200 protein-coding genes, 2 pseudogenes, 3 riboswitches and 1 other annotated feature (1 of these 206 only partly in view) are annotated in these 230,686 nt (G+C 46.2%); of the genes and pseudogenes, 71 read left to right on the top strand and 131 right to left on the bottom strand.

Annotation, left to right across the window (positions count from 1 at the left end):
- Positions 1–244: 244 nt before the first annotated feature.
- Positions 245–988, top strand: coding sequence for an SDR family oxidoreductase (locus tag QP775_RS11720; RefSeq protein WP_285106193.1), 744 nt, complete (start codon positions 245–247; stop codon positions 986–988).
- Positions 989–1,200: 212 nt separating this feature from the next.
- Here QP775_RS11720 and QP775_RS11715 read toward each other — a convergent pair whose 3' ends face one another.
- The 3 genes from QP775_RS11715 to QP775_RS11705 all read right to left on the bottom strand — a co-directional run bounded on the left by QP775_RS11715 (position 1,201) and on the right by QP775_RS11705 (position 6,061).
- Positions 1,201–2,868: a glutamine--tRNA ligase/YqeY domain fusion protein gene (locus QP775_RS11715; RefSeq protein ID WP_285106191.1), complete on the bottom strand. Its 1,668-nt coding sequence runs from the start codon at positions 2,866–2,868 to the stop codon at positions 1,201–1,203.
- 116 nt (positions 2,869–2,984) lie between these two features.
- A complete protein-coding gene (ilvA, locus tag QP775_RS11710; RefSeq protein WP_285106189.1) occupies positions 2,985–4,238 on the bottom strand; it encodes a threonine ammonia-lyase IlvA in 1,254 nt (417 codons plus the stop codon).
- A 70-nt stretch (positions 4,239–4,308) separates the two neighbouring features.
- Positions 4,309–4,650: a binding site (T-box leader), on the bottom strand.
- Between the two features lie 142 nt (positions 4,651–4,792).
- Complete coding sequence (locus tag QP775_RS11705) at positions 4,793–6,061, bottom strand: MFS transporter (RefSeq protein ID WP_239328902.1); 1,269 nt, start codon at positions 6,059–6,061, stop codon at positions 4,793–4,795.
- Between the two features lie 379 nt (positions 6,062–6,440).
- On the opposite strand from QP775_RS11705, the gene QP775_RS11700 reads away from it, so the two are divergent.
- The gene (locus QP775_RS11700; protein WP_285106447.1) at positions 6,441–7,808 is read left to right on the top strand and encodes a Na+/H+ antiporter family protein; all 1,368 of its coding nucleotides are present in this window, start codon (positions 6,441–6,443) and stop codon (positions 7,806–7,808) included.
- A 165-nt stretch (positions 7,809–7,973) separates the two neighbouring features.
- On the opposite strand, the gene QP775_RS11695 is transcribed toward QP775_RS11700, so the two are convergent.
- The 6 genes from QP775_RS11695 to QP775_RS11670 form a co-directional block, all read right to left on the bottom strand.
- Positions 7,974–8,798, bottom strand: coding sequence for a TatD family hydrolase (locus tag QP775_RS11695; protein WP_285106187.1), 825 nt, complete (start codon positions 8,796–8,798; stop codon positions 7,974–7,976).
- A gap of 138 nt (positions 8,799–8,936) precedes the next feature.
- On the bottom strand, positions 8,937–10,469 hold the full coding sequence (locus QP775_RS11690; RefSeq protein WP_285106185.1) for an MDR family MFS transporter: 1,533 nt from the start codon (positions 10,467–10,469) through the stop codon (positions 8,937–8,939).
- A 323-nt stretch (positions 10,470–10,792) separates the two neighbouring features.
- Complete coding sequence (locus tag QP775_RS11685; RefSeq protein ID WP_285106183.1) at positions 10,793–11,671, bottom strand: ABC transporter ATP-binding protein; 879 nt, start codon at positions 11,669–11,671, stop codon at positions 10,793–10,795.
- Between the two features lie 13 nt (positions 11,672–11,684).
- Positions 11,685–12,461: an ABC transporter permease gene (locus QP775_RS11680; RefSeq protein ID WP_239328910.1), complete on the bottom strand. Its 777-nt coding sequence runs from the start codon at positions 12,459–12,461 to the stop codon at positions 11,685–11,687.
- Complete coding sequence (locus QP775_RS11675) at positions 12,458–12,751, bottom strand: thiamine-binding protein (protein WP_028543851.1); 294 nt, start codon at positions 12,749–12,751, stop codon at positions 12,458–12,460. The genes QP775_RS11680 and QP775_RS11675 overlap by 4 nt, the downstream gene beginning before the upstream one ends.
- 99 nt (positions 12,752–12,850) lie before the next feature.
- The gene (locus QP775_RS11670) at positions 12,851–13,900 is read right to left on the bottom strand and encodes an ABC transporter substrate-binding protein (protein WP_239328911.1); all 1,050 of its coding nucleotides are present in this window, start codon (positions 13,898–13,900) and stop codon (positions 12,851–12,853) included.
- 367 nt (positions 13,901–14,267) lie between these two features.
- A riboswitch (TPP riboswitch) is annotated at positions 14,268–14,380 on the bottom strand.
- A gap of 154 nt (positions 14,381–14,534) precedes the next feature.
- Between QP775_RS11670 and QP775_RS11665 the strand changes: the two genes are divergently transcribed.
- Both QP775_RS11665 and QP775_RS11660 read left to right on the top strand, forming a co-directional pair.
- Positions 14,535–15,011: a DUF1722 domain-containing protein gene (locus QP775_RS11665; RefSeq protein ID WP_285106180.1), complete on the top strand. Its 477-nt coding sequence runs from the start codon at positions 14,535–14,537 to the stop codon at positions 15,009–15,011.
- 106 nt (positions 15,012–15,117) lie between these two features.
- The gene (locus QP775_RS11660; protein ID WP_239328913.1) at positions 15,118–15,855 is read left to right on the top strand and encodes a ZIP family metal transporter; all 738 of its coding nucleotides are present in this window, start codon (positions 15,118–15,120) and stop codon (positions 15,853–15,855) included.
- Between the two features lie 30 nt (positions 15,856–15,885).
- On the opposite strand, the gene QP775_RS11655 is transcribed toward QP775_RS11660, so the two are convergent.
- The 5 genes from QP775_RS11655 to QP775_RS11635 all read right to left on the bottom strand — a co-directional run bounded on the left by QP775_RS11655 (position 15,886) and on the right by QP775_RS11635 (position 21,677).
- On the bottom strand, positions 15,886–16,248 hold the full coding sequence (locus tag QP775_RS11655; RefSeq protein ID WP_239328914.1) for a hypothetical protein: 363 nt from the start codon (positions 16,246–16,248) through the stop codon (positions 15,886–15,888).
- A 318-nt stretch (positions 16,249–16,566) separates the two neighbouring features.
- Positions 16,567–18,090: a sulfatase family protein gene (locus QP775_RS11650; RefSeq protein ID WP_285106176.1), complete on the bottom strand. Its 1,524-nt coding sequence runs from the start codon at positions 18,088–18,090 to the stop codon at positions 16,567–16,569.
- 72 nt (positions 18,091–18,162) lie between these two features.
- On the bottom strand, positions 18,163–19,662 hold the full coding sequence (locus tag QP775_RS11645; RefSeq protein ID WP_239328916.1) for an ABC transporter substrate-binding protein: 1,500 nt from the start codon (positions 19,660–19,662) through the stop codon (positions 18,163–18,165).
- A 615-nt stretch (positions 19,663–20,277) separates the two neighbouring features.
- A complete protein-coding gene (locus QP775_RS11640) occupies positions 20,278–20,991 on the bottom strand; it encodes a queuosine precursor transporter (protein ID WP_239328918.1) in 714 nt (237 codons plus the stop codon).
- Between the two features lie 143 nt (positions 20,992–21,134).
- The gene (locus QP775_RS11635) at positions 21,135–21,677 is read right to left on the bottom strand and encodes a PadR family transcriptional regulator (protein WP_239328919.1); all 543 of its coding nucleotides are present in this window, start codon (positions 21,675–21,677) and stop codon (positions 21,135–21,137) included.
- A gap of 301 nt (positions 21,678–21,978) precedes the next feature.
- On the opposite strand from QP775_RS11635, the gene QP775_RS11630 reads away from it, so the two are divergent.
- From QP775_RS11630 to QP775_RS11610, 5 genes are all read left to right on the top strand, one after another.
- The gene (locus QP775_RS11630) at positions 21,979–22,830 is read left to right on the top strand and encodes an FMN-binding protein (RefSeq protein WP_239328920.1); all 852 of its coding nucleotides are present in this window, start codon (positions 21,979–21,981) and stop codon (positions 22,828–22,830) included.
- Positions 22,831–23,040: 210 nt separating this feature from the next.
- Positions 23,041–24,915 carry an FAD-dependent oxidoreductase gene (locus QP775_RS11625; protein ID WP_239328921.1) on the top strand — a complete coding sequence of 625 codons (1,875 nt, stop codon included), beginning with the start codon at positions 23,041–23,043 and terminating at the stop codon, positions 24,913–24,915.
- A 96-nt stretch (positions 24,916–25,011) separates the two neighbouring features.
- Positions 25,012–25,494 carry an adenylate kinase and related kinase gene (locus QP775_RS11620; RefSeq protein WP_239328922.1) on the top strand — a complete coding sequence of 161 codons (483 nt, stop codon included), beginning with the start codon at positions 25,012–25,014 and terminating at the stop codon, positions 25,492–25,494.
- Between the two features lie 7 nt (positions 25,495–25,501).
- Positions 25,502–26,476 (top strand): polyprenyl synthetase family protein, encoded by a 975-nt coding sequence (locus QP775_RS11615; protein WP_350338969.1) that lies wholly within the window; start codon positions 25,502–25,504, stop codon positions 26,474–26,476.
- 229 nt (positions 26,477–26,705) lie between these two features.
- Complete coding sequence (locus QP775_RS11610; protein ID WP_239328924.1) at positions 26,706–27,236, top strand: ADP-heptose synthase; 531 nt, start codon at positions 26,706–26,708, stop codon at positions 27,234–27,236.
- 167 nt (positions 27,237–27,403) lie between these two features.
- Here the strand turns inward: QP775_RS11610 and QP775_RS11605 are convergent, their stop codons facing one another.
- The 10 genes from QP775_RS11605 to QP775_RS11560 form a co-directional block, all read right to left on the bottom strand.
- Positions 27,404–28,771 (bottom strand): FtsW/RodA/SpoVE family cell cycle protein, encoded by a 1,368-nt coding sequence (locus QP775_RS11605; RefSeq protein ID WP_285106169.1) that lies wholly within the window; start codon positions 28,769–28,771, stop codon positions 27,404–27,406.
- A 3-nt stretch (positions 28,772–28,774) separates the two neighbouring features.
- Positions 28,775–29,101: a PadR family transcriptional regulator gene (locus QP775_RS11600; RefSeq protein WP_239328926.1), complete on the bottom strand. Its 327-nt coding sequence runs from the start codon at positions 29,099–29,101 to the stop codon at positions 28,775–28,777.
- Positions 29,102–29,436: 335 nt separating this feature from the next.
- Entirely contained in the window at positions 29,437–30,312 is an 876-nt protein-coding gene (locus QP775_RS11595) for a UbiA-like polyprenyltransferase (RefSeq protein ID WP_239328927.1), read from the bottom strand.
- A 4-nt stretch (positions 30,313–30,316) separates the two neighbouring features.
- Positions 30,317–31,630, bottom strand: coding sequence for an aspartate aminotransferase family protein (locus QP775_RS11590; RefSeq protein WP_239328928.1), 1,314 nt, complete (start codon positions 31,628–31,630; stop codon positions 30,317–30,319).
- Positions 31,631–31,794: 164 nt separating this feature from the next.
- Positions 31,795–33,777 (bottom strand): peptidase U32 family protein, encoded by a 1,983-nt coding sequence (locus QP775_RS11585; protein WP_239328929.1) that lies wholly within the window; start codon positions 33,775–33,777, stop codon positions 31,795–31,797.
- Positions 33,778–33,919: 142 nt separating this feature from the next.
- On the bottom strand, positions 33,920–34,711 hold the full coding sequence (locus tag QP775_RS11580; RefSeq protein ID WP_239328930.1) for an energy-coupling factor transporter transmembrane component T family protein: 792 nt from the start codon (positions 34,709–34,711) through the stop codon (positions 33,920–33,922).
- A gap of 3 nt (positions 34,712–34,714) precedes the next feature.
- Positions 34,715–35,683, bottom strand: a complete 969-nt coding sequence (locus QP775_RS11575) for an ATP-binding cassette domain-containing protein (RefSeq protein WP_285106165.1) — start codon at positions 35,681–35,683, stop codon at positions 34,715–34,717.
- A complete protein-coding gene (locus QP775_RS11570; protein ID WP_285106163.1) occupies positions 35,656–36,480 on the bottom strand; it encodes an ATP-binding cassette domain-containing protein in 825 nt (274 codons plus the stop codon). Before QP775_RS11570 ends, QP775_RS11575 begins: the two co-directional genes overlap by 28 nt.
- A gap of 118 nt (positions 36,481–36,598) precedes the next feature.
- A complete protein-coding gene (locus QP775_RS11565; RefSeq protein ID WP_275444618.1) occupies positions 36,599–37,156 on the bottom strand; it encodes a Gx transporter family protein in 558 nt (185 codons plus the stop codon).
- Entirely contained in the window at positions 37,140–37,532 is a 393-nt protein-coding gene (locus QP775_RS11560) for a NusG domain II-containing protein (protein ID WP_239328933.1), read from the bottom strand. Before QP775_RS11560 ends, QP775_RS11565 begins: the two co-directional genes overlap by 17 nt.
- Before the next feature lie 235 nt (positions 37,533–37,767).
- On the opposite strand from QP775_RS11560, the gene QP775_RS11555 reads away from it, so the two are divergent.
- From QP775_RS11555 to QP775_RS11545, 3 genes are all read left to right on the top strand, one after another.
- On the top strand, positions 37,768–38,871 hold the full coding sequence (locus QP775_RS11555; protein WP_285106159.1) for an FAD:protein FMN transferase: 1,104 nt from the start codon (positions 37,768–37,770) through the stop codon (positions 38,869–38,871).
- Positions 38,872–39,006: 135 nt separating this feature from the next.
- The gene (locus QP775_RS11550) at positions 39,007–40,368 is read left to right on the top strand and encodes an anaerobic C4-dicarboxylate transporter family protein (protein WP_239328935.1); all 1,362 of its coding nucleotides are present in this window, start codon (positions 39,007–39,009) and stop codon (positions 40,366–40,368) included.
- Between the two features lie 359 nt (positions 40,369–40,727).
- On the top strand, positions 40,728–41,957 hold the full coding sequence (locus tag QP775_RS11545; RefSeq protein ID WP_285106157.1) for a copper amine oxidase N-terminal domain-containing protein: 1,230 nt from the start codon (positions 40,728–40,730) through the stop codon (positions 41,955–41,957).
- Between the two features lie 120 nt (positions 41,958–42,077).
- Here QP775_RS11545 and QP775_RS11540 read toward each other — a convergent pair whose 3' ends face one another.
- The 4 genes from QP775_RS11540 to QP775_RS11525 all read right to left on the bottom strand — a co-directional run bounded on the left by QP775_RS11540 (position 42,078) and on the right by QP775_RS11525 (position 47,486).
- Positions 42,078–43,988, bottom strand: a complete 1,911-nt coding sequence (locus QP775_RS11540) for a beta-N-acetylhexosaminidase (RefSeq protein ID WP_285106155.1) — start codon at positions 43,986–43,988, stop codon at positions 42,078–42,080.
- Between the two features lie 320 nt (positions 43,989–44,308).
- Entirely contained in the window at positions 44,309–44,653 is a 345-nt protein-coding gene (locus QP775_RS11535; RefSeq protein WP_285106153.1) for an FMN-binding protein, read from the bottom strand.
- 72 nt (positions 44,654–44,725) lie between these two features.
- Positions 44,726–46,141 carry a flavocytochrome c gene (locus QP775_RS11530; protein WP_285106151.1) on the bottom strand — a complete coding sequence of 472 codons (1,416 nt, stop codon included), beginning with the start codon at positions 46,139–46,141 and terminating at the stop codon, positions 44,726–44,728.
- Positions 46,142–46,604: 463 nt separating this feature from the next.
- Complete coding sequence (locus QP775_RS11525; RefSeq protein ID WP_285106149.1) at positions 46,605–47,486, bottom strand: formate/nitrite transporter family protein; 882 nt, start codon at positions 47,484–47,486, stop codon at positions 46,605–46,607.
- Positions 47,487–47,769: 283 nt separating this feature from the next.
- Here QP775_RS11525 and QP775_RS11520 point away from each other — a divergent pair, with 283 nt between their 5' ends.
- Positions 47,770–48,303, top strand: coding sequence for a hypothetical protein (locus tag QP775_RS11520; RefSeq protein WP_285106147.1), 534 nt, complete (start codon positions 47,770–47,772; stop codon positions 48,301–48,303).
- 10 nt (positions 48,304–48,313) lie between these two features.
- Here QP775_RS11520 and QP775_RS11515 read toward each other — a convergent pair whose 3' ends face one another.
- On the bottom strand, positions 48,314–48,496 hold the full coding sequence (locus QP775_RS11515; RefSeq protein WP_285106145.1) for a hypothetical protein: 183 nt from the start codon (positions 48,494–48,496) through the stop codon (positions 48,314–48,316).
- Between the two features lie 136 nt (positions 48,497–48,632).
- Here QP775_RS11515 and QP775_RS11510 point away from each other — a divergent pair, with 136 nt between their 5' ends.
- Positions 48,633–48,881: a hypothetical protein gene (locus tag QP775_RS11510; protein WP_285106143.1), complete on the top strand. Its 249-nt coding sequence runs from the start codon at positions 48,633–48,635 to the stop codon at positions 48,879–48,881.
- Positions 48,882–48,972: 91 nt separating this feature from the next.
- Here QP775_RS11510 and QP775_RS11505 read toward each other — a convergent pair whose 3' ends face one another.
- Positions 48,973–50,406 carry an NAD(P)/FAD-dependent oxidoreductase gene (locus tag QP775_RS11505; RefSeq protein WP_239328945.1) on the bottom strand — a complete coding sequence of 478 codons (1,434 nt, stop codon included), beginning with the start codon at positions 50,404–50,406 and terminating at the stop codon, positions 48,973–48,975.
- A 98-nt stretch (positions 50,407–50,504) separates the two neighbouring features.
- Positions 50,505–50,604, bottom strand: a riboswitch (purine riboswitch).
- Between the two features lie 270 nt (positions 50,605–50,874).
- Between QP775_RS11505 and QP775_RS11500 the strand changes: the two genes are divergently transcribed.
- The 3 genes from QP775_RS11500 to QP775_RS11490 all read left to right on the top strand — a co-directional run bounded on the left by QP775_RS11500 (position 50,875) and on the right by QP775_RS11490 (position 54,035).
- The gene (locus tag QP775_RS11500) at positions 50,875–52,218 is read left to right on the top strand and encodes a LytTR family transcriptional regulator DNA-binding domain-containing protein (protein ID WP_285106141.1); all 1,344 of its coding nucleotides are present in this window, start codon (positions 50,875–50,877) and stop codon (positions 52,216–52,218) included.
- A 249-nt stretch (positions 52,219–52,467) separates the two neighbouring features.
- Positions 52,468–53,322, top strand: a complete 855-nt coding sequence (locus tag QP775_RS11495; RefSeq protein ID WP_285106139.1) for an ABC transporter ATP-binding protein — start codon at positions 52,468–52,470, stop codon at positions 53,320–53,322.
- Between the two features lie 11 nt (positions 53,323–53,333).
- Positions 53,334–54,035 carry an ABC transporter permease gene (locus QP775_RS11490; RefSeq protein ID WP_285106137.1) on the top strand — a complete coding sequence of 234 codons (702 nt, stop codon included), beginning with the start codon at positions 53,334–53,336 and terminating at the stop codon, positions 54,033–54,035.
- A gap of 105 nt (positions 54,036–54,140) precedes the next feature.
- Here the strand turns inward: QP775_RS11490 and QP775_RS11485 are convergent, their stop codons facing one another.
- Complete coding sequence (locus tag QP775_RS11485) at positions 54,141–54,434, bottom strand: YciI family protein (protein WP_239328949.1); 294 nt, start codon at positions 54,432–54,434, stop codon at positions 54,141–54,143.
- Positions 54,435–54,676: 242 nt separating this feature from the next.
- On the opposite strand from QP775_RS11485, the gene QP775_RS11480 reads away from it, so the two are divergent.
- Positions 54,677–56,059 carry a YjiH family protein gene (locus tag QP775_RS11480; protein ID WP_239328950.1) on the top strand — a complete coding sequence of 461 codons (1,383 nt, stop codon included), beginning with the start codon at positions 54,677–54,679 and terminating at the stop codon, positions 56,057–56,059.
- Positions 56,060–56,308: 249 nt separating this feature from the next.
- A complete protein-coding gene (locus tag QP775_RS11475) occupies positions 56,309–57,583 on the top strand; it encodes an MFS transporter (protein WP_285106134.1) in 1,275 nt (424 codons plus the stop codon).
- A gap of 319 nt (positions 57,584–57,902) precedes the next feature.
- Here the strand turns inward: QP775_RS11475 and QP775_RS11470 are convergent, their stop codons facing one another.
- The 8 genes from QP775_RS11470 to QP775_RS11435 all read right to left on the bottom strand — a co-directional run bounded on the left by QP775_RS11470 (position 57,903) and on the right by QP775_RS11435 (position 69,364).
- Entirely contained in the window at positions 57,903–59,267 is a 1,365-nt protein-coding gene (locus tag QP775_RS11470; RefSeq protein WP_239329210.1) for a radical SAM/SPASM domain-containing protein, read from the bottom strand.
- A gap of 209 nt (positions 59,268–59,476) precedes the next feature.
- Positions 59,477–59,968 (bottom strand): CcdC family protein, encoded by a 492-nt coding sequence (locus QP775_RS11465; RefSeq protein ID WP_239328952.1) that lies wholly within the window; start codon positions 59,966–59,968, stop codon positions 59,477–59,479.
- 164 nt (positions 59,969–60,132) lie between these two features.
- Positions 60,133–62,877 carry an ATP-dependent helicase HrpB gene (gene hrpB, locus QP775_RS11460; protein ID WP_285106445.1) on the bottom strand — a complete coding sequence of 915 codons (2,745 nt, stop codon included), beginning with the start codon at positions 62,875–62,877 and terminating at the stop codon, positions 60,133–60,135.
- Between the two features lie 359 nt (positions 62,878–63,236).
- On the bottom strand, positions 63,237–65,030 hold the full coding sequence (locus QP775_RS11455; protein WP_285106132.1) for a S9 family peptidase: 1,794 nt from the start codon (positions 65,028–65,030) through the stop codon (positions 63,237–63,239).
- A gap of 142 nt (positions 65,031–65,172) precedes the next feature.
- On the bottom strand, positions 65,173–65,538 hold the full coding sequence (locus tag QP775_RS11450; protein WP_239328954.1) for a GIY-YIG nuclease family protein: 366 nt from the start codon (positions 65,536–65,538) through the stop codon (positions 65,173–65,175).
- A 29-nt stretch (positions 65,539–65,567) separates the two neighbouring features.
- Complete coding sequence (locus tag QP775_RS11445; RefSeq protein ID WP_285106129.1) at positions 65,568–66,341, bottom strand: DUF2087 domain-containing protein; 774 nt, start codon at positions 66,339–66,341, stop codon at positions 65,568–65,570.
- A gap of 175 nt (positions 66,342–66,516) precedes the next feature.
- On the bottom strand, positions 66,517–67,950 hold the full coding sequence (locus QP775_RS11440; protein WP_285106127.1) for an APC family permease: 1,434 nt from the start codon (positions 67,948–67,950) through the stop codon (positions 66,517–66,519).
- Positions 67,951–68,257: 307 nt separating this feature from the next.
- A complete protein-coding gene (locus tag QP775_RS11435) occupies positions 68,258–69,364 on the bottom strand; it encodes an NAD(P)H-dependent flavin oxidoreductase (RefSeq protein ID WP_350338968.1) in 1,107 nt (368 codons plus the stop codon).
- 158 nt (positions 69,365–69,522) lie between these two features.
- Here QP775_RS11435 and QP775_RS11430 point away from each other — a divergent pair, with 158 nt between their 5' ends.
- Together QP775_RS11430 and QP775_RS11425 are read left to right on the top strand one after the other, a co-directional pair.
- A complete protein-coding gene (locus QP775_RS11430; protein WP_285106125.1) occupies positions 69,523–70,599 on the top strand; it encodes an ArsR/SmtB family transcription factor in 1,077 nt (358 codons plus the stop codon).
- A gap of 48 nt (positions 70,600–70,647) precedes the next feature.
- Positions 70,648–71,085 (top strand): Rrf2 family transcriptional regulator, encoded by a 438-nt coding sequence (locus tag QP775_RS11425; protein WP_239328959.1) that lies wholly within the window; start codon positions 70,648–70,650, stop codon positions 71,083–71,085.
- Between the two features lie 471 nt (positions 71,086–71,556).
- Here the strand turns inward: QP775_RS11425 and QP775_RS11420 are convergent, their stop codons facing one another.
- Positions 71,557–74,835, bottom strand: a complete 3,279-nt coding sequence (locus QP775_RS11420; RefSeq protein ID WP_285106122.1) for an efflux RND transporter permease subunit — start codon at positions 74,833–74,835, stop codon at positions 71,557–71,559.
- Positions 74,836–75,071: 236 nt separating this feature from the next.
- On the opposite strand from QP775_RS11420, the gene QP775_RS11415 reads away from it, so the two are divergent.
- The gene (locus QP775_RS11415) at positions 75,072–75,986 is read left to right on the top strand and encodes a TetR/AcrR family transcriptional regulator (RefSeq protein WP_285106120.1); all 915 of its coding nucleotides are present in this window, start codon (positions 75,072–75,074) and stop codon (positions 75,984–75,986) included.
- A 72-nt stretch (positions 75,987–76,058) separates the two neighbouring features.
- On the opposite strand, the gene QP775_RS11410 is transcribed toward QP775_RS11415, so the two are convergent.
- Complete coding sequence (locus tag QP775_RS11410; RefSeq protein ID WP_285106118.1) at positions 76,059–77,858, bottom strand: diguanylate cyclase domain-containing protein; 1,800 nt, start codon at positions 77,856–77,858, stop codon at positions 76,059–76,061.
- A gap of 80 nt (positions 77,859–77,938) precedes the next feature.
- Positions 77,939–79,597 (bottom strand): DEAD/DEAH box helicase, encoded by a 1,659-nt coding sequence (locus QP775_RS11405; protein WP_285106116.1) that lies wholly within the window; start codon positions 79,595–79,597, stop codon positions 77,939–77,941.
- A gap of 301 nt (positions 79,598–79,898) precedes the next feature.
- Between QP775_RS11405 and QP775_RS11400 the strand changes: the two genes are divergently transcribed.
- From QP775_RS11400 to QP775_RS11390, 3 genes are all read left to right on the top strand, one after another.
- Complete coding sequence (locus QP775_RS11400) at positions 79,899–80,264, top strand: YxeA family protein (protein WP_285106114.1); 366 nt, start codon at positions 79,899–79,901, stop codon at positions 80,262–80,264.
- Between the two features lie 127 nt (positions 80,265–80,391).
- A riboswitch (purine riboswitch) is annotated at positions 80,392–80,494 on the top strand.
- A gap of 110 nt (positions 80,495–80,604) precedes the next feature.
- Positions 80,605–82,347: an adenine deaminase gene (gene ade / locus QP775_RS11395; protein WP_285106112.1), complete on the top strand. Its 1,743-nt coding sequence runs from the start codon at positions 80,605–80,607 to the stop codon at positions 82,345–82,347.
- A 203-nt stretch (positions 82,348–82,550) separates the two neighbouring features.
- Positions 82,551–84,698: a YhgE/Pip domain-containing protein gene (locus QP775_RS11390; RefSeq protein ID WP_239328966.1), complete on the top strand. Its 2,148-nt coding sequence runs from the start codon at positions 82,551–82,553 to the stop codon at positions 84,696–84,698.
- Between the two features lie 155 nt (positions 84,699–84,853).
- Here the strand turns inward: QP775_RS11390 and QP775_RS11385 are convergent, their stop codons facing one another.
- Positions 84,854–86,086 (bottom strand): CynX/NimT family MFS transporter, encoded by a 1,233-nt coding sequence (locus tag QP775_RS11385; RefSeq protein WP_285106109.1) that lies wholly within the window; start codon positions 86,084–86,086, stop codon positions 84,854–84,856.
- Between the two features lie 515 nt (positions 86,087–86,601).
- Between QP775_RS11385 and QP775_RS11380 the strand changes: the two genes are divergently transcribed.
- Positions 86,602–87,078, top strand: coding sequence for a GyrI-like domain-containing protein (locus tag QP775_RS11380; protein WP_285106107.1), 477 nt, complete (start codon positions 86,602–86,604; stop codon positions 87,076–87,078).
- A gap of 156 nt (positions 87,079–87,234) precedes the next feature.
- Here the strand turns inward: QP775_RS11380 and QP775_RS11375 are convergent, their stop codons facing one another.
- The 12 genes from QP775_RS11375 to QP775_RS11320 form a co-directional block, all read right to left on the bottom strand.
- The gene (locus tag QP775_RS11375; protein ID WP_285106105.1) at positions 87,235–93,696 is read right to left on the bottom strand and encodes a phosphodiester glycosidase family protein; all 6,462 of its coding nucleotides are present in this window, start codon (positions 93,694–93,696) and stop codon (positions 87,235–87,237) included.
- Positions 93,697–93,896: 200 nt separating this feature from the next.
- Positions 93,897–94,928 (bottom strand): helix-turn-helix domain-containing protein, encoded by a 1,032-nt coding sequence (locus QP775_RS11370; RefSeq protein ID WP_285106103.1) that lies wholly within the window; start codon positions 94,926–94,928, stop codon positions 93,897–93,899.
- A 316-nt stretch (positions 94,929–95,244) separates the two neighbouring features.
- Positions 95,245–96,084, bottom strand: coding sequence for a polysaccharide deacetylase family protein (locus QP775_RS11365; protein ID WP_239328972.1), 840 nt, complete (start codon positions 96,082–96,084; stop codon positions 95,245–95,247).
- An 80-nt stretch (positions 96,085–96,164) separates the two neighbouring features.
- Complete coding sequence (locus tag QP775_RS11360; RefSeq protein WP_285106101.1) at positions 96,165–96,884, bottom strand: glycerophosphodiester phosphodiesterase; 720 nt, start codon at positions 96,882–96,884, stop codon at positions 96,165–96,167.
- A complete protein-coding gene (locus QP775_RS11355; protein ID WP_285106099.1) occupies positions 96,874–97,698 on the bottom strand; it encodes a Cof-type HAD-IIB family hydrolase in 825 nt (274 codons plus the stop codon). Before QP775_RS11355 ends, QP775_RS11360 begins: the two co-directional genes overlap by 11 nt.
- A 24-nt stretch (positions 97,699–97,722) precedes the next feature.
- The gene (locus tag QP775_RS11350) at positions 97,723–98,580 is read right to left on the bottom strand and encodes a carbohydrate ABC transporter permease (protein ID WP_285106097.1); all 858 of its coding nucleotides are present in this window, start codon (positions 98,578–98,580) and stop codon (positions 97,723–97,725) included.
- Positions 98,570–99,538 (bottom strand): carbohydrate ABC transporter permease, encoded by a 969-nt coding sequence (locus tag QP775_RS11345; RefSeq protein ID WP_285106095.1) that lies wholly within the window; start codon positions 99,536–99,538, stop codon positions 98,570–98,572. The genes QP775_RS11350 and QP775_RS11345 overlap by 11 nt, the downstream gene beginning before the upstream one ends.
- A 2-nt stretch (positions 99,539–99,540) precedes the next feature.
- On the bottom strand, positions 99,541–100,863 hold the full coding sequence (locus QP775_RS11340; protein ID WP_239329212.1) for an ABC transporter substrate-binding protein: 1,323 nt from the start codon (positions 100,861–100,863) through the stop codon (positions 99,541–99,543).
- A 168-nt stretch (positions 100,864–101,031) separates the two neighbouring features.
- Positions 101,032–101,583 carry a glycerol-3-phosphate responsive antiterminator gene (locus QP775_RS11335; protein ID WP_239328977.1) on the bottom strand — a complete coding sequence of 184 codons (552 nt, stop codon included), beginning with the start codon at positions 101,581–101,583 and terminating at the stop codon, positions 101,032–101,034.
- A gap of 197 nt (positions 101,584–101,780) precedes the next feature.
- Complete coding sequence (locus QP775_RS11330; protein WP_239329213.1) at positions 101,781–103,607, bottom strand: ABC transporter ATP-binding protein; 1,827 nt, start codon at positions 103,605–103,607, stop codon at positions 101,781–101,783.
- A 44-nt stretch (positions 103,608–103,651) separates the two neighbouring features.
- Positions 103,652–105,379, bottom strand: a complete 1,728-nt coding sequence (locus QP775_RS11325; protein ID WP_285106092.1) for an ABC transporter ATP-binding protein — start codon at positions 105,377–105,379, stop codon at positions 103,652–103,654.
- Between the two features lie 26 nt (positions 105,380–105,405).
- Positions 105,406–105,870, bottom strand: coding sequence for a MarR family winged helix-turn-helix transcriptional regulator (locus QP775_RS11320; protein WP_239328979.1), 465 nt, complete (start codon positions 105,868–105,870; stop codon positions 105,406–105,408).
- 443 nt (positions 105,871–106,313) lie between these two features.
- Here QP775_RS11320 and QP775_RS11315 point away from each other — a divergent pair, with 443 nt between their 5' ends.
- The 5 genes from QP775_RS11315 to QP775_RS11295 all read left to right on the top strand — a co-directional run bounded on the left by QP775_RS11315 (position 106,314) and on the right by QP775_RS11295 (position 113,096).
- The gene (locus QP775_RS11315) at positions 106,314–107,594 is read left to right on the top strand and encodes an MFS transporter (protein ID WP_239328980.1); all 1,281 of its coding nucleotides are present in this window, start codon (positions 106,314–106,316) and stop codon (positions 107,592–107,594) included.
- 683 nt (positions 107,595–108,277) lie between these two features.
- Positions 108,278–109,636 (top strand): extracellular solute-binding protein, encoded by a 1,359-nt coding sequence (locus tag QP775_RS11310; protein WP_285106090.1) that lies wholly within the window; start codon positions 108,278–108,280, stop codon positions 109,634–109,636.
- A gap of 104 nt (positions 109,637–109,740) precedes the next feature.
- Positions 109,741–110,628 (top strand): carbohydrate ABC transporter permease, encoded by an 888-nt coding sequence (locus tag QP775_RS11305; RefSeq protein WP_239328982.1) that lies wholly within the window; start codon positions 109,741–109,743, stop codon positions 110,626–110,628.
- Entirely contained in the window at positions 110,628–111,458 is an 831-nt protein-coding gene (locus tag QP775_RS11300; protein ID WP_239328983.1) for a carbohydrate ABC transporter permease, read from the top strand. Before QP775_RS11305 ends, QP775_RS11300 begins: the two co-directional genes overlap by 1 nt.
- 288 nt (positions 111,459–111,746) lie before the next feature.
- On the top strand, positions 111,747–113,096 hold the full coding sequence (locus QP775_RS11295) for a TrkH family potassium uptake protein (protein ID WP_239328984.1): 1,350 nt from the start codon (positions 111,747–111,749) through the stop codon (positions 113,094–113,096).
- A 135-nt stretch (positions 113,097–113,231) separates the two neighbouring features.
- On the opposite strand, the gene QP775_RS11290 is transcribed toward QP775_RS11295, so the two are convergent.
- Positions 113,232–113,576, bottom strand: coding sequence for a hypothetical protein (locus QP775_RS11290; RefSeq protein WP_239328985.1), 345 nt, complete (start codon positions 113,574–113,576; stop codon positions 113,232–113,234).
- Between the two features lie 252 nt (positions 113,577–113,828).
- On the opposite strand from QP775_RS11290, the gene QP775_RS11285 reads away from it, so the two are divergent.
- On the top strand, positions 113,829–114,371 hold the full coding sequence (locus tag QP775_RS11285) for a cob(I)yrinic acid a,c-diamide adenosyltransferase (RefSeq protein WP_239328986.1): 543 nt from the start codon (positions 113,829–113,831) through the stop codon (positions 114,369–114,371).
- Between the two features lie 9 nt (positions 114,372–114,380).
- On the opposite strand, the gene QP775_RS11280 is transcribed toward QP775_RS11285, so the two are convergent.
- From QP775_RS11280 to QP775_RS11270, 3 genes and pseudogenes are all read right to left on the bottom strand, one after another.
- Positions 114,381–114,620, bottom strand: coding sequence for a hypothetical protein (locus QP775_RS11280; protein ID WP_285106086.1), 240 nt, complete (start codon positions 114,618–114,620; stop codon positions 114,381–114,383).
- 51 nt (positions 114,621–114,671) lie between these two features.
- Positions 114,672–114,905: pseudogene (locus QP775_RS25860) on the bottom strand (cation/H(+) antiporter); the annotation flags it as partial.
- A 208-nt stretch (positions 114,906–115,113) separates the two neighbouring features.
- Positions 115,114–115,498, bottom strand: a pseudogene (locus tag QP775_RS11270) (cation:proton antiporter regulatory subunit); the annotation flags it as partial.
- A gap of 131 nt (positions 115,499–115,629) precedes the next feature.
- On the opposite strand from QP775_RS11270, the gene QP775_RS11265 reads away from it, so the two are divergent.
- The 4 genes from QP775_RS11265 to QP775_RS11250 are packed head-to-tail and all read left to right on the top strand — an operon-like array spanning position 115,630 to position 118,010.
- Positions 115,630–116,253: a YhbD family protein gene (locus tag QP775_RS11265; RefSeq protein WP_285106440.1), complete on the top strand. Its 624-nt coding sequence runs from the start codon at positions 115,630–115,632 to the stop codon at positions 116,251–116,253.
- A 16-nt stretch (positions 116,254–116,269) separates the two neighbouring features.
- Positions 116,270–116,944 carry a hypothetical protein gene (locus QP775_RS11260; protein WP_285106082.1) on the top strand — a complete coding sequence of 225 codons (675 nt, stop codon included), beginning with the start codon at positions 116,270–116,272 and terminating at the stop codon, positions 116,942–116,944.
- 33 nt (positions 116,945–116,977) lie between these two features.
- Positions 116,978–117,715, top strand: coding sequence for a bactofilin family protein (locus tag QP775_RS11255; protein ID WP_239328991.1), 738 nt, complete (start codon positions 116,978–116,980; stop codon positions 117,713–117,715).
- A gap of 49 nt (positions 117,716–117,764) precedes the next feature.
- On the top strand, positions 117,765–118,010 hold the full coding sequence (locus tag QP775_RS11250) for a hypothetical protein (protein ID WP_285106079.1): 246 nt from the start codon (positions 117,765–117,767) through the stop codon (positions 118,008–118,010).
- Here the strand turns inward: QP775_RS11250 and QP775_RS11245 are convergent.
- From QP775_RS11245 to QP775_RS11200, 10 genes are all read right to left on the bottom strand, one after another.
- Positions 117,990–118,772, bottom strand: coding sequence for an alpha/beta hydrolase (locus QP775_RS11245; protein ID WP_239328992.1), 783 nt, complete (start codon positions 118,770–118,772; stop codon positions 117,990–117,992). The genes QP775_RS11250 and QP775_RS11245 overlap by 21 nt on opposite strands.
- A 282-nt stretch (positions 118,773–119,054) precedes the next feature.
- Positions 119,055–120,899 carry an ABC transporter ATP-binding protein gene (locus tag QP775_RS11240; RefSeq protein ID WP_483312012.1) on the bottom strand — a complete coding sequence of 615 codons (1,845 nt, stop codon included), beginning with the start codon at positions 120,897–120,899 and terminating at the stop codon, positions 119,055–119,057.
- Complete coding sequence (locus QP775_RS11235; RefSeq protein WP_239328993.1) at positions 120,892–122,622, bottom strand: ABC transporter ATP-binding protein; 1,731 nt, start codon at positions 122,620–122,622, stop codon at positions 120,892–120,894. Before QP775_RS11235 ends, QP775_RS11240 begins: the two co-directional genes overlap by 8 nt.
- A 355-nt stretch (positions 122,623–122,977) precedes the next feature.
- On the bottom strand, positions 122,978–124,240 hold the full coding sequence (locus QP775_RS11230) for a multidrug effflux MFS transporter (protein WP_239328994.1): 1,263 nt from the start codon (positions 124,238–124,240) through the stop codon (positions 122,978–122,980).
- Positions 124,241–124,478: 238 nt separating this feature from the next.
- The gene (cydC, locus tag QP775_RS11225) at positions 124,479–126,251 is read right to left on the bottom strand and encodes a thiol reductant ABC exporter subunit CydC (protein WP_285106077.1); all 1,773 of its coding nucleotides are present in this window, start codon (positions 126,249–126,251) and stop codon (positions 124,479–124,481) included.
- Positions 126,248–127,975 carry a thiol reductant ABC exporter subunit CydD gene (gene cydD, locus QP775_RS11220; RefSeq protein WP_285106074.1) on the bottom strand — a complete coding sequence of 576 codons (1,728 nt, stop codon included), beginning with the start codon at positions 127,973–127,975 and terminating at the stop codon, positions 126,248–126,250. The genes cydC and cydD overlap by 4 nt, the downstream gene beginning before the upstream one ends.
- Complete coding sequence (gene cydB, locus QP775_RS11215) at positions 127,975–128,991, bottom strand: cytochrome d ubiquinol oxidase subunit II (protein ID WP_285106435.1); 1,017 nt, start codon at positions 128,989–128,991, stop codon at positions 127,975–127,977. Before cydB ends, cydD begins: the two co-directional genes overlap by 1 nt.
- Positions 128,988–130,385: a cytochrome ubiquinol oxidase subunit I gene (locus tag QP775_RS11210; protein WP_239328997.1), complete on the bottom strand. Its 1,398-nt coding sequence runs from the start codon at positions 130,383–130,385 to the stop codon at positions 128,988–128,990. Before QP775_RS11210 ends, cydB begins: the two co-directional genes overlap by 4 nt.
- Positions 130,386–131,062: 677 nt before the next feature.
- Positions 131,063–132,247, bottom strand: a complete 1,185-nt coding sequence (locus tag QP775_RS11205; RefSeq protein WP_239329000.1) for a response regulator — start codon at positions 132,245–132,247, stop codon at positions 131,063–131,065.
- Positions 132,222–135,461 carry a hybrid sensor histidine kinase/response regulator gene (locus QP775_RS11200; RefSeq protein WP_285106070.1) on the bottom strand — a complete coding sequence of 1,080 codons (3,240 nt, stop codon included), beginning with the start codon at positions 135,459–135,461 and terminating at the stop codon, positions 132,222–132,224. Before QP775_RS11200 ends, QP775_RS11205 begins: the two co-directional genes overlap by 26 nt.
- Positions 135,462–135,819: 358 nt before the next feature.
- Between QP775_RS11200 and QP775_RS11195 the strand changes: the two genes are divergently transcribed.
- The gene (locus tag QP775_RS11195; protein WP_239329002.1) at positions 135,820–137,004 is read left to right on the top strand and encodes an MGDG synthase family glycosyltransferase; all 1,185 of its coding nucleotides are present in this window, start codon (positions 135,820–135,822) and stop codon (positions 137,002–137,004) included.
- A 106-nt stretch (positions 137,005–137,110) separates the two neighbouring features.
- Here QP775_RS11195 and QP775_RS11190 read toward each other — a convergent pair whose 3' ends face one another.
- Positions 137,111–137,665, bottom strand: a complete 555-nt coding sequence (locus tag QP775_RS11190; protein ID WP_285106067.1) for a DinB family protein — start codon at positions 137,663–137,665, stop codon at positions 137,111–137,113.
- A gap of 138 nt (positions 137,666–137,803) precedes the next feature.
- On the bottom strand, positions 137,804–138,787 hold the full coding sequence (locus tag QP775_RS11185; RefSeq protein ID WP_285106065.1) for a helix-turn-helix transcriptional regulator: 984 nt from the start codon (positions 138,785–138,787) through the stop codon (positions 137,804–137,806).
- A gap of 120 nt (positions 138,788–138,907) precedes the next feature.
- Here QP775_RS11185 and QP775_RS11180 point away from each other — a divergent pair, with 120 nt between their 5' ends.
- A complete protein-coding gene (locus QP775_RS11180) occupies positions 138,908–139,282 on the top strand; it encodes a nitrous oxide-stimulated promoter family protein (RefSeq protein WP_285106063.1) in 375 nt (124 codons plus the stop codon).
- A 103-nt stretch (positions 139,283–139,385) separates the two neighbouring features.
- Positions 139,386–139,706 (top strand): MmcQ/YjbR family DNA-binding protein, encoded by a 321-nt coding sequence (locus QP775_RS11175; RefSeq protein ID WP_285106061.1) that lies wholly within the window; start codon positions 139,386–139,388, stop codon positions 139,704–139,706.
- 323 nt (positions 139,707–140,029) lie between these two features.
- Here the strand turns inward: QP775_RS11175 and QP775_RS11170 are convergent, their stop codons facing one another.
- From QP775_RS11170 to QP775_RS11130, 9 genes are all read right to left on the bottom strand, one after another.
- A complete protein-coding gene (locus QP775_RS11170; RefSeq protein ID WP_285106059.1) occupies positions 140,030–140,602 on the bottom strand; it encodes a GNAT family N-acetyltransferase in 573 nt (190 codons plus the stop codon).
- A gap of 286 nt (positions 140,603–140,888) precedes the next feature.
- Positions 140,889–141,089: a cold-shock protein gene (locus tag QP775_RS11165; RefSeq protein ID WP_028543770.1), complete on the bottom strand. Its 201-nt coding sequence runs from the start codon at positions 141,087–141,089 to the stop codon at positions 140,889–140,891.
- A 237-nt stretch (positions 141,090–141,326) separates the two neighbouring features.
- Positions 141,327–142,298 (bottom strand): siderophore ABC transporter substrate-binding protein, encoded by a 972-nt coding sequence (locus QP775_RS11160; protein ID WP_483312014.1) that lies wholly within the window; start codon positions 142,296–142,298, stop codon positions 141,327–141,329.
- A 97-nt stretch (positions 142,299–142,395) separates the two neighbouring features.
- Positions 142,396–143,154 (bottom strand): iron ABC transporter ATP-binding protein, encoded by a 759-nt coding sequence (locus QP775_RS11155; protein WP_239329009.1) that lies wholly within the window; start codon positions 143,152–143,154, stop codon positions 142,396–142,398.
- The gene (locus QP775_RS11150; RefSeq protein WP_285106053.1) at positions 143,148–144,092 is read right to left on the bottom strand and encodes an iron chelate uptake ABC transporter family permease subunit; all 945 of its coding nucleotides are present in this window, start codon (positions 144,090–144,092) and stop codon (positions 143,148–143,150) included. Before QP775_RS11150 ends, QP775_RS11155 begins: the two co-directional genes overlap by 7 nt.
- Positions 144,092–145,042, bottom strand: coding sequence for an ABC transporter permease (locus QP775_RS11145; protein WP_239329011.1), 951 nt, complete (start codon positions 145,040–145,042; stop codon positions 144,092–144,094). Before QP775_RS11145 ends, QP775_RS11150 begins: the two co-directional genes overlap by 1 nt.
- A gap of 438 nt (positions 145,043–145,480) precedes the next feature.
- Complete coding sequence (locus tag QP775_RS11140; RefSeq protein WP_239329012.1) at positions 145,481–145,612, bottom strand: DUF4023 domain-containing protein; 132 nt, start codon at positions 145,610–145,612, stop codon at positions 145,481–145,483.
- A gap of 182 nt (positions 145,613–145,794) precedes the next feature.
- Positions 145,795–146,784 carry a hypothetical protein gene (locus QP775_RS11135; protein ID WP_285106050.1) on the bottom strand — a complete coding sequence of 330 codons (990 nt, stop codon included), beginning with the start codon at positions 146,782–146,784 and terminating at the stop codon, positions 145,795–145,797.
- The gene (locus QP775_RS11130; protein WP_239329014.1) at positions 146,774–147,352 is read right to left on the bottom strand and encodes a sigma-70 family RNA polymerase sigma factor; all 579 of its coding nucleotides are present in this window, start codon (positions 147,350–147,352) and stop codon (positions 146,774–146,776) included. The genes QP775_RS11135 and QP775_RS11130 overlap by 11 nt, the downstream gene beginning before the upstream one ends.
- A gap of 253 nt (positions 147,353–147,605) precedes the next feature.
- Here QP775_RS11130 and QP775_RS11125 point away from each other — a divergent pair, with 253 nt between their 5' ends.
- The gene (locus QP775_RS11125; protein ID WP_239329015.1) at positions 147,606–148,865 is read left to right on the top strand and encodes a Glu/Leu/Phe/Val family dehydrogenase; all 1,260 of its coding nucleotides are present in this window, start codon (positions 147,606–147,608) and stop codon (positions 148,863–148,865) included.
- 170 nt (positions 148,866–149,035) lie between these two features.
- Here QP775_RS11125 and QP775_RS11120 read toward each other — a convergent pair whose 3' ends face one another.
- The 3 genes from QP775_RS11120 to QP775_RS11110 form a co-directional block, all read right to left on the bottom strand.
- Entirely contained in the window at positions 149,036–149,263 is a 228-nt protein-coding gene (locus QP775_RS11120) for a type II toxin-antitoxin system antitoxin (protein WP_239329016.1), read from the bottom strand.
- Between the two features lie 15 nt (positions 149,264–149,278).
- On the bottom strand, positions 149,279–150,139 hold the full coding sequence (locus tag QP775_RS11115; protein WP_239329017.1) for an SPFH domain-containing protein: 861 nt from the start codon (positions 150,137–150,139) through the stop codon (positions 149,279–149,281).
- Positions 150,140–150,390: 251 nt separating this feature from the next.
- Complete coding sequence (locus tag QP775_RS11110) at positions 150,391–151,344, bottom strand: 1,4-dihydroxy-2-naphthoate polyprenyltransferase (protein ID WP_285106046.1); 954 nt, start codon at positions 151,342–151,344, stop codon at positions 150,391–150,393.
- 299 nt (positions 151,345–151,643) lie between these two features.
- Between QP775_RS11110 and QP775_RS11105 the strand changes: the two genes are divergently transcribed.
- Positions 151,644–152,177 carry a GNAT family N-acetyltransferase gene (locus QP775_RS11105; RefSeq protein WP_239329020.1) on the top strand — a complete coding sequence of 178 codons (534 nt, stop codon included), beginning with the start codon at positions 151,644–151,646 and terminating at the stop codon, positions 152,175–152,177.
- Between the two features lie 342 nt (positions 152,178–152,519).
- Here QP775_RS11105 and QP775_RS11100 read toward each other — a convergent pair whose 3' ends face one another.
- The 3 genes from QP775_RS11100 to QP775_RS11090 all read right to left on the bottom strand — a co-directional run bounded on the left by QP775_RS11100 (position 152,520) and on the right by QP775_RS11090 (position 154,371).
- Entirely contained in the window at positions 152,520–152,948 is a 429-nt protein-coding gene (locus tag QP775_RS11100) for an EamA family transporter (protein WP_239329021.1), read from the bottom strand.
- 359 nt (positions 152,949–153,307) lie between these two features.
- Positions 153,308–154,027 carry a 3-ketoacyl-ACP reductase gene (locus QP775_RS11095; protein WP_285106044.1) on the bottom strand — a complete coding sequence of 240 codons (720 nt, stop codon included), beginning with the start codon at positions 154,025–154,027 and terminating at the stop codon, positions 153,308–153,310.
- Between the two features lie 32 nt (positions 154,028–154,059).
- The gene (locus tag QP775_RS11090) at positions 154,060–154,371 is read right to left on the bottom strand and encodes an antibiotic biosynthesis monooxygenase (RefSeq protein WP_239329023.1); all 312 of its coding nucleotides are present in this window, start codon (positions 154,369–154,371) and stop codon (positions 154,060–154,062) included.
- Positions 154,372–154,556: 185 nt separating this feature from the next.
- Here QP775_RS11090 and QP775_RS11085 point away from each other — a divergent pair, with 185 nt between their 5' ends.
- The 5 genes from QP775_RS11085 to qoxD all read left to right on the top strand — a co-directional run bounded on the left by QP775_RS11085 (position 154,557) and on the right by qoxD (position 159,328).
- Positions 154,557–155,009, top strand: a complete 453-nt coding sequence (locus QP775_RS11085; protein ID WP_239329024.1) for a flagellar protein — start codon at positions 154,557–154,559, stop codon at positions 155,007–155,009.
- A gap of 488 nt (positions 155,010–155,497) precedes the next feature.
- Positions 155,498–156,475: a cytochrome aa3 quinol oxidase subunit II gene (qoxA, locus tag QP775_RS11080; protein WP_285106041.1), complete on the top strand. Its 978-nt coding sequence runs from the start codon at positions 155,498–155,500 to the stop codon at positions 156,473–156,475.
- 27 nt (positions 156,476–156,502) lie between these two features.
- On the top strand, positions 156,503–158,446 hold the full coding sequence (gene qoxB, locus QP775_RS11075) for a cytochrome aa3 quinol oxidase subunit I (protein WP_239329026.1): 1,944 nt from the start codon (positions 156,503–156,505) through the stop codon (positions 158,444–158,446).
- Positions 158,443–159,039: a cytochrome aa3 quinol oxidase subunit III gene (gene qoxC / locus QP775_RS11070; protein ID WP_285106039.1), complete on the top strand. Its 597-nt coding sequence runs from the start codon at positions 158,443–158,445 to the stop codon at positions 159,037–159,039. The genes qoxB and qoxC overlap by 4 nt, the downstream gene beginning before the upstream one ends.
- A 1-nt stretch (position 159,040) precedes the next feature.
- On the top strand, positions 159,041–159,328 hold the full coding sequence (gene qoxD / locus QP775_RS11065; protein ID WP_239329028.1) for a cytochrome aa3 quinol oxidase subunit IV: 288 nt from the start codon (positions 159,041–159,043) through the stop codon (positions 159,326–159,328).
- 148 nt (positions 159,329–159,476) lie between these two features.
- Here qoxD and QP775_RS11060 read toward each other — a convergent pair whose 3' ends face one another.
- The 3 genes from QP775_RS11060 to QP775_RS25745 all read right to left on the bottom strand — a co-directional run bounded on the left by QP775_RS11060 (position 159,477) and on the right by QP775_RS25745 (position 162,275).
- Positions 159,477–160,745: an ammonium transporter gene (locus QP775_RS11060; protein WP_239329030.1), complete on the bottom strand. Its 1,269-nt coding sequence runs from the start codon at positions 160,743–160,745 to the stop codon at positions 159,477–159,479.
- 456 nt (positions 160,746–161,201) lie between these two features.
- Positions 161,202–161,852 carry a TVP38/TMEM64 family protein gene (locus tag QP775_RS11055; RefSeq protein ID WP_285106036.1) on the bottom strand — a complete coding sequence of 217 codons (651 nt, stop codon included), beginning with the start codon at positions 161,850–161,852 and terminating at the stop codon, positions 161,202–161,204.
- A 303-nt stretch (positions 161,853–162,155) separates the two neighbouring features.
- The gene (locus tag QP775_RS25745; RefSeq protein ID WP_350338967.1) at positions 162,156–162,275 is read right to left on the bottom strand and encodes a winged helix-turn-helix transcriptional regulator; all 120 of its coding nucleotides are present in this window, start codon (positions 162,273–162,275) and stop codon (positions 162,156–162,158) included.
- Between the two features lie 351 nt (positions 162,276–162,626).
- Here QP775_RS25745 and QP775_RS11050 point away from each other — a divergent pair, with 351 nt between their 5' ends.
- On the top strand, positions 162,627–163,715 hold the full coding sequence (locus QP775_RS11050) for a chymotrypsin family serine protease (RefSeq protein ID WP_285106034.1): 1,089 nt from the start codon (positions 162,627–162,629) through the stop codon (positions 163,713–163,715).
- A gap of 153 nt (positions 163,716–163,868) precedes the next feature.
- Here the strand turns inward: QP775_RS11050 and QP775_RS11045 are convergent, their stop codons facing one another.
- The 3 genes from QP775_RS11045 to QP775_RS11035 form a co-directional block, all read right to left on the bottom strand.
- Positions 163,869–166,169 (bottom strand): ATP-dependent DNA helicase, encoded by a 2,301-nt coding sequence (locus tag QP775_RS11045; protein ID WP_285106032.1) that lies wholly within the window; start codon positions 166,167–166,169, stop codon positions 163,869–163,871.
- 284 nt (positions 166,170–166,453) lie between these two features.
- A complete protein-coding gene (locus QP775_RS11040) occupies positions 166,454–167,449 on the bottom strand; it encodes a phosphotransferase enzyme family protein (protein WP_285106030.1) in 996 nt (331 codons plus the stop codon).
- Between the two features lie 97 nt (positions 167,450–167,546).
- Positions 167,547–167,999, bottom strand: coding sequence for a GNAT family N-acetyltransferase (locus QP775_RS11035; protein WP_239329037.1), 453 nt, complete (start codon positions 167,997–167,999; stop codon positions 167,547–167,549).
- 299 nt (positions 168,000–168,298) lie between these two features.
- Between QP775_RS11035 and QP775_RS11030 the strand changes: the two genes are divergently transcribed.
- On the top strand, positions 168,299–169,159 hold the full coding sequence (locus QP775_RS11030; protein ID WP_285106027.1) for an AraC family transcriptional regulator: 861 nt from the start codon (positions 168,299–168,301) through the stop codon (positions 169,157–169,159).
- Positions 169,160–169,237: 78 nt separating this feature from the next.
- On the opposite strand, the gene QP775_RS11025 is transcribed toward QP775_RS11030, so the two are convergent.
- The 7 genes from QP775_RS11025 to QP775_RS10995 form a co-directional block, all read right to left on the bottom strand.
- The gene (locus QP775_RS11025; RefSeq protein WP_285106025.1) at positions 169,238–170,041 is read right to left on the bottom strand and encodes an ABC transporter permease subunit; all 804 of its coding nucleotides are present in this window, start codon (positions 170,039–170,041) and stop codon (positions 169,238–169,240) included.
- A 63-nt stretch (positions 170,042–170,104) separates the two neighbouring features.
- Entirely contained in the window at positions 170,105–170,902 is a 798-nt protein-coding gene (locus QP775_RS11020; protein WP_285106023.1) for an ABC transporter permease subunit, read from the bottom strand.
- 6 nt (positions 170,903–170,908) lie between these two features.
- Entirely contained in the window at positions 170,909–171,799 is an 891-nt protein-coding gene (locus QP775_RS11015) for an ABC transporter ATP-binding protein (protein WP_285106021.1), read from the bottom strand.
- Between the two features lie 29 nt (positions 171,800–171,828).
- Positions 171,829–172,452 carry a TetR/AcrR family transcriptional regulator gene (locus tag QP775_RS11010; protein WP_285106019.1) on the bottom strand — a complete coding sequence of 208 codons (624 nt, stop codon included), beginning with the start codon at positions 172,450–172,452 and terminating at the stop codon, positions 171,829–171,831.
- 198 nt (positions 172,453–172,650) lie between these two features.
- Entirely contained in the window at positions 172,651–172,890 is a 240-nt protein-coding gene (locus QP775_RS11005) for a DUF3006 domain-containing protein (RefSeq protein ID WP_285106017.1), read from the bottom strand.
- A 67-nt stretch (positions 172,891–172,957) separates the two neighbouring features.
- Positions 172,958–173,998 carry a ComEC/Rec2 family competence protein gene (locus tag QP775_RS11000; RefSeq protein ID WP_285106015.1) on the bottom strand — a complete coding sequence of 347 codons (1,041 nt, stop codon included), beginning with the start codon at positions 173,996–173,998 and terminating at the stop codon, positions 172,958–172,960.
- A gap of 138 nt (positions 173,999–174,136) precedes the next feature.
- Complete coding sequence (locus QP775_RS10995) at positions 174,137–175,378, bottom strand: MFS transporter (protein ID WP_285106013.1); 1,242 nt, start codon at positions 175,376–175,378, stop codon at positions 174,137–174,139.
- 340 nt (positions 175,379–175,718) lie between these two features.
- Here QP775_RS10995 and pepT point away from each other — a divergent pair, with 340 nt between their 5' ends.
- The gene (pepT, locus tag QP775_RS10990; RefSeq protein WP_285106011.1) at positions 175,719–176,960 is read left to right on the top strand and encodes a peptidase T; all 1,242 of its coding nucleotides are present in this window, start codon (positions 175,719–175,721) and stop codon (positions 176,958–176,960) included.
- A gap of 87 nt (positions 176,961–177,047) precedes the next feature.
- Here pepT and QP775_RS10985 read toward each other — a convergent pair whose 3' ends face one another.
- From QP775_RS10985 to QP775_RS10970, 4 genes are all read right to left on the bottom strand, one after another.
- The gene (locus QP775_RS10985) at positions 177,048–177,332 is read right to left on the bottom strand and encodes an alpha/beta-type small acid-soluble spore protein (protein ID WP_239329047.1); all 285 of its coding nucleotides are present in this window, start codon (positions 177,330–177,332) and stop codon (positions 177,048–177,050) included.
- 215 nt (positions 177,333–177,547) lie between these two features.
- Positions 177,548–178,255 (bottom strand): DNA alkylation repair protein, encoded by a 708-nt coding sequence (locus QP775_RS10980; RefSeq protein ID WP_285106008.1) that lies wholly within the window; start codon positions 178,253–178,255, stop codon positions 177,548–177,550.
- A 195-nt stretch (positions 178,256–178,450) separates the two neighbouring features.
- The gene (locus tag QP775_RS10975; protein WP_285106006.1) at positions 178,451–178,717 is read right to left on the bottom strand and encodes a hypothetical protein; all 267 of its coding nucleotides are present in this window, start codon (positions 178,715–178,717) and stop codon (positions 178,451–178,453) included.
- A 113-nt stretch (positions 178,718–178,830) separates the two neighbouring features.
- Entirely contained in the window at positions 178,831–180,027 is a 1,197-nt protein-coding gene (locus tag QP775_RS10970) for a ParM/StbA family protein (RefSeq protein WP_239329051.1), read from the bottom strand.
- 306 nt (positions 180,028–180,333) lie between these two features.
- Between QP775_RS10970 and QP775_RS10965 the strand changes: the two genes are divergently transcribed.
- Positions 180,334–180,555: a hypothetical protein gene (locus QP775_RS10965; RefSeq protein ID WP_239329052.1), complete on the top strand. Its 222-nt coding sequence runs from the start codon at positions 180,334–180,336 to the stop codon at positions 180,553–180,555.
- 111 nt (positions 180,556–180,666) lie between these two features.
- Here the strand turns inward: QP775_RS10965 and QP775_RS10960 are convergent, their stop codons facing one another.
- From QP775_RS10960 to QP775_RS10925, 8 genes are all read right to left on the bottom strand, one after another.
- Positions 180,667–181,392 (bottom strand): MerR family transcriptional regulator, encoded by a 726-nt coding sequence (locus QP775_RS10960; protein WP_239329053.1) that lies wholly within the window; start codon positions 181,390–181,392, stop codon positions 180,667–180,669.
- Between the two features lie 179 nt (positions 181,393–181,571).
- Entirely contained in the window at positions 181,572–182,363 is a 792-nt protein-coding gene (locus QP775_RS10955; protein WP_239329054.1) for a DUF817 domain-containing protein, read from the bottom strand.
- 262 nt (positions 182,364–182,625) lie between these two features.
- Entirely contained in the window at positions 182,626–183,480 is an 855-nt protein-coding gene (locus QP775_RS10950; protein ID WP_239329055.1) for a diguanylate cyclase domain-containing protein, read from the bottom strand.
- Positions 183,461–185,569, bottom strand: a complete 2,109-nt coding sequence (locus QP775_RS10945) for a cellulose biosynthesis cyclic di-GMP-binding regulatory protein BcsB (RefSeq protein ID WP_285106002.1) — start codon at positions 185,567–185,569, stop codon at positions 183,461–183,463. Before QP775_RS10945 ends, QP775_RS10950 begins: the two co-directional genes overlap by 20 nt.
- Positions 185,570–185,585: 16 nt before the next feature.
- The gene (locus QP775_RS10940) at positions 185,586–186,836 is read right to left on the bottom strand and encodes a glycosyltransferase family 2 protein (RefSeq protein WP_239329057.1); all 1,251 of its coding nucleotides are present in this window, start codon (positions 186,834–186,836) and stop codon (positions 185,586–185,588) included.
- 10 nt (positions 186,837–186,846) lie between these two features.
- Positions 186,847–188,385, bottom strand: a complete 1,539-nt coding sequence (locus tag QP775_RS10935) for a hypothetical protein (protein WP_239329058.1) — start codon at positions 188,383–188,385, stop codon at positions 186,847–186,849.
- Positions 188,386–188,430: 45 nt separating this feature from the next.
- A complete protein-coding gene (gene wsfD / locus QP775_RS10930; RefSeq protein ID WP_239329060.1) occupies positions 188,431–189,921 on the bottom strand; it encodes a glycan biosynthesis hexose transferase WsfD in 1,491 nt (496 codons plus the stop codon).
- Between the two features lie 29 nt (positions 189,922–189,950).
- On the bottom strand, positions 189,951–191,081 hold the full coding sequence (locus QP775_RS10925; RefSeq protein WP_239329061.1) for a hypothetical protein: 1,131 nt from the start codon (positions 191,079–191,081) through the stop codon (positions 189,951–189,953).
- A 312-nt stretch (positions 191,082–191,393) separates the two neighbouring features.
- Between QP775_RS10925 and QP775_RS10920 the strand changes: the two genes are divergently transcribed.
- Positions 191,394–194,720, top strand: coding sequence for a DEAD/DEAH box helicase (locus QP775_RS10920; RefSeq protein ID WP_239329062.1), 3,327 nt, complete (start codon positions 191,394–191,396; stop codon positions 194,718–194,720).
- A gap of 209 nt (positions 194,721–194,929) precedes the next feature.
- Here the strand turns inward: QP775_RS10920 and QP775_RS10915 are convergent, their stop codons facing one another.
- The 3 genes from QP775_RS10915 to QP775_RS10905 form a co-directional block, all read right to left on the bottom strand.
- Positions 194,930–196,840, bottom strand: a complete 1,911-nt coding sequence (locus QP775_RS10915) for a beta-N-acetylhexosaminidase (protein ID WP_239329063.1) — start codon at positions 196,838–196,840, stop codon at positions 194,930–194,932.
- A gap of 269 nt (positions 196,841–197,109) precedes the next feature.
- Positions 197,110–197,403: a DUF6509 family protein gene (locus QP775_RS10910; protein WP_239329219.1), complete on the bottom strand. Its 294-nt coding sequence runs from the start codon at positions 197,401–197,403 to the stop codon at positions 197,110–197,112.
- A gap of 117 nt (positions 197,404–197,520) precedes the next feature.
- Positions 197,521–197,829 (bottom strand): MGMT family protein, encoded by a 309-nt coding sequence (locus tag QP775_RS10905; RefSeq protein WP_239329064.1) that lies wholly within the window; start codon positions 197,827–197,829, stop codon positions 197,521–197,523.
- A 146-nt stretch (positions 197,830–197,975) separates the two neighbouring features.
- On the opposite strand from QP775_RS10905, the gene QP775_RS10900 reads away from it, so the two are divergent.
- Together QP775_RS10900 and QP775_RS10895 are read left to right on the top strand one after the other, a co-directional pair.
- Positions 197,976–198,689 (top strand): class I SAM-dependent methyltransferase, encoded by a 714-nt coding sequence (locus QP775_RS10900; RefSeq protein ID WP_239329065.1) that lies wholly within the window; start codon positions 197,976–197,978, stop codon positions 198,687–198,689.
- Positions 198,690–198,698: 9 nt separating this feature from the next.
- Positions 198,699–199,754, top strand: coding sequence for a saccharopine dehydrogenase family protein (locus tag QP775_RS10895; protein WP_285105996.1), 1,056 nt, complete (start codon positions 198,699–198,701; stop codon positions 199,752–199,754).
- Positions 199,755–199,930: 176 nt separating this feature from the next.
- Here QP775_RS10895 and QP775_RS10890 read toward each other — a convergent pair whose 3' ends face one another.
- The 6 genes from QP775_RS10890 to QP775_RS10865 form a co-directional block, all read right to left on the bottom strand.
- Complete coding sequence (locus QP775_RS10890) at positions 199,931–201,079, bottom strand: ABC transporter permease (RefSeq protein WP_285105994.1); 1,149 nt, start codon at positions 201,077–201,079, stop codon at positions 199,931–199,933.
- 38 nt (positions 201,080–201,117) lie between these two features.
- Entirely contained in the window at positions 201,118–202,038 is a 921-nt protein-coding gene (locus tag QP775_RS10885) for an ABC transporter ATP-binding protein (RefSeq protein ID WP_285105992.1), read from the bottom strand.
- Between the two features lie 14 nt (positions 202,039–202,052).
- On the bottom strand, positions 202,053–202,460 hold the full coding sequence (locus QP775_RS10880; protein WP_239329069.1) for a DUF3021 domain-containing protein: 408 nt from the start codon (positions 202,458–202,460) through the stop codon (positions 202,053–202,055).
- Entirely contained in the window at positions 202,450–202,911 is a 462-nt protein-coding gene (locus QP775_RS10875; RefSeq protein ID WP_285105989.1) for a LytTR family DNA-binding domain-containing protein, read from the bottom strand. Before QP775_RS10875 ends, QP775_RS10880 begins: the two co-directional genes overlap by 11 nt.
- A gap of 314 nt (positions 202,912–203,225) precedes the next feature.
- On the bottom strand, positions 203,226–204,326 hold the full coding sequence (rlmN, locus tag QP775_RS10870) for a dual-specificity RNA methyltransferase RlmN (RefSeq protein WP_285105987.1): 1,101 nt from the start codon (positions 204,324–204,326) through the stop codon (positions 203,226–203,228).
- Between the two features lie 146 nt (positions 204,327–204,472).
- On the bottom strand, positions 204,473–204,832 hold the full coding sequence (locus QP775_RS10865) for a winged helix-turn-helix transcriptional regulator (RefSeq protein WP_275444622.1): 360 nt from the start codon (positions 204,830–204,832) through the stop codon (positions 204,473–204,475).
- A gap of 190 nt (positions 204,833–205,022) precedes the next feature.
- Here QP775_RS10865 and QP775_RS10860 point away from each other — a divergent pair, with 190 nt between their 5' ends.
- The gene (locus tag QP775_RS10860) at positions 205,023–206,240 is read left to right on the top strand and encodes an MFS transporter (protein ID WP_285105983.1); all 1,218 of its coding nucleotides are present in this window, start codon (positions 205,023–205,025) and stop codon (positions 206,238–206,240) included.
- Between the two features lie 154 nt (positions 206,241–206,394).
- On the opposite strand, the gene QP775_RS10855 is transcribed toward QP775_RS10860, so the two are convergent.
- Positions 206,395–207,444, bottom strand: coding sequence for an NAD(P)/FAD-dependent oxidoreductase (locus QP775_RS10855; protein ID WP_285105981.1), 1,050 nt, complete (start codon positions 207,442–207,444; stop codon positions 206,395–206,397).
- A gap of 192 nt (positions 207,445–207,636) precedes the next feature.
- Here QP775_RS10855 and QP775_RS10850 point away from each other — a divergent pair, with 192 nt between their 5' ends.
- The 4 genes from QP775_RS10850 to QP775_RS10835 all read left to right on the top strand — a co-directional run bounded on the left by QP775_RS10850 (position 207,637) and on the right by QP775_RS10835 (position 211,453).
- Positions 207,637–208,428: an ABC transporter ATP-binding protein gene (locus tag QP775_RS10850; protein ID WP_239329074.1), complete on the top strand. Its 792-nt coding sequence runs from the start codon at positions 207,637–207,639 to the stop codon at positions 208,426–208,428.
- Positions 208,429–208,432: 4 nt separating this feature from the next.
- Complete coding sequence (locus QP775_RS10845; protein ID WP_239329075.1) at positions 208,433–209,362, top strand: iron-hydroxamate ABC transporter substrate-binding protein; 930 nt, start codon at positions 208,433–208,435, stop codon at positions 209,360–209,362.
- Positions 209,363–209,435: 73 nt separating this feature from the next.
- Entirely contained in the window at positions 209,436–210,446 is a 1,011-nt protein-coding gene (locus QP775_RS10840) for a FecCD family ABC transporter permease (protein WP_285105977.1), read from the top strand.
- On the top strand, positions 210,446–211,453 hold the full coding sequence (locus QP775_RS10835) for a FecCD family ABC transporter permease (RefSeq protein ID WP_285105974.1): 1,008 nt from the start codon (positions 210,446–210,448) through the stop codon (positions 211,451–211,453). Before QP775_RS10840 ends, QP775_RS10835 begins: the two co-directional genes overlap by 1 nt.
- 141 nt (positions 211,454–211,594) lie before the next feature.
- On the opposite strand, the gene QP775_RS10830 is transcribed toward QP775_RS10835, so the two are convergent.
- Together QP775_RS10830 and QP775_RS10825 are read right to left on the bottom strand one after the other, a co-directional pair.
- Positions 211,595–212,689 (bottom strand): saccharopine dehydrogenase family protein, encoded by a 1,095-nt coding sequence (locus QP775_RS10830; RefSeq protein WP_239329078.1) that lies wholly within the window; start codon positions 212,687–212,689, stop codon positions 211,595–211,597.
- A gap of 90 nt (positions 212,690–212,779) precedes the next feature.
- Complete coding sequence (locus tag QP775_RS10825; RefSeq protein WP_481857265.1) at positions 212,780–213,112, bottom strand: ArsR/SmtB family transcription factor; 333 nt, start codon at positions 213,110–213,112, stop codon at positions 212,780–212,782.
- Positions 213,113–213,424: 312 nt separating this feature from the next.
- On the opposite strand from QP775_RS10825, the gene QP775_RS10820 reads away from it, so the two are divergent.
- Positions 213,425–213,967, top strand: coding sequence for a DUF1697 domain-containing protein (locus QP775_RS10820; RefSeq protein WP_239329079.1), 543 nt, complete (start codon positions 213,425–213,427; stop codon positions 213,965–213,967).
- 120 nt (positions 213,968–214,087) lie between these two features.
- Here the strand turns inward: QP775_RS10820 and QP775_RS10815 are convergent, their stop codons facing one another.
- The 3 genes from QP775_RS10815 to QP775_RS10805 all read right to left on the bottom strand — a co-directional run bounded on the left by QP775_RS10815 (position 214,088) and on the right by QP775_RS10805 (position 215,567).
- Positions 214,088–214,600, bottom strand: coding sequence for an SRPBCC domain-containing protein (locus tag QP775_RS10815; RefSeq protein ID WP_285105971.1), 513 nt, complete (start codon positions 214,598–214,600; stop codon positions 214,088–214,090).
- Positions 214,601–214,627: 27 nt separating this feature from the next.
- Positions 214,628–214,957, bottom strand: a complete 330-nt coding sequence (locus QP775_RS10810) for an ArsR/SmtB family transcription factor (RefSeq protein WP_285106431.1) — start codon at positions 214,955–214,957, stop codon at positions 214,628–214,630.
- A gap of 268 nt (positions 214,958–215,225) precedes the next feature.
- Complete coding sequence (locus tag QP775_RS10805) at positions 215,226–215,567, bottom strand: zinc ribbon domain-containing protein YjdM (RefSeq protein WP_285105969.1); 342 nt, start codon at positions 215,565–215,567, stop codon at positions 215,226–215,228.
- Positions 215,568–215,860: 293 nt separating this feature from the next.
- On the opposite strand from QP775_RS10805, the gene QP775_RS10800 reads away from it, so the two are divergent.
- Positions 215,861–217,312, top strand: a complete 1,452-nt coding sequence (locus tag QP775_RS10800) for an alpha/beta hydrolase family protein (RefSeq protein ID WP_285105967.1) — start codon at positions 215,861–215,863, stop codon at positions 217,310–217,312.
- A gap of 72 nt (positions 217,313–217,384) precedes the next feature.
- On the opposite strand, the gene QP775_RS10795 is transcribed toward QP775_RS10800, so the two are convergent.
- Both QP775_RS10795 and QP775_RS10790 read right to left on the bottom strand, forming a co-directional pair.
- The gene (locus QP775_RS10795) at positions 217,385–218,371 is read right to left on the bottom strand and encodes a MerR family transcriptional regulator (protein ID WP_239329084.1); all 987 of its coding nucleotides are present in this window, start codon (positions 218,369–218,371) and stop codon (positions 217,385–217,387) included.
- Between the two features lie 60 nt (positions 218,372–218,431).
- On the bottom strand, positions 218,432–218,866 hold the full coding sequence (locus QP775_RS10790; RefSeq protein WP_239329085.1) for an Lrp/AsnC family transcriptional regulator: 435 nt from the start codon (positions 218,864–218,866) through the stop codon (positions 218,432–218,434).
- A gap of 159 nt (positions 218,867–219,025) precedes the next feature.
- On the opposite strand from QP775_RS10790, the gene QP775_RS10785 reads away from it, so the two are divergent.
- Positions 219,026–219,472, top strand: a complete 447-nt coding sequence (locus QP775_RS10785; protein WP_285105963.1) for a VOC family protein — start codon at positions 219,026–219,028, stop codon at positions 219,470–219,472.
- Positions 219,473–219,490: 18 nt separating this feature from the next.
- On the opposite strand, the gene QP775_RS10780 is transcribed toward QP775_RS10785, so the two are convergent.
- Positions 219,491–220,372: a LysR family transcriptional regulator gene (locus tag QP775_RS10780; RefSeq protein WP_285105961.1), complete on the bottom strand. Its 882-nt coding sequence runs from the start codon at positions 220,370–220,372 to the stop codon at positions 219,491–219,493.
- A 162-nt stretch (positions 220,373–220,534) separates the two neighbouring features.
- Here QP775_RS10780 and QP775_RS10775 point away from each other — a divergent pair, with 162 nt between their 5' ends.
- Positions 220,535–221,284 (top strand): SDR family NAD(P)-dependent oxidoreductase, encoded by a 750-nt coding sequence (locus tag QP775_RS10775; protein ID WP_285105959.1) that lies wholly within the window; start codon positions 220,535–220,537, stop codon positions 221,282–221,284.
- 114 nt (positions 221,285–221,398) lie between these two features.
- On the opposite strand, the gene pdxR is transcribed toward QP775_RS10775, so the two are convergent.
- Positions 221,399–222,805: a MocR-like pyridoxine biosynthesis transcription factor PdxR gene (gene pdxR, locus QP775_RS10770; RefSeq protein ID WP_285105957.1), complete on the bottom strand. Its 1,407-nt coding sequence runs from the start codon at positions 222,803–222,805 to the stop codon at positions 221,399–221,401.
- Positions 222,806–222,936: 131 nt separating this feature from the next.
- On the opposite strand from pdxR, the gene QP775_RS10765 reads away from it, so the two are divergent.
- From QP775_RS10765 to QP775_RS10740, 6 genes are all read left to right on the top strand, one after another.
- Positions 222,937–224,208 (top strand): MFS transporter, encoded by a 1,272-nt coding sequence (locus tag QP775_RS10765; RefSeq protein WP_285105955.1) that lies wholly within the window; start codon positions 222,937–222,939, stop codon positions 224,206–224,208.
- Between the two features lie 73 nt (positions 224,209–224,281).
- Positions 224,282–225,154, top strand: a complete 873-nt coding sequence (locus QP775_RS10760) for an NAD-dependent epimerase/dehydratase family protein (protein WP_285105953.1) — start codon at positions 224,282–224,284, stop codon at positions 225,152–225,154.
- A gap of 403 nt (positions 225,155–225,557) precedes the next feature.
- A complete protein-coding gene (locus QP775_RS10755) occupies positions 225,558–226,130 on the top strand; it encodes an RNA polymerase sigma factor (RefSeq protein ID WP_239329093.1) in 573 nt (190 codons plus the stop codon).
- A gap of 86 nt (positions 226,131–226,216) precedes the next feature.
- Entirely contained in the window at positions 226,217–226,843 is a 627-nt protein-coding gene (locus tag QP775_RS10750) for a hypothetical protein (RefSeq protein ID WP_239329094.1), read from the top strand.
- A gap of 51 nt (positions 226,844–226,894) precedes the next feature.
- Positions 226,895–227,644 carry a hypothetical protein gene (locus QP775_RS10745; RefSeq protein ID WP_285105949.1) on the top strand — a complete coding sequence of 250 codons (750 nt, stop codon included), beginning with the start codon at positions 226,895–226,897 and terminating at the stop codon, positions 227,642–227,644.
- Between the two features lie 215 nt (positions 227,645–227,859).
- Positions 227,860–228,180, top strand: coding sequence for a hypothetical protein (locus QP775_RS10740; protein WP_239329097.1), 321 nt, complete (start codon positions 227,860–227,862; stop codon positions 228,178–228,180).
- A 17-nt stretch (positions 228,181–228,197) separates the two neighbouring features.
- Here QP775_RS10740 and QP775_RS10735 read toward each other — a convergent pair whose 3' ends face one another.
- Positions 228,198–228,521 (bottom strand): DeoR family transcriptional regulator, encoded by a 324-nt coding sequence (locus tag QP775_RS10735; RefSeq protein ID WP_239329098.1) that lies wholly within the window; start codon positions 228,519–228,521, stop codon positions 228,198–228,200.
- 215 nt (positions 228,522–228,736) lie between these two features.
- On the opposite strand from QP775_RS10735, the gene QP775_RS10730 reads away from it, so the two are divergent.
- The 3 genes from QP775_RS10730 to QP775_RS10720 all read left to right on the top strand — a co-directional run.
- The gene (locus QP775_RS10730) at positions 228,737–229,432 is read left to right on the top strand and encodes a Dph6-related ATP pyrophosphatase (RefSeq protein WP_239329099.1); all 696 of its coding nucleotides are present in this window, start codon (positions 228,737–228,739) and stop codon (positions 229,430–229,432) included.
- A 257-nt stretch (positions 229,433–229,689) separates the two neighbouring features.
- Positions 229,690–230,001, top strand: coding sequence for an ArsR/SmtB family transcription factor (locus QP775_RS10725; protein ID WP_239329222.1), 312 nt, complete (start codon positions 229,690–229,692; stop codon positions 229,999–230,001).
- A 76-nt stretch (positions 230,002–230,077) separates the two neighbouring features.
- Positions 230,078–230,686, top strand: partial view of an MFS transporter gene (locus tag QP775_RS10720; RefSeq protein ID WP_285105945.1) — the 5' portion only. Its footprint extends 567 nt past the window's final position; 609 of the gene's 1,176 nt are visible here — the first part of the coding sequence; it begins with the start codon at positions 230,078–230,080; its stop codon lies off the right edge, out of view.

Here is a 230,686-nt window from a genome sequence, read left to right as displayed (position 1 = left end):
GATCGTCACTCTATCCTTTTATAACTCTTGCCATCTTACTCACTGTTCACCACACAAAATGCAGATTTCTCCAAAATCAAAGCTATACATTCTAAACATTTATATTTAGAATGTATACTAGGTCGACTACCGTTCTATAGACAGCATAGCAAGACCGTTTTATTAATACTTGGCTTACTTCTCACGGATAGAGTGTACCCTTCTAATGGTGAGGACAAATAGTTTTGAGACGGAGGAAAGAGACATGGACTTAGCAGGAAAAAAAATCGTCATCACTGGAGCAGGAAGAGGATTAGGTAGAGCTATGGCTATTCGATTTTCAGAAATGGGAGCAGAGTTGTTTCTTGCGGCTCGCCAAGCGGAAAGTCTGAATGAAACTTGTCAGCAGATCCAATCCATAACTGGACATCTTCCCAAATCGTTTATCGCGGATCTGTGCAGCCCACAACAAATTCAAGCTTTCTGCACAGCAGTTGCTCAGGAAACCGATTATATAGATATTGTCGTGAATAACGGAGCCACATGGCTTCAAGGTGATCTGGACAGTGTCAGCGATGAAGCCATCAGCGATACGATTAATTCAGCAGCCTTAGGCACATCCTTGGTAACCCGCCACATGCTGCCCCTGCTGCGTAAATCAAAAGCCGCTGATATTGTAAATATTATATCCGTTTGCGGCTTGCCTAATTTTCAACATGAGACTGCTCATGAAGCATTTTATGCTGCCAAATTCGCCCAAGCCGGCTTCACCGATCGACTACGTCATCGGCTAAAGCCAGAAGGTATTCGGGTCATAGCTGTGTACCCGCCTGATTTTGACGATGTGTCACCATTAGATGCGGATTGGCTATCACCTCGCGATCTTCATGCAGACCAACAAATATCCAACCGCCATGTCATCGAATCGATTACATTTGCACTTACTCGGGATCGAATATGTGCGATAAACTCCATACAGCTCGACTCTTGGCCCTCCTCATCACACTGATCAAGCAAGGGAAGCATCTTGCTTGTGGAGATATCCGTACCGAAATGGTTCACAATAGTACAATAAGCTGCTTCCTTACCTGATATAACAAAAACAGTACCGCCGATTGGCGGTACTGTTCATGTGCTTATCTGCTTTGCTAGAGGTCCAACAGCAGACGTCATCCTGTTCATCTATATCCGACAGACTCCCTGTCTCAGAACCGGATTAGATTATTGCTTTGGCAGTTCAAAAGAACTCTTTAAGGATACGATCAAGTTAAATACGATATTGCCGTCCTTGGTGTGCTTCGAATCTGCGTTAAAATAACCATGACGGAAAAATTGGAATTTATCTTGTGGTTGGACATCCTTCATATTCGGCTCAACAAAGCCCTGTTCCGTTACGATCGAATTCGGGTTCAAGTGATCCAGGAAGCTGCCCTCGCTCTCTGCTTCTTCCGCTTCATCCAAGATGAGCGGCTCGTACAAACGGAACTCCGCTGGTACGGCATGTGTGGCTTCCACCCAGTGGATCGTGCCTTTTACTTTACGCCCTGTGAACCCGCTGCCGCTCTTCGTTTCTTGATCATACGTACAGTGAATCTCCACCACATTACCTGCTTCATCCTTCACAAAGTCGTTGCACTTAATGAAGTATGCGTGCTTTAAGCGCACTTCGTTGCCGGGGAACAAGCGGAAATACTTGTTTGGAGGATTCTCCATAAAGTCGTCCTGCTCAATATACAGTTCGCGTGAGAAAGGAATCTGGCGAAGACCCATCTCTGGAACTTCTGGATTGATTTCAGCATCCAGCCACTCTACTTCGCCCTCTGGATAGTTCGTAATCACGACTTTAAGCGGCTTAAGAATCCCCATCGTGCGTGGAGCCTTAAGCTTCAAGTCTTCACGAATAAAATAATCCAGATACTTCGAGTCAATAATCCCATTGCTCTTCGTCACGCCGATCTCACGGCAGAACGTGCGGATCGATTCCGGTGTAAAGCCACGACGGCGCAGGCCGGAGATAGTTGGCATACGCGGATCGTCCCAACCGTCTACCACTCCTTCATCCACGAGCTGCTTCAGCTTCCGCTTGCTCATGACCGTGTTGGTCAAGTTCAAACGTGCAAACTCATATTGATGAGGAACCTTCTCCATTTCCGTCTCTGCAACAACCCAATCGTAAAATGGACGTTGATCCTCAAACTCCAGCGTACAAATGGAATGTGTAATCCCTTCGATAGCATCCTCTATTGGGTGTGCAAAAGCATACATAGGATAGATACACCATTGGTCGCCTGTGTTGTGGTGTGGCGTATGGGACACACGATAAATAACAGGATCACGCAAGTTAATGTTAGGCGATAACATATCAATCTTCGCACGCAGTACTTTTTCTCCGTTTCCAAACTCACCCTTGCGCATACGATCGAACAATTCCAGATTCTCTTCCACGCTGCGGTCACGATAAGGGCTATTCTGCCCTGGCTCTGTCAGCGTGCCACGCGTCTCCCGAATTTGCTCGGCGTTCAGGTCGCACACAAATGCTTTGCCCTTCTTAATCAGAACAATAGCCCGATTGTACATTTCTTCAAAGTAGTTCGACGCAAAATTTAACTCATCCCATGTAAAGCCAAGCCATTCCACATCCTGCTTAATGGAATCGACATATTCTTGGTCTTCCTTGATCGGGTTCGTATCATCAAATCGCAAGTTGGCGCGGCCTTTGAATTCTTTGGCGAGTTCAAAGTTCAAGCAAATCGACTTGGCGTGTCCAATATGCAAGTAACCGTTCGGTTCAGGTGGGAAACGTGTAATGATCTCATTCACACGGCCTTCCTTTAGGTCCTCTACGACTATGTTACGTATAAAGTTAGAAGTGTGATTCGGGTTCTCCATAATATCAACCTTTCTGAATGTCCTCACAACGGGTAAATTGTATTTTTATGTTACACAAAGGATTATGCTTATTCTCCATAATATAACGGTAACGTCTGTCCAGTTCAACTATGAGCTTACACTAATAAGTCAAACAATACAGAATCTTTGTTGACTTCAATATAGGTCAAGTTTTTCTTCTTCATTCGTTCGAGCAAAGGCGCATAATCGTCCGGGTGCTGGAGCTCTATACCTACGAGCGCTGCCCCATTATCCTTATTATGCTTCTTATAATACTCAAACCGCGTAATATCGTCATTCGGTCCCAGTACCTCCTGCAAAAACTCGCGGAGGGCACCCGCACGCTGCGGGAAGTTGACCGTAAAATAATACTTCAATCCTTCATATATAAGTGAACGTTCCTTGATTTCCTGCATCCGGTCAATATCGTTGTTGCCACCGCTAACTACGCAGACCACAGTTTTCCCTCGGATTTGTTCACGGTACAAATCAAGTGCCGCTATCGTTAATGAACCAGCAGGCTCCACCACAATCGCACTTTCATTATAGAGCTGTAATATGGTTGTACACGCTTTGCCTTCTGGAACGTGAATCACATCATCAAGCACCTGTGAGCAGATGTCAAAAGGAAGCTGGCCGACACGCTTCACAGCTGCACCGTCTACAAATTTGTCGATATGCTGCAAGGTCACGACTTCTTTTTGCGACAGCGCCTCACTCATGGATGCTGCACCTTGAGGCTCTACCCCAATGATACGTGTGTTCGGGCTTACTGTCTTAATGTAAGACCCCACACCAGCAGCTAAACCTCCACCACCGATAGTTACAAATGCATAATCTGCGGGGGCATCCAACGACTCCATAATTTCCATCCCAACTGTTCCATTGCCTGCTACGATATAGGGATCATCAAACGGATGGATAAACGTCATGCCATTTTCGCCACAAATTTTCATAGCTGCTTCATATGCATCATCATACGTATCCCCTGTCAGCACCACATTTACATGGGTGCCGCCAAACCGCTTTACTTGCGTCACCTTCTGACTCGGCGTCGTACTAGGCATTACAATGGTGCCCTGAATACGAAGAGCCTGACAGGAAAACGCCACTCCCTGTGCATGGTTGCCTGCGCTAGCACATACGATACCTCGCTGCAATTCTTCCTCGGACAGATGACGAATCTTGTTGTAGGCGCCTCTAATTTTAAAAGATCGGACAACCTGTAAATCCTCCCGCTTCAAATATACATTACAATCGTATCTTGCAGACAGTATCGGATCACGCTGCAGCGGCGTACGCACGATTACTTCCTTAAGTACGTGATGTGCGCGTACAATATGCTCCATCATTACGTTTGTCGTTCCCATGTCCAGCTCCTCGCTTTCGGCTCGCTCATCTCTCTAGCTCTTCTGTCAGAATACAAAAAAAACCCGTCCCAGAAGGGACGAGTATATACTCGTGGTACCACCCTTATTCTGCACGTCATCCTATCGTTCAGCATTCCGCACTAGACGATCTTCCTTCGTCTTCGTGTGCTTGTACTGATCTTATGCTGTGCAGCACTTGGTCGCGCTATTCTGCGCATTCCTGATAACGGAGGATTCCGTCCACGCTTACTCTCGTATCCGACGCTGCCAAGCGACTATAGTCGCCTTCATCGTCTTCGCTTCGGCGTGACATCTCAGAGAGGATTTACGTATGCGTTCGCCATCGACTTGCACCAACCGTCGACTCTCTGGAAGCTTCCCGCAGCGTACATGTTCTCGTCACCAATGTTAGTCCAACCTACATGTTGTTTACTATTATGTGCCCGTTGGTCACTAAAAGTCAATGGTTGATCGGCTATTCATCTCTTATAGAGAGACCTATCGATTCTCACGTGGCCATCTGTTCTTCAAGACAAGGGCGGCAACGTGATGGCCTACTCATTGCTTGCCAACGAACTCCCCACTGTAGTCGGCTCAGGCTCACGCATACGCAAGGTCGGGATCATAACCACAACACCTAAAATAAACAGAGTGGCCGCAATCCCGTACAGCGGCACCAGTGACAAAGCATCTTTTAAAATGCCAGACACAGCCATCGTTATGACCATCGAGCCGATAAACATCGGACTCAATATACCGTTGACCCGGCCGATGAAATCAGGCTCTGTATTTTTCAAAATTAACGTGCTAATTCCGATTTGAATGCTTGGCAGCACCAAACCACCGATCAGTTGAGAAATTAAAGTCAACCACAACACGGTCGACCACCCAGCAAGCAGCATACTTATACTACTGATTAACATACCGAAAGCAAGCATCTGCTGCGGCTTGAACTTCTTGCCGAAGACCATTGACAGCGCGCCACCTACAAACATAGCCGCCCCGTTCACCATTAACAGTACGCTCAGATACGACTCAGGCAATTGAAGACGTTCCGTCACTAAAAATATAGCCATAGGCTGGATGAGGCCTAATGCAAGTCCCGCAAGTGCAAAGCAAGCGCCTAATGATTTAAGCAAGCTGCTGTTCATCACATAACGGAAGCCTGCCGCCAACTCTTTCCCGACAGTAGAGCCGGATTGAGTTTGTTTTCCTTCCACTTTGTCTTGGGGGAGAAAAGTAAGCGCTAGCGCAGATAACAGGAAAGCAATTCCCGTCACAATCAAGGACACCGTAATTCCGTATTTCTGAAAAATAAGTGTCCCTACACCAGGGCCCAACACCATAAAGACAGCACTCATCGTCTGAAAGATTGACATCCCTGCCTGCATCATTTCTTCTGGCACATGATGCTTAAACAGCTTCATAGAGGATGGCTGAGAAAATTGAGACAAGATAGCGGAAACAAAGGTCGTAAAGAAAACAGCCTGCCACGAGCCCATCGTAATGGTAAGTAACACAATAAATACAGAAGCCGCACTCAGAATGTCACACCATACCATTGTCCGCTTAGGGCGCCAACGATCGGCAAATGTGCCTCCTATAAAGGAAAAAATAAAGATTGGTGCAAATTCAGCCACCGATACTAATGAGACAGCAGTCGCATTTTTATTAGTCATTTCCACGACATACAGCAGCACGGCAAAGTTACGAATCCAAATGCCCAATTGCATAAATAATCCCGCTAACATAATGGCCTGCACAAATCGGTTTTTGAACAGACTAAGCGGTGATGCGTGTCCTGGGGGATTTGTTGCTCTCATTATAATTCTCTCCTCCATGGGAAATAGGGTCAACAACTTTAATGTTAAAGACAACTATTTCTTTTCGTCTAATCTTGTCATCTCATGAACTTTATTCAGTGTACCTGCATTAATAACACGCTACAATCGGGCTGGAGGATGGTTTGAATGGATTTAGTTTACATATTTTACAGGTATGGGTTCTATAATGATAAAGGCATTATCATTAATTAGGACGATCCCGCCACATAACAAGTGGTGTAATAGTAAGTCTAGACTCATTTTCACTACCACAAGAGGGCTGATTGTTAAACATTGTACGTTGATTTGGTAAAGTGGTAATGTTTTAATTAGTTATCACAGTAAAATGATTATTTCCTAACATGAATGGGTGACTTCTATGAATGCCGTATTGTTATCTATAGCGATCTTATTCGCTTTAAGTCTTTGCCGGGTGCACATCGTCATGGCGATGCTTATATCTGCCGTAGCTGCCGGACTAGCAGGTGGTCTTGGGGTAACCCCAACTATTGATGTTTTTACAGAGGGCCTTAAAGACAACGCATCTATTGCGCTAAGTTACGCGCTGCTAGGAGCTTTTGCCGCTGCATTAACAGAAACCGGCCTGCCTGAGCGCATCGTACACCGAGCAGGCTTGTTAGTTGGACGCAAGCAGGCAGGAGCGCAGACGGGTCATATTACCCGTTTTGCAGTTGTGTTAGCCATCGCATTTATGGCCTGCTTGTCGCAAAATGTCGTACCTGTACACATCGCCTTTATACCTGTTCTTATACCGCCGCTTCTAGGGCTGTTTAACTCCTTGCATATCGATCGTAGAGCGATAGCTAACGCTTTAACTTTTGGCTTAATTATGCCCTATATGCTCATTCCGGTTGGATTTGGCGCGATCTTTCATGAAACGGTAGCTTCTAATATGACACAGAACGGCTTGCAGGTGGATGCCTCGATGCTTCCAAGAGCGATGCTCATCCCCGCGATGGGAATGATAGCCGGCTTGCTCATCGCTACATTTCTTTCGTATCGCAAAGCAAGGAACTATTCGAGTTCACAAACTACGTCTGATCCATTTGTTGCTGGGCAAAATGCTTCGATACAGGCTGATACCGTTCCTACAGCCGCCAAGAAAGGTTCCACGCGTATGACGATAGCAGGTTTGCTATCCATTGCCGTAATGCTTACGGTGCAGTTAAGCACCGGCTCTATGATTTATGGTGCAGGCGCAGGTCTTGCCATTCTGCTGTTGGCAAAAATAATGCCGCGAGATCGTTCGGATCGCGTCTTCTCAGACGGCATGCGCTCAATGGCGTACATCGGCTTTGTCATGATGTCAGCCGCGGGTTTTGGCGCAGTATTACGTGCAACAGGCGACATTGAGTCACTCGTCCAGGCTTGCGCCAGCTTTGTCGGTGACAATCGAGCGTTCGCAGCCATCCTAATGCTGGCGATCGGGCTGCTTGTCACCCTTGGTATCGGATCGTCGTTCTCGACGATCCCACTCATCGCAACTGTGTTTGTGCCGCTTGCGATGAAGCTTGGTTTTAGCCCATTGGCAACCGTATCGCTTATTGGTACAGCTGCCGCTCTTGGTGATGCCGGCTCGCCAGCATCAGACAGTACGTTGGGGCCGACAGCTGGCCTTAATGCTGACGGACATCACGACCACATTTGGGATACATGTGTGCCTACTTTTTTGCATTACAACGTGCCACTGCTCATCTTTGGCTTTATTGCTGCCATGCTGCTGTAAACGTGGAGACATGTTCTTCCACACAAAAAAGGTCATCATTCTCTCTCAAGGAAAATGATGACCTTTTTTTGACTGTATGGGGCTGCATCTGCAACTTATTCCCGATTATAACATTTTCGTCAAAAGGGAAACTCGCAGGCAGTAGATATGCATGTCCTCAACTGCTCAAAACCCATATAAGCGCTTCGCATTGCTATATAATATCTCCGCTGCTTCTACCTCCGAGAGACCATGAAGGACAGCCCAATGCGCTGCAACAGACCTTACCATACCTGGCTCGGTCGAGCGTCCGGCAAATGGGCCATCGAACGGCCAAGGACCATCTGTCTCCGTCATAACTTGCCTCAAGGGATATCGGGCTGCAAGCTGCTTAATCTCCGTCTCATACAAAAGATCAGGCGTAAACGATACATAATATCCGTTAGCAGCCATACGTTGAATCGTATTCTCATCTCCCTTGAACCAATGAAAATGAGCTTTTCTTACGTTGTGCTGCTCCAACATGTCACAAACAATCGGCGCATCATCATATACTGCGTGCAGCACAATTGGCTTGTTCCACGCGGCTGCTCGCTTTACAAAGGGCTCTAGCAATTCCATGTACGGCTCCCGGTGAAATTTCTCGCCCTTCGTCAACGCCTCTTCACGCCGATAATAAGGCAGGCCTACTTCACCGATTGCACACATCTGTGATTGACGTTGATCCATCCACCTTAACAATGCTGCCAACTCTTCATCAGACGGCAGCTCTTGTTCCGGATGATAGCCGTATGCCGGCAGAACACGGCTACTGGCTAACGCCAATAATTCGGTAGCCTTGCAGGACCCCAAATGCATCGACACCGCAACAACGTATTCTACGCTATCCGTCGTGCCAAGTCCGCTCATGAACGCACTAGCCATGTCTGCATCATACATATCCAGATGAATATGCGTGTCCACATAACGCGGGACTGTAAAGTGCTTCGTGTTCATATCTGTTGAAGGCATATGAACGCCCTCCCTTATTGTGTTCAAATATACTAGCCAGCCAAAGGATCTCCTCAGCCATGTAAAATGGCCGCCCTAAGCCGCTTTAAGCTATTGCTTTCAGCTGCTTTATAGGACGGCCATCGTCATGTTACCTTTTTATTTTGCACGCTGCACTGGCTGCTGCTCACTTTTAGTACCGCCTTTGTTCACAATTAAGCGGTCTTTACCCATGAGCATGATGCTGACTAGCGCAAAAGCAACCGGAATGAGCGCCCACAAGAACAAGTCCGAGATCGACGAAGCGAGTGCAGATGTCATCTTGCCATACACATCTGACGGGATCTTCTCCCGCATCTCAGGGGTAAGCAGTGCTTGGCCGTTCAGTTCGCCGAGCGCTCCGGCACCGTTCGGCATCATATCGGCCAACCGATTCGCAAATATCGAGCTCTGCAGCGATCCGAATACTGTGATCCCAATCGTCATCCCTAGGGAACGGGAGAATGAGATAGTTGAATTCGCTGCACCGCGCTGACTGAACTCAAGTTCATGCACAGACGACATGCTGAGAAGCGAGAAGGAGAAGCCAACGCCAAGTCCTGTTAACACCATATACACGGTGACCAAGTATCTAGGAGTGTCTGGTGTAAGAGTGCTCAGACAGATCATCCCAGCTGTAAAGAACAACCCGGAAATAATCATCAAATTACGATAGCTGGTCTTGCTCACCATTATGCCCGCTATTGAACTTGTAATTACCGATCCTACCATCATCGGAGTTAGAATCAGACCGCTGTTAGACGCCGACCCGCCGTAAACCCCTTGTACATACATTGGAATGTAGATCGTACCGATGACAAATGCCACGCCATAGAAAAAACCGACACTTTGGCTTGCTGCAAACAGCTGCCGCTTAAAGAGGGAGAACGAAATAATCGGCTCACTGACTCTCGTTTCAATAATGAGAAACACAAGCAAGAAGAAGACAAAGGACGCAAACAAGCCAATGATGGGATAAGAATCCCACGCATACGTTTTGCCGCCAAGTTCCAATGCAAACATCAAACTAACAATAGATAGAACAAGTGTACAGGCCCCGCCCCAATCAATGCGCTGCTTCGACGTAGAAGCTGTCTCCTTATAAAATCGCATAATAAGCCATAAGGATACGATACCCAACGGCAAATTGATATAGAAGACCCACTCCCACCCGAAGTACTCCGTGATGTAGGCACCGAGTAGAGGACCCGCTACACTGGATATTCCAAAAACCGCACCGAACAAGCCAGTCATCTTGCCCCGCTTCTCAGGTGGGAACACATCAAATATAATCGTAAAAGCAATTGGCATTAACGCACCGCCGCCGATTCCCTGTACAGCACGATATACAGCCAGCATTTCAATACTCTGGGCCGTACCACATAAAGCACTGCCAAGCAGAAACATAAGCAGACCAAAAATATAAAACCGTTTGCGCCCATACATGTCAGACAACTTGCCAAAGATCGGCATACCGGCCATCGTGGCAACCATATAGGCAGACGTCACCCATACAAACTTGTCAAAGCCGCCCATCTCACCAACAATCGTTGGCATCGCTGTCGCTACAATTGTATTGTCCATTGCTGACATTAAAATACCCAGCAGCAGTCCAAGTACAATCGGGCGCAGATCACTTTCTTTCTTAATCATCGTTTCATTTCCTCCTCAACCTCGACTGAAGCTGTCTATGACATTGTGTCTTTATCTATGTAATGACATTCATTATATACGCACTATTACATATTTCCCACACGGTCATTGAACCATTAGTCAGGTTAAGGAGTCATAAAATAACCTTATCCTAAGGGATTCATCCTAACACTCCATCATGCTAACCTTTTCATTTGACCATTAAGTCAATCCTGGAATTACTTCATTGCTGCAAAATCCCATAGTGGTGGAGACGACTAGTTAAACGACACTATAAATACAGCTACAATACGGCGCTGCTGCGATGGAATTGAAGGCTACTGCTATCGCAGCATTTCGGCTACCTGCTGCTTTAACGCTGCAAAAGCAGGATCCAGCGTCAATGCTTGTTGCCGCGGTCGTGCAAACGGCACTTGCACTCGTTCAAGCACATGGGCTGGCCGATTCGACAGCACATAGATCGTGTCAGATAGCAGCAGCGCCTCTTCTATGCTGTGCGTTACAAATAACACTGAGCGCCGGTGCCGTTCCCATTGCTCAAGCAGCCAATGCTGCATCTCGCTGCGAGTGAGCGCATCTAACGCACTGAACGGCTCATCGAGCAGCATCAGCTCATGAGGGCTGAGCAGCGCGCGCAGAAATGCCGCCCGCTGCTGCATCCCACCGGACAGCATATGCGGATACGCCCGCTCGTAACCCGCGAGGCCTACGTTGGCCAGCCACTGGCGAGCTTCCTGGCGCAGCTCCTTCTTGCTGCGTCCAGCCAGCTCTTGGGCCAAGATAACGTTATCCTCGATGGTCCGCCACGGGAACAGAGCAGGCTGCTGCGGCATATAACTCACATGCCCAGTCTGACCTACAACCGATGTGCCATTGATAAGGATGTCCCCTGAAGTTGGCCGCATCAATCCACCGATAAGATGAAATAGTGTACTTTTCCCCGATCCAGAAGGACCGATAATCGTAACAAATTGTCCACGCCCTACGGACAGGGTTACGTCGTCAAGCACATGCACACTCTCTTTTGTGTCTGCGAAGCTGGCGCTTACGGCTTCGACCTGCAGCACGAGATCAAATGCATCATCTTGCTCGCTGCCTATTGTTATCACTGACCCCGTTCCTGTTGGCAAAAGCTGCGTCCCACTGTCTGCTTTCATCTGCTGCGGCGCTTCTGTAACTTCAACTTCAAGCCATTGTTTCATATCCAGGCCCCCTTCACTTATCGCGCTGATGCGATCGTGCAGCTTGCCAATGGACAACACGACGCTCGATCGCTTGCACGATGCTAAACATCGTAATACTCATAAGCACCACAATAGCAATGGCAACAAACATTCGATCCGTACGGAAGGCCGCTTTCTGCAGCACCATGTAATAACCGATACCTTTGTCAGTACCCAGCCATTCAGCCACGATAGCGCTCATTACACTATATGTAGCCGCAATCTTCAGACCAGAAAAGACGGCGGGCATTGCATGCGGAAGCTCAAGCTTCCAAAAGAGCTGCGCACGGGTTGCTCCTGCCATTCGCATATAATGAAGCATTGTACGATCCGTCTGCATCAGTCCATCCATCATCGCGATTGTGATCGGGAAGAAACAGACCAGTGTAATGACTACGATTTTAGGCATAAGTCCAAAACCAAACCAGATCATAAGCAGTGGCAAGAGAGCAATCGTCGGAATATTCTGACTTACGATAATAATGGGATAAATGGCACGCTTCACGAGTGGGATTGGGTGGAGCAGCATAGCAACTACCAGCCCAACAACCGCGCCACAGCCAAAACCAATTAAGGTCAGCTGCAGCGTAGCCCAAGTATGCTTTAAGAGAGATGGAGCGCTCGCTATCGCTTCGTTTACGATATCAATTGGACCTGGGAGCATCCACTTTCCTACTTCGAAAATAGTAACGGCAAGCTGCCAAACGATAATAAGCAAAAGGACCGCCACGATGGGCGGCCCTGCTTGCGACCAACGTCGTCGACTCATGGCCGGTACTTCTCCGTTAACGTATCCATCGTAATCCCCGACGGTGTATACAAAATTTTGACTTGGGAGATAACACTTGGACTTCCGAACTCGATCATCGCCTCATTCATTCGTTCGATCACACGCAATAGCTCGCTAAGCTCGCCCTCCATCGTCGTGTCCAACGCGTTTACCTGGTGCTTCACTCCAGACTGCTGAATGATCTCAATCGCTCTGTCTACATATGGGATGACATTTTCACCGTTTGGGGTCTTCGGAATAATTTGTATGCTCACTAAGCTGTTTGCCATCATACTCTCTCCTTTATATAAAGCATAAGGTCGCTATCATGCTGTTCTGTTCACCTGTTGATTTAGTAAGAAGGTAACTGTGTAAGTAATGATTCAGCCTTATGATGAAGCAGGCAAGAAGTCATTCGTATATGCTTTGTCAATATCAATGGTCTTCTCCATCAACTTGTTGTCTACTAACCAAGTCATATAATTATCCCATACTTCTCGCTTCTGCTCGCCCCAACGTGGTGCATCATCCTTATATTTAGGACTTAGCCACTTCTGGCTGGCCTGCACAAGCTCTTTGTTGAGATCAGGCACTGCCTTCAGCAGCAGGTCTGCTGCTTCCTCTGGTTTATCAATTGCAAATTGATATCCTTTAGATACAGCGCTCATAAACGATTTTACCAGCTCCGGATCTTCTTGAATCGTCTGCTCATTTGTAGCGATGACCGGTGTGTAGTAATCCAACTTGTCCGAGAATTGATTGACATAGATCATATCAATCGGCTCACCGCGCAGCTCTGCTTCAATCCCCGTCCATGCATAGAATATCCATGCAAAATCGATATCTTTCTTTACCGCTGTAAAATAATCTGCGTTTCCCATATTTACATTTTTGACTTTATCATAATCCGCTTTCTCTTGCTGCATGATTGAACGAATAACAGCTTCTTCAACAGGTGAACCCCAGCCGCCATAAGTTTTGCCTTCAAAGTCTAGGGGTGTTTTGATATTTTTAGCCTTTGGTGCTGCAAAGCCAGATGTATTATGTTGAATAATAGCTGCCAAGGATACAATCGGCACACCCTGAAGGCGAGCCTGCGTGATGTTCTCTTGAACTGTTACGCCAAATGGCACTTCTCCTGATGCAACCATGGCATCCGATCCGCCAGATCCCGGCGGAATGATCTCTACATTTAAGCCCGCTTCCTGAAAGAAGCCCTTTTCTTTCGCTACATACAAACCTGTATGGTTCGTATTGGGCGTCCAGTCCAATACCATCTTAATGCTGCGCAGCTCCTTAGGTGAAGATGCAGCATCTTTGCCAGAGGTGCCATGATCCGCACCGCTGCTGTTAGTTCCTGCGCCACAAGCGGCTAGCATAGTGGTCATCATCATAATCAATGCCAGTATGAGTCCGCGCTTACGCGATGTTTGTTGCATGTCGTAACCCTCCTAATGTCCTCTAGCTGATCCTATTTTGCCCTTTTAGGGCAGTATGCAGCATCACCGATTCATTGAACGATCAAACTTTCAACTGTCACAGGGTATAACAATAGCGCCGTATCATATAGCGTATACTAAAAAACGCCCCAATATATTGGGGCGTTACCAGCTGCGTCTATAAGGATGGCGATAACATAAAGCAGCTTACTCGTAGCTGCAGGCAACAAGCGATAAATATCTCTAAGGTTGATGGATTAAACTTGATCACTGCGTTCCCCATTCAGGAGAGCATGACCAAGAACCTCTTAGAAATGTAGCTTCGCTCATTACGCTGACAAGCTTCACAGTGCTTCACTGTTAGTCTATACACCATCATACGTCTTACCTACGCTGGCATTACCCAGATCAGGTGAAAGGGTCGGTATCTTGTGGGATACAATCTCAGCCGGCCTTATTCCAGCTCCCCTAGCGTCCTATTCAATTCAAGCGGTGATGACACGACTTTTCACACGTAATTATAGACCTGACGTGTCTGAAAGTCCAGCATAATCCATAATTGATTCTATATGCTACGATAAAAAGGACGAAGCTGCTTAATTACACACTCTTCATTGGACAGGAGGAAATACCGATGAATAAACATGACAATCCATCTCAACGCCACAAGCTATCAGACATACGTCGCAGCACCGAGCAGCTTTGGGCAGGAGTTAAATATGATATTATGGCACGTGGTTACCGATACTATAAAGAGATAACGACTCAATTTGGTCAAGCGGAGAGTCTGGCCGACTACGAACAAATTAGAGTGGCTCTTTCGGATATTCAGCACCGTATTCCTTACTCGCAAGCAGGACTGCGAACATCGATGCAACATATGTGGGGTTATGTCAGCAAGAAGGTATCGCAGGAGGAACGTGCTCATTATGAGGCTCTAACACAAGGTTGGCAGCATATCCCGTATCGTGAGGCTCATTATTCAGCTTCTTACTTACCTGAAGCCTTTCTACCTGTGGTGCAGTGGCTAGCCCTCATCGCAGATCAGTATAAGGTTTCTTATTTGCAAAATACGTTTAAGTATGGATTCCTTGGGCGCACATCACAATAAATATGCATACTCTATCGTAAACCAATGCAGGTCATGATTATAGGAGTTTAGATTATTTGTTTTGTCTCAATCATCAGACGGAGCAGACAGGAGGGCAACATCTACGATGAAAGACGTCTTGATTGGCAGTACAGTGTCAGCGCTGTCTACAGGTTTAGGGGCCGTGCCCATCTTATTTATGAGGAACATGACACACCGCTGGCGTGATATTCTGCTGGCATATACGGCTGGAATTATGACCTCAGCCTCCATGATGAGCCTTATACCAGAGGCATTGGCCCACTCAAATGTACTTGTCCTTGCCATTGGTATTATGCTCGGATGCTTTACGCTGCTCTTGCTGGAAAGAGGCATACCGCACCTTGATCTTGAGAATTCAGGAGTTGTCCGACGCTCTGTAAATATCGACAAACGCTCTTTCCTGATCATAGCGGCGATCACGATGCACAACCTGCCGGAAGGTCTTTCCGTAGGTGTAAGTTATGCCAGCAGCAATGATACGCTGGGGCCACTAATTGCCTTTTCCATCGGCTTACAAAATGCCCCCGAAGGCTTTCTTGTCGCTTTATTTCTAGTAAATCAACAAGTTGGCCGATTAAAGGCACTCTTAATTGCCACGCTGACTGGTGCGGTTGAGATTGTGACGGGTCTGATCGGTTATCTGCTGAGCACAATCGTTAATAACATGGTGCCATATGGCTTGTCCTTCGCTGCAGGAGCAATGATGTTTATCGTTTATAAGGAGCTCATTCCAGAAAGCCATGGCGATGGACACCAGCGCTCCGCCACCGTATCGTTTTTGCTTGGTCTGATCACGATGGTCGCCTTAATCGAGTGGATATGATTTATTCTCATCGCTGGCAGTGATGGGCAGCTATTTTACAGGACTTAACGTTGTATACTCCAGCCATTTATCAATGTGTATTTTTAGGAACACTTTCTTACTGCCTATTATGCCGTAAGGGATGAATCGATAGGTATCGTACACTCCAACGTTTCTTTTTAAGATGTCATCCTTTAAGATCACATTTTGAAGTTCTTCATTTGAAATATTGAGGTATCTAGCCAGCTGTGCTTCATCCATGACTTCATGGGAAGCAGCTTGAGTTGGGGGTTGTTCGGGGGACAAAGCAATAGGATCTTGGATATGGCTCCATTGCCCGTGTAACCCCATACCTGCAATAAATGAGACGCCTAACAGCAAGGCACATAACAAACAGGTCGTGCTGGTTTTCAATGTAGCACCCTCTTTTTCATATTTTACATATTATAACACTTAAAGCATCCTATAAGACCATCCATTACATTTAGACTGACATCCGAATTGTTGGGTTTCAGAGTCCACCTGCAAGAAGTGTCATCTTGTTAGGTTGTGTTCTGTATTGTCAAATACTTGCTGCATCAGCCTCCGGTTAGCAACTAAACTTGCATTCATGAACAAATGAAAACCCAAACAGGCAGCCGAGTGCTTTATCCGGCTGCCTGTTCATTCATATACTTACCTGACTCAACATTTTGTTAACGATAACTTTATTGGCTAACCGATCTTATGGTCTTAAGCACCGACGTCCCTTAATCGCAACAATCGGTATTCCACAACGAGGTGGTCTTGATGCTCCTCCATCCAATCGGCTAAACGTAATCGCATACGACGCAGCACTTCCGCGTATTCCTCGTCTTGAATCCGATTGTGCAGTTCATGTGGGTCCAGCTTCAGATCATATAGTTCATCGATATCGCCGCCGTTAAATACATACTTATAGTCCCCCATACGAATCATCCGTTGTGAACACAATAAGCTGCCCAGCCCCGTAAATTCAGTCACAACCGCATCCGGCCAATCTTCAATTGGTTCCCCTCTCACAATCGGTTCAAACGAACGCCCGTCAGCCCCCTGATGGAGATCGGAAATTCCCGCATAACCTAAAAGAGTCGCGTAGAGGTCACAAGTTCCTACCATATGCTCTACCTTGCGCCCAACCGCTCCCCCGCCTGCAGCAGGCTTCACGATAAGCGGTATGCGGCATGTCTCATCATACATAAAAAATCCTTTGTCACATAAGCCGCCATGGATACCAAGCGATTCGCCATGATCCGCACAGAACATAATGACCGTGTCGTCGTAGACCCCTTTGTCTTGCAAATACTGCACGATACGTCCAACCTGGCGATCGATATGAGTCATGACTGCATAATAGTGTTTTACGAATGGTTCAAACGTTTCCCACTCTTGTACCAAGCTTCGCTTTACGTTGTGTATCGTCGGCTTTGCATTCTCTTCCTCTTTGAAGTTCCGCCAGGGCGGAATCCTTACGTTTCGGTACAGGTCCAGCGTTTCTGTCGGCGCAATATAAGGTTCATGCGGACCCCAATAGTGGATAGCCATCATAAACGGTTCCTCCCGCTCCATAAAGCGGTCCATATGTACCATTGCGCGATCGGTAATATAATGTTCAACGGTCGTTTCCACTGGCGAAGTAACTTCAGCTCCGAAATGGCCTCCATAATGTCCGCTAATGCGATTCTCAATCTTTAACTCCAGTCCCTGATCAATCAGATATTTGCGGAACTGCGCATAATCCCAGCCACCGCCTCCATGTCCAGGGAAATTATCGCCTTCATACCCTACGTCTGTGGGCAGCGAACGATTGCCCGCAGCAATATCGGGAAATTCAATATATTTCAGATTCCTTTCAAATAGGTCCCGATCTGTCGGCCCTTGTCCCAGATGCCATTTACCAGTGTGGCCTACGCTGTAGCCTGCACGCTCTTTTAGCTGGCGGCTGAGCAAATAGTCTGTATGCGGAAGCTCATTCACTAGACAACCAGGAGAATACGTATTGTTCTGCATCCCGTGCTTAAACGGGTACATGCCCGTCTGCATAGAAGCCCGAGCAGGCGTACAGACAGGAAAACTAGCATATGCGTTATCAAATACGACCCCTTCTGCTGCCAGGCGATCCAGATTAGGCGTTTGACATAACGTGTCCGCATCGTAACAGGATAACGTATCACGCCGCTGCTGGTCCGTCACAATAAACACGATATTCGGCTTGTTTGAACTATTTTTCATCGACATGTTAACACTTTTCCCCCTTATCCATTCAACAGAACGAAGCCGGAGCCTGATGGCTGCGGCTTCGTTTCATCGTTATTTCTTCGATTTTACCCACTCATCGATCTGACGCTGCGCTTCTTCCATCAATTTCTCGATGCCAGCCGCTTTATATTTCTCCATTGCCTTAGGTACAAACACTTTAGGGTCAACTGTACCCGTCGTTAATGTTTTATCGAACTCATCCGACACGTTCTGTACCGCCGCAATTTCACTGCGAATGTTGGATGTATCCAACGTAAAGCCAAGCAGTGGTGCATTTTTAGCCGAGTTATTAAAATCCTCAAACTGCTTCCACTTGTCCTTCGGGTCTTCAGGCAGCAGATCCAGCAAGAAGAAATTGCCTAAGGTGAACTGCGGTACGTCATAAGCCTCTTTTCTTGCAGGAAGCGGTTCGATCGTCTGGTCATCCACACGCTTATAGTGCTTGCCTTCGATACCGTTGTTAATTAAATTGCGCAAATATTTGTCCGTATTCAACAGATTAATAAACTCCATCGATTTCTCCGGATACTTCGAAGTTGCCGAGATCGCCATCATAGAACCTGTCACAGACCAGTTGTATACCATTGCTTCTTCAGCAGGCTGCACGACCACTTTATCCGGAATGCCTTGCGACCAGCTCGACTCTGCGAAAGGTTGATAATGCGCTGTATCAACAAACCATCTGCCTGTCTTTAACGCATCACTTGCATTCGCGTCAGTATAAGTAGATACATCCGATGGCATAAAGCCTGCTTTATAATAGCGGTGCATCGTCTCATACTGTTTCATCTGCTCTGGCGTATCCAGTGTGATCTGAAGCTTCGGCTCTGCAGCATGAAGCGGCACGCCAACCGGAATCTTAGCATCGATCAAATAATCATACATCTGAGGCAAGCCTATCTTGGAGGCAATCGGCTTGATCTTCTCTTGTTCCGTAACTGTCTTTAACATCGGCTCCAGATCTTCAAGAGTTTTTACTTTTGTAATATCGAACTTATACTTGTCAACCAATGTCTTATTAAATCTGTATACACGCTGTGCGGGCAGCTCTTTGTTGACCGGAATAGCGTACAGTTCACCTTTAATCTTAGCGCCCTCTAGGAAGGAGGGGTGCACCACTTCCTTAATACCGCTGCCATACTGGTCTAACAGGTCATTCATCTTGTAAAATGCACCCTTCTGCGCATTGTTAACATAGTTAAACGCCCATGAGCAGGTAAAGGCAATATCGTATGGTTCTCCAGAAGCGGCAATTACTTGCATCTTCTTGTCATAGTCGCCCCAATCCAGCATTTTAATGTCTATCGTGGCATTTATCTTTTCTTTTGTATATGCATTCACTTTGTCAAAGACTTCTTTCGTATCCTTCTGCGGTGTGCCAATTGTATACCATACAAGCTCAACTGGTTTCTCTTCTTTCTTGTCAGCAGGTTTGCCCGCTTCTTTACCTTCAGTTGTTGAGCCGCCGCCACTGCCACAAGCAGACAACAGCATTGCCGATGCTAGCACCATAATAAGCGTGAGAAGTAGTACTCTTTTTCCTTTGTTCATGCTTATTCCCCCTAGTTGATCTTTGTTGTATCAGAAACTCAATAACTGTTAGTTACGGAGATATCTGAACTAAGACTAATGTATAACTTGAAAAACGGGTGCTGTGTAACTTAACGCAAGCTAGACAGAAAGGCATTACAATTCGGCCGATATGAAGTACGTATTTCTCCTGTTACAAAGGAGATCACCGTCTATGTAATCGCTTACAACGATGGTGATCTCATTATAAGCTACGGTTTGGTGAGGATCAATACTTTTGTAAAAAAATATGACAATATTTCTTACATTATTGCGCTATAATTTTCACCATAATATTCAATTTATGTGTACAAAATTTTACATTGGCTATTAACAAGAGATTATTTAGTGCAGTAGAAGACTATAGCGTCATCCTACTGATCCTTGTATAGGTTATTTTTCCATTGACGCCCTACATTTTGTAAATAAAAGCGGTATAAATTTGTATTTATTCATATGTTAAAATTGTTACATTCGTAATATTTTAACTTGTTTTTGCACATAAAATGCACATATAATACACAAAAAAACCTTAAGAACTCCCCCATTCATTCCTAACACAAACGAATGGGACAATTATTAAGGTCTGTACAACCATTAAGGTTGGTTTGCTGCCGTTTCATCTGTATTGTCAAACTGACGTACACGGAAGCTTCTAGCCCAGTACAGGAATGGAGTCGAAGCAACAGAGACGATTAATTTCACAGCATATGTGGTAATAAAGATTTGGAACCAGATGTCCCAAGAATAGAATCCGCCAAATGCAATCATGCAGAATACAAAGGAATCCGCCAATTGGCTAATTCCAGTGCTCAGATTGCTTCTAATCCATAGCTGATTCTTCTTGCCGTACTTGGCTTTCACTAGACTGAACAGCTTCACGTCAAGGAACTGGCTGACAAAGTATGCAGTCAAGCTACCCGCCGCGATGCGGGGCATCAAGCCGAATATTTGCTCCAGAGATTGTTGGGCCAAGTCACCTGTCTGGGGTGTGAAAATAAGCGCCATCTGCATAATTACTGTAGTCATAATGAGCGTAAAGAATCCAAACCAGACTGCACGACGAGCTTCACGGGCGCCATACTTTTCATTTAACAAGTCTGTCGTTAAGAAGAGCGTCGCATTGGCCGTATTTCCTAGTGTCATGACGATGCCGAGCATTTCAATCGTCTTGACAACTTGAATGTTAGCCACAACCGTCATTACGCCGATCCAAGCATAAAGACCGTATTTACCAAAAAACCGATAGCAAATAAGGAAGAATGCAAAGTTCGTTAACACGAACAGCACTCCCCACCATGCATTAAACATACTATTCCTCCTTAGTTTTGGTAACGCGGGATGGTTACGAACCGCGGCCCCGCCCAAGGAGCGGAGCACAGGTCTAAAATGACATAACGAACATCAATGTAACATATCTACATAGGGTTGCCAAGCGAAATGTTAGTGGAAAGTTATCGCTCCCAGAACGTGTAACTTTCCTCTGAGCGAAGATACTGTATTCCTTTCTGGAACACACTGATCTGGGCTTTGTAGTCTTCCATGCCGAACTGGAGCGAGATAAGACGCGGAGCAGAAAGTTCCTGCTTATGCATGTGATAGGCGTGCTCAAGCTGAGTCAGTTGTTCTTGACGCTGTTGAACCGCTTCTTCAAGCCGCTCAATCAACGACTCTACATCGCCAAACTTTCCAAAATAGAGGCGTGCCAAGATATCTGAGCGGTAAATGTCAGCTTGAACAGGAGAAAATAAATATTGATAAAATTGCTCCTTGCCCTGATCTGTGATGGAATACAGATTCTTGTTCGGTTTTCCTTCTTGAATTATGGTTTCCTTTTCAATAAGAGCTGCCTTCTCTAACTGTTTTAGGGTCGGATATACCGAACCATAGCTCGCATCGAAGAAATGACCGAGGCTAACTTCATAATGTTGTTTGATATCATAACCGGACATGGGGCCCTGCATCAGCAGACCCAATATAATATCTTTTGCTTGCATGTCTACACCTCGTTGTCTATTTCATTGTCACAACTTAGAAACATACTCTATTGTATAAAAATGTCCATCATGTTTCCATCCTACAATTTCCATAATGACAAATAACTAAAATATGATCATTTTGCGAACAATGTTATCGATATACAGCATCCTTTTTAAAACCCTACCTTAAACTCTTGCAAGTTTGTGATAAAGTGTTACAATGTACTTGTAGCTAGTTAGATAAAATTTTCACAAAGTATATTTTACTGAACAATCTTCAAAACAAAAATTTTCCAAAACAAAAAGGTGGAGATGTAAGATGAAAAAGAAATTAGCATTGCTTTGTACAGCGGTATTGGCATTTGGTCTTCTAGCAGGATGTGGTGGAGCAAAAGAAGAAGCTAAACAACCTGAAACATCAACTGAAACACCATCTGCAGGTGCAGAGCAAGGTCAATATAAAGATGGCAACTACTTTGCTAAAGGCACACCAGACGATAAAGGCTGGATGTACATGGTGAAACTTGAAGTAAAAGACGGCAAAATTACAGCCGTTAACTGGGATGGCGCTAACACTAAAACAGCTGGCGATACTAAAAAACAACTTTCTGAATCCGGCAAATATGGTATGAAAGCTGGCGGTGCTCAATCCGAATGGCACGAACAAGCTAAAAAGATGGAAGATGCACTGATTGAAAAACAAGATCCAAAAGCGATCGCAGTTAAAGAAGGCAAAACTGATGCTGTGTCTGGTGTATCCATTCACGTAGGCGATTTTGTTACTTTGGCTGACCAAGCATTGGCAGCAGGTCCCGTTGAAGCAGGTCAGTTTAAAGACGGTGGATACCACGCTGAAGGCGCAGATTTTGACGATAAAGGCTGGAAAGAAACTGTAGACGTTACGGTATTTAACGGACAAGTTGTAGCAGCTAACTGGGATAACATCAACAAAGATGGAAAAGAAACGAAGAAACAACAATCCGTAGCTGGTACTTACGGCATGAACTGGCATGAGCAAGCTAAGAAAATGGAAGATGAGCTGATCGCAAAACAAGATCCTGCGGCGCTTGTCGTTAAAGAAGATGGTACACAAGATGCAGTATCCGGTGTATCGATCCATGTAGGCGGATTTGTTAAATTGGCTCAAGAAGCACTGGCTTCTGCAAAGTAACTCGTTTCTAGTCTAAGCATACAGAAGCAGACTAATGGCAGCTCCGTTGCAAAAAAAAGCGTATGAATTACACCTAGTGTGGAAAACATCACAGCTTTTTCTGCGGCGGGGCTCCATTCTTGATAACATGTAGCTTAAATTTAAATCTTTTGTGTTTAAATATGAATACTACATTAAACTTATATTTCACAGCAGGGGTGAAACAAAACCATGAAAAAGATCGTTGTATTGGGCGGCGGATATGGTGGTGTTCTCACAGCGAAGAAGCTGGCTAAACGTCTCAATAAAGACAAAGACGTCAGCATCACGCTGATTGACCGCAAACCTTACCATACGATGATGACAGAGCTGCATGAAGTCGCAGCCTGCCGAGTCGATGAAGAAGCCATTAAAATGGATTTGAAACAAATTTTCGCAGGTCGTAAAGTAGATGTTGTATTAGACGAAGTGACCAACATTGACTTTAACGGTAAATCGCTTAAAGGCCGTAAGCAATCCTATGATTATGATTATCTAGTTATCGGTACCGGCTGTAAGCCTTCCTTCTTTGGTATTCCAGGGGCAGAAGAACATTCCATGACTCTATGGTCTTTCGAAGATGCTGTTCTCTTGAAACGCCAAATTCGTGACATGTTTATGAAAGCAACCAAAGAACTTGACGCCGAGATGCGTAAAGAAATGCTCTCCTTTGTAGTCGTCGGCGCTGGATTCACAGGTGTGGAATTAATCGGTGAAATTGCTGAATATCGTGAAGAACTCTGCCATGAGTTCCACGTTGATCCTTCTGAAGTTCGTCTTGTAGTTGCCGATATGGCGCCTAAAATTCTTCCGATCTTGCCGGACAAGCTTATCAAGAAGGCTGAGAAGTATTTGACCAAGATGAATGTAGAAATGATTACAAGTGCTAAAATTACAGGGGTGACCGAAAACTCTGTCGTTCTTGGCGACAAAGGTGACGTTAAAGCCCAAACGGTCGTGTGGACTGCTGGTGTCGAAGGCTCCGAGCTTGTTGGTAACCTAGATGTTCAGCAAAACGGCCGTAAGCGTATCGTTACCAACGATAAGCTGCAATCCGTTGATCATGAAAATGTGTATGTTGTGGGTGACAACATTTTCTACATCCCTGAAGGCGAAGAACGTCCTGTGCCTCAGATGGTAGAAAATGCGGAACATTCTGCAGGTATAATTGCACATAATATTACAGCTGATATTAAAAACGGTACGAAAAAATCCTATAAACCAACGTTCCATGGCACGATGGTATGTATCGGCGGTCGTTACGGTGTAGCTTCTGTCGGTATGCCTGGCAAGATGTTCAACTGCACTGGCTTTATGGCTATGCTCTTTAAACATCTGATCAACATGGTGTACTTTATTCAAGTGCTTGGTTTCCATAAAGTATGGTCTTACAAAATTCATGAATTCTTCCGTGTGAAAAATAACCGCAGTTTTGTTGGCGGCCACTTGGCTATGCGTTCGCCTAACTTCTGGTTAGTGCCACTTCGTCTCTTTATCGGTGGGAAATGGCTGTTGGAAGGTATTGAGAAGTTACAAAAGGTTATTACTGATCCAAGCAAGATCTTCTTGATTCCTGCTAAGGTTACAGATGGTACCACTGGTGCTTCGCAGGCGATTGACGCCGTTAAGGAAACCGTTGATGCGCATACAGCAGCTTCCGCAGTTGAAGGTGCGAAAACAGCGGTTGAGGCGATTCCAGTCCCAGGATTTATTAAAAGCATGGTTGATTGGTCTATGGATACTTTCTTCTATACGGCTGATGGTGGATTTACTGGATTGGCTCATTTCTTCCAAACAGGTATGGTTATTGCAGAGATCGTATTCGGCGCTATGCTGATACTGGGTCTATTCACTGCTATCGCTTCACTCGGTACAATTGCAATGGGTGTTATGATCTACACGTCCGGTATGGCTCCATATGAAATGTTATGGTATGTCTTCGGTGCAGTGGCGCTTATCGGTGGTTCCGGCAGCACGCTAGGTCTGGACTACTACTTGTACCCACGCCTGAAACGGATGTGGAAGAAAGTTCCGTTTGTGAAAAAATGGTACCTTTATACTGATTAATAAGTAAATAAGAATAGGCTTCACTCTATAAACGTAAAGTAATGTGTACATGCTGCACATTACTTTACTTATTTCTAAGGGAAGCGGGGGGTTCCCATGAACCGGCAACTCTTACAAGAAACGAACCAACTTCTAATGCAAGAACTTCCCGAGCAGACGGGAATTCATTTGAATGCGGGCGCAGACGAACCAATACTGCTGGACATGGCTGAGGTGCTAGTTAGTTATGATATGGAACAGCAAGACCGCCGAGTGCTCCTAGGATGTTATTGGCTGCTGCTTCAGTCCATTCGCAGCCATGATCATCTGCCAACTCATCCGGACCACGTCGGACGTGGCGTACTGGATGGAGACTTCTTGCAAAGCTTCTATTTGCAATTTGCACTGCGGCATGGATTCGTTGACCTCATTGCCGACTTGGCAAAGACGATGAAGCTTGTGCAGATTCGCCGGGCAGAGGGCTCCCGCACCATAGAAACACAGCTTCACCAGCGATTGTGCAGATTCATTTCCAAACGGTACTTGCGCAGATACAAGTCCAAGCAGCGCTTTAAGCAGGTGACTTATGATGTTATCTAGCCTCTCTTTGGCAGATCAACTTCATGTTTCGTTGAAGCGTGTCAACCGCGACTTGGAGCGTATCGTAACCTATGACGAAGATCTGACTTCACGATCGGTAATTACAAGAAATGTGATCGAACTCGTTCGGGCCGGCGGCAAGCGGCTGCGTCCGATTATGGTTATTATAGGGAGCCGCTTCGGCAGTGATCCTGAAAATAATAATGTTTATCGTCTCGCTTCTGTGTGTGAATTTATTCATGCAGCGTCACTTATCCATGATGACATACTCGATCAGGCAGATACAAGACGGGGACAACCAGCCCTGCACAAGAAGACAGATCCGAAGACAGCCGTATTTATCGGAAATTATATGATGTGTCGAGTTGTTGAGCTATTGACCGAGCATAAAGGGAATCTGGAGGATTACGTTAAAGATCTGACAGCCGTGACAACAACCCAGCTCTGCCTTGGCGAATACCAGCAGATGGATCAGCGTTACAAATTCGACGTCCCGTTAGAGCAGTACTGGGAAAAGACACGTAACAAGACCGCCTTGCTGATGGCGACTGCCCTGCAGCTTGGGGCACAAGCCGGACTCGCAGATCAATCTGTTAGCGAGCTGCTGTATGAATTCGGCGATCAATTGGGTATGGCTTTCCAGGTTCGTGACGATGTACTTGATTATATGCAGTCTGCTGATACATTGGGCAAGCCTGCAGGAGCTGATCTGCGTAACGGGCAAGTTACCCTCCCCGCCATGCTGGCAATGGAGGATCCTTATATACGCGAAAAGCTGCTTCAACTCGGAGCTAATTCCACTGCGGAGCAATTCGATGAGGCGGTGGGATTAATTCGAGACAGCGGCGCGTTAAGACTCGCGCTGGATCAAAGTCAGCACTTTATGAATCGTGCTTGGGCCATTACCGAGCAGTTGGCTTCTTATCCAGCCCATCGTGATTTACAGACGTTATGGCGTTATTTTGAAGAACGGACTTATTAATATTTGACATCCGGGCCTGTCTTTCACAAGATAGGTCCGGTTATTTATATCCCAGTCAACCGCACATATCACAAGTATGTGGCATCGATTACCACTCCCCGGATATCACTACGCAAGCTGCCATCATGCCACATCTCTCAGGAGTCTACCCGTTTACTCTTCCGTGTGATCGGGCATGGTGTTATTATGGAATGGTGTGTATGCGTCACATCACAAAGGAGGTTTGACCGTGCAGACTCGGCAATTTGTTATTGAAGCAGTTATGTTAGCCGCATACGGTCACCTGCTCGTACCCAACAGACCGGTTCAATTCCTGATCCCTTACACAACGATCGCGGAGCTGTATGAAATGCGACAGAGCGGAGAGCGTGTCATGCCTGATCCGGAAGAAGACATGATGGCCAAGCGGCAGATGGATTCTCTGATTGGTTTCTTCGAAACCGATCTCAACAAGAAGAAGATTGAACGAGCCCTTAGCGCGCCATGGCGCAGCAGCCCACCGCTGCTGCTGCAGGACAATGTAGCTTGTGTCATCATAAATGCGATGGACAATATGCGCTACGGCGAAGTGTTTGATCCGATTGAGACAGAGCTCATCTTAACGAGCATACGCGAGCAGGCGCCGTTATTAACGGACCAATTTGAATATGTAAGCCGCATTATTGAACATGAAATCCCCGTACCGATTTATGATATCGAGGATTTCGATTATGCAATGGAGCAAGAGCTGACTCCATCGGGGTTGAACCCGAAGGTGTAACCGGTACCCTCGCCTCTCACAAGTAGCAGCTGTAGTAGCTATACACAAGCTGATGGACGCACAATAGCGACTGTCAGCTTATTAGCTGTGTAGGAGTCCATGCAGCGCCTGCCCAAAGGTCTGTAGCGATGATTAAATATAAGACCAAGCTCGCAATACTAATTTTTCTATTTTATCGGCGCGCTATCGTCCTGCAATAACGGAATAATATCTTTTCGTATATATACACTGCTGAACACACCAAACATAAACAGCCAGCCTATATTCTCCGAGTGTCCACCTGCCCCAAGCATAGGGAGGCCTGCGCCGTTTAAGGGTATGATGCCTATGATTCCGCATAAATAGATCAAGATCTTAATTGACAACAGCATTGGAACAAGCTGCATAATGAGCCGGCCCAGTCTGTGCGGCACGGCTAGTGCGGCACGATGCAGGCCATAAATCAACATTCCCATCACCACAAGCATCAGCAGTCCTGCAGACCAGCCAAATGTATGCACAACAAAAACACTTAAGTTATCACTTATGGTATGCGGTACAGGAAGCAGACTGCCAATTCCCTCTCCCCACCATCCTGCTGATGTCAGCGCTTCACGTATGGCACGGTATCCATAATCCAACGAGGGATCAAAAATAGGTGCAGGCCATCCCTCTAGTCTTCGAGTGATGTAATTCAACAGCTCATAATTAGTGGATAAGACTACACCTCCACCAATACAAAGACTGATCATGCCGTACAACATAAGCTTATATCGTTTCAGAAGCAGCAGCAGACCTGCCATCCCAAGCAAATAAAACAGAAGCTGGTACATTCGATATTCATACACGTAAATGAAAATGGGGGTAAAGCCCATAATGAACAGAAGCATGCGATGCCTTAGAACATTTAATGTCCCGATATGATGTACGGTAAGAAGAAAAGCAAGCAGAAATACAAATGGAGACACGGCCCCAATATCTATCGCACCCCCTAATCCCGACAGATAGCTTCTTGAACCTATCATATTTCCACCCATGCTTGAAATTTTACCTAACAGAAACAATCCTAAGACAAGAACATACAACCAGACGCCTCCATGAAGCCATCTGCGGTAATGAATCAGGATTGCTGCTGTAAATATAAGGAGGCCCATTCCTAAATAAAAGATTCGGGAAGCAATAAAGGAATACTCTCCCTCATAACTGGATGTCAAACTATTCACAGATAGTTCGTGGGAGATAAACGCGATTAGATAGATCATAATCCAGACAGCCACAAGGCCCCATATTTCCCATGGCCATCGGTGTCGATGAATAAGATTAAATGTGTCAGACAATTGCTTGGCAGGTCCCATCTGCTTCATGCTGCTCTCTGCAGCTTCCAGCGCCGAAAACCCGCTGCCCACAGCTTCTTCTTGAGCGGACCACAAATGGTCCAGCAGCTCATCACTAATCTGCTTATGCATATCCTTGGCCTTCACATGATTCAACACGTCCTGCACATAAGCGGCAAATCGTTCATCACAAGCACACTGACAATCAGCATCGATACACACGCGCTATGCCTCCCCCAGCACTTGATTTAAGGACCGTTGGAACAACTGCCATTCTCCTGTCTTCTCCTGCAGCAGCTTACGCCCCTTGTTCGTAATCTGATATGTCTTGCGTGCGCGTCCTTCCGCTTCACTCCACACGGCCTCAACAGCACCATCGCTTTCCAGTGCGTGCAAAATGGGATACAATGTGCCTTCCTTTAGGGCAAATACCCCGGATGAAGCAGCTTCGAGCTTCTTAATAAGCTGGTACCCGTACATGGGCTCCTTCTCTAGCATGGACAGAACCAACATGGTGGTACTGCCCTTTAATAATTCTTTGCTTACCTTCACCCTGCTCACCACCCATTCCTGATATTGGAATTTTAAATACCTATATACACTATACATCGTAAATCTATGTATGTAAAATAGCTGTTCACTCTGTAATCCATTTGTTTATGCATATTCCCTGCCCTGCTTAATCAAATAGCTGATTGTCTCATTATCAAAATTTCTACAGGGAAAATAACGTAATGGTTGGACCTTAAACGAAGGGCAGCAGCGCAAAAAAGGCTGTCCCAGGCCGTATAAATGCCGTGGGTCAGCCTATTTACATGTAAACAAACTCAAAGTACTGCTCTATGCTGTATGTGTATGTTGTTCTACCTCATGTTAAAGCTTGTCCACTACAGCAGAAATTGATCTGCCAAAGTACAAAACAAGATGACCATACTAATAATCTGATTTAAGTTATATGAAGCTACATTCATTCGCTTACGGCTGGCGGGCTTGATAATGTTATGTTCGATTGCTAACAGCAAACACGCAATCCCGATGCCTGTGAGGTATAGCCAGCCAAGACCTGGCTGAACCAAATACAAGGCAAGCAGCAGCAGCACCATAACCATGTGCATCGTACGTGAGATGAATAAGGCATCCTCCAACCCAAATACACGCGGAACGCTCCACAGTCCTGTTTTGCTATCAAATTCAATGTCCTGTGTGGCATAAATGATATCAAATCCGGCAATCCATAACATCACAATCGTACCTAGCACAAACGGTGTCACTGCAAATTCACCAGTAACAGCAAACCATGCCCCAACAGGAGCAGAAGCAATTGTAAAGCCCAGATACAAATGACACAGCCAAGTAAAACGTTTGGTGTATGAATAAGAGCAAATCAGCAATATGGCAACAGGTGACAGCCATAAGCACAATATATTCAACATCCCCGCTGCAAGTATAAAGATTGCAAAGTTTACAATCACAAAGACGTATACCTCACGTTCAAGCAGCAGCTTACGTGGCATATGTCGGTGTGCCGTACGTGGGTTGGCAGCGTCAAACTTCAGATCCACGATGCGGTTAAAGGCGTTGGCTCCATTCCGTGCGGCGACCAGAGCGATAAGCGACCAGAGCAGGATGTGTCCAGACGGCACACCTTGCGCCGCCCAGACCATCGATATAATCGCAAATGGCAGCGAGAACAGGGTGTGCGAGAACATCACCAATTCGCCAAACATTCGCGTTTTGTGAATCATCTTATGAATCAATTCCATAACGTCATCCCACTGATGTTACGTCGGCAAGGACCGACTCCAGCGCGGTCAGCATAGCCTCAACATCTTCTTCTGGCATAATAACGGGTGGCTGGAAGGCAAGCACATTACGGCCGACTCCGTTTTTCCCAATAATGAATCCCCGGTCCTTCATCTGCTCCAAGACAAGGTCCGTCAGCTCCGCACTCGCCTGCTCATCCGCTCCGCGCAGCTCTGCGCCTGCCATAAATCCTTTGCCCCTTACATCAGCAATGACCGAATACTTCGCCTGTAAGGCACGTAACCCTGCAATCAGCTGGCCGCCAACATGAGCAGAACGCTCTACCAGGCCTTCCTGCTCGATATAATCAAGCACGGCCAAAGCCGTCGCAGAAGATACTGGATTGCCGCCAAACGTTGAAGCTGACGGTCGATTAAAGCTGGCCGCGATCTTGTCCGTTGTGGCAAATGCGCCGATTGGCACACCGTTACCAAGTGCCTTGGCCATCGACAGGATATCTGGCACAACATCGTAGTGTTCCATCGCAAACATACGGCCCGTGCGGCCGAATCCCGTCTGGATCTCATCGGCGATAAGCAGCACGCCATGCTGCTCCAATAAGGCTTTGACCTCTTTGAAGTACCAGTCGGGAGGTACAATCATACCGCCGTTTCCTTGAATCGGCTCTACGATCATTGCAGCAAAAGTATCCCCTTTCGCAGCAAGCAGCTCGCGAAGCGCCTCCACAGATCGACGTGCAGCGGTATCGGTATCTGTATCCGGTTGATATGGACGGGGAATGAAGGCCACTCCCGTATCTAGATAATCATCAGAGCGCCACATCGGTATACCGGTCACACCCATTGTTAAGAAAGTTCGACCGTGCAGGCCTTGCTCCAACGCAATAAAATGACGTCGTTTCGTATGAAGGCGTGCCAGCAGCATTGCGCCTTCATTAGCTTCTGATCCACTATTGCAGAAAAAGGTCCGCTTCAGTTCACCAGGAAGCACACCATTTGCCAAGCGCTCAGCCAAATCTACCATGGGCTGAGTCAAGTATATAGTCGTCGTATGCTGCAACGTCTGAAGCTGTTCAATCGTCTTCGCCGTGATCCGATCATTACAATGGCCGCAGGCCACGACCGATACACCCGCAAAGAAATCGACATAAGATTTGCCTGCGTCGTCGTATAAATGCTGCATCTTCCCCCGTACAATCTGCGGGGGCTGCTTATAGAAATGATGCGTGCACGGATAAAAGTACTCTTTTCGCTTCGCAAGCACGCCCTCTGGTCCGATATAGGTCTGATCATGAATTACGTTTGTTGAACTGTTCACGTTAATCCACCCTTCTATCTCACGATTTCATCCTGCTGGCCCGCAAGAAGCGGCAGACATCGAGGTCTGCCGCTCGCGATGCGGAATATACCGTAAAGAAATATCAATTTAAGTTCTTTCACATGGTCCTGCCAATGGCAACATTATGACCATCTATTCGCTCATTAAGCCTCCGTCAGCTCCAAATTCAACGCCGTTCCGAATTGAAGAGAACCTAGCGTATAACCAGCGTACACCGACTTCATCTGATCAAATAGCTTGCCACACTGCGACAAATCCTCAGTTGCTTGGCGATATACACGGACAATATGACGCAATTGTTCAGGTGTATATGTTTTGCCCTCAATGCGGAAGTGATTAGCACCTGCTTCATGCAGTTCCTTCAGCAGCGGCAAATAACAAAGCTCTTTCGCAAGCGCCAAGTGGTTGCGGCCGCTCCAATCACGATATATTGGATTTTCCCCTTTATCCGTCAAAAGAACAAGGTACTGATTGTCGACATATTGATTGTCTTCCTGCGCAATCGGCTCCAAAGTGGCAGCATTCTCGTACAAGTCGAGTTCCAGATACATCACTATTGGAGAACCGTGAACGATAACTTCAATTGGCGTCTTGGAGTGCGCCAGCAAATTACTAAGATCATTTAGCGGAAGCTCCAACGACGCATGTACACGCTCCATGTTGAATTGATTCCGATACACATCAGCAGACATATGGTTGTATACGTTGACGCAGAAATCGGCAATCATAGGCAGACCCAGATTACGGAATTTGCGCATAGCACCGATATTAGAAGCTAACAGTCCATCAAGTCCATAGTAATTATGATTGGCGCCATTTTTCAGAAAATGATTGTACTGCTCCATATGCATCTCTGTCATCATCCGAGGCATGCCTAACAGAATCTGAGAAGCACCCTTCTCTGCCGTAAGCTGCTCTATTTCTGCACGATTAAATGGACGATCTGGTTGGAACACATCTCCGGTTAAGTATACGTAGTCTGCTCCTTCTTCAATCGCAACTCGTGCTTGTGCCATATTATTAACGTGCACGGAAATGGCAGGCTTAGGTCCTGTACCAGCAGGTTGACGCTGCACCGCACCCAATGTATCACTAATCTGGACAAGCCGTTCCTCTTTCATTTCCCGCTCAGCTGTAGGTGTGCTGAATACTTTACCCGTACTGTAGAACTTGCCTGTGCCTTCATAGCGGGTATTAATATAATCCAGACCCGGCTTACCGAACGCATATGCAGTGGAGAAGTCGCGTTTGCGGTTCTCGTACAACGTATCTGCGCCTTCTTGACGGTTATAGCCAAGCGGATCTGCAATATAACGATCAATGGCTTCGCCGTAGCTATTTATAACCATCGACAAAAATTCAATGTCGCGCATACGTCCCTCTAGCTTGAAGGATGTAATGCCTGACTTAATCAACTCTGGAATATGTTCATACATATACATATCTTTCGCTGCAAGCGGATATTCAGTCGGGTAGACGTTGCCGTCCTTTTTCACCCGATAATCCCAACGGCAAGGCTTCATACAGCGCCCTCTGCTGGCGCTGTTGCCATAAAGCATCGCGCTGTACAAACAGTTCGCTCCGTGTACCGTACACATGTCACCATGAACAAAGTACTCAAATTCCATTCCCGTCTTCGTTTGCAGCATTTCTGCCGTATGCAGATCCATCTCGCGCGATGCCACGATACGGGTCACTCCCATATCACGCATCGCCTCGATCATTTCGAGGTTATGCACATTCATCATCACGGACGAATGGACAGGGATATTATTCAGATTTAACTGCTGAATCAGTGGGAATACAGCCAGATCCTGAGAGATGATTGCATCGGGCCCGACTTTGTCCAGAAACTCAAAATATCGTTTTGCTTCCTCTAAGTCTTCTTCATTGAGCAGGTTATTCACCGTAACATACGCACGTTTCCCACGGGCACGTGTCATGTTAATTGCTTCACTTACTTCATCGTAACTTAAATTGTACCCCTTGCGCATCATGCGCATATTCAAAGAGGGTCCCCCAAAATAAACGGCATCACAATTAGCGTCTATAACAGATTTAAAAATTTCAAAAGTTCCAGCAGGAGCCAAAAGTTCAATTTCTTTACCGTTAAAATATCTCGCCACAGTCGTTCCTCCCCACCCCGTATAAAATTTAAAATTGTATATATTTAAATTACAACAAATACCGACAGGTTTATGTGACATTATTCACATTTTTAGAAAACGAATTTCCTATGTGTTACATTTGTATGCGGAACGGCCCGTCTTATAGGATAATCATTCCTGCTGTAAGCACAATAAATAACAAAATAAATAAGGTATCTGTCCCTTGCCACGTCAAATAACGCAATGAGGTTCTTTTGGCATCCAGCACGTATCCGCGTGATTCCATCGCCATTACGAGATCTTCAGCTCTGCGAAACGCACCAACTGTTACCGGTACCAACAGCGTCACAACCAACTTGCCCTTTTCCTTTAGCTTCAGATCCTCATAATCAGCGCCACGTGATGCTTGTGCCTTAAGTATCTTATTGGCTTCCTCAAAAATAGTCGGAATAAACCTTAGCGCAATCGTAATCATCATCGTCCACTGTTGTGGGGATACGCCTATCAGCTTAAGCGGCTTTAGTACCGCTTCTAAGCCCAGATTAAGTTCAATCGGTGTAGTCGTGAATGTAAGTATAGATGTAAAGCAAACTAACAGCAGCATGCGCCACACCGCGTACACGCCGAGGAGAACCCCTTCGCTAGTCACGGTAAAGCTGCCTATGCTTAGCCACACATCACCGCTATGTTCAAATAACACGTAAAAGAGAAACATAAATGCCATAAGCGGCCACAATGGCTTTGATGCACGACCATAACGACGCAGTGGAATACTGGAAGTCATCAAGATGACAAGGGAGAACGCTGTAATCACAGCTAATTCCAAGCTGTAATCCGCACAAATGACGGCAATCAAAAAAAGTACCATAGCCGTCAGCTTAGCACGTGGATCAAGCTGGTGGACCCATGATTGCGCCGCCACGTAGCGGCCCATAATCATTCGGTCATCCATACATTACTCCCCCTTTTCATACGAATCAGTCATACCATGCGGTGACACCATTTCTGGCGGCTCCTGCTGGCCAACCGTGTTATCGTTAGCCTCTCTATCCGCAGCCCCACTTGTGGCGCCACTATTATGAATGAGCCAATCAGCCCATCCCTCTATTCCAGAAGGAAGCTCATCCACCATGATGCCCGTTCGCTTCGAGACTTCATGAGCCAGCTTCATCTCACTTGGAACCACAATCCCTGCTGCTTGCAGCAAATGTGGAGACCTCATCAGGTCTGCATGTGTCCCTGCGTACGTTACTGTCCCTTGCTGCATTAATATAAACTCATCCGCTGCCGTAAGAACTTCATCCAGACGGTGTGTGACCATCACAATTGTCCTGCCCTGCTCCTCACACAGCCGCTTTAGCAATGCAATCAGCTCAGTACGGCTTACAGGATCCAACGTAGCTGTCGGTTCGTCCAGCACTATTAACTCTGGGTTAGAAGCCAGCACAGTAGCAATGGCAACCTTTCGCATCTGACCACCGCTTAACTCAAAAGGACTACGTGCCATGAACGTCTCATCAAGTCCCACTGCCCGCAGAGCAGCCACTGCCGCTTCTCGTGCCTGTTCTTCGTTCTCACCAAACTGGATCGGACCGAACATTAAGTCTTTTTCAACGGTTTCTTCAAATAGCTGCTGCTCAGGAAATTGAAACACAAGACCTACACGGCTTCTAAGCGGCTTTAGGCCTTTCACCTTCGTACCGGCCGCGAAGACAACATCATATACTTGAAGCTTCCCCTTGGTAGGCTGATAAATGCCATTAAAGTGCTGAAGCAGCGTTGACTTCCCCGATCCTGTAGCGCCCAGAATCGCATAGAACTTCCCCTGCTCCAAGCGCAAGCTTACGTCTATTAACGCAAGGGGCTGATGGCTACCCGCCTTCGAATATTGATAGCTTATTTGCTCACATGTAACGATGGCCATAGCGCTCTCATCAACTCCTCCTCATTGTGATGAAGCCCAATGTCCAGACCCTTTTCCCTTAGTTCGAGTGACAGCGCCAAGGAAAATGGCGGCTGCAGCCGGCATTCCCAAGCAAGCTCTCTATTCTCAAACAATTGAATGGGCTTCATATCCGCTGCAATCACTCCGTTCCGGATGACAACAGCACGGTCAGAGGCTAATATTTCTTCCGCATCATGAGTGACGGACAAGATAGTAAGTCCTTGGTTCTTATGTAAATGTCGCAGACGCAGCAGCATATCCTGCTTGGAGCGCTCGTCCAACATGGAAGTGGCTTCGTCCCAGATCATGATTTCCGGGTTCAGTACCAGCAATCCGGCAATTGCAACCCGCTGCTTTTGCCCGCCGGAGAGCGAGGCAGGATGACGGTTCAGCCATTCGCTAATGCCTAATTGTTCTGCTATTGCATCAATTCGCTGCTTCATGTCTTTACGGGGCACGCAGCGATTCTCCATGCCAAAGGCGATGTCGTCGCGCACGGTCGTAGCAATAAACTGATTGTCTGGATTCTGGAACAGATATCCGGTACGCCGGCGTATATCACCAACACTCTCACCGTCCAGCAATGTACCATCTAGATGTATCGTACCCGAATCTGGGTCGAGCAACCCGTTAACAAGCTTAACAAGGGTTGACTTTCCTGAGCCGTTAGGCCCGACAATCGATACCCACTGTCCACGCGGGACATGCAGCTCCAAGTCGGAAAATAACGCTTCTCGCTTAGGATATTGAAAGTGTACATTTTCCAATCTAATCATCCTGGTTCTGCCTCCTGCCCGCTAAGATGTAGTCCAACATGATGAAAGCATCATGCCTCTCCACAGGACATGACGCCGCCAACAGCTATGTTTCACTTTAAATTATGAATACAAAATTTCAGTTCTCAGGTACAAATGGTTCAAATATCGATAGTTTTGACAATGAGGCTACAACATATTTAACAGCGATACCGATAAATATCCCGGTTACGACACCCAGCAGCATTAACGGCGGCAAATAATAAAAGATTTTTGAAGTCTTAAATACAATGACCGCAGCTGTTAATTGACCAATATTGTGGGCAACTCCACCAACCACGCTAATTCCAAGCAAACTAATATGTCCACGACCGATCTTCATCAGGCCGTACATCACAATAAAGCTGAACAGCGCGCCTAAAAAAGAGAACAGAAACGCAGAAAAGGTGCCAAGGAGCAGCGTCATAAGCAGCGTCTTGAGGATGACAAGCGCAAAGGCGTCTCGCCCCTTCAAAAAATATAAACAAGTAAGCACCATAATATTGGCAAGCCCAAGCTTCGCACCCGGGATGATAAGCTGCGTTGGCAGCAGGGATTCCAGTATACCAAGCACGACCGCAACTGCACTAAAGATCGCGATAATAACCGCCTTCTTCAGTTTAAGCGAAGTGTCGCTTAACTTAACTGACGACGGCATCGAGATCACTCTCCTCTCCGCTCTCGCTCTTCAGCTCTACCAAGACGCGGTGCGGCAAGCATACGATCGTATCTCCAGCTCGTGTGACAAAACCGAATGACAGACACACTTTATCCGGACAATCCGCATCAAACATCTCGATGCCACCGTCATGTACTTTCAGCACATTTAGGCCGTGGTCTGTTTTTACATTAATAAGCTGCTCTTCTTTTGTGATCTTCACTTTTTTAAACAATTTTCCATCAACCGATATCTCGGCATACACATTAGCATTGTGCATATTTTCACTTTGATTTTGAAAAAGCCATTTGGGTACGAAGAAAGCCAAGGCCGCCACAATGACTACTCCAATCAGGATTAAGTCTCCACGTTTCATTCTGGTTGACTCCTTGAGTTAAATATAATTTTAAATATCTATGCCATTATACAACTTAGTGAACAATCATTCAATGTTAGAAGCAAGGCGTAACTATGAACAAACACTTGCTGTAATGCGATTTCAGCATTGCGCTATGAGTCGTTTCCTTTCCAATTTGTATGTCTGCTGATATAATGAGGTGCTTGTACAGATGCTAATAGCACACTGATTAAGAAATACGGAGGAATATGCTATGAGACCACATTCAACATCACGCTTGATACCATTGCATCGCCTCGGGTCTGTCCTTATTGTGGCTTTATCGATGGCTCTATTATTCAGCGGATGCGGAAGCAGTGCTGATCAGACAACCGAAAAAGGCAGCACAACGGCCCAGCAGGAAGCGAAGACCAAATCATACTTTATTTTTGATACCATCGTAACTGTGAAAATATACGACTCGCGCGCAAATGATCAAGACTTCGAGCAAATCAACTCACTTATGAAAGACATTGAAAGTGAAATGAGCCGAACATTGGAAACGAGCGAATTGTATAAGCTGAATGCTCAGGCTGGCAAGGGTCCTGTTCAAGTTTCGAAGCCATTATATCAAGTCATCGAGACATCGCTTGACTATGCAGCTCGAACACACGGTCGCTTCGATCCAAGCATCGGACCGCTCGTTAATATGTGGAATATCGGGCACGATGATGCCAGAGTACCAGCGAAGACTGAGATTGATACAGGCCTCAAGCTGCTTGGCTACGATAAGGTCAAGCTGGACAAGAGCAACATGACCGTCTCACTTGAGAAGGATATGGTTCTTGACTTAGGGGGAATTGGCAAAGGCTACGCAGCCGATGTAATTGCCGACTATGTACGAGATCAAGGCTATAAAAGTGCCATTATCGACCTTGGCGGCAACATTTACGCAGTAGGTCAGAAGCCTAGCGGCATGGACTGGACAATCGGTGTCCAAGATCCGAACGAATCAAGAGGCAATCAGATTGGCCGTATGAAGGTAGCGGACAAAACCATTGTCACGTCAGGCGTATATGAGCGCTACTTTGTTAAGGACGGCAAGCACTACCATCATATTCTGGATTCAAAAACGGGCTATCCCGTTGTAAACAATCTCAATAGTGTGACAATTGTTACCGATCGCTCTACTGATGCAGATGCATTGTCCACATCCGCGTTTTCGCTTGGATTACAAGAAGGCATGGCCTTTATCGAATCCAAGACTGAAGCGGAAGCAATCTTTATTACGACTGACCAGAAAGTATATTGCTCTTCTGGCATTAAAAAATATTTCGAGCTTACCAACGAGGCTTACCAATTTGCTGAGTTAAAGTAACTGTAAGGAATCAAGCAGCATGTACCGTTGTTCAATTTCTGCCCGCCTATCCGAACTGCGCGCATCTTGAAGCGTACGCCCGGATAAGGCGGGTATTTTATTGCCACGCTATAAGTTAAGGAAAGGTCGTGAGTTATGTTTGGACTTCAACTATTAATCGTTATCCTCGCCCTATATTTTGGTTCTCGCCTTGGTGGCATTGGTTTAGGTGTAATTGGCGGCTTAGCGTTAGCCGTGTTGACATTTGGCTTCGGCTTGACGCCAAGCGAGCCACCGATTGACGTAATGCTGATGATTGCAGCGGTTGTAACGGCTACCGCCATTATGCAGACCGCTGGCGGCATGGACGTCCTCGTCCGTTTGGCCGAGCGTGCTTTGCGCCGCAATCCCCAGCATATTACTTTTATGGCGCCCGTCGTGACCTACTTGTTTACGTTGTGCGCTGGTACTGGGCATGTAGCTTATTCGGTCATGCCCGTCATCGCCGAAGTGGCACGTCAGTCTGGCGTGCGCCCAGAACGCCCGATGTCCATCGCTGTAATCGCATCACAACAGGCGATTACAGCAAGCCCAATTTCAGCGGCTACTGTTGCATTGCTTGCGCTGCTCGCGCCCAAAGGTTATCATCTGCCGGATATCCTTATGGTAAGTATCCCAGCTACGCTGGTTGGCTGCGCGCTTGGTGCCCTTGTCATGAGCCGATACGGCAAGCCCCTGGCGGAAGACGAGGAATTTAACCGCCGCGTTAAAGAAGGCAGCGTTCTGCCCATTGGGGTGAACGATCGTTCCAACTCAGGTGCCGGTCAAGATCCGTCAGAAGCGTCTTCAGGAAATGCTTTACAGCGTGGTCCGATACTGTCCGTAGTGTTGTTCCTGCTAGGTGTTCTTGGTGTCGTCTTATTTGGTTCCTTCCCAAGCCTGCGGCCTAGTTGGACGGATGCCGAAGGCGTTCTGCAGACGCTCGGCATGCCTCAGATCGTTGAAATCGTAATGCTGTCAGCCGGCGCACTCATCCTGCTGGCTACACGTGCTTCCGCCGCCAAGGTTGTTACCAGCGGCATCTTTACGGCCGGCATGCAGGCCGTTATCAGCATCTTTGGTATCGCTTGGATGGGCGACACCTTCTTCCGTGGCAACATGGAAATGATCGATGGTGCGATCAGAGATATCGTCACCGCTGCGCCTTGGATGTTTGCCTTTGCTTTGTTTGTGATGTCTATTCTGCTTAACTCGCAGGCAGCAACTGTACGCGGGCTCATGCCGCTTGGACTGGCAGTAGGCATACCAGCGCCAGCGTTGATTGCGATGTTCCCATCGGTTAACGGATATTTCTTTATCCCGAACTATCCTACCGTTATTGCTGCCATCAACTTTGACCGGACAGGAACGACACGGATTGGCCGATATCTGCTCAACCACAGCTTTATGCTGCCAGGCATAGTAGCTACTGTATCCGCGGTCGCGATTGGATTTGGCATATCCAGCTTGCTGCTGTAAATTGTAGTGTAGCAAATGTGGCAAAGAAATAAATTCCCTTGAGTACACTCCACTCACGTTCTGATGAGCCTCTCCCTGCGCCCATGATGAAGTTCATCATACTAGCATTGGGAGAGGTTTTTCTGTGCAGGGAGGTCCATACTGTCTTCAACTGTAAAAATGTAAAATACATGAGGTTCCTTTTTTGTTAAACGGTTTTATGCATTGACTTCCTTTTTCACTGTTCACCCTGATCTAATCGGTATTTAATCGTGCATAAATTAACATATAGTAATCGCTTTCATTTACCGCTATAATCAATTTAATATTTATGTAAATTCCAGACTTTTCATCTAATAGCCATGTGAGGAGATATGCCAATGATAACTAGCACGCGCACCCGTTTCGCCGCTCTAGTGCTAAGCTTTTCCTGCCTCTTTTTCTACTCCAGCACTATAATTCCAGCCAAGGCCGCAAGTACGCACGCCAATACTATATCCGTACTCATCGATAACAAGCAGATTCATCTGAATACGGCACCCATCACAAGTAATGGCTCCATTCTTGTCCCATTTCGACCTATTTTTGAACAACTGGGACTACATGTACAATGGGATGGCAAAAGTCAGACTGTAACCGGGACGCGGGACAAGCTCGTAATTAAACTCCAAATAGGCAGTAAGCAAGCCCGCATTAATGGAACTGCCGTCGCCTTAACCAGCGCTCCCCAATCCATACACAACTCAACTTATATTCCCATTCGTTTCATTGGTGAAGCAACGGGAAATACCGTGAAGTGGGACAAACACAACCAGCAGGTGCTCATCTCAACTTCCTCCACAACCCCGAAAGAGCAACAATCAGAAGAGCAGCAAGTGATGTCTCTGTTCACGCAATATATTCAATTCGCTAATGAAAAAAATTACGAACGTCTCATGGGATTAATGGATACTAAAGGGTCATTGTACCAACTCGGCTCCAGCATCCAAGCACAGATGAATAAATTCGACTTGGCTACAACCCTCAAGGAAATTCATATACTTGATCTACGTGGCAATAGTGCGCTTGTGCATACCGTTGAACTAACGCACAGTGTTAAAGGAGCCTTTAAACCTGACAGCCGCAGCGACAACTTGTATACCGTAAATAAGGTAGACGGCGCATGGAAAATAAGTGAACGCGATGTTAGCGATCTGGTCTATATCGTACTTGACGATGTGCTGCTGTCACGAGTCAGTCTGCCGGATAATGAAGAGAAAAATGTCATGGACTCACTACAGCAGGTAGTTAAATATGAAAACGAAGAGAATATAGAGGGCCTGCTTGGCAGGATGAAATTGTCCACGAACGAGCTTTTGCAGTCCAAACAAGCATATGTCAAACGATTTAATACTTTTGACTTGGCCGTGAGCCTTGAACAAGCTAAAGTCATTCATTATAGCGGTAATGAGGTCGCCGTTCATATGGTGCAAACATTTAAAAAGATAAAAGGACCCGATTTCGAAAATGTGGAAACCTCTAGTGTTGTTGTCTTGGAGCAAGGCGCGGACGGGCAATGGATGATTGTACGGACATATCCACTGCGTACAACACCCCTTGCAACTCCGTAAACTATACACGAGCGGGCATATCATTACACAAATACAGCCCCGCCTCAGTCAAGGAGCTATACGCTCTATAACCTGCGGCAGGGCTGTATTTATGGATATTCAATTGTGCTCGTCAGGGATCTAGGTCGCCGACAACACCGCGCCGGTTACGATTCGATGATAGAACGTGCCTTGCGCAATAATATGCTCTTCAGGCGGACTTAAATATTTGAATGGCAAGCGTTCAGCCTCTAGCTCTTCCAAACGGTCAACGTGCCCTTCCACGTAATCAAGCAGTCGATCCTCCGCCGATTGCAGGCGGGACAGTACACCACCGTAACGGATATCAAGCACTTCCCAGCCAAAAGGCTTACACGTAGCCATCCACAACTTGCGATGCGCTTTGCGTGTCGCATCGACCAACGAGTGCACAAGCGGAATCGAGCATTCCGCCAAGCGGCGCAGCGTGTCCTTGTTATCTGCTTGATACGCGCGTGTTACTTGAATGCCAAGTGTGGCCTTCTCTGACAGTGCTGCGGCCAGCTTGGCATACAAGCTGAATACCAGCTTATGATCGCCGTCGGCTTTAGCCTCAGCTGCTGCCATTCGCTCGGCTAGCTGCTTATAATGTTCGGGCAGCGACTTCTCCAGCTCACCCTGCAGGTGCTTGTCAAACAGGCCGATCAAGGTGTCCTGCCAGAGCAAGAACTTCGAACTGTTCGAGCTATGCATATTGTTCTTCGTTACGCCTGGTGTCTCATCCATGTATGTGAGCTGCCAATAATCATCGAAGCTCTGTCCTGTACATGTACGGAAGCGCTCCTTCAATCGATTCTCATCCACTTCGCCGGACGTATAACCATGCTCTGCAAACAATTGCAGGCCAAGCAATGTCATCATTAGATTGGTCTCTTGGCCATTGTCGCCCCATGCCGTTGCGAACACTTCCTTCACGCCCTTTGCCTTGCAGGCAAGCAGTGCTGGCTCGGTATTCTCCCACGTCTTGCCATAGTTAGGGCTTATGCTGCCCCATGTCCAGATGCCACCTGCAAATACGGGCTCTGAGCCAAGCTGGCGATGCTTATCAATGAAGTCCTCATAGAACGCTTGATCGTTATGGTAATAATCCCAATATACGAAGCGAACGCCCTTTGGAATCTGGGACACGACTTCCTCTGTAAAGTCGACTTCCCCATCATAATAATGACCTCCATCCTTCATCAACAGATGGAAATACATATCGCTCCACATCATTGGTTCCAAACCATACTTCTTCGTTAACTCCAGCACTTTTGCCAGATGCTCATTCATAATATCAAAGCGTTCCCGGAAGCCGTTCTTGATCATATAACGACCTAATCCTAATCCAAACGCTTCATCCATACCGATATGAATCCGCTTCGAGCGTACAGACTCCGATACTGCCTTAAACATCTGCTCAATAAGCACATAAGTATCTTCACAATGAGCAAGCAGGACGTCTTCCGTATCCCGTAGTTCTAGCATCGGATCCCACTTCAGCGCTTGCGCCAAGTGCCCCAGCGTCTGAATGCAAGGAATAACCTCGATACCAAATTGTGCCGCATACTCGTCAATCTCGCGCAGCTCTGCTGCCGTGTAGCGACCACGCATATACCCGAAGTAAGGACGCTCTTTAATTTCATACGTATCTTCGGTATACAGCATAAGTCCGTTTAAACCCATCAGTGCCATCGTGCGCAGCGTCTGCTTCATCATGTGCAAGTTCGGCACTGCGTTGCGCGATGCGTCAAGCATCGTTCCGTTATAAGTAAACTGAGGCTCCTCCTCAGTAATGCCTTCTACATTTTCTTGTATTCTTTCCATCAGCAAGCTTAACGCGCGGAAGAAATGAATGGGCTCCGCATAACGAATCAATCCCTTGCCCTGCTCCCACTTCACAAACAGCTTACCTTCGGCTTGTTCCACCTGAACGGATATGCCCTCTTCACTCAGTTCAAACCCCAGATTCGACTGTAACGCTTGAATGCCCGGCAGCAGCGAACTTACGTCGCCTGTAACATGTAGTCTCATAGCCGAATTCCTCCCATCCATCATGTTGTAGGCGCTTACAGTATATCGTACATGCAAATGTGCAAATACTGTTGAGCTTCTTCTAGTGTATCATACATTTGTCGATAAAAGTCGATATTAACGTGACATATCGTGCAAAAAATAATACAAAATAACTTATAATCGAGATTACTTTATTACAAATGTAAAATTTATCATTACAATAATGCTATCTTTCCACTATTGTCTCCATTTCTATTCTAACTATATTGAACCTATAACAAGCAATAATATAATAAGGGCCGCTCTAATGAACGACCCCTTGTGATTTGAAGTTACGATTATTTCGCTTGCTCCAGTGCTTGCTTCACGGCAGCAAGTACACCTTCTGAAGACTTCGTTGCTCCCGTTAATGCCTCTACACCTTCCGTATCCTGCTTGGTAACAATATCGGGAATTGTATTATCTTTGACTGCTTCAATTAACTGTGCTGTTTCTTCATGTTCTTTCAGTTCGATGCTCTCGATCTTGCCCGCTTTTACTGTTACAGCTACTTTAATATCACTGGATGCGCCACGGCCCGTCCCTTCATAAGTTCCATCTTTATATTTACCAGAGTCTCCGCAACCGGACAACAGCAGTGCTGCTGCAAGGCCAAGCGCTACCCACGAAGCTGCTTTTTTCATCGTTAATCTCTCCCCTGCATCATTTTAATCTTATACTCCCTGTATAGAAACAGTAATACGAATTAGGCCATGTTAGGATTTAACTAACTTTGCTGCGTTCGTGCCTGCAATTTTGCCAAATGTAATAATATCAGCCAAGGCGTTGCCACCAAGACGGTTACCGCCGTGTACGCCGCCAGTTACCTCGCCCGCTGCATATAAGCCATTAATAATGGTACCATCCTCTTTTAACACCTGTGCATCTGTATTAATTTTGAGACCGCCCATCGTATGGTGAACGGCAGGTGTAACCTCAATAGCATAATAAGGACCTTTGTTCAGTTCACGAGGCAAGTCAGCACGTTCGAATTGGCTGTCTTTACCCGCTTTGACCAGCTCATTATAAACTTTTACCGAATCAGTCATGACTGCTTTATCCACGTTAAGCTTCTCCGCCAGCGCCTCTACGCTGTCTGCTTCTGCAACCAAGCTCATGTTAAAATATTCTTCTGTTGCTTTTAAGCTGTTACGCATCCCTTTGTCGAAAAATAAAAAGGCGCGTCCGTCTTTTTGGTCCAGAATCGCTTTGGACACGACGTCACGTGTCAACAGCTCATTTACAAACCGCTTACCCTCTTTGTTTAATAAGATTGCCCCGTTGCCACGTACTGCTTCTGTTACCATGACACCTTTATCTGGAACTACGGTCGGGTGTGTCTGTATTTCCGCTATATCTACAAGACCTGCACCAAGCTTGTTGGCCATATCCATCGCTTCACCTGTTGCACCAGGATGATTGGTAGTCGCAAAGCCTTTCAGTTCAGGCTTGTATTTAATGACCATGTCTTGGTTGGCAGAGAATCCGCCCGTTGCCAATACGACAGCCTTTGCATTAATTGTATATTCCTTGCCCTCTTTATCTTTTGCTTTGACACCCGTTACATTACCGTCTTTATCCGTCACGATCTCTGTCAGTTCATTACGTGTACGCACATCGATGCCTTTATCCTTAGCTGTCTTGTCCAATACCGAAGCGATATGAGAGCCCACAGCTGCGCCGCCTGTAGGGCGATGCGTCCGATTCACACTAGCACCCGCCATCCGGCCTACGTCAGACAAGTCTGCGCCAAAGCCCTCAAGCCATTCCACGGAGCCTTTGGCATTAGTCGTTAATACTTGAACAAGATCCGGATTGTTCTTATCATATCCGCCCTTCATCGTATCTTCGAAAAATAACTGCTGGCTGTCTTTAATCCCTTTTGCTATTTGCTGCTTGGTGCCGGCTGCATTTAAGCCGCCAGTAGCACGCGTTGTGTTGCCGCCGACCATCGGCATCTTCTCAAGGACGATAACCTTAGCCCCATCTTCCGTTGCTTTGACTGCAGCTGACAGACCTGCTCCGCCTGCGCCGACCACAACGACATCTGCCGTTTCCCCTTTGCCACCGCAGCCTGCTAACATGGACATCACCATAACAGCCGATAATACTGTTGCTACCCACTTCTTCATTAAAATACTCCCTTTCAGCTTAGTTTAGTGTTAACCCTAGCTTTATCTCTACTGCCATTAAGTGAACAACCACATATCAATGTGATGTTAAATATAGTGAATATTTTCACTTAATAACTCAGTTTTAGCTTATCACGTTATCGATATCATTCATGTGAAAAAGTTCACTTTTGAATTTTGTAATTCATGACACCTAAAATTTGAATTTATTATCAATTCCGTTTTAATACTCCATTATTTAGAAATATTTAGATTGTGCCAACACCTGTGCAGCTTCCTTTCCATTCCTTATAACACCACTATCCCGCTTTGCTCACATGATTCCTGCAAAGTTGCGACAATGGATACCCGCCTGAGCTGCGGGGAGAGTGAAACTAAGGTGCTAAATCCATAATAAAAGACCGCCCCAAAAGCACATTTGCTTCAGAGACAGCCTTGGTCCGCATAATTATATAAATAGATACTAATTGAGATGAGGCTTCACATTTGTAACAGAAGCTCCAGTTGAAGCTTGGGATACGGCTGGTGAACCTACTTTCTCGACAGGTGCATCTGCTCCAGCGTGTGCAGGTTCATACTTCTTCAAATAGGCCATATAATAAGCACCTGCTACAAATACGGCACCCCCGACCAGATTGCCGAGCCACACAGGGATAAAGTTAGTCATATACTGGCCCCAGCTATAGTGCCCTTCGAAGATCGCAGCGGGAATAACAAACATGTTGGCCACCACGTGCTGAAATCCAATCGCAACAAACGCCATTGTTGGAAACCAAATACCGAGAATCTTTCCACTGAAGCTTTTGGAACCATAGGCGAGCCATACGGCCAGCGCTACAAGCCAGTTACATCCAATTCCCGACACGAATGCTTGCAAGAAAGTATCATGAAGCTTATGTCCTGCAATATCAATCGTTTTCTCCAAGTACACGCCGCTTCCTGTTAGCCCTACAATGTGGCCGAAGAAATAGGCAACAAATAATGCACCCAAAAAATTCGTTATTGTAATCACAATCAGGTTACGGATAACCTCTATTGTGGAAATACGTCCCTTCATACGCGCCAATGGCACCGCCATCATGTTGCCGGTTAGCAGTTCACCGCCAGCTAGCAGCACCAGAATCAACCCGACAGGGAACAACGCTGCTCCAATCAAACTGTTTATGCTGCCCCACTCAGCGGGTGCGCCTGCTGTTACACGAATATATAATAAATACCCGAGCGCGATAAACGCACCTGCCAAAAAGCCTAACAGAGCCATCACGCTTAAAGGATTACGAGCCTTTACTACTCCAGTCTCCACGGTAGCTGCTGCAATCTCTTGCGGCTTTAAGTAGCCTGCCATGTTGATTCCTCCTCTATGACTAATCATCTTTATATGTGTGGGATCACGAATGGAAATTAGCTAAAATTCTTATATTTCTATAATAGCTAACCTTCCATATAGATAATGTGCAATATATCACAATCATCTGCAATCTACAGGCTGAAACCTTAAATTCATCTTACCTCTCGTGCTGCACTACTTGTCCACGCACGAGATAACTGCTCGTCACATATTCTATACCAAACATAAAGGACAGTTAGGTTATAAGCCCCACTTTTAATGAGGAGGGAGTAGTATATAAATGCCTAATAATGCCGTCTTTAATACGACATCCACGCAGCTGTACGCACTGCTCACCAATACCTACACCAACCCGGCAGTTGAAGAAGATGCTTCTGCGGCCGCAGCCGCTGCTGGTGTTTCCTTTCGGCTGCCGACAGGTAATGTCAGCGTAGGAGGAAGCCAAAACTTGCTGTTACAAATTTCAAATCCGTCTGGGAGCGGCAAATCTGTCTATATGAACAATATATCAGGCGGGTCCTCAGCCAGTGCCAGTTTAATTCTATACTCTGGAGGGAGCATCGCTGGTGGCACGGCGCCTAGTACAATTAACAGCAATCTAGGTAATGCTACAACTAGCATTGTAACCACCAAACAGCTGACTGGCACGCTCGGCGGAACGCCAACGACTCTCTACTCCACTTTTGTGACCGCGGGTATATACACATTTACTTTTGGCGGCAGCATCGTAGTACCACCGAATCAAGTATTTACGGTGTCGCTGGGAGTTGGGGCTTTGACAGGTTCAATCAACCTGAACTGGTGGGAAGTATAATGAGTAACTATCATGTGTTTAATTCAATCAACAATTCATTGTACTCATTGGCAACTAACACGATAAGCTCGCCCGCCGCCGTCTCACCACCGCAATACAGCGCCAGCATCAACGGCAATATGTTCAGCGCCTTTACGACCAATTCTGCTTCACTAGGCATAATTGGCGGCTCTGTTGTCACATCCCTACGCATGAGTAATGGGAGTTCAACAAAATCGTGTTATATCATCAGTGTAGCGGGTGGTGTCGGGGTTGGGCTAAGCTTGTTGTCGAGTTTATCAGCAACATACACGATGTATAGAAGCGGTACGCTATCCTCCCCTTCAAGTGTGACAACGAACAATGGCAATCTAGGCAGCAGCAATACGAGTATTATGACTGTCACAAGCTCAACCTCAGCTGTCAGTGGAGGAACTGCCATTATATCTATGCCCGTTGTCGGCGGTCCTTTAACTCTTGATTTTAACGGCGCCATTATTGTCCCGCCTTCACAAACCCTCTCCCTCAACATGAGTGCATCTCTATCTGTGCTTGGCGTATTGTCCGTGCAGACGAGTGTGTTCTGGTGGGAAGCATAACAGGATTACTAATAAAATAGGAGCGAGGCACAGGAATATGTCCTGTGCCTCGCTCCTTTTACATAATTGCTTATTGGTATTCTGCTGCCGCTTATATCCGCTTCGCCACAATGCTGCGCGCAATGTGAACGCCTGCTGCTCCTGCCTGCGCTAAGCCACGAGTGATGCCTGCCCCGTCTCCGCCACAGTACAAGCCTTCAATCTCGGATTCAAGTGTCTCGTCCAGCTTAGGACGGGCAGAATAGAACTTTGCCTCTACTCCATAAAACAACGTATGCTCCGAGGCTATTCCTGGCGTCACCTTATCAAGAGCATCCATCATTTCGATCAAACTCTTCATCGTGTTATATGGAAGCACCAATCCCAAGTCTCCCGGCACTGCTTCACGAAGTGTTGGCTCTAGAAACCCTTCGCGAATCCGGTTCTCAGTAGAACGACGGCCTCTTATAATATCGCCATACTTCTGCACGATTACGCCGCCGCTGGAAAGATCGTTTGCACGTTTACAAATCTCACGTGCATATTCATTGGGTTTGTCGAAAGGCTCCGTAAACCGATGAGACACAAGCAACGCAAAGTTCGTATTAGACGAACCGAGCTTTGGATCTTTGTAGGAGTGACCATTTGCACACATAATTCCACTATGGTTTTCCACCACTACGTGTCCCGAAGGGTTGCTGCAAAATGTGCGAACTCGAGTGCCGACAGACGTGTTATAAATAAATTTTCCTTCATATAAATGCGTGTTGATTTCCTGCATAACCACGTCAGATGTTTCGACGCGCACGCCAACATCCACTTGATTGTTGTACATCTTCAAGCGGCGCTTCTTCAAGATCTCAGTCAGCCAAGCCGATCCATCTCGACCTGGTACAATAACGACTTGATCCGCCTCGTAAATCTCACCGCTTTTTAATTCAATGCCTTTGATCCTATGCTTACCGTCCTGCTTGAGAGTAACAATATCGGTAACTTCAGCTTTATATACCATCTCGATGCGAGGACGGAGATATTCATAAATGGACTTCAGAATCTCCAGATTCTGTTCTGTCCCTAAGTGCCGTACTTGAGCACGCAGCAGCTTCAAGCCAGCTGCATAACCCTGCTGTTCGATCTGGCGCACGGTTCCTGTCGTCGGGTCGGTAATCTCTCTAGTCGCCCCGTGCTCCAAATTGATGTTATCCACGTAGCGAATCAGATCCAGCACTTGAGTTGGCGCTAAGTAATCCGTCAGCCAGCCGCCAAACTCAGTCGTTACATTAAATTTACCGTCGCTATAAGCTCCTGCACCGCCAAAGCCGTTCGTAATGGAACACGCCGGGACGCAGCCCGCAAAATCTTTCTTGCCTGCTGGCGGAGGGCACATCTTAATCTTCTCTTCCAGAATCGGACAACTGCGACGATAGATATCATGACCTTTATCCACCAGTGCTACCCGTAAGTGCGGAGCTTTCAAAGTCAATTCGTAACAAGTGAAAATACCTGCTGGACCTGCTCCAACTACAATAACATCATACTTACTCATGAGTTCCTCCTTGATGACCATTAATCAAGTAATCGTATCACTTGAAAATATTTTGCAATGGGCAAAAAAAATCCTGACCACGATACGGAAGTGCCTTAAAGAGCCGCACATCCGATCGTAGTCAGGAATTTACGGTTCCCGGTAGAAACCCCTGAACCTTATCATCAGGGATATACGAACAAGACAATGTTGATTACATCGTTATAATCAGGTTGTTATAAGCAACAATCACATTGTAATAGACATAAGCGAACGAGTCAATAGTTATTAGCCCAATCGTTCGTAAATAAATAGATAATGTGCATTTAATATTAATAAATTATTTATTAATAAATCATTTTCCGAACATTAATGACAACCCCCCCTCCCCAAATTCTATATTATGGCTATTCAAGAAATCCTTTTCGATTTATGATCAAGTATAGTATTTGTAATTTGAACGATTAGAAACGGAGTGAATTAAAATCCATGTCAGCATCCAAGCAAGTACATACAACCGCAGCTTCACATGATTTCTCTAGCCTTCAAATCACCAAGCTGCAAGTGACCAAGGGAAACTCAACTTTGCTTGATCCACTAACGCTTCATATAGAGCCCGGGCAATGCGCCGCTATACAGTGCAACCACGCTATGGGGCAATTGTTAATAGATGTTCTACTAGGTGTGCAGCAACCCTCATCCGGGTCTGCAACATGGAACAATCAACCACTGGTGTCCCATAAACAGCTTCAGCCGTATGTTGGTTGTGTCAGACAACATGATCCGGTCTACGAACGACTTAGCTCGCGCCAAGCTCTTTTATTCTTCATGAAATTATTTGGCCACCGTGACAAAGAACGTGTTAACCGAATGCTAAAAATAGTAGGTCTGCAAGATAAACAGAATGTACCACTTTTCAAATTAACAGCTTCTGAACAGCGCCGCTTTCATTTAGCCCGCGCTGCTATTCATGCGCCTCGACTGATTTTAATTGAAGATCCTGAGTTCCAACTTGATATGGAAAGCTGTTTTATTTTACGTCATTGGCTTGCTGCCCTCATTGAAGAAGGTGCTGCAGTGCTGATGACGGTGCCGGCATTAGAGAGCGCTATGTCGCTCACATCCTTTATTACACGCTGGACACCTGCCGGATTCAAGCAAGTGGTGCTAGAACATGACACCCAGGCAGACGCCAATACAAGCAGTGAAGTCGCCCTGTCCGCTGAACTGCCGGAAGAAATAGCATCACACGGAGAAATACCAGCCGCTTCTCATTCCGATCAAGAGCATACAAACAAGCCACGTGCTGACAACGAGGAGCCCCCCTCATTAGAAGAAGCTGTACGCTTGCAGACCGAGGCACCGAACACGAAAGCGAATGCCTCGCTTATGGCCAATGATATGATGGCCGGGACGGGCGAGCCCGAGTCCGAGCAACCACAGGAAGAGGCTGAAGAGACCAGTCAACAAGAGATCAAATACATCCCGCCCATCATGCTGGATAAAATACCTGCGCGTATTCAAGATAAGATCGTGCTTATCGATCCACTTGAAATTAATTTTGTGGAAAGCCAAGATGGGCTGTCCCATCTGCATATTCAGCACGAGACCTATCCAAGCTCGATGACACTGCTGCAGTTGGAACAAAAGTTAAAAGCATTTGGCTTCTTCCGCTGTCACCGATCTTACTTGGTGAATTTGCAGCGCGTTCGTGAAGTCATTATTTGGTCACGCAACAGCTATAGCCTTGTATTGGATGATGAGCAGAAAAGCAAGATTCCACTCTCAAAAAGCAAGTATGAAGAGATGAAACTTATCCTAGGTATATCTTGATGTGTTTCATTCATCCCTTATAAAGGTTCCATTCAACCTAAGGTATGCACATTTCAACCGATATTTGATGTGATGAGAGCATACTCGTCGTACGATAAGAGTGTCAGCAGGGACGGTCAATTAGCCGCTCAGCAGTAAGCACTTGGCCATGTAAGCGAGTAATAACAGCACCATTTAAGCCAATGCTGACTGACACTCTTAACTATCGATACTACATTAAACATCAAATAATAAAGTGAGGGTGCACACATGGAACACATTATTGAGGTACAAGGGATGACCAAAGCTTTTGAGAACAAGACTGCTCTTCAACATCTTGATTTTCATGTCAAAAAGGGTGAAATCTTCGGCTTCCTGGGTCCAAGCGGCTCAGGTAAGACAACTACCGTCAAAATATTAACTGCCCAATTGATGCCCAGTGCTGGCACAGCCAAAGTGTTCGGGGTTGATGTGAAAAAGATGACCGAGCAGGAGCGCGCCCGCCATTTGCAGCGCATTGGCACATTAACAGACAACAGCACATTGTACGACCGTTTAACGGTGAAAGACAATCTGGAGTTGTACTGCAAGCTGTATGGCGTATCAACGAAACGTATTGATGAGGCATTGCAGCAGGTTAACCTCCTGCAAGAGCGCAGCACAACCGTAAAAACGTTGTCTAAAGGAATGAAGCAGCGTGTCACGTTAGCCCGTGCTCTTATCCATCAACCAGACCTGCTGTTTCTAGACGAACCTACATCAGCACTTGATCCAACTAATACTCGTCATATTCATAATTCGCTGCGCGAGTTAAATCAAGCAGGAACAACGATATTTTTGACAACACATGATATGGAAGAAGCTGAAGCAATATGTGACCGGATCGCCTTTCTTCACCAAGGCAAAATAGCAGCGATGGACACTCCGCAGCAGCTTCGCCTAAATAATTCGGACCATACCGTTACCGTCTCCACATCTGAAGGTACGTTCCAAATAAAGCAAGATGAGGACGGTGCCAAACAAATCTATGACTGGATGACGAGCGGCAAGCTGCAAGCGATTCACTCTAATGAACCAACCTTAAACGATATCTTTATTTCCTTAACTGGAGGCATATTAAAATGATGACTTTTTCCATGACAAGACTTCAAGCCATTATCGGCAAAGAGTATAAAGACGCGATGAAAAACACAACACTGTTGTTGACGGCTGTTCTGCCTGTCCTCTTCTCTTATATGTTTGGAACAATAACGGAAGGAGCAACCTCGTTAGTACTAACGCTGCCGATTAATATGGCCTTGATGATGACAGGTGCCAGTGTGCAGGCGATTATGATCGCGGAAGAAAAAGAGAAACACACCCTGCGTGTTCTGATGCTGTCCCCAGCAAGGCCGATGGAAGTCCTTATGGGTAAAAGCGTCATTGCAGGTCTGCTAACGATTCTTGTACTGCTTGCTTCTTTTGTGGTAGCTAAGACACCTCACGTTCCTATAACAGGACTACTCTTAACGATCGCACCTACTTTGATTATGTACTTAGCTATGGGAACGATTATTGGTTTGTTGTCTCGCAGCACGATGGAAACCACATTTGTCAGCATGCCAGTTATCGTATTGTTTATGTTCGGACCGCTGTTTGGACCTTCGCTTAAGAGTGAACTTGTCAACACCATTGTTAGTTATACGCCTTCCGAACGATTAACGATGGCTATCGACGTGCTTTGGAAAGGTGGCAGCCTGGGAGATATGCTCGTACATGTCGGTATCATCTGTGTTTGGATGATTGCTTCCGTTGTAGCTTGCCTTGTTCTGTATCGCAATAAACGTTACGACGCCTAAGGTCATCGCCCGACAAAAGTTTACAATATTTCCCGAGCAATAATAATATACCCCGAGAACTCTTCGGCGAGAGCCGATATGTTCTCGGGGTATTGGCTGTAGCGACTAGCCAAGCGACAAACGATCTCTAAGACAGTCCGTTGCTTTGGTCGGTCGGAATTGCATGCGATCATAGCGTGCAACACCATGCTGATAAAAGGGATCTGCAGACAAAATCGCTTCAAGCTCGTCCTCATCCTCCGTATCGACCACAATGAGGCCGCCGCTGCGTGGTTCAAACGGACCCGAAATAATAAATTTGTCTGCAGCATAATACATGTCTAGAAATGCCCGGTGTCCATCTAAATATTTATCTACCGATTCTACAGGACACGTATATGTAATCGTTACCAAATACATCCTTTTACTTCCTTTCCTTTGCCTAGATATCGTCAATCCTACTCCCATATCTCAGATGAAGCAAGTTGCGGAGAACATGGAGTTGTTAGCCAAACTGCCTTCCCTACACTCACTTTGCGTAACTTCTGATAGCACATTCCAACATATTCCTCGGTTAGGGGGGTTGGTTTTTTGCTTATAATCGTATAAAGTTGTCCATGTTGCATAAATATACTTATTTCGGTATGAGGAGAACGTTATACATGACATCTAAGAATGACTCAACTTCCCTTCAGACGCTGCCTTCTCGACTGTCTGTAAGTGCAGTGCTGTCCTTTTTAATACCATCTATCCTGGGCCTGCTGCTATTCGTAGTTCCTGTTCCGTGGGACGGCGAGGTAACGGTACCCATTGCTTTTCTAGCAAAATACATTCAAAACCTATTTAAAGGTATTTTGGCACCTGCTACGGTTCTGCTCATCTCCCTTGCTTGGTTAGGTTCATTGATTCATCTTGGCGCTCGCTCCACAAGACTTGCCAACCATCGGCTTTGGAGCGCTTTGTTCAACGTCTCTCCATTCTGGTTTGGTGTGCGTACGGTAGGCTTTGTGTTCGCCATTTTGACTTATTGGAAAATCGGACCTGAATGGATATGGTCTGCTGACACAGGAGGGATGCTGCTCAACAGCTTGCTCCCTGGTCTGTTTGTGGTGTTTATGCTGGCAGGCTTGCTGCTCCCCTTACTGGTAGACTTTGGCTTGCTGGAGTTTGCAGGTATGTTGATGACTAAAGTGATGCGGCCACTATTCACACTTCCCGGTCGGTCTTCTATTAACTGTATGGCCTCCTGGCTTGGAGATGGAACAATTGGTGTGATGATGACCAGCAAGCAGTACGAATCCGGCCATTACACGCAGCGCGAAGCCGCGGTAATCGGCACCACCTTTACAGCCGTTTCGATTACATTTAGCTTTATCGTGTTATCAAATGTACACCTTGGGCACATGTTTCTGCCTTTCTATGCGACTGTTACCTTTGCAGGAATGATCGCGGCGATCATTATGCCACGGATTCCACCGCTTTCACGCAAACCTAACTCCTATGAACCCGGGGCAGAAGCCATAACGGAGGAAATCGTACCTCCAGCCTGGACACCATGGCGCTGGGGGCTGCACCAAGCTGCCGCTAAAGCAAAAAGCCATGAAGGGATTCGCTCTTTCTTGAAAAATGGCGGCAAGAACATACTTGACCTATGGGTTGGCGTCATTCCAGTTGTTATGGCGATAGGCACAACAGCTGTGGCCTTAGCTACGTACACGCCCATATTTGAATGGCTTGGCAAGCCGTTTCTGCCTATCTTGAACGTGCTGGGTGTCCCAGAAGCTGAGGCGGCTGCTCAGACCATAATGGTTGGCTTTGCGGATATGTTCCTTCCTACTGTGCTCGCCTCTGGCATCGAAAGTGAGCTGACACGCTTTGTTGTTGCAGCCCTATCGGTTACACAGCTTATTTATATGTCTGAAGTAGGCGGGTTGCTGCTCGGCTCCAAGCTGCCAGTTAATATGAAGGACCTGATCCTCATCTTTATTTTGCGGACGCTGATTACGCTGCCTATTATAATAGGGATCGCTCATCTGCTCTTCTAACCCTATCAATGTCGGTTCGCCTAGAACCTCTGTGTAATTCATCTAGATTTAACTTACTGTTAAAATATATGAAATTTATGAAATATCGCGATTAGCCCTGTCTGCTTTCGGTAATATGCCGTTTTATGCAGATATCGGGCTTTTTTCGTTATTGCCTGACTTTACACAACAAGAGTATGGTTACATTCATCAACGAGACAAACTTTAAGCGTCCATATAAATAAGAGATAAAGAGAGAGGAGCCCACATATGGCACAATCCCCTTCTTTTACAGCTTCACCCAGTGGTTCTTCACTCCCCGTACCTGCACCTGCATCTAAGACCGTCTATCGGATTCTGATTGCAATCAGTTTCGTCCATTTGTTTAACGATTCCATTCAAGCAGTTATTACCGCAATCTTTCCAGTCTTACGCGACTCTATGTCCTTGACGTACGTGCAGATCGGCTGGATATCCTTTGCATTAAATGTGACTGCATCTATCATGCAGCCTGTAGTTGGTTACTTCTCCGATAGAAGGCCTACCCCTTCGCTGCTGCCTATAGGAATGTGCTTTACATTTACGGGTATGCTGCTGCTTGCCTACGCCCCGAACTACCTCATGGTGATGGTTGCGGTTATATTTGTAGGTTTGGGCTCAGCTGCCTTCCATCCAGAAGGCATGCGTGTAGCTCATATGGCAGCTGGCAGCCGCAAGGGCTTGGCACAGTCTATTTTTCAAGTTGGCGGCAACACCGGTCAATCACTTGCTCCACTGATGACCAAGTGGATCTTTATTCCCCTTGGGCAGGTTGGCGCTATTTGGTTTACCGTGGTAGCGGCTGCGGGAATTATTGTCCAGAGCTTTATTGCACGCTGGTACAGCAGCAGCATGAAGCAAGGATATACATTTGCCAAAAAACTGCCCCGCGGCACGATCGATCCTGCTCAACGCAAGCGTATAATGGGGGCTACAGTCATATTGGTGACAATCGTGACAATCCGCTCTTGGTATGTATCGGCTATTAGTACCTATTACAATTTCTATCTGCAATCCGACTACGGGCTATCAAAAGGCGATGCCCAGACCTATATTTTTATATTTATGGCTGCGGGTGCAGTGGGCACTTTGCTCGGCGGACCCTTGGCAGATCGATTCGGCAAACGCAACCTGATTTCTGCATCTCTGATTGGCGCCATTCCGTTAGCGCTCATACTGCCTTATCTCCCGCTCTTCTGGGCTGGCGTTGTTTTGGCATTATCGGGATTCATTCTGCTGTCCAGCTTCGCTACAGCCGTTATCTATGCACAAGCGTTATATCCAAGCAGCATCGGCACAGTATCTGGACTTATTACTGGCCTTGCGTTTGGCATGGGTGGAATCGGCAGTCTACTGATTGGCTTTGGCAACGAGTGGACGAGCGAAAGTACAATGATGATTGCAACAAGCTTCCTACCCTTACTGGGCCTGCTCACCTTGTTCCTACCAAGTGACCACACAGTGCAATCGTGGACGGACGGCCATCTTGCAGCACAGATTAAGTAAGGGTTCATCCGCTTGTAATGCCCTATAAGTGAAGGCTAACGGTCCAGCATCGATCCCCTCCCCTGTTAACTTCTAGTTGGCAGGGAAGAGGATCGTCTTGGTTACGTTGCTTAAGATGGGGAATATACTCCAAAAAAAGAGACGACGCTTATGCGCCGTCTAAGTCACTAACCGCAGAGAAGTGGTGTGTTAACATCACACCTTTCCCTTTTTCGATTTATTTTAGATTTCCAGGTACAGATTTCATGACACGCCCTGTATGGATACAAGCTGCTTGAGAAGCAGAACGAATTATTTTCATGACAAGTCACCTCCTTCATTATTTCATAAATGCTGCAGTAACGGCTTCCTCTTGAAGCCAGATGGTACGGAGGGTCTTCTTAATTTGACGCTTTTCGTAGGAGCAAGGACGATTGCCTGTGCGCATGCGGTACAATGGACAATGATTACCCTGACAGGCTGGGCGGAAAAAGCATGCTTGGCAGTTCTCGTCCTTTTCCTCACCTGACGTTGTCCAAAGCAGCATTTTATCCAGATCAATATGAGCCTGTCCCTCTTCATCCAGATAACCGAGCTGATTGTATTCCTCTTCGATTGCGACGGAACACTTGTAGAGCTTGCCATCTGACCCCACAATTAGCGAATTAGGCTTAGCTGCGTAACATACTGCCCCTCCAGGAACTAGTATTTCCGATACAAAGGAGCTAATTTGAAGTCCTTCATTAACTACCTGCTCATTATAAGACCAGATTCGTTCATCCTTGGTTCGATCATCGCATACTGGGAGTTGAAGATCATTTTCTCCCCCCATACATCCTACCGGACGCGGATATACTTTAAACCGCTCATCTCCGGCGAACTGTCTAGCAAGCTCGGGGATAAATGCCTCGACTGCTTGCAGCGTGCTGTTATCGAAATTTATTCGGATATGAATGTCAAAAGACAGATGGGTCGCCTGTAACGCGATTAGATTGCTCATAATCCGTTCGTACGTACCGCCCCCACCAGCAAGCGAACGACGCTGATCATGAACCTCCGCTGGTCCGTCAACTGTAATCATAAACCGATTTACGTTCCATCCCAGCAGCTGCTGCATCTTCTCTACCGTCAAATAATAACCATTCGTAGCGATATCGGCGCTATATTGCATATCGCCTGCTTCAGCCGCTTCCATAAACGATGTCGAAAGTTCTGCAATGACATCCCAAGCCAACAGCGGCTCACCACCGTGCCAGCTAATATGCAAATGTTGCAGCGTTGCTGCCTTCTGTTGTACATAATGTTTTAAACCCGTTATTACCCGATTCTCCATCCGACCACGCGGGAACGTTTCATAGCAATAATTGCAGCGGAAACTGCACGCTTCAGTCGAAAGCAGCACCAGATGCATGGTATCCGTCACGTTCATGGATTGATGTAGGTCTGTAGCCCGCTGCAGCTCATCTGTATGTTCCTGCACAAGAAACCCATGCTCGATCAGATGCTGTACCAAGCCCTGCGGATCGCTCGCCATTGTTAGCCCCGACAGTGTGCCCCGAACTTGTTCACGTTCCTCCTTAGAAAATGACGCGATAGCTCCCGAATAACTGTTAAATACAACAAGCCCTCCGTCATCAACTTCCGTAATGGCGTTAAAGCGGGATGGCTTCCAAACCGAAGGCGCAGATTGCTGAGATTGTGGCATTAATGACACATATCCTTTCTCCCATGTAATCCAACATCTCTATATGTATGTATAATTGGCACTCTTATCATGCCTTGAATAACCATGCTTGAACAATGACGGTTATCACGTGTACAGGAAAAGCTGCGCCCTTTACAGACAAAAGGCCGGGCTCCTCGTAAGAGGACCGGCCTTTATTAGTCAATCAGATATGATAAACCCCGTGCTGCTCAAGACGAACTGCTGCTTGCCCCCACTAACTTGCGGTACTGGACATACATTGCAAGACGCCATGGCATAATCATACCAAATGCCAAAATAAAAAATATACTGGCGCTCTGCATTAGGGTTACATATTGCTCCACCATATCGTGCAGCAGTAAGCGTATAACAAGCAGACCCACAATAACAACGATAAACATGTTAGAACGTGTTAAGTAAATGTCATCTTCGATTCGTTGGAACTTGGATGTCTTGATAAGCGGGTAAGCAAACAAAATTGCCCCTGCAAGAAAGGCTATGAATCCGTATGTCCAAGGAATCCGCGTCGCTGGAACGACAAACATTAGAAAGCCTGTCGCCATGCCAATCGGCGGCATAATAATCTTCATATGATTGGTCGGCTTGTTGGCCGCGCGCAAGCGCAGCATGATAACAGTTACGCCCCCGACCAACGATACCAGTATCGACAACAGATGAGAAGATACAGCTATATGCGGCATCTGTGTCACCTCCAGATTCTTATCATTAACCTCTGTACTTCAACCATCTCCCTCCTACTTACGGAACAGATGAAGATGATTACCCATACATGATATCTCTCTATTATAAGTGATCTGGATCACACTTTCCAATCGATTACATACACAACTGTTAACTATATGAGCTAGGCTAGTCCACCTGGCGGACGGGTGCGCCGTGTCGCAATGGCTTCCGTCGGATCTTCTGGCCAATAGTGCTTTGGATAGCGGCCTTTGAGGTCTTTCTTCACCTCAAAGTATGTGCTCCGCCAGAAGTTCGCCAGGTCCTGCGTCACCTGCACCGGTCGCTGGGCCGGCGACAAGAGGTGCAGCGTAAGCGGCACCCTGCCGCCTGCTATGCGCGGCGTCTCATGCAATCCAAACAGCTCCTGCAGGCGAACTGCCAGCACGGGCTGTTCGGGATTGCTGTAATCTATGCCGATACGGGAACCACTCGGCACGACGATGCTAGACGGCGCCATGGCGTCCAACTGCTGCCGCATCTGCCACGGCAGCAGCCCCTCCAAAAGCGAGGCGACCTGGAGCTTCTGCAAATCGCTGCGCTTGCGCATGCCGTACAGATGTGGCGCAAGCCATTCGCGTATCGTGGCTAGGAGTGCAGCGTCCGACGCTGCCGGCCATTCATCAGGACGGTGACGGTGCATGAATTCAAGGCGAGCCTGAAGTTGACGGGCAGACTTGGACCACGGTAGTAGATGCAGTCCTTCTGGATGACGGGTTATGGAATCTACTAGCACTTCCAACACCTGATCAGCATCTGGCTGAGCATACGGTCGCTCGCGCAGCACGATAGCTCCTAGCTTCACCTGTTCCAATGCACGTACTGCTTCGGCTTCTTTATCCCATTCGACTGTGATCGTACGCTTAACATAAGCTTTTAAATGGGCCTCAATCTCCTCTAATGAAATCCGGGCGGCTAACTGAATACGACTATCCGTTCCCTGATCATCGAGCTGTACAGCCACTACATAAGGTGCATACGCAATCGAATCTTGTGCAGCCGAACCTCCAAATGTGGCTCCCCTGCCGCTGCTCAGAAGATAACGTCCGTCCGCTCTACGCTCACCGATGCGGTCAGGAAAAGCAAGCGCCAACAGTACCCCGCCCTGCATCTCCTTACTGCCTTGGCCCTGCTCGGCAGCTGCCGGGAATGCTCGCTCAAGTCTACGAATTTCTTCTTGTACACGCCATAACGTGCCACTATCGATCTGATTGGAGGCCAGCATGTTCGTTACGGGTACATGGCTTGTTGTCTCAGAACCTATAGCAGCACTAGCACCAGAGCTTCCTTTGACATTAGCCTCTGACCTGCTATCTCCCATGCCTGCTCTTTGTCGACTATTTACTGTACCGATCTGTCTGATGAGTTCCAATCGCGATCGAATGTCAGGACCGCCGAGACGCTCCGAAGAGGAGAAACCGCCACTTCGCGCAGAGCCCTGTCTGACGATGTCCCGCTCCTGCAGGAGTGCAGCCCACTCGCAGGCTTCGCGGCCGTACCCCATCTGAATACTCGTCAGCACCATGTGGGCTAAACGCGGATGCAGCCCCGTCGACATCATGAGCCTACCATGTGCCGACAGCTTTCCCTCAGATGACACCGCGCCTAATTGATCTAAGAGCTGGCGCGCTTGTTGGAAAGCAGCTGATGGCGGCGGCGTTAGCCAATGAAGCGTACTTCCATCCGGGCTGCCCCATCCCGCCAGCTCTAACGCAAGCGGCGCCAGGTCGGCATCCAGCATTTCCGGTATCCGATGCTTCGCCAAATGTCCATGTTCCTCTGCTGACCACAATCTGTAGCAGATGCCAGGACCAAGTCGTCCTGCGCGTCCACGCCGTTGGTCTGCCGCATCCTGCGTGACTCGTTCTGTCACTAAACGCGACATTCCTGTACGTGGCGAGAACCGCGAGACTCGACTGTAACCACTGTCGATGACTACACGTATGCCTTCCACCGTTAAGCTTGTCTCTGCAATCGATGTCGTCAAGACAACTTTGCGAATGCCTGATCGGCCCGGAGCGATCGCCGCATCTTGTGCCTCTTGCGGCAGCTGACCGTATAAAGGCAGCACTGTAATGGAACGATCTGCGTGATTCGCTCCGCCATATCCCATTCTGGAAAGTTCCCCTGCCGTACGATGAATTTCGCCTGCTCCGGGAAGAAACACCATAATGTCCCCGTCATACGCACGAAGCACCCGTTCTACTTGGCGGGCTGCTGCGATCTCCAGCGGCTCCTGACTTGAGCGTGGTACATAGTGCGTTTCAACTGGATAGGTTCGGCCTTTGCTCTGGATGATCGGTGCACCATCCATAAGCGCCGCTACAGGCTCTGCCTCAAGCGTAGCTGACATCACTAATATACGCAGATCGTCTCTCAACACGCTCTGTGCCTCCAAAGCTAGTGCCAGGCCCAGATCAGCATGTAAATTCCTTTCATGAAATTCGTCAAAAATAAGCAGCCCCACACCTTCAAGCGACGGATCAGTCTGCAGCATCCGTGTGAGCACGCCTTCTGTTACTACTTCAATTCGTGTAGCAGAACTCACCTTTGTATCCATACGCACACGGTAACCAACCTTATCACCCACGCGTTCGCCAAGCATGGCCGCCATAAATTGCGAAGCCGCACGCGCAGCCAGCCGGCGCGGCTCCAGCATCACGATCCGCCCGCCATTCAGCCAAGGCGCATCCAGCAGCGCAAGCGGCACGCGGGTCGTCTTGCCCGCGCCAGGCTCCGCAACAAGCACGGCCCCCTTGCCGCTCGCCAACGCTTCAGCGATAGCCGGGCATATCTCGTCTATCGGCAGCGCAGCCTGCTTCAAGCGAACTGAATCCCAGATGCCCTGCTCCCGTTTTCCCCGTTCCATCTCACTCATCTTTGCTCACCCTTCTCCCGCCGGAAGCACATTTGGTCTACGTCCTTAAGCGCATTAACACAGCTCCTCAAACTGCTCAGCTCTAAGGCGACTTCTCCGCCTAACATGGCTCTACACCATATCCACGCACAAGAAATATACTGTGCTGCTCAGCCTCACGCGACTATGCAGCACCAAGTAAATACCCATCTGCATCATGCTGGTCCAATCTGTTCCGTCCTACATCTATGCAGTCTGCTTCCCGTTCCTAATATGAAGGCATTATACCCTGCCATCACAGACAGACGCAATTCGTGTCTCCACACATTAAATAAAGCCGTACCCCATCATATGGAGCACGGCTAACCCTCTTATTGATGACGCTTGAGGAAATCCACAATCGCCTGATACAAGATCTTCTCATTTTCTTTGCGGACAACGCCATGCCCTTCGTCTTCAAACACCAAATACTCAACATCCCGCCCCTTCGCACGAAGAGCCTCAACAATCTGATCCGACTCTTCCTTAACTACACGTGGATCGTTGGCACCCTGCACAATCAGCATGGGGTTAGTCATATCGTCAAGGTACGTAATCGGAGAATCTTTGACAAAACGTTCCTTATCCTTCTCCGGATCGCCAAGCCACCGTTCCATGATCGGCTTCCAGAACTCAGGCACTGAATTCACAAAGGTAAATAGATTGCTGACACCTACATAATCGATAGCTGCTCGGAAATAATCTGCATGACGCCCTGCCAGCAGCAGCGTCATATATCCACCGTAGCTGCCTCCAAATACAAACAACTTCTCTCGACTTGAAATTTCCTGAGCAAACAGCCACTCCATCCCAGCCAAGCAGTCCTTGCGTGGTCCTTCACCCCAATCACACTCTACCAGCTTCACAAAAGAGCTACCATATCCCGTGCTGCCGCGGAAGTTCGGCGCAAAGATATGATACCCCTGTGCGAGCAAGTACTGAAACATCGCACGAAATTGCTTCCGTTCCGCCGCCTGCGGCCCACCGTGCGGCCAGAAGATCGTATACCCGTTTGCAACGGCTTCTTTGGCGCGGTACAACAGCGCTTCAATAACTGTACCGTCGAATGAATCGTAGGTAACGATGTCTGGATCGACCAAATCTTCTTCGGATAAACCTGTCATTACATTATGTGTCAAGGCTGCCCAAGCACCCTCTGTATATTTATAAATGTTAGTAGGACGAGTTGCTCCACGTGCCAATACATAGATATTGCCGGATGCCGCTACGCTTATCTGTTCCACGATATCCGCTGGGAGCGATATAGGCGCTATTTCGCCACTGTCGTAGCCATAAGCGTACAACTTGTCGATAACACCCTTCTCCGTGATCACATATAAGGTGCGCGTTTCTTTATGCCACTTAATACCCGTCACGCTTTCCTGCTCAATGGCGCATACCTGCTTGAATTGCTTAGTCGACAATTGGTACTGTGCTATATAAGCATACTCCTGCTCATAATCCGTCACAAACAACACGGTATCATTGTCAACAAAGTGAACGTCACCCACTACGTGTACAACATCAGCAGACGGTGTCACACATTGGGGCTCTTCCCCAGTGCGGCATACATAGGTCGGCATGTACGTATTTGCGTAAGACTGCGAGTACGCAATCACTTGCTCATCAGGACTGACGCTTACCAAGAAAGTCGTTGTTGTCGCACCTTCATGAATTAACTTGTCTTCCTTCGTCTCCAGATCATAGACCCGGCTATTCATAAACTGCGAATTATCTTTGCTTGTTACATAATAGAGTCGCTTTCCATCCTCTGACATCTGCACGTAAAAATACTTATCGTCAGGCGCGCCTTCGATCAGCTTAAGCGCCTGTCCGCCATTCCAGGGCAGCGCATAAATATGATAGTTCTCGTCCCCGTCACGGTCCAAGGAAGTCAAAACGAAGCGTCCTTCCCCATCCATTTTAATAAAGCTGCTGGTTTGTCCCTCATACGTTAGCGGGTAAGGAAAAGGATGCCCTGTCTGGAATTCCATCGCCCATAAGTTAAATTTTCCATTCATATTACTGCTGAAGACGATTCTGGACTCATCCGCATTAACGGTGAACTGGCGTATCACACTAACCTGAAAATATTGTTCCACTTCTGGCTTCGGAAACTGAATCATACAGCATCCTCCCTTATCGATAATTAGTTTCATAATCATAAAATATATCATTCGATTATGATAAAACTATATTAGCATATTTATCGAAAGTCAATATTATCCTTTTCACTCCATGATGTCGCAAGAAAAAACACCCCATGAATTAATTTTCACGGGATGTCTCTTGCAATCGCTCTGTCCAGGTTTCCAATAACTTCTGAAGCATCAGCTTATATTTAACTCGTTCCTGATCGCTCGTAATCCACTCTTCTTCTGGTTCGATCAGCTCTAGAAACTCAATCTCAAATGACTCCTCACCATAGGTGTTCCACTCTGTCTGCAGTTTGCGGTTGAGATGCCCATTCATTTTTAATACAAATGATTCTTTATTCCACACTTTCTCCAGATCCATGCTGCTGCCAATGATCTGATAACCAGTCACTTTATTTCGCACCTGATAAATCCCCATCTTACGATGTGTCTTGGCGTACTCGCGGGCAAACTGCTTCAGCTCTTCACGTGTTCTCATCGTCCTTGATTCTCCTTTTTAATCGTTTATTACTTTAACCAATACTGGCTTCCGTCTTCTTTCCGGTCTAGGAGACCGTAATCAATCATGTACCTGCGCAGCGTTACGTAATCATGGTATGCTTCCTTTAAAACTGCATTAATATCTTTCTCCGTGTATAAGCGACCTCGTTCGAAGTGTTCAGCCAAATTGCGCAAAATAACGATCTTCCGCTTCTCCTTCTTCGGGAATCCAGTCAGTCTGCCATCCCATCCATCTGGGAAATACTGATTTAAAAATCCTTCACGCTCCTGCTCCGTGATGACGTAACGTTCATCTACCATATTGGCAGTCACCGGCACAGGCACCAACTTAGGCGCGCTAGCATTGTGTTCCTCCATCATCTCCATCAGAGCAAGAAACAGCTTTGCCTGCTTCATCTTCTCACGCATCGTAAACCGATGATTACGAACCGTAGAACTGCTGCCACCCAGCTTCTTGACGATGTCTGCATCTGACAGGCCGTCATGAAACATGCTGATCAGTTCCTTTTGCAGATCTGTCAATCCTGTGCGTTTCTTATCCAGTTCAATCAAGTGGTGGAACATGGATTGATGCTCGCGCTTAATGTGACGCTTCATTTTTTTCTCTGCTTCAAAAAATAATCCAGTACTCCCATCATCATCAGCATAAATGACACCACGCTCGTAACAATCGCCACAAATGAGACAGACATATTGGTCATCGGACAGATCGTGTACGTACCCCAGCTTCAGTTCAGTAACGGTGGCATTCTGAAATAGATCGGTTATGTCTTTTTTCATAATATGAGCTCCCATTTCAATTTATAATTAATAAACATTTGATTTATTTGTTTGATATTTTATAAACATTATCTTATTTCGTTTATTATTTGTCAATAACACCTCTTAAATTGGGTGCCAGACATAAGAAAAACCTGTCCGAAGTAATCTTCAGACAGGTTGCAGTCAGTCATTTCTATTTACGGTTTTTGTTAAGCTTCACCAACATTGGCAAGATCAATCCAAGACCTAGCAGGATGAATGGCGTAATTACGTTTAAACTGAGTTGGAAGTACCATTCGCTCGTAAAGGCCTCCATCTTCGGGAACATGCCCATAATACAAGCAAACGCTGTAAAGATGAAACACCATAAGCCAATAGCAAAACCAATCTTGTTGTTTTTGACAAAGCGATATTCTGATGTAAACTTATCCGACAATTTCATCAGCGCCATAAATGCAAGGAATACAAACAAATAACGCAGCGGCATTACGATGGAATTCAGATCAAGCAGCCAGTTGAACAATGAATTCATTTCACCAATACCGATGACAGGTACCATAATTAAAATACCAACCAGGACCAATGTTAAAATATAACCATTCACCGGCGTACCGCGTTCGTTCATCTTCAGCAGTGACTTCGGAATATGTTTCTCACTGGAATCCGCTAACAACACTTTTAACGGAGCATCAATAGAGAAGGCCAAGGCTGAAATTTGAGCAAGCGTGTTGGCAATCGCATAGACGACCATCAATGCATTACCTAATCCGTAATAGTCCCCTAGGATTTGGAACGCATAGTATTGGCCGTTCATCTTCAGATCGGCAGGGATATTATTCGAGTCAAACATCATACCCATGGCAAAAGAACCCAGCAGCGCACATACGGCAACCATAATAGCTAATGTAAGCATTCCTCGTGGGAATTCCCTACCTGGATTGTGTGTATCATTGACATAAGGTGAAATCTTCTCTGCACCGCCCACCGCAAACACAAGCATGGACAACGTCGTAAAGTACGCAAAGTTAAAGTCAGGTATAAAAGACTTGATGGACATGTCGGCTGTAGCTATTGTCGCACCTGTCAAAGCAGGGGCTGTAACCGCCAGCACGATGTACAGCAAAGACATAACAAACACGGAAATTCCCGCAACTGTACCAATCTGTTTAAGCGACGTAATGCCGCGCGACGCGATCCATAAAAAGAAGACAAAAATAATTAGTGTAATAAACTGCAGCATTACCGGAGAAATATCTTTAATTAAGTTACCGCTGCCAGTAAACGCCCATCCTAATGCAATTAGGATGGCTTGCGGCTTCTGTGCCAAATAGGGTACGTGTACGACCCAATATGTCCACGCGGCCATGTAAGCAATGTTTGGTCCCATCGTTTCTTTAATCCAACTGCTGACGCCGCCCTTGCTATCCTTAAATGTAGATCCTAGTTGACCTACCATTAACGTGTATGGGATAAAATACAACGCAATAATAAGAATCCATGAAGTAATAACTGTCAAACCTTGATTGGCATAGTTGTTAACAACGTTACCGAAACCCCATACAGAGATGAAGGCCATCAGAGCAATGTTATACCAGCGCAGTTTTTTTTGCATTTCGTTGTCGTTCATTGCTGTTAATCTCCCTTTTCCTAAAAATAACTGTGAATATAGCATGTCCCGCATTGCCTAAAGTTACCATCTCATCTTACACGTATCGGCCTGAATCAGGATGTGCAAAAACACACAAAAGAGCCTATGCATTCATAGGCCCTTCATTAGTATATACAGAATGAGAAACATTTCCTACTGGTAATTGTAGAATAAATTCCATTTATAGATAATTGAATTTTAAATAGGTATTTTATGGATTATAAAACAGGTGCGGTCTGACGAATTGATCTATGAATAACCATTGCCAGCCATTCTCATCAAGCAGCTAATGCAAACTAACAGCGTGCACGCCAAGCAAGGATTCAGCTTGCCTCATGACACGCTGGACAATATGTGCCGCCGATTCGCCTGCCGTCAGCAGCCTGGTTCCCTGGCCAGCCCACAATGACATATAATCGGCATCGTCTTGTGCGGCAGCAGCACGACGAAGCTCGTTTGTTAATGTATTTTGGCTTGGAAAAGGAAGTGGTTTTACTTCGGACAGCTCCATAGAACGGATAAATGCATTGCTGATACCGCGTGCAGGCCTGCCGGAAAATACGTTAGTCATGACGGTGCTTTCTTCATTACTAGATAAAAGCACCTGCTGATAAGCTGGATGTGCACCTGATTCGTCCGCTGTCAAGAAGCGTGTTCCCATCTGGACCCCTTGCGCCCCTAACATCAGCGCAGCGGCAAGACCGCGTCCATCCATGATGCCGCCAGCAGCCACCACCGGGACGCGGACCGCATCAACAATCTGCGGCACAAGTGAAAATGTGCCCACCAGTGCCCCCTGCGGATGGGCGCTTAGGTCAAACGTGCTGCGGTGCCCGCCCGCATCGCTTCCCTGCGCCACGATGACGTCGGCGCCACTCTGCTCCGCGGTTAGCGCTTCGCGCACCGTCGTGACCATCGCCGTGACTAGAACGTCCCGGCGATGCAGTTCGCGCATGCGCGACTCCGTCAGCAGGCCAAAGGCCGTGCTGACGACAGGCACTTCCTCTTGCAGCAGCACGTCAAGCTGCTCATCGAACCAATCTGGCGTCGAGTAGCTGTGCTGACTCTCTGCCGCAGCTTCACCCAACGGGAGGCCAAAGCGCTCCCTTGCAGGGCGAAGCTGCTCTTGCACCTCGTCCAGACGCGTCCAATCGTCCTGCATGGACACTGCAAACAAGTTCACGGCAAATGGACGTGAACTTAACTGGCGAATGCGCCGGACAGCCGTGCGAATCTGCTCCGGCTGCATATAAGCGGCGCCAAGCGTACCGAGGCCACCCGCCTCCGAAACGGCGGCAACAAGCTCTGGTGTCGTTACGCCGCCAGCCATACCTGCTTGGATCAAGGGATATCTTACACCTAACAATTTGCATAATGCCGTAGCTGCAGCCATATCCATACGTCCCTCCATGCAATAATTGGATTAGACACTTCTTGATTCTATTTTCCTTATCATACCATGTTGACTTTTCCAGAATCACCCTATATATTTTGATTTACATTTCACCACTCTTTCGACTTTAATCGAAATCGTGTAAAGGAGCTATTACCGTGATTCCGATCGCCCCTTCTATCTATGCCCATATATCACCTGTCTTTGAATGGTTTGCCGCGATGTATCGCGTCGTTAATCATGAAATGCTGACTCCATCCGTGCCAAATGCTGCCGCATTTGCGTCTAAAGATATCGACCGCTTCGTCAAAGAGGCCAGACAAGCAATCGGTGCGGAAGGGTTAAAAGACCTGCAGCTGTTTTTTAATCCAGAGAGTTCTATGGGCATTTACTTGTTAAAGGATTTCTATATAAAAGGGTTACTGCACGATATTCAAGCAGCGATCCATGAGCTGGAGCATCTGCCTGCCAAGGACCTGCTAAACGCCTTCCTAAGATGTGTGAAATGGGAGGACACGGACGTTATAGACGAGCATTCGGAATGGGATGCCCTATCCTTGCTCTCTCACATAAAACAATCCACCTTATCAGAGGAAGAACAATGGAAAGTTTTTTATTTTGCCCACGATGAAGAAGGAACGAAGCGTAAATTTTTGGCGATTGTCACACAATTTTATGAGACAGTGTATGCCGCATTCTCCATGCCATTTGAAACGATTCACGAACAAACCGTGCAGCAGCTAAGGCATGTTTTTGAAGAGGAACGGGCGCATAACTTAAATGCCTTGCTTGGCCTTGATTTAGATGAGAAAATGAATATGGAATTGGAGACGATCTTTATTCCCTCCTATTTCTTTCATACATCCTCCATGCTGCTTCTGAATGATAAACAGATGCTGTGTATACTCGGAGCGAATCGACAAGCCTACTTGCAAGCCAAGCGCAACCAAAGCCAGCAGATCTCAGACATCTTTAAGCTGCTTGCTGATGAGAAACGGATCAAAATCATTCAATTGCTCAATCAAGCTCCACGTTATGGTTATGAATTGGCTAAAGAAATTGAATTAACAAATTCTACAGTTTCTCATCATGTAAATGCATTAAGTCAGGCAGGCCTGGTAAAAGCTACTCGTCATGAAAACCGGGTTATGTATCAAGTCCAACCTGAACAGATCGAACGTTTGTTAGAGGAGTTATCTTCACTGCTGCTCCCTCACTCGCGTTTCGGACATTGACAAATAATTTTATTTGTAACTATAATAGTTACATCGAGGTGGTTCAACATGAAAATAAGCAGTCGCTTTAGCGTAGCCGTTCATATTCTATGTCTGCTCGCCTTGGAACGCAGCCAGCTCCTGACATCTGATTGGATCGCAGGCAGTGTGAATACGAATCCTGTCGTCATTCGCAGGCTGACAGGTAAGCTTAAGCAAGCCGGACTTGTTCAAGTCCGTCCAGGTACCGGAGGCGCAACGTTGCTCAAGGAACCAGAGCAGATTACGCTGCTTGATATTTATCGAGCTGTTGAAGTCGTCGAAGAGGGCGAACTATTCCATATGCACGAGCAGCCGAATCCAGATTGCTTTGTGGGTGCTAATATCCAGTCTGTACTCGAAGGCATATTGGTATCTGCGCAAGCCGCTATGGAAAGGGTTTTGGCTGAGATTCCACTGAGTGCGCTCGTAGACGATTTTCAAGAGCGAAAGCAGATCAACGTATAGAGCTTGTTGTTTACTTGTCAGGATAAATGAGGCTGACAGATAAGATAAGGATGATACGTTATCGTTGTCTAAGCTTAGCTGCATCCCCTTCCCAGATGCATAGATAAGAAGAAGAGACTGTCTGCAGCATAGCTGTGATAGGAGTCCCATAAAGTAACAGGTTACTGCTATTTCACCTGTCTACCGTTTAGGAGGATATCAAGTGTCGCTGTAAGGGCAGTCTCTTTTACGTGTTAACCTTATCTATACATATGTGGAAAATGCCATTTCAACACGGAAGTATCCTTAAGCACATAAGATGAGTAATACTACTTCTTCTGAGCAAATGGGATAGTGGTGCTAAGGACTTTGAATATAGCAGATATGGACAAATAATTGGAATAATGCGATGACTATAAAAAGACGGTCCTCATTCAAACAAAAGCCGCCCCCAAGTAACAATACTTAGGGAACGGCTTCTTTAACTTTATCTTATGCGGCAGCCTGGTGCTGCTTATCCTTACGGCGCAGCTTACTCAAGCTCTCGTACACTATAGGTACAATCAACAAGGTCAACAAAGTCGAGCTGGTTAATCCACCAATTACGGTAACACCCAAACCACGTGAGATGATACCACTGCCTTCAATACCAATCGCAAGCGGGATTAGCGCCCCGATCGTAGCAATCGCCGTCATCAGGATTGGTCTCAAACGAGTAACCCCTGCTTCCAGCAAGGCATCTCGAGTTGACATGCCCTCCTTCTCCTTGTGAATAACGCGGTCAATTAAGACGATAGCGTTAGTAACAACGATACCAATCAGCATAAGTGCCCCGATCATAGCGGAAATACTGATGGTCTCACCCGCGATCAGCAGCGCAACCAATGCACCAATTATCGTAAATGGCAGGGAGAACAGGATCGCAAACGGTGCTAATCCACCCCCAAATGTGATCACAAGAATCAAATATACAATGGCAATGGCCGCAGCCATCGCAACACCTAATTGCGTAAATGATTCCTTAATATCTTGGGTAACGCCGCCCATTGATACCTCCACACCCGAAGGCACAATAATCGTATCCATTTCCTTTTTCACTTCATTGGATACGGTTGTGACATTGCTCGACGTTATATCACCACTCACATCAATGACGAGACGGCCGTCACGGCGAGTTACAGTGTCCGATGTAGTTCCTTTTTTCACCTCGACAACATCCTTGATCGCTACCGTTTGACCAAGACGAGATGTAATTTTCTTGTTTACGAGGTCGTCAATTGAAGCGTACTTTGGCTGTTCCACTTGCAAATAAACATTTAGCTCCTCGCCATCTTTCTCAACAGTCGTTAATACTGGACGCACCCGCTGCTGACTGAGGCTCATTCCAACTTCGGCTGCCGTCAGCCCAAGTTCACTAAGCTTCTCTTGGTTTACTTCCAGCGTATATTCATCAAATGTTTTAGATAAGCTCGACTTTACATTTTTCAGATCGGCAATTTTCTTCATGCGTGCTTCCAGTTCTTGAACCACTGGCTTCATCTCTTCGATCTTATCTCCGTATATATACACCTTTAAGGAGTTGCCTCCCATTCCACCGGCTCCGAAATCCATCGTTCCCCAGCGGCCTTTCTTTGAATCAGCCTGCAGATCCTTCAGAACCTGGGTTTGTTCTTTTGTAAATTCAGGCGTATCTTTGCTATATTTCACGAAAAATAACGCTTGATTGGTGCTTCCAGGACTGAAAGGATTTTCACCACCCAATGAATATTGAACCGTCTCAACCCCATTGCGCTTACGGAAAAATTGATCAGCCTGTTCCGCAGTCTTGGTCACATCATCTAGAGTTTGCCCAGGCTCTGGGCTGTATGTGGCAATCACCATCTTTTCGGATTGCGAGGGCAGGAAGCTGACCCCGACATACGGCACAAGCGCAAAGCTGCCGACCAGCAGCACAACTGCAACAATAGATGTAATTGCTTTGTGATTAAGTGACCAGTTCAACACCTTCTTATAACCGCGGCTTAATCGGCTTGGGTGCTCATCGTGTGCGTGCTGCTTGCTCTTGATTCCTTTCTTAAATAAAGAATGTGCCATCATCGGAACAATCGTGACAGCCACAAGCAGCGAAGCAAGCAGTGCAAATACAATTGTCAACGCAAATGGCAGAAACATCTCGCCAATCATCCCTTGAACTAAACCGAGCGGTAAAAATACCGCAATCGTAACGATTGTAGAAGAGAAGATGGGCATAAACATTTCCTTAGTTGCTTCACGCATCAGATCCTTACCCTTTAGCTGTTCGCCTGGTAGCGACATACGACGGAATATATTCTCCACGACGACAATTGAGTCGTCTACCACACGTCCAATCGCAACGGTCATCGCGCCTAGAGTCATCATATTAAGCGTAATATCCATCTGATTAAGCGCCAGAATTGCGATCAACAAGGACAACGGAATCGACACAACTGAGATTAAAGTTGTCCGGAAATTACGCAGGAACAGCAATATAATCAACATCGCAAAAACAGCGCCAAAAATAGCTTTACTAAGCATCGTATTTACCGATTCTTCAATCGGCTTGCCTTGGTCCATTGTAGAAATAATATCAAGATCAGGATACTTATCATGTAGTTCACTGACAGCCTGCTTTGTTCCATTCACCACATCAACCGTGTTGGCATCCGCACCTTTTACGATCTGAATGCCAATGGCATCCTTCCCGTTTGTGCGAGATATTGATTCTGCCTTGCCCACAAGCTCGATCTTGGCTAGTTCACCAAGCTTTACGGTTGGCAGCTTCAATTCAATGGGCTGTGACTTCTGACCTGATTTCGATCCGCCAGAGGCACCGTTTCCTGCTCCTGATCCCGCTGCTAGCCCTGTGCCTGGCATGGTTCCGTTCTGACCTGTTGCAGCTCCACCAGAGGCACCGCTGCCCGCGGAACCTGTCATCCCAGCCATACCTCCCGCACTTCCTGCTTGGCCTGTCACTCCGGTCATACCGGCTGCGCCTCCCAGAGGAGCTGGGCTGTATGGAATTTCAAGCCCTTTGAGATCATCAATCGTTGTTAATTTCCCATCAATGACAACGGACTGCTCTTTAGATCCAAATGTATACACGCCTAATGGAAACTGTAGATCTGAGCCTTTAATGATAGCTTGTACCGTATCTTGGGACAAACCGTACTTGCTCAGCTTCTCTTGATCAAAGACGAGCTGTACTTCCTCTGCGTGTTGACCGGAAATTTGAACATTAGCAACACCTTCAATACCCTCTAACTTCGGAAGCACATTATCCTGCACTTGCTTGGTTAATACGGCGAGCGATGCTTTATCGTTAGAAACACTATACGTAATAACCGGGAAAGCGTTAAAGCTTAGACGAGATACTTTTGAAGGCTGCACGCCTTCAGGTAATTTAATATCGGAAAGAACTTGCTTTACTTCTTCCTCTGACTTGTCCATATCCGCGCTGAAGCTGTACTCCACCTGAATTTGGGAAGCATTCTGGAATGAGGAAGAACCTACTAGTTTTACACCACTTAAATTTTGGAGCCGTTGTTCAATGGGCTTTGTTACCTTATCGGTCACTTCTTGCGGCGTTGCACCCGGATAGATTGTCGTGACCGTGACCACCGGGGTCGTAATGTCGGGCAGTGTCTCCAACTTCATATTCATACCGGAGTATAGGCCGGCAACGGTGACAATAATCGTCAATAGCCATACGGCAAACTTATTTTTTAAAGTAAAATTTATAAGACTGTTCAACCCATTTCTCCTCCTTCTCTTTATCCTTGTTTCCTCTCCAGCTTGACCCGAAAGTCATAACAATTCATAATATAACTGACTAGTCAGTTCAAGTCAAATGACCAACTGGTTCATTTGTGCATGTTAGATGTATTGCATATAGCCTTCCCCATAACTAGGCTGCAGTATAATCTGTTATTGACTCTTGCCACGGAAACAGCATAATGGAAAGTATTGAAACTTATAGGAGCGTAGACATGAAAGAAAAAGAGAAGCTCATTATCGAAACCGCAATGAAGCTTTTTGCCTGCAAGGGGGTTATTTCCACTTCCGTTCAGGAAATTGCGACTGAATGCGGCATATCCAAGGGTGCTTTTTATTTATACTTTGAATCAAAGGAAGCACTGCTGTTGGCCACCTTCCACTATTATTACGATCGGATTCAAAGCCGGGTATTAGAAATAGAGAATGAAGGGCTTAATGAAAGAGACTCCTTTATTAAACAAATGCAGTGCCAATTCGAGGAGCTCGCGCAGCATAAAGAATTTATTATTATGCATGCCAGGGAGCACGCAATACCTTTTAATCAGGACATGGCTGCATTTATACAACGGATGAGGTCCGAAGGAATTACCTTCTATACATCACACGTCTTTAAGTTATATGGCGAACGAATCACAGCACACGTCAACGATATTGTGCTGCTGCTCCAAGGAATGCTCAACGCGGTAATGGAGCTTATCATTTTTAATAAGGCTCAATTGGAACCCGCCCGCGTCGCAGCCTACATGGTGAATCGCCTGGACCATCTTGTGGAAGGATTAATCCAATCGCAAGAACAACCGCTGCTCTCAAATAATGATCTTTCTAATATGATGTGTTCAGCGTTTCCCCAAAGTCCAAAGGACATGAGGCCAATATTGATTCAACAGATTAAGCATATTCTGGCCAAAGTAATGGAGCAGCAAGACTCAACTCACCTTCAGGTCACGCTGAAAATTCTCTTAGATGAGATGGAGGCCGACGAGCCGCGTACCCCTCTTATTGAAGGGATGCTGCACAATTTAACAGCTATTCCGGAGCTGCGCAGCCTGCAGGCCAACATTGGTGTCTATTATGAGATTAAAGCTTTTGCTGCACCTGTAAAAGCAGTCGCTAGCGATCCAAACTAGTGTATCCGTTCCATGAATCACCTTAATATATGGCAAAGAGGGCAGCTCTCTATGAAGATGAGCCCGCCCTCTTTATTCCAGATGAACATCCGTATACTTTACTTGATTTCGTCCCGACTGCTTTGCTTCGTACAATGCAGCATCTGACCTCATTATAAGCCGTCCTTGCTGTGAGCTCGAATCTGTATCTGCAGGAACTTGTACGGTGGCCACACCTACGCTGCATGTGACAAACGCTGATACCTTGGATGCCTGATGGGGAATGGCAAGGTTATTAACCGTTTCGCGAACCGTACCCGCAAATCGAATTGCAGCTTCGCGATCCGCTTGCGGCAGCAAGATAGCAAATTCCTCACCCCCGTAGCGACAAACAATTGCCGTCGTATTCGCCAGCGCATCCCTAACTGCATGTGCAACTGACGTGAGACATTCGTCACCCATCTGATGCCCGTAGTTATCGTTGTACTTTTTGAAGAAATCAATATCAAACATAATTAAGGAAAGTGGAATTTGATCATGCATAGAATGCTGCCATTCTTGCTGAAGCATCTGGTCGAAATACCTTCTGTTGTACACTCCCGTTAATCCATCTGTAAATGAAAAGTCAGTCAGCAGCCGATTGGCCATTTGCAGCTTCTCGTTTGCCTCTTTTAATTGACCCTCAGCCACCATTCGCTCCGTCACATCCCGAAAGTAAATGGAGATCCCATCGTTAGAAGGATAAATACGAATCTCCAACCAATGATGCTTGGACTTGTCGTACCAGACAAATTCCTCCGAAGCTTTGTTCTTCATCACTAGTTGTGCCATCGTATACCATGCGGTATTTAATAGGTGTGAATTAATTGCCCAAAAATGTTTTCCCTTTACTTTTTCAAACGAGATGCCTACGTATTTCTCGGCTTCTTTATTCATATACGTATACTTCCACTGCCGGTCTACCGCCAAAAAAGAATCTGTTATACTGCCTAAAATGCGGTTCAGATGCTCTTCTGAATGCTCAAGCTTCTCCTGAGAACGAATTAAACGGATATAGAGGCGGTTAATTTCATAAAAGAAAATAACCAGTACCGCTGATGCCGAGAATAGAGAGTTCACTCGTGCCACGTACCAGCCAAGACTAAATCTGGACTCCGCATACAAGGTTAGCGATACATCCAGAAAAAAAGCAAAAGTGGATACCATGAGCCACAAATGCAGTAAACTTTTGGCACGTGTCCTGTAATACAAATAGACCACTGCCAATAAGTTTACTGCCCACAAGATAGGGCCTATAATCGACCGCGTCAGCTTGCTGTAATCGTGATGGACAATCATTAAGGGTAGCTGCGACTCGTAGCGTACAACAGCGAACACAATCAATCCAATCACACAGACCGTTCCCGCCACGATCGCAAACCGGAGCCAGAAAGCACGGCATCCTTCCCTCGCAGAGTCCCATCGGCCCAACGTAAACGTATATAGCAAAATACCAATGGGAAACCCCATGTGCCACACGACCCACAGCCAGACAGATGTCTGCTCCTTATCCACAAACCAGCCTTCTGCCACGATATTCGGAAATGTCAACAAGTGCGGAATCACAATTAGCCCTGTAAACATAAACGATGCAGACAAAATGAGCAGTGGATTGGAGCCGGAAGTTCGATATTGAATGTATAACAAGTATGACGTCATCAAGTCACCAAACAGAATCCAGGCCGTCAACATCGGGATAAAGGATTTGATCTCGAATATCTTCGTATTTGCAGTCGGCATGATGGCAACTGATACGATAAGGATCATGATGGCAAACAACAGTGCTGTTATCCTCTGTTTACGTGTCGTCGTTAAGTTCACGAGACTCGTTATCGAATCACGCACATGCGACATAGCAAGTACACCCTTCCTTGATATTTATACCCTAAGTTGTACTGGCCCTGGACCAAAAAGGTTTCGCTCGTTGTATGTGATTAACGCGATCGCCGGGAAGAACCTGACGGTTGTCGTTGAGTCCCGCGCTTGGATGACAACGCACTTTTAGCACTTTGCGAACCTCTTCCACCTTGCTTCCCCGATCTAGTGGCAGCCGCTCCATTATCACGTGTGGAAGCAGATCGTGAAAACGAGCCTCTATCCGACTTCTTATTCCGTGATCCTTGACCTTTCGCTGCTGCATCAAAGCCTCGCTCCGCTTTGCGCCCTTGCTCCGTTGACGTACCCGTCCGTCGAGACTTGTCTTGATCCCCCTGCCGTCCACCCTTACCCCGCGGAGCAGAATTTCCGAACCGTTCTGAAGCTGAACGATCTGAACGGCGTGAAGATGATGCTGCGCGGCCAGATCTGCCTGCTCCATCACGCTCCGTGCGTGCATCGGATGAGCGTCTTGACTGCCCTCTCTCTGATTGCGCCGAGCGAGGACCGGACTGCTTGGAGCTGGAGCGTCCTTCAGAGATCCGCTCTGGTTTGGAGGACACGCCGCTCTGCTGCCAACGCGGAATGGCATGGCCAAGCCCCTTCTCGATCGCACGCAGTAAACCGCCGTCCTTGGCAGCTGCCATCGTAATGGCTACACCTTTATTGCCAGCACGGCCTGTACGGCCGATACGATGGACATAACCTTCAGTATCCAGTGGCATGTCATAGTTAAATACATGCGTGACGCCATCTACGTCTATACCTCTAGCAGCCACATCCGTTGCAACAAGGATATGAAGCTTGGCATCGCGGAAAGTGCGCATAACCTGCTCGCGCTTCGTTTGCGACAGATCACCATGCAGTTCGTCCGAGATAAAGCCATATTGCTGCAGTGCCTCATTAAGTGCTTTGGCACGAATCTTCGTTCGACAAAACACAATAGCCAGGTAAGGGTTCAGTTCCTTCAGAAGGCCGCGCAGTGTAGACTGCTTCGTACGATCCGTCGTTTCCAACACCCATTGCTCGATTCCCTGAACCGTAATACGCTCGCTTTCGACTCTTACATCTTTAGCAGAACGTGTATACCGCGAAGCCAAAGCACGCACCTCGTCCGTTAACGTCGCCGAGAACAACAGCGTCTGACGATCAACTGGTGTCTGCGCTATCACTTGCTCCACTTCATCAAGGAAGCCCATATGCAGCATTTGATCAGCCTCATCCAGTACGAGCGTCTTCAAATGGGACAATTCAATCGTGCCGCGTCGCAAGTGATCCAGCAATCGTCCAGGCGTGGCAATTACAATCTGCACATTTCCTTTCAGCTTTCTCATCTGGCGCTCTACATCCTGTCCACCGTAGACTGCAAGCACCGGAATTGGTGTTTCCTTGGATTTGGATGCATACGCAGCGGCAAGCTTATTCGCCTCTGCTGTAATCTGCAGCGCCAGTTCTCGTGTTGGGGCAACGATCAACCCCTGAACAGCTTCAGATTGGCGATCCAATCGCTGCAGCATAGGAAGCAGAAAGGCTAATGTCTTGCCCGTTCCCGTCTTTGCTTGACCGATCACATCAGTGCCTAACAACACATCGGGAATGGTTTGTCCTTGAATGGCCGTAGGCTGGGTGATGCCTTGAACGCTTAAAGCCTGTATCCAATCATCGTTAATGCCGCACTTCTTAAACGTAGGTATATGAGAACCTTTATTCTGTGTCATTTATCTGATCATCCTTTCGCGTTTACACGCGGTAAATTACATAGTACTAAACGGTATAACAGTAGATATTACACGTTATTACTAAGCGTTAATCATACCATATCTGTATAGGATTATTAGCAATTTCTAAGGTGCTCCATTCATGAACATTTCCGTTCACCCTATATTTCCCTTTTGTTCTTGTGTGACAAAATCTTAAGGTTAATGCCTGTCAAATAAATGGTTTCACTTGTGATTGTATTTTATGATTAAAGCAGAGAACATACAGAGATTAATGACACTATTTTAAGGACGTGACACCATGAAAAAATTAATCGGAATCGTACTCATATTTGCCTTAATGGCGGGCATGTTTATCGCTTTCATCAATTACGCGCCAGAGCATAATCCATTTTCCAAAAAAGAAGAATACTATGTTCTAATCGGAGATAAATACACGGTAGAAAAAAGCAAGACCGACAAAGGTGAAGAATACATCAACTATATGTATACCCTGCCTGGCTTTGATAAACAAGGCAATAAACGCGACATTACGTTTAACGGGCTGAAAGTGCTGCGTCAGCATGCTTATCTCAAAATAACGATGAGGGCAGATACCGTCATTTCTTATAACGAAGTACAGCTCGAAGACATCCCCAGTGCGGCCAAAATAAAAGTAAGTACTTAACCCCTTCCAAAGACGTAATTCTTTTTTTATAAACTGGTTGCGTCTTTGGATAAAATTCACTTCACGGAAACATTAACGCTGTAAAGAAGAACCTTGACGTGCAAGTTGCCACTCTATAAGATGATCTAAATATCTTTCTATTCATTCTCGTATAATATGCGGAAATAAGGTCCGCAAGTCTCTACCAGGCTACCGTAAATAGTTTGACTACGAGGAATGATTCAGCAGTTGGTCGGCCAGTAAGGCGGCTGATGCTTTTTCCATTCTCCTTGCAGTCAAACTCTAGCATCGCGCTAGAGTTTTTTTGCTTTTATCAACTTTAAAGGAGATTATTGACCCCATGACTGTCAATCAACAGCAAGTACAACACCTCATCTTATCCGCCAGCAAGCAGAAACCCGCCGATCTTGTCATTAAGAACGGTCGTATTATCGACGTATTTAATCTCGAAGTGATAACAGGTGACGTCGCAATTACAGACGGACGAATCGTCGGAATCGGGCGTTATGAAGGTAAACAGGAGATCGATGCACAAGGCCGTTACATCGCGCCTTCCTTTATAGATACACACGTCCATATCGAATCCTCAATGGTGACGCCACCCGAGTTCGCCCGTGTCGTCTTGCCACACGGGATAACCACTGTCGTGACAGATCCGCATGAGATCGCTAACGTCAGTGGTGCGGATGGCATCCAATACATGCTGGATGCCTCGGAAGGACTGCCGCTGGACGTTCGAGTCATGCTGCCGTCCTGCGTGCCGGCGACCCAGTTCGAGAACGCAGGCGCCGTCCTGACCGCGGACAAGCTGCGCCCGTTCTATGCGCATCCGCGTGTACTTGGTCTCGCCGAAGTGATGGATTATCCTTCCGTTCGACAGGGCGATGAGGACATGACGCAGAAGCTCACGGATGCGCTGCAGCATAGCGGCTATCTCGATGGACACGGCGCAGGTCTCGATGACGATGCCGTGAACGTCTACCGTGCAGCAGGTATTCGCACGGATCATGAGTGCGTCCGCGCCGAAGAGGCGAAGTCGCGACTTAGCCGCGGTATGTACGTTATGCTGCGCGAGGGCTCGGTCGCCAAAGACGTGCAAGCGCTCGCTCCGGTCGTGACAGCCCATAATGCACGTCGATGCGTATTTTGCACGGATGACAAGCATCTCGACGAATTGATCACGGAAGGCAGCGTCGACTACAATGTTCGCCTGGCAATTCAATGCGGCATTGACCCGCTCACCGCTATCCAGATGGCATCGCTGAATGCTGCCGAGTGCTTCGGCTTCATGACAAAAGGAGCCGTGGCACCTGGTTTTGACGCCGACCTACTACTCTTGGATGATTTGGAACAGATTAAGATTCACCAGGTGTACAGGTTCGGACAACTAGTCGCACAAGAGGGACAGTACGTAGGCCCCATGTTAGAAATAGTGGCTCCGCCCGACAACCTGCTGCGTACAGTTCACATCCAGCAGATCAACGAGCAGCACCTTCATATGCCATTAGATGGCCACCACAACTGTCATATAATTGGAATTTCGCCTAACAGCTTGATTACGCGCCATCTCATCGAAGAGGTTGATGCAGTAGGCGGCTGCTTCCAGCCTTCGACTGTAAATGATCAGCTCAAGATAGCAGTCGTGGAGCGTCATCATGATACAGGCAACATCGGTCTCGGCATCGTGAAGGGCTTTGCACTTACTTCTGGGGCCATAGCTTCGACGGTTGCCCATGACTCGCACAACTTGGTCGTAGCTGGCACCAACGACCGTGATATGCTGCTTGCCATAGAGACGCTGCACCGCTCCGGTGGCGGTCTAGCAGTCATTAAAGAGGGGCAGGTGCTAGCATCTCTTAATTTGCCGCTTGCCGGATTAATCTCCACTGCCCGTTATGAGGATGTCGTCAAACAGCTCGAAATGCTTCATCAAGCACTTGATCAAGTGAACGCCTCAAAGGCGTTTCACCCTTTTGTAACGTTATCTTTTTTGTGTCTGCCCGTCATCCCAGAGCTGAAACTGACCGATATGGGACTGTTTGACTTCCAGTCATTCCGTCACATTTCCATTACGCAGAACTAACCTCTTTATCTTATCGTTTTGAAGACTCCACTTCATGACAATGTGCAAGAATTGCATTTGTCATACGTGGAGTCTTTGGACTGCGGAATGCAGACTGTGGAATGTGCACCGTAACATTCTTGCCACTTCATGCATGACAACATATTCTCCAACACATAATGTGGATTAGCAATTCATTTGCATTCGCTTGTTGTGGAGGAATTATGAAAAACATTTTCTCGATATACAAAACAGACTTATCCCGAATCGTCACTAACTGGGCAGCAGCCGTTATTATCGGCGGACTTGTCGTGCTACCCTCTCTCTATGCGTGGTTTAACATCGAAGCCTCATGGGACCCGTATGGCAATACCAAAGGGATTCAGATTGCAGTTGCTAACAATGATGCAGGCACAACAATTCTAAACAAACCGATTAACATCGGACGTGAAATTATAGCCTCTCTAAAAGAAAACCACTCCATTGGTTGGATGTTCATGGATGAGAAAGAAGCTTATCACGGGGTTCAGCACGGTGACTATTATGCCAGCATTGTGATACCCAAAGACTTTTCCGCCAGAATCGGCACCGTATTGACCGACAATCCGATCAAAGCTGAGATAGAATACTACGTGAATGAAAAAATTAATGCGATCTCGCCGAAAATTACATCCAAAGGCGCATCCAGCATTATTGAACAAGTAAGCTCTAATTTCGTAAAAACGGCAAATGGTACTATTTTTGAAATATTTAACGAGGTTGGCGTGGAACTTAAAAATGAATTGCCGACGATTGAGAAGGTTCGCAGCCTCGTCTTTAAGCTCGAACAGAACTTCCCGCAGATCTCCCAAGCGGTAGACACCGCACTGACCGATGTGAGCAAGTCCAATGAGATCGTTGCGGAGGCGAAACAGAATCTCCCACTTGTCGCGCAAATTGCAGAGGAAGGAGCAACATTCGCGCAAGGCGTGTCCGAGCTTCTGACGTACAGCAACCAAGGTCTCGAGACAATTGCCCCTTATATCAAGCAGGACATCGGTTCTATCGAACAGACAGCGATAGCCGCTCAGGATGTAACATCCTTACTACAGGATGCCAAAGCGAAGCCCTCGCTTGTGCTCAAGAGCTTGGAACGAACGGATACGCGACTTCAAGCCGCTATTCGTGTATCGTCTGGCCTTGCTGATTGGTTCCAGCGTCTTGGACGCTTGCTCCCGGGCGGCCCTTCGCTGATCACTAATCAGGTGCAAGGAATGACCAATAAGCTGGAGCAGCAGCAATCCATCGTCAACCAGCTTCTGGATGCGGTACGGCGAGGCGAAAATGCCTCGGACGAGCTCATTAGCCGGTTGAACAGCGCTGCTGCAAGTACTGCGGATATAAGCCGAGAACTGTATAATCGCTTTGATACAGAGATTGCGCCTGAGATCAAACAAGGTATGAAGAAGGCACAGCAAACCGTACAAAATACAAATAAGGTGCTGCAGCAGGGCATTTCACGAATGCCGGATGTTAAGAAGATATTGGATGACGCTTCCAAGGCACTTGTCGTTGGCAGCAAGGAAATCAAAGCGATAAAGAGCAGTTTGCCTGCCGTTCAAGGAAAAATAAAGGACGTCGCCGATAAGATCCGTGCTATTGAAGCACGTGGCGACATTAATGAAATTATTGATCTGCTTAAAAATAATTTCGAAAAAGAGAGTGAGTTTTTTGCGGAGCCTGTTCGACTAAAGGAAAATAAGCTATACCCCATCCCAAACTATGGCTCGGCTATGTCGCCGTTCTTTACGACGCTGTCGCTCTGGGTAGGTGCACTACTGCTTGTCTCGCTGCTTACAGTAGAGGTTCATGAGGAAGGAGCTTCTTACAAAGATTATCAGATTTATTTTGGGCGCTACCTCACTTTCTTGACAATTGCGCTGCTCCAATCTTTCTTTGTTACGGTAGGAGATATGTATATCCTAGGTGCTTATGTGCTGAACAAAAGCTGGTTTGTCCTATTCGGACTGCTCATCAGCAGTGTATTTATGTTAATCGTCTACACACTCGTCTCCGTGTTTGGCAACGTCGGCAAAGCGTTAGCAATTGTCCTGCTCGTACTCCAACTTGCAGGTTCAGGAGGGACGTTTCCGATTCAAGTAACACCGCCTTTCTTCCAGGCGATATATCCCTATTTGCCCTTTACGTATGCCATCAGCATGATGCGCGAAGCAGTAGGAGGAATATTGTGGGATATCATTCAGCGCGATCTGCTAATGATGGTCATCTATGCCGGTATTTTCTTGGTCATTGGATTAGCTTTAAAAACGTCAATTAACCGCAGCAGCGCGGTACTGGTGAAAAAGGCAAAGGAGAGCAAGCTAATTCATTAGATTGACAATTACTCATTCTGCCAGTCCGTACACTCTACAGCTAATATCCCCTATGCAAAACGTTAAATCAGATCTATTTCATCACAAACAGCCGATACAGGTGTAGGCCCGTATCGGCTGTTTGCGATCAATAGAAAACTGATCTTTTCGAAGCGTTAATGAACTTCTGGCGCAGCTGTAACATAACGATCTTTACCCGCCAGATAACCAAATATCAATTGTAGGCATGTGAGCGTCAGCAGGGAGATAAGCGGCACACTCCAATTCCCTGACTGGTCATGCAGCCATCCAAAAAGAATCGGTCCTGTTGCAGCCAACGTATACCCTATCGCTTGCGCCATGCCGGACAATTCTGCCGCTTGCTGGCTGCCTCGCGCACGAATGGAGATCATATATAACGCCACACTGAAGCTTCCGCCCTGACAGATGCCGATTAGCACAGAGCCAACGATAATGATCGGCAGCGAGCTCGTAAATAAGCTAGAATATCCAACCAAACCCACAACTGCGATACAAACTATTATGAGACTCTGACTCCGTTTCCGACTGGCAAAGGACGTCGCCAGGAACATCGAAGGCATATTGACGAGTTGAACAATGGTCAACATTAAAGCCGAAGTCGAGGCCGAGAAGCCGCGATCCGCTACAAGCGCTGGCATCCATGCGTACAGCACGTAAGCGCCAAACGACTGCAGCCCCATAAACAGCGCGACATACCACGCGACTTTGCTGCTCCAGAGTTTGCCCTTAGGCTCCTGATGCTGTGCAACGGTCGCGGTTTGGATCTTCTCCTGCTGTGCCGCTTCTCGCCGACCTGCAATGATCTGGGGCAAAAATAAGAACCAGGATACGACGAGTAACACGATCCAGGAAAATAACGATCCTCTCCATCCGAATGCTGTCGCAAGCGGTACGCTTACCGCTGCTGATACGGCTGCAAACATACCTAACGCAATGGAATATAAGCCTGTCATACGACCAATCTTGCTTGGGGGAAACTTGCGTACGACATAGCTAGGCAGAAGTACGTTGCAGATCGCTATCCCAACCCCAATGATGGCTGTACCCATATATAACGTCGATAATGCAGGTAAATAACGAATAATAAGACCTATCGCCAATACCAGCATACTGGCGCCTATTGTCACCTCTTGCCCCCAGCGTTTAGCCAGCTTCGGCGCGATCGGTGACAGCAATGCGAAGGCTAGCAGAGGCAAAGCGGTAAGCATGCCTGACATGCCGCTGGATAACCCCGTCTCTTCACGAATCTGATTAATGAGCGGGCCTACACTCGTAATGGCCGCGCGCAAGTTAACGGCAATCGCAAACAGGCCGATAATGTTCCACATATGAACCGAGCGCTGCTCGGGTTGATGCTGTAATTCCATGTTGTAGCTCCTTACTTTCTATAATCGAATCTGCCTTGCTTACTTATCCAGAAGGAATTGCTCGAATCCACATCTTATGCAGCAATCATTCCTTATAGCCAGATGATAAGTGTTCTCAAATGACTACGCTATTATAACAGGATTAGACCTCTCTTTGCCCAAATGGAATCGCCTCTTAGCAGCCATATGTCTTTAATTACACGTGTAAATCGTATAATTTGTGAGGAATACGGGTACAGACGCGACCTAGCGCCTCCTTATCGGACGAGATGATGCCAGCAGATTAATATCAACAGCAATCCTATTAGGGCATCGCGCAAGATTTGCTTGTTCTTTCTGCAGCAACCTTCTATAGGTAACAAGATACTGTAAGCAGCTAAATCCATTTGAGCGGAACGTATCGCATTAAACACCCTCAAACTTGAAATTACTTCCATTTATGATTGGTAGATCGTATAATGATTTGAAACCGTCTATTTTTCTATTATTCTCTTCTAAATAAGGAGTTGAGACGTATGACAACCACACACATGCAAACGATGGAACGCAGCGAAACAAAGCTGGTAGGTTACACTGTTACGGCGTCGGTAAATCAAGATCTCGAAAATGATATTGTCATAAAACTACGTGAGGAACTCTTTAAAAAGCGCCATGAAATTGCAAATCGGTTAGATAACGATGGCATTTACTTGGTTCAAGTTTACCCAGATGGTGAATGGACGCCAGATATACCATTCATAAGTATTGTAGCGGTGGAAGTTCACGATTATTCCTCAATTCCTGAGGGCTTCGTTCAACATACGATACCCGCTGGAACTTATGCAAAGGTTACTCATAAGGGACCTGAATCCCAAATAGGAGAAACCTATGATTTCATCCGTGATCAAGATATTTGCGGTTCTCGGCCCTTTGATCTGGAGTATTGGGCTCAAATGGATTCTCTTGAGGAAGAGGAGAGTACTATCGATATTTATTTGCCTATGGAGGAGTAGAGCGGCACTTCACTTGAGATAAAATCATTTTGATTTACATGCGTAGGAGCACAGAAAAACAACTTACCTCCATTGATGGAGGTAAGTTGTTTTCTCAGATCGTTCTTCTCCAGTATCTCCTGTTGCATTAACTCCTAGGTGATCGCACTCTGCCCTTTAATAAACGGTGTGAAGAACCCGCGTAAGCAGCACTGCCACCTCTGCACGCGAAGCATGGCTGCTCACATACAACCGCTTCCCACTGCCAGTGAGGATTCCCGCTTCAACCAGAGAAGACACACTCGCAGCTGCGAATACCTTCACTTGCTGCGCATCCTCGAATTGGGCCATAACACTCGGATTATAGACCACGTCCAGCTTATTAGCCTGCTTGAGCGCACGGGCAGTCATCACCAGCATTTCTTCACGTGATATGGCTTGATCTGGTATAAATCGTTCATCGCCAACACCTTGAGTAATGCCGAGTGACTTCGCAATAGTTACGGCTTCATAATAGTACTTATCATTTGCCACGTCCGTAAATTCTGACCTCTGTTGGGCTGTCAGCCCCAAAGCACGCACCAGCATCACGATATAATCTGCACGTGTCACATTGCGATTAGGCGCAAACATATTGCCGTCAATACCTTTCACCACGTTACGTGCTGCAAGGAACTCCACCGCTTCGTGTGCCCATGCCATTGACTGTATATCACGGAAGGTGTGATTCACATACGCAATCGCATACGTTCCTGGCTCCTGTGATGACAACTGCACAGTGCCTGATTTAGCATCATATCGACCATTTGGGACGATTGCCGCTACACCCGCATCATTGATATGCCACACTATAATCCCCTGTGTCTTCGCTAATTCAGCAGGTTGCGGCTTGTAAGATATCCGGATACGCGATGCTTCGCCAGCTTTGTTCCACGATAAGATCTGCTCTCCTTGCTTCGCATGAATGCCGATCACTGGACGATTACCTACCTGGACAAATAGACTAGACGGGACAGCGGCCGCATCCTCTTTGCGCAAGATAAGGGAAACCCTGTTGCTGCTGTTAGAAGAAGATAGCGCATTTGACGCCAATACAACCTCTGCGATGTCCGTCACCAGTTGGAGGCGGCTCTTAAGATTACTCGCTGCTACAGCATCTATAGGCAGCTTCACCTCCAACTGCGCCGCATCCTTTGTTCCCGCTACCTCGAACCGTACCTGCTTCACTCCGCCTGCATCAGCGCTTGCTTGAGACAATGCCTCTTCCCATGCTTTGCTTGGCAGCTCTATGGCAGCATGTCGGTTGTTTGCGTCAATTTTGGCTGTCCCCGTAATACGACCGCCAACCACTTTAAGGTCATTTGGGATATCCGAAGTATCAGGTTTGCTTGTATCCGGCTTGTCTGTCTCTGGCCTGCTTGGTGGATTCGGAGATGATGTATCCCCTCCGCTTTCTGTCCGTCTCACCACCGTAAGTGTGAAATCAGCATGTTTGCTAACGTCACTTAAGCTCGTTACCCGAATAATGACCTTTCCTTCCTTGATAGCCCTAATAAAACCTGTTTGTGACACTTCTACAATGTCCTGCGCAGCTGATTGGCCATAAACTGCCCAGACGACAGATGCATTAGTTGCATTAACAGGGAGTACCGTCGCAATCAATTGCAGACCTTCGCCTTCCTTTAAAGTCGCACTGCTTTGGCTCAGCACCACTTTCTGCACAGGCACAACCGCAGGCCCTGATGGTTCTACCGTAAGCTGCATGTCCGCATACTTAGTGCCATCTTTCTGGCTCATTGCCCGTATAGTGGCCGTGCCTGGCTTCAGCCCCTTAATCAAGCCTTGATCCGTCACACTTGCTATGCCTGTTGAATGCGAACCGTATACCGACCAGACTACACTCTGATTAGCCAAATCACTTGGTAAAACAACTGCACGTGCCTGTAATGTCTCCCCCACTTTCATCTTGGCTGTAGATGGGCTTAATTCTATACCCTTAATCTCAACCTGCTGTGGGCGGTTCACAGTAATCAAAGTGTCTGCATACACCGAAGCGACGACACTTTGTGCCCGAACCCAAGCCTGCCCAAGCTGAAGCGCCGTGACGACACCGTCGGGCGTCACTTGCACCACATCATGTCCAACAGTCGGATTCGACGGCACCGCTTGATAGACAGACCATGTTACTGAACGGTCATAAGTGCCTTCAGGCATCACGACTGCATTCAGCTTTATGGCTTCTCCTACGGCCATCTCTGCTTGATTACGGTCTATCACGACATGCTCCGGCTTGCTGTCTGGCTTCGTAAGCACAAATTGATCCACCACACGACCGGTTTTGGTCTTGGCTACAAATTTTAATTCATTACCTTCCACTTCGACAGCTGTGTAGATTTGCGTCTTCTCGTCATCCATCACCTTCTGCCAATAGCGGTCAAAGATCGCATAGAACTTCGGTCCGGAAGAACCTGCAATTACATAAGTTGTACCCTCACCATCCCCTACGATCTTTTCCCCTCGCATCGGATGACTTCGCATGTACACATGATCATGTCCGTTAAGTACAAGATCCACTTTATATTCATCCATCACCGGAGCCCATTGCTTGCGAATATGTTCAGTATCATATACGCTGCCGTATGGTCCGCGATGGAACGCGACGAGCTTCCATTTCTTTTTAGTCGCGGCTAAGTCTTGACGCAGCCATTCCTGCTGCGCTTCAAACTCGTATTCACTATTTAACACCGCAATGTGAACGTCTTTATGATCAAAAGAATAACTGCTGCCCTTCAACTTATTGATCCCATTTTGCGGATGGTTAAAGTGCGCTAGGAAATAATCATTTTTATTAGGACCCGTAACTTCATGGTTCCCTACCACAGATACAATCGTGGTTTTTAATAACTGCTCCTGCGTGTATTTAAACCACAGATTCCACTCATTTTCTTTATAGCCATCCTCAACAATATCGCCCGTATGCAGTAAAAATTCAGCATCTGGATGATCTGTCATCGCCTTGTCCAAAATATCGCCCCACAGCTTAAAGCCAGCGTCGTCCGTTGCTTGTGAGTCCGCAATATACACAAATTTAGTACGCTCATCCCCTAACCCTGCCGTCTCAAAGCTGCCTTGCGTACTATAACTCCCATTGCCATCACCGACACGATATACATAGGCGGTGTTTGGCTCCAAACCTTCAACAACTGCCTTATGCACACGCACGGTACCAATATCCGTTGTATTAAAAATGTAACTGCTGCCGATCACTTTTCTCACTAGGCTGCTATTAAAGTCCGTAAAGTCAGTCTTCTTGACAAGCTCCACTACGGTATCCGTTGTATTAGGATGTGTATGCCACGTAAAGCCACGTGAGCTGGAAGCATCCACTCCCATTGATACACTAATGTTATGTGGATTCGCAGAACCGAACAGCTTGGATACTTTAAATTTATGGGTACGGCTGTATTGTCCCGCTTTTATCGCACGAATCACGTATTCCTTCACTTCTGCCGTTAGTACAGAGGATTGAACCTGGCCTCCGGCATCTGTCACACCAACCATTACACCTTCAACTGTGACAATTGATGCTCCTGCTACCGGCAGTCCTTGCTCATCGCTCACATGGAATACCGTCTTATAACCGTGGGCGATGCCATCCTCCTCCCAAGCCAACTGCAGTTGGTTCTTGATGGTCGCTTCTACAGGAAGTCCATAGAATGCGAATAACGTGTCACCCTTGTCCTTTAACTTAAAAGCACCCGTTTCAAAGTTAAGCTTAAACTGGCCCTCAGCTTCCGCTTTCAATTTAAAACGGATAGCAGCCATAGTATCATCATCCTGTAAGGAAATAGTGTCCAAGCCATTAAAGGTAATCTTGACTGTCCCCTTCACCTCATCCACCTCAGCTCGCAGCTGAGCTTCCGTTAACAAGGCATGTTTATCAACCTGAACGCTGTCCACCAATTGTCGATTATAGCGGTATTCAATGTATCCCGATCTAATCTCAGCGGCTTTGATGGCTTGTATATTTACCGTGTAGGTATCACCTGCATACACTTCTGGCTTACCGCTATACATGATCTTGGAAGCCCCCGTGTCCACCGTAAACGTCCAGTTTTTCTCTGCCATGTTGCCTGACTCGTCCTTTACCCTCACCCTGACGGCATGAACGCCATCAGCCAGCGGCACTGACGGTACATAATGGATTTGTCCCTTAGGCGGATATAAAGTAGCCGCGACTTGTACACCGTCTACATACATACGTATCGAGTTAGGGTCAATTAACGTTGTTCCTGGATGCTTCACAGGATCATACCCATCATCCTCAGCCACAACTTGAATCTTTGGTGTATTTGTATGAACAGTTACGCCGTCCCGTGGAGTAAGATCCTTGATGAGAGGCGGCTTCATATCATCCTGAACAGGTCCATACAAAGCACGAAGCTGATCAAAATATAGTACACCCTCATCTTTCTTATTGTTATTTGTCTCCATGTATCGGAAAGGCTGATCGATTCGCAGCGGGAGTGGTCTACCCTTCGGAATGCTAACTTCAACATACTTCCAGCCGACCCAATCTACACCGATCGAAGCGTCTATCCAGTCGATCCCAACAGCAGCATCATTGCCGTCCCTCAGTTGCGAACGAAGCCAATGCTTCTTACCATCGCCATATACCCATGCACTTAGTTTCTCTGGATACCCTGGAATTTCGATCCACTGCGATTTGTCCTTTGCCGCAATATATGCGCCAGAGGTACCCAACTGCTCCCTAAAGTCATATTCCAACTTGATTGATTTCTGACCGAAGCGAACATAATCTTCGCTGCTTTCCTCAGAAGCGCGCACCAGCTTGTAGCGTGCACCAGATGATTCATGATAGCGGCCGATGCCACTTTCAAAATCCTCCAGTATAACAGGCGGAAGTCCCACCTTCACATCCACGGACGCTGTCACCCCTTTGTGGCTGACGACGACCCGCCCTTCCTTCTGTGTGTCGCTGGTGGCGGTAAATATACCGTCTGCATCTACAGTGCCAATCGGTCCTTCCACTTTCCATTCAAATTGATTAGGGGATGAACGAATCACTTGTCCGTCTCGCAGCGCCGTCACACTCAACGGCACCTTGCCTCCTGAGGTAACAGTACGTACCGCATCTGGAAATCTCAATTCCATTAATGTATCTACCACTTCTACTTGTCCGCTGCCAGCCAGCGATCCTGTCGAAACATGGATAGCAGCAGTTCCTGCTGTAGAACCGGCTTTAAACAAACCCTGCGCGTCGATACTCCCAACAGCAGGGTCAACACTCCAAATCGGAGGCTCTGTTATTGAAGCTGGATGACCGGATGCATCTACACCTGCCGTCTTATACGTAAGTGAGGAACCTGCCAGTACGCGCTCAAATGAAGGTTGGACAATTAGCTTCTCAGCGGGCCCCTCAGGCGCTTTATTTACGAGCAAAATGCCATTTGCGGTCTTTCGCTCATAGCCATCGGATGGCTGATTCAGCACGCTTCGCTTCAGCTCCCCAGGAAGTCTGGCAACAAAGGTAGAAGAACCTCCGCCATCCAGACAAAGCGCATCTACAGCCCCTGCCTGCTTCATAATTAGCGCCAGATCATCGTACGAAACCCCTTCGCTGAAGCCAGGCGCACGACCGTCGATAACCATCATTATAATCGAACCGTCCGCCTTGGTTCCGATTGCAACACGTGGTTGTAAAGTCTTATCATCGTGAGGCTGAACCATGCCCTTCTTCAATAAAATGTGAACGCCGCCGATTGCCATCTTGACACTTTTCCAGGCATCCTCCATTTCAAAACGGGCATTGACTTCGTCCCCGCGCTTCAGCTTCGCTAGCACATCACGATACTTGCCAGAAGCAGACAATACGACCTGCCCAGCTGCCAAAGGTGTATTGCCCTTATTTTTATGTATGTCTGCAACTTTCAATTTTAAGCTGCTCCCGCTCTTCACTTCTCCGCTGAGCACGTCCAACACAACCTCGTCGCCCAGATCATTAGTCATCGTCGAGGTATGAAAATCACTTGTGTAGAGCATAAGCGACTCTGAATTATCGCGCATGCGGTTAATGTGCGATATGTTAACGATATCTCCGTTAATCGTAATCGTCCGCTCCAACGTCGGACTCAGATCATAAATTGTAGTTCCGTCCTCACGAAGCCCAAACGCATACCAGTCGGTTTTATACGGAGGGCTGACCAGAATGCGGCCGCCATCCACAAACAAGCCCAACGGCACGCCTGTCGACATGTCGTAAAAGTCCCCGTTAATAGCCGCAACGACTCGGTTGCCAGGCTTATCTGCATCATTTGCCATCTGGGTGACGCCTGTCATGCCGTATACTTTGCCATTTGTCCGTCCGGCTTGTACGTCCAGCATTGGGTTAGACGGATCAAATTCAACGTAATGTATTTTTTCCAAGCCTTGCTTTAATTTCATATCCTGCCATACATACGTCGCGCCAGGCCCAAGGGTCATACGACGTGAATCAAGCACTAGAGCATTCGACGTTGATCCGGTGTCCGCTGCCATGACCTGGCCCATTGGACTGCCTAAAGATGCCAGTAGCATCACAATTAATATTAGCGACATTGTGCGCTCAATCTGTTTCATGGTTCGTTTCATAGCCTCCTACTGTTGTTCAACCTGCAATTGGACAAGCGGGCGTTATTCTCGAACCACCGATGATTCCGCCTCACTTCTTGCGTTGAACCACCCCCTACACCTGTAAAGTATAGAGAGCAGCAGGATCGAAGTAATGAAACAATCTGACTATTTATTCGCCAATATTCTTCTTCACAAAATCTTATCCTCTATAGGCCAATCTTCCTGCGGTATTCAAGGGGTGTCGCTTTTTCAAACTGCTTAAATACGCGATTAAAGTATTGCAATGTCGAATAACCGACCTCATGCGCAACTTCATATATCTTAAGTTGGGGATGCATTAGAAGCCGCTTCGCTTTTTGAATTCGTATCTTGTTTACATAATTAACAAGCGTATCTCCCGAATAGTGCTTAAACTGTTTGCTAAAATAAGATACGCTCATGCCATAACGCTCACTTATTTGTGTTAATGTAAACTCCTGCTTGTAGTTCTCGTTAATATAAAGGCAGGCCATTTTCATAAGAAGCCTCCTGTTGGGTCCATGCAGCTTGGCGGATTGCTCTAACCAGTGCTCCGCAATCTGTTGGAAATAATACCTGGCCGCATCTTCATCTTTGGAAAGCTTCAATTTAAGTAGTTCCATCTGGGTCTCACCCGTTTCTGACCACAGCTCATATGGCTCCAACTTATGCATCCATTTCATATGCAGCATACGTATATACATCTCACGTACTCCGCCATAGTTGTGCTTCGAGCGAAATATATGCCGCAGCAGCTCCTCTTGCCGCTCCAGCAGCTCATGGGGCTTGATGGCGTGCATATCGTTAAATAGCTGCATCATATATAACACCAGGCGGTGATTGCCTTCCAGTATCCCGCAGCGCTTCTCGGCTCTCCGTAAAGCTTGTGCAAGCTCTCGAGGCTCGAATGGATAGACGAGATAATCAACCGCTCCGCTCTGCAATGCTTGATGAACATAATCGTAGCTGCACACGGGACTAAGCAGAATCGCTGCTACCGGCAGCTGAGATTGCTCGATATCCTGCAGCAGCCGCAGTCCGCCACCAGCTGGCAGCATCATGTCGGCAAGCACGATGCGAGGTAAATCTTGCTCTAGAATACGGAGAGCTTCCTCCCTACTTGAGGCATCTAACCACGCTTCGTAGCCTTGTCCTTCTATCATCTCACTTACCTGCGCGCGCAGACTGCCTTCAGCACAAGCCACCATGATCTGCGGCATTTTACTCCCCCTCCCCTAAATCCCTGCGTATTTATACGACAACAGCTATGCAACCAACGTAACATGCTATCAGGTTGTTGTTCTGATGTTTTTCAGACTTTCGTTTCACCACATTCCGACAACGCAAACAGCACCTGGTTCGCCAACGCCAACTTTGATTGGCGAGGCCGCAGGTGCCGCTGGCTTTAGCTTGTTTTTCCTATAGCTTTATTTCAGTTCCTACTGCCATCGCTTATTAGGTTTAGCCCATATGCACCAATCCTTCATAGCTTTCCACTGTTTCGGGCAGTCAGAATGCACGACAAATTAAGACAGCTCATTTAGGAGCTAACAAATGAGGAATGGTGACCAATTCGATGCCGGATTCGCGAAGCTGCTGGATTACCCGCTGCAATGCCCCCACAGTTCCGCTCAAATCTTCTCCTTTTCCTCCCGCTCCATGCTGAAGTACGATTGAACCAGAACGAACGTTACCCATGATGTTCGCTTCCACCTGATCTGCATTCAGCCCTTTCCAGTCCAAGGAATCCACATTCCAGTTTACGATCTTGAGTTTCTGGCTGATCAGCCATTTAATCTGCTTATCGTTAATATTTCCGTATGGCGGCCGTATGAAGTGCATCGTCTGCCCTGTTATTCGCTTAACTGCTTGCTGCGTCATAATGACCTCATTCCGAAATGCAATATCACTTAACTTTGGCAGATTGGCATGCGTATACGAATGATTTCCGATCGCATGCCCCTCCTCCACAATTCGCTTTACGATATCCGGATTCTGCTCGGCACGGTTTCCGACAATAAAAAATGTCGCCTTTGCATGGTACCTTTTCAGCAAATCTAATATCTGGACAGTATAATAACGGTCTGGAACATCGTCAAAAGTAAGTGCAACCCGTTTCGGCGATGAAGGTCCCTGCAAAATAAAGTTGGAGCGGTACTTTTCACGCAATTGTGCCAGTGTGAGTGATGCCGGCTTGCGCACAATCATTTCTGTGCCTCCGGCCAACTCCGGCGCCCCTGTGGAAAAGATACGCAAATGTCGACCAGCCTGACTGCCTGGTTCCTCTGCGCCTGTTGATTTTGGCCCTGCTCCTCCTGATACACAGCCCGCAGCAAATATACCAATCATCAGCGTGAATAACCCTCGTTTTAACATCAACATCCTCCTTACACAGCCCTTCATATTGCCATAGCTTGTGTAAAATGGAAGACCATTATCCGAGGTTCTTAATTCGTCTACACCGTCGCAGTTCTCCCTTGACGGTGCACATTCGCCCAACCCTCCAAATTATTCGTGCATACTAGAATATCCGGATAAGCAGCCAACTTCAGCATCGACGGCTCATCGTCAGGAGTCCACGCCATCAGTTGGACACCCTCTTCTGCACATCGCTCGATATATTCGGATGTCAGGTAAAGGTGTCTTACTGATAAAGCACAAGCATTCAATTGCTTCATGTAAGGAAATACAGCAGGCGAGGCACCAAACATAATCAGTCCAAGCTGGATATGCGCATCCAGTTTCCGGATTCGCTCGACCGAATAATGATCAAATGATGTGAGAATAACCTGGCTCTCCGTTCCCGTCTGACGAACAACTTCAAGCACGGCTTCTTCAAGACCGGGGTAAAGATTTCCTGTCTGCTTTAATTCCAGATCAATACAGACACGATCCCGCAGAAACAGTAAAGCTTCCTCCAACGTAGGAATCCGTTCGCCGAGGCCTGCATCCAACTTGCGAAGCTCTGCAAGCGTGTATGATTTGACAGTACCTTCACCATTTATCGTCCGGTTTACAGTCGGGTCGTGGATGACAACCGGAATTCCATCCTTTGTCAGCTGAACATCTAGCTCGACGTGTGAAAACTGGAATTCCAACGCCGCTTGGAACCCCACCATCGTATTTTCTGGATACTTTAATGGATACCCTCGATGTGCAATCCCTCTAATCGCCATATGTAATCCCTCCGTATATAAACTGTTCGATCGCTTCTATAACACCCTCACCATGCGAAGCCCTGCATACATAATCTGCTTCCGCCTTCAGCATGTCTGGACTATTCGCTACAGCGGCGCCAATACCCGCAGCCCGCAACATCGACAGGTCATTCATCTGATTACCAATGGCCATTGTGTTGGCCGTATCGATGTTGATCATAGTCGACAACTGCTGCAATGCCTTGCCTTTGCTCACATGTTTGGGCACCAACTCTAAATAGTTGGTTTCCGATTGAAAGACGCCTGCATACGCACCAGCCACCCTCTCCCAACGAGCCCAGATGCGCCTCGACACCTCCATATCGCCGATTAAAATAATCTTATCCAACTCTTCCTCAAGCCAAGGCGATTCAGCACCCATCATTGATGGGACTACAGAGCAGCGGATGCCTTCCTTACGCTCATATTGATCGATCTCCTTTGTACGCCGCATTACCTGCACCTTGTCTCCGCGAAACAACAGAACGTTATGACCTGCCGCATGCGCGGCTTCCAATAGCCCATGAATCGGTTTCATCGGCAGTCCGCTCCTCATGATGGTCTCCCCATCACGCGCCAGTACAGCACCATTGCATAAAATAACGGGCAGACGGATCTGCAATTGCTCCAATATACGCTGTGTCGACATGAGTGGTCTGCCAGTCGCAAGCGTAAACAATCCGCCTCGTTCCACATAACGACGAATATACAGAGCCACTTTGTCGTCCAATCTATGATCCGGATTTAAAAGTGTACCGTCTATGTCACATACGATTAAACGTATGGCGCTCATCTCGTTCACACTCCCCAAGCTGCCTTATTTAAATGTCGAATTGGCCATCGCTGACACAATGTGCTTTTGCATTGCGGTAAAGATGACTACAATAGGCAAAATACACATCACGCTGGCCGCCATGATGATATGGAAGTACATGGCTTCATCTCCCGCAATCGAGTCACGCAGCATCGCTATGCCAACAGTTAAGACCCGCATACTGTCTGTGTTCGTCATAATGAGCGGCCAAAAATAAGAGTTCCAACTCGATATAAATACAAGCACACCTAACGTGACAACAGTTGGCATCGTTATCGGCAGCAAAATACGATATAACATGGCAAATCTGCCTGCACCATCAACTCGTGCGGCTTCAAGCACATCGTTATTTACGGACTTAAACGCCTGCCGCAGTAAGAAAATGCCGTATGCCGAGGCGCCGTGCGGAATAATCAATGCCCAGAACGTGTCAAGCCAGTCCAACTGCGACATCAGTACATAGACGGGAACAAAGATAACCTGGTCCGGTATGATCATGGCTGCCAGCACCAAAAAGAACAGTATATCCCGACCTGGGAAACGTCCTTTTGCAAAAGCATACGCCGCCATTAATGCTACATTAAGCTGCAAGAAAATAATGCCACACGTCATAACGAGCGTATTACCGAAAAAGCGTACAAATGGGATTATACGCAAGGCTTCCGCATAATTGTCCCAGGCGAAGGCTTCCGGCCAAAATGTTGGCACTGCCATTCGCATCTCTGCTTGCGTCTTTACAGAACTGATAAATAACCAGAAGATCGGAAAAAATATGGCAGCCATAATAAGTGCGCCTACCAGCGTACGCACGATCAATTCCAGTCTTGCTCCCCGCTGTCCAGCCATACGGTTATCCCTCATAGTGCACCTTCTTTCGGCTAACGTACCATTGTACGAGCGTGAGCAGTATGATAATCACAAAGAGCACCATTACGAGGGCCGAGGCACGGCCCGTCTTGAACTCCACAAATGCCATTGAATATATCCAATATACGATCGCGTTGGATGCCTTGAGCGGGCCGCCATTGGTCATAATATCAATGGACTGGAACACCTGCATCGACGAAATAAACGTTGTAATAACTAGGAACAACGTCATCGGGGACAAAAGCGGCAGCGTAATGTGCCGGAACTGGCGCATGCGGCTCGCACCATCAATAGCTGCGGCTTCATAGTATTCCAGCGGAATGCCGCGCATCCCTGCGATGAACAAAATCATCGCAAAACCGACACCTTTCCATACAGAAACGGCTACTAGTGCAGGCAGTACTGTTAAAGGATCAACTAGCCAGTTGAATCCTTCTAAGCCAAACCACCGCAGGACAGCGTTCAGCAGCCCATATTGGTCGTTATATATCCATGTAAATACCATTGCTGCGATGACCATGGATATATAATGAGGCATAAAGATGACGCCTCGCATAAACCCAAACAAGCGCGATCTCCCTACATTAAAAAGCAGCGCCAACAGCAAGCCGATTCCAAGCGTCAGCACAACATCAAGCCCTGTATAAATAAAAGTCACTTTAAGAGACTGATAAAAATCCTCGTTCGAGAATAGCCACTCATAGTTTTTGATGCCTACAAATTTCTTCACTGGCCGCGTCATATTCCAATTCGTCATACTGATATAGATGGAATACACTAACGGGTAGTACAAAAAGATACTCATAAACAGCAGGGATGGCAGTGCAAATGAAAAATCTTTTAACCGCTCCAGCCTGCTGTTAAACTTGGGGACCGGAACAGAAGAAGCGGACACCCGATCGGGTGCCGCCTTGTCCGCTGCCTTATGCTGTACTTGTTGATCCATCGCCATCGTTACCCCTCATGTTCCGCCAGAATATCGTTCATCTTCTTGGCAGCAGCCTGCATGAGCGGATTCGGGTCTTTATGGTTTAGAATCATTTCACCCAGCACTTCCTGATACTGGCCGCTAAATTCTTCGTAGGCCGGATGCTGCAAGCGTGGCGTCACATTGTCGAAGTTATCGAATACTGCCTTGTACTGCGGCCATCTTTCAAAGTAAGCTTTCCCTTCCTCTGATTCAAATGCAGACTTACGAGTTGGCAGGTACCCGACGGATTCCGCCCACTTGATATTGTGAGCGGCTGACGTCATAAACTGAACGAATTTCCAAGCAGCTTCCTTCTGCTTGTCATCCACGCCGTCCATCATTACGATGCCTGCACCGCCAATGTTAGACGTTCTCACCTTGTCTCCTGGCAAGAAGGATACGCCTACTTCGAACTTGGCATTTTCGCGATACATTTTCAGCATCGCAGACGTATGCTCTACCATTGCGATCTCGCCGTTCAGGAACATTTGCCGCATGTTATTGGATGCGCCTTTGCCATAACCCATATGCATAGCGCCTTCATCCATCCACTTTTTGAAGTTGTTGATATAACGCATTGATTCTGGCGTCTCAACAGCCGACTTGGTCTTGTCCGCCGTTAAGATGCTCCCGCCTCCATTCGTAATCCATGGATCGTTGTACCACGTATCCCAGCCTGGTACGGAAAAAGCATAACGTGTGGTCTTGCCATTTTCTTTCTTGGTCACCTTTTGATTAAACGATTCTATCTCATCCCATGTCTGCGGGGGCTGCACACCCAATTGGTCCAGCAGCGTCTTGTTATACACAAATACGCTGGTACTTACGATTAGTGGAAAGCCGAATTGCTTGCCATTGTAGGCATAAGCATCCAACATCCCTTTAGAGAAATCACCGAGCTCTACTTGATCACGCTGGATAAAGGGTGTCATATCCGCAAATACGCCACCTTCGGCAAAGTTCGGCAGTGATGCTACTTCTACATTTGTTACAGCAGGCACATCTTTGGCTGCCACTGCGGCCTGAAGCTTCTTGTGCAAGTCGTCATAACCGCCCTGAAATACAGGCTCTACTGTGATGTAGGGATATTTCTTGTTAAATTCCGTCAACATGTAATTAAGACCCTCAGTCTGAGTCTCTGCATGTGAATGCCAGTATTGAATCGTTATTGGAGTTGTGTCTTCTTTAACAGGCTCTGTCTTGGCTGCACCGTTTGTCCCTTCGGATGCTCCTCCGGAGGAGCACGCGACCAGGCTAAAAGTCAGCATACATAACGTCAATATTTTCAACCAGCTCTTCATCTTCATTTCACTCGTCAATCCCTTCTGCTTGTCTTTACCCTATTTTTCATGCGACACCATTACAAAAAAGACGATAGACAACCTGAAGCAAACCACTTCCCGCTAAGGATTGGATCAGTTGCTTCAGGGTTATCTCATCGTCTCCACCCGTCTACTCTTTTTTATTAAATTCCGCTACCAGAAACGAGAATCACCAATCGATACGTAATCCGCTCCACTTTTGATTGCAACTTGGATCTCTTCTTGACTGCGAATTAACCCGCCTACGATCAATGGACAATTAACGGCCTGCTTCAACTCACCTACGATACGAGGCATTAGGCCCGGCATAAGCTCCACCTCGTTAGGCTTCGACTGACCAATCAGCTTGATCGCCGTTTCCACAGCAGAAGAATCAATTGCAAATATGCGCTGGATTGAACTAATGCCTGCTTGTCGCGCGGCCACGATCGCTTGGCTCTTGGTAGATACAATACCATCGATTTTATACGTCTCGGCCAAATACTGTACTGCATGTGAATCTCTGCCGATTCCTCCTACCATCTCCGTATGTACGTAGACTTGTTTGCCAGCTTGCTGGAGACTGCTAACAATCGAGGACAACTGCAATATGCTTCCCGTCATCAAAATGACCCTTCTAATTCGACCTGTTACAGCCTTCTGAATCTGATCGGGCTTTGTTATCGATGCAATGATCGGGAAAGCAAGCTTGTTTACATCAGTCATCTGTCTGCCTTCTTTATAGTTGGTGTATCTATACCTTACTTTACAAGTGTCAAGCGGCTGTCATGGGCATGTAAATATTTAGTTAATAAATGTTGCCGTGACGATGTCCATGCATATAAAATAACCCGATCACATTCATCATACAGAAGTACGATGATTTGTGAATCGGGTTATGGCTGAATTATGTGCGCTTACGCTTAGATTGCAGCCGGTGCTGACTCTGAGAATTGGCTGTTATACAGATCGGCGTAGAAGCCCTTCTGCTGCATCAGCTCATCATGCGTTCCTTGTTCAATCACGGTTCCCTGGTTCATGACCAGAATGAGATCCGCATTACGAATGGTGGACAGACGATGCGCAATTACAAAGCTCGTTCTGCCCTGCATCAATTGATTCATCGCTTTCTGGATATGAACCTCGGTCCGTGTATCCACACTGCTTGTCGCTTCATCCAGAATCAAGATCGAAGGGTCTGCCAATATCGCTCGTGCGATAGTCAGCAGCTGCTTTTGTCCTTGCGAAATGTTGGACGCTTCTTCATTCAGCACGGTATCATACCCTTTCGGCAGTGTGCGGATAAAGTGATCCGCATGAGCCGCCTTCGCGGCACGTATAATATCGGCTTCAGAAGCACCTTCCCGGCCATAAGCAATATTATCACGGATCGTGCCGTTAAAGAGCCATGTGTCTTGTAATACCATACCAAACATCTTACGCAGATCACTGCGTTTCATTTGTGTGATGTCCACACCGTCAATCTTGATTGCACCACCATTGATCTCATAGAAACGCATTAACAGATTAATCAGGGTCGTCTTACCTGCACCCGTCGGTCCAACGATCGCAATGGTTTGACCTGGGCTTACATCGATATTCATATCTTTGATCAGCAGTTCATCTGCTTTGTAGCCGAACTGGACATGATCAAATTCGACTCTGCCCGCAGGACTCGCGATTGCCGTAGCAGGTTCGGATTCCGGAACCTCTTCTGCCTCATCCAATATTTCAAATACACGCTCTGCCGAAGCTATCGTCGATTGGATGATATTAGCGATATTAGCTGTCTGCGCGATTGGCTGGGTAAATTGGCGAGCATATTGGATAAACGCCTGGATATCCCCGATCTCAATCGATTTCTTTGTAACCAGAATACCACCCACAACACAGATCAGCACGTAACCGATATTTCCGATAAAATTCATCAACGGCATGATCATGCCGGATATAAATTGTGCCTTCCAGCCCGATTCATACAAGCGTTCATTAATTTGACCGAATTCTTCAAGCGATTGATCTTCATGTCCAAATGCCTTAACGATGTTATGCCCTGTGTACATTTCTTCTACGTGGCCGTTCAACTCGCCGAGCGATTTCTGCTGGCCCACAAAGTGTTTCTGCGAACGCGATGCGACCATCTTAATGACGATAGCACTTAATGGCAGCGTCAGCATGCAGATCAACGTCAGCAGAGGACTGATCGTCAGCATCATCACAATGACACCGATGATCGTAATGATGGACGTGATAAGCTGCGTCAAGCTCTGCTGCAGTGTCGTACTAATATTATCAACGTCATTAGTGACGCGGCTTAAAATCTCGCCATGCGTCCGTGAGTCAAAATATTTAAGCGGCAGTCGGTTTAGCTTTTCATTTACTTCCTTCCGCATGTCGTAAACAATTTTTTGCGCCACACCTGCCATAATATATTGCTGCACGTAGCTGAACAGCGCACTGAACAGATACAGGCCAACGAGCAGAAGGAGAATCTGATTAATAAATTCAAAGTCCATAACAGCTGGTAGACCGTTCAATTTTGCCATCGTAAATTCATACAGCTTGGTAGTCGCTTTCCCCATAATTTTCGGGCTGACAATAGAGAACACCGTACTGCAAATTGCCATAAAGAAAATAATGATCAACTTAGTGCGGCTGGGCTTTAAGTAACTAAGGAGCCGCTTTAATGTTCCTTTAAAATCTTTTGCCTTATCGCCAGGCATCATCATGCCAGGCCCCATCGGCCCCATGCCGCCCTGCTTACCGCCCGGCTTTGTTGTTTTCTTATGGTCACTCACGCAATCTCCTCCTCTGAAAACTGCGAGGACACGATCTCACGATATACGTCGCTCTTCTCCAGCAGCTCTTTATGCGTACCAACGTCTGCAATCCGACCTTCCTCAAGCACAATAATCCGGTCTGCATCCATAACCGTGCTGACACGCTGCGCAACAAGGATAACGGTCGAATCTACCGTTTCTCCCTTCAATGCAGCCCGCAGCTTCGCATCCGTCTTAAAGTCCAGTGCTGAAAAACTATCGTCGAATATATAGATCTCTGGCTTGCGAACCAAGGCGCGAGCAATGGATAGCCGCTGCTTCTGGCCTCCAGATACGTTCGTACCGCCTTGAGCAATCGTCGATTCAAACCCATCCGGCATACCATTAATAAACTCTGTAGCTTGCGCCACATCTGCTGCGTGCCTCATCTCTTCATCTGTGGCATCCCGCTTGCCATATCGGATATTGTCAGCAATTGTTCCAGAGAACAAGACCGCCTTCTGCGGCACTAATCCGATCTTGGCCCTTAAATCCTCATGCGAAAACTCTCTGACATCGATGCCGTTAACGAGAATTCTCCCGCTGTCGATGTCGTAGAAGCGCGGGATCAAGTTGAGCATCGTAGACTTGCCCGATCCTGTACCGCCTATAATCGCAGTAGTCTCACCAGGGCGGGCGCTGAACGAAATATCCGACAAGGCGGGATTCTCTGCACCAGGATAACTGAATGTAACACGATCAAATTCAATATATCCGTGTTGACCTGATGCCTGCTTTCCATTCGCTTGATCACGGATGACTGGTTCCATTTCCAACACCTCGTTAATACGAGTTGCCGAAGCAGATGCACGCGGAATCATTACAAATATGATGGAAACCATGACCAGGGAAAACATGATTTGGGTCGCATACTGGATAAAGGCCATCAAATCGCCGACCTGCATGCTGCCTGCATTAATCCGGTCGCTGCCGAACCAAATAATTGCAATCGTCGAAAAGTTAAACGCCAACATCATAATTGGCATTAGCGACGCCATAATACGGTTGACCTTGATTGCGGTCTGAGTCAAGTCTGTATTTGCGTCATTAAAGCGCTGCTTTTCATGAGTCGTACGATTAAAAGAACGGATCACTCGAATACCAATCAAGCCTTCACGCAGCACCAGATTGAGTTTATCCAGCTTCTTTTGCATCGCTTTGAATAACGGTATGCCCTTGCTTGCTACTGCAAATATCGCCAGCGCCAAGATTGGAATGACGACAGCCAACACTAACGTAAGCTTTGCATCCTTGTTCACCGCCATAATAATGCCGCCAATACACATCATCGGCGCACTGACCATCATCCGTAAAATCATAACAAGTACTTGCTGCACTTGTGTAATGTCATTGGTCGTCCGCGTAATCAGCGAAGCGGTGCCTATTTGATCAAATTCCTGCAAAGAGAAGTGCTGTACATGGTTAAATACTTTGCCGCGCATCAATTTGCCATAACCCATAGCTACCTTCGCTGACATGTAGCTGCTAATGATCGCACAGATCGTCCCCCCAATGGCTACTGCCAGCATGATGCCGCCAATCTGCCATATATAAGGCACATCCCCTTTTGAAATACCAAAGTTCACGATATCGGACATTAACGTAGGCAAATACAATTCTGACAGCGACTGTACGAAGACAAGCGCCAATATAATCCCGATCGGCAGCCGATACGGCTTCAAATAACGAAACAACCTCATCATGTTTCCTCAACTCCATCTTTACATGTCTATTTATGCTGCTCGTGTTCCTGGTTAAGCATGTCGTAATATTCGTATACCTTCTTAAGCAATTCCACTAATTGCCCGCTATCCTCTTCACCCAAGTATGCAATGAGGCCATTCATATGATCAGCAAATCGCTGTTCACCTTCTTCTGTCAGCTTGATGCCTGCTTCCGTTAGCTTTACCCGAACTGCACGCCGATCTTGCTTATCCATGACCCTTTCAATCAAACCTTTATTTTCCAGACCATTTAATGTCTGTGTAACCGTAGGTGAAGCGACCCGCAGCAAGCTGCTAATCTCCGACACACGCATAGCGGGCTCTCCATCATGTGCCTGACGCTTAATACAGAACAATAACATCATCTCACTACGCTTCTTGCCAGTTGTCATACGTTGATGCCACTCGGCCTTACTCAATCTCATAAAAGACTGCGCAAGCTTATAAGCTGTCGTCTCTTGGTCAAACATGCCATCCCCCCGAATCATTTATGTTTTAGAACATATTTAGATAGATTCTCTATTTAATAGTAGATCTAATTATTAACTCACTTATTAATTAAGTAGTATAATTATATATTCATAAAACTTTTACTGTCAAATCCTTAATTGCCCACTCTTTGTTATAAATACAAATGTAAAAAACCGTTCTCTAAAGAGACTGGCACTCTAACTAGCATTCCAGAAATGGCTCCTCCATCTCTACCTCCGTATAGGGCTATACTGTTTATGCCTCCCTTCCCTGGATACTCAGACATCTCATCTTTTTTATTTACCTGCTGTCTAATAGATAGCAGGAGTAATTAGCAGATATCCGGCTGTTTTAACGCGAAACTATGACTTTACTCCCTTTTCCCTCCAGAATAACCCCTGATACAATAGATAAGTCATTCACCAATAACCGGAGGTTATTTATGCGTTTTCCTCATCATTTTTTGTCCGAAGTCAAACATTGGAACCGAAACATTAAGCTGTTCTTTATCTCTAATCTGCTCTATCAATTCGGAAGCGGCATGTTTATGGTGCTGTATAACTTATATATTCAAGCACTTGGATTCAATCAGGCGATGAATGGAACACTTGTCAGCGTACAGTCCCTAGCCACCGCATGCATGTTTATCCCTATCGGCCTTGCAGGAGATCGAGTCAGCCGGAAAAACATCCTGATCATCGGCGCCTTATTTACCGGGCTTAGCTTCATTGGACGATCTTATGTCGAAGGTGAAATGGGTCTGCAGCTGTTTGCCATTTGTTCAGGCTTGTTTGCTTCCTTTTATCAAGTACTTGCCGTACCTTTCCTTGCTGCCAATATCGACAAGTCGCAAAGACTGCGCATATTCAGCTACCATTTCTCAATGGTGCTTGCAGCGCAGGTTATCGGTAGCATAGGAGGGGGCATGTGGGCTGACTGGATGCAAGGCGCTGGCTGGGACAAAGTGTCCAGTCTCCAACTTGTACTTATGGTTGGTGGCGCAGTCAGTCTGGCCTCTTTTGTGCCTTTGATGTTCGTAAAAGAACCAACAGTTGTGCGGCCTGAGTCATTGCTGGCTGAAGAACAGTCATCTGATTCACAGCCAAGCTTGCGCCAGGACGAGGACTGGAAGCGAATCATTCAATTTACATTCGCGCAGCTTCTTGTAGGTCTTGGCTCCGGTTTGGTCGTCCCTTACTTAAACCTGTACTTTACCGACCGTTTTCACGTATCGTTAACGGCTGTAGGCCTGCTGGTTTCACTTGGGCAGGTGATGACCATTATCTCCATCCTGATAGGTCCAACGCTAGCCAAGCGTGTCGGCCAAGTGCGCGCGGTTGTGTATTTTCAACTGCTGTCATTGCCCTTCTTACTCTTGACTGGCTTTACGAATCTGCTCGTTATCGCTTCCATCAGCTTCCTGTTCCGGCAAGCCCTTATGAATGCGGCTAACCCGATTCAATCTACCCTGATGGTTGACCTTGTGTCGGATCGGAGGAGAGGGATCGCTAATTCCTTTACCCAAACAGCCTTTATGTTAGGTTGGGCAAGCATGGGCACCGTTCAGTCAGCTCTCATCACCCACTACGGCAGTTACTGGGGGTATGCAATTACATTTTGTATTACAGGATTCCTATATGTCATCGCTGCTGTATGCTTCTACTTCATGTTTCGGGAAACTCAGATTCATCGAACTTCGACTACGGAAGCCTCAACCCTATGAGGCTTTTTTTCTTTTTTCGATTCCAGCATCTTGAAATTTGATTTATTTGTGTTATTATCCTCATATCAACTAAAAAAGCGCTTTCATTTGCAGGGGTTGTCCAAAAAGATAACCGCTATTATTTTCTTGCAATTTATCCTCTAGTAAGAGAATTGCAGACTTGAGGGAACAATCCTTATCACACTACAATCAGGATTGCACGATAGCATGCAAGCTCCAGCACTCCAATGAACACACCTGTAAGATTCTAACATACCGTGCAACCACTCCACGGCTCGACACATATACGTTAACTAAACCTAGCTGTACGTATGACTCATCATCGACCTCTCACACCATTTCGCCTGCTGCTCTCAGATGTCCTACACGTCTTTTCCTACACAACTTGACTCACAACATGACTCCGTTTCCACATCGCAATCATGTCTTTTCTAAATGCTTATTTATTTTGGTTCTCGATTTCAAGTTCAATTAGTAATGCAATTAGTACGGCATTCTTAAAGGAGGTGATGCTACCTAGTTGTGCCGCTTATGCAGAAATGAATGAATATTTATCCAAAGAGGGGTATACAGTCAGCAGGATCAGTCCTCATTTCGCCGACTCCGAGTTCACGCATCAGCTTGAATGGTAGCCTTGTCCATCTTTCACGCTTAAACAAATTTGAATGCGGGAGTGTTAAGAAATGAAAAAAAGGTTGACGTTATTGATGATCGTTGCACTTATGGGAATGCTCACACTGGCAGGCTGCGGCGGTTCCAGCAAACCGGCTGATCCACCGAAGGAAGCCGGTGGCACTACGACACCAACTCCTGAACCTGAGAAAGCAGAGTCGTTCGACGTTGTTATCCGTCACATTAACGTACGCGACACTGCAAAAGCCATGCTGAAGCAGCTTGAAGAAGTCTCAGCAGCTACAGAGAAAGAAGTACCTGGGTTGAAATTCAAGTTGGATGGCGTTGAAGATACGGTGAACCGCGACGTAAAGCTGAAAGCCGAGATGACCAGCGGCACGCAGCCTCCATTGTTTAACTTATTTGGCGGAGATGATACGGTCAAATACGCAAAGGCAGGTCGTTTGCTTGCGCTGAATGATATCTTGACCGAACTTGGCATCGCTGACGCCTTCTTTAATTTAAGGGAATTCACAGTGGATGGAAAAATATATGGACTTCCCGAATCAGGATACATTGAGGGGTTCTTTTATAATAAAAAGCTATTTGAAGACGCTGGCGTAACTGTGCCCAAAACTTGGGAAGAGTTGCTCGCTGTGTGTGAGGCACTCAAGGCAAAAGGCATCACGCCAATTGCAATGGGAGATGGCGCTGGCGATGGCTGGGTGGCCAACATGCTCGTGAATAGCCTGTTCGTGGGCCTTGGCGGCCCTGCACTGCAAGACGGCTTTGCTACAGGTACTACCAAGTGGACTGATCCTGCTGTCGTGGAGTCTTTAAAGCGTGTGCAGGATCTGAAAAACAAAGGTTATATCGACCCGAATGTGCTTGGTCTGAAGTATTCACAAGGTCAAGCCAACTTCTATACAGGCAAAGCAGCGATGCTGTTTGACGGCAGTTGGGCAGCCAATGCCATCACAGGCGACACTTCTACGGTCAAAGATGTATCCGGTTTCTTCCGTCTTCCTGACGTAGGCGGCCCTGGCGACGGCTTTATCAATGGCGGATGGTCCAATGGATTTGGTGTCTCCGCCGATTTGAAGGAGAACGAATTAAAAGCGGTCAAAGCATTTATTAAAAACTGGTACAATGTAGAGCAACAAAAACGCAGCCTTATTGAATCGAGCCGTATACCCGCAATGAAAGGGGTTAGCAACGTGGAAGGGGCAACAGAGCTTGTGAAATCATTGGGTGAATCCCAAGGCTCGGCCAAAGGTGCGTTCCCTGCGTTCGATGCACTTGTTCAAAAGAGTGTGAAAGTAACGTTGGAGCAGACGGTACAAGAGTTGCTCGGCGGCAAAATAACACCGGAAAAAGCAGCAGAGCGTATGCAGCAAGCGCAGGAGAAAGCTATTAAGGAAGGAAAGTAATTATCAACTTATGTATCGGGAACCGCGGCTTGGGTTGTGGTTCCCGGTTCTTACATTTCATCCCGGTTATGGCTCGATGCTCACCGGAACGTAGGAGATGAATGATGAACAAGATACTCCGGAATCGTGTCGCTTATATGGTATTTGTCGTACCGGCTCTCGTGCTCTATATTACCTTTTATTTAATACCACTATTTAAGTCTCTTCAATACTCGGTGACAAGTTGGGACGGCATTACCGATCCCGTTTATAACGGTGTTGATAACTTTGTCCGTGCATTATCAGATGAGAAGTTTTGGGTCGCTTTTAAAAATAACATCTATTTTGTTCTGTTTTCCGTATTTATTCAAGTACCAATTATTATTCTAGTCTCTATTCTAGTCAGCGGCGTAAAGCGCCTGCTCGACTTCTATAAGCTGACAGTATTTATGCCAAGCATTTTATCGACCGCGTCGATCGCAGTCATTTGGCAGTTCATTTATTCACCGGATGCAGGGCTGTTGAATCAAATCCTTAAAGCAGTAGGGCTGGAAACATGGACAAGATTGTGGCTGGGGGATGAGAAGACAGCCTTCCTGTCCGTACTGGTCACGAATGGCTGGCAGTGGACCGGGTTCTACATTGTACTTGTGCTCGCCGGCATATTTGCCATTCCGAAGGAAATACTAGAAGCCGGCGAAATTGACGGGGCTGTGGGCTGGCGCAAGGCCTGGCTGCTGACGATTCCACTTATTCGTCCCGTCATTGTAGTGACGATGCTGCTATCCATCACAGGTGCCATGAAGGCGCTTGATATTGTACTCATTATGACGAATGGCGGGCCATTTGGCAGCTCGGAAGTAATGGCTACTTACATGTATCAACAAGCCTACGCGCTTGGAGACTTCGGTTATGCAAATGCGATTGCCATTATCATTACCGTATTTACCGCCATACTTTCCCTCATCTATCATCTCGTAAACAAGAAGACTTCGAAGGAGGCCGAATATTAATGAAGCTCCGTGCCAACAATCGTATTCTGTCTCACGTCGTCCTTCTTGTATACGTAGTTATCGTTATATTTCCCTTACTATTTGTCTTTATCTCCTCATTTAAAAACAATACGGAAATATTTAACGATCCTTGGGGCTTGCCGTCTAAGCTGAGCTGGGACAACTATGCCAATGCGCTGTCCAGCTCACACATCGGCACTTACTTTGTCAACAGTCTCTACATCAGCATCGTATCAACCGTAACTACCATACTGTTATCTACCGCTATCGCCTACGCGGTGACACGGATGAAGTTCCCTACATTAAGCAAGCTTGTCCTGGGCCTGCTGCTGTTGTCCATCTTAATTCCACCTGCATCACTACTAATACCACTCTACATCATGATTAAAGATTTCGGTATTTATAATACGCCGTTTGCATTAATGATACCTTATGCCGCATTTGGCATTCCGCTTACTACATTTGTGATTGCAGCCTTCCTAAAGTCGATGCCGTCTGAGCTAGAGGAGGCCGGTATTATGGACGGTTTATCAACATACGGCCTATTGGGTCGTATCGTCATTCCGTTAACGATGCCCACCTTGGTTACCGTGTTCATCCTTAATTTTATTGGCAACTGGAACGAATACATTCTAGCCAACCTATTCTTATCGAACCAGGAGCTGCGCACTCTTCCGGTTGCTGTCGTGTCGTTCGCTGATAAGTTTAATATGAACTACGGGGCACTGACTGCTGCCATTACAATCAGTGTCGTACCTGTCATTATTATTTACGGTATTCTGCAAAAACAAATTATCGAAGGGGTTACGGCCGGAAGTGTAAAAGGCTAACCCTGCTGCGACTATAAGCTAGCACAAAGCCGCTCCTAAGGGGGTGGCTTTTTATTTTTCTCGGTTATGACTATTTCAGAATATTTATAACCATTTACGTGAAAACAGAGCTCATTTCTTACATTAACAGTAAATATTAAACCTAAAACCAACGACGATCGGTTGCCCCGCAACAGATTGGGGATACTAAGCGTACTTACCTTTAAATTGTTTATGCAACACAAGCCATTTACAAGTATGGCTGGAAGCGATATACTAGTGAACGTTTTGGTTAAAGGAGGTGGATTTATGGCATCTTGTTGGAACTATGTTGCCAGACAGTGGAAAAATTGGACACCCTCGCGAGTATTAGTGGCAGGCTTTCTATTTTTAATCCTAATTGGAACTATACTGTTGAGGCTGCCAATCGCGGTCCACGACGGACATGCCATCGGTTGGGTTGACGCTCTCTTCATGGCTACTTCGGCGATATGCGTCACCGGATTAACAGTCGTGGATACAGCCTCCACGTTTACGATGTTCGGGGAAATTGTCATAATCGTACTTGTTCAGATAGGCGGCATCGGATTTATGACAGTTGCTACACTATTTTATTTGATGCTAGGCAAAAAGATATCTCTACGTGAACGGCTCATTTTACAAGAGGCCATGAATACAGATAGCATGGAAGGCATCGTACGGATTATCCGTAGAATTATAATATTTGTCGCCGTTATCCAAGCAAGCGCCGCACTGATTCTAGCTCTGCATTGGCTGCGCGAAATGCCGCTTAAGAAAGCTTTATACTACGGCTTATTTCATTCTGTATCGTTATTTAACAATGGGGGATTAGACCTGTTTGGAAATAGCTTTCAAGCCTACGCGGACGATTTTTTGTTTAATATCATTGCATTCTTCCTCATTGTTTCAGGAGGATTGGGCTTTATTGTATTAGCTGAACTTTACGAATACCCAAGAAAACGAAAGTTTTCATTGCACTCTAAAGTTGTTTTGTCCATGACAGCTATCTTAATTGTAGTTGGGGCGGCTATGATATTTGTATTTGAATACACGAATCCAAATACGTTGCAGCCAATGTCTTTTGCCGGAAAGATCTATTCATCAGTCTTTCAATCCATATCCTCTCGTTCATCGGGTACAAGCACGGTTGATATTCAAGGCCTACGGCAGGTCACGCAATTTTTTATGGTCATTTTAATGTTCATTGGGGGATCCCCCGGTTCCGCAGGTGGAGGTATCAAGACGACTACCTTTGCCATCCTGATCTGCGCCGTTGCAGCCATGCTTCGCGGACGTGAGGACGCAGTACTGTTCCGTACCCGATTGTCCAAGGACCAAATCGTAAAGGCGCTTACGATTATTTTCCTTGCATTAATGATGGTGCTGTCAATCGCTATGCTCTTGGCTGTCACGGAACAGAAGCCGTTTTTAGAGATCTTGTTCGATACGACTTCAGCGGTCGCAACCGTTGGCCTGTCTATGGGATTAACACCAGAGTTGTCTGTATTCGGTAAACTGGTGTTTTGTGCAGCTATGTTTATCGGCAGATTGGGGCCCTTAACCCTTGCTTATGCATTGAATCGACGCAAGCCACAGTCACTGTATCGTTATCCAGAAGGCAAGATTATGATAGGTTAGACACTTTAAAATAGGGGCCGAATTCCTTCGCCCCCTATTTATTCCTGTATAAAATGTTGATTATTCTAATATATTACAAACGAAGTGGTCAAGTTCTGACCATTCTTCGGCATTTGCGTGCGCATCAATCAACGATTACTCTTTTACATGTTTATCTTCACAAATTTCATATACTACATACACCTTTTTAACGTACTTCTTATGATCATGTTTTTTGCACTTTTGTTTCTTCTTGTCATCATGTTTGTCTTTGCATTTGTCTTCCTGCTTCTTTTTCTTCTTACAAGGATCATGCTTGTGCTCTTTTTCTTTACATTTGTCCTCTTTCTTCTTCTCGCACGGATCGTGCTTCTTTTCTTTATGCTCGCATTCATCCTCATCCTCATAGTATTCGTGCTTGTCCTCACAGGCAGGATGTATCTTCGGTCTGCAAGGATGACATTTATGACAATTACAACCCCCATAATATAATCTCGACATTGTCCTCACCTCCTAGCAGGTCTACTACATCATATGAAAATGATGAGATAATGCGACAAGCAAAACTACCAGAGGATTCGTACATTTCATACATCTAATGGCCAACTTAAATAAAATGTTTAATAGATTTGCACGTATTGGAACAGATCAGCACTGCATATCACGCATTGATAGGATACAATATTCATATTGTTCGTGTTTGACCCTTAAGGAAAGCAAAAAAAGATGAACTACATTTAGGAGGCCGTAACGATGTCCAGGAAATCAAGAGGTTTAGTGCTTGTGTATACCGGAGACGGGAAAGGCAAAACAACAGCAGCCGTCGGCTTAAGCGTACGTGCAGTAGGTAGAGGATTTAAGGTATTGATTCTACAATTCATTAAAAGTCCTAGCAGAACATATGGAGAGCAAATTGCATTGGAGAAAATAGGTGTGGAGGTACGTCAATTAGGGATTGGTTTTACGTGGTTGAAGACACCAGAGGAGCATCGGGAATCATTGGCTAAGGCCTGGTCTATCGCCAAGCAGGAAATTCAATCGGATCAGTATGACTTCATTATTTTGGATGAGTTAAACAACGCGCTTGCCATCGACAGCTTCCCAGTTGATGATGTACTGCCGCTGTCTGAAGTTGTTGACGTTATACAAAAACGCCCGGAAAAACTAAATTTAATTATTACAGGCCGCTCTGCGTCACCAGCTGTAATAGCTGTTGCAGACTTGGTATCCGAGGTTCAGCCCGTTAAACATTATTACGACGAGGGCATTCCTGCTGTTCTTGGCTTGGAGTTCTGATTGAGGTAATTAGACAAGTACTTCACCGGCATTCCAATGTGCAGGTTCAATTTTAAGGATCGAAATTGCCTTTTTAACAGATTGCGTTCGGAATACTTTATTACAGTTTACTTGAATTTGATCCTTGAGCACGAGGAACATGGGATCATTCGGCGTATGCGCATTATCCGTCAGTGCTACCGGGACGAACACGGAGTATAGCAAGGTTACGATGATCGATAACACTATGGAATTTTTAATGATGTTCATCGTGTAACCCCTCCTGTTCGTTGCTTGGTCATCACATGTGGACGATTTCGACTATTCGGTCGACGGTTTTGGTTTTACTTTGTCTTTTTTACGATCCCATTTGAAAATGGAATTTAAGAACATATACACGTATTTGGATTCTTTCGTTAAAAACGGTCCTAATATAGCCAGAATAAGCACATACAACGCGGCAAATGGCTGCAGCAGTTCTAACAAGCCCCCCGCTTTGCCGATGTTCGCCAGTATGATGGAAAACTCACCCCGTGACACTATCGTTAAGCCGACACCTAGTCTACTCAACAACTCAATAAGCGGAGCACTCTCAATAAACCGGAAATCAAACTCTCCAAACTTCGGAGCACGCGGGCCGACAGCCATTCCAATAAGGATATAGAACGGTATAACAGAGAACCTCAGCTTCGTTGATATCAGTCCCGCCAGAGCTACAAGGGCAACAACCAGACCAAGTTCGAGTACAACATGATCCATCATATCACTCCCCGCTCGTTAAAATATTTTTTAGTTTCTTTAATTGATGCCTTTCCCCGGCCACAACCAGCATGGATTCTCCTACAAAGGAATAATCAGGCCCCGGATTAATTTTCTTCTCCGCATTTTTCTCAATAACGGCGATAATAGCCGCCCCCGTCTTCTGCCTTACATCAAGTCCACTGATTGTCTAGCCAATACAAGCTGCATGGCTATCAATCTTAAACCACTCAATAATCAGATCATCCAGGGCCACCTCAATGTTCTCAAGTGCTTTAGGCTTGTAGGACAACCCACCTACAATACCCGCAATCTGCCTCGCCTCATCATCGTCCAACGTCACCAATGGAAACGCTGTCATCCGGATCTTCATAATAAAAGTGATATAAATTTCCTCCGTCTATAGACGTAGTATAATTCCGTCTGCAGGCGACTTGTGTATCTAACGAAACAATGTTACGATAATAACGAAACAGTGTTACATCACCAAATATTACCGCTAAAGGAGGCTGCCGAAGTGATCGAAGACCAGCTTATATCAAAAAAAGACTTGCTGGATCTGACCGGCATTTCCTACGGACAGCTCTATAGATGGAAACGCAAAGACTTGATTCCCGAAGAGTGGTTTGTTCGCAAATCTACGTACACCGGTCAAGAAACCTTTTTTCCTAAAGATAAAATACTGGAGCGCATCGATAAGATCGTTAATATGAAAGATAACCTCTCTTTGGATGAGTTGGCAGATATGTTCTCTCCGAACTTAGCCTCGATGGCGTTGACCAAAGCAGAGCTTGTTGAACGCAACATTATTACGGCAGTAGCGATGCAGTTGTTTACCGAACAGGCAGGAGATGCGGAGGCCTATTCATTTGAGCAAATCATTTATGTTTACGCTTTAGACCAAATGCTTCAAACCGGGCAAATGAGCATAGAAGAAGGCAAAAGGCTGCTGCAAGTGCTGCGTGAACAATATAAAAAGCTTCAGGGCAAAGGTAGCGAACTCGTCATGCTGAGGAACATGGGCTCCACCTCATTCCTGCTTGTATCCAGCCCAAACGAGATCTACGTCGATCACAGCACGAAGCTGATTGTGCGGCTTTCGATGACAGAGTGCGTGGAGCAATTAAAGGTCAAACTTACTTGAATCGGAGGATAAGCTCATGTATCAACAACCTTTAAGAGATGTGAATATTAATGGTGTCGGCAGTTCAAGCGGCGGCTCATTTCATCGTATTACTCTAAATGGCATGGCCACTATTAATGGAGACTCCACGTGCAGCTCCTTTAGAGGCAGCGGCACATCTAAAGTTAAAGGGAGCATGACCGCTAAATCCGCGCAAGTGGATGGTACTTGTTCCATCAATGGCCATTTGCGGGCAGAGCAATGTCAGATCAATGGCTTAGCAACGGTTGATGGCACACTCAATAGCGATTCGCTTGAGGTGAATGGCAAACTAACCGTCCACCGCGACTGCGAAGCAGAGCGAGTAAAGATTAATGGCATGTTTAACATTGACGGTCTGCTTAATGCCGGTACCATCGATGCCACAATTTTAGGCGCCTGCCGTGCCCGAGAGATCGGCGGAGAATCGATAACCGTCAGGCAAGGTCGAATGAATTCATTTTCTAAAATGCTTACTTCTTTATTTACCAGTCCTTATCTGGAAGCAGATATAATTGAAGGCGATGAGGTCGTACTGGAGTATACGAAAGCCCGCATCGTGCGCGGCAGCATGGTTGTGATCGGCCCGGGGTGCGAAATCGATCATATCGAATACAAAATGGGATTGGACGTACACAATCAAGCTCAAGTGAATCGTACGACTAAGTTATGACCGCTGACACACGAATAAATGGAGGGATGATTCATGGATAAGCGTTCTGCGCAAAATATGAGAATTATGGGATCTTCGACTGCTTCAGGAGGAATATACAACAAAGTTTCCATTATGGGCGACGGAGAAGTAACAGGGGACATCGACTGTCATAAGTTCTCCTGTTCAGGATCCGCAGTCATATTCGGCAATACAATAGCAGAAGAAATGAGTGTGCAGGGCACGCTAAACGCAAAAGGCAGTTTGGAAACAAGAAAGATATCGGTTCAGGGTGAGGCCAACGCCCAAGGCAGTGTACTCGTTCAAGAGGCAAGCATAAACGGGATGTTTAACGTAGGAGAATCGCTTCGCGCTGAACGTCTGAAAATCAGAGGCGGCGTATCTATTAAAGGCAACTGCGAGGTGGAGCGGCTGGATACAAACGGTTGTTTTAACATCGATGGTATGCTGAATGTAGGCAATCTGGACGCGAAGGTCAACTGGGCATGCAGTGCCAAGGAGATTGGCGGCGAAAAAATTACAGTTCGTAAGGGCAGCAGCATTGGAAACGTCCTTAAGTTTATTCCCGCTCTGTTTAAAGTCATGCCAGACGCGCGATTGACTGCCGATATTATCGAGGGGGATGATATCGAACTTGAGCACACTACTGCTGATGTAGTTCGCGGCAATCATGTACGAATCGGCGAGGGGTGCCGCATCGGACGCGTCGAATACCGTCATCATTATACACAACACGAGAACAGTACCGTTGAGTCTGCAATACAAGTTTAATTTCTATATATTAGGTTCGAGTGGACTATAAAGGAGTATTTGAATTCCAGTGCCCTTGTTGGATAAAATAACAGAAGCGTTGTGGGCGCTTATTCCTGCTGTTCTTGGCTCCCTGTGTATTTTCTACATAGGCAAAGAACACCTGCAGACAGGAAAAGAACCACTTAACGTAAACCATAAGCAACAACGTACCGGGTTATCATCAAACTGGCCCGATCACGATTGGCACCTGCAGCATGCTAATCGTGATCGGGCCATCTTATTGATCCACTACTTATTCCTGTTCTTTTCTTAAGGGGAGCCACGCCAATACATCTTGAATGCGAGCGTCCCAGTACCCCCATTCATGCTCTCCTGGGCCTTCTTCATAGTGCAGCTCATAAGTAGTGTGACGTGCGGTATCACGGAATTTCAGATTATCTTCATACAAGAAGTCCTCCGTCCCGCAGCATTGATACAATTTTGGCTTTAAACCCTGCTCCTGGTCGCCCTTCTTCAACAAATGCAGGAGGTCATTCTCCGTCCCTGATATAGGTTGATCGCCAAAAATGAGCTGCATATCTCGTGCCAACCGTTGCCTGAACACGTCATTCCCGATGTCGAGCGCACCGGATAAACTGGCGGCAGCCGCAAATCGCTCGGGATGTGTAAGCGCCCATTTAAACGCCCCATACCCACCCATCGACAATCCGGCGACATAATTGTCCTCGCGCTTGTCCGACAAGGGGAAGAAACCTTGCGCCAGCTTCGGCAGCTCTTCGGTGAGGAATGTCCAATAGGCGAGTCCATTGTACATATCAGTATAGAAGCTGCGGTGCACCTGCGGGATGACTACGGCAAGCCCGAGCTGAGCCGCATAACGTTCAATAGAGGTCCGACGAATCCAGATCGTATGATCATCTGACAAACCATGCAGCAAGTAAAGCGTAGGATGAAGAGACTTGGCAGCATGTCCTTCCAAGCCAATCTGCGTGGTCGTCTGCTGCGGTACAATCACCGTCATCTCCGTATTAAGACCCAATACCTCCGAGTAGAAACTGCAATTCATTAAGGCCATACCTCTATCCCCCTTATAAAGATGTAATAGAATCTGACTCCATAAACATGATAAACAAAAAGAATGTGTTATCGTTATCAAGCAAATTAACGAGCTGATATCACTATTATAGGCATATCTTTGTAAATAGATAGGCACTACTAGATTATATTGATTCTTCACTCTCTGAACATTGTACAGAGGGAAGCTCCATGTCCCTCCGCCATTGTTGTTCACAACCTGCAGCACCTACCTATAGCTGTAATTCCCAGCTTCTATACAGCCCCTTACACTAGGCAACTGTCATACAGTAGCCCGTTCAAACTGGCTCTGCACGAGCCCATAATAGAAACCTCGCTTGTCCATTAACTCATCATGATTGCCGTGCTCCATAATACGCCCATTCTCCAAAACGACAATCATATCTGCTTGCCGAACAGTATTCAGGCGATGGGCAATTACAATATTCGTTCTGCCCCGCATCAAGCGGTACAAAGCCTCCTGAATTTTCAATTCGGTGACCGTATCGATGCTGCTTGTTGCCTCATCCAATACCAATATAGAAGGATCGGCCAGTATCGCACGTGCGATCGATATTAATTGCTTCTGTCCTTGGCTGATGCCGCTGCCTTCTGCATCCAGCAATGTCTCATACCCATACGCCAGTCTGCTGATAAAAAAGTGGGCATTTGCCAGTTCAGCTGCCTGCTCGACTTCCTCGTCCGTTGCTTCTAGCCGTCCGTAGCGAATGTTATCACGGATCGAGCCCTGAAATAGGAAGGGATCCTGGAGTACAAAGCCCATATGGCTGCGCAAGCTGTCTCGTGTAATTTGCCGGATATCAACGCCATCCACATAGATCGTGCCTTCATCTGGGTCATAGAAACGCGAGAGCAAGTTAATGACGGTCGACTTGCCTGCACCAGTAGGTCCGACCAATGCAGCCGTTTGCCCCGCTGCCAGATGAAAGTTCAGATCGGAGACGGTCTGCATGTCCTTTTCATATGCAAACGAGACGTCTTCATACCTGATATCGCCACGAATCTCATTTATATGCGCAGCATTCCCTTCATCCTTCGCCTCAGGATCCTGCTCCAGAATCTCAAACACACGTTCCGCCCCTGCAATCGCAGACAAAAAGGTATTGAATTGATTCGCGAGATCATTTAGCGGACGGGTGAACTGCCTTGCATATTCTCCAAACGTGACGATAACTCCGATGGTGATCATCCCGTTTACCGCCATCAGTCCACCTGCCCCTGCAATGATGGCAAAGCTGACGTTGTTCAGCATATTCATCAGCTTCGGAATAAAGCCCGAATACATCTGAGCCCAATAACCCGCTTCTCGCAGCCGTTCGCTCTTTTCGATAAACTGCGCGGTGACCTTACGCTCCTGTGAGAATGCCTTTACCATCCTTTGACCCGAAAACGTTTCCTCGATAAAGCCGTTCATATCTCCTAAGCTGCGCTGCTGCTCTTTGAAATGCTTGCCTGTTCGATTGGTAATCCATTTCATACCGAAGTACATGATTGGCACAATAAGCAACGTAATTAGTGTCAGTGTTGGACTTAACCACAACATCATGCCTAACATGCCTACAAACGTGAGTACGCTGGATGATAACTGGATAAACGAGCTGTTTAACGTCGAGCTGACATTATCCATATCGTTGGTCAATCTGCTCATCAACTCCCCGTGCTGCCGCTTCGTGAAGAACGAGACGGGCATACGATGCAAGCTTTGAAACAGCTCCTTGCGCATTTGTGATACTGCCTGCTGTGATATATGGATCATCCAAATATTTTGCAGCCACAAGGCGATGGAATGAATCACATATACGCCTGCAAGCAGCGCGATAAGCTGCACAAGTCCTCCGTGATCCGCTGCGCCGATGAACTGATCGACGGCATAACCAAGCAAGAACAGTCCCAGCAGTCCAAGCACGGAACTGATAAACACCAATATTAGAATAAGCCCCAGCCGACCTCTATAGGAGGACAAATAGGCCCATATTTTCATTAGTGTCCCTAACATATCCTTTGGCTTCTGCTTCTGTCGCGGCCCCGCCCCATGGCCCTTTCTCGGCAACGGAGAGTCTGTGCTGGACGGTCCCCCACTGGGGTTGCTGTACCGATCCTTAGTCATGCGGCACCGCCTCCTTTCCGAATTGCGATTCTACCATACGCTGGTACAGCACTGATCGCTGCAGCAATTCATCGTGGGAACCAGCTGCAAGCAGCTTTCCTTCATCAAGCAGCAGAATAATGTCGGCATGAATCGCTGTGCTGATCTTTTGCGTAATCATCAATGTGGTGCACGATGCTGTTGGCAGCGCACGCAGCAGCTTTGCTTCCGTCTTGACATCCAATGCGCTTGTGCTGTCATCAAGCAGCAGCAGCTTAGGTCTGCGCACCAGAGCACGGGCAATGGACAGCCGCTGCTTCTGTCCGCCGGACAGATTAATGCCTTTCTGCCCAATAACGGTGTCATACTGATTAGGCAGCCTCATAATTGTCTCATGAATCTGCGCGCGCTGTGCCGCATCAACCACTTCATCGTGTGCAGCACCTTCATGGCCAAAGCGGATATTATCCGCAATCGTGCCTGAGAACAGCATCGCCTCCTGCGGGACATAGCCGATATCACCTCGAAGATGATCCAACAGCATGTCTCTAACGTCAAGCTCGTCAATACATACACAACCCATTGTTACATCATATAGACGAGGGATGAGCTGAAATAACGTTGACTTGCCCGCACCCGTGGCGCCCATAATGGCCGCTATTTGGCCTGGCTCTACTGCAAAGCTGATTCGATCCAATACGGGAACATGATGTTCAGGATATACAAAGGTTACCTCGTCAAAGCGGACGCCTCCACCTCTAATGAACGCGGATTGACTGGCCTGCTCTTTATCGATGACATCCGCCTCGGCAGTCAGCACCTGCTCAATTCGCTGCGCGGATGCGCGTGCACGCGATAAGGTCATCACAATCATCGACACAACGGAAAATGCGCCTGTTATCCTAGCAGCATAATTGACTACCGCCACTACTTCACCGATATTAGCCCCACCCGTAAGCACTTGATCATGACCGATCCACAGAATGAGCAGCACGCTAACATTCATAACGAACAGTAATACGGGTACGGCCGTTTCCATTAAACGCAGCACCGCCACTGTTCGATCCACCAGCTCTTGATTAGCGGCTGCAAATCGAGCCTCTTCATGCTTACTCCGTACAAATGACTTGATCAGGCGCATGCCAAGCAAGTTTTCGCGCAGCACACTGTTGGCACGATCCAGCTTTTCTTGTACGGAACGAAAAAGAACAAACCCCTTTTTCATCATCCAGACCAGAAACACAAGCATCAACGGAGTCACTACCGCCAGAATAAGCGCAAGCTTCACATGGACGACAAGTGCCATAATCAGTCCTCCAAGCAGCAATAGTGGAGCTCGCATCATAATACGCATCGCCATAAACACACAATTCTGCACCTGGGTCACATCGCTCGTCACACGTGTAATTAACGTCGCAGTAGGAAATTGATTAAAGTTGGCAAATGAAAACGATTGGATGCGATCGAATAAGCTGCGCCGCAAGTCAAAGCTGTAATTCTGCGCCACTCGGGAAGCATAGTAAGAGTTAATGATTCCGCAGGCGAAGCCGATAAATGCCAATCCCAACATCACACCGCCCCACTGCAGGACCAGATTCATATTTTTAGGTGTAATCCCTTCGTTGATGATTTTGGCGATCAGCAGCGGCTGCAGCAGTTCTACTGCTAACTCAATCAGCATCAGCGTAATCGCAAAACCCATCGGTATTCGGTAAGGTTTAAGGTAAGACAACACTTTCTTCATTTGGCTCCATTTACCTCCGTCTACACTTGTTATATTGATCTAATCACGTTCACTCTCTCACGTCAAAATCTAAATATTCAAGAACATACATTAGTCGGCAAAATTGCTTGCTTTTCCAAGCTCTGCTCTACTAGCTGTCATTATATCCCCATGATAAAAAGATTCTCCAAGTGGGCAAGTAAAACTAGCTTCGCCATTACAACTATAGTATTTTCTAATCTACACGATCCCTGCTATTACTATATTCAATAGAAGAACCGGAAGGACAATCCCCTCCGGCTCATAACTAAATTGCATCATTCTATTGTGATTTTATATTGGTTTGAACTTAATTTTTCCTTGTTTGTTGAGATACTTAAACGCTCATACCCTTCTGATCTACAGGGTTGGCATAACGCTTGCGGATCATGGATACGTAAAAAGTCATCGCCAACAAGCTGCAGCATGCGATTACGATTCCCATTGGAACAGCAGTATGTCCACCGCCAAGACCTACAAGAGGGGCTACTACCGAGCCCAATATAAAGGGCAGCAAGCCCAGCATTGCTGAGGCACTCCCCGCGTTGCTGGCTTGATTCTGCATCGCAAGCGAGAAGCCCACGGTGCCGACCACCCCTGTGCTTGATACAGACACAAAGAGTGGAATGAGAATCGCAAGCAGAGGCGCATCAATGAGAATCATGGCGAGTAACGTTAGGCCGCCCGCAAGCGACAACAGAAGTCCTGCAACAAATAATTGAGATTCGTGGTAGCGCCCAACTAACCGTCCGGTTATTTGAGTAGCAATAATTAAGCCAAGACCGTTCAATGCAAACAATAAGCTAAACATTTGCGGCGATACACCATAAATATCTTGTAGTACAAAGGGCGAACCTGAAATATACGCAAACATAGCTGCAGATACTAGGCCCATTGACAACGCAAACCCCATAAACGCTCGATCACCGAGCAGTCCTCCAAAGGTGGATAGAGTTGCCTTTACTCCGCCTTTTAAGCGGCGCTGCTCAGGCAACGTTTCTTTCAAACCCCAGACAGCTGACGCAATCAATAAGATACCTAGCAAACCTAACACAACAAAGATGCCGTGCCATGTTGTCCACTTCAGAAGCTGGCCACCAGCTACAGGTGCCATAATGGGTGCAAGTCCGTTAATTAACATCAGGAGGGAGAAAAATTTGGTTAGTTCCGGACCGTCATACATATCGCGGACCATCGCACGGGCAATCACGATCCCGCCAGCCCCAGCGACCCCTTGAATGAAGCGCAGCGCAAGCAAGCCCCAGATGGATGGAACGAACGCGCACAAGAAAGAAGTAGCTGCGTATACAACAAGTGAAGCAATAAGCGGCATGCGGCGGCCACGTGCATCACTAAGTGGACCCATTAACAATTGACCAAGTGCAATGCCTAATAAGAATGCCGTTAAGCTAAGCTGCGCATAAGATGCCGTTGTCTGCAAGTCCGCAGCCAGCATCGGCAGGGATGGCAAGTACATATCTATCGACAGTGGACCGATGGCCGTCATCGAACCAAGCACAACCGCCATACCGATACGTTGTTTTTTTGAAATAGAGCGTGTAGATGAACCCTCTGTCGAAACATGTGAAGCTGATTTCATACTAAGCCTACCTTTCTAATTCAAATAGAGTAACTTACTTTTTCACAATTACAAATAATGATAAGACAATAGTAACATAACTAGAGCCTGTTCTGTCTAATAAAATTATTAAAATATGATTAGTTACCGCTAGCTTTTCGTCGATGCAAAAAAACACAGGCCGCTCATTCGAGCGTAACCTGTGTTCAAATGTTGTTAAGCATAGTTAGTATAGATATACGGACTCATACATCCAGCGCTATTCTCCTGTAAGCAAAGGTCTATCCAATTGGTACAACTTGCGATATCGTGGTTCCCGTGCCATCAGTTCTGCATGAGTACCACGCATCTCCACTTCCCCATTTTCCACAAAGATGACCTCATCCATCTTCTCCACCCCAACAAGGTGATGCGTAATCCAGATCAGTGTCTTCTCCTCCATCGTCTGGAAAATGGTGTGCAGCAGTTCCCGCTCCGTTTGAGGATCAAGTCCTACCGTCGGTTCGTCCAGAATAACAACCGGTGTATTCTGCAGCAAAATACGCGCTAACGCTACCCGTTGCCGTTCGCCGCCCGAGAAGCGTTGCCCTGTCTCATGCATCAGCGTGTCATAGCCAGCTGGCAATGAATCAATCATCGATCCCAGTTTTACCTGATGAGCAGCGTGCTTGATCTCTTCATCAGAAGCCTCTAACCTACCAAGCCGGATATTATTCCCTACTGTGGTATCGAACAAATGCGGACTTTGGTTTAAGACCGATATAACCTTGGGTATTTGGTCGCCAAAGTCAGAGGCAGGGACACCATTAATCGTGACCTGACCTTCCGTAGGTGTTAACGCACCTTGGATCAACTTGATTAATGTTGATTTGCCCGCACCGCTTCGCCCGATAATGGCAACCTTCTTGCCTGGCTCCAGTTCAAGGGTTACGCCATTCACACTCCACGGATCATCTGAACTGTAACGATGACGAACATTGTGTATCCCTAAGGTAACCTGGCTGCCTGAAGCAGCAAGCTTCTCCAGCGCGGCTTCTGCTTGTGCTGCTCGTGCTTGCTCTTCTGCACCGCCAGCTTCCGCCGCCGATCCCATATTCAAGAGCCGTTCTACTGATTCACGATACTGCGGAATTTTCTCGATAGCCTCCGACACTGGTAAAAAGGAGTCCATTAGCGGCACCACCACCAGTACAAAAGCAGCGATCAGCGTCACATCAATTTGTCGATCCGCATACTGCTGTCCTGCCCAATAAATGATCGATACGATGATCGCACCAACAACGCCTTGGGCTGCAAGCGTACGCCATTTGGACCAATTACTGAGCGAGCGTTCAATATCCGCTACCTTTGCTTCATCTTGCTCGTAGGAATGGACAAACTGGGGAGCACGTCCGCTAATGACCCAATCACCCAGTCCAAGTACCGCATCCGTTAGTTTTTGGTATAATCCGTTTCGGTCCCGCTTTAGTTGACGATTTTTGGCTTTAGTCAGCAGAAGCGAGGCATATGGCAGAATGCATACCAATACAAAAATGTAAAGTGCCATAATGGCTGCAAAGCTTGCATCGAACCAGCCTAGTGCACCAATTACGACTGCATACATGACCAACGCGACAATGCTTGGGAACACGGTGCGCATGTATACATTTTGTAAATATTCAATATCATCGGCGAGCACGCCAAGCACATCCCCTGTCCGATAACGCGAGCGCAAGAACAGAGCCTGCGGCTCCAAAATACGGTACAGCCTCACTCTCATATGGGACAGCACACGCAATATGGCGTCATGCCCGACGAGCCGTTCCACGTAATGAATGACAGCTCGACTGATTCCGAATGTGCGTACCAGAACGGTCGGCACATAGACCATTAATATATTCTCTGGCCGGAGCGCAGACTTGGAAATCAGGTAGCCTGATGTAAACATCAGAGCAGCCGCACTAAAAGCCGTTAACACACCAAGGAAGACAATAAGCGTGAAACGGCCGTAATAAGCCTGAAAATAGGGCTTAAACCATTGCTCCCGTTTCATCCTAATTCCTCCCCTTCAGCTTTCATCAGTTCATAATACTTTCCTTTGCGGTTAAGTAGCTCTTGGTGAGATCCCACTTCAGCGATACTTCCCTGATCCATAACAACAATAACGTCCATATCCGGCATCCAATGCATCCGATGTGTGGCAAGCAGTACAAGCTTCCCTTCAAAAAGTGGCAGCATCGTTTCTTTTAATTCATACTCGGTCTCGATGTCCAGATGAGCCGTCGGCTCATCAAGCAGCATGATCGGACGATCGCTCAGGAAGGCACGGGCCAGCGCAACACGCTGCTCCTGTCCCCCACTTAGACGGCGGCCACCGTTGCCGATTAATTCCGCTTCGCCTTGCGGCAGTCCTTTCACAAGTTCAGCCAGACCTGCCGCTGTCAGTGCTCGGCTAACCGCCTCATCCGTTGCTTCCGGATGATAGAAGCGTACATTATCTGCAAGCGAGCTGCTGAAAATATACGGATGCTGCGGAATATAGGTTACCGCGGTACGCCAGGCCTCGTCGCTTAACGCCGCTACTTTTATGCCGTCCACTTCCAGCTCGCCTGCAGTTGGACGCAAGAAGCCGCCCAGCACATCAATTAAAGTTGACTTGCCCGCGCCACTTGTACCTATAATGCCGACCTTCTTGCAGCCGCGCAGCTCTAATGTCACATCCTGCAACGAGTGTGGTCCATCTTCCTCGTGCTGAACCCCCAATTGGGACAGCTTCAGTACGCTGTCCGCTGACCAAGTCAGTCCAGCCGGGAGTGCTGATGTCATCGCTTCTGTCGAGGCGGCCTCAATCAGCGTCTGAATCGCTTTTCCAGCTTCCTTCCCCTTTAAGGTGGCGTGGTAATCTGCACCCACCATCCGCACTGGAAGGAAATATTCCGGTGCAAGGATCAGCACCAACAACGCAGGCTCTAGTTCCATTGTGCCATTGATTAGGCGCAGTCCAAGGCTCACCGCTACCGATGCTACCGATAGCATCGTAAAGAAGTCAAGCGCAAACGAGGACAGGAATGCAACACGCAAGGTCTTCATGGTTGCCGTTCGATATTTGTCGCTGACGCCTTCAATGGAGCTGCTGTGCGAGCGGCTCAGTCCAAGCATCTTGAGCGTCTCCAGCCCACGAAGTGAATCCACAAAGTGGTTGGACAGCACCCGGTACGATTCCCACTGACGGTCCATCTGCTTCTTCGCGGCCAACCCCATCAGAATCATAAACACGATCAAAATTGGCATCGTTACCGCCAGAATCAGCGCTGCCACTCGATCGAGCCAGAGTATATACACCCATATTAGAACCGGCGTGATCGCCGTGCCCAGCATACGGGGAATAAACAATTCCAGATAAGTTCGGAACTGCGCGACACCATCCAGCACAAGTGTAACCAGATTACCTGTTCCTTCTGTCTTCGCAAGCCGCGGACCAAATTGGAACAGCTTATCCATCAGCTCCTTGCGCAGGTCGCGACCCGTGCGTTCCGCATAACGGTAGGCCAACTTCTGCGACACAAGGGCCGTCACATGCCGGATAATAAAAGCAAACAGGAACACGGCAATAGTGCCCGACTGTTCCTGCAGCGATGATCCGCCAAAGAGGGCGGAGATCGACTCCGCCAGCCCTATAGCCATAAATATGATGGACACACTTTGAATCAAAGTCAGGGCCGCAATCGCGATCATTACCGGTCTTATTCCTTTGAATCCGAGTGTCTTTTTACCCATTAGTATTCCAAGTGCTCCTTCTCATGTACCCGTTTATGAAACACGAAGTAGCTCCAAATTTGATAACCGAGGACGAAAGGCAGCAAGCTCAGTGCTACAATCGTCATCACTTTAAGTGAGTAGGCTCCGGAAGCAGCATTATACACGGTCAAATTAAACGCGCTGTCGATCGAGCTGATCATGACATTTGGGAACATGCCTACAAATACGCCTGATATAGCCAGTGCAATAACAGTGCCTGTCATGGCAAATGCCCAGCCGTCTTTCTTTTTGCTCATGTAGTAGCCAGACAATACAAATGCGATCACACCGAGCACTGCCATGATGGTCAGGATAGTTCCACGTGCTTCAAAAATATCCGTCATCGTGTATGTCATGATAGCAAATGCAACGAACAATACAGCCAGCGGTACAAGCAGCATCTTCGCTTGTTTACGAGCGCGTTCCTGCAAGGTACCAATGGTACGCAAAGTGGCAAACAAGAGGCCATGCACCAAACACAGTACCGTTACCGTCACACCACCAACGACGGTATAAGCATTCACGACATCAAACAGACCTGCGTTCATCTCCATGTTCTTGTCAATTGGCAAGCCCTGCAGCAAGTTCGCAAACACAACGCCGAACAGGAATGGAGGAAGCATACTGCCAAATAAAATGACGATATCCCATGTTTTCTTCCATGTTTCCGTTTCACCTTTGCCGCGGAACTCAAACGCAACACCACGTCCGATGAGCGCAAGCAGAACGACGACGAGCGGTGTATAGAAACCACTGAATAAGGTAGCATACCAGTGTGGAAATGCAGCAAACATTGCACCGCCAGCCGTTATTAACCATACTTCATTAGCATCCCAGAATGGGCCAATCGAGTTGATCAGCACCCGACGTTCCCCATCAGTCTTGGCGAGGAAAGCGGTCGACATACCTACACCAAAGTCGAACCCTTCCAAGAAGAAGAAACCGACAAACAATACTCCGACTAGAACAAACCACAGTTCACTCAGTTCCATTATTGCCGTCCCTCCCTTGCAAATGGATCATTAGCCGCTATCGTATGTGAAGTGTCAGGCTCGTTAGGCCCCTTCTTAATCACTTTCACAAATAAGTAAACTGCTATAATACCTAAAATGCTATATACTGTCGTAAATGTAATCATCGAGAACAAGACTTGACCTGCCGACACGCTTGGCGAGATACTGTCTTCCGTCTTCATCAGACCAAATACTGTCCATGGTTGACGCCCGAACTCCGTCATAACCCAGCCGGAAGTGTTGCCGATAAACGGCAAGGAAATCCCGAACAACATAGCATTCAGATACCATGGCTTCAGCTTATCCAGCTTCTTGCGTGCCATCATGTATACCCCGTACATGCCTAATAGAATCATAAGCGTACCCGCGAGCACCATAATGCGGAAGCTCCAGAACGTCGTTTTTACAGGAGGAATGTAATCCCCAGGACCATACTTTTGCTCGTATTCTGCTTGCAATTCCTTCATCCCGATTACTTCACCTGAGAACTTACTGTAGGATAGGAAGCTGAGTGCGTAAGGCACTTTGAATTCAAACTTGTTTGACTGCTTATCTGTGTTAATAGCAGCAAACACCGTCCACGGCGCAGGATCGTCACTTGTCGTCCACAAGCCTTCCGCAGCAGCCATCTTCATCGGTTGTGTATGCACCAAATATTGTGCTTGCTGGTGACCAAAGATCGCTACTAAGAAGGAAGAAACAAGAGCGACAATAATGCCGATTTTAAAGGATTGCTTGAAAAATTCTGTATCCTGCTTCTTTAACATTTTATAGGCACTAATACCGGTAATCAGGAACGCCCCTGTTGCAAAGGCACCAAATACCGTGTGCGGGAACTCAACTAACAGTTGGCCATTCGTAATTAGAGCCAAGAAATCGTTCATCTCCGCTCGGCCATTCGTAATCTCGAAACCAACTGGACGCTGCATAAAGGAGTTGGCAGCCAAAATCCAGAAAGCCGATAGTGTCGTACCAATGGCTACAAGCCAAATACATACCAAGTGTACCTTTTTCGACAAACGATCCCAACCAAAGATCCATAGTCCGATAAATGTAGACTCCATGAAGAAGGCAGCCAGCGCTTCAATCGCAAGCGGCGCTCCAAACACGTCCCCGACGAATCTTGAATAGTTGGACCAGTTCATACCGAACTGGAATTCTTGAATAATCCCCGTAACGACACCTACTGCAAAGTTAATGAGGAACAACTTACCCCAGAACTTTGCCATCTTCTTGTACTGCTCATCGCCTTTAACGACGTACATCGTCTGCATCATCGCAATGATGAGCGCAAGACCGATCGACACCGGGACGAAGAAGAAGTGAAAGATCGTCGTCGATGCGAACTGGATCCGAGACAGCATGACCATATCCATTCGTTTACCCCTCCAGCATTTCTTTTTCATAAGCTCTGTTGTTAAACTATGTCTTAAGCGACAAAAATCCGTCAGCAGCCTTGCATCTTAACGAAATCTTGCCTGCTGAACATACTAATTATGCTTGGTTCCAGGCACCATTGCCCTTACCCATCATTATTCTGTCAAAAAAGTCACGCTCCGGTTGTGACATAAATCACACGTCAAAGCCCTCTTCATGATGAATTTGAGAACTTTTTCTCAAGCGTCACAGGTTTGTTAAAAACATAAGCGATTTCATGGTGAAAAGGCATAGCAAATTAGTAAATTGCAACTAACCCGCACGAGGGTTGATATCCTCAGCGAGCAATTCAGTGATAAACACATTGTTATCGACAACAAATTTTCAATTATGTACTTGAAAATATAATGAAATATAACACTCACCCTGCGCTGGTAGCGGCTCCGCCGTGTTTAATAAGGATGATTTTTCTACATTTATGTATACAGATTGGATTCGCTCGACCATCTCCCCATGCTGATCTTACCCAAGCAGTGGTCCACGCTTCTGCAAGCGACTCATCATCGACTCCCTCTGCCATTTGCAGCTGTTATTAAATAATAAAGCTGTCCGTGAACGTCACGAACAGCTTTACTTATTGCAGCCCTGCCATAGGCAGGCATGTAGGTTGCTTACCTTATTCCTGCGTACTAGCTACTTCATCTTCAAATATTGTATGTATACGCTGATACCAGCCCTCAGACAACGACTCGCCTAGCTCTCGTTCATATTGGTCTTGGTACTCTTGAACAAAGTGCTTGGCTCTTGTCTTCTCGCCATTCTCCACGTACAATTCCGTCATCAGCGAGGCGTAGTGCTCGTTCCAAGGATCAAGCTTCATGAGCTTGCGGATGCTGGCCAGCGCCTTCCGATACTCGCCCTGCTTTTGATTGAGATCAACCATGTCCTCTAAAAGCCACAAATATCGGTCTCTAATCTCCTCCCGATGCGTCGTCATCCACATTCCGTCCAATCCTTCACACCAATCACCGCGGTAGAGAGATGACATTTCTTCCAGCGCCTTGATATCGGAGGATTCAATTTTTTCATTCATAAACAGTTCCCTATCATGCCAAATATCAGACAGTATAAGCTTGTACATTCGGTCAGTGTAAGTCACATGTATATACGTTTGCAACGATACTTCCACAACGGCACGTCGAATTTGATATACACAAGTGTGTACATAAGCTTTAGCCTTATTAGGATCCGAATTCGGGAATATATCATTAATAATCTGATCAAGACTGGCTGAGCCCTTTAACAGCAAATACGCAAATAGTTCTTCTACTTTTACAGTCCGCCATTTGAGCAAACCAGATGGAGCTTCTATTTTTAAACGGCCGAGACTGAATATGGAAGGGATGGCTTTGGCTTGCTGATTCTCTATGTCCATTGTAATATGGGCGTCAGCCACATTCGGATTAAGCTTATGATGATCTGGCCTCATTTGTCCTAGACGTCTGCTATGGATTCGCTGCAGTGTACGACTCAGGCGCTCTGGTTTGACCGGCTTTAGAATATAGTCAACAGCACTTAACTCAAACGCTTGCAGCGCGTACTGATTATAAGCCGTAACAAACACGACCTCGATCATCGACTTGGCATCTAGCAAACGCTCCGCAAAAGCAAGTCCATTTATTCCTGGCATCTGAATATCCAGTAAGACGATATCCGGTTCATGACGCAATACCCACTCCAGCGCGTGTTCCGCATGAGAGAACAGGACAACCTCTCCTGCCAATACCTCTTCTTTTAACAGGTCTTCCATCTCTCCCAGAGCCGGAAGTTCGTCGTCAACGACGACTATTTGATAAGTCATGATCATCATCTCCTGCTCGTATTCGCATGGTTACCACCGTGCCACCGCCTTCACGGTCAGCAATGCTCAAGGAAGTACCATACAAGCTGCGTATTCTGCGGTTTATGTTAGAAAGTCCAATTCCCCCACGCTTGTCTCCAAATAAGAATGCTCCATGGACCTTCTTATCCAAATCGATACGATCTATATCCATGCCCACTCCATCATCGGACACCGATAGCTCGATCCACATCTCTACTCTGCGCGAAGTAATTACTATGGTTCCGCCTTCCACCTTCTCCATGATACCGTGGCGGACAGCATTCTCCACAATAGGCTGCAGCAGCAGTGGAGGAACGGCGAAGTTCCTCTCCTCCAAATTGTACTCCACCTTGAGACGTGAGCCAAAACGTGCTCGCTCGAGGGATAAATAGGCTTCAATGATACGCAGTTCATCCGCAAAAGGCACTTCAATCTCTTGGTTATCAAAGTCAAAGCTGCCTCGTAAAAAATCACTGAGTGCATGCAGCAATTTCCTCGTTTCATCAGAATCGCGCTTACTCATCCATAATATTGTGTTAATGGAGTTAAACAGAAAATGAGGTTTAATCTGCGCTCGCAGCATATCTCTCTCCGAATGCACAAGCTGCAGCACCGTTTCCTTTAGCTGCACTAACGTCTTGACCCTGCCTTTTAGATCCGTCCAATCATATGGCTTATGAATAAAATCGTTGGCTCCTGCCTCAAACCCGATTTGATTCAAATGTACGTTTGAGCCCGCCGTCGCCATTAATACAGGCAGATCCAGTGGACTATACATCTGCCGGATAACACGGCACAAATCAAAACCTGACATCGTCGGCATCATAACATCCATAATACACAGGTTAAATCGATTGCCATGTTCCAGTAACGATAAGGCCGTCTTGCCACTGCGTGCAAGCTCACAAGTATATCCCTCAAGCTCTAGTAGATTAGCAAGCGCCTTTAAGCTTGCATAATTATCATCTACCAAAAGAATGCGACCTTGTTCCTGACCAGTAGGGGATAATACGGCACGTTCTTCCGGGCCAACGTCCAACTCTTCAATATAACGAAAATCTATATCAGCAGATGCTAAACACTGCTCGCCCAGTACATCCTTGTTGGAAATATCCCTTGCCTCCCGTGAGCCGCCTGATTTATGGCTTGCACCACCCGCTGCTTCGGGCTGCTCGGATAACCCGATAATCTCCTCTCTTTCAGCTGTCGGCTGCCCCTCTAATTTAACCGCCGGCAGCGTAAAGATGAAGTTACTGCCTTCGCCGATCTTGGACTGAACCTCCATTCGACCTCCTTGCATTTCTACTAGCTGCTTCGTGATCGGCAGCCCAATCCCAATACCTGATGTATCTGTTAACGAAGAGCTGTCGATTTGCTGATAATCCATAAAGATACGATCCAAGTACTGTGCTTCAATGCCTGCCCCTGTGTCAGCAACCGTAATCTGTTCCCATCCCTCATTAGAGACACAGGATACTGTTATATGACCTGCTTCCGTATGCTTGAGCGCGTTATCCAATAAATTATATAAAATCTGTGTAACCCTGTTCTCATCACCCACAACGTAATGTATCCCAGCCTTCACTTCATTCCGAACATCCACTTCACTATTACGGTTCAGGCGCTGGAACACATCTATTACAAAAGCTACGATATCGTACACATCTAATGAACGTGGATGCAGGCGAATACGACGATTCTTTATTTGTTCACTATCTAAGATATCCTTGACCAAGTAACTGAGGCCCCTTGCTGTACCGTTAACAAGACGCATATCGGCTCTTTGAGAAGCATTCAGCTTACCGCCAGCTCCTTCCAGCATAGACTCACTTATATTAATGATGGCGTTTAACGGTGTCTTAAGTTCATGTGAGGTTCGAACAAGGAATTGCTCCTGTCCCTTCATTTTAGCCATAAGCTGCTCAGACAGCTGCTTAATCTGATGATAAGCACTCGTGAATCGACTAGAAAAAAACAGCCCCTGCGCCAACATAAAAATGGGAATGCCCAAAGGCAGTACAGAAGAAACCGGGCCAATCCATCCCGTTCTGGATACCATTAGTCCAATTACTTGAATTGCGGACATAACACTTACGAAAATATAAGCAGAACCCGTCATACGATAGAGTAATGCCCGCCACGAAATAAAAATAATATACAACAGCCCAACAATTTGCAGAATGATAAAATAAAGCATAAACTTTGTATAGATACTCATCGGTGTAAATAGAACAAAACTCACGATGAGTATAGACACAATACCTGAAAGTTTCACAAGCTTAACTGAAGAATAAACTTTTAGTTGAATATACGTATGGGCCAGGAAAAAGTACCCTACCCCTGTACTGGATATAACCTGCAACTTTGTTACCCATTCATATGAAATGCCCGCAACAAACTCCAATATCAATTTCTCGCCGTGGCATGCAAAGTACAACGCCCCTGAGAAACAGAACAGCGGGAAAAAGGCTATTGATCCTTGATCACGACGATAAAAGTTTTCCCCTAGGAAATAGATCCCCATAAACAGCAAACAGGAAATGAGAGTGACATCCATAAAACCATTATGTTTCTCCATGGTTTGGATACTTTCAGCGATTCCTAAAAATATTCGCTCGGAGATACCTGTATTCGCATAAAAATGAAAGTTAGAAGCTTGCAGTACCAGTTCTACTTCCTCTTTATGCGGTGAAAAATATACAGTGTAAGGACGGTTATTCGGAATCGACTTCTCTCTACTCGTCCCTATCTGCCCTCTAGACCCGAGTAATTTACCGTCTACATACAGCCTGCTTGCGGTTTTCACATTAGACACCCTTATCCCATAATTCTGATAGCCGCTAGGGAGCTTGAGCGTAATACGATAGGTGGCATAATTGACAACGTCCTCTTGAAATAGGCTCCTGCCATTGGCTTGCCATTGGTGCGGGATCTGTACATAAACAGGATTCGATACCTTTGATTCTGGCCACAGAAGTTGGTTAGGCGTGTATTCCCACAGCCCATCAAGTTCTACCGTGCCTATCTCATTCAATTCACACTTGCCTAAATCCATAATCCCTTGCTCCGATATCGCACAAGGCTTAGCACCAGTTCCAAGCAGCGGCAGCCCAAACAGTAAAATAACGATGATAAGCAAGAAACAAATAACACCTAGGGAACGGCGGCGATGCTTATGTATTGCTGATATCATAAATTCCATACCTCATAAAGTTAATACAATCGTTTTAGGAATATATTACTGAACTTACCGAGTATTCTACAAGAGTAAGTTCAGCAGAGCATTTCAACCTCCTCATTGTAAAGGCCAGCCGCGATAAGCAGAAGAGACACGCTATCCTTAATTAAACCATTTAAATACCTTATATCAGGACAACTTCCAGATTATGCCCGACGAAGGTCTAGGATAAGAACTAACCTGCGGTCTGTTTTGATTGGCTGCTTAGGAAGATAAAATAGTAGTATCACAAACACCGTTTATAGCAGCATCATATTCGGACGATTAAAAGGGAGATGGAGATTACATGTCATATGGAATGGAGGCTTCGACAGTGCGTAAACAAACGAATATATTGGTGTTGACTGGTTCGCTGGGGCACGGTCATATCCAGACCGCAAACGCGATACGAGATATGGTAGCACAACGATTCGGCGACGACGTAAACGTTCATGTCGTAGACTACTTGGAGCAGACCGCTCCCCATCTGCATGGAGTCGGCTCTTATTGCTTCGTTCAATGGTTAAAACACTTCCCAAGCATGTATGGATATATGTTCGAAATGACTCGCAAAGATCGTGGAGTTGCTCAATTCGTAAAAAGCGTCCGCCTTACAAGCCTACGGCCATTGACCAAGCTGATTCGGGAACTGACTCCCGATGTTATTGTCAGCACCTTTCCTGCCGCAAGTGCAGCTGTATCCAAGCTGAAGGAGCGCGGCATCGTGCAGTGTCCGGCAGTTACCGTGATTACAGATCATACAGATCACAGCTTCTGGCTTCACCCCTATACAGATTTGTATATGGTAGGCTCTGAGGCAGCACGGACAAAGCTTATTCGACAAGGCATCAACCCCGCTTACATCGAAGTAACGGGCATACCGGTGCGACCTGAATTTTATGAACAATACGATAAACAAGCATTGCGAGCCAACTATTTGCTGCAGCCTGACAAGATGACCGTGCTGCTGATGGGCGGAGGCTGCGGGCTGCTAGACTTGTCCATGCTTGAGGCATTGGAGCATGAACAATGGGCAGAACACCTGCAATTTATTATTGTGTGCGGCAACAACGACAAGCTCCGCCGCCAGCTGCAGCAGTGGGCCAGTTCCTCACCGCTTCATCTGCGCATAGAAGGATACGTGAAGCCCGTACATGAATATATGGCGATGTCCGATCTTATCATTACCAAGTCGGGCGGCGTTACGACCGCTGAAGCAATCGCACAGCAGCTGCCGCTGCTCGTTTACAAGCCGCTGCCAGGGCAAGAACGTGATAATATCCGTTACTTGGTTCGCAACGGCCTGGCTTGTCGTGCAAAAGGTACTGACGATCTGGTGCGTCAGCTCGCATACTTGGCAGCCAATCCTGAGAAGCTGCAGCGGATGGGTGATCGCGCACTTACGGAGCGCGGTCGCATGCACGCAGATAGCGCAGAAGCGATCCTTCGCATGGCGCAGCAGACGGCAATACAACCGCAGCCCGCAGCTAAGCGGTGGATGCGGCGCAACGCTATCTAACAGCAGCATAAACCTTAATAAATATGAAAATAACCTTCAATCCCACTATTTCAAAAGTAGGATTGAAGGTTATTTTTTAACGATTGGCTGCGACACGAGACCTGACCTAGATCGCAGACATGCCTAGGGCCGCATCCAACTCTGCTTTCTGCCGTAAATGATGGTTAAAATGCATTCTGACCAGCTGCAGCCATTCCTCAGCATTCAGCCATCCAAGTCCAGGATGCTCTACTTTCGATTGCGGATCACTGCCAGCAGCAGTACGCTGAGCCGCATCCAGTTCGAAGGAGACTTGACGCAGTCCGTCAATCAGCTGCTGCCGATCCGTCGGCTGAAGCGGTGTATAGCCCGCTGAATCAGGCACCTTGATCTTAATGGGTGGAAAGGCACCGGCTCGATAAATCACTTCGCCTCCTTCCGTCTTAGCACCCCCCGTTGTTTCCTCAGCGGCTGCGCATTGATCAATAGCACGCAGATGCAAGCGGAGCGTAGCATCTATAAGATGATTATAGACTTGTCCGATCGACCAACTGCCTACTATTGGCACCGCTGTTAATTGCTCAGCCGAATAACGATCAAGCTCAAGCTCGTATTGGCCTAATAACTGTCTAATCTCCATCACCGTTTGGCTTAATCTTTCATTTACATCCACTTTCAACATATTCTTCGCCCCTTCTTATCTTGAGTCCGCCTTCTGGTGAATGATGGCAAGTTCCCACTAGTTCAAACAGTCACCACACATAACTACCAACCGGCACTTGTTAACCCAGTATATCGAAGTGCTCCTGACACCCTTATGTCAGTAATAAGTTGCATCGGAAGAATAAAGTCGTACCATGCGTTCTGCTTCCGCTTTAATGGCTTGTGCCAACGATGCAGGCTCCATTACAGTCGCCTGAGCACCCCAGCTTAGTAGCCAGGAAAGCACATCCTGCTCTTTACGGGCTGTAAGTTTGACGATCAGCTCATGCTCCCGCTCTTCCACAGATTCGATATAAAAATAACGCGACTCCTTCACACGCTGTGACAAACTTATTGGAAAAGAAACTGTAACGTGATAGCCACGATCAGTACGGTCGTCAGTGGGCATATATTCAGACAGCGAGAATTGGGCTGGGCGCTCAAAGTGCTCTTCCATCTCCAGCAGCTCTTGAATTCGATCCAAGCGAAAATGGCGAATAGACAGGCGTAAGCTGCAGTACGCAATTACAACCCATACGGCTCCTGTATGCACGATGCCGTATGGGTGAATCGTACGCTCCGTCTCAACTGAGCCGCTTATGCCAACAGGGGCTTCATATCGAATAGATAACACGCGCTGCTGTTTCACTGCCTGCTGCATCTTATGGAGCAGTGGATTTGTCTTGTTCCGATGCAGCGGCGTCACCCCATAATCTTCGGGCAGAAAGCGTATTTGCCCTTCGATATCCCGCATTCGGTGAAGACCAGCTTCATTTAGCAGCTCCTTCATCTTGGCGCGGGCACCCTGCGCATAAGCAGTCCATGACTCATCCAGCCTGCCGCCAATATGCTCGACACCCGTCAGCAGCAATAAGGCCTCCTCTGGATGCAGCAGCACCGGCGGCAGAAAATATCCTTCCATCAGGGAATACCCGATGCCAGGGATCGAAGCAATTGGTACTCCCATTTCAGACAAAGCCTGCATGTCTCTGTATATCGTACGTACTCCAACTTCATACAATGCCGCAAGATCTTCGGCTCGATACACACGTCTTTGTCTGAGCTCAAGTACGATAGCCATCAAACGATCCGTACGATTCATCCCCATTCCTCCGTCTCTGTTAACTTGCTCACCTTCTTATTCGAGTTAACCTTATATAATTTGTATTAATGGAATTTATCCTGATATGTATATAGTTACCTTAGCAGAGGAGTAATGCGGATGGGAATATCCAATATATCTAAAGAAAAAGCGACGCTCACTTATATGATACGCATCTATTGCTGCGCGCATCACCAGCATGAGACTATCGATAGGAATCTGGAAACAGGACTATGCGATTCATGTGCAGAGCTTACTAGATATGCCTATAAGCGGCTGAGTCACTGCCAATTCGGAGAAAACAAGCCTACCTGTGGAAAATGTCCTATTCACTGCTACAAACCCGACATGCGAGAGCACATAAAACAAGTCATGCGTTATGCCGGTCCACGCATGGTATACCGCCATCCTATCATGGCCATTCGCCATCTCATAAGCAGCTTACAGAAGCCGCCCGCGCTGCCTGAAGCACGGCAAAAGAAGCCCGTAAAATAAATCTAAAATTGATTTGCACTCACAAATTCGCTATGCTAGGGCCATCAAAGTTAGATGAGGAAGAAGGTAGAGGCCAAAGATGAACAAATGGATAGAATATTGTATGACTAAGCGTGGGACTAGCCAAACCAATCCATTTGGCCCAGATGTCCATGTGATGAAGGCGGGAACCAAAATGTACGCCCTCTTCCCCACCGATGGTAACCCTAGTGTAAGCTTGAAGTGTGATCCTTTTAAAGCAGATTCATTGCGTGAGCAATACCCTGAGATAACGCCAGGCTATCATCTCAATAAGAAGCATTGGAACACAGTTGCATTAGACGGCAATCTCACAGATGAAGAGGTACAAGCCATGATTGATCATTCCTACGAGCTCGTTTTGAAAGGGATGACAAAGACAGAACGTACTAAGATCGGTTCATAATACAAGTACACGGAGCCGTTGCACCTTCCATCCAGAAGATGTAACGGCTGCTTTTAGAATTGACCCTATCCGCTTTTAGATTAGCTTAGTTTCCCCTCTGAGTCTGGTCAGAATACAAATAAACCATGACGTAATCAAACAATCGTTATCAAATATATGTCGCCAATAGAAGAAGCATTCGTTACTTCACGTTACACGTGACAGCTCATCCGATATACGAAAAAGGCACATAGAAAAGCCGCTGCGTTAACCAGCATCATGCTGATCAGCTCAACGGCTCTTGTTTACAATCTCTCAATCTATTATATTCAGTCGGTTTGTAATCAATTGTTGCGATTATAAACCATACAATATTGTTCTAGGTCACTATCGGGCAAACGAATCGTCTCGACCAATGTGAAGCCATATCTGCCATACAGAGGTACGTTATTTGGATTCTGTGTTTCTAGTGTACATGCCCAGTCTTTGGCATCACACTCAGCTAGCAGCGGCTCCATCATCTTACTCACTTGGCCTGAGCCTCGATAAGCCTGCTGCACAACCAACATGTCTAAATGAGCGTAGGGTCTGTCCCCAAGCATATGAAGCCAAGCTGAGCTCATACTGTGTAAAATGGATACGCCTCTGATGAAACCTTTACATCCAATATATCGGCAAGCAGGAAGAGACTTTATGATAGCAGTTGCAATTCTTCTCCGATAATTCAACTGAGACAGTATGGAACTGCCGAATTGCTCAGAGCGGAATACAAGCGCCACCGCTTCCCATTGTGCTGAACTTGCATAAATATCAGAATAAGGGGACAACATCTCTAAGTAATGACGAAAAAAGATACGAAGCACTTCTTGTCGCGTACTGGGATCAGGGAGCATAAACGTATACAGCGGGTCTTCCATAAATTGTGCAGCCAGTACATGGGCTGCTTGCGGTATATCTTTGCATTCTAAAGTGATAACGTTGCGACTACAAATAGTTCCACCCCGGATCTAAGTAATTGACCTCCCTATAGGAGCTGGGGAGCTTCGCACTCCGGCTCGCGATAAAAAAAAGGTCTAAATAAAGGGTACTCGTTGCAGATCGCTTCGTCAAACCTTAAACCTCGCCTACCCAGTTATGTAGTATAGGCTTACAAACGCACAAAAAAACAGCCCTTAACCGAAGTTAAGGACTGTTTTCCATCAATTACAATTTAACAACGTTTTCCGCTTGCGGTCCACGGTTACCTTGTACGATGTTGAACTCGACACGTTGGCCTTCGTCCAAAGTTTTGAAGCCGTCACCAGTGATTGCGGAGAAATGTACGAATACATCGTCGCCACCTTCAACTTCGATGAAGCCGAAACCTTTGTCAGCGTTAAACCATTTAACTGTACCTGTTTGCATTTATTTCACCTCCAACGCTAAAACATATACCTCTTTTTATTTTGAAAATAAAAATTGCGTATTGTAAAAGGTTCACTAACATGAGAACCTTTTACAATACGCAATTGAAGGTTTCAAAATGTAGGATTGACTTAATCATACCTTAAAAAGAGGCAAAATGCAATATTTATTATATCAATGTGCTGCCACTTCTCGAACAGTGCCGAGAAGCGGCAAACTGATAAACACATTATAACACTATTTTAAGCTTTTGGATACTTCTTTTACCATCTCGGCTACAGATTCTAATCCACCGCCAGAAAGGTACCAGAATTCAGGGTTCAGATATACGATATTGCCGTCCTTGGACGCCTTCGTGTTCTTCACCAATGCGTTCTCCACTACATCTTTAACAGAAGATGCACCTGCTTCACTTTTGACTACAGCACCACGATCCACGACAAATAAATAATCTGGATTTTTTTCTGCGATGTATTCAAAAGACACACTTTGTCCATGAGTCGATACTTCGATTTTAGGGTCAACAGCTGTCATACCAAAGACATCATGTAAAATACCAAAGCGCGACTTCGGACCATAAGCACTTATTTTTCCTTCATTCGCCAAAATAATAAGTGCATTTTTACCGCTAGCAGTAGCTTTTTCATTTAATGCTTTGATGGAATCATCAATAGCTGCCAATTCTTTATCAGCTTCTGCTTCTTTACCGAATATTTTACTAAGTATTTTCACATTTTCCTTGAAAGATACCATGTAATTTTTTGTGTCCACTCCAACGTATACAGTAGGTGCAATTGCACTCAGCTCTTTATACGCGTCAGATTGACGACCCGAAATTAAGATCAGATCTGGCTTCATATCATTAATTTTCTCAAAATCAGGCTCTTTTAAACCACCAACATTTTCAATTTCCTTGGAATTGTATTTCGCCAAGTACCCTGGAACGTTGCCACCACGTGGAACTCCCGCGACTGGAACACCTAATTTGTCTAATGTATCTAACGCACCAAAGTCAAATACAACTACTTTTTGTGGGTTCAATTTTACTTTAGTTGTCCCCAACTTATGTTTGATCTCTAGCTCCGTCTGCTCAGCAGCAGGTGTTGTTGTTGCCGTAGAGCCTGTTGTTTGCTCTGTCGAACTACCGTTCGAAGCTGTATTTTTTTCGCCGCATGCTGCAGCTACCACTGCGATGACCAATGTCATCATAATAACTAACCATTTTTTCTTCACTTCTATCACCTCATGAAATTATTTTATATGTGAGTTAACACGTAACACCAAGTAGGAAGAGCACATGAAAGTGCTAATTAAAATAAACACAAATTTTGTTGCCATTAATCACCTGAATCGGAATATCCATATCGTATACGTCCTTAAGTACAGAAGAATCAATAATGTCCGCTGTTGGACCTTCTTTGACAATCCGTCCCTCTTTTAGAGCTACGATATAATCAGAGTAACAAGAAGCAAAGTTGATATCATGAATAACAATAACAATCGTCTTGCCCAGCTCATCTACTAACCTGCGCAGCACCTTCATAATCTGCACAGAATGCTTCATATCCAAATTGTTTAAGGGTTCATCCAGCAAAATGTATTCCGTATTCTGGGCAAGCACCATCGCGATATAAGCTCGCTGACGTTGGCCACCGCTTAGTTGATCCAGAAACTTATGCTGTATGTCCTCCAGCTCCATATACTGAATCGCCTCGTCAACGAAGACCCAATCCTGCTGTGTCAATTTGCCTTGTGAATAAGGAAACCGCCCAAAGCTGACTAAATCACGAATTGATAAGCGCACTGTAATGTGGTTAGACTGCTTAAGAATCGATATCTGCTTGGCGAGCTCAGCACTCTTGCATTGGCTGATCTCCTTGCCATCCAAAATAATTTCACCAGAATCTTTGGAGAGCAATCGGCTTACCATAGACAGCAACGTACTCTTTCCCGCGCCGTTCGGCCCAATGAAAGACGTAATTTTGCCTTTTGCAATTTTCACCGATACGTTATCTACAACCGGCTTGCCACTGTACTGTTTGGAGACTAGCTTTACTTCTACCACGTTTTGTTCTCCTTCAACAGAAGATATATGAAGTACACGCCCCCGACAAAGTTAATAATGACGCTAATCGTTGTCTGGAATGTAAATACTCGTTCTACAATTAATTGCCCACCTATCAAGGCCACAATACTGATGAGCATTGAGCCTGTAATCAGAACACTGTGACGATAGGTTTTAAAGAGTTGATGCGCGATATTAGCCACCAGCAGTCCGAGGAATGTGATGGGCCCAACCAGTGCGGTCGCAATCGAGATTAAAATAGCCACGATAATGAGCAGACGTTTAACTACATGGTCGTAATTCACACCAAGATTTATGGCCTCTTCTCTGCCTAGTGATAACACATCCAAGTACTTCATGAACTTCATAAAATAGAGTGAGACACCAGCCAACACTGCTATCGAAAGGATAAGTAGATCGGTGTTAATGTTATTAAAGCTGGCAAACATACGATCCTGAACAATCTGAAACTCGTTCGGATCAATGAGAATTTCCATAAACGACGACATGCTTGAAAACAAAGTACCAAATATTAGGCCTAACAATAGCAAAAAGTAAATATTCTGGCCTTCTCTACGGAACAACACCTTGTAAAACACACTCGCAAACAGCATCATCAGCCCCACGGATATGCCAAAGTTCAGATTCCGATCCAACATCGTCATACTTGTTGAGCCAAATACAAAGACAACAGTCGTCTGAATGAGCATATAAAGGGAATCTAGGCCGAGGATGCTCGGTGTAAGGATACGGTTGTTGGTTATGGTTTGGAATATCATCGTTGAGAAAGCAATCGCGCCTCCCGTTATAACGATGGCCAATATTTTTTTGCCCCTGCGTGGAAGGATGTAATCCCAGTTTCCGTTAGCCTTAATAACCATAAATATGATGATCAAGGTCAATGCCAATGCTGCTAGCGTCCATAGTTTCCCTCTCATCACTGGTAAGCCTTTCTTCTCATAAGTAAGTAAATAAAGATAATACTGCCTATAACACCAACCGTCAGTCCGATTGAGATCTCGTACGGGTAGATGATGAGTCGGCCTATAATGTCACAGCTCAGGACAAATACCGCACCAAGCAGTGCCGTATGAGGCAGGTTTTTCTTAAGGTTATCGCCTTGGTAAAGGGTAACAATATTCGGAATAATAAGCCCCAGAAACGGAATCGTACCTACCGTCAGCAGCACGACAGCCGAGACCAATGCAACGATGACAAGGCCGAGGTTCACCACTTGTTTGTAATTCAAACCCAGGTTGTGCGAGAATTCTTCCCCCATCCCTGCTACTGTAAACCGATTAGCAAATAAATAAGCGATAACCAGCGCCGGAATACTTAAGTAGATCAGCTCATACTGTCCTTGGATCGTCATCGAGAAGTCTCCGTGCATCCAAGATGATATATTCTGAATCAGGTCATGCTTATAGGCAAAAAACGTCGTAATGGAGCTAACGATACTGCCGAACATAAGACCGACCAGCGGAATAAAGATGGCATCTTTAAATTTCACGCGGTCCAGTATTTTCATAAAGATGTATGTACCTAACAATGCAAACAGAAAGGCTATGGACATCTTCACAAGTGGCGTGGCCGTCGGAAAAATCATTAGGGCGACCAATACCCCGAACTTGGCAGAATCCATCGTTCCTGCCGTCGTAGGCGATACGAAGCGATTGCGGCTTAACTGCTGCATCATAAGTCCGACAATACTCATGCTCATCCCTGCAATGATGATGCTCATTAGTCGCGGAACGCGGCTAATATATAAAGTTTGCGTCTTATCCTCTGTCAGATTAAACAAATCAAGCGGAGAGAGTTCTTTAACTCCTATAAACAGAGAAATCATTGATAAGACAATGAGTGCAATCACAAGATATATTTTTCTCATGGTTATCCTTTTCACTGTAACGTCGTTAACTCATTCGCTGTAATAATGTCATTACCGAAGGTAAGTTGACTGAGATCATTTGCCCCTTATCATTGAGATTGATTCTCATTTACTGTAACTGTTACGATTATAACGTACTAAGGGTATAAGTCAATAAAAACACAGGATTTTATGTTATCGATCACTTTTTTGCCACAATATTGTTGATTCTTGGTAAGAATGGACCTTCATTTTTTCAAATCATTGTATGTATCCCTTAATTTACCGAACTTGAATACCCCAATAATAGCTGTAGCACTTGCTTAAACATCAATAACGGAAATAAAAAAAGCCGCCCCTCGCTAATTCATCGAGTAGGCGGCTCCGTTGATCTGTAACACATACTGAAAACTATCCTATTTGCTAAGCGATTGGTTCTGAGGTCGTAATCTTGACCCGTTATTTATTGGTGCTTTTCTGCTTACCCGGCAGCTTATCACCTGGGGTCCCTTTACCGTGATGCTGCTGGTTCTTTCGAGCCTTCTCCTGGTTCTCGTGCACCTTTTGTACAAAGTCGTGTGTGTTGTCCATGATGTTCAAGCCTCCTTCTTTCATACAAGCGATGTCACCGTTACTTTAACCAAGTAGCAGCCAAATCATGTCCCGTACCAAACAGGTCTCCACTTCATCTCATGGTCTTGATGTCAGCAGAGAGGCTGCTTGTCGTTCATAGCCTATAATTGTCCCTAGTTACGATATACAATATCCTTCGCTCATTCCACAGCTTGGGCTGCTTGGATAAGTTGCTCTTTCGAAATATTTGGTGAATCTGTAATTACACGAATCATGACAGACGAAGAGCTCTTGGACATCCATGACCACTCTTTATACAATCCCGTATCACTAAATAAATAGTCGTTGTTCTCCACATAGTCGGCCTCAATACCATCTTTCTGTATCCGATCATGCACGATCGTGTCTGGCGAAATTGCCTTGATTTTGACCTTTTCCAAAATATGATCATACTGCACAAACAGGCGATTCCCATCCGCGCTCTTATAAGTGGACGTGTAAATATCGACCGGCGGGTTTGTCTCCTTAGGCTGTGTTCTCCAAGTGTATGCCTTTCCTTGGTCCTTGCTCTCCTGACGCAGCTCACCTAACATCTCAAGTCCTTCCAAACTAACAATGCCCCCAAAGGCAGGCTCAGACTTGCCTGATTCAAAAGTGAATGCTCCGTTTAGTTGATCGGGAACTGCACTGATAATACCCGCACTTGCGATCTTCTCGCTCCATTGCTCTAGTTGCTCCACAGTTCTAGGCTTGGATACACTGAGCAAAGGGTGCTGCCTAAAAGCTGAATACTCTGATTTCTCAAGCGCCGCCATGTAGACAGCAGCATACTGCCCTTCTTGCAATTGGTTTTTTACGTCAGCCAATGTTCTGCGAATGTCTGTCTTCAAAGACGGTGCAAGCTTAAAACCACTATCCGTCCACACCTCTGTCTGAATGAAGCCATGGTCGGATTGAAACAGTAATTTCTGGGTAGCATAGCCAAACCCTGATAATACTGCCGCAATTAGCGCGGCGTATATCCATTTTCGTGCTGTGAATTTACGTTTTAAGATCATAGGTTTCCCCTCTCTCCAATTCGCGCCTTGCTCGGCAATTATGGCCGTCATATGAGTCTCCAACGAGGAAGGTAGATGCAGCGATTCGGATGCTGACTTGTATTCTTGCTTCAACTTTTGCTCAATGGACATAAGATGTTTCTCCCCTTTCTGCCTTTCGTTCGTCCATATGACGACGCAATTGCTTTAATGCCAAGTGATGGCGGGACTTTACGGTACCTACAGGTATATCTAATATCATCGCAATATCCTGTAAGGTATAGTCGTGTACATACCGGAGCACAATAACTTCCTTTAACTTCTGCGAAAGCAGTTCGACAACAGGGAGCACCTCCATTTGAGCATGCAGTGCATACAGATGATCGTCCATCCCTGTAGGCGGCAGTTCGGCACCGTGTGACTTAACCCGTTCCAATAAACGGAACCTACGCCACACCCCTCTGTTCCAGCTCCGCACTTGGCGTACAATAATGCCATTCATCCATGCATAGAAGGGTTGTTCTGGGTCGTATTTGTCCCATGCTCGGAACAACTCCAAATAAACCTCACTCATCATGTCTGCTGTATCTTGCTTATTCGGAGCAAGGAAATAAATCAAGCGGTACGTATAATCCTTTGTCTCATGATAAAGTTGTTGAAAAGCATCTGTATCCCCAGCCCTCATCCGGATGATTAGCGGGGTAATGTTTAATTCCTTCATGTAGCCGGCCTCCATTCAGGTGTTACATGAGATATTGGCTCCGATCACGTTTTAGGTTCACTTCCATGCAAAATAAAATGTATAATGGTATAAACACGAAGAATTTAACAGAAAAAGCGCTTTTATGTTCGGGAAACCATATTTTTTTAAACATTTTTCACTAGATCTATATATTTTTTATTTCAACTTTACATGCTAACCTTTATAATACTTTAAAAAGCGAGATTAACAGAAAAAGGATAGGTGAATAATTATGAGTCATTCCACTCAGCAAGAAGAGTTAAATCCTTACTTAATTGCGCAACGTCAAGTCGACACAGCAGCCGCCAAATTGCAGCTTCCCACACACGTCACTGAGCTGCTAAAGAAACCTAAGCGCGTATTGTCGGTCAGCTTCCCTGTTAAGATGGATGATGGAAGTGTTCGTATCTTTGATGGCTACCGCTCCCAGCATAACGACGCTATCGGGCCAACAAAAGGCGGAATCCGCTTCCACCCGGGTGTTACACTTGACGAGGTTAAAGCCTTATCGATGTGGATGACCTTTAAGTGTGGAGTAGTTGGATTGCCTTACGGCGGTGGTAAAGGCGGCGTTATCTGCGATCCGCGTGAATTGAGTATCGGCGAATTGGAGCGCTTAAGCCGTGCATTTATGGAAGCGATCGCTGACATTGTAGGACCAGAACGCGACATTCCTGCACCTGACGTGTATACGACGCCGCAGATTATGGGATGGATGATGGATACGTACAGCAAGCTGCGCGGTCATAACGCCCCGGGCGTCATCACAGGTAAGCCGATTATTATCGGTGGCTCTCAAGGACGCGGCGAAGCTACAGCACAAGGCTGTGTATACGCTATTCAATCCGCGTTGAAGGACATTGAGCTTCCAATGGAAAAGGCTAGAGTAGCAGTTCAAGGCTACGGCAACGCAGGCCGCATCGCAGCCCGATTGCTGAACGACCTCGGGGCAACTATTGTAGCTGTAAGTGATTCCCGTGGCGGTATCTATGACCCAGCTGGTCTGGACATCACCCGCGTCGAGGAATTAAAAGACACGGCGAAGCTCGCAGACTACGGCACTGAGTATTTGATCAGCAACGAGCAGCTGCTTGAGCTTGAAGTAGACATTTTGATACCAGCTGCGCTGGAAAATGTCATTACTAAAGAAAATGCAGCAAACGTAAAAGCTCGTATTATTGCCGAAGCAGCTAACGGTCCTACAACACCTGAAGCAGATGAGATTCTGGACGCTAAAGGCTGTATCGTTATTCCCGACATTCTGGCAAATGCCGGCGGGGTAACCGTGTCATACTTTGAATGGGTACAAAACCTGATGAACTACTACTGGTCTGAAGAAGAAGTGCTTGAGAAACTAGAAGTGAATATGGTGAAATCGTACGATGCCGTCCGTAAAATGGCAAAAGAGTACGAAACTAATCTTCGCACGGCAGCTTACATGATTTCCCTTCATCGTGTTACCGTAGCAATGCAAGCACGCGGTTGGGTGTAATACCCAGCACCTACGGCGATATTGGCTAATTAGGCTTTCATCAAGCCTAGTTAGCCGACATAGACAGCATTATACAAGCCCCCTTGCCTCCTGATTCAGGATGGCAAGGGGGCTTGTATTGGTCATTGAACTGTCTATGTTCTAATCAGTCGATTACGTGTAAAATCCGACTAGCCTTCGATACTCGGATCCACTTGTGGATGTATCGGCTCTGACACAGGTTCAGGGGACGTTTGGCGACGAATAGACGGAAGTCTTCCCGCTTCCCGGAGCGCCTCCCTCAACAAGAACTCCATATGCCCATTTACGCTTCGGAATTCATCGGATGCCCAGCGTTCCAAAGCCTCATACACGCTTGGGTCTAGACGGAGTGGGAAGCTCTTCTTCTTGCTGGCCATTAATCGGCCTGCTCGTTAATAGATCGTACCGGTGTTAATGACCGGCTGGGCAGAGCGATCAGAAACTACGGCAACGAGTAAGTTATTAATCATAGCTGCTTTACGTTCATCGTCAAGTTCAACAATGCCGTCTGCTTGCAAACGTTCAATGGCAAGCTGTACCATCGTAACAGCGCCGTCCACAATCTTCTCGCGTGCAGCAATGATAGCTGCTGCTTGTTGACGTTGAAGCATCGCGCTGGCGATCTCAGTAGAGTACGCGAGGTGTGTCAAGCGAGACTCTATCACTTTGACACCCGCGATTGCCAATCGATTCTGAAGCTCATCGCTAAGCTCCCCTGCAATCTCCTCCGTATTGCCGCGTAAAGAAAACACCCCTGCTTCCACCGAATCATATGGGTATTTGCTTGCCACATGCCGAAGGGCCGTCTCGCTCTGAATCTCGACGAACTTCTCATATTCATCCACCTCGAACAGGGCCTTGGCCGAGTCCACTACGGAAAATACGACAACTGCTGCAATCTCAATTGGATTGCCATCCACGTCGTTTACTTTGAGCTTAACGCTGTTAAAGTTGCGTACACGGAGCGATATCCGCTTACGGCTTGAGAACGGAATGATCATATAGAAGCCGCTCTCTCGAATGACACCTAAATAACGTCCGAAAAACGTAACTACGTGAGCTTGATTAGGCTGTACGATTGTCAATCCAGTGAGCAAAATTGCGGCTAAGCTTGATACAACGATTCCGGCTACGATAGTCGTCGTCGTTTCTATCGTGAGCATGTAAACTCCCGCTGCAATCATAGCCGCGATAAGCAATAGAGCAGCAAAACCATTCAAGCTAGAGCATTTCTCTTCTTTGAACACGGTCATCACTCCCTAAGAACAAGTTTATATTTTTGATATCTTAATGATATCACTTTTTCATATATATGTAAAATTATTTATTTGCTGCTTAACACCAGGTCTGGTATTAATATTTTAATGTTAAGTTACTGCGCCTACCTCACTGTAAGTAAAATCTCAACATACGCTTCCAACAAAACAACCCCCATCATCCCTGAAAGCCTACCGTTTCACGGGATTAATGGAGGTTGCAACAGCCGATGCTCAATACGTTATCGCTACCATTGAGACAGCAAAATAGCTGCACCCAATGCTGCAATACGTGCCACATTGGTAATCATAAAATTTCTTACCGATAAAATAAACGTGTCCTTCTTGGTTTGCTTGGCTTCAAAAAGCTTTATATTGCGGTTGATTGGTATGTAAGTAAGCAGTACCAGCAAAAGAATCGCAGGATGAACGCCCAAAGCCCACAATACGATAAGATCCAAGTAAGCTGCCCAGTATGCATATCGGAACAACCTCAGTGCATTAAGCTTACCAATATAGACAGGAAGCGTATACCGACGGTTCTCAATATCATCTTCCATATCGCTAATATTGTTCGCCAGCATAATGTTAGCGATCCCCATAATAGCAGGAGAGGATATAAAGAAAACAAGCAGCACTTCCAGTATATTGATGTCAACATGCAGCAAGCCGTTATCATATAGCAAGGATACAAGCTGATCCTGCCCAACATGCACATATGTGGAAATAAAAATAATCACAAACCCCATAAACAAGCCCGAGAAAATCTCACCAAGCGGCATTCGCGAAATCGGAATAGGACCGAAGGAATAGAGAATACCGACCAGAAATGATAAACCACCCAAAAGCAGCACGACTAAATTTGTATGTAAGAACAAAATAAATCCGGCCACCCCTGCCGTCCCTAACAAGATAAAGATAATGCCTACTACCGTCCACTCCTTGATTCCGTATTTGACAATGGCATTGTGCTCTTCATAACCATACCCTTGCGTCTTAACGGCTTTCTTATAGTCGATGTAGTTGTTAATGGCTGTTGTCGCCATGTCAAAGCTGAGCAGCGACACAAACATAAGCACAAAATGAAGCCACTGAAACTCGTGGAAACGGTAAACTGCATACAGCGATCCGATAGCAAATGGAATCATGCTGGCCGCTTTTGTTTTGATTTCAACTAGCTGCATAAAACGTCCTAAAGTCACATTCATACCCCTTCAATAAACGTACTGTAATAGCACTTGCTACATATGATAATAGCTTATTTTCTTCAATTTATCCTGTAAAAATGATTAATCATCAAACCTACACGGCTCAACTAACAACAAAATCCCTACAAGAAGCTCCTGAGGCGGCAGCTTCTTACCAGGATCTTTGGGATTACTGGCCTTGTGAACAAGCTCTCCTACTTACTTCAGCCATTCTTGACGTTTCTCAACGGATAACTTGCCAAGTGATTTTACTTTCGATATAACTAAAGTAGCATGTAAAATGGGAGGTTCTGATGACACATTATACCTTGCAAAAGCGCTGCATATTAGACCGCTTAGAAGTCCGACAAGCTACCGAAGCGGATACTGGCGCCGTAATGAACCTGCTCGCTAAGACAGCGGAGTGGCTGCACAGTCAAGGCTCTACGCAGTGGAACTCTCTGCTCAGCGGCGAGGACGTACACGGCACAAGCAACGCAATCATCCGCGGAGATGTATTTGTATTCCATGAAGGGGGTACGCTTGCAGCAGTGGTGATGCTGCTGAAACATCCAAGTCCTTGGGACATCGAGCTATGGGGAAATGAGGGCCACGATTCATCTATATATGTACACCGCCTTGCCATTAACCGGGATTATGCAGGTTCAGGACTTGGCTCTTCTGTTATGGAATGGGTAGAGAACGGGATTGAATTTACAGGCAAACACCAAATCCGACTGGACTGTATTGAAGAAAATATGCGGTTATTTTCCTTCTACAGCAGCCTTGGATATACGCATCGAGGTATTAAAAATGGATTTCATCTGTTTGAGAAATCACGCAGTTAAGTGTTCATAAGCCATGAAAGATTAGAATTAGAATACAAGTTGTCTTAAACGAAAGGCAGGCTGCAGTCCTTAATTTGAGCCTACTCTCTATGCCTGTTATTGCTTGTATACGTCCATGATGTGATCTCCCCTAAAGGGGGAGGTTTCCCTGTTAAGGTTACGCTGTGCAATCGAATCTTGTTATGATGTAATACAACTTATTTCGCTGTTGCAGCATTGCCCAGGAAAATACAAGCTTGTACACAGCCCATTGAGACTGCTGATATGTGGATTCCGCTCAGGGGAAATACGCATCATCTTGCCAAGCGAAGAGCACTCTCGAATACGCGAGCTAAGCCTTTTCTATGCCGCAAACGCCGTAATCATAACGCCCACCGCAATGAGCCCCACGCCAACTGCCCCCCAGAATGAGAGCTTCTCACCCAAAAACAACAGTGCAAATCCTACGGCCAGCACCACACTGAATTTATCAATTGGCGCTACTTTGGAAACGTCACCCTTCTGGATAGCCAAGAAATAGAACAACCAGGACAGCGCACCGGCTACACCGCTTAAGACGATAAACAGCATCGCCTTTTTATTTGCCAGCACCTCCCCAATCATCGTTAATTTTCCTTGCAACGCTAATACACCAAATAAAAACAGCATCATAATGGCAGCTCGAATCGTCGTCGCCGTGTTCGCATCCACTTGGTTTAAACCGATCTTGCCGAATATGGATACTAGCGCTGCCATTGCAGCGGATGCTATTGCATACCATAACCAACTCATGTTCATCCTCCCAATCATGATAGGATTAAGATTTGTATATCCCTTTTCTAATATGTACAAATGTTATTTTAGTCCCCTTGAGAATCTTTATCAATAACTATTGCCCTCCATCTCTATTGTCGAGCATTGGAATCGCACCTCATCAATTACCTTGATTAAAATGCAAATAACCCCCAAAAGGGTCACTTTTCTCAAAGCGTCCTCCTTGGGGGCTCAATTCAGTCCATACATCAGGTTCTGCTGCTCTAGACGAACCACTTGCATTATTCAAAAGTTTCTCATTGATTACAGACTGCCGTCTTCATACTGCAAAGCAGTCCCTTACTCTAAATTGCCGTTCATGGACTAAGGTCCTACCGTTACTGCGGATTCGTCGACCAAATACCTGCGGTCTTCACAAATACACGCTGTGGCAGCTTTAATGTAGCCAGCGCCAATTCGGCCACGTCCTCCGGCTGCATGATGCTATCGCCATCATCCGTCTTCAATCCGGCATCCCGAGCCAAGTCCGTATTTACCGTGCTTGGTGTTAAGGCCACAACACGAATATTATGCTTGCGCACCTCTTGCATCAACGCCTCCGTCATCCCCATCACGGCAAACTTTGAGGCATTATACGCAGAGCCCGTCGCAAATCCACGTTCACCAGCCGTAGAAGCAACGTTAATGACGTTACCTATATTGTTGGCGATCATAGTTGGCAATGCAGCACGCGTCACGTAATAAGTCCCCATCAAATTAATACGAATAATACGCTCCCACTCTTGCGGATCCATATCGACCAATGTGCCAAATTTGGCTACGCCTGCATTGTTGATGAGAATATCCACTGTACCCAATTCTTCAATTAAGGATGCCACCGCACGTTCAGCCTCTTCTTGTACAGAAATATCCGCAGTTGCCAAGCTGACACGAATGCCGTACTGTTCTGTCAGTTCCGAGCGAAGTGCTTCCAGATCAGAAGTGGTACGGGCAATTAGACCTAGATGAGTACCTTCCTTAGCCAACGATACCGCAATGGCTCTGCCAATACCTTTACCTGCTCCGGTAATAATAGCTGCTTTATTCTTTAAGTCCATCTGTAATTCCTCCTAGTATTTCTATGTAAATGTTAAGGTGTATCTTGACTGACCACTAGCTCATATTTATTTAACGAGGCGCCCAGCATGTACTCTTTACTGTCGCCTGATCCACGGTGCGCTTGACGGAAAGCTTCGCTCGAAGTCCAAGCTTTGAACGATTCCTCGTTCTCCCACATGGTACAGACCTTAAGTTCTTCTTCGCCTTCCTTGCCGTCGCCAAGCCATACTTCCAGACGTACGAATCCCGGCATTTGCTGAACACCCTTTGCCGAAGCAAACCGCTCAGACACCTGCTTCCCAAACCCAGATTTAATTCGAATCGTATTCGTTACCACTAACATACTCTCGCCTCCAATTCCGATAATAGTTATAAGAGACCTGCATAACAGCATCAGGAGTCTCCTTCTTTATTATAACGAAACCTGCAAACTGAAACCAAACACCCCTTTTTTCCTACTAAAAAGGTATAATATATAAGCACAATGTCCTATTAATTTATTACTTTTACATCATCGAGGTGTCTTTCATGACTATAAATGTGGACAACTGCAAACGGTGCGGCAAAATTTTTCAAAAGTATTATTCCGTGTACTGCCCCGACTGTTTTGCATTTATTCGGTCCGAGCTAGACCGCTGCGCAGCCTATCTAAAAAAACATCGCGACAGCACGATTCAAGATCTGAGCGAAGCCACTGAAGTGCCTGCTGGCAAGATCATTCGATACATTAACGAAGGTAAATTATACGTACAAGATTATCCGAACTTGCATTACGAATGTTATTTCTGTGACAAGACTATTCAACGCGGCTATTTATGCCCTGAATGCGCCGCCAAATTCAAGCTTGAAGTCAAACATCTTTTTCTTGAGGACGGCTACGAGTATGACTCGATGCGGAACGAGATTAAGTATTCCGAGAAGGCAGGCGGAGGGCGCCATATTACAGATCGTTATACGGTAGATGGAACAAAACGTAAATGATGAAATTAAAAGTATATTTAAGCTAACTTGAGGCAGTCTTAACTTCGGTTGAGGCTGTTTTCACTTTTTGAACACATAATGTTCAAGGTTTGTTCACCGAGACATCTACTTCATACGTCCTAGAAATGTTTACATAATGGTAACCAATCTGTACTCCTAGAACAAATCCGGCCAAAATTAAGTGAATTAGAGCACAATCTGGCACTAATTTGTGACAATATTGCAAATTCTATCGCTAATTCAACAATTGTGTACAAATTTTGAAAACGCCTGTTTTCGGCCAAATTCAGTGATATTCCTCACAATTCAAGCAAATTCAAGCATGAGACGCTCAAATATTGCCACCATATCTGGTTTTTGCTGTCAATTTTGGTTTTCTCTTTGGTTTGTTTTTATGGTGTTACTTCAATAAGATAGACCATGGTCGCAGATTGGATTATCCCAACAATTCTTAATATATTGTCCACCACAGAGAAAGGGGTACGTTAATGAAAAAGAAAGGGTTGTTACTCACCGTATTTACAGCTCTTCTTGTGCTGTTGACCGGCTGTGATTCACTTGCGGTTCTGAATCCAAAAGGCCCAGTAGCCAAGACCCAATCGGACGTCATCATCTTCTCCATGATTGTCATGGCAGTTGTATTGTTAGTCGTCTATGTACTGTACATCTACATGCTGACGAAGTATCGCGCGTCCAAAGCAGCACCAGACTATGAACCGCCACATGAAGAGGGCAGCAAATGGATGGAAATCACTTGGACGATCATTCCGGTCATCATCGTTGTTATTCTGTCAGTCGTGACGATTCGTTCGACCAATGCAGTAGAAACAACACCAGTAGGCTATGAGGATCAGAAGCCATTAATTATTTATGCTTCATCTTCAGACTGGAAATGGCATTTCAGCTATCCGGAAGAGGGAGTTGAGACCGTTAACTATGTCAACATCCCGACCAACCGCCCGGTTCAATTCCGTTTGTATTCATTCGGACCGATTACGAGCTTCTGGGTACCACAACTCGGCGGACAGAAGTACGCCATGAGCGACATGGTTACGAAATTAAACCTTGTTGCAGAGCATGAAGGCTCTTTTGTCGGCAAAAACTCGAACTTCTCGGGTAAAGGTTTTGCCCACATGGACTTCGAAGTGCTAGCGATGTCACCTAAAGGTTATACGGACTGGGTCAATGAAGTGAAGCAGACCGCTCCGGCATTAACAGAAGCTGAGTTTGACAGCTTGCTTGAAGCCGATCATCTCGGCCGTAAATCTTATTCGTCTAATCACTTAACATTCAGACCAGCACCAGAAGGCGCTAATGGCGGACATAACCACGGATCTTCTGATGCTGACTCCAATAACGAAGCAGACAAGGAAATGGACCATTCGAAGATGGATCACTCCAAGATGGATCATTCCCAAATGGACATGGACAACAAAGAAACAGACCATGCTCAGCACGGCAACTAGAAAGAAACAGAAAGGAGTCAACTCAGTATGAAATGGGACGAATTTTTCGTTACCGGCGAACCGATGATCTATGGCGCTATGGTCAGCATCGTGCTTGTATCACTTGCCATCCTTGTAGGCTTAACCTACTTTAAGAAGTGGGGCTATCTCTGGCGTGAGTGGCTGACTACTGTCGATCACAAGAAAATCGGTATCATGTATATTCTATCCGCACTTGTCATGCTGTTCCGCGGCGGTGTAGATGCGCTTATGATGCGTACGCAGCTCGCAGGACCAGACATGAAGTTCTTGGATGCGCAGCACTATAATGAAGTATTTACGACTCACGGCATCATTATGATCTTATTTATGGCCATGCCATTTATTATCGGCTTGATGAACGTAGTTATTCCGCTCCAGATTGGTGCACGCGACGTTGCGTTCCCACGCCTGAATGCGGTAAGCTTCTGGCTCTTCTTCTCAGGAGCCATGCTGTTTAACATTTCTTTTGTTATCGGTGGATCTCCAGATGCAGGTTGGACGGCTTACTTCCCGCTTGCAAGTCTTGAGCTTAGCCCAACAGTAGGTAACAACTTCTACTCGATTGCATTGCAGATTGCAGGTATCGGTACGTTAATGACAGGTGTTAACTTTATCGTTACGATTCTCAAAATGCGTGCTCCAGGCATGAAATTAATGCGTATGCCTATGTTTACATGGTCCGTATTAATTACATGTGTCATTATCGTATTTGCGTTCCCTGTCTTGACAGTTGCGCTGGCGCTAATGATGTTCGACCGTATGTTCGGCGCACAATTCTTTACGATGGCGAACGGCGGTATGGATATGCTCTGGGCCAACCTGTTCTGGGTATGGGGCCATCCAGAGGTATATATCGTTGTATTGCCTGCATTCGGTATTTACAGTGAAATTATTTCTACATTCTCACGCAAAAATCTTTATGGATACAAATCGATGGTCATCAGTATGGTCGCGATTTCACTCTTGTCCTTCCTTGTATGGGCGCATCACTTCTATACGATGGGACACGGAGCTATGGTTAACGGATTCTTCTCCGTTACGACGATGGCAATTGCCATTCCGACCGGGGTCAAAATATTTAACTGGCTCTTCACCCTCCATAAGGGTAGGATACAGTTTACAACACCGATGCTTTATTCACTCGCGTTTATTCCGATCTTTACGATCGGTGGCGTAACCGGCGTTATGCTTGCAATGGCGAGTGCCGATTATCAGTACCATAACACGATGTTCCTGGTTGCTCACTTCCACTACGTATTGATTCCAGGTACAGTATTTGCGGTTATCGCAGGTATGTACTACTGGTTCCCTAAATTGTTCGGCTTCCGCCTGAACGAGCGTCTTGGTAAGCTTGCATTCTGGTTGATCGCAATCTGCTTTAACGTGACATTCTTGCCATTGTTCTTCTTGGGACTAAAAGGAATGACACGCCGTATGTACACGTATTCTGCAAGTACCGGCTTCGGGCCGCTTAACTTGCTTGCGACAATTGGTTCCATTGGACTTGCTATCGGTTTTGCAGTGCTCGTATACAGCATCTACTGGAGTTTCAGATACGAGCCGCGCGATACAACAAGCGATCCGTGGGATGCACGTACACTTGAATGGGCAACACACAGTCCTGTTCCTGAATACAACTTTGCGGTCACTCCAAATGTGAAAAGCTTGGATGCATTCTGGTTCTGGAAGAAAGACAAACAGCCTTTATTTGAAGATAAGATTGAAGAGATTCATATGCCTAACAACAACGGGCAGCCATTCGTACTTGGTGTTATTTTCTTCTTCTTCGGATTCTTTATGATATTCAGCTGGTGGACACCAGCAATCATTTCGGGTGTCGCGATTGTGATTATGCTTGCAGTGCGTTCCTTTGAACGTGATCATGGTCGTCATATATCGGTGAAGGAAATCAACAAGACGGAACAACAATTGCGGGGTGATAAAGCATGAAGATCGATAACACGCTGCCGCTAGAATATCAGACGGAAGAGAACAGTAACCGCATCTTTGGCTTCTGGATCTTCCTCGGCGCGGAGATCGTGCTCTTCTCGACTCTGTTTGCCGTTTACTTTACGCTTTGGACCCGTTCGGGCACTGGCCCTTCGGCTGCAGAAATATTCCAGATCAAGCCTGTATTGCTGGAAACGTTCTTGCTTTTAACAAGTAGCTTTACGTGCGGTCTAGCTATTCATGCCATGCGCTTAGGTATGAAGAAGCCATTTATGACGTTTATGGCGATCACTTTGCTGCTAGGTCTCGGGTTCTTAGGGATCGAAATCTATGAGTTCGTCACTTATGTTCACGAAGGCGCAACTTTGCAAACGTCTGCGTTCTTGTCCAGCTTGTTTGTCTTGTTAGGCACGCACGGAGCCCACGTTACAATGGGTCTGTTATGGGGTTCAGGCATTATGATTCAAACCCAGCGTGAAGGCTTTACACACGACACAGCGAACAAATCGTTTATTTTCTCGCTGTACTGGCACTTCCTTGACGTTGTCTGGATCTTTATCTTCAGCTTTGTATACTTGAAAGGATTGATGTGACATGAAACAACTATTCCCGATTCGTCATGTGATGGGATACGTCTTCTCTCTCATCCTTTCTGTAGTCGCGCTAGCGGTCATCGTCTGGGATATGTCTTTTACGACAGGACTTACGATTCTACTCATCTGTGCTGCCATCCAAGCAGCTGTTCAGTTGTTTATGTTTATGCACATTGACGAAGACAAGTCGAACAAAGCTTCGAACTATACCAATATCGCTTACGCGCTGTTTGTTGGTCTGGTCACGATCTTTGGTACACTGTTTACGATGATCTGGGGTTACTTGTAAGAGCCAAGAGCTCAAGTAGCCACGCAACCACGACAAAGCAGCCATCCTTTCACTGGATGGCTGCTTTTTTGTCATTGAATTGGACCTATGAAATAGTTAGCATACTCAGGCTTACTTCATCATTTGAAGCACACGTTCATCATCTATCTTAACGGTGAGAAGTTACACTTTTCATCTGCTCTGGATAGCCATAAGAGCCATGCTCGCTCATATCTAGACCGACCAGTTCTTCTTCCTCTGTAACCCGAAGCCCCATCACTGCCTTCATAATGGCAAGGACTGCATACGAAGCAAAGAAAGCAAATGCGGCACAGACCGCAACGCCCATTGCTTGAACCCCCAATTGCTCCAGTCCGCCACCATAGAACAAGCCTGGCTTGCCAACACCTACTTTATCCACCAGCTCAGGTGCAGCAAATAAGCCATTAGATAACGTCCCCCATACTCCGGCCATCCCGTGAACAGATAATGCGTAGATCGGATCATCAATACCTAGCTTGTCAAACATTCGCATGCTTCCATATACGAGCCCACCTGCAACTAAGCCGATTACGATAGCCGCCCAAGATTCCACAAAAGCACAGGATGCGGTGATTGCAACAAGCCCCGCCAATGCACCATTAAGCATTGTAGGGATATCAGCTTTGCCCATCAGTACCCAAGAGATTAACAAGGCAGCTGCAGCCCCAGCTGCCGCGCCCAACTGCGTATTCACAGCTATAAATCCGAAAAAGCTGCCATCCCCCGCCGTAATGGTACTACCTGCATTAAAACCAAACCAGCCGATCCACAACAGCATGACACCTAAGGTGGTAAATACCTGGTTATGCCCTGGAATCTCATTGGGCTTTCCAGATGGATGATATTTGCCAAGACGCGGCTTAAGCAGTATGGTAGCGGCCAATGCGGCCATTGCTCCCGTTAAGTGAACAACAGTTGAGCCCGCATAATCTTGCTTCCCATGTTCGGCAAGCCATCCGCCACCCCATATCCAATGCGCAATGACCGGATAGATTACAGCAGAGAAGATTACTGCAAAGATTAAATACACTGACAGCTTTGCTCTTTCTGCAAAGCCTCCCCAAGCTACAGACATCGAAATCGCGGCAAATGCCAATTGGAACATAAACATAACCGTCGGTGCTATCGCGCTTCCTTCCGGCACTTCCTTCATATCAAACGCAAAGAAATCGCCCCAGCCTATTATAGGGCCGCCCTGTGTACCGAAAATAATAGCATAGCCAACCGCCCAAAACACCAGCGACACAATTGCCACAGAAAACACGGTTTTACCTGCTATATGGCCTGCATTTTTCATTTGTGTAGAACCTGCTTCTAACATAATGAACCCACACTGCATAAATAACACCAATATTGCCCCCAACATTGTCCATATTGCGCTAGTTCCTAACTCCATTCTGACCAGTCCCTTCGCAATCTAATATGATGTTATATTTCTTGCATTTGTTCACGTCTAGAAGCAAAAACCCTTAATAGATGTAATGTTACATAACACAAACCAAATCATTTTCTTAGTATTTTAAAGAGACACCACATTAATGTCAATATATATAACATCATTTTTTAAAATTATTAATTACCTGCTTAAAAATACTAAATTTATTGTATTAACTAAGCTGAATCCCATAAGAAATCCATTTATACAGATCAAAATCCGAATTTGTGTCACATTAACTTACATACATTACATCAAATGTGATGTCCTTTGTTTTCTACACCTCCATTTCCTGTTTAGAGTGAACACAAGCTGAGGCAAAGCAGACAGCAAAAAGCCCGGAGAGCAGTTGCAACTACTCTTCGGGCTGCTTCGTATTCATCTAATGGCACTCAAAAGGCTGACAGTCATTAAAAATTACATGGATTGCCGTTGATCTGCTGCTGCAGCCGACTTCGACTCCTGATGCTTGGTCGTAGCTTTAGTAAACCGAGCTTCAATCTTCTTGCTAATAAATAAAGATATGCCTATAAATAAAACAACGTATATTAACTCAATCGGATGACGAACAAATCTCTCCAGATCATGTCCGATAATCGAAACAGAGAATACCATCAATGCTTTCCCAAACAGAATCGCAATCAAGTACGAGCGCAGCCGCATTTGCGCGACCGCAGCTACCATGTTAATAATAACAAACGGGCCTACTGGAAAAATACTTAATAAAAACACATAGCTAAATGCATTGTGGCGTACCCACAGCATCGCTTTCTGTACTTTGGGCTTCTGTGACCAGCGTTCCAAATACCGATGCCCCGCTATTTTGCGTATAATCAGAAATGTGACCAGGCAACCACTGACAATCCCAATCCAAGAATAGAGGAATCCTAACCACAATCCATATACGGCAGCATTCACACCTACGATGATCATCGTAGGGAGTGGCGGTATAAATGATTTCATAAATGTCAGCAGAATGCCGGGAAGCGGTCCAAAGGAACGGAACGTCTCCATAAATGCCGTCAAATGTTCTTCTGTCAAATAAGAAGCAATATCTGCTATTACCATGAATGAGCACCTGCACCCTCTACTGCACAACCCGCTGTCGACATGCCTCAACCCGTCCTTTATCTATCAGCTTCCACACGATGGCTATATCTATGTGACCTTTGCACTAGCATACCATAAATAATTAAACGAACGGTTTGGTTCCAGAAAAAAGAAGAAGCAAACTACTATGCGCGCTTCACAAATTCATCTAATAGTCATAACTGTATAAGATCAATATTCATCCGCTCATTATGGCTAGTCCATCAGCCTTACAAAACACCCTTGCCTTAAGTCTCACACTGCCCAACACTTCATACTGCTTTAAGCTATTCTAATAAAAGATATCTCTATTTTCCTTGCCCAATCTCGCATCAGTAGAATGATGGGCACCGGCATTCGTCCAAGCTGTGTCAAGGAATATTCCACCTTCAGGGAAACCAATGAATACAGAAAGAACAGTCATTTTAAGAGAAGAAGGAATTATTACGGGAGACTAACTTGGTATTTCTTGTATGGTTGCCTTTGGTTATCATGTCAGTAATCCCTACCCCAAGACTCGTCAAACGATAGGACAAGTAGTGCAGTGGGTCAAATAAAATATTACTTCTTAACGGGACACCACCTAGGCTGGTGTCTCTTTCTTTGTTTGCTAATATGATTCCCTAAGTGTCAGTTGATACGCTTGCATCAGGCTCATTTAGACTCATATCCCTAAATTAGTAATATCGCCTAGTCCCTCGCCTAATGACATCGCATAAAATAGGATGGAATTTCAAAGAAAAGAGGGAACCTATGGCCAGCTTTCATGAAGCCTATAAAGCCAAAACACGCTTGGCACCGGCTTATCTCAAGAAAAAAGGGATTGTAGGCATCGGTGTGGGATACGCGAATCCCGCCAAGCCAAGTAAAGGGGCAAGCGTCATCGTTTATACTGCGAAAGCATCGGCCGCAGCGAAGCTTTCCATACCTAGTGCCGTAACGACCAGCAGTGGAGGATCATCGGTATCCGTACCTATACGAGTTATTGTGTCGGGTCACATCAAAGCCAATACGGCTGCAATCAGTCAATTGCGCGATCGAATCCGTCCCGTGCCAGCTGGCTACAGCGTCGGATACCCCAGTATTCCAGGATCCGGCGGCGTATCTGGGACAGCCGGTCTGATCGTAATTAACAACCCGCAGCGCAATCAATTGCTCATATGCAGCAACAACCACGTGTTAAATCGCAACAATACTGCCGGGTTCTCCGAGACCGTTCAACCAGGAGCCGCAGACGGCGGAAATACCGTCACGGATCGTATCGGACGACTCGAACGGTTCATAAGACTGCAGCCAAACGCAACTAACTTCCTTGATGCAGCAACTTCAATTCCGCTTAGCAATAGCCTCCTTAATCCCCGTTATGCAGGTGTTGGCGTCATTCCCGGCCATTTGCTGACCTATCGCGTTGGTGAACGTTTTAAAAAATCAGGCCGTACGACAGGGTTTGTCAGAGGTACGGTTGAATCCGTAAATTCAGACTTTAATGTCGATTACGGCACCTACGGCGGACTAGGTACTATATTGTTCCGCAATCAAACAGTCGTACTAGGCAGCTCTGCTGTATCTTTGCCGGGCGATTCGGGTTCCGTATGGCTTCGGGACAGCGACAGCTTTGCAGCCGCAGTCAATTACGCTTCTACTTCTAACGGTCTGCGCTCTATCAGTTATCCTTTCAACTGGTTCGCTCAAGCATTTAATGTGCTGGTTGCCAGACCCGCAGGATCAACTGGGCGCGTAAAAGGAAAGCGACAGACCAGCCCAGCTTATGCCCAACCACTCACAGCAAGACAGTTGTCCAGCATCAAAATCGTAAGAGCTCGACGCGCGCGGCGAAAATAGAATTGTCCGCTTTGACGTGTTATCCCCAAATGACTTCTACTTGTATTTGCCCCTAATTACACCGACCACTTTTTCTCATATACATGAAGGCTGGGTGGATTATCCGCTCAGCCTTATTATTACGGGAAGGTATCCCATTTTAAATCAATCATGCTAATCCCTTACATTTAACACGGTGTAATCGCGCCATTCCTCCGGCAGCAAGCTTCTATAGTGCCCCTGCAAATACCGGTCATCCACTAGCACTAGTATCCCCCGATCCTGCTCTGATCGGATGAGTCTTCCTCCTGCCTGCAGTACCTTGTTCATACCAGGGTAGACATAAGCATAATCATACCCCCGCTTGCCTATTCCATTAAAATAATCACGTAATATATCTCGCTCTAATCCGAGCTGTGGAAGCCCTACGCCAACGACGACAACTCCAGTCAAACGATCTCCTACTAGATCAATGCCTTCTGAAAATATGCCGCCCATCACCGCAAATCCAACCAACGTACGGCCATTCTCAGCCTGAAACGCGGTCAAATACCGCTCTCGTTCCTCTTCCGTCATATCCACCTGCTGCACGATCACATCCACATCTGGCCGTTCTTCTTCCACAAAAGTTTTGTACACGAGATTCATATAAGCATAGGATGGGAAAAAGAACAAATAGTTGCCCTGCCGATTCTCCACCAACTGTTGTAACAGTTGAGCAACCCTTTCTTTTGTTCGCTCCCTGTCATGATAACGGGTAGACACGGGTAGTACTGATACTTCCAACTGGTCCGCAGAAAAAGGTGTAGCAAGAGACAGCGAATAATCGCCCTCGCCAGCTCCTAGCATATCTCTGTAGTAAGAGATTGGGGACAATGTGGCCGAAAAGTAAATATGCGATCGAAATCCCTTACCCATCTGAGTCAGCAGATAAGAAGGGTCAAGGCAAAACAGCCTCAATCGCACCTCGCTTCTGTCTATTTCGGCATAGGCAACATACTTCTCATCAAATAACTTTCCGATTCGAACAAAGCTTTGTGCCGCAAAATACGTATCCAAAAGCAGTGGACTAGGCTCTGCACCCCCAGATGACGCAAGCTGCCTCTCTGCCTGGAACACAAAGGTTTCTACCAATGCTACTAATTCCTCTGGTCGTTCTTTCTCTACACGATACTTATCTTCACTCAGCTTGCGAAACCGCACAAAGTAATCATTAATAGCTTTGGAGGATTGGTAAATCTCAACACTCCTCGTCTTGAACTCCCTCTGCAAAGCGAGGAATGTCGACTTGACTAAAGTACTCGAGAACATCTCCCTTGCCCGATCGACCAAGTTATGGGCTTCATCGACTAACAAAGCGGTCTGATTTCTGCGCTCCGCCAACATTCGTTTTAAAGAAACACGCGGATCAAAAATATAGTTATAGTCCCCTATGACAACATCCGCCGCATAGGCAGCATCCAACGACAGTTCAAAGGGGCACAAACGGTGCTTTTGTGCGTAATGTTCAATGACGGGTCGTGTCATCAACGTCTCTTGGGAGAGCATATCCAACATGCCACCATTTAATCGATCATAGTAGCCATCCGCATAGGGGCAATCTTCCTTCCGGCAGCTCATCTCCGCTTGGAAACATACCTTCTCCTTGGCGGTCAGCGTCACACTGTGCACCACAAGCCCATTCGTTCGCAAATGGACAAAAGCATCCTCTGCTGCTGTGCGCGTAATGGTCTTGGCTGTCAAATAAAACAGATGCTCAAGCAGGCCTTGTCCAATTGCTTTGATGGCTGGAAATATCGTCGAGATCGTCTTGCCAATCCCTGTTGGCGCCTTGACATACAGCGACACGCCTTCTTCAATCGTGCGATACACAGCACCTGCCAGCCTGCGTTGTCCTGCCCGATAAGCATCAAACGGAAAAGATAATCGCTCGATACTCTTATTCCTGCTGCATCTGTGCTGATAAAGCAAATCTGCGTAGGGCGCATACCGCCTAAGGAGATCCATTATCCACTGCTCCAGCTCCCCATATTCAACCTCCTGCACAAAGCGCTTCTGCTGCTCCGTATCCACCTGCACATAGGTCAACTGAATTCGCATCTTATCCACTTGATGCTCCTTAGCATACATATAGGCATAACACTTCGCCTGTGCCCAGTGGACAGGAAACGCATCTGGCGTGATCAGATCTATATCCTTTGCAGTAGATTTAATCTCGTCTATGGTCAGCTGACCGTCCTGTACTAGCAGCCCGTCACATCTTCCCTCGATCCCAAACACATACTCGTCACAAGCAATCTCCGTGTATAAATGTACTTCCTTCTGATCTTGCTCCCCATAAGTCCGCTGTATCTTATGATGCGCCTTCGTCCCTTCTGCCATCGTGCTCGTTGTCCGAAAACCTACGTCAATGCTTCCGCTGCGATATACATATTCGACCAGCGTCCTTACAGCTATATAGATCAAGCTCGGCATGATATCACCTATCGTTGAGTATTAGAGAACATTTGTTCTTTATTTTACCACGACAGCTAGCAGTAAGATACAACGACCAGAGTTTCTAACACCTCGAAGCGATTTGGGCCCTTTTCAACGCAAATATACATCACGTTATAACAACCCCGATTTCATTTGCCGTTTATATAAAGACGATCCCCAAGCTGAACGACGCAGTCAAGTAGCTGCAGAACTCCGTATGTATACTAACATCACTAGCATCCAACATGCTCAGCAGCAGGGCTACATGCCTGTAGAATTGTTTAGAGGAGAAGCTGCATGCAAGGGATGCCATTTCGTATTCCGTCTACATTATGGGCTAGCCATGCACGTTTATTCTCATCGACTGCCTGTGAACCCCAAATTGTGTAGAGCAGCAGCGTTAATTCAACACGTCTCTTTTCGATGAATAGAGGGAGGTGCACCAACCATTTCTTATCCAATTGATACTTCCGATTGTATCCCGTCATAAAGTGCCGAAACACCTCATTTGCAGCTGTTGATACGCGAGCCTCTTCATATTCGATCTGCTGCTTGTTGCCGAATACGGAGCCGTAAAAGACTGCGATTGCAATATCCTGCAGGAAGTAATCATAACCACAATCGTCGAAGTCAAATGCCGTAATGCCAGATGCATCTACAAAAAAGTTCGATTGATGCAAATCTCGATGGCATAGGCCATAGTGATCCGTCACACGCGGTAAGGCATCAATGGCTGCGGAGACCTCGCTTAGCTTGTGATAAAGCTCATGCTCTACATCACTAAACCGATCGACTGCCAGGCCCAGATCATCCTGATGCGGCCTCGACTCCAAGCCTTCTGCTACTCGGTAACCCACCGTCTTGGCGTGCATATCACCCGTTATCTCTCCCCATAACTCAAAAAGGTGCGGGCCCCACAGCTCATGAGAAGCATTCACATGCGAACCCTCCGCCTTTTCAAATACAGCCAATGTAAAGTATCCTTCCTCAGCTTCAAGCCTTTCTATGAACTGACCGGAGGAAAAAGGCATTGGACAGACGACGCGGACACCCTGCTCGGCGAGGAAGTGAACCCAATCCAGTTCGGACTCAATTTGTGCTGCTGAACGATGTGCACTATGGGATATACGGAGAATGAGGTCGCGACCTCCTTGCTCAAATCCGTAAATAATATTTTCGAACCCGCCGATAGGATATAAACGATCAACCTCTATACCAAGTCGTTGTGCGGAAAGTTGAAGCTGCTCTTCTGTAAACAAATGCTGCCCATTTGCCACCATGTCATCCCCTTTTAATGGCTCTTGCTCAAAGACCGATTATATTCCCTTCGTTTGCAAAACGCTGACAATCCTATTCCTTTACCAGCATTAGGGATTACAAATCCTGAGATAGGCGAATCATATCTCTGCATTGAATCTCATTTTCAAAGATAGGCTCCGGATAATGCCGTACAAAGAAGTCCTGATCGATTCCCACAATTCTAAACCCGCATTTCTGGTAGAGCGCTAGCTGACCTACACTTGAATTACCGGTACCAAGCTCCACTGTGCTGTAGCCCAGTGATTTAGCTGTCTCAAGTGCATGGCGTACCAGCCCCTTCCCTATACCTCTGCCATGGTGCTCTTCAGCAACCGCCACATTAACAAGCTCTACCGTTGACGGTCTCGTCGGCAAGAGTACGTACACCCCAACGACGTAATTGTTATGTTCCGCTATGTAACAGTGCCCGCGCTGGATATATTCCTCTACAATGGCACGTGAAGGGTCTGCCAGCAGTAACAATTCCATTGGATATAATTCATCAATTTTCAGCTTACGTATGTTCATGTTGAATCTCCTTTTTATCAAAAATAACGCCTATCTTACAGCTGTACTCGGATTAAAAATAGTATATAATTTACATATTCGTGCTGATCTGCTATTTTCCTTCCACCTACCAAGTGCTTTACTCTAGCCCTTGTGTCATCGGTGATGAAGACTGCCCTTTGTACGCTGCTATACAATTCTATTGATGGTGACATAAATTGGTAATGAATAATGAAATACCCTGTTCGAACTTCGCACGGAAGGACAGGAAAATCGAATTTCCTAATGATAGGATAAACATATGAAAGAGGTGGAGGCTTTTGGAGTGGTTGACTCGAATGGAAGCCGTCTTGGAACTGATTGAAAGCAGGATGGAAGATAAGCTTGATATGGATGAGATCGCACGCACGGCACAGACTTCTTCCTTTCATTTTCAACGTATGTTCCATATCGTAACGGGATATACCATTGCAGAGTACATGCGCAAACGTAAATTGACGCTGGCGGCACAGGAGCTGGCCTCTTCTTCCGCCAAAGTGGTTGATGTGTCGTTCAAATACGGCTATGATTCACCAGAATCATTTACGAAGGCCTTTCGCAAAGCGCATGGCATCACACCTTCTGCTGCGCGTCAACCGGGAGCCTCACTAAAAGCCTTCCCTCGCTTGGCATTTCATCTATCTTTGAAGGGAGACAAGGAAATGGAATACAAATTAGTAGACAAACCCGCCTTTCATGCAATTGGCAAGGCACTTCATACTACGACCAAAGATGGCGAAAACTTACGACGCATTCCAGAATTTTGGGGACAATGCAATGAGGACGGAACATATTGTCGACTAGCCGAGCTTGAACCAACCCATCATTTTCTTGGTATCTGCACCGATTTTAAACATGACACTGAAGAGATGAGCTATTGGATTGCTGTTGAAAGCAATCAAGCTGTAGAGGACACAACACTGGACTCTTATTTGGTCCCGGCCAACACTTGGGCTGTCTTCCCTGCTTCAGGTGCTATGCCGCATGCGATGCAGCAGCTGTGGGAGCGAATCTTCCAAGAATGGTTCCCTGCCACCGGATATGAACATGCAGATGGACCTGAATTGGAGGTATATCCGTCGGGCAATCCATCTTCCGAAGACTATCAGTTCGAAGTCTGGATACCGATTAAGAAAAAATAATAGCCTGACCAACACAAGTAGACCGGTTGCCGCCTCAGCGACCGGTCTGCCATCATTCTGATTTATTACTATATCGTGTTACATATTCAAGTCCCGCTTATTATACCCCACATAGGTCATCGTCGAGCAGACCGCGATAATCACCACTGACAACCATACGGAAACCATAGACAAGCCACCGCCGTACATTACTTTTTTAGCTTCAAAATACTTAAATGGCGTCACGTAAGCCAACACATCCAGGTTGCCGCTTAGATCTATCCCAAGCGACAACATAAAAGCGACTAATAAGACTGCTGCTGACCAGGAGACTGCACGTTTAGGATTACGGCTGACTGCCGCGATCATAGCACCCACGAGCAGGAACAATAACTGCAATATAAACATCCCTGCCATCATAAGTGCAATATCTCCATTCACATACTCACCGTTACTGTAATAGTTAACCATCGTCACGGAGGAAATCCACATGACCAGACCCACCACGGCCACATTAACCACGGCGGCCAGCAGCTTCGCCGTTAACACAAAGCTCCTGGAGACCGGCTTTACGAGTAGGAACTCAGCTGTCTTGTCCCGCTCCTCCTTCGAGATGATGTTCGCGCCGAGCATAGCCGCATGGATCGTGGCCATCATAAGCAGATACAAGAACAGCACCCCGTAATAACCGCTTGCTTTTGACAAATCAAATGTGCCAATTCCCATAATGATCTGCAGAGACTTAGGCATATCAGCTACGAGATCATTCATGGACTGACCTGTGCCAGACATCGACATCCCCGCATATTTGCCCATACCCGATGCTACCATCACGACGATTGCGATGCACCAAAGGATCAATGACTTGCGAGCAGCCTTTAATTCACGCCTAAATATATTCAACGTAGAGCCCCCTCTTATGTCACCTGTAAGTTACAACATTGTCCATCTGCATCATCTCGTCGTCTAAACCGTATGCACATCCCGCTTCATGTACACGATATAACTAACCATTATCGACGTAACGACAACAACCAGCGCCGCCCACATATAAACAACTTCATAACCATGATGCTGCACAATATAAGCAGCGTCAAAATATTTGAAGGGCGTTAACATACGCAGTTTATCGTCCCCGGTCGAAGCGCCTAAAATGCCAATTAAAAAGAACGCGAATACGGCTCCGAGCGAAATAGGCAGCACAGCTCTTATTTTGGGCATAAGTACGGCTGTCAGAACACCCAGCGACAGAAATAGAAGCTGCACAAATAACAGCGTCACCGATACCAGCAATAGTAGGTGCAAATCAAACGATTCTGCACTCACAAGTAAAGCCAGCCCGCTAGCTGCGATTATATATACTAGATTGGTCAGTATCAGCGAAGTACATGCAGCAAGCAGCTTCGCTGTCATGATGCTAGAACGCGCCACAGGTTTCGTTAGCAGAAAGTCAGCCGTCTTTTCACGCGATTCCTTGGATATAATCGAAACCCCCAGATTCATCGCTTGGATGGCGCCACACAATGTCACATACATAAACGCATAGGAGTAAAACCCTAACAGTGAAGTGATCGATTCAATTTGAATGCCCACCGCATGCAAAACGGCCTCCGGCATACTTCTCAGCAGTGTCTTAAACTGTTCCGCATCATGGTTAAATGTCGGGAACATAGACAACATAAAAGCGACCAGCGCAACCAACGCAGCAGTCCAGATGAGGTTGAACTTACGATAAGCCTTTAGCTCATAGCAATACATGTTCATCACTGCTCAGTCCTCCCGCTCATAATAATGCATAAAGATCTCTTCTAGATCCGGCTCCTCCAGCCACAAATTACTGATCTCAATTGCTGCAAGCTTGGCCGTAATCACATTCAAATTGCCTTTATATAAGAACTGGATCATCGAACCTTCAACCTTCAATTCATTTACACCGCTAAATTGAAAATAATCAGACGCAATCGGAGAAGTAGTTTCCAGCTTAATTCTCTTGTAGCTGTCTGCTTGCAGCGCGCTCACCTTCTCCATTTTCACAAGCCTGCCCTCCTTGATAATCGCCACGCGATCACATAAGCGCTGGACCTCACTCAAGATATGAGAGGAGAATAGAATTGTCGCTCCCTTCTTGTTTTCCTGCTCTAGCAGCTCAAAGAACTTCTGCTGCATCAACGGATCTAATCCGCTCGTCGGCTCATCCAATATGATCAGTTTCGGTTCATGCAACAATCCTTGTACAATCCCTACCTTCTTCTTATTGCCCAGCGACAAATCATCGATCTTCTTGTTTAAATCAAGATTCATAATATCGGCTAATTCCTTGATTCGCGACCGACAATCCTTCTTATAGAAACTTGCAGAATAGCTTAACAAGTCCTTCACTTTCATATTGTCATAATAAAACACTTCTGAAGGAAGGTAACCGATCTCCTTCCTGATCTCCGTCCCATGCCGCAACATATCCTTGCCGAAGATGGCTGCACTGCCGCTTGTTGGCTTAATGAGACCAAGCAGGGTCCGAATCGTGGTGGACTTTCCCGCTCCATTAGGACCGATAAAACCAAATATTTCACCTTGCTCGACCGTAAAGCTTAAATTCGAGATTCCTCTTGCGCTCCCGTAAGTCTTCGTTAAATCGTTTATTTCGATTACGCTTACGCTCATCTGTGACACTCCTCTCGACATACCCTTTATTAGCGATAGAAGGCTTGCTTTAATATTTGCATATATCGATCGATCTCTTCCATAACCTCATCTATTTTGATATCCTCATAACGACTAGCCTTCCACTTTGCCTGCTGCTGCAGCCCGAATCCTTCCAGGGTCCAGAAGATGACTTGAATGGCTCGTGTCACATCGGTACCCTCTTTAAATAAGCTATGGTCGACATCCTGAAAGATTGTGCTGTAGCCGCTAGCCACAAGCTGCTTATTGTAATGCTCCAACTCCGGTTTAATCTCGTCACAATTCTCAAAGTAGGCTGTTTTAAGGAAGTCAAATACGTCTGGATACCTTTGAATCATGTCAAACTTAAGCAGTAACGCCTGCCTCAATTTCATAAAAATATCCTTCTGATCCTGATTCAGCTTCGCTACAAACTCATTCATCAACTGTTCGACTGCATGACCATACAAATATAAAAACAATTCCTTCTTATTATTAAAATAATGGAACAGCAATCCCTTCGAAATGCCTGCCTCTTTCACAATCTCATTGGTAGATGCTTGCTCATACCCCTTCTGTGAAAATACTTTCAGCGCTGCATTAATGATACGTTCCTGCTTATCCACACCTAGGTTAAGAAATTTTTCAATCATTTGGTGACCTCCGCCGATATCGTTGACCATTAAGGTCAATGTTATTATATGTCAATTGACCTTAGTGGTCAATATTCTTGTTTTTCTGATTGTTGACACTAATCTAGTCTCGATCGCATCTATCCCCACAACCCAAAAAGACCCGATCTAGATTAAATCCCGATCAGGTCTTTGGCTAACCTACTCCTACATGGCTGCTTACTCCTCAAATAACTCATCTATCAGCATGTCTGCCTCTTGACGCAGACGTACTGTTCGTTCCTGATCCACACGAATCGTTCCGTCCTCTATTACAACCGCATCTCCAGGGCGAGCGTGTGCAGGCAGTTGACGACGTTCCACCTCTTGCATATCACCGTTCATCTCAATTACAGCCCAATCTCCTTCAAACCTGTCGATTACCCCACAACGTGGCTCCTTCTTCTGAGGGTCAGTCATGCAATCTCCTCCTAGTGAACTTCATGTATTCGTCTGGGCTGCTTAATTGTGAACACGTACAGTGGCCCTAAGCTCCCTTGTCCGTCGTCATCCAGATTTCGCGACCGTTGCTGTATGCCACAACGCTGCCCTGTTTGTCAGTTCGGTAAACAGAAGCTCCAAATTTGGCTAAACGCTTCAAAATAATGTCGTGCGGATGGCCATACTTGTTGCCAGTACCAGAGCTGATCACAGCATACCGCGGTTTTACCGCATTTAAGAAGGCCTGGCTCGAAGAGGTTCGTGAACCATGATGGCCTACTTTCAGCACATCCGCAGTGAGCTTAAAGCCGCTCGTCAACATATCTGCTTCCGATTCCTGCTCTGCATCGCCAGTAAACAGGAACGATGTATCTCCGTAATCAAGCCTTAGTACCGCGCTCCACTCATTAAAATTATCACCATAGCTGTTGACCGGCGCGGCAAACCGCGCCGAAACCTCTTCTGATAGCGGAAGGGAGCTGCCTGATCGTGCAGCTTTAATCGTTAAGCCTTTGTGCTTTACTGCGTTCAGAAAGTCTTTATAAGTTTGTGTCGTGTGCGAAACTCGAGGTGCGTAGACACTTTTGACATCCAGCTTATTCACTACAATATCTAAACCGCCAATATGATCCGCGTCGGGATGAGTAGCTACTACGGCATCCAGTCGGTCAATTCCGAGTTCCTTCAAATAATCAACCACTAGCTCACCTTTATTATTCTGTCCCGCATCAATCAGGATCGTCTCGCCTGAAGGTGTGACTACCAATGTACTGTCGCCTTGACCGACATCAATAAAATGAACCTCAAGCTTCTCGTCAGATTCTTTCCCGGTCGACGTCCCCTTATTTGCCGGAATTCTTGATTGCTGTGGATGAGCACTTGAAGCAGTCCGATCCCCACTACTGGAATCTGCAGGGATATTCGCAATATATATTCCTGCGAGAACAGCTGCCAGTACAAACAGATTTATTAGGGCTGTTAACACTTTGGTTTGTTGTTTTGCTTTGCGTGCCGGCTTACGTCCGCCTGATGCTGCACCGCTTGCTTTCTTACGGCTGGTTTGACCGTTGGATTTGTTGGGAGGCATTACAATACCGACCTTTCTCTCTCATGGTGTTATGCTTATCATAACAAATGTACATACCCGTATCCACGACAAAGAGGGCACTTCTATGGTGCCCTCCAGTCCATTCGTGTAAAACGTCCTCTTTCCACTATTGCCCTACTATTTTCTGCGAAGCGCGCGACTGAACACAGTCAAGATCGGTCCTAGCAGCACCGCTGCTGTAATTAGTGAAGCCCTCACAGACACACGGCTGCCTACCCAGCCAACGACGGGGCCGCCTGCTGTCTGACCGAGCGCATCCGTCTGACTGATCATAGATAGTACCGTCGCACGAGACTTGCTCTCAATGTTCATGTTAAGCCACGTCTCATAGATCGGTTGACTCAATGTTTGAACGACTCCCACAATAAGGATTGAGCCTAATGCCCAAACCAAGTTGGGCGAGAAAGCAAGTGCCACAATACCCGCAATACGGAGAGCTGTCAGCATAAACATAGCCACAAAGACTGCTCGTTCATTGCCCATATCCAGCCTGTTTTCCGTGATCCGTACCGCAGCAATGCTAATCAGGGTCGACAACACTGCTATTAAGCCAAACCACATGGGCATGGATAAAGGAATCTCTGCCGGGAATCCGATTCCTGTAATTAAATGCATCTCCCATAGTCGGTCATAGCCTTCTGACGCCGCACCACTGAACAAGGTCACCCCAACAATCATCAAGAGCATAGGATGCCGTCTTACGGTGGACGCGCCGGATAGCCAGGTCGATTTCATATGCTGCCAATGTGAGCCCTGCTGCTCTTGTACTGCTCCCACAAATGCTGTCTCTTTCATGAATAAAAGCAAAAATACACCCAGACTTGCATAAATAAGCCCGCCTAATACATAAGGCAGATTGGGCGCAATTGTGGACATACCGACACTCAATCCGATTCCAAGCAAGTTGCCCAGAAGAGACACTCGCTTCGCTTTTAAGAAGAGGTTCCCCACGTTTGATTCGCCTACTTCATCCACAATCCAGGCCGAATCTGCGCCACTAATAAAAGTATGGCCTACACCCCATATGAATTCAGCTACAAGTACCCATGCGAATATAGAAAGGACTGGAACAACAGCCCCTATCCACATCACACTGCCTTCCAACATGAATCCTGCTCCAATAATAAACATGCCGATGATTACCGAACGCCGTCGACTATACGTGTCTGCAACAACACCTGTTATTCCTTCAAATAGGAGGACGGTTAGCTCAAGCACCGTTCCCATCAAGACAAGTTGAACAGGATTTAGTCCCAATTCCGCAACAAAATAAATCCCATGTGTAACAAACATTGTTGAGCTAGCTAATGCCGTCATAAACATCATAATGATATAGACTTGTGCCGCGCGTAAGTTCATATTCGTATGATCCGCCCTTACCGGCAGATGGCACGTCACGTTAAGCTTACGTTAAATTGCCGTATCCTTACCTGCGCTTTACTAGCGCGCGCCCTCTACCGCTCGATTTGTATTTTCTTTCGATCGTGTGGGGTAAATGATAAGCATTTCTGCATCCTAACACACCTCCTAATGATTTATTTTATTATAAATAATTCCATCTATTTGTAAAGGTTTATCTAGCAGAATAGACATAAGGTCAATTTTGAATAATCTATGGACACACTGAAAACTACAGGAGTACATGTAAGTTGGTAGTTCGTGTTAAAATAAAATAGGAAATAGAAGGGAGTTGAATAAGTTGAAACAGGATCTCATTGCTAGATTAACAACTTACGTACAGGTGGACACGCAATCCGATGAAGACAGTACCACATGCCCGACTACGCCAGGGCAACTTACACTTGGCAACATGCTTGTCAACGAGCTAGAGGAAATAGGGATGCAGGAAGTGACGATAGATGCCAATGGTTACGTCATGGCCACGCTTCCTTCCAATACGAACAAGTCACAAGTGCCCACGATTGGTTTCCTTGCTCACGTGGACACAGCGACTGACTTTACAGGCAAAGATGTAAAACCTCAGGTCATTGAAACGTACGACGGAGGCGATATCTCGTTAAATGAAGCGCTGCGTGTTGTCCTGTCACCCAAAGAATTTCCAGAGTTAAGTCAGTATAAAGGCCATACTTTAATGACAACTGACGGCACTACACTGCTTGGTGCAGACAACAAAGCAGGAATCGCTGAGATTATGACGGCAATGGCTTATCTCATTGCGCATCCTGAGATTAAACACGGCAAAGTACGCGTGGCCTTTACGCCGGATGAAGAAATCGGCAGAGGCCCGCAGCGGTTCGATGTCGCTGCCTTTGGCGCTGTATATGCCTACACCGTGGATGGCGGGCCTCTAGGCGAGCTCGAATATGAAAGTTTTAATGCCGCAGCGGCAAAGATTACGGTTAAAGGCTCGAGTGTGCATCCAGGCAGCGCGAAGGATAAGATGATCAATTCGACCAAGATCGCCATGCAGTTGCACGGAAGACTGCCTGTGGAAGAAGCGCCTGAGCATACCGAGGGATACGAAGGCTTCTATCACCTGAGTTCTTTCCGAGGTGATGTGGAGGAAACAAAGCTAAGTTACATCATCCGTGATTTTGATCGCGAAAAGTTCGAGGCCAAAAAGGCCAACCTGACACGCATCGTACAGGAATTCCAGCAAACTTACGGAGAGCATAACATTGTGCTTGATATGTATGACCAATATTACAACATGAAGGACAAGATTGAGCCTGTAATCGAGATCGTGCACATGGCACGCGAAGCCATGGAATCGCTTGATATTAAACCTATTATCCGTGCGATTCGCGGGGGTACTGACGGCTCGCAGTTATCCTACATGGGGCTACCTACACCGAACATTTTTACGGGCGGTGAGAACTACCACGGCAAGTTCGAATATGTTTCAGTCGATAACATGGTCCAAGCTACCCAAGTGGTGATTGAGATTATTAAACGTTTTGAACAACAAAGCGAGGCCTAGCACACAAGTTGTACATACGTTAAATGCGGTGTCCATTTGCAGGTGATAACGCTAACCTGATCGGACACCGCATTCATATTTCATACCTTACTCGCGATTATTCGCCAGCTTCTCCTGCGCAAGTCGAATCATCTCACGCACCATCGTGCCGCCTATCTTCCCACCTACGCGCCCTGCTGATTCGGTGCTTAATCCACCGTTATCTCCCTGCCGCAGGGGTACACCCAGTTGTGCCGCAACTTCATACTTCACATCATCTGGACGTTCGGGATCAACCTGATACCCTTCTCGACGCAGCACTTCTGCCTTAAATGCATTTACACTTTGCTCGGCTCCTTCTACAAGCAATCTTCTCCTGCTTCTTCTGGCCATGATGACACCCCTTCCTTTTCATTTAGGTGTCCTTATCCTTCCCCAAAGCTCTTATCCTATAACCTTTTATCTTTTACTAAAGCTTCTCTAGGAAATCTAGTGGCTAATGATACCTATGATCTGATTCATTTTAGGGATAACTATTGATCCAGATTTATTAACCCGCGATACAAACAAAAAGGCTGATACCGGATATTGTCCGATATCAGCCTATATTAGCAAATACACGTCTTTCGCTTGACCCCAAGCTTCCCTGCCGCTTCTACCTTCTTAATGTAAGCTGCTGCTTCGGGAACTTTACAAGCCGTTTCTCCCATATGAACATGCACTTTACCAATCGCTGTCGCAGTTCGGATTGCTTCCTCGTGAAGCGCCTCAACAAATGCGCCAACTCCAATGACAAACCCATTCATCGTATAACGCACACGATTGCGCTCCTCATGGATCTTCGTTTCCACTTGATGAAGCAGCTGTTTAATCTCCTCCAGATCAAGCTGCTCATCCGGTGTAATGGACATTGCGTTAATGTAGGTGCTCCATCCACACGCAGCGATCAATTCGTCACGGGACTGCATCCATTCTCGTGCCAATTCAAACCCAAAGGGGCTCTCTGCCGCTACCCCCGGAACTGTCGTTTCCGAGTGCATAACCCAGTTTGCTTGTTTCACCCAAGCTTCTAGTGTCTCTTTATCCATCGTGCGCGGATTGACGGTTAAGCCCGCCAAATACATAGCGTCGCTATTGCCTGTCTCATATAACGCACGGGCAAGGCCTTGGTCCTTCTTCACAGCGGAAACCAGCTTCTTTAAGTCGCCAATCTTCACACCATATAGAGGCTCTTTAGCTCCGTGACGGATAAACGTTCGTTTTGTCTGCTCCGTGCCCATTGCCTCTAATCTGGACATGACCTCCTCTAAAGTCATTGTGCATATCCCTCTCTTCCTGACGATCTTGCATGCATCATGCTAATTACACACTATGCTTGCACGGCCATTGCGCCTCACTATATCAAAGCTTGTGTTATTATATAACACTTTACCCTCCCAAATACCACATTGTCATACTTAGTATTACCAAGTAATGCCGATACAAGGAGCACCGTTAGCCTACCACAGCTCTTATACCCATGCCTCAATGTCCTCTTCCACCAGTTCATCCTCCAGCTCTTCCTCCGATGGAGTATCTTCGTTGTCTTCCATGAGTTGATCAAATACGGAAAGTTCACCCGAGCCAGCTCGTGGCAGCAAGGAGGTCACTGAAGCTAATACGTTTCGCTCGACAGGCACAACAGCCTGCAGATTACGAATACCTTGTTGAGAGATTTCCTGCTCTATTAAATAGCGTAAGGAATCCATCAAGTTAGTTTGGATATTAATCCAGTTCATGATTAAAGGATCTTCCGTTTTTTTTGTTTTCAGACTAATATTTTCTCCAGGCAGCTTGGTCTTTTTCACGACGAATCACCTTCCACCTCGCTTTTGGTCACCACATACTTTTCTTACACGGGTTGAACAGCTTTACTCTTTAATGCCTCATAGATTTTTCCTCTCACAAAAGCATTGAGTCCCATGGCATTCATTTGAACCGCATAGGCATCCGGTATATAAAGAAGCAACAATTCCCGTTCACTGCACAATTCATGAAGATGAGGGTACAAGATGGAACGCATAAGTATACTTCCGCCGCCATACACGCAGATCAAGTCGACTTCATTTCGAGACTTCGTCAACTGCCTTTTGACATGCTGTACGATCTGCTTAACCTGGCTCTCCAGCGGTCTTTTGACTGTTTTGATGGCACGGGCATAATATTTGTGGTGTGGATTTTTAAGGACGTCACTGAAAAATTGGCGCGGAGAATTCGGGAGATGGATAAGGCGATTAAAGTCATCCAGTGCTTCTTCAATGGCATAGCCCGCACCATGATGACTACCGTGTACAAACTGACGCAGAAACTTATTTCCCTCTGTGATCGGATATTCTGTTGAACCATCGCCGATATCTACATGAAGAATACGCTTATCTTTAAAGTAGCTACCGTTAAACTTTTTATCCATGCCATAGCTGGCAGCAAACTCTTGAAAGATGTCACCATCGCGCCATTTCCCATCTTCGTCTTTTTGCAGGGTAAATATAACAGGTGTGGCTTCCGGCACCGCTTTCACAAAAGGGAAAGTAATCTTCACTGCAATACGGCGCGTTCCGAGATGAACGGTCACATGATGAGGGCTGGATGTAAACCGCTTCTCAAACTTTGCAGACGTCTCATCTGTATGCTGCGTGACCGGCAGCGCTGTAGCCATATCTACTTCAACCTCGATCTGTTCAGGGATGTGTTTGCTTTCCTCATATGCCTTCTGTACAGCAACCGCTGCGATTTGGGCAAGTGTATTAATAACCGGCAGATCCATGTCGCTTTTTAGGTCAATTCCGATCTGAAGATTATCTAGCAGCTCTCCGCTCTCCAACGCAAATTGACCGACATAATACATGCCTGGCCGAGCTGCAGGCGAGTCAATGGTGACAACCAATTGTTCCTGCAGCTGCTTCACAAAGCTTTCCGGCTGCTGTTCCTCGCTCCACGGCAGCTCGTCCACCGCACAATTTACATTTGGCTGCGCAATCAATCTGCCGTCAATAATTAAATCATGCTCGCTATTTCCATTATCATTGCCTACAAAAAAGTGAAAGTTCATCATCCATTCCTCCTCATATGTAAAAATATGACTTGGTATTACTTTGCCATACAGAGTGTTATCGTACAATCTGCTGCGAGACCTATTATATAAGGTAACGATCTTCCTGCTTGCCGTCGTATACTGTAACTTTCTGCACATATCGACCTTAAATAACAGATGCAGTCATTATTCGCTGCTCGTTTCCTTTCCCATGCTGTGATAAATGTCATCGGAACGAATAGTTAAATTTTGAATAATAGATAGGGAAGAACTTAACTGAATAACCTCTATTAAAGTTTATTTAAACGAAAGCGAGGAATGGGAATGAAAGCGGCGAGCAATGGAATTGTCAAAGATGATGTAATTGAAGATGTGAAGCAGAAATTTGACTGTACAGTGCTGCGATGCGAAGGGCGCCCCTGCCTTGAATATACAAGCGAAAAGCAATTGGAGTCCATTTCTGGTTATGTGCGGGCACAATATGACAAGGATATTTTGGACGTATTTTTTACAGCAATTGAAAGCTGCGAGATGGACGAGGATTGAGGCCGCCTAATCTTAGCGTAAGAGGACAGGAAACACCAAAGAGCCCCGATTTCCTCATTAAGGATCGGGACTCTCGATTAGTTCTCGTCAGAACTGGAAGACTGCCGTACATTATTGATGGTTATCCGCATAAACCCCCATCGCGTCACACATGAACTGGGCCAAGCCTTCACCAAATTGATCAATGTTCTTGGTGAAGCGTTCATCAGCAACATACATCTGTCCTAGACCTCTGAAAGCCTCCAGCGAGTAGTTGCCCAGCTCATTCAGCAGCACATACCATGCTTTAATAGCCGTTTGGGCCTCTTCCGACTCAGGAGCCAAATGACGTACAGCAGCCAGGTTAACGTATACCTGATTAAATGCATCCTGCTTCTCCTTTGTCATATCAGCGGCTTTGGCATTCGCCTGATCAACGGCTTTATCCCCCCAGCGCTCTCGTGCTTCTTGCTCATACGGATTTCGGCTAAAGTCAAACCCTTCAAACCGTTCCTTGTCAGCCATTTGAATCTCCCCTTTTGCGTGTTGGATGGTCTTATCGATCGTCATGATCATTCGGTTCAAGCGGCTGCGCTGTTCAAGCAAGATGCTGCGGTGCATCCTAAGCGCCTCTTCTCGATCAAACGATGGATTATCGATAATCTCCTTGATTCTTTTCAAAGGGAAGCCAAGTTCTCTGAAAAATAAAATTTGCTGCAGCAGCTCCACATGATCATGTGAGTATAAACGATAACCCGCTTCGGTTGTCTCTTGTGGTACTAACAATCCAATCTCATCATAATGATGCAGCGTACGCACGCTGATTCCGGCCAGATCGGCAACTTCTTTCACTCTCATGGCGTCTTGGCCTCCTTTCACCACTCACTTTAAACTATCACGTAGCGTGAGGGTCAACAGAAATTGAATCCATTTCGCAGAAAAAAGGCGAGTCACTCTGTAACTGTATATCTGTCTGTATATCTGTCTGTACACAGCCTCACGCAGCCATTACAAGAAATCCCTTCGACTTATCTTATCTAGGTCTTTCCTATCCGACTCGCCTTCACATGCTTAAGCTGCGCTACAATAATTACGCTAATAATGGCAAGCAGAAACCACGAGCTAATCTTGCTGACACCAACGATACGCCAGGTCTCATGCTGATCCGGATACTTCCATGCGCCCAAGAACGTTGCGATATTTTCTGCCAGCCAAATAAAAAAACCAACAAGCAAAAAGGCAAGTGTTAGCGGCATCCGATACGTTTTGGTTCTCACCGTATACCAAATTTGTGTCCTCCAAAACACAATAAACACAAGACCCGTCAGCCACCATCGGAAGTCCGGTATAAAGTGATGCGTAAAAAAGTTCAGATAAATAGCGCCACCCAGCAGCACCGTGGCCAACATCCCTGGCCAGCCCGTCATATCCATTCGCAGTCTCCGCCATACCTGGCACATAAAGCTGGCCACGCTTGCATACATAAAACCGCTATAGAGCGGCACACCGAACCACTTGGTATATGCTGCTTCGGGATATGCCCATGAACCCATATACACCTTGTACAGCTCAAGAGCTAAGCCAATTACGTGAAATACACATATCACTTTGATTTCATCAAGTGTCTCCAATCCACTTTTGTACATCAGGAACTGAACCAGCAGCAGTATCAACAAAATTAGGTCATAACGAGGGATAAAGGGAACATCTATAAACTTCGATGCCGCCAACGTTACAAAAATAATAACGGGAAATATACAGCTCATCGCCTGCTGGTAACCGAAATGCAGCAGCTGTATAAATGGATTAAGTTTATTCTCAGCTGTCATCTAAATTCCTCACTCCTTCCACTGCCTATGATTATAATGAAATCGTGAGCGATATACCAACATACCTCTGTCCTTCTGGTATGATCTAATCAATCCAATATCAGAGCTATTATGGAAGCTTCTCCATCAGGCTCATAAGATCATGTTGTCAGCACAGTTACTACAAAGCTCGATACGGTCATGCTTCCGCCAAAAAAGAAGAACAGCCCAACCTAGTTAACGGATGGGCTGTTCTTCTTATGTTATATTCGTTGTAATGAGACTATACATCATACTCCAGTTGTTTTCGAGCCTGCACGATAAAGTCGAGCGGCGTCGGTACTTTATCGGGCTGATACTCAATCGCACCGATGTTGAGGTTCAGCTCAATTTTGTACTTTCCGGCAAACTCCACCGTGTTAAACGCAGCAACTTTCTCTTTCAAGCGATCAATAACTACGTTCGCTCCGTCGCGATCCGTAAACAACAGTAGCCCCCAGGTCGGATTGTCTGCATTCAGCATATATAGGGAATCGTTCATACGAATACTGGTCTCGCTTAATTTGGATAGATCATAGATCATCTCCGACATCTGCTCTTCACTAACCATCCGCTTTAACTCATCCCAATACTTCACTTTCACCACTAGCAGCGTCAGTGGAATCTTATACCGGGTTGACAGCGCCATAAATATGGTAGCGTCCTTTTGGAATGAACGTGCATTTTTTAAATCGGTCGTCTCATCCATCGTTGCAAGTGATGTGTTTTTCTTTTTTAACAGCTCATTCTCACCCTGCAGCCGCCGATTTCCAAGAGTCATCATCCAAGTGGTCACTGTAAATATCGGTGTCATCACTAACCAGAAATAATTGTGAACACCGATAACTCCGCCTTCGATCACAGTCTGGTACAATGTGAACGTTCCATATCCAAAAATAAACACGATGTTCATAATTAATCCCGTTGTCACCGTCGTAAAATAGGTCACAATGGCAATTAGAAATGCAACGTTCAGAAAAATGATATTAACGAGGTAACGGTTAGGGTCGCCAACCATAAATACGACGCAAATAAAGGTGATGACAAACCAGAGCAAGAAAGCGCCATCCGATACTAGGCTACTTTGATTCCGTTTCATCGCCCGCCCCCCGTTTCTTTCTGTATTTGCGAATCATCAGAATTAACGCCACCAGGACAAGAAGCATCACCAGCACCGCGGCAACCATGAAGCCAAGTACGTCTCCACGTTCCAATACGTCATCTAGAACAGACTTCGACTCTTGCTCGGTCTGTTTCTTGAAGCGATAGGCGTGAATATTACCGTCCTTATCTGTAGCTACACCGTCTCCATATACTTTCCACTTTGTACTCTCACTCGCCAAAAGCTTGGATGCAAGATAATAGTACTCAGAGCCAGCCCCTGTAACGGCCAGCAATCCGTGACCCGGCTCATAAGGCGAGTCTAATAACTGCAGTGTCCCCATACGTTTTCCATAATCCGTGTCGATACTCATTTTCTCATTAGAAATGAAGCCATCACCTTTGGAATCATACTGGAAGTACAGCTTTAACTTCGGATCCTGAAAAATCTTATTGTTATGGTAGGAGCCAATCGCAATAATGTTACGCTCCTGAAGCACCTTTGCTGCTGCGCTGTCTTCATAGAACTTAACGTCTCCCGTGTTACCCTCAGCATATTGTCCCAGCAGATTAAACAGATTGGACAACGCCAAGTACGTGTAGCTATCTTTAACCTGCGGCATGACTACCGCTACTTGGTTATATCCACCATCCCGAAGAAATGGATTCGGATAATTGTTAAACAGCAGATCGGTTTTATCCTTCGTATTTAATTGCAGCAAGGAATCCTTCGTAATATATGCCCATGGCATCTGATCTTGCGGCTGCACACATGTCACGTTCTCCAGTTCCAGATCAAAGGCAACCGTAACAGAGAAATTACCGGTTACATCAAGGTTCTTTGGAATTGGCAGTGAGAATGTATCCCCATTGGCCATCTCTGAAGTCAGCTTCTTGCTGCCGATCGGTGTATTGTTAATCAGCACCGTCACCAAGGAACGATGGAAGTCCAGGTTCTTGGCATACCGCAGATCTAGACTAACCTTGCTTGCATCTGCTATTGAACGGTTTGCAGGTAAAGAAACAAAGTATGTCTTCTCTTGATGCATCCAGCCTGTCAGTCGATCACCAGCCTCGGTTAATGTTACGTTGCGGTTCACAGTAACATCGGGTGTGTCTACATTTGTATTAGCGTCTACTCGCTTACTAGTTCCGGCTAATTGGCCAACCATCTCTTGATTGGCCAGCAATCTGCCGGCTTTTACTAATAAGTCGGGATTTTTTGACGTAACAACAAGCGTAGGCTGACGATCCATAGAGATCACACGAATAAGTGCCGTGCCGCTTAAGTCCTCATTACCTATAGCGCTCTGCAGAGCTGTTGGCAAATTATCATATAAACCAATCGCCACAATAGTTTGCTTTTCCCTCAATGCAGCCGTATCCCAAGTATGTATGGGGATGGCTTTCCCTTTTAAGCTGTTGGCTTTGGCAAAGCCAGACAACGCATGAACGGCTGCTTCCAATTCAGCCGGCTGGCTCTTGGAAGGCACTGCAATCGCACCAAGGTTGGCATTGACCATGTCCCTGCCTACAAAATGGCGGTTGAAGTCATTAATACTTCCCGTCAATGCTTCATTTCTATAGTTTACCTCCACACTGGACGTCTGCCGCAGCTGCAACCAATTATCACGTTTCTCAACGGGTACACAAATCTGGTTCTCTAGGTTAGTAACAATATAACCTTCCACTGTTAACGTATTGCTGCCCTTAACAATCAGTTCTCTCGGCACCGTAACTGTCAGACGCTGTTTCACCGCTTCACTTACAGCAGGGCGAAACGAATGGAACTTCGTACCATTCATAACCAGTGTGACACTCGATTGTTCATCACGTGTCAGAGGCGAGGCTTTATAATCTAGATTGATCTTCACTTCGCGAACGTTCCAATAGGATTCCGTTTGGAAATAAAACTGTCGGGATGCCATTACGCCTGACAATGCTGTATCCGTGCTGCTTAGCACCGTCTCATACATCTGCTGACCGGCTGCTTGAATGCCATTAGCTACAGCCGCAGAAGCTTGTCCTAACTGTACAAATAATAAGGACAAACAGGTCATGCCTATCACAATCCACCGTTTATTCACGAGCTTCTCTCCTGTCTTAATATCGTTCCGTTTTGTACCATTTGACTTCCCGCTTAAACAATTGATCCTTTACATAGTTGTATAAACCGTAAGCCGCAACAACCATCCATAATTGACAATAAGACACATACATGAGCAAAATAATCCACAGATTGGAGAGTCTCATCTCTCCTTTTTCCGTAATAATAGTAATAAAAGTTCCTACAATAAATAACGTGATCGCCAGTACCCATAAGAAAGAACTGAATCCTGCAATGGTCGTGTGCACATAACCCAATGCATGTAGAATAAGCAGAATGTCAGACATAACCAAAGAAGTCAGCAGTAAGAAGTAAATGGATAAAAAGTATAGGATATCAAAACGGATGATCTTAGCCGAACGCTCAAACAGCAGTGGGATGTTTTTAACGATGACATAAATGTTGCCCTTAGCCCAGCGTGTTCGCTGCTTGAACCATACCTTAATCGTCTGCGGTTCCTGCTCCCATGTCACGGCTTTAGGTTGGAACTTGATTCGATAACCCATCATGTAGATTCGGAAGCTGATCTCGGTATCTTCCGCGATGGCTTTAACGTCCCAGCCTCCAATCTCCTCAATAATATGTCTTCGCATAATAAAGTTGGTGCCGGGTATCGTACACAGCTTAAATAGCTTCCATCGACCCGCTTGCGCCATCCATTGAAACGACAAGGTCTCGATATTGATAAAACGTGTCAGCAAATTTGTGTTGCGATTGCGTGTCCTGAACTTGCCGATGACAGCTCCTAACGATTCATCGTGCATAATTTCGCCTACCAGATATCGCAAAGCGGTCTTCTCAGGCGTATTATCCGCATCGTAGATGGCAATCAGCTCACCTTTGCTCTGCGCGAATCCTATATTCAGGGCATTAGATTTCCCTTTGCCGCCTGTAACTGCATCCGTATTAATAATAATCAAGTTGCGCCCAGGATAACGTTCTTTCAAATCGCCGAGCAGCACACTGCTATTGTCGGAAGAGTTGTCGTTAATGACAATAATCTCATAACGTTCATGAGGATAATCAAGCGCCAACAATGATTCAACCGTCTGCGTGATCACAACGCCTTCATTATGGGCAGGTACCATAATGGAGACAAATGGCGCCTCCCCTTTAATCTCTGGAACAGCCTCTCCTTCAATATCGATATAGTACAGGTAACCCGCAATAATCAAGACCACATTCACGAGCAAGAGGGACCAGATGCAGATAACCGCAATCAACATAAGAACATCTGCTATCGTCATGTCTGCCTCCTTATTTGTAATATTTTCGTTTATACAACCGATATCCAACGATGAAGAAGCCGCCGAACACCATCAGTGTAACGATGATAATGATAATAAATACTTTGTTTTGTACATTAAACAGCTTCTCAAAGCTCTTCTGCTGCTCTTCCTTATACGTATAGTCTGAGCTGATATCCTTGATCGCACTCCCAAGGTCTACGCTTTGACCATTAATAGCGATTGTTCCTTTGTACGATATAATTTCGTTCCGCGGCGTTCTTACCGCATGTGATTCATACTTGTAATCCGCGAATGTAATCCAGCTATCAAGTAAACTTTGAATGGCATTATCCAACTGCTCCCGGTCCTTAAAAAAGTCATACGTAATAACCGAATCCATCGGTAGGGATGGAATTGCTCTGCTAGAGCGCTCAAACTGATCCATGAAACTTAATGGCATACTGAACAACGAAGATTGAAATGCTTTAGAGGTATCCGCTCTGGACCTGTAACTGGCCTGTTCATTCGGATACAGCACAGCTGAATCGGAGAAGGACATCCCTTGCTCCGCATACAAATGGTCATATGACCAATACATTTCCGCTCCTACGCCTAATGGCGCAATGCCGTAATCAGCCAGTACATCAATAAAGCTCTCCATTTTAGCCTGTAGTGTATCGTCTTGTACACTGATGGTCGAGGCTACGACCGGGGCGTTGACGATGATGCTGCCATTTCGTGACTGTATATATTTTAGCGTCTCCAAATAACGCTTCATGGCGGGGTAATCCGTATTGCTGAACACGGGTCTGACGCTGACCATAAAGGGGAGTCCCGCCTCATGGAGCTGATCTGCAAGACGTTCCAGCAGCTGTAAATCAGAAAATGGGTAAACTTCTTTAAATAGCAGGTAAGTGCGCCCTTTACGGTTCACTTCGAGCCAATCCTTCAACACATAAGCGGCCGCAATTTCACTAAGATTTCCTTGCTTCAAATAAGGAATATATGCATATCGTTCATGGGATACTGCAAATGGATATGTTTTTCCTGCAAGAGCAAGCTCACCGTATGTACGGCCAGCGCTTTGCTCTGCGTAGGGGAGTGGCTCTGCTTGAATAAATGTTTGCTGAAGCTTCCCGACGGAGAGCCGGATTGTGCCGCCTCTTGCCATCTGCGTGCGCAGACCCAGCTTAGCTTCCACTTGGGCGGGGATCATGGCCCCGATGTGCAAATAGTCACCTTTATACGCTGCCAAATCTGCTATGTAGTCGGCATTCGTTAAGGGCAGATCATATGCATTATGTACTCCAATCACTTTCTCGTATGTCTGAAGTGTCCCTACTTGATAGCTGTCGATATCCGCGATGGTGACTTGGACACCGTAAGCGGCAAGAAGCTGCTGTAACGCGTCTATACTACCTTGTCTCGGTGTCCCTATGCCATAGCTGTCATACGTGAGCAGGACATGTATCGGCTTTTCCTTTACGGCGTCTGCGGCGTGAACAGAAGCTGGAGTGCTCCCCATCAGAATGCCTAGTGTCATAACTAAGATCATTATTAATTTCATGTACTTGCAGCCCTCCATCACGTCACCTCCGATACCGATTAAATATTAGGGACTGTCCAGCTCTTGACCACTCCATAAACGACGACGAATCGCATCAGCAACAACAACAAATGTTACGATGTCAAAGGCAGCCGTAAACACAAATTCATGCTTGGATAAATCCGCATCCCCCGCACCAATAATAGATACCGCAATACCAGACAAGCCCATTAGGACCATGGTTACAATTAGTGGCAATCGGAGCATGCGTCTACTATTTTTGGCCTTCACGGCGGCAATAAACGCAGGCATGTATAACCCAAGTATAAGGATCATCCAGATGACAACAAATCCAAATGTCTTGGGAGCCATCGCTGCTTTTAAAGTACTGTAACCTGAGAAGAAGTTCGTTTGCTCCCTGAACGCTTTGCCCACCGATTTCTCATAGTTCCCCATGGCCGGAGGGCGAATTTTAAATGCGCTTTTGGCGGCTAGATCAAGCATATCAATAGCCTTCCCAGGGTGTGTCACGTAATATTTTAAAATAGAACCAAACCCATACTTGTTATAGAAATGATCTTCCAGTATCGGCGAATCTACATCTATTGTGGTATACAGCTCATAATAGATACTTTCGTTTAATATTGCATACTGCTTATCAATTTCAAACTTGCTCAACGTATCTTCAGGGTCTTCCGAACCCATCAGAATCCCTCGTGTCATCGCGTGGTATTTGTTAATATTAACAAACTCCTTCGGGATTAATGCATATGTCCCAATACCCGCAAGCAGTAGAACGGCTAGTGAAGAAGCCATACACACACGGAACGTCCTTTCTTTACGGATAAAGATCAGACCCACGCCCATTAGGGCAATGATGATGCCCAGCGGTGCATTTTGCTGCTTGCTGGTGGTCAGAAGCAAACCGCTCACGAGCAATATCGCCATCAGGACATAGTCATTATATCGTTTCCTATACATCAGCAGTCCTGCTGCAAATACATACACCATCATAATAAACACGATGCTCTCACCAAAGAAAGAGTTAAAATAAGCGGTATAAGCGGTATCCGCAAACAAAAAAATAGCCAGTATCGCAATCGGATATCCGTACTTCACGGGCACTTTCCACGTCAAGCTTTCTACCAACAGGTAGACTGCCACGATATATAAGACTGTAAACAGGACGGCTTGGACCCGAACATCAAACACTTGCTGATCCACAAACGTATTTAGCCATATCGAAAACTTAATAAAGAGCGATTGAGATGAAAACAAGCTCGCTTGATTCTCATTGAAATATTGAAAAATGCCAAACTTCTTAATAAAGTAGCCAAAATACTGGCTGTCGTAATCGGGCGTATTAAAATACAATCCGTTGCTGTACAAAATACGAAAATAATCGCCGTTATCGGCCATCCCGATATATGGAGGTACAAACAAAGCAATAATCGTGATTATTAATACTCCGGACGCAGCCAAGAGGGACGGCGACACATAGCGGCTTAACCACACAAGTCCGCGCTCCATATGTAATTTGGACCTGATGTTAGCCATGCCGCACGCCATCCCCTTATTACGTTTTATTAATATGCATAGGCCAGCAAGGCCATTAGATTATCAAAAGAAAATGCTTGTTCAGAAGCTGTATCGCCAAATCCCCCTCGCAAAGGACTACCTCCATCTTCAATCTGAAATTGATTCATCCTCCGAATGCTATCTTCGTATAAGGACTTGTCCCCAAGCTCAGAACCGAGCATGGCAGCAATCGCATAAATGGCTGTTGATTGAATATCGTTGGTCGGCGTTCCTTCTTTGGTATATTGGCCGTATAAAGTGCCTGCTTTAACCTGATTCTTAATATATTGAATGCTGGCCTGATTATGTTGTTTCACTTCAGCAAGAGATAAAATCGTAATCAGCGATTCCACTGTGTTAATGTTCTCCGAACGGTAAGCATTGGTTTTATATTGGTATCTGGTTTCGTAAAAAGGAAATTTATCTGACAAATAGCCCTTTTTAGCAATGCCAAGCATATTCCCATACAACTGTTCCTGCTGCTTAGCATCGATTGGAAGCAGTCTCAGCGCAGCAAGGTCAATGTAACATAATGTCACAAAGTCATTTGTGATATGGTAAGTTTCGTCATAAAAGTCGTACAAGTACCCCTCTTTGACATTATGCTCGTAGAACCTGCTGCCATAAGTTGCTCCCTCTTTCACGTAGTGCTCGCTCTTAAACGATTGACCTGCTTCATACAGCGCACGGATGATCCGCAGGTCATCAACAGCCGCATTGAGTGTATACTTCTTTTGCAACTCTGGGCTAAAACGATAACTGAAGCCTGCTGACAAATTAAAGCTTTGCTGCGCTCTTGACCACTCTTGATCAAATGCATCTTGCTGTCCAGTGAGCGCATAGTACCGCATCATAAGTCCTGCGGATTCACTTAACACCTCATGTCCGGTCGCCATTTCCGCCGATTGGCCGGTATTGCGGTAATTGGTATGTATACCATTTGGGCCCGACAGCTTGTTCACGATAAAGTTGTATAGTTGGTTTTGTTTCTCTTGCATATGTAGAGCATTGCCATAACGCTGTATCGGCAATAAATGGGCTTCCCCTGGGGGCTGTTCAGCATGTTCTGGCTGCTTGCATGCCACCGTCGTAAACAGAGACAGAAGAATACTTATGCACAGGATCACATTCTTGCTCATACCTCAGTCTCCTTCATAAAAATAACACCATCACTATCGAATAAGCCTGCAAGGTGGCGCCTCTATACATACAGAAACATATCCGATCCATACTGTCAACTCATTATGCAAATCTTACTGAAAACCATATATTGGTTTTATTTTTGTGTATCCACAGTAATTTTAATTTTATCAAACTATACTGAACATATTCTTAACATCTCTTCGTCGCCCTACTCAACTTTTATTTTTTATGTTTATTTCTGCTATCATAAACATAAGAAGTCCAATCCCTGTTCCTATTTTCATTTATATAAAGGAAGGATCGAGGCAATGAGCTTAAAGTTGACCCTGCCTATTATTAAGTCACAGTGCGGCCTATTCTCTTATGAACGAGGCGAAGCCTACTATACAGCCGGAAGAGTCACGTTAATACACCATAATTTCCGCGCCGGAAGCTTTGAAGCTACTGTGCACGGAACTCAAGATCATTACCGCGTGAACGTAGATAGAGATCCAAACAAACATATAACAGCTGTGTGCACCTGTCCCGGGTTTCCGGCAAAGGGAAGCTTCTGCAAACATATTGCTGCTGTACTCTTATGTATACACGAATTGGAACAGGATGAGCGGTCCCCTGCTCATGCCAGCCCCATTGAACTTGCTGATCATACCGACGCCCGACCTGAGCAGGCTATACCGCAAGGTAATGAACGAGCAGCCGAACTTTCTGCGATTGCCAGCAGTGACATCCAAGTTACTAAAGGGATGCTGGGACTCTTTAGCGGAAAGCAGAAGCGCTCCGCTGGAGCACGATCACGCTTTGATGAGCGCGTACAGCTTGAAATGGAATTTACCTGCAAGCCTATCTCTTATGGATATCGCAAGTTCATTCTTGCCATCGAATGCAAGGTTGGCCCCAAGCGGCTCTATGTCGTTCAGAAGCTGCGCGAGTTTCTGGACAGCATTGATCGGGGGAGAGACTATACCTTTTCCAAGCTGTTCACGTATGATCCCTTGCTGCACAGCTTTCATCCTCAGGATGATGCGATTCTGCAACAGCTTATTCGCGCTTATCGTCAGGAAGAGGTTCATCTGGAGACTGCCCATAGCTACTCCAGCCCCGTGAATCGTGCTGGTGGAGAGCGTACCCTTCCACTGCCTGCTTATATATGGCATGACCTTTCTTCCCTGCTTGCCCAAGCCAAATCTGTCACTCTGGACCATGAAGGGATTTGCTATCCCGGCTTACAGATAGTCGACGAACCGCTTCCACTGAAATTTAAGCTGGATCAAGCTGAAGATGAAGGCTTCCAGATGGAAGTGCTGGGCATGAATCAGATTACAGTTATGGAGCAGTACGGGATGGTCATATCAGGAGGAAGGCTGATTAAACTATCTCCTGATCATTGCAAGCGGCTCAGCGAGATGAAGCAATTGCTGGAGTCCTACCGCAAGCAAGTATTTCGAATTCCTTCGGGCCAGATCGAGCCTTACATGGATCAAGTCATTCCTGGCTTATCAAAACTGGGAAGCGTCAGCATTACGCAGGCCATTGCCGAGCGAATCGTACAGCCCGCGCTGCAAGCAAAGCTTTACCTTGACCGCGTTCGGGATCGCCTGCTTGCAGGATTGGAGTTCCAGTACGGTGACATCGTTCTTAATCCATTAGAAGCACACACCCATCAGCGTGCCGCTAACCGTATTCTCATACGAGACACAGAGCAAGAGCAGCAAATTATGGAGATGATGGAGCAATGCCCTTTTGCCAAGACAGAAGGCGGCTACTTCCTCGATGATGAGGATGCGGAATACGATTTCTTGTATCACGTAGTACCCAAGCTGAAGGCTTGGGTGCAGATCTATGCTACTTCCGCTGTTAAGGCACGATTGCATGCCGCCCCTGTGGCGCCACAAATTACGGTTAATGTGGACGAGCGCACTGACTGGCTCGAATTCAAGTTTGAGATGGACGGGATCGCCGAAACCGACATTCGCCATCTGCTGCAATCTTTAGAAGATAAAAGGAAATATTACCGTTTGCCAAGCGGCGCCTTGCTGTCACTTGAAAGTGAAGCTTTCCAAGAGATTGGCCGCTTCATGGACACGATGGATCTGTACAAAGAAGAGGAAAAAGCCGCCTTTTTCCGTATTCCAATCGCCCGCAGCCTGCAACTGATGCATACCGGAGATCATGGGAATGCCATCTCCATTGGCAGATCGCTGCGCCTTTTTCTAGAAAATATGCGTAATCCCGACAATCTGGATTTCCCGCTTCCAGACCATTTGACACCTGTGCTTCGTGATTATCAGAAGTATGGGTATCAGTGGATGAGAACGTTAGCCCATTATCACTTTGGGGGCATTCTTGCAGACGATATGGGCCTGGGCAAAACACTGCAAACTATAACATTCCTTGTGTCCATGCTGCCTGACATTCGCAAACAGAAAATGCCAGCCCTTGTCATCGCGCCTGCCTCGCTGCTATACAATTGGCGTAATGAACTGCAGAGATTCGCTCCTGAACTAAAAGTTGCCATCGCTGATGGAAGTAAGGCAGAACGCATCCATTTGTTGAGCAAGGAATTTGCAGCGGATGTGATTATCACTTCGTATCCCCTGCTGCGCCGGGATATCAAGTTATATGCCAAGCCCGCTTTCCATACGCTCATTCTGGATGAAGCGCAGGCATTCAAGAATTACACAACGCAGACGGCGCATGCCGTGAAAACAATTCAGGCAAAATACCGATTTGCTCTTACAGGTACACCTGTAGAGAACAGACTAGAGGAACTGTGGTCGATCTTTGATGTTGTCTTCCCAGAACTGTTCTCAGATAGACAGGCCTTTAACGATCTACCGCGTGATATCGTGGCCAAACGGGCCCGTCCCTTTCTGCTGCGTCGGCTGAAAACGGACGTGCTCAAAGAACTGCCTGAGAAAATCGAATCGGTACAAGCTTCTGAGCTGCTGCCTGAGCAGAAGAAACTGTATCTGGCCTATCTGGCCAAGCTGCAAAAAGACACCCTCAAACATTTAGACGAGACTGGGTTTCAGAAAAGCCGCATCAAAATCTTGGCAGGCCTTACCCGGTTACGCCAGTTGTGCTGCCATCCTGCTCTGTTCGTCGACGGTTATGCTGGAAGTTCAGCCAAATTCGAGCTGCTGCTCGATATTATCGAAGAGTCTAGATCTGCAGGCCGACGATTGCTTGTATTCTCTCAGTTCACAGGGATGCTCAATCTAATTAAACGAGAGTTAACCGAACTGGGAGTAGCCCATTTCTATCTAGACGGCAGTACACCCTCAGCTGAGCGAGTAGAGCTGTGCAGCCGATTCAACGAAGGCGAACGGGACTTGTTTCTCATTTCGTTAAAAGCAGGTGGTACAGGTCTTAACTTGACGGGAGCAGATACAGTTATTCTGTATGATCTATGGTGGAACCCGGCTGTAGAGCAGCAGGCAGCAGATCGGGCTTATCGCATCGGGCAAAAAAATGTCGTACAAGTGATAAGACTTGTCACGCAAGGCACCGTAGAGGACAAGATGTATGAATTGCAGCAAAGGAAAAAGGATCTCATCGAAGAAGTCATTCAACCTGGTGAAGAAGCTTTGTCCTCGCTAACAGAGCAAGAGATTCGAGATATTTTGATGCTCTAATTATGAATCTAAAAGTCAATTTAAAGGGAGCTTAAACCTGCTTTAACATGGCACACCGCACAGGAGTGGACAGGCTCTTTCGTTGGTCTTCAAGCAGCCGCTAGCATATATGTCATACATGCAGAGAAAAGGCGTCCTCACGCCAGTCGTCGAGATGGCACGGTGCGAGGACGCCTTTCTTTATTTTATAGTTCTGCTGCTCTTTTCATTTAAAATGGGTTCAACACATGGAAGAAGACATTTGGCGATGCCATCCGATAATAATAGCTGCACCAGCCTAAGCCTTTCTGATTAAATCGGTTGGATGAGCTGTACAATAACCGCTCTTGTTCAAGCTCCTCAATCTGTCCAATTCGGCCCTCCGTATAATCAAGCAGCCGCATAGAAGCCGTATCCAGACGGTTTACGACACCACCATACCGGATATCAATAACTTCCCAGCCAAATGGCTTAAACATACGCAGCCATTGGGTCCGGTGAGCGGCCCGCAGCGCCTGTACCGCATCCGTAATCTCAGGCAGTACTTCCACCGCGATATGCCGCAGCTTATCGTGATCCTTGGCGTCATACGCCTGCTTCAGAGCGATGCCAATCTCGCTCTTACGCTTCAGCACGCCGCACAGCTTCTCCGGCACCTCGAACATATAATCCAGTTCGGCCTCCTGCACGCGGCGGCGGCGAATCTGCTGCTCTAATTGCTCATAGTGGGCCGCAATATCAAGCCCTTCAATCTGCTTATCGAACAAGCCAAGCAGCACATCTTGGTAGAGCAGGAACTTCGAAGGATTGCTCTGCTTCCGGTTGTCCGGCTCAGCACCAGGCGTCTCGTCCAAATATTTCAACTGCAAGTAGGCATCCGCTTCAATTCCCGTACAGAACTTCACCCGCTCCGCAAGCTGTGCTTCGTCCAACTTGCCTTCCGCATAAGCATGCTCCGCATAGAATTGCAAGCCGTACAAGGCGATATACGGATTGCTCTCCATACCGTCATCGCCCCACATCGTCGCATATACCTCACGTATGCCCTGCTCCTTGCACACCTGCAGGGCGATGTCTGTCGCGTTAAGCGATAAGCCGTAATTAACACCAAAGGTGTTAAACACCCACACACCCCCGGCAAACACCAGATTGCAGCCCAATGGCCGATGCTTGGCGATCAGCTTCTCGTAATCCTCTCGCTCGGTATGGACATAATCCCAATAGACCATGTCTACATCTTTAGGGATACGGCTTGCCATTTCTGCAGGAATTTGTGTCTCCGTATCATAATGCTCACTGCCATCCGTAGAGGCAAATTTTAAGAACATGTCACTCCACATCAACGGCTTTAAGCCACGGCGCCGTACGATATCCAGCACTTTTTCTAAATGTGCCGTCATAATATCAAATCGGCTCGTAAACCCGTTGTGGTCCAAGTATTTGCCGCGCCCAAGTTCCTCCGCTTCATCCATGCCTATATGAATCTTACGACTGCGGAACGGGGCACTTGCGGCTTCTATCATTTGTTCGACTAATTGATCCGTCTTCTCGCCGCCGACCAGCAGCGCACCCTTGGTATCTTTATACTCTTTTACTGGCTCCCACTTCAAGAACTCCTCCAGATGCGCGAGCGTCTGGATACTTGGGAATGCCTCGATGCCAAATTGATCGGCGTAATCGTCAATTTCGCGCAGTTCCGCATGCGAGTACCGTCCTCGCATGTAACCAAAGTAAGGCTCTTCGCCAATCTCATAGGTATCTTCCATGTACAACATAACCGTGTTCATGCCCATTAAGGCCATCTTACGCAACATAAACTTAAAGCTATCCAGTGTCAGTACCGCATTACGGGATAGGTCGAACATAGGGCCCACCGTATCAAACTGCTGCTTCTCTCTAAGCTGGAACGGTTGACCATTGCGGGCGTGCTGTACAAATAGCCCGAGCCCCCGGAAAAATTGGTGCTTATGTCCGTAACGTATGTACCCTTTGCCTTGATCCAAACCTACTTCCAGTACACCAGACGAAGATTCGACAAGGACAGGTATACCGTCTTGCGCTTCCATGAATTGAATTTCCTTTGCGAGCAGTTCAATACCAGCTCGCAGATCGCTTACATTTCCTTCAAATCGCAACTTCATTACGGCTTCCCCCTCAGCTATTACCCATTGATTAATATAGAACGGTCTCTGCTTATTCAATTGTATTATTCGACTGAAAGTCAGGAAAAATATAACACTGCCTTCATTATATTTAAATTGGGGAGGCTTTGGGAGTGCTAATTGTGAAATCGCTTAAACAATTGTAGATAGGGATTACCCTGCTCAGAAAAAAAGCTGGTTCCCTACACGTAAAAATACGTGTTGAAACCAGCTTCCTCTTTAGGTGGCACAATGTGCCCGCCTGTCTGTTATTCTGTGTCTCCGGTATGCGCCTTGCAGAAATCGGCTAACGCCGCTTCCTCTTCAGGCTCCATGTCAAAGTCCAGATATTGATGCGTCGTATGTTCGTAAAAATCATATTTGACGATACGTGACTGATCTTCATCCACCATAAAGATCGCCTTTATGTACACACCATGCTCCGAATGGAGCTCGTCATCCTCTGGAACATCCAGATCCACTATAAATTCATATCGCTTGCCTGACAAAATACCAAAGGGATCCTTTAATATTTCCACGCTGTATTCCGTAATGTTCAGCATATGCTCATCCCTTCTCACAGTTCTAGCTTCCATTATACACGCTGCAGCCGAAAATGATGTATACCTCAAGTACCAACCAACTGTGGCAACCTTTACCGCATCATGTAAGTATTGTCTTTACGACATCTTCGCCCTGTATTTTACCAGATCAATGCGCCCCTCTTCATCCAGCATGACACCTTCGCTGTTTAAGTAAAGGATCTGCTTAAATCGGGCTTCATCATCCAACAATGCGATTTCCCCTTTGGCATTGATGACTCTGTGCCATGGAAGCTCGTAAGCTGTACTCATCGAATGGAGGATACGTACAACCTGCCTTGCCCCTCGCTTGCTTCCAGCTAGTTCAGCCACTTGACCATATGTCATGACGGAACCTTCAGGTATACCTTTAATAATATCGATGACCCGCCTGGTAAAGGGCTGCATAGCTCTTCATCTCCCATCATTCCCCTATAAACAGCGTACATCCACATCAAATCCCACATATCTGGGATGGTGGTTCACAGCGCTGTCATTATAATTAAGATCAAATCGTATTTCTATTGTATATCAATTACGTGAGGAGCAACCCAATGAATCCTTCATCAGATGCTTTCATGAACTGGAATCATTCGCAAGCAGATCGCTATGTAGATACAATAGCCGCCAAAATTCCTGGTTATTATCTTCTGTATGATATGACCGCACGTCTGATGGCAGCGCAATTACCACTCTTACACCAACCTCCAGAGGTGCTGATCGTTGGCGCAGGCGGGGGACAAGAGCTGGTGACGCTCGGAAGTCGGCATCCCGACTGGAAGCTGACTGGCGTAGACCCTTCCGATCGCATGCTGGAAGCAGCCAAGCAGCGGCTGGACTCGACGTCGCTGGGGCAGCAAGTGACCTTGTTCCATGGCAGTATCGATCAATTACCGCAGCCGCTCCATTATGATGCCGCTACCTGCTTGCTTGTACTTCACTTTGTACAAGGTCTAAGTGAAAAGGCTGCGCTGCTTAACAGCCTCTACCAGAGATTAAAGCCAGGGGCACCTTTATTTATAGCGTCCATTAATGGCAACCCCACTACAGAAAGCTTTGCAATTATGATGCAGGCCTGGAAAGCTCATATGCTAGCTAATGGGGTTCCAGTAGAAGATTGGGAACGATTCGCGGCTTCATTCGGTCAGGAATTCGATCCCGTTCCAGATGCCCTAATGTTAACACTTCTTAGAGAAGCAGGATTCAGAGAGCCGACATCCTATTATGGAGCCTATCTCATTGACGCCTGGTTCGCTATCAAAGGATAGGTGATCATCATGACAGTTAAAGACCAAATTATTATTGTTGGCGGTTACGGCCATGTAGGCAGTACGATATGTCGTCAATTGGGTGCCTTGTATCCCGGCAAAGTATATGCCGCGGGACGCAATTTCAAGCGCGCGGAGCAGCTATCCACTGCTTTAAATGGCCAAGTAAAACCCATGCTGCTGGATATTAGCGCTCCAGTAGATCCCCTCCTGCTGACACGCGTCAAATTGGTCATTATGTGCCTCGATCAGGAGGACAGCAGCTTTGTCCGCGCCTGCTTCCAGAACGGGACGCACTATATCGACGTTTCGGCAAGTGGTTCCTTCCTGACAGAAGTCGAACAGATGCGAGGCGAAGCTGAGGAATACGGCGCAACCGCAGTATTAAGCGTTGGACTTGCACCAGGCCTAACTAACTTGCTTGCGCTCCAAGCTTCAAAGCAGCTTGAGCGGACAGACAGCATTGATCTAACCATTATGCTTGGACTTGGGGATCGGCATGGAACGGCCGCCATTGAGTGGACTGTGGATCAATTAAGTGCTTCATTTGAAGTTATCGAAAACAATCGGAAAGTGGTTGTCGACAGCTTCACTAGCGGCCAGATAGCTGATTTCGGGCACGAACAAGGGCGCAAGCGAGCCTATCGCTTCCCATTTTCCGATCAACAGACGCTCCCCCATACATTGGGTGTACCATCCGTTGCTACGCGCCTATGCTTTGATTCGTCAGTGGTGACTGCTCTCGTAGCAGGGCTGCGTAAATCCGGCTTATCTCGTATACTTCGGGTCCCCTGGGTTCGGAATGCAACTGTAAAGTGCTTTAACCAATTTCACTTCGGTGAAGATCGCTTCGCCGTGACGGCTAAAGCAAAAGGTCGAAGAGCAGGCATAGAATCAACCGTCGAATGCATGCTGCATGGTCGCAATCAATCGGATATGACCGCCAGAGTAGCCGCCTATGTCGCACATGCCATTTGCAAATCGTCATATCCGTCTGGCGTCTTTCATATCGAGCAATTATTTGAAATCAAAGAAATGAAAACTTGGCTGCAGCAGAATGCTTAATCATCGTCTTTGCCTCATACACGAGGTACGCCGGGGCCTCTGCTTCAACTGCCAGCCGCACTGTTGAAACCCATTAGCACGGTCAAGAGCCGCTGGGCAACAGTGACACTCTTTGAAAGTTAATACCCCCGCGACAGTTGGCCACTAGTCGCGGGGGTAATCTATTCAGTAGTATTCTAATTTTTTGCTTTGGCTGCAAAACGGTTGAAGCTTGCAGTAGCGACTGCCAGACCTGCCAAGCCAAATGCCAGCAGGATAAGGATCGTGATCCATACACCATCCAGATGTACTCCCCGGATCATAACATCCTGCATGCCTCGCTGCGCCCAATATTGTGGCGTAAATAAACCGATCCACTGCACCGCCTTAGGCAGGAAATCATAGGGGAACCAAAGCCCTCCAACGATGGCGCCTCCCATCGCGATAATTTGAACGATCGCCACCCCTGTATTGACGCTGTTGACCAGCATCGATAACATCAATCCAATTCCCGTTGCGCAAATGGACAAGCTGATTACAACAGCTGCAACTGCAAGCAAATCGCCTAGATGAAGACCGTATACGATAAATCCAAATGTCAGGAGAACCGTCGATTGGATGAGCACCACCATCATGTTGGGCAGCCACATGCCGATCAGGTATTGATGCGGCTTCAGCGGTGTACCTTTGAGGCGCGATACCATACCTGAATCCCGATCCCGCAGGAAATTATGGATCATTGTAATCATAATAAAGAATACAAACATGACGGTATATCCCGGTACAATTTGCGTGACTGGATTCGCTTTAGCCACGTTTTCCTTGATGTCTTTTACTTGAATTGGGGCAGCTAGCAACGAATCAATTCCTGTCTGGCTTTGCCCGGTTTCCTTCAGCGCCACCCGCAATTTATGTTCCTGGTACTGTTTGGTTACACTGTCCAGTACAGCTGCGACAGGCGCTGTGGCAGCATCACCTGCAGCATCACGATGCAGTTCCACTTCAGCCGTACCGCTTCCAAGCAGGCGTTGGCTGTAGCCTTGAGGGATCACAAGCACAGAAGTTTGCTTGCCGTCTCTCACCGCTTGGATTTGATCTGCCAGTGATTTCTCCTTGTCTGCTGCCAGTTCAAATCCTTTGATTCGAGCCAGCGTCTCAATGAACTGATTGGATTCCTTTGTTCCGTCCGCATCATAATAACGAATCGTATATGTAGTCGTGCCTGCATTACCAAAGATAGAAGAGAACATAACGATGAATAAGATTGGCAATACGAATAGCCAGAAAAATGTCCCCTTATCTTTTAGCAGCAGCTGCGTCTCTTTTATAAAAATACTGCGAATCATGATCCCACTCCCCACTCCAATATATTTGCCAATGACGATTAGTCGCGCAGCGCCGTACCTGTCAGCTTCAGAAACACACGGTCAAGCGAAGGCTTTACCAGCTCAAGTGCATGCACATTAGCACCCGCTTCAGCGAGCAGTCGAGACATATCATGCAATGTATTTAAAGGTTGTTCGCTCTCCAGCACCCAGCCCCGACCACGCGCACTTGCCTGAATAATGCCGCTCAACTGTGGTGGCTCCGTTATGTGGTCCGACTCTACGTATACCGCTTTATCCGCGTGCCGCTCCAATATCTCGTGCAAGCTGCCCTGCGCAATTACTGAGCCATGATCGATGATGGCAATATCGTCGCATAATGCCTCCACTTCCTCCATATAGTGAGTGGAATACACGAGGGTCAACCCTTCTTTCCTTAAACCACGTATCATTTCAAATATATGATTCCGCGATTGTGGATCGATTCCCACTGTCGGCTCATCCAGAATAACCAGTTGGGGCTGATGCAGCAGTGCTGCCGCCAAATTGATTCGGCGTTTCATCCCGCCTGAATACGTTCCTACCGCTTCACTGGCCCGATCAGACAATCCCACCTGTTCAAGTACATTTTCAATACGTCTCTTCAGCTCGGCGCCTTTCACTCCATACATTTCACCAAAAAATTTCAAGTTCTGGACCGCACTCAGCTTCTCGTATAACGTAATTTCCTGCGGTACGTACCCGACAAGCTGCCTAATCTTGCTCATTTGGTGACGCGTATCCATGTCAAACGCACGAATAATGCCGCTATCTGCCTGCAGTATACCCGTCATTAGTTTCATCAACGTAGACTTCCCCGCCCCATTTGGACCCAGCAAGCCAAAGCAGCTTCCTTCCCTTACGTGAATATTTACTTTATCAAGTGCAGTCTTGCCGCCGTACCCTTTGACTACATCTGCAACTTCAAGAACATTTGTCATTTTGTTATCCCCCTCTACTTACGTCTAACCGAATCATTTAGCTCTTTTGCTTGCCTTCTATAATAAGAACGATATCCAAACCAGAATACGGTATAAATGGCGCTGAATATAACTAGTGATATCAACAGAGCTGTTAAGATAAGCGGAATCCAGCCAATCAGGATAGCTGTACTAAAATAGACAATTAGAGATAGCACATAATGAACGATTAGCTGTTTAAGCGGGCTCCATTTATCGTAATTAAATATAAAAGAAGCGAGGCCAAAGTAAGCGCCAATAATCATACTGCCGAGCATATTCAGCCACATTACTCGAACGGATACTTCCGTATCGTTCAGCATCAGCATGGTAAGTGATACAAAGGTTATGATAGCAGCGTAACAAAATCCAACTGCTACCCGTTTCACAATATCAGCTATCATTCTTGCCGCCCCCCAATATTAACTGCTGTTTAAGCGCATTTACATAACTCCGGGACACGTATTCCTTGCTGCCTGATTTGAAATAGACACAAAGGTTGCCGTTAAACGCCAACTCAAACCTGTCGATTAAATCGATATTGCCAATAACCGATTTGGAGAATCTCATGAATTGAAGCGGCGTCAAAAGTTCCTCCACTTCGTACAGCTTCATCTTCAGCTCTATCTTGCGCTGCTCCACAGATGCAAACACTTTCCGGCTTTCGGCGAAAATGTAGTCAATGTCTGCAGGATCAAGCAGAATAGACCTCTCCTCCTCTATACCCATCAGACGCTTGGATGCAGGGCTTTGCAGCTTGTTCATGAGCACGGCTAATTCCTCCGACCATGCCTTGGCATGGATCGTTACCGTCGTTTCTTCATAGTCATCATTTAGATCAATATGTACCTTCAACGCTCATCACCCTCGCAATATCTGTATCTTATTATGAATTAGATCATCTGCCGCGTAACGAAAACTGGAATAACCTGCTGTTATTGCCGCCTCAGTTGCTCGATTTATGGTATGAAAATGAAACCTTCGCACAAAAAGGATCGTCCATCGGGACGATCCTTCCGCTATCTATCTGCTTGCCTAAGTATCCACCTTCCGACTTGAACCATTGCCCTGTCACCTACTGCGATTCGTCACTTGCGATAAAAATGATTAGTCGGACAACGTCTTCTGGAACACCAATCGGTGATGGATGCACCTCCATTGATCTTTGATTATGATCCGATCGCAGCCTGATCCCGATCAGAAGAGGTCTCCTGCCCTTCCTTCATCTGCTTGCTTCTAAGCTGACCACAAGCCGCATCAATATCTGTTCCGTGTTCCTGTCGAATACTGCTATTGATCCCATGCTGCTTCAACACGTCAAAGAACCCCCGCACCGCTTCCGGCATGCTCCTCTGGTATTGACTGTGCTCATCCACCGGATTATAAGGAATCAGGTTTACGCTGACCGCGTGGCGAATGTCCTTGATCAATTCCGCTAGTTCATGCGCTTGCTCTAGTTGATCGTTCACACCTTTAAGCAAAATATACTCGAACGCTATGCGTTGATTCGTGCGCTCCACGTAGTAATGAATCGCCGGCATAAGCTTCTCAATAGGGATAGCACGATTAATCTTCATAATACGTGTCCGCAGCTCATTATTTGGCGCATGCAAAGAAATTGCAAGATTGACCCGCAAGTTGAGGTCGGCAAACTCCTTGATCTTCCCTGCCAGTCCGCTTGTTGATACAGTAATCCGTCTAGCGCCAATCGCTAGCCCTTTATGATCCGTCACCACATGAATAAAGTCTACAAGATTCGTAAAGTTATCAAATGGCTCGCCAATCCCCATCACGACGATGTGGCTTACCCTCTCCCCCTGCTTCGCTTGATCCAGGTGAAGCTGAACCTTCATGATTTGGCTTACAATCTCACCGCTTGACAAATCGCGGCTCTTCGCCAGCAGGCCGCTCGCACAGAAGCTGCAGCCGATATTGCAGCCAACCTGCGTCGTTACACATACGGATAAGCCATACTTGTGCCGCATCAGCACCGTCTCAATAAGATTGCCGTCGTCCAGCATAAACAGAAACTTAACCGTGCCATCTGCCGCTTCTTGCTTAACATGTTCCTTTAAGGTCGTAATCGCAAAGTGCTCCGCCAACACACGCAAGCAATCCGGGTTGACGTCAACCATTTCGGAAAAGTCGGTCACCCGCTTCCGATACAGCCATTCCCACACTTGCGTCGCACGAAATTTCTTATGCCCCTGACCAGCTAGCCATATCGTGAGTTGCTCCAAAGTTAATCCATATATAGAAGGCTTATTCATTCCCTATCCTCATTTCACTACTGTAAAATTCAGCTCTAGTCTACTTGAACATCCGAAAGCTATTATTGCCTATGCTGGTTCAAGATCTCTTATGCTTGCCAAAGCGACATTTACAGCCCTATCCTGCATACGCCAGAAACAGAGCGCTAGTCGTTTAAACCATTATCCTCCAGCATTAAGGATTTATCTCCGTACTCTTTAATGATATGAATATTGCCCCAAGCACACAAAGAGTCCAGGATCGGCTTTAAGCTCCATCCATATTCACTAAGTTCATATTCTACTTTAGGTGGTACTTGATTGTAGCTGATTCGATTGACGATACCATCCCGTTCTAACTCCCTCAGCTGCTGCGTTAACATTTTTTGGGTAATATTAGGCATAATACGCTTCAGATCACTCGTACGTTTTCTGCCATGCGTCAGGTGGCATAAGATCACACATTTCCACTTGCCCCCGATTACCTCAAGTGTTGCCTCGACAGAGATGTTATACTTCTTTACCAACTTATCGATTCCTCCATTAAAAAGAAACTTCCCTAGCCTCAAGGCACTATAAAGTACCTATGTTACTTTGATGTAACTATATAACTTTTAGGTCACTATATCACTAAAAAGTACGTACTATTCAACTTCATTCGAATAATACATAATAACATTTACCGGCCGGTATAACCAACCCTTAGGAGTGGAAGTAATGCAAATCCATCAAAGAAAAAGTACGCTGGCGCTTCTAGCCTTAGCCATAAGTGCCTTTGCAATTGGAACAACCGAGTTTATCAGCGTTGGGCTGCTCCCCCTTATTGCTGAAGACCTGCATATATCCGTTACAACGTCCGGATTAACCGTTACTTTATATGCCTTAGGTGTTACTTTTGGGGCTCCCATATTAACATCGCTCACCTCAAGCGTGTCACGTAAGACACTCCTGCTATGGATTATGCTGGTGTTTATTGCAGGCAATAGCCTTGCTGCAGCCGCGGATAGCATCACCATCTTGCTGATCGCACGTGTCATCTCTGCTTTGGCGCACGGCATCTTTATGTCCATCGGCTCTACAATTGCTGCAGACCTGGTACCTGAGCATCGCAGAGCAAGCGCGATCTCGATTATGTTCTCGGGACTTACCGTCGCCACGGTTACGGGGGTTCCGCTAGGCACCTTCATTGGCCAGCAGCTTGGCTGGCGAGCTGCGTTTGTCGCTATTGTAGCTGTAGGTATGGTCGCATTGTTGGCTAACATCCTGCTTGTGCCAGTTGGCCTACGTAAAGGCATACGAACGCCGCTTCACGATCAAGTAAAGCTCGTGACAAACGGACGATTGTTATTAGCATTTGCGATTACGGCATTGGGATACGGCGGTACATTTGTGGTCTTCACTTATTTATCCCCTTTACTGCATGATATTACAGGGTTTACAGAAAGTACGATAACGATCATCTTGCTGTTATACGGTATTGCCATTGCTATTGGTAATATAGTTGGGGGAAAAGCTGCTAATCGCAAGCCTATCAATGCCTTATTTTACATGTTTGCCTTACAGGCAATTGTACTGGTGCTGCTGTTATTTACAGCTCCATTTAAAATGGTAGGATTAATTACCATTCTCCTTATGGGACTATTTGCATTCATGAGTGTGCCTGGACTGCAAATATACGTCGTCATGCTGGCTGAACGTTATGCACCAAGTGCAGTTGATGTAGCTTCGGCTGTTAATATTGCAGCCTTTAACGCAGGCATTGCAATCGGAGCCTATATGGGTGGAGTCGTTGCCGACAAACTTGGACTCATTCATACGACTTGGGTGGGCGCCTTGATGGTGCTAGGCGCGGTCTTGCTGACCGCATGGAGCCGTCATCTCGAAAGAAGGGACAACACCATCCCTAAAGTCAGCCAAGCGTGCCCTGCTAGTTAAAGGACGAGTAAAAGCAAACTTCACAGCAAAGGTATAAAAATAAAGGAGCCCTGCCGGTTTATTGAACCGGCAGGGCTCCTTCCATTTAACATGCGCTATATGTTGATCCTGCTGACAATCAGCACTTTTAAAGCCACTCTGGCTTCACCAACAATCACTTCATCATCTGCTTCACAAGCTCACGATTACGTTCCTTGAACAAATCGTTATGAGAGGACACCATCGCATGGCCATGTGCTTCAGGTTCAATAAACTTCTTCGCTTTATTCACCGCATTGGCCGCATCTTGGAACGCGCCAGCGATCAGGTGCAGTTTCCCTTCATGATGTAAAATGTCACCCGCCGCATACAATCCTGGAATTGAAGACTCACTGCTCGCATTACCCGCAATGTAGTAGTCATCAACCATTTTAATATCCAACTGGCTGTTGGACAGCAACGCTGTGTCACGCTCGTATCCATGGTTAATAATTACTTCTTCAATCTCAAGCTGTGACACTTCGCCTGTGCTGTTATTTGTAAGCTCGACTCGCTCGATCATCTGATGATCTGCACCTGCGATCAGCTTGGTAATGGTCGTCTCAAAGAAGCATTCTACAGTACTGTTCATCAACTGGGACACTTGCGCTTCATGGCCGGACAAAGCTTCCTTCCGATAAGTTAAGTACACCTTCTTCGCGATAGGCTCCAATTCATTTGCCCAGTCAACAGCAGAGTTGCCTCCGCCCGAGATGACAACGGTCTTATCCTTGAAGTGAAGCAGCGACTTCACCGTATAGCTCAAGTTAGAGACTTCAAAGCGCTCAGCGCCTTCAATCTCTAATTTTTGCGGCATCAATATACCGCCGCCAATCGCAACAATGACCGTTTTCGAATAATGCTTACGGCCAGATGCAGCATGAAGCACAAACAAACCCTCTTCGTTCTGCGTAATCGACTCTACTTTTTCATTTAATACCACTTCGGGATGGAACGTCAGTCCCTGCTCCACCATCTGCTCTATTAATTTATCCCCGCTTGTTGGCATCAATCCACCTACATCCCAAATCATTTTTTCAGGATACACATGCACCTTGCCGCCTAAACGTGGCTGAAACTCAATCAACTTGGTTTTCATTTCCCGAAGTCCGCTATAAAAAGCAGAGAAAAGCCCTGCTGGCCCTCCACCGATAATGGTTACGTCAAACAATTCTGTGCCTACCATATATATCACTCCTTTGGAAATATCTTAGTATTGATTATCATTATCAATTAAATATACGCCTTTCCCCCAACATTTACAATGCACAAGAACAATTGACAACGGAAAAAGATACACTTATATTAATGAAGTCGATATTGATAATGATTATCAATATTATTTTTGAGCGTTGATTTTATTTTTGGAGGTCACAGCATGGTTCGCCTGTATACCGATAATCTGAACATAAGTTATGGTGAACGCATCATTGTCAAAGATCTCAGTGTCCAGATTCCTGACAAAAAAATGACAACCATAATCGGTTCCAATGGCTGCGGGAAATCAACTTTATTAAAGGCTATCACTCGGATTATCCCGCATCAGTCAGGAGCCGTCATCTTGGATGGAGCTAATATTGCCCAAGAAAATACAAAGCTGCTGGCCAAAAAAATGGCCATCCTGCCGCAGACACCTGAAAGCGCAAGCGGATTAACGGTCGGTGAGCTTGTGTCTTACGGCCGGTTTCCTTATCAAAAGGGCTTCGGACGCTTAACCCAGAAAGATATAAGCGTGATCGAATGGGCGCTTGAAGTAACGGGAACCTCGGACTTTAAGTATCGTCCCGTAGATGCCTTGTCCGGAGGCCAGCGTCAACGGGTATGGATTGCGATGGCGCTCGCACAAGAGACAGAAATTATCTTTCTTGATGAACCAACCACTTATTTAGATATGGCGCATCAGCTTGAGGTACTGGAACTGCTTCAAAAGCTGAACGTCGAGCAAGAGCGCACCATCGTGATGGTCCTCCATGACTTAAATCAGGCAGCCCGCTTTGCAGACTATCTGATCGCCATGAAGGAAGGCGAGATCGTAAAGGCCGGGAATTGCGAAGAAGTCATGAACCGTGACGTGTTAAAGGAAGTATTTCAGATTGATGCGGAGATCGGCCGCGATCCGCGTACAAACAAACCGATGTGTGTCACCTACAACTTAGTTAAGGGAGAATAACATAATGAAAAAAGTTCTAATTCCATTTTTGCTGCTCTGCGTATTTATGATTAGCGCATGCGGCAGCAACCAGCCTGCCGAGAAGAAGGAAGAGGCTGCTGCCCCAGCAGAAAGCAAATCCGGTAAAATAACGTATCAATCGGAAAATGGTCCTGTTGAAGTGCCTGCTGACCCTAAACGTGTCATCGTCCTTTCCACTTTTGCTGGGAATGTAATGGCCCTAAATGTCAACCTTGTCGGCGTAGATTCCTGGTCGAAGATGAATCCACGCTTTGATACGACACTCAAAGATGTAACGGAAGTATCCGATGAGAACTTGGAAAAAATTATTGAGCTGCAGCCCGATCTGATTGTTGGCTTGTCCACGATTAAGAATGTTGATAAATTAAAGCAAATCGCACCAACCGTCACCTATACTTACGGCAAAGTCGATTACCTGACTCAGCACCTGGAGATCGGCAAGCTGTTAAATAAAGAAAAAGAGGCAAAAGCCTGGATCGATGATTTCAAACAACGTGCTCAAAAAGCCGGAACTGACATAAAAGCGAAGATTGGTGAAAATACAACCGTATCGGTTATCGAGAACTTCGACAAGCAAATCTACGTGTTCGGCGATAACTGGGGGCGTGGTACCGAAATTATTTATCAAGAGATGAAGTTAAAAATGCCTGACAAAGTAAAAGAGATGGCGCTTAAAGATGGCTACTATGCCCTATCGCTTGAAGTACTGCCTAAGTTTGCAGGTGATTATATGATTTTCAGCAAAAACAAAGATACGGACAATTCATTCCAACAAACGGATACGTACAAGAACATTCCTGCGGTCAAGAACAAAAAAGTGTTCGAAGTCAATGCCAAAGAGTTCTACTTTAACGATCCAATCACCTTGGACTTCCAACTTGAGTTCTTTAAGCAAAGCTTTCTTGGCAACTAACTAATCCAGTAAAGGGATTCTTATCATAAGAATTCCTTTTCCTTTATTCTATTACAGAAAAGATGAGACACTGATGACGACACCTGATCAACGTTCCATCCCATTTGCAGCCAAATTGATTCCTGCTATCTTGTTATTTATCGTTATGTTTGTCATCTCCATGGTGCTGGGCGCTGCAGACACCTCTATTCGAGAAGTGTGGCTTGCGCTGACGCCCTCCAGCGCAGCTGGCGACGCAATCTCGATGATTCGCGAGATCCGACTGCCTCGTGAAGTAGGTGCACTTGTCGTTGGTGCCGCGCTCGCCTTGTCCGGTGCCATTATGCAAGGGATGACCCGCAACCCATTGGCCGACCCTGGCCTGCTTGGCCTAACGTCTGGCGCCAACGCTGCGCTCGCCATCACGCTTGCGCTGCTGCCGACGGTTAACTATATGGGTGTCACGTTTGCTTGCTTTATAGGTGCGGCTGCAGGTGCCCTGATGGTATTTGGCATCGGCGCTGCTAAGAAGGGCGGCTTCTCCCCGCTTCGAATCGTGCTGGCCGGCTCAGCGGTATCAGCCTTCTTATATGCCGTTGCAGAGGGTATCGGCATATACTTTAAGATCTCACAAGATGTGTCCATGTGGACAGCAGGCGGTGTTATCGGCACTTCATGGGACCAGCTTCAGCTCATCGTTCCAATCATCATCATGGGCATCCTGATCACGATGTTCCTCTCCAAGCAGCTTACCATTCTTAGCTTGAGTGAGGAGGTTGCCGTTGGGCTTGGTCAAAAGACAGCCTTCATCAAAGCGATCTTATTTGTTGTGATTATTTTGCTCACAGGCGCTTCAGTGGCACTTGTCGGCAATATGGCGTTTATCGGCTTGATGATTCCCCATATCGTCCGTGCGATCGTTGGAACAGACTATCGATATATTGTGCCGATGTCCGCCATTTTCGGCGGAACGTTTATGTTAATGGCTGATACCCTTGCGCGCATTATCAACATGCCTTATGAGACACCTGTAGCGGCCATTGTCGCTATGATGGGATTGCCTTTCTTCCTGTTCATCGTACATAAAGGAGGTAAAGGATTCTGATGATTGAACCTTCATTAATTCGCAGACAACGCTTGTTTGTAATCGTGCTTGTTGCCTTGATCACCATCACGATTGTAGTGGGATTGGGAATCGGTTATTCGTCCTTGTCGTATGATCGGCTGCTCCCTACTTTATTTGGCCAAGGTACGTTTAAAGAGAGCTTTGTCCTGTTTTCAATCCGTTTGCCGCGAATCATTATTACACTGTTAGCAGGTATGGCGCTTGCCTTGTCCGGTGCCATTTTGCAGGGCATTACTCGCAATGATCTGGCAGACCCCGGTATCATTGGCATTAACTCGGGCGCTGGCATGGCAATCGCGTTGTTTGTTTTATATTTTCCGATAGATACGGGGTCCTTTGTTTATATCCTGCCGTTAATTGCTTTTCTCGGGGCGATGCTGACCGCAGGCTTGATCTACTTGTTCTCTTACAACCGAACTTCAGGCCTTCAGCCCGTACGCTTGGTCTTAGTCGGAGTAGGCTTCTCACTGGCGTTATCCGGTTTCATGATCGTACTGATCTCTTCTGCCGAGCGCACCCAAGTCGACTTTATTGCGAAGTGGATCGCAGGCAACATTTGGGGTACAGATTGGCCCTTTATTTGGGCGCTGCTGCCCTGGCTCGTCGTGCTGATTCCTTTTACACTGTACAAAGCGAATCGGCTTAATCTGCTTGCCCTTAATGAGCCTGTAGCCATCGGCGTTGGTGTGCAGATTGAGAAGGAGCGAATTGTGCTGCTGCTTGCAGCCGTTGCACTGGCAGCATCTGCCGTGTCTGTGACCGGAGGTATTGCCTTTGTTGGATTGATGGCTCCGCATATCGCCAAGTCGCTGGTGGGGCCGCGGCACCAATTATTTCTCCCGCTGGCCATTCTGCTTGGCGGCTGGCTCTTGCTGATCGCGGACACGATCGGACGCAACGTGGCCGAACCGGACGGCATTCCCGTGGGCATTATGGTAGCGCTGATCGGTGCACCGTATTTTGTTTATTTGTTATTGAAAAAGTAAAGTAGCAAGAGGGGCTATGCTTTGAGCAGGGGGCTCCTCTTGCTTTTTTTGAACCACGATAATTACACATTACACACATTGTGATGCGTGAATGACAGGTCCGACATTCCCCTTTTTGATGAGCTTCGATCCTCATTCTCCTTAGTTAATAACAACCCCATGCGCGCGGTAATAATCAAACACGTTAGCTGAGCTTACACCCAGATCCAGCAGTTCCTCTGGGTAGTAAGCTCGCGGGTTTAACCAATAGTTGTCCGGTGCACGCAGTATGTTCTCTGCCTGGATAGCAGCCCCCAGTGCAGTTAAATGCGTCTGGCCCAGCGGATCTGTCAATTGAATAGTCCTTTCCTCATATTGCCCGTCCACATTGCGACCACGAATATGAATAACGATATAATGCGGATTACCGCTGCCCGGATTGTACAGTAAGCTGTGTCGCACACGTCGAAACCGTTCGCCACTTAAACGGCCCCATAAGCCCGTTCTCACCATCGCAACAAGCGCACCTGTAGATACTTTGTTATCAAAAGCAATCCGGAAATGAACTGAGCTGGTATTCGTTCCTCTTGCCAATGTCACATGGTCAGGGGTATCCAAACGGTAGCTTTTTGTAGCATAATCGTTTGGAAAGCGGACTCTAACTGGATCCGTCATCGGATAAACAGAGCGTTTAACCTTGTTGTCGACGATCTCAAATGGAATGGACAGACGGTCCATGTACGCCGTTGAATCGGGTCCTGCCTTATCCTTCAAGGAGTAAAGCGCATGGATATTGATGTGAACGTCCCATAAACCTTCGGACGTTATTTGCGCAAACAAAGCTGCCGTGCCGCCCATCCAGCCAGAAGAAAAGACGACAGGGGTATTCATGTTGGTTCCTTCTAACTTGTCAATCGATTGTTGAAAACGTTCCGTCCACCGTGTAACGTCTAGCAGCGGTATCCCTCTGCGCACAGCTGACAGCAGCAAGTGGTCCTCCAGATCGTTGACCACATTGATAATTAAAGTCAGTTCCTCACTTACATGCTCCAAAGGATCCTCTGCCATGTTGTTAATGCTAATGGTTTGTACCCTGTCTGGTTCAAAAGGGACAGCCCGATTCGGGTTACGTCCACCAAGTAAGATGACCACCTCGGGGTGACGCTGCAGCAAGATGTGTGCGATTTGGCTCCCTACCACACCATACCCGCCAACAATTAATACGACCTGTCTGTTTCCACTTGTTTGATTTTTCATTACAAACTCCCCTTTACATTATGTTTATATGTTTAAGTATATCAACATATAGTTGTGCAAAATAGGGACAGCTCATGTCCCTATTTCTGATCACTCTTTTGACATATCTAGGCATTCCTCTTCCACAAGCATCACAAGCTGCTTTAACAGGGTTATCGCTTCCTCAAACTCCAGACGATAATGCAATTCGGTGCCTTTTTTTGTCGCTTGGAGCAGACCTGCTTGCTTTAGTATTTTCAAATGATGAGATACGGTTGGACGCGACATTGGAACATGCTCCGCAATCTGCGTTACGTTAAGACTCTCTTTATCCATGAGAAGTGCTATAATCTGCTGACGAACTGGATCCCCCATGCCATGGAAGTAAGGACTGAGCTTACCCAGCATGTCAATCGACTTGCTTGTACAGTTAGGTGTATTCATAATCCACTCCGTTGATAAGTTTAATTATTTAAACGGATTATAATACACCTTTCATCTCAATTCAACTGGGGTGCAAAATATAGGCAGTTGTATACGTAATTATTCTGGACAGGTGAGCATCTTGATCTCACGCTTTACCGCGTGGTAATATTTTCATATTTACGAACGAGGATATGTTCTGGCTTTGTGCCAAGTGGGCATTTTAATATTCCCCTTTTAACCAGTAGGGATTGTTTGTAGAACACACGGTTATCCTGGTCTCTCGTAAAAGAAAACAATCGAATTAAACGTTAATAAAGAAGGAGCGTCTGGATGAATACCTATATCGCACTGCTGCGTGGCATTAATGTGAGTGGACACAATAAAATTAAAATGGCTGAACTTAAGCATACACTGGAAACGGGGGGACTCCACCGTGTCCAGACCTATATCCAAAGCGGAAATGTCCTGTTTCAATCTGATGACGACGCAGACACTTTGCGGTTGATCATAGAGGGTCTTATTCAGCGTGTATTTGGCATCTCAATTACCGTTATCATACGTACCGCAGCTGAATTCGCGCACATTGTTGCTGCCTGTCCATTCGCTGGCATCCTGCTGTCTAAAGGGGAAAGCATTCATGTTTCCGTGCTGACGGAAGCTCCTTCACAAAAGGTGGTTGATCTCTTATCGACCAGTGAACGCGCGCAAGATGAGTATGCCATCCATGGAAAAGAGATTTATTTTTTGTTCCGTCAAAGCATACTGGACTCCAAGCTGGCCAAAAATCTGCAGAAGCTGGGAAATACAGCGACGACTCGCAACTGGAATACGATTCAGAAGCTGGACTCGTTGGCCAAAACCATGCAAGCCTGATCCAATAGGAACACACAGCAAAGCCGAACTCTGATGAGTTCGGCTTATATTGTCATATGAATGTCCCGGATAACTGAATATACTAGATGTTCAACTTATGCACGCTTAGGTGAAGCCCGGTTATTCTGAAAAGCTTTGCACATACTCGTCAAGACGATCCCATGTTTCTGTTATACCCTGCTCCATGCCCATCTTCATCACATTGTCCAATGCCTCAGCAGATTCATAACGTGATCGGCTAATCAGCTTCGTCCCGCCTTCCTCTTCAATAAACGTCATTGTGACCTGCGAGGACGGCATCCCCTCTGTCACATTACCGTCTGCATCAGAGAAATAATCCACGTAGACGATCTTCTCAGGCGCGACTATATCCTGATAGACTGCCTTTCCCCACGATTCGAATCCATAGAAGTCCCCTTGATTCTTGTCCTCGCACTTCATGCAGTAATGCCATACGCCACCTTCGCGAAAGTCAACATGGCATACCGTTACGTTCCAGCCTCGAGGTCCCCACCATTGCTTCAAATGCTCAGCTTCAGAGAACACTTTAAATACGAGTTCGCGTGGTGCATGAAAGACACGCTCCAGAATAAGTTCTGAGCCTTCTACTTTTGTGATCATCGGATTGGACATTAGGAATTCCTCCTCATATTCAGGCACTTAGTCCTGTTGGTGCTCGTCTCTTTGCAGCTGCTGCAAGTAATGATCCAAGTTGTCAAAGCGCTCGCTCCAAATATTGCGATATGCCTCAAGCCAAGTATCAAGCGCTTGGAACGGCTCCCGTCGGAGTCTATAATGACGACGATTCGCTACTGCCTCAACCTCGACCAAGCCTGCCTCCAGCAATACACGCAAATGCTTGGAAGCTTGCGGCTGACGCAATTGAAGCCGTTCTGCGATCTCCCCTACAGTCAGAGGACCTTGACGCAATAGCTCTATCATACGCAAGCGATTCGGATCAGTCAGCGCACTAAATGTTGTGATATCCATCATGATGAGGGTCCTGCTAATTTAACGTTGGGATGGAGTACGGTATGAGTTACTTGTTCAGTCTCATACATGTTAACTCACCTTATTTCATCTATTCTGTACCTTTGCATTGAATATATACCATAAACGGAATATTCCTGTAAAGGAATATTTATTATTAATTTAATCCTGTGTGTACCGAACACTGCGCTCAGACCAAGTAAACAAACAAAAGCCCTCCAAGTTAGAGGGCTTTCATCTCAATCAGCATTATTAATTTCAAATGACACTATATCTTTTTTACAAACTCGGACTTTAATTTCATCGCCCCGAAGCCATCAATTTTACAATCAATGTCATGATCTCCGTCAACCAAACGAATATTTTTTACTTTCGTCCCAATCTTCACTACGGATGACGACCCTTTTACCTTCAAGTCCTTTATGACAGAAACGGAGTCGCCGTCCTGCAGCACGTTGCCATTCGCATCTTTTACGATTTTTTGATCTTCATTGTTATCATTATCCGATTCTAGTGTCCATTCATGTGCGCACTCTGGGCAAATAAACAAACTTCCATCCTCGTACGTGTATTCGGAATGACATGCTGGACAATTTGGCAAATTAGACATTCACATTTCTCCAATCTTTATGGCTCATTTTAAAACAAGTGCATTAGTTTGGATTATTATTGTCGCACACTATGAATCGTACAGCATTAGAATAGGCGTTCATCCTACACAATAACATCCAGTTGGTTCCTTATATGTATATATACTGTCATAGTCTTCTCTTAATGGCAAGCTTTCCATCCAACCCTCCATGAAAGTTCATAGAGCAAAAGCTGGTTGATTATCCCCTTAGGGGAGATTTTATACTTTTAACGAGAAAGCACCTAGAACAAAAACAAGGGAGGATTAATCGGATGAGATCTTTTGAAATGTTGTCTGCCATTTTTAATGTCTTATTGTTGGTTTGGCTTATGTTTGCTCCTAACAAGTCACAGAAAGGGCTCGTCGCTGGATTCGGCATCTCGACCCTGCTGCTCGTCATACATGCGTTTGTGGAGGGTATGCGCTGGCCAATGATTCCTATTTACGTGATAACCGTATTTCCAATCCTTATCTTCGCGAAAAGGTCCTTACTCCCTTCCAGGGAGCAGCCTCAGAAAACATCTCGGCTACGAATGACGCTGCTGACTATACTTGCAGCTCTCTTGTCTTTCACAGCTGTAGCGCTGCCGCTTCTGTTTCCGGTATTCACCTTTAAGAAACCGACCGGTCCATTTGCAGTTGGTACCGTCACCTATCACTGGACAGACGAGAAGCGTGAGGAGATCAGTACGCCAGAACCTGAAGACAAGCGTGAGTTGATGGTGCAGATCTGGTACCCCGCCAATTCAGCGGCCAAGGGAGCGCGCGCGCCCTATGTATCTAATCCGGACATGTTCGCCGCAGGGTATCACAAAGTGCTTCAATTCCCCGAATTGATGTTTTCAAGCTTTGCTCACGTCAAGACCTATGCCATAGAAGCAGCGCCGCTATCGGAGACGGAGGCTCAATATCCGGTGCTTGTGTTCTCACATGGATTAAGTGGGTACAAAAATCAAAACATGTTTCAGGTGGAGCAATTAGCAAGTCAAGGTTATATTGTAGTCGGGATTGATCATACGTACAGCAGCATAACATCCCTCTTCTCTGATGGGCGGGTTGCAAATTTCATTCCCCAAGAAATGTCGGTCAAAAATTTAGATAAATTAAACGAGCAATGGGTAGAGGACGCTGTGTTTGTGCTCGATCAAATCGAGAAGCTTGCTAAGAACGATCTTGATCATCGGTTTACAGGTCGAATGGATATGGGCAACTTGGGTATGTTTGGACATTCCTTTGGTGGAGCAACAAGCGTCCAAATGTTAATGACTGATTCTCGCGTTAAGGCAGCTATCAATATGGACGGGGCGTTATTTGGCCAGCTCCGGATCCCAGCGGATGGGTTAAAAAAACCATTTCTAATGATAAGCGCAGATGACACACTAAGAGGCGCAGATCTAATGACCGATGAGGTGATCGCGGCCCAAGGGACCACCAGAGAAGCTGCAAACGCATTTTATGATGAGTTACTTGTGCGTTACCAACCAGTAGCAACAGGGGGTAATTACTGGATGAAGCTGACAAATGCTAAGCATTTTAGTTTTTCTGACTTGTATTTGCTTACACCTTTGTTTGATTGGATAGAGGGTATCGATGTGCGTCGTACACATCAACTTACGAACGACTACACGCTTGATTTCTTTAATCACTATTTAAAACAACAACCATTTCAATATCTGGAGCAGTCTATTGGCGAGAACCCCGATTTCACATTACTGAAGGGTTAGCAGTCTGGGTTAGATGCAGCTGACGAGCAGTTGAGGGCACTTAACCCTCAATTGCTCTTTATGGTTATTGGCTCATTTCTGGATATTCTCCGGCTCCTCATCCATCTGTTTGAGTCGCCATTCCATCGCTTGGAGCATCAAGTTGTTACATTCAGACAATAGACGCCACTTGGGGTTTAAAATCGAACATAACGTATCTACCCGCAGGCTGCGTTCATTTACGGAATGAAGTGCATTCTGAGCATATTGACGGAAAAACGCCTCTTTATGACGTGCTTCCTCTTCGCTTGCATGCAGCATTACAAAATCGGCTAAAATCGCTTGTACAACGGGGATATTGGCAGTCAGCTTCAACGTTATAGCTGCTTCTGCACGTACACGCAACTGCTCCATCCTTCTAATCCATGCTGCAGCATTTACCCGCGGCTGGTGCACCATAGTAAAGAAATGAAGCTTGCCATGTTTAAGCTCAGCTAAATATTGAGGATCATTCACGAGCTCCTGCAGCTCATTCCAAGCATGAGTTTGCTTTGCTGATATTTTGACTTCATTCATAATATATTTGTTAAAAAAATGAAAAAACGTGTCCCTCCACTCCAATGGAAGTCCCTCTAGAAATTTCAACTCTTTCATTTTATCGTGAATAAATTGCTTGCGCCGCTCTGCATCGATGATCAGCTCGTCTACTAAATCTTTCATATAACCTAATGAATCTTCATCAGATTCATGCTCTTGTTCCTTCACTCGACGCAAGATCGAAATCATATCCCTAAACGTACTAACCTGCGTTTCAAGAGCCTCAATCTGCCCATCCAGCGCCTTGCAAAACGGAATCTCTCCAGACAACATTTTACGTATATCCTCAATACCATATTCCAGATAACGAAGTGTATTGATGAGTTCTAAACGGCTTATATCGTTCATTGTATAAAGTCGATGTCCACCCTCGGTGTAACTTGTCGGTTTAAGCAAGCCGACCATATCATAATATCGGACTGTTTTTATCGTTGTACCCAGTATCCTTGCAACTTCCCCAATGGATTTCTTTCCCTCATTCAAGAAATTTCACCTCCTGCATGCATCCTCAGTGCACCTCATCATTCTGGCGAAGCACTTGTATTAAAGTAGAATTCTATTTTCAAGTATGTTCTTCATGCAAATGTGGGACTTTGAAGGACCGATCTGTACCAGTGCATCTTGAAAATCGGCAAGTTCCTCTATGGATGCGGTTTGTACTTTGATCAGATAATTAAATTCTCCACTGATACGAAATAAATCCGTTACTTCTCTAGACGCTGTACAAAAATCAACTAACTGCTGACAGTGTTCCGTTTTTACTAGCATAAACGCAACCGCCCCACGATCCAAATTGGACAAGTGGAAAGTCGTACTATACTCAGAAATGATATTGTTCTCCTCCAGCCTTACGATTCTCTCTTTAACTGCAGGCTGAGACATCGAAATTTCCTTACTGATCTGGGCAATGGGCATACGTGCATTGTGCTGAAGCAATAGCATAATCTTCTTATCTATATCATCCAAGTGATGAACCATAGTAGCCAACTCCCCATTAACTTTATTTTCTAACGTATACTATTTAAATTAACTTATAATTCATTATTAAAATTATGTATATACCTAAGATTACACATATAAATATTCAAATAATATAACTATAATTATAACAACAAATAGATCGAGGAGCGATGTCAGATGAGCGTGAAAGGTCTTGCCCATGTCGCGATACAAGCTAAAAATTATCAAGAAACAATAGACTTTTATACGCAAGTGCTAGGGTTCAAAATAGGCCATCATTGGAGTCTGCCTTTATTTCATATTAAAGAGGCCTCTATGCTGGTATCGCCTGACCAAAGAACCTGTATCGAAATCTTTGATCAGGAAGCTGTGATTCCCGCACAAGGAAAAAAAGCCGCAGCTGATGAGGAAATCACCCACGGAGCAATATTACACTTTGCATTTTATGTAGAACATGTAACACAAATATATGAAAAAGCCCTCGCATACGGCGCAAAGGCTTATATAGAACCGGGCAAGCTTGCTCTCGGCGAGCCTCCTCTTCTGGTTCACAATGCCGTCATTCACAGTCCCAATGGCGAAATTATCGAATTGCTTGAAGAAGTCAGCTTTGATCGGACTTGAACTTTGGGGCTATCCATACTAGAATTCGCTCTGCAGTCGTTGAATAAATCGTTTGGACGCCTGTGAAGGATGCTTCCCTTTGTGCAGCACCCAGCCATAATAAACGGGGCTTACATCTGAATGATCCAGCTCTATCGGCACAATGTCCGCTATGTCCGTGAAAGAATACTCCAGCCCGACTGTAATCGCCAAGCCGCGCTTCACTGCGTTCTGGATGGCTTTGGTATTGTTTGTAGTAAAGAGGATATTGGCCTTTCCATACTGCGAAATTAAGGTGTTTGTATCCTCCCATAAATCCTTGTCGTCATATAAGACCAACGTTTGCCCGACTAACTGTTCGGGCTTAATCTTCTTCTCGTGGGCAAGTGGTGAATTCGGATGGACCCCTACAACCATCTTTCCCTCCCACAATTTTTCAAATGTCACATATTCCTTTCTGTTGATAACCTCATCGTTTAGCACGATTAGTCCGATATCAATCCTGCTGTGCTCCAGATCCTGCAATATTTCATTGGGTCCTTTTTCAAAAATCTCGATATTCACATGTGGATAATCTGTCTTGAACGACGACACGACATCCACAAGCAGGTGCATAGGGCCTGGTATGGTCGCGATCTTTAATTCACCGCTTAACGTATTGCAGTACCCTCTTGCCTCTTCTTTTAGTTCATACACTTTTGACAATACTTCCTGTGCTTTCTTAATGATCTGTTTTCCTTCAATTGTTGGGAGAGCACCTTGACCCCGCGAACGATTAAATAGGGTGATGCCCAATTCGGCTTCCAATAAGGATATCGATTGACTGATTGCAGATAAAGTGACATGAGTATTCTGAGCAGCCTTTGTAAATGAGCCCGTGTTGGACACCTCTACAATATACTCCATCTGTTCCAAATTCATCGTCAGATCCCCTTGTTAAGATTTAATTAATTATAAGTAAATATAATTAAATTTTATTTAAATTTATAGCGAGTTACACTGAGTGTATCGAATTGGATCAGCACCATGATAGAACACATTACATTTTCATTATAATACATCACCCTAATGGAGGTATAATCGATGGACACAAACAAAGTAGCTGTGATTACAGGTGGTGCAAGCGGTATAGGCAGAGCGACAGCCCTTAAATTTGCAAGCAAAGGCGCACATGTCGTAGTTGCTGACTTTAATGAACAAGCAGGCAACCAAACGGTTGCTCAGATTAAAGAGAGCGGCGGCCAAGCTATTTTTGTAAAGACAGATGTCTCCAAGTTTGAAGAGGTAGAGGCTCTCATTGAACACGCGGTTGCCGCATTCGGCAAAATTGATGTCATGTTTAACAACGCAGGCATCGGGCGGGTTACGCCTGTCTTAGATCAGGACCTACATGACTACCATAGTGTCATCAGCGTCAACCAGCACGGGGTAGCTCATGGTATTATTGCTGCAGGCAAAAAGATGCGTGAATTGGGTACAAAAGGTGTGATCATCAACACCGCTTCTGTGTTTGGATTCTTAGCCTCTCCGGGGACATTTGCTTATCACGCTTCCAAAGGCGCCGTCATTATGATGACCAAATCTGCAGCGCTTGAACTATCACCATATGGCATTCGAGTGGTGGCCGTTGCGCCAGGCGCTGTGGACACACCTATCATTCAGGGCTACAAAGATCAAGGCATGGTCGACGCCATGAAAGCCAAAGTGATTGGCAACAAGTTAACAACGCCTGAGCAAGTCGCGGACTCCGTGTATTTGCTGTCATTAGAAGAAGCCAGTGCAATCAACGGCAGTGTTGTGATGGCTGACGAGGGCTATGCTTCCTTTAAATAAAGAGGGGCTCAAATAGGACGAATATCTACACCTGTTTCTCCAATACAATTGGGGAGCAGGTGTTATTCTTTTGCTAATACCTCAAAGCCAAGCTGCTGACGACTCCCTGTTCGCTCATTTCAAAAAATCCGCAATCGCTTCGATCCCCTTCCCAATCTGTGCCTCCGTGAGATTGCCGAATCCCATAATCAGCCTGTCCTCATATTTGCCCTTGCCAATCGTGTATTTATCCGCAGGATATATTCTAATATTTCGTGCCTCTAGCTGCATCGCTAAGTCAGTGTCGAATCGCCGCCCCGGGAACTCCGCGACCAGATGTAAACCTGCCGCATCACCAGTTATGTTAACCCCTGTACCAAATGTGTCACCTAAAGCGGTAAGCAGCTGATTACGCCTTCTTCCGTAAATACGCTTCATGTGACCAATATGATGTTCCAAGTGACGGTCTGCCATAAATTTGGCAAGGGTGGCTTGCGATAAGGTGGGGCTGTGCATATCCATAAGACGTTTTAGCTGTAGCAGTGGAGTGACTAACTCATATGGTACGACCATATATCCAAGTCTTAATGCAGGAAACATATTCTTACTAAATGTCCCTACATACACCACTCTCTCAGCATCAAGCTCCCGCAGCGCACGTACCGGCATCCCCGCGTAGCGGAATTCACTGTCATAATCATCCTCTATAATGTAACAATTGTGCTCTCGTGCATATTCCAGAAGTTGAATCCGACGCCCAATCGATAAAATGCTGCCAAAAGGAAATTGATGCGACGGCGTGACAAATACACACTTGGGAGAAAGAGATGTCGGCAGCTGATCGACACATAACCCGTACTCATCTACTGGAGTGGGAATGATATTTGCCCCAGCTGATTCAAAAATATCTCGGATAAAGCTGGCCGTGGGGTCCTCAGTTGCCAGAGCATCATTCGGTTTTAGCAGGAGCTTGCATAATAGCGTGATCGCTTGAGTCGCACCCGCCGTTACGATAACTTGTGACGTATGGCATTGAATTCCTCTGTCGTGCAGCAATAAACGGCAGATTTGGGTACGAAGTTCCTCATTGCCCGCTGGATCTGCATACCCAAAGTCGTAGAAGGGGGCGCTGTTAAGAACTGCAAGGGATGATTCCTTCCATTTCTGGCGCGGAATGAGATCAAGAGCGGGGAAGCTAGGGCGAAAATCAATGCCCTTAAAGCTGGTATAGCTTGTTGCGATTTCACGTGTTCCGACAGAGATGCTTTTTTCATGAGTGTTGGTTATAAACGGATTTCGACCACCTATATCCACCACGTACGTGCCTGATCCCTGGCGCCCTTCCAGGTACCCCTCCGCAATCAACTGCTCGTAAACCTCTACGATAAGTGCTCGTGACACACCTATTTCATGTGCAAGATCTCTTGTTGAAGGCAGTCTTCTCCCCGCCATATAAAAGCCCTCAAATATGCGATCACGCAGCAAGGTGTACACTTGCTTGGTCTTGGTACCTTGGGCAGAGGCGGCAGACTGATCCCACATACAGCATGCACTCCTTATCTTCATAATTGGTATGCTACAAAACCCATTAAAGTGGTACTTATTCATACCAATCTAACATGATAAGATCGAAATTACTACTATAAGAACTGCACAGAAGGAAGGTGCCATGGATGAGTCAACGTGTTCATTTCCCTCCCCAGATGCATCAGCAGCAAGGGGTTCATTCCATACAAGGAGTTGACGCTGTGCAGCCGCCTCGACAGCAAGAAAAGCCTGTCATGGTAGGCTGGCTTATCACAGCGGCTCTCTTTACAGCCGCACTTAACTTGCGGCCTGCCATCACTGCTGTAGCGCCGTTACTTGGGATCATTCGCACCGACCTAGGCTTAAATGCTGCGATCGCAAGCTTATTAACGTCAATTCCGGTGCTTTGTATGGGATGCCTCTCTCCCCTGTCTACTCGCCTTGGCAGAAAGTATGGTCTAGAACAAGTGATTGCTTGGTCTTTGGTACTCATAACGGCTGGGACCTTATTAAGACTTGTCACAGACTCGGTATTCACCTTGCTGGCCACCACGGTGCTGATCGGCCTAGGTGTTGCAACGATGGGACCTTTGTTGTCTGGTTTTATTAAGAAGCATTTTCCCACACAAATAGCCGCCATGATCGCTGTATACACTACGGCACTATCGCTTGGAGCTGCCCTTGGGTCAGGCTTGTCCTCGCCGTTGCAGCTGACGGCTGATTCATGGCAAAAAGCCCTCGCCCTATGGTCCTTGCTTGCAGCAGCAGCGCTTCCCATCTGGTTAATAGTCATCCGACGACAAGCGGAGGCCCCGACATTATCATCTGTCCCCTTGCAAGGTCCCAATATGCCATGGAAAGAAACGCAAGCCTGGCTGCTTACTTTGCATTTTGGACTGCTGGCGATGGTGTTCTATTCGTTAATGGCATGGTTGCCAGCTATCATGGAAAGTTTGGGCCATTCTCATGATTATGCAACCTATTTGCTGACGATCTATGCCGTTGTCCAAATCCCAAGCGGCTTCTTGCTCCAACTGCTGCTGAGGAGAGTCCCCTCCAGAAAAGCTTGGTTGTTATGTGCTTCCCTCATGCAATTGCTCGGGCTCGCCTTAATCCTATGCTCGACGCCTGCTTGGGCAGCGGTTTCCATATGCGGATTAGGCTCAGGAATGCTGTTTTCACTTGCATCATTGCTGCCTGTTGATACCGCCTCTACACCAGAAGAAGCGGCCTCCTGGGCCGCAATGACACAATCCATCGGTTACTTGATTGGGGCACTGGGACCGCTCCTAATCGGATGGATTAACGATATGACTCATCAATTTGAGATCGCAATTCTGGGACTAAGTCTAATTACACTAGTATTGATGGGGCTGCAGATATCTATGGCTGCACGTCATATGAAAGCCGCTTCCTGATCCCAACATATAAGAAATTCTGTTCCCAATTAAGCAATTAGCTATTTTATTCCCTACACATGGAGGTATAGTTATGAAAATTTTTGTCGCAGGCTCTACAGGTGTAATTGGCCGATTGCTGATCCATAGACTGGTCCACGCAGGCCATGAAGTGGTTGGGATGACGCATAGACTGGATCGTAAAGCGCACATCCAAGCAATGGGCGCAAAGTCGATTGTAGTTGATGTGTTTGAAAGAGACGCTGTATTAGCAGCCGTGGGTGATGTACGTCCAGACGTTATCATTCATCAGCTTACTTCCTTAAGCAATTGGAGTATCGAGGATAATGCTCGGATTCGGATTGAAGGAACTCGCAACTTAGTCGATGCAGCGCAGGCTGCTGGTGTAACACGAATGATTGCGCAGAGCATATCATGGGCTTATGAGCCCGGAGATCATCCTGCGGGGGAACAAGTTCCGCTCGATATCCATGCGCCTTTTCCAAGAAAAACAACGATTGACGGCATATCGGCCTTGGAGCGTATCGTTGCGGAGATCCCAGAACACGTCATTTTACGATATGGTGCTCTTTACGGACCTCACACCTGGTATGACCATAAAGGCCTCATCGCTGAGAAGGTGATTCAGGGACAGCTGCCAGCAACCGATGGCATAACCTCCTTCCTTCATGTGGAGGATGCCGCTAATGCTGCTCTGCTGGCATTGGACTGGCCTCCAGGACCCGTCCATGTAGTCGACGATGAGCCTGCCGCAGGAACCGAATGGTTGCCTGTATATGCGACAGCGCTGCAAGCCCCTGTACCTGCGCATCAGTCAGGGCGACAGCGCGGTGAGCGCGGCGCGTCCAATGCAAGGGCGCGTAATGAATACGGTTGGACTCCATTATATCCAACCTGGCGTACAGGATTCGCGCAAAGCTTGAATCCCGCTCCCGGGCAGCACTAGCGTCTGTACGGCTAACTTGTTGGCAGCTAGTTAGGCCATCCAGCATATATGATGAAGGCCAGCTCCTTGATCCCCTATTGGGGCTGAAAGAACTGGCCTTTATTGATGTAACTATAGCAACGTCGATATTCCTGTTGATGGATAGTCCTTCTCGTTTAATGACGCTGCTCTTCTTTCCTATGCTTTATAAATCAGGTATATTTAATACAAATCATAAATTGATTCCCAAATTAATCAACGATTATATATTTTACAAACTTACTAGTTCTGCCTCTAAATCGTTCAAGCCCCCCCAATTTCCGTCCGCCACTCCACTTACTCATTAAGTAAACATTGCTATAAAAGTTATGGTTTCACGTATTTATTTATGATAAAGAGCAGTTTGCTAGCTTGGAGGGATTATATGGAGCGCTGGTTATTATTTCTACGCGACAATATTCATCATCTAGACAGCTCGACTCAACAATCAGTGTATTACTCTTATAAGAAGCTGATCTATCGTGATATCTATCTTTTATTTCACAATCATGAATTAGCAGAGGATGTCGTACAAGAGTCCTTCTTAAAAGTAATGATGAAAGCACCCAAATTGCGTCATTCGAATAATCTTAAAGCTTGGGTCAAAAAAGTGGCTCGGAATACCGCATATGATTATTTGAAAAAAAACCAAAAGTATTACCTTTTATCGCACTCTCGCCTCATAAGATATCTAGAACATCATTCTCAGGCTGATGTTGTTTTAGTTGACAGCCATATTGAATCAAAAATTTGCTATGAAATGTTATATGAATCACTAGATCAATTAAATACTAGGTACCAAGACGTAATTCGCTTATATTATCTGGAAAACAAAACATGTAGAGTAATAGCTAACGAATTAGAAATGTCAGAACAAGCCTTAATTCAATTACTATACAGGGCGAGGAAGAAGCTCTATACTCATTTTTCAAGAAAATGGGGCATGCGCCTCAAATAAAACGTTATCTATAGCTTGTTCACTTCGTTAGGGTAAATGTAAGGTTTATTGAAGAAGTTAAGACTAACCAACAGGAGGTTTGATAGATGGAAAGACATGAACTGATTAATGGTTATTTACAGTCACTCAAGTATTATATCTGGATTAGTGACTTAAGCCCTGCTCGTAAAAGTAAACTTTTTGAAGAGTATCGGTTATTAATTGAGGATCAATCGACTTCCACGAGTTCAATCTCTGAGCTGCGCTCCTTATTAGTTGATCTCGGAAATCCCAAAGATATTGTTAAAAAAGAGATGCATGGGTTAGACGGCTCTTTGACCCCTACAAATGGAAAGTTTAATCGAGGCATGGGCTTTATGCCATATATCCTAACTATAAGTTGGACGCTCAATAGTGACTTGTACCATCAACTCAGCGCATGGCAATTCCAAGCCTCCTTTTGGATCCATGCCAGCGTCATCTTTATTCTTTTAGTCGCTACTATCTCCAGCTTCTATAAATACCGTTATGACCAGTCATTTTTTAAAGAAATCGTCTTTTCCAACTTCATTGTCTACCTTCCCCTCTCACTTATTTTTTGTTATATGCTGCTGCAACAATTTTCTATAACTGCGCTTATAATACCGTTCTCACTTATTCTCCTCACCACGATATCCGCCTTTTATTTCGACTGGAGAAATTCAAGCTTTATGCGAAAATTATTTATTCCTTAAGCCGTATTTTTGTTGGATATCAACAATTTTATATAAGGTGGGGGTTTAGCTATGGTCAAAAAAATAATCACCGTTATGATGATCTTCGCTTTTGTTTTTGGAACATACTCTCCAGTTTACGCTCTTGACCTCACTAGTCAGACACTGCCTTCCTCCAATAATTGCGGTTGTTGTACACCTGGGTCGGCATTAACCGACGAAACATTAGAACTCGCTACTAGAGCATCCGGACTTGATTCCATCCAAATTCTGAGTTTACAGGATGGCGATCAATTTATTTCGCAGCATGTAAAGACAGATGTACTATTTACACACTTTTTAAATCAACAGAGTATAGCATTAAGCAGCTTAAAAGACATCAAAGTTATTCAAACTGTTCAAGATGGAGATACGAAGTACACCTTCTCCATAGCAACTGCTTCAGATTTCGCATCGCTTAGCGGCAACACAAATGAACAAGGTATCCTAGAATCCCTACAACTCGTCAAATTAAAAGAAAATGTCGATAGCAACAATCCGGAAAGCGTCGCATTTGACATCATAGATGCTAAAGATGGGAACTCCGTTATCACCTTGAAAGAGCTCACTCTGCTTAAATTAAATGCAGCCGCCAAAATTGGATTGACAGATGAATTCACAACCTTAGACATTGATTGGGTTCGCTTAGGCTGCTCATTATCCGGTGCGTTAGCATGCCCGGTTGCTTGTCTCGCATTTGCTGCACTACCGCCCGTTATGGTGGCCTGTAATATTGGATGTAAAGCAGCATGGGAATTAGGGCTTTGCTCTAAGGCCTCCTAATCTAATCATGCTCCAACAAAATACGGAGATTATCCCCGCGGAAAACCATTTCGCGGGATTTTCTTGTTATAGGCTATGTATACCAAACATAAAAAAATAAACGCCTGCTTTCAAAAGCAGCTCTCCATTATCATCTTTTGCCATCAACTTGTTATCTCAGCTAGTTGGTTAGGCGGTATGTTGGCGGATTGGCACGCCAATAAAGGCTGTTGTATTTGGAGCAGAAAAAGATCAAAAAACACAAATACCAGCCGCTCCATGCAATGGAAGTGGCTGGTCCTGTTTATTTCAAGTTGAGAAGTGCATCAAATATCCAGATTCCTGAAGTACCCCATGTTGCTATCAATAAATATCAGAGGAAAAGCAATTATTTAAAACCATTATCTATTAAAAATAAGTGGCAGACTTCAGAAGCAGCGCGTATTATCAGCTTCCGTTTGTATGACCCATGTACGTTAGGTAGCCTGAGAAATGCATGGATGATTACGTCCCACCAGCATTCGAAGGTGTTTTACTATGAACTTACAGGCGTATAAATTGAATTTTTACGACCTTAATAAATTGCGTACACTTTTACTAAAAATGAAGACTCTGCACCACTCGGATTAGCAATATAAAGTGATCTTGCAGTTATGACTATGGATGTATTTCCACTAATCACATCATCCAATTCCGTAGGGTCCGTTCCTACCGACACATCCCTTTTTACATCAAACGTAATGTCATATTGATCTACGCCCCCACCTTCTACTTCCCATCTTAATCTTTTTGTACCCGGAGGAAGAACCTCGGTACTGAAATTTCCGCTCGAACGATGTTTTTGACCGCTTAACGGCGCTTTCTCCGATCTAATGCTTGTTACTAACTCCTGTGGCATATGATCCCTCCAAGACTTAAAATCAATTTACTTACATTACCATTCATACTGTTTACTTGCATCCTGTAGAACAAAATTCTTTAAATAGCCCCATCGATTTACGTGACTTGTAAACTGAACTCATATACAGATTTCTAAGTCCTCATTTATAGTATAGGTAACGGATTTACTAGATTCCCTGCCAAAAATCATGTCAACAAGAGGAGAAGATGGAAATGATGGAAGTAACGGATTGGAGAAATGGCGCCTATGGGCATAAATTTATAGCTTCTTTTAGTGGAGGCAAGGATAGCGTTCTAGCCTTGTACAAAGCCATGAGAGTTGGAGAGGCCATTGGTCTGATCGTCATGTTGGAGGAAGAAGGGAAACGTTCCCGTTCACACGGTATGCCCCCAGAGCTTATACGTGCCCAAGCGGAGGCCATTGGTCTGCCTTTATACACGGCAGCTGCCAGTTGGTCCGATTATGAAGAAGTGTTTACACGCCTGCTAGTAAATGCTAAGCAGCAAGGAGCAGAGGTACTGGTAACCGGGGACTTGGATGTGCCTGCTCATGGATGCTGGCACGACCAAGTAACCAAAAATGCTGGACTAAAGCTGGGAATGCCTCTATGGGAAATGGACCATCGGGAAGCCGTCGAAACGTTCATTAGCCTGGGGTTTGTAACCATTCTTGTAACTGTAAATTTATCATTAGGTATGCGGGAAGAGGATCTCGGGCGAACGTTAACCGCTGAATATGTAAGGGAGCTTGAAGCTCGTGGAATTGACCCTTGCGGTGAGGGTGGAGAGTTCCATACTACCGTAATCGATGGGCCTATTTTTAAACAGGCGATTCCGGTTCGCCGCTGTGAGATCCTGAAGGATGGAGACTACGCCTTTCTGCCTTTGGAATTGATTAAGCAATCGTAAGTCTCAAGGTATTAACAGAGGAGTATGGTTAGAGGGGATTGTTATCCCCCTTACAGCACGACATACGTTGGGTAGAGGGAGAGCTTACAGCAAGCAGCAGCAGATTGATCAATGCTGCCGCGTGCAAAACAAGAACAATAACGAATAAGCTTCATAAAGCTGCTGCTAATTTCGTATCCCCTCCCTTGACCCTGTATGGGAAAACAAATAACACCTTTCGCATTTACAAATCTATAAAAATAGATATAATAATGATTATGGAACCTTTACTAATTTATAAAGCCTTGTCTAACGAGACCCGCAGTCAGATTATGTTATGGCTGAAGAACCCCGAACAATTCTTTGATGAGCAGCCCTATTTACGCCAGGGCCTCAACTTCCGGATTGGTGTGTGCGTAGGCGATATACAGGCTAGATCTGGGCTTGCGCAGTCTGTTATATCGAGTTATCTCGTTACCATGCAGAAGGCTGGATTATTGGAATCTGAACGCATCGGCAAGTGGACGTACTATCGTCGCAATGAACAGACCATACAGAAATTTTCCGAGTATATTAAGGAAAAACTATAAAAGGAAAGGAGTCTTTTTTACTCTTTTACATCTATATTTCTATATATATAAATACGAATGGAGACTTACATCTACTATGAAAAAGGTTAACTCGCTTCTGATCCTGATTTTGGCTTTAGGCGTGTTCGGTATTATTACAACTGAAATGGGTATTATAGGGGTTCTGCCCCAAGTCACACAAAAATTTAATATATCCGCTTCACAAGCAGGATGGCTTGTAAGTATATTTGCTTTAGTCGTTGCCATTTCTGGCCCCTTCCTAACCTTACTGACTTCTGGTATTAACCGCAAAGTCATTCTTTTGACGGCTGTACTTCTTTTTGCGATATCCAATATCGTGTATGCCTATACTGCAACATTTGAAGTTATGCTCGCCTTCCGTATTATCCCTGCCATTTTCCATCCTGTCTTTTTCTCAGTAGCCCTCGTAACTGCAGCTAAACTTGTGCCCTCAGAAAAAAGCGGCAAGGCAGTTACAAAGGTGTTCGCCGGCATAACGGTTGGATTTGCATTTGGTGTGCCGTTGACCTCTTACCTCGCCGAAAAGTTATCATTAGAAGCCGCATTCTTGTTCGGAGCGCTAGTAAGTATAATTGCCTTTGTAGGCATACTCGTGTGGTTACCCTCCATGCCTGTTAAGGAAAAAATGTCTTATGGCAAGCAGCTTGGCATATTACGCAAACCT

The sequence above is a fragment of the Paenibacillus sp. UMB4589-SE434 genome (assembly GCF_030226685.1).
GTDB lineage: Bacteria > Bacillota > Bacilli > Paenibacillales > Paenibacillaceae > Paenibacillus_B.
The sequence above is the reverse complement of the archived record's forward strand: the minus strand, read 5'-3'. Positions and strand labels throughout refer to the sequence as shown.

Excerpts from the sequence above, each read along its gene's own strand:
- QP775_RS11720 (WP_285106193.1), top strand. The coding sequence starts at position 245 with ATGGACTTAGCAGGAAAAAAAATCGTCATCACTGGAGCAGGAAGAGGA.
- QP775_RS11715 (WP_285106191.1), bottom strand. The coding sequence starts at position 2,868 with ATGGAGAACCCGAATCACACTTCTAACTTTATACGTAACATAGTCGTA.
- ilvA (WP_285106189.1), bottom strand. The coding sequence starts at position 4,238 with ATGGGAACGACAAACGTAATGATGGAGCATATTGTACGCGCACATCAC.
- QP775_RS11705 (WP_239328902.1), bottom strand. The coding sequence starts at position 6,061 with ATGAGAGCAACAAATCCCCCAGGACACGCATCACCGCTTAGTCTGTTC.
- QP775_RS11700 (WP_285106447.1), top strand. The coding sequence starts at position 6,441 with ATGAATGCCGTATTGTTATCTATAGCGATCTTATTCGCTTTAAGTCTT.
- QP775_RS11695 (WP_285106187.1), bottom strand. The coding sequence starts at position 8,798 with ATGCCTTCAACAGATATGAACACGAAGCACTTTACAGTCCCGCGTTAT.
- QP775_RS11690 (WP_285106185.1), bottom strand. The coding sequence starts at position 10,469 with ATGATTAAGAAAGAAAGTGATCTGCGCCCGATTGTACTTGGACTGCTG.
- QP775_RS11685 (WP_285106183.1), bottom strand. The coding sequence starts at position 11,671 with ATGAAACAATGGCTTGAAGTTGAAGTTACAGAAGCGCCGCAGCAGATG.
- QP775_RS11680 (WP_239328910.1), bottom strand. The coding sequence starts at position 12,461 with ATGAGTCGACGACGTTGGTCGCAAGCAGGGCCGCCCATCGTGGCGGTC.
- QP775_RS11675 (WP_028543851.1), bottom strand. The coding sequence starts at position 12,751 with ATGGCAAACAGCTTAGTGAGCATACAAATTATTCCGAAGACCCCAAAC.
- QP775_RS11670 (WP_239328911.1), bottom strand. The coding sequence starts at position 13,900 with ATGCAACAAACATCGCGTAAGCGCGGACTCATACTGGCATTGATTATG.
- QP775_RS11665 (WP_285106180.1), top strand. The coding sequence starts at position 14,535 with ATGAATAAACATGACAATCCATCTCAACGCCACAAGCTATCAGACATA.
- QP775_RS11660 (WP_239328913.1), top strand. The coding sequence starts at position 15,118 with ATGAAAGACGTCTTGATTGGCAGTACAGTGTCAGCGCTGTCTACAGGT.
- QP775_RS11650 (WP_285106176.1), bottom strand. The coding sequence starts at position 18,090 with ATGTCGATGAAAAATAGTTCAAACAAGCCGAATATCGTGTTTATTGTG.
- QP775_RS11645 (WP_239328916.1), bottom strand. The coding sequence starts at position 19,662 with ATGAACAAAGGAAAAAGAGTACTACTTCTCACGCTTATTATGGTGCTA.
- QP775_RS11640 (WP_239328918.1), bottom strand. The coding sequence starts at position 20,991 with ATGTTTAATGCATGGTGGGGAGTGCTGTTCGTGTTAACGAACTTTGCA.
- QP775_RS11635 (WP_239328919.1), bottom strand. The coding sequence starts at position 21,677 with ATGCAAGCAAAAGATATTATATTGGGTCTGCTGATGCAGGGCCCCATG.
- QP775_RS11630 (WP_239328920.1), top strand. The coding sequence starts at position 21,979 with ATGAAAAAGAAATTAGCATTGCTTTGTACAGCGGTATTGGCATTTGGT.
- QP775_RS11625 (WP_239328921.1), top strand. The coding sequence starts at position 23,041 with ATGAAAAAGATCGTTGTATTGGGCGGCGGATATGGTGGTGTTCTCACA.
- QP775_RS11620 (WP_239328922.1), top strand. The coding sequence starts at position 25,012 with ATGAACCGGCAACTCTTACAAGAAACGAACCAACTTCTAATGCAAGAA.
- QP775_RS11595 (WP_239328927.1), bottom strand. The coding sequence starts at position 30,312 with ATGGAATTGATTCATAAGATGATTCACAAAACGCGAATGTTTGGCGAA.
- QP775_RS11580 (WP_239328930.1), bottom strand. The coding sequence starts at position 34,711 with ATGGATGACCGAATGATTATGGGCCGCTACGTGGCGGCGCAATCATGG.
- QP775_RS11575 (WP_285106165.1), bottom strand. The coding sequence starts at position 35,683 with ATGGCCATCGTTACATGTGAGCAAATAAGCTATCAATATTCGAAGGCG.
- QP775_RS11570 (WP_285106163.1), bottom strand. The coding sequence starts at position 36,480 with ATGATTAGATTGGAAAATGTACACTTTCAATATCCTAAGCGAGAAGCG.
- QP775_RS11565 (WP_275444618.1), bottom strand. The coding sequence starts at position 37,156 with ATGCCGTCGTCAGTTAAGTTAAGCGACACTTCGCTTAAACTGAAGAAG.
- QP775_RS11560 (WP_239328933.1), bottom strand. The coding sequence starts at position 37,532 with ATGAAACGTGGAGACTTAATCCTGATTGGAGTAGTCATTGTGGCGGCC.
- QP775_RS11555 (WP_285106159.1), top strand. The coding sequence starts at position 37,768 with ATGAGACCACATTCAACATCACGCTTGATACCATTGCATCGCCTCGGG.
- QP775_RS11550 (WP_239328935.1), top strand. The coding sequence starts at position 39,007 with ATGTTTGGACTTCAACTATTAATCGTTATCCTCGCCCTATATTTTGGT.
- QP775_RS11545 (WP_285106157.1), top strand. The coding sequence starts at position 40,728 with ATGATAACTAGCACGCGCACCCGTTTCGCCGCTCTAGTGCTAAGCTTT.
- QP775_RS11540 (WP_285106155.1), bottom strand. The coding sequence starts at position 43,988 with ATGAGACTACATGTTACAGGCGACGTAAGTTCGCTGCTGCCGGGCATT.
- QP775_RS11535 (WP_285106153.1), bottom strand. The coding sequence starts at position 44,653 with ATGAAAAAAGCAGCTTCGTGGGTAGCGCTTGGCCTTGCAGCAGCACTG.
- QP775_RS11530 (WP_285106151.1), bottom strand. The coding sequence starts at position 46,141 with ATGAAGAAGTGGGTAGCAACAGTATTATCGGCTGTTATGGTGATGTCC.
- QP775_RS11525 (WP_285106149.1), bottom strand. The coding sequence starts at position 47,486 with ATGGCAGGCTACTTAAAGCCGCAAGAGATTGCAGCAGCTACCGTGGAG.
- QP775_RS11520 (WP_285106147.1), top strand. The coding sequence starts at position 47,770 with ATGCCTAATAATGCCGTCTTTAATACGACATCCACGCAGCTGTACGCA.
- QP775_RS11515 (WP_285106145.1), bottom strand. The coding sequence starts at position 48,496 with ATGCGTAGGGATGTGACAACAGAGCCGCCAATTATGCCTAGTGAAGCA.
- QP775_RS11505 (WP_239328945.1), bottom strand. The coding sequence starts at position 50,406 with ATGAGTAAGTATGATGTTATTGTAGTTGGAGCAGGTCCAGCAGGTATT.
- QP775_RS11500 (WP_285106141.1), top strand. The coding sequence starts at position 50,875 with ATGTCAGCATCCAAGCAAGTACATACAACCGCAGCTTCACATGATTTC.
- QP775_RS11495 (WP_285106139.1), top strand. The coding sequence starts at position 52,468 with ATGGAACACATTATTGAGGTACAAGGGATGACCAAAGCTTTTGAGAAC.
- QP775_RS11490 (WP_285106137.1), top strand. The coding sequence starts at position 53,334 with ATGACAAGACTTCAAGCCATTATCGGCAAAGAGTATAAAGACGCGATG.
- QP775_RS11485 (WP_239328949.1), bottom strand. The coding sequence starts at position 54,434 with ATGTATTTGGTAACGATTACATATACGTGTCCTGTAGAATCGGTAGAT.
- QP775_RS11480 (WP_239328950.1), top strand. The coding sequence starts at position 54,677 with ATGACATCTAAGAATGACTCAACTTCCCTTCAGACGCTGCCTTCTCGA.
- QP775_RS11475 (WP_285106134.1), top strand. The coding sequence starts at position 56,309 with ATGGCACAATCCCCTTCTTTTACAGCTTCACCCAGTGGTTCTTCACTC.
- QP775_RS11470 (WP_239329210.1), bottom strand. The coding sequence starts at position 59,267 with ATGCCACAATCTCAGCAATCTGCGCCTTCGGTTTGGAAGCCATCCCGC.
- QP775_RS11465 (WP_239328952.1), bottom strand. The coding sequence starts at position 59,968 with ATGCCGCATATAGCTGTATCTTCTCATCTGTTGTCGATACTGGTATCG.
- hrpB (WP_285106445.1), bottom strand. The coding sequence starts at position 62,877 with ATGGAACGGGGAAAACGGGAGCAGGGCATCTGGGATTCAGTTCGCTTG.
- QP775_RS11455 (WP_285106132.1), bottom strand. The coding sequence starts at position 65,030 with ATGATTCAGTTTCCGAAGCCAGAAGTGGAACAATATTTTCAGGTTAGT.
- QP775_RS11450 (WP_239328954.1), bottom strand. The coding sequence starts at position 65,538 with ATGAGAACACGTGAAGAGCTGAAGCAGTTTGCCCGCGAGTACGCCAAG.
- QP775_RS11445 (WP_285106129.1), bottom strand. The coding sequence starts at position 66,341 with ATGAAAAAAGACATAACCGATCTATTTCAGAATGCCACCGTTACTGAA.
- QP775_RS11440 (WP_285106127.1), bottom strand. The coding sequence starts at position 67,950 with ATGAACGACAACGAAATGCAAAAAAAACTGCGCTGGTATAACATTGCT.
- QP775_RS11435 (WP_350338968.1), bottom strand. The coding sequence starts at position 69,364 with ATGGCTGCAGCTACGGCATTATGCAAATTGTTAGGTGTAAGATATCCC.
- QP775_RS11425 (WP_239328959.1), top strand. The coding sequence starts at position 70,648 with ATGAAAATAAGCAGTCGCTTTAGCGTAGCCGTTCATATTCTATGTCTG.
- QP775_RS11415 (WP_285106120.1), top strand. The coding sequence starts at position 75,072 with ATGAAAGAAAAAGAGAAGCTCATTATCGAAACCGCAATGAAGCTTTTT.
- QP775_RS11410 (WP_285106118.1), bottom strand. The coding sequence starts at position 77,858 with ATGTCGCATGTGCGTGATTCGATAACGAGTCTCGTGAACTTAACGACG.
- QP775_RS11405 (WP_285106116.1), bottom strand. The coding sequence starts at position 79,597 with ATGACACAGAATAAAGGTTCTCATATACCTACGTTTAAGAAGTGCGGC.
- QP775_RS11400 (WP_285106114.1), top strand. The coding sequence starts at position 79,899 with ATGAAAAAATTAATCGGAATCGTACTCATATTTGCCTTAATGGCGGGC.
- ade (WP_285106112.1), top strand. The coding sequence starts at position 80,605 with ATGACTGTCAATCAACAGCAAGTACAACACCTCATCTTATCCGCCAGC.
- QP775_RS11390 (WP_239328966.1), top strand. The coding sequence starts at position 82,551 with ATGAAAAACATTTTCTCGATATACAAAACAGACTTATCCCGAATCGTC.
- QP775_RS11385 (WP_285106109.1), bottom strand. The coding sequence starts at position 86,086 with ATGGAATTACAGCATCAACCCGAGCAGCGCTCGGTTCATATGTGGAAC.
- QP775_RS11380 (WP_285106107.1), top strand. The coding sequence starts at position 86,602 with ATGACAACCACACACATGCAAACGATGGAACGCAGCGAAACAAAGCTG.
- QP775_RS11375 (WP_285106105.1), bottom strand. The coding sequence starts at position 93,696 with ATGAAACAGATTGAGCGCACAATGTCGCTAATATTAATTGTGATGCTA.
- QP775_RS11370 (WP_285106103.1), bottom strand. The coding sequence starts at position 94,928 with ATGCCGCAGATCATGGTGGCTTGTGCTGAAGGCAGTCTGCGCGCGCAG.
- QP775_RS11365 (WP_239328972.1), bottom strand. The coding sequence starts at position 96,084 with ATGTTAAAACGAGGGTTATTCACGCTGATGATTGGTATATTTGCTGCG.
- QP775_RS11360 (WP_285106101.1), bottom strand. The coding sequence starts at position 96,884 with ATGGCGATTAGAGGGATTGCACATCGAGGGTATCCATTAAAGTATCCA.
- QP775_RS11355 (WP_285106099.1), bottom strand. The coding sequence starts at position 97,698 with ATGAGCGCCATACGTTTAATCGTATGTGACATAGACGGTACACTTTTA.
- QP775_RS11350 (WP_285106097.1), bottom strand. The coding sequence starts at position 98,580 with ATGAGGGATAACCGTATGGCTGGACAGCGGGGAGCAAGACTGGAATTG.
- QP775_RS11345 (WP_285106095.1), bottom strand. The coding sequence starts at position 99,538 with ATGGCGATGGATCAACAAGTACAGCATAAGGCAGCGGACAAGGCGGCA.
- QP775_RS11340 (WP_239329212.1), bottom strand. The coding sequence starts at position 100,863 with ATGAAGATGAAGAGCTGGTTGAAAATATTGACGTTATGTATGCTGACT.
- QP775_RS11335 (WP_239328977.1), bottom strand. The coding sequence starts at position 101,583 with ATGACTGATGTAAACAAGCTTGCTTTCCCGATCATTGCATCGATAACA.
- QP775_RS11330 (WP_239329213.1), bottom strand. The coding sequence starts at position 103,607 with ATGGGGCCGATGGGGCCTGGCATGATGATGCCTGGCGATAAGGCAAAA.
- QP775_RS11325 (WP_285106092.1), bottom strand. The coding sequence starts at position 105,379 with ATGATGAGGTTGTTTCGTTATTTGAAGCCGTATCGGCTGCCGATCGGG.
- QP775_RS11320 (WP_239328979.1), bottom strand. The coding sequence starts at position 105,870 with ATGTTTGACCAAGAGACGACAGCTTATAAGCTTGCGCAGTCTTTTATG.
- QP775_RS11315 (WP_239328980.1), top strand. The coding sequence starts at position 106,314 with ATGCGTTTTCCTCATCATTTTTTGTCCGAAGTCAAACATTGGAACCGA.
- QP775_RS11310 (WP_285106090.1), top strand. The coding sequence starts at position 108,278 with ATGAAAAAAAGGTTGACGTTATTGATGATCGTTGCACTTATGGGAATG.
- QP775_RS11305 (WP_239328982.1), top strand. The coding sequence starts at position 109,741 with ATGAACAAGATACTCCGGAATCGTGTCGCTTATATGGTATTTGTCGTA.
- QP775_RS11300 (WP_239328983.1), top strand. The coding sequence starts at position 110,628 with ATGAAGCTCCGTGCCAACAATCGTATTCTGTCTCACGTCGTCCTTCTT.
- QP775_RS11295 (WP_239328984.1), top strand. The coding sequence starts at position 111,747 with ATGGCATCTTGTTGGAACTATGTTGCCAGACAGTGGAAAAATTGGACA.
- QP775_RS11290 (WP_239328985.1), bottom strand. The coding sequence starts at position 113,576 with ATGTCGAGATTATATTATGGGGGTTGTAATTGTCATAAATGTCATCCT.
- QP775_RS11285 (WP_239328986.1), top strand. The coding sequence starts at position 113,829 with ATGTCCAGGAAATCAAGAGGTTTAGTGCTTGTGTATACCGGAGACGGG.
- QP775_RS11280 (WP_285106086.1), bottom strand. The coding sequence starts at position 114,620 with ATGAACATCATTAAAAATTCCATAGTGTTATCGATCATCGTAACCTTG.
- QP775_RS11260 (WP_285106082.1), top strand. The coding sequence starts at position 116,270 with ATGTATCAACAACCTTTAAGAGATGTGAATATTAATGGTGTCGGCAGT.
- QP775_RS11255 (WP_239328991.1), top strand. The coding sequence starts at position 116,978 with ATGGATAAGCGTTCTGCGCAAAATATGAGAATTATGGGATCTTCGACT.
- QP775_RS11245 (WP_239328992.1), bottom strand. The coding sequence starts at position 118,772 with ATGGCCTTAATGAATTGCAGTTTCTACTCGGAGGTATTGGGTCTTAAT.
- QP775_RS11240 (WP_483312012.1), bottom strand. The coding sequence starts at position 120,899 with ATGACTAAGGATCGGTACAGCAACCCCAGTGGGGGACCGTCCAGCACA.
- QP775_RS11235 (WP_239328993.1), bottom strand. The coding sequence starts at position 122,622 with ATGAAGAAAGTGTTGTCTTACCTTAAACCTTACCGAATACCGATGGGT.
- QP775_RS11230 (WP_239328994.1), bottom strand. The coding sequence starts at position 124,240 with ATGAAATCAGCTTCACATGTTTCGACAGAGGGTTCATCTACACGCTCT.
- cydC (WP_285106077.1), bottom strand. The coding sequence starts at position 126,251 with ATGAAACGGGAGCAATGGTTTAAGCCCTATTTTCAGGCTTATTACGGC.
- cydD (WP_285106074.1), bottom strand. The coding sequence starts at position 127,975 with ATGGGTAAAAAGACACTCGGATTCAAAGGAATAAGACCGGTAATGATC.
- QP775_RS11210 (WP_239328997.1), bottom strand. The coding sequence starts at position 130,385 with ATGGATATGGTCATGCTGTCTCGGATCCAGTTCGCATCGACGACGATC.
- QP775_RS11205 (WP_239329000.1), bottom strand. The coding sequence starts at position 132,247 with ATGACTTATCAAATAGTCGTCGTTGACGACGAACTTCCGGCTCTGGGA.
- QP775_RS11200 (WP_285106070.1), bottom strand. The coding sequence starts at position 135,461 with ATGATATCAGCAATACATAAGCATCGCCGCCGTTCCCTAGGTGTTATT.
- QP775_RS11190 (WP_285106067.1), bottom strand. The coding sequence starts at position 137,665 with ATGTTGAAAGTGGATGTAAATGAAAGATTAAGCCAAACGGTGATGGAG.
- QP775_RS11185 (WP_285106065.1), bottom strand. The coding sequence starts at position 138,787 with ATGAATCGTACGGATCGTTTGATGGCTATCGTACTTGAGCTCAGACAA.
- QP775_RS11180 (WP_285106063.1), top strand. The coding sequence starts at position 138,908 with ATGGGAATATCCAATATATCTAAAGAAAAAGCGACGCTCACTTATATG.
- QP775_RS11175 (WP_285106061.1), top strand. The coding sequence starts at position 139,386 with ATGACTAAGCGTGGGACTAGCCAAACCAATCCATTTGGCCCAGATGTC.
- QP775_RS11170 (WP_285106059.1), bottom strand. The coding sequence starts at position 140,602 with ATGGAAGACCCGCTGTATACGTTTATGCTCCCTGATCCCAGTACGCGA.
- QP775_RS11165 (WP_028543770.1), bottom strand. The coding sequence starts at position 141,089 with ATGCAAACAGGTACAGTTAAATGGTTTAACGCTGACAAAGGTTTCGGC.
- QP775_RS11160 (WP_483312014.1), bottom strand. The coding sequence starts at position 142,298 with ATGATGACATTGGTCATCGCAGTGGTAGCTGCAGCATGCGGCGAAAAA.
- QP775_RS11150 (WP_285106053.1), bottom strand. The coding sequence starts at position 144,092 with ATGAGAGGGAAACTATGGACGCTAGCAGCATTGGCATTGACCTTGATC.
- QP775_RS11145 (WP_239329011.1), bottom strand. The coding sequence starts at position 145,042 with ATGAGAAAAATATATCTTGTGATTGCACTCATTGTCTTATCAATGATT.
- QP775_RS11140 (WP_239329012.1), bottom strand. The coding sequence starts at position 145,612 with ATGGACAACACACACGACTTTGTACAAAAGGTGCACGAGAACCAGGAG.
- QP775_RS11135 (WP_285106050.1), bottom strand. The coding sequence starts at position 146,784 with ATGTCCATTGAGCAAAAGTTGAAGCAAGAATACAAGTCAGCATCCGAA.
- QP775_RS11130 (WP_239329014.1), bottom strand. The coding sequence starts at position 147,352 with ATGAAGGAATTAAACATTACCCCGCTAATCATCCGGATGAGGGCTGGG.
- QP775_RS11125 (WP_239329015.1), top strand. The coding sequence starts at position 147,606 with ATGAGTCATTCCACTCAGCAAGAAGAGTTAAATCCTTACTTAATTGCG.
- QP775_RS11120 (WP_239329016.1), bottom strand. The coding sequence starts at position 149,263 with ATGGCCAGCAAGAAGAAGAGCTTCCCACTCCGTCTAGACCCAAGCGTG.
- QP775_RS11115 (WP_239329017.1), bottom strand. The coding sequence starts at position 150,139 with ATGACCGTGTTCAAAGAAGAGAAATGCTCTAGCTTGAATGGTTTTGCT.
- QP775_RS11105 (WP_239329020.1), top strand. The coding sequence starts at position 151,644 with ATGACACATTATACCTTGCAAAAGCGCTGCATATTAGACCGCTTAGAA.
- QP775_RS11100 (WP_239329021.1), bottom strand. The coding sequence starts at position 152,948 with ATGAGTTGGTTATGGTATGCAATAGCATCCGCTGCAATGGCAGCGCTA.
- QP775_RS11095 (WP_285106044.1), bottom strand. The coding sequence starts at position 154,027 with ATGGACTTAAAGAATAAAGCAGCTATTATTACCGGAGCAGGTAAAGGT.
- QP775_RS11090 (WP_239329023.1), bottom strand. The coding sequence starts at position 154,371 with ATGTTAGTGGTAACGAATACGATTCGAATTAAATCTGGGTTTGGGAAG.
- QP775_RS11085 (WP_239329024.1), top strand. The coding sequence starts at position 154,557 with ATGACTATAAATGTGGACAACTGCAAACGGTGCGGCAAAATTTTTCAA.
- qoxA (WP_285106041.1), top strand. The coding sequence starts at position 155,498 with ATGAAAAAGAAAGGGTTGTTACTCACCGTATTTACAGCTCTTCTTGTG.
- qoxB (WP_239329026.1), top strand. The coding sequence starts at position 156,503 with ATGAAATGGGACGAATTTTTCGTTACCGGCGAACCGATGATCTATGGC.
- qoxC (WP_285106039.1), top strand. The coding sequence starts at position 158,443 with ATGAAGATCGATAACACGCTGCCGCTAGAATATCAGACGGAAGAGAAC.
- qoxD (WP_239329028.1), top strand. The coding sequence starts at position 159,041 with ATGAAACAACTATTCCCGATTCGTCATGTGATGGGATACGTCTTCTCT.
- QP775_RS11060 (WP_239329030.1), bottom strand. The coding sequence starts at position 160,745 with ATGGAGTTAGGAACTAGCGCAATATGGACAATGTTGGGGGCAATATTG.
- QP775_RS11055 (WP_285106036.1), bottom strand. The coding sequence starts at position 161,852 with ATGGTAATAGCAGATATTGCTTCTTATTTGACAGAAGAACATTTGACG.
- QP775_RS11050 (WP_285106034.1), top strand. The coding sequence starts at position 162,627 with ATGGCCAGCTTTCATGAAGCCTATAAAGCCAAAACACGCTTGGCACCG.
- QP775_RS11045 (WP_285106032.1), bottom strand. The coding sequence starts at position 166,169 with ATGCCGAGCTTGATCTATATAGCTGTAAGGACGCTGGTCGAATATGTA.
- QP775_RS11035 (WP_239329037.1), bottom strand. The coding sequence starts at position 167,999 with ATGAACATACGTAAGCTGAAAATTGATGAATTATATCCAATGGAATTG.
- QP775_RS11020 (WP_285106023.1), bottom strand. The coding sequence starts at position 170,902 with ATGAACATGTATTGCTATGAGCTAAAGGCTTATCGTAAGTTCAACCTC.
- QP775_RS11015 (WP_285106021.1), bottom strand. The coding sequence starts at position 171,799 with ATGAGCGTAAGCGTAATCGAAATAAACGATTTAACGAAGACTTACGGG.
- QP775_RS11010 (WP_285106019.1), bottom strand. The coding sequence starts at position 172,452 with ATGATTGAAAAATTTCTTAACCTAGGTGTGGATAAGCAGGAACGTATC.
- QP775_RS11005 (WP_285106017.1), bottom strand. The coding sequence starts at position 172,890 with ATGACTGACCCTCAGAAGAAGGAGCCACGTTGTGGGGTAATCGACAGG.
- QP775_RS11000 (WP_285106015.1), bottom strand. The coding sequence starts at position 173,998 with ATGCCTCCCAACAAATCCAACGGTCAAACCAGCCGTAAGAAAGCAAGC.
- QP775_RS10995 (WP_285106013.1), bottom strand. The coding sequence starts at position 175,378 with ATGAACTTACGCGCGGCACAAGTCTATATCATTATGATGTTTATGACG.
- QP775_RS10985 (WP_239329047.1), bottom strand. The coding sequence starts at position 177,332 with ATGGCCAGAAGAAGCAGGAGAAGATTGCTTGTAGAAGGAGCCGAGCAA.
- QP775_RS10980 (WP_285106008.1), bottom strand. The coding sequence starts at position 178,255 with ATGACTTTAGAGGAGGTCATGTCCAGATTAGAGGCAATGGGCACGGAG.
- QP775_RS10975 (WP_285106006.1), bottom strand. The coding sequence starts at position 178,717 with ATGAACTGGATTAATATCCAAACTAACTTGATGGATTCCTTACGCTAT.
- QP775_RS10970 (WP_239329051.1), bottom strand. The coding sequence starts at position 180,027 with ATGAACTTTCACTTTTTTGTAGGCAATGATAATGGAAATAGCGAGCAT.
- QP775_RS10965 (WP_239329052.1), top strand. The coding sequence starts at position 180,334 with ATGAAAGCGGCGAGCAATGGAATTGTCAAAGATGATGTAATTGAAGAT.
- QP775_RS10960 (WP_239329053.1), bottom strand. The coding sequence starts at position 181,392 with ATGAGAGTGAAAGAAGTTGCCGATCTGGCCGGAATCAGCGTGCGTACG.
- QP775_RS10955 (WP_239329054.1), bottom strand. The coding sequence starts at position 182,363 with ATGACAGCTGAGAATAAACTTAATCCATTTATACAGCTGCTGCATTTC.
- QP775_RS10950 (WP_239329055.1), bottom strand. The coding sequence starts at position 183,480 with ATGAAACGGAATCAAAGTAGCCTAGTATCGGATGGCGCTTTCTTGCTC.
- QP775_RS10940 (WP_239329057.1), bottom strand. The coding sequence starts at position 186,836 with ATGACGATAGCAGATGTTCTTATGTTGATTGCGGTTATCTGCATCTGG.
- QP775_RS10935 (WP_239329058.1), bottom strand. The coding sequence starts at position 188,385 with ATGAAATTAATAATGATCTTAGTTATGACACTAGGCATTCTGATGGGG.
- wsfD (WP_239329060.1), bottom strand. The coding sequence starts at position 189,921 with ATGGCTAACATCAGGTCCAAATTACATATGGAGCGCGGACTTGTGTGG.
- QP775_RS10925 (WP_239329061.1), bottom strand. The coding sequence starts at position 191,081 with ATGAGCAAGAATGTGATCCTGTGCATAAGTATTCTTCTGTCTCTGTTT.
- QP775_RS10920 (WP_239329062.1), top strand. The coding sequence starts at position 191,394 with ATGAGCTTAAAGTTGACCCTGCCTATTATTAAGTCACAGTGCGGCCTA.
- QP775_RS10915 (WP_239329063.1), bottom strand. The coding sequence starts at position 196,840 with ATGAAGTTGCGATTTGAAGGAAATGTAAGCGATCTGCGAGCTGGTATT.
- QP775_RS10910 (WP_239329219.1), bottom strand. The coding sequence starts at position 197,403 with ATGCTGAACATTACGGAATACAGCGTGGAAATATTAAAGGATCCCTTT.
- QP775_RS10905 (WP_239329064.1), bottom strand. The coding sequence starts at position 197,829 with ATGCAGCCCTTTACCAGGCGGGTCATCGATATTATTAAAGGTATACCT.
- QP775_RS10900 (WP_239329065.1), top strand. The coding sequence starts at position 197,976 with ATGAATCCTTCATCAGATGCTTTCATGAACTGGAATCATTCGCAAGCA.
- QP775_RS10895 (WP_285105996.1), top strand. The coding sequence starts at position 198,699 with ATGACAGTTAAAGACCAAATTATTATTGTTGGCGGTTACGGCCATGTA.
- QP775_RS10890 (WP_285105994.1), bottom strand. The coding sequence starts at position 201,079 with ATGATTCGCAGTATTTTTATAAAAGAGACGCAGCTGCTGCTAAAAGAT.
- QP775_RS10885 (WP_285105992.1), bottom strand. The coding sequence starts at position 202,038 with ATGACAAATGTTCTTGAAGTTGCAGATGTAGTCAAAGGGTACGGCGGC.
- QP775_RS10880 (WP_239329069.1), bottom strand. The coding sequence starts at position 202,460 with ATGATAGCTGATATTGTGAAACGGGTAGCAGTTGGATTTTGTTACGCT.
- rlmN (WP_285105987.1), bottom strand. The coding sequence starts at position 204,326 with ATGAATAAGCCTTCTATATATGGATTAACTTTGGAGCAACTCACGATA.
- QP775_RS10860 (WP_285105983.1), top strand. The coding sequence starts at position 205,023 with ATGCAAATCCATCAAAGAAAAAGTACGCTGGCGCTTCTAGCCTTAGCC.
- QP775_RS10855 (WP_285105981.1), bottom strand. The coding sequence starts at position 207,444 with ATGGTAGGCACAGAATTGTTTGACGTAACCATTATCGGTGGAGGGCCA.
- QP775_RS10850 (WP_239329074.1), top strand. The coding sequence starts at position 207,637 with ATGGTTCGCCTGTATACCGATAATCTGAACATAAGTTATGGTGAACGC.
- QP775_RS10845 (WP_239329075.1), top strand. The coding sequence starts at position 208,433 with ATGAAAAAAGTTCTAATTCCATTTTTGCTGCTCTGCGTATTTATGATT.
- QP775_RS10840 (WP_285105977.1), top strand. The coding sequence starts at position 209,436 with ATGACGACACCTGATCAACGTTCCATCCCATTTGCAGCCAAATTGATT.
- QP775_RS10835 (WP_285105974.1), top strand. The coding sequence starts at position 210,446 with ATGATTGAACCTTCATTAATTCGCAGACAACGCTTGTTTGTAATCGTG.
- QP775_RS10830 (WP_239329078.1), bottom strand. The coding sequence starts at position 212,689 with ATGAAAAATCAAACAAGTGGAAACAGACAGGTCGTATTAATTGTTGGC.
- QP775_RS10825 (WP_481857265.1), bottom strand. The coding sequence starts at position 213,112 with ATGAATACACCTAACTGTACAAGCAAGTCGATTGACATGCTGGGTAAG.
- QP775_RS10820 (WP_239329079.1), top strand. The coding sequence starts at position 213,425 with ATGAATACCTATATCGCACTGCTGCGTGGCATTAATGTGAGTGGACAC.
- QP775_RS10815 (WP_285105971.1), bottom strand. The coding sequence starts at position 214,600 with ATGTCCAATCCGATGATCACAAAAGTAGAAGGCTCAGAACTTATTCTG.
- QP775_RS10810 (WP_285106431.1), bottom strand. The coding sequence starts at position 214,957 with ATGGATATCACAACATTTAGTGCGCTGACTGATCCGAATCGCTTGCGT.
- QP775_RS10805 (WP_285105969.1), bottom strand. The coding sequence starts at position 215,567 with ATGTCTAATTTGCCAAATTGTCCAGCATGTCATTCCGAATACACGTAC.
- QP775_RS10800 (WP_285105967.1), top strand. The coding sequence starts at position 215,861 with ATGAGATCTTTTGAAATGTTGTCTGCCATTTTTAATGTCTTATTGTTG.
- QP775_RS10790 (WP_239329085.1), bottom strand. The coding sequence starts at position 218,866 with ATGGTTCATCACTTGGATGATATAGATAAGAAGATTATGCTATTGCTT.
- QP775_RS10785 (WP_285105963.1), top strand. The coding sequence starts at position 219,026 with ATGAGCGTGAAAGGTCTTGCCCATGTCGCGATACAAGCTAAAAATTAT.
- QP775_RS10780 (WP_285105961.1), bottom strand. The coding sequence starts at position 220,372 with ATGAATTTGGAACAGATGGAGTATATTGTAGAGGTGTCCAACACGGGC.
- QP775_RS10775 (WP_285105959.1), top strand. The coding sequence starts at position 220,535 with ATGGACACAAACAAAGTAGCTGTGATTACAGGTGGTGCAAGCGGTATA.
- pdxR (WP_285105957.1), bottom strand. The coding sequence starts at position 222,805 with ATGTGGGATCAGTCTGCCGCCTCTGCCCAAGGTACCAAGACCAAGCAA.
- QP775_RS10765 (WP_285105955.1), top strand. The coding sequence starts at position 222,937 with ATGAGTCAACGTGTTCATTTCCCTCCCCAGATGCATCAGCAGCAAGGG.
- QP775_RS10760 (WP_285105953.1), top strand. The coding sequence starts at position 224,282 with ATGAAAATTTTTGTCGCAGGCTCTACAGGTGTAATTGGCCGATTGCTG.
- QP775_RS10755 (WP_239329093.1), top strand. The coding sequence starts at position 225,558 with ATGGAGCGCTGGTTATTATTTCTACGCGACAATATTCATCATCTAGAC.
- QP775_RS10750 (WP_239329094.1), top strand. The coding sequence starts at position 226,217 with ATGGAAAGACATGAACTGATTAATGGTTATTTACAGTCACTCAAGTAT.
- QP775_RS10745 (WP_285105949.1), top strand. The coding sequence starts at position 226,895 with ATGGTCAAAAAAATAATCACCGTTATGATGATCTTCGCTTTTGTTTTT.
- QP775_RS10735 (WP_239329098.1), bottom strand. The coding sequence starts at position 228,521 with ATGCCACAGGAGTTAGTAACAAGCATTAGATCGGAGAAAGCGCCGTTA.
- QP775_RS10730 (WP_239329099.1), top strand. The coding sequence starts at position 228,737 with ATGATGGAAGTAACGGATTGGAGAAATGGCGCCTATGGGCATAAATTT.
- QP775_RS10725 (WP_239329222.1), top strand. The coding sequence starts at position 229,690 with ATGGAACCTTTACTAATTTATAAAGCCTTGTCTAACGAGACCCGCAGT.